This is a genomic window from Ilumatobacter fluminis (genome assembly GCF_004364865.1).
Taxonomy (GTDB): Bacteria; Actinomycetota; Acidimicrobiia; order Acidimicrobiales; family Ilumatobacteraceae; genus Ilumatobacter; species Ilumatobacter fluminis.
In genome coordinates this window covers 4,320,222-4,550,907 of sequence record NZ_SOAU01000001.1, presented here as the reverse complement: position 1 = coordinate 4,550,907, position 230,686 = coordinate 4,320,222, and the positions used below count along the sequence as shown (strand labels likewise).

The 230,686-nt window shown below is 68.1% G+C and carries 191 protein-coding genes and 2 tRNA genes (2 of these 193 only partly in view); 110 read left to right on the top strand and 83 right to left on the bottom strand.

The genetic code is table 11. The features are described 5' to 3' along the window. The 3 genes in view from BDK89_RS20470 to BDK89_RS20460 are tightly spaced (at most 6 nt apart) and all read right to left on the bottom strand, a layout consistent with a single transcriptional unit that may run on beyond the window. Positions 1-11, bottom strand: partial view of a DUF742 domain-containing protein gene (locus BDK89_RS20470; RefSeq protein ID WP_133870729.1) — the start only. Its footprint begins 382 nt before the window's first position; 11 of the gene's 393 nt are visible here — the first part of the coding sequence; the start codon lies at positions 9-11; the stop codon falls past the left edge of the window. A gap of 6 nt (positions 12-17) precedes the next feature. Beyond that, the gene (locus tag BDK89_RS20465; protein ID WP_133870728.1) at positions 18-434 is read right to left on the bottom strand and encodes a roadblock/LC7 domain-containing protein; all 417 of its coding nucleotides are present in this window, start codon (positions 432-434) and stop codon (positions 18-20) included. After that, positions 434-3,376, bottom strand: coding sequence for a HAMP domain-containing protein (locus BDK89_RS20460; RefSeq protein ID WP_166657739.1), 2,943 nt, complete (start codon positions 3,374-3,376; stop codon positions 434-436). Before BDK89_RS20460 ends, BDK89_RS20465 begins: the two co-directional genes overlap by 1 nt. Before the next feature lie 400 nt (positions 3,377-3,776). On the opposite strand from BDK89_RS20460, the gene BDK89_RS20455 reads away from it, so the two are divergent. Genes BDK89_RS20455 through BDK89_RS20445 form a run of 3 tightly spaced genes read left to right on the top strand, consistent with a single transcriptional unit; the run spans position 3,777 to position 8,098 of the window. Continuing rightward, the gene (locus BDK89_RS20455; protein ID WP_133870726.1) at positions 3,777-5,048 is read left to right on the top strand and encodes a hypothetical protein; all 1,272 of its coding nucleotides are present in this window, start codon (positions 3,777-3,779) and stop codon (positions 5,046-5,048) included. Further along, entirely contained in the window at positions 5,048-6,832 is a 1,785-nt protein-coding gene (locus tag BDK89_RS20450) for a GspE/PulE family protein (protein WP_133870725.1), read from the top strand. Before BDK89_RS20455 ends, BDK89_RS20450 begins: the two co-directional genes overlap by 1 nt. A gap of 27 nt (positions 6,833-6,859) precedes the next feature. Beyond that, the gene (locus BDK89_RS20445) at positions 6,860-8,098 is read left to right on the top strand and encodes a type II secretion system F family protein (protein WP_133870724.1); all 1,239 of its coding nucleotides are present in this window, start codon (positions 6,860-6,862) and stop codon (positions 8,096-8,098) included. A 101-nt stretch (positions 8,099-8,199) separates the two neighbouring features. Here BDK89_RS20445 and BDK89_RS20440 read toward each other — a convergent pair whose 3' ends face one another. After that, positions 8,200-8,976, bottom strand: a complete 777-nt coding sequence (locus BDK89_RS20440; protein ID WP_133870723.1) for a prepilin peptidase — start codon at positions 8,974-8,976, stop codon at positions 8,200-8,202. A 47-nt stretch (positions 8,977-9,023) separates the two neighbouring features. On the opposite strand from BDK89_RS20440, the gene BDK89_RS20435 reads away from it, so the two are divergent. Then, on the top strand, positions 9,024-10,223 hold the full coding sequence (locus tag BDK89_RS20435) for a type IV pilus twitching motility protein PilT (RefSeq protein WP_133870722.1): 1,200 nt from the start codon (positions 9,024-9,026) through the stop codon (positions 10,221-10,223). Positions 10,224-10,360: 137 nt separating this feature from the next. Then, complete coding sequence (locus BDK89_RS20430; RefSeq protein WP_133870721.1) at positions 10,361-11,083, top strand: DUF429 domain-containing protein; 723 nt, start codon at positions 10,361-10,363, stop codon at positions 11,081-11,083. A 183-nt stretch (positions 11,084-11,266) separates the two neighbouring features. Here the strand turns inward: BDK89_RS20430 and BDK89_RS20425 are convergent, their stop codons facing one another. After that, entirely contained in the window at positions 11,267-11,755 is a 489-nt protein-coding gene (locus BDK89_RS20425; protein WP_133870720.1) for a hypothetical protein, read from the bottom strand. A gap of 243 nt (positions 11,756-11,998) precedes the next feature. Between BDK89_RS20425 and BDK89_RS20420 the strand changes: the two genes are divergently transcribed. Together BDK89_RS20420 and BDK89_RS20415 are read left to right on the top strand one after the other, a co-directional pair. Beyond that, on the top strand, positions 11,999-12,301 hold the full coding sequence (locus BDK89_RS20420) for a type II secretion system protein (RefSeq protein WP_133870719.1): 303 nt from the start codon (positions 11,999-12,001) through the stop codon (positions 12,299-12,301). A gap of 17 nt (positions 12,302-12,318) precedes the next feature. After that, positions 12,319-14,079: an O-antigen ligase family protein gene (locus BDK89_RS20415; protein ID WP_133870718.1), complete on the top strand. Its 1,761-nt coding sequence runs from the start codon at positions 12,319-12,321 to the stop codon at positions 14,077-14,079. Positions 14,080-14,209: 130 nt separating this feature from the next. On the opposite strand, the gene BDK89_RS20410 is transcribed toward BDK89_RS20415, so the two are convergent. After that, complete coding sequence (locus BDK89_RS20410; RefSeq protein WP_133870717.1) at positions 14,210-15,841, bottom strand: hypothetical protein; 1,632 nt, start codon at positions 15,839-15,841, stop codon at positions 14,210-14,212. A gap of 263 nt (positions 15,842-16,104) precedes the next feature. Between BDK89_RS20410 and BDK89_RS20405 the strand changes: the two genes are divergently transcribed. The 9 genes from BDK89_RS20405 to BDK89_RS20370 all read left to right on the top strand — a co-directional run bounded on the left by BDK89_RS20405 (position 16,105) and on the right by BDK89_RS20370 (position 24,970). Next, entirely contained in the window at positions 16,105-16,431 is a 327-nt protein-coding gene (locus BDK89_RS20405) for a type II secretion system protein (protein ID WP_133871183.1), read from the top strand. Between the two features lie 326 nt (positions 16,432-16,757). Continuing rightward, positions 16,758-17,507: a sugar transferase gene (locus BDK89_RS20400; protein ID WP_166657738.1), complete on the top strand. Its 750-nt coding sequence runs from the start codon at positions 16,758-16,760 to the stop codon at positions 17,505-17,507. A 57-nt stretch (positions 17,508-17,564) separates the two neighbouring features. Further along, positions 17,565-18,542 carry a GDP-L-fucose synthase family protein gene (locus BDK89_RS20395; RefSeq protein ID WP_133870715.1) on the top strand — a complete coding sequence of 326 codons (978 nt, stop codon included), beginning with the start codon at positions 17,565-17,567 and terminating at the stop codon, positions 18,540-18,542. Beyond that, complete coding sequence (gene gmd, locus BDK89_RS20390; RefSeq protein ID WP_133870714.1) at positions 18,542-19,501, top strand: GDP-mannose 4,6-dehydratase; 960 nt, start codon at positions 18,542-18,544, stop codon at positions 19,499-19,501. Before BDK89_RS20395 ends, gmd begins: the two co-directional genes overlap by 1 nt. Next, on the top strand, positions 19,498-20,322 hold the full coding sequence (locus BDK89_RS22745; RefSeq protein WP_133870713.1) for a WecB/TagA/CpsF family glycosyltransferase: 825 nt from the start codon (positions 19,498-19,500) through the stop codon (positions 20,320-20,322). Before gmd ends, BDK89_RS22745 begins: the two co-directional genes overlap by 4 nt. A gap of 182 nt (positions 20,323-20,504) precedes the next feature. After that, complete coding sequence (locus tag BDK89_RS20380; protein WP_133870712.1) at positions 20,505-21,662, top strand: glycosyltransferase family 4 protein; 1,158 nt, start codon at positions 20,505-20,507, stop codon at positions 21,660-21,662. Further along, positions 21,659-22,981: a hypothetical protein gene (locus tag BDK89_RS21950; protein ID WP_166657736.1), complete on the top strand. Its 1,323-nt coding sequence runs from the start codon at positions 21,659-21,661 to the stop codon at positions 22,979-22,981. The genes BDK89_RS20380 and BDK89_RS21950 overlap by 4 nt, the downstream gene beginning before the upstream one ends. Then, complete coding sequence (locus tag BDK89_RS22740; RefSeq protein WP_133870711.1) at positions 22,927-23,898, top strand: glycosyltransferase family 2 protein; 972 nt, start codon at positions 22,927-22,929, stop codon at positions 23,896-23,898. The genes BDK89_RS21950 and BDK89_RS22740 overlap by 55 nt, the downstream gene beginning before the upstream one ends. Continuing rightward, entirely contained in the window at positions 23,891-24,970 is a 1,080-nt protein-coding gene (locus BDK89_RS20370) for a glycosyltransferase (RefSeq protein WP_166657734.1), read from the top strand. Before BDK89_RS22740 ends, BDK89_RS20370 begins: the two co-directional genes overlap by 8 nt. A gap of 25 nt (positions 24,971-24,995) precedes the next feature. Here the strand turns inward: BDK89_RS20370 and BDK89_RS22735 are convergent, their stop codons facing one another. After that, positions 24,996-25,688 carry a polysaccharide pyruvyl transferase family protein gene (locus BDK89_RS22735; protein ID WP_208294146.1) on the bottom strand — a complete coding sequence of 231 codons (693 nt, stop codon included), beginning with the start codon at positions 25,686-25,688 and terminating at the stop codon, positions 24,996-24,998. Here BDK89_RS22735 and BDK89_RS22260 point away from each other — a divergent pair. After that, positions 25,635-25,805, top strand: a complete 171-nt coding sequence (locus BDK89_RS22260) for a hypothetical protein (protein ID WP_208294203.1) — start codon at positions 25,635-25,637, stop codon at positions 25,803-25,805. The two genes, BDK89_RS22735 and BDK89_RS22260, sit on opposite strands and share 54 nt — an antisense overlap. Here BDK89_RS22260 and BDK89_RS20360 read toward each other — a convergent pair. The 3 genes from BDK89_RS20360 to BDK89_RS20350 are packed head-to-tail and all read right to left on the bottom strand — an operon-like array spanning position 25,802 to position 29,425. Next, entirely contained in the window at positions 25,802-26,674 is an 873-nt protein-coding gene (locus BDK89_RS20360; RefSeq protein WP_133870708.1) for a glycosyltransferase family A protein, read from the bottom strand. The genes BDK89_RS22260 and BDK89_RS20360 overlap by 4 nt on opposite strands. Positions 26,675-26,676: 2 nt before the next feature. After that, positions 26,677-27,687, bottom strand: a complete 1,011-nt coding sequence (locus tag BDK89_RS20355) for a polysaccharide pyruvyl transferase family protein (protein ID WP_166657733.1) — start codon at positions 27,685-27,687, stop codon at positions 26,677-26,679. Between the two features lie 58 nt (positions 27,688-27,745). Then, complete coding sequence (locus BDK89_RS20350; protein WP_166657732.1) at positions 27,746-29,425, bottom strand: ABC transporter ATP-binding protein; 1,680 nt, start codon at positions 29,423-29,425, stop codon at positions 27,746-27,748. A gap of 312 nt (positions 29,426-29,737) precedes the next feature. On the opposite strand from BDK89_RS20350, the gene BDK89_RS20345 reads away from it, so the two are divergent. Beyond that, on the top strand, positions 29,738-31,330 hold the full coding sequence (locus tag BDK89_RS20345; protein ID WP_133870705.1) for a tyrosine-protein kinase domain-containing protein: 1,593 nt from the start codon (positions 29,738-29,740) through the stop codon (positions 31,328-31,330). A 21-nt stretch (positions 31,331-31,351) separates the two neighbouring features. Here the strand turns inward: BDK89_RS20345 and BDK89_RS20340 are convergent, their stop codons facing one another. Then, positions 31,352-33,580 (bottom strand): DUF4012 domain-containing protein, encoded by a 2,229-nt coding sequence (locus tag BDK89_RS20340; RefSeq protein ID WP_133870704.1) that lies wholly within the window; start codon positions 33,578-33,580, stop codon positions 31,352-31,354. A gap of 189 nt (positions 33,581-33,769) precedes the next feature. Here BDK89_RS20340 and BDK89_RS20335 point away from each other — a divergent pair, with 189 nt between their 5' ends. The 18 genes from BDK89_RS20335 (at position 33,770) to BDK89_RS20245 (ending at position 68,460) form a co-directional block, all read left to right on the top strand. Next, complete coding sequence (locus tag BDK89_RS20335) at positions 33,770-34,513, top strand: hypothetical protein (RefSeq protein WP_133870703.1); 744 nt, start codon at positions 33,770-33,772, stop codon at positions 34,511-34,513. Positions 34,514-34,607: 94 nt separating this feature from the next. Then, on the top strand, positions 34,608-35,264 hold the full coding sequence (locus BDK89_RS20330; protein WP_133870702.1) for a LytR C-terminal domain-containing protein: 657 nt from the start codon (positions 34,608-34,610) through the stop codon (positions 35,262-35,264). Next, a complete protein-coding gene (locus BDK89_RS20325) occupies positions 35,261-35,809 on the top strand; it encodes an arsenate reductase/protein-tyrosine-phosphatase family protein (RefSeq protein ID WP_166657731.1) in 549 nt (182 codons plus the stop codon). Before BDK89_RS20330 ends, BDK89_RS20325 begins: the two co-directional genes overlap by 4 nt. Positions 35,810-35,943: 134 nt before the next feature. Continuing rightward, complete coding sequence (locus BDK89_RS20320; protein WP_133870700.1) at positions 35,944-36,291, top strand: hypothetical protein; 348 nt, start codon at positions 35,944-35,946, stop codon at positions 36,289-36,291. Positions 36,292-36,506: 215 nt separating this feature from the next. Beyond that, a complete protein-coding gene (locus tag BDK89_RS20315) occupies positions 36,507-43,025 on the top strand; it encodes a carboxypeptidase regulatory-like domain-containing protein (RefSeq protein ID WP_166657730.1) in 6,519 nt (2,172 codons plus the stop codon). A gap of 604 nt (positions 43,026-43,629) precedes the next feature. After that, positions 43,630-55,173 carry a fibronectin type III domain-containing protein gene (locus BDK89_RS20310; protein ID WP_133870698.1) on the top strand — a complete coding sequence of 3,848 codons (11,544 nt, stop codon included), beginning with the start codon at positions 43,630-43,632 and terminating at the stop codon, positions 55,171-55,173. A gap of 30 nt (positions 55,174-55,203) precedes the next feature. Continuing rightward, entirely contained in the window at positions 55,204-56,346 is a 1,143-nt protein-coding gene (locus BDK89_RS20305) for a glycosyltransferase family 4 protein (protein WP_133870697.1), read from the top strand. Further along, positions 56,343-57,206 carry a sulfotransferase family protein gene (locus BDK89_RS20300; RefSeq protein WP_133870696.1) on the top strand — a complete coding sequence of 288 codons (864 nt, stop codon included), beginning with the start codon at positions 56,343-56,345 and terminating at the stop codon, positions 57,204-57,206. Before BDK89_RS20305 ends, BDK89_RS20300 begins: the two co-directional genes overlap by 4 nt. Continuing rightward, positions 57,206-58,156 carry a sulfotransferase gene (locus BDK89_RS20295; protein ID WP_166657729.1) on the top strand — a complete coding sequence of 317 codons (951 nt, stop codon included), beginning with the start codon at positions 57,206-57,208 and terminating at the stop codon, positions 58,154-58,156. Before BDK89_RS20300 ends, BDK89_RS20295 begins: the two co-directional genes overlap by 1 nt. Next, positions 58,156-59,268, top strand: a complete 1,113-nt coding sequence (locus tag BDK89_RS20290) for a glycosyltransferase (protein ID WP_166657728.1) — start codon at positions 58,156-58,158, stop codon at positions 59,266-59,268. Before BDK89_RS20295 ends, BDK89_RS20290 begins: the two co-directional genes overlap by 1 nt. A gap of 2 nt (positions 59,269-59,270) precedes the next feature. Further along, a complete protein-coding gene (locus BDK89_RS20285; RefSeq protein WP_133870694.1) occupies positions 59,271-60,644 on the top strand; it encodes a hypothetical protein in 1,374 nt (457 codons plus the stop codon). Between the two features lie 67 nt (positions 60,645-60,711). Beyond that, positions 60,712-62,226: a tyrosine-protein kinase domain-containing protein gene (locus BDK89_RS20280; RefSeq protein WP_133870693.1), complete on the top strand. Its 1,515-nt coding sequence runs from the start codon at positions 60,712-60,714 to the stop codon at positions 62,224-62,226. A 138-nt stretch (positions 62,227-62,364) separates the two neighbouring features. Next, a complete protein-coding gene (locus BDK89_RS20270) occupies positions 62,365-64,350 on the top strand; it encodes a YecA family protein (RefSeq protein ID WP_166657727.1) in 1,986 nt (661 codons plus the stop codon). A 49-nt stretch (positions 64,351-64,399) separates the two neighbouring features. Continuing rightward, positions 64,400-64,801: an ankyrin repeat domain-containing protein gene (locus BDK89_RS20265; protein ID WP_133870690.1), complete on the top strand. Its 402-nt coding sequence runs from the start codon at positions 64,400-64,402 to the stop codon at positions 64,799-64,801. A gap of 189 nt (positions 64,802-64,990) precedes the next feature. Beyond that, positions 64,991-66,175: a hypothetical protein gene (locus tag BDK89_RS20260; protein ID WP_133870689.1), complete on the top strand. Its 1,185-nt coding sequence runs from the start codon at positions 64,991-64,993 to the stop codon at positions 66,173-66,175. A 138-nt stretch (positions 66,176-66,313) separates the two neighbouring features. Then, positions 66,314-67,720 (top strand): hypothetical protein, encoded by a 1,407-nt coding sequence (locus BDK89_RS20255; protein WP_133870688.1) that lies wholly within the window; start codon positions 66,314-66,316, stop codon positions 67,718-67,720. A 114-nt stretch (positions 67,721-67,834) separates the two neighbouring features. After that, positions 67,835-68,068: a FitA-like ribbon-helix-helix domain-containing protein gene (locus BDK89_RS20250; protein ID WP_133870687.1), complete on the top strand. Its 234-nt coding sequence runs from the start codon at positions 67,835-67,837 to the stop codon at positions 68,066-68,068. Further along, complete coding sequence (locus BDK89_RS20245) at positions 68,065-68,460, top strand: type II toxin-antitoxin system VapC family toxin (RefSeq protein ID WP_133870686.1); 396 nt, start codon at positions 68,065-68,067, stop codon at positions 68,458-68,460. Before BDK89_RS20250 ends, BDK89_RS20245 begins: the two co-directional genes overlap by 4 nt. A 112-nt stretch (positions 68,461-68,572) precedes the next feature. Here BDK89_RS20245 and BDK89_RS20240 read toward each other — a convergent pair whose 3' ends face one another. Beyond that, positions 68,573-69,436 carry a LysR substrate-binding domain-containing protein gene (locus tag BDK89_RS20240; protein ID WP_133870685.1) on the bottom strand — a complete coding sequence of 288 codons (864 nt, stop codon included), beginning with the start codon at positions 69,434-69,436 and terminating at the stop codon, positions 68,573-68,575. Positions 69,437-69,507: 71 nt separating this feature from the next. On the opposite strand from BDK89_RS20240, the gene BDK89_RS20235 reads away from it, so the two are divergent. The 3 genes from BDK89_RS20235 (at position 69,508) to BDK89_RS21945 (ending at position 71,862) form a co-directional block, all read left to right on the top strand. Beyond that, positions 69,508-70,854: a serine hydroxymethyltransferase gene (locus BDK89_RS20235; RefSeq protein ID WP_133870684.1), complete on the top strand. Its 1,347-nt coding sequence runs from the start codon at positions 69,508-69,510 to the stop codon at positions 70,852-70,854. Next, positions 70,851-71,609, top strand: coding sequence for a phytanoyl-CoA dioxygenase family protein (locus tag BDK89_RS20230; RefSeq protein ID WP_133870683.1), 759 nt, complete (start codon positions 70,851-70,853; stop codon positions 71,607-71,609). Before BDK89_RS20235 ends, BDK89_RS20230 begins: the two co-directional genes overlap by 4 nt. A gap of 88 nt (positions 71,610-71,697) precedes the next feature. Continuing rightward, positions 71,698-71,862: a hypothetical protein gene (locus tag BDK89_RS21945; RefSeq protein ID WP_166657726.1), complete on the top strand. Its 165-nt coding sequence runs from the start codon at positions 71,698-71,700 to the stop codon at positions 71,860-71,862. Between the two features lie 117 nt (positions 71,863-71,979). Here the strand turns inward: BDK89_RS21945 and BDK89_RS20225 are convergent, their stop codons facing one another. Then, positions 71,980-72,210, bottom strand: a complete 231-nt coding sequence (locus BDK89_RS20225) for a TlpA family protein disulfide reductase (RefSeq protein ID WP_133870682.1) — start codon at positions 72,208-72,210, stop codon at positions 71,980-71,982. A gap of 66 nt (positions 72,211-72,276) precedes the next feature. Beyond that, a complete protein-coding gene (locus tag BDK89_RS20220; protein WP_133870681.1) occupies positions 72,277-72,546 on the bottom strand; it encodes a hypothetical protein in 270 nt (89 codons plus the stop codon). 172 nt (positions 72,547-72,718) lie between these two features. Here BDK89_RS20220 and BDK89_RS20215 point away from each other — a divergent pair, with 172 nt between their 5' ends. The 3 genes from BDK89_RS20215 (at position 72,719) to BDK89_RS20205 (ending at position 75,538) form a co-directional block, all read left to right on the top strand. After that, positions 72,719-74,479: a potassium channel family protein gene (locus BDK89_RS20215; protein ID WP_133870680.1), complete on the top strand. Its 1,761-nt coding sequence runs from the start codon at positions 72,719-72,721 to the stop codon at positions 74,477-74,479. A gap of 424 nt (positions 74,480-74,903) precedes the next feature. Beyond that, positions 74,904-75,296, top strand: a complete 393-nt coding sequence (locus tag BDK89_RS20210; protein ID WP_133870679.1) for a competence type IV pilus major pilin ComGC — start codon at positions 74,904-74,906, stop codon at positions 75,294-75,296. Further along, on the top strand, positions 75,290-75,538 hold the full coding sequence (locus tag BDK89_RS20205; protein ID WP_133870678.1) for a hypothetical protein: 249 nt from the start codon (positions 75,290-75,292) through the stop codon (positions 75,536-75,538). The genes BDK89_RS20210 and BDK89_RS20205 overlap by 7 nt, the downstream gene beginning before the upstream one ends. A 96-nt stretch (positions 75,539-75,634) precedes the next feature. On the opposite strand, the gene BDK89_RS20200 is transcribed toward BDK89_RS20205, so the two are convergent. Next, positions 75,635-77,992, bottom strand: coding sequence for a beta-propeller domain-containing protein (locus BDK89_RS20200; protein ID WP_133870677.1), 2,358 nt, complete (start codon positions 77,990-77,992; stop codon positions 75,635-75,637). 131 nt (positions 77,993-78,123) lie between these two features. Here BDK89_RS20200 and BDK89_RS20195 point away from each other — a divergent pair, with 131 nt between their 5' ends. Next, the gene (locus tag BDK89_RS20195; protein ID WP_133870676.1) at positions 78,124-79,494 is read left to right on the top strand and encodes an LPXTG cell wall anchor domain-containing protein; all 1,371 of its coding nucleotides are present in this window, start codon (positions 78,124-78,126) and stop codon (positions 79,492-79,494) included. A 157-nt stretch (positions 79,495-79,651) separates the two neighbouring features. On the opposite strand, the gene BDK89_RS20190 is transcribed toward BDK89_RS20195, so the two are convergent. The 4 genes from BDK89_RS20190 to BDK89_RS20180 form a co-directional block, all read right to left on the bottom strand. Continuing rightward, positions 79,652-82,168: a reprolysin-like metallopeptidase gene (locus BDK89_RS20190; RefSeq protein ID WP_133870675.1), complete on the bottom strand. Its 2,517-nt coding sequence runs from the start codon at positions 82,166-82,168 to the stop codon at positions 79,652-79,654. Between the two features lie 115 nt (positions 82,169-82,283). Beyond that, positions 82,284-84,236 (bottom strand): HAD-IA family hydrolase, encoded by a 1,953-nt coding sequence (locus tag BDK89_RS20185; RefSeq protein ID WP_133870674.1) that lies wholly within the window; start codon positions 84,234-84,236, stop codon positions 82,284-82,286. Next, positions 84,233-84,391 carry a hypothetical protein gene (locus BDK89_RS21940; RefSeq protein WP_166657725.1) on the bottom strand — a complete coding sequence of 53 codons (159 nt, stop codon included), beginning with the start codon at positions 84,389-84,391 and terminating at the stop codon, positions 84,233-84,235. Before BDK89_RS21940 ends, BDK89_RS20185 begins: the two co-directional genes overlap by 4 nt. Before the next feature lie 68 nt (positions 84,392-84,459). Then, positions 84,460-84,972 (bottom strand): pyridoxamine 5'-phosphate oxidase family protein, encoded by a 513-nt coding sequence (locus BDK89_RS20180; RefSeq protein ID WP_133870673.1) that lies wholly within the window; start codon positions 84,970-84,972, stop codon positions 84,460-84,462. A 55-nt stretch (positions 84,973-85,027) separates the two neighbouring features. Here BDK89_RS20180 and BDK89_RS20175 point away from each other — a divergent pair, with 55 nt between their 5' ends. The 5 genes from BDK89_RS20175 to BDK89_RS20160 all read left to right on the top strand — a co-directional run bounded on the left by BDK89_RS20175 (position 85,028) and on the right by BDK89_RS20160 (position 91,249). Next, complete coding sequence (locus BDK89_RS20175; RefSeq protein ID WP_133870672.1) at positions 85,028-85,579, top strand: TetR/AcrR family transcriptional regulator; 552 nt, start codon at positions 85,028-85,030, stop codon at positions 85,577-85,579. A gap of 401 nt (positions 85,580-85,980) precedes the next feature. Then, positions 85,981-86,133: a hypothetical protein gene (locus tag BDK89_RS21935; RefSeq protein ID WP_166657724.1), complete on the top strand. Its 153-nt coding sequence runs from the start codon at positions 85,981-85,983 to the stop codon at positions 86,131-86,133. A 73-nt stretch (positions 86,134-86,206) separates the two neighbouring features. Continuing rightward, on the top strand, positions 86,207-87,412 hold the full coding sequence (locus BDK89_RS20170) for a BaiN/RdsA family NAD(P)/FAD-dependent oxidoreductase (RefSeq protein ID WP_133870671.1): 1,206 nt from the start codon (positions 86,207-86,209) through the stop codon (positions 87,410-87,412). Between the two features lie 50 nt (positions 87,413-87,462). Continuing rightward, positions 87,463-87,535 (top strand) — tRNA-Ala (locus BDK89_RS20165). A gap of 360 nt (positions 87,536-87,895) precedes the next feature. Further along, positions 87,896-91,249 (top strand): AfsR/SARP family transcriptional regulator, encoded by a 3,354-nt coding sequence (locus tag BDK89_RS20160; protein WP_133870670.1) that lies wholly within the window; start codon positions 87,896-87,898, stop codon positions 91,247-91,249. Here the strand turns inward: BDK89_RS20160 and BDK89_RS21930 are convergent. Continuing rightward, a complete protein-coding gene (locus BDK89_RS21930) occupies positions 91,208-91,381 on the bottom strand; it encodes a hypothetical protein (RefSeq protein WP_166657723.1) in 174 nt (57 codons plus the stop codon). The two genes, BDK89_RS20160 and BDK89_RS21930, sit on opposite strands and share 42 nt — an antisense overlap. Before the next feature lie 210 nt (positions 91,382-91,591). Here BDK89_RS21930 and BDK89_RS20155 point away from each other — a divergent pair, with 210 nt between their 5' ends. Continuing rightward, positions 91,592-103,339, top strand: coding sequence for an Ig-like domain-containing protein (locus BDK89_RS20155; RefSeq protein ID WP_133870669.1), 11,748 nt, complete (start codon positions 91,592-91,594; stop codon positions 103,337-103,339). Between the two features lie 130 nt (positions 103,340-103,469). On the opposite strand, the gene BDK89_RS20150 is transcribed toward BDK89_RS20155, so the two are convergent. Next, positions 103,470-103,931, bottom strand: a complete 462-nt coding sequence (locus tag BDK89_RS20150; protein WP_133870668.1) for a VOC family protein — start codon at positions 103,929-103,931, stop codon at positions 103,470-103,472. A gap of 78 nt (positions 103,932-104,009) precedes the next feature. Then, entirely contained in the window at positions 104,010-104,306 is a 297-nt protein-coding gene (locus BDK89_RS20145; protein WP_133870667.1) for a hypothetical protein, read from the bottom strand. A gap of 339 nt (positions 104,307-104,645) precedes the next feature. Here BDK89_RS20145 and BDK89_RS21925 point away from each other — a divergent pair, with 339 nt between their 5' ends. The 5 genes from BDK89_RS21925 (at position 104,646) to BDK89_RS20125 (ending at position 110,314) form a co-directional block, all read left to right on the top strand. Then, positions 104,646-104,813, top strand: a complete 168-nt coding sequence (locus BDK89_RS21925) for a hypothetical protein (RefSeq protein WP_166657722.1) — start codon at positions 104,646-104,648, stop codon at positions 104,811-104,813. Next, positions 104,810-105,091, top strand: coding sequence for a hypothetical protein (locus BDK89_RS20140; protein WP_133870666.1), 282 nt, complete (start codon positions 104,810-104,812; stop codon positions 105,089-105,091). Before BDK89_RS21925 ends, BDK89_RS20140 begins: the two co-directional genes overlap by 4 nt. A 71-nt stretch (positions 105,092-105,162) precedes the next feature. Beyond that, complete coding sequence (locus BDK89_RS20135) at positions 105,163-106,185, top strand: NAD(P)-dependent alcohol dehydrogenase (protein WP_208294145.1); 1,023 nt, start codon at positions 105,163-105,165, stop codon at positions 106,183-106,185. A 182-nt stretch (positions 106,186-106,367) separates the two neighbouring features. Next, on the top strand, positions 106,368-109,370 hold the full coding sequence (locus BDK89_RS20130) for a hypothetical protein (RefSeq protein ID WP_133870665.1): 3,003 nt from the start codon (positions 106,368-106,370) through the stop codon (positions 109,368-109,370). Positions 109,371-109,648: 278 nt separating this feature from the next. Further along, positions 109,649-110,314 carry a GAP family protein gene (locus tag BDK89_RS20125; RefSeq protein ID WP_133870664.1) on the top strand — a complete coding sequence of 222 codons (666 nt, stop codon included), beginning with the start codon at positions 109,649-109,651 and terminating at the stop codon, positions 110,312-110,314. Positions 110,315-110,339: 25 nt separating this feature from the next. Here the strand turns inward: BDK89_RS20125 and BDK89_RS20120 are convergent, their stop codons facing one another. After that, entirely contained in the window at positions 110,340-110,783 is a 444-nt protein-coding gene (locus BDK89_RS20120) for a DoxX family protein (RefSeq protein ID WP_133870663.1), read from the bottom strand. Next, on the bottom strand, positions 110,780-111,235 hold the full coding sequence (locus BDK89_RS20115) for a MarR family winged helix-turn-helix transcriptional regulator (RefSeq protein ID WP_133870662.1): 456 nt from the start codon (positions 111,233-111,235) through the stop codon (positions 110,780-110,782). The genes BDK89_RS20120 and BDK89_RS20115 overlap by 4 nt, the downstream gene beginning before the upstream one ends. A gap of 62 nt (positions 111,236-111,297) precedes the next feature. Here BDK89_RS20115 and BDK89_RS20110 point away from each other — a divergent pair, with 62 nt between their 5' ends. The 5 genes from BDK89_RS20110 (at position 111,298) to BDK89_RS20095 (ending at position 115,582) form a co-directional block, all read left to right on the top strand. Next, on the top strand, positions 111,298-111,714 hold the full coding sequence (locus BDK89_RS20110; protein ID WP_133870661.1) for an organic hydroperoxide resistance protein: 417 nt from the start codon (positions 111,298-111,300) through the stop codon (positions 111,712-111,714). A 197-nt stretch (positions 111,715-111,911) separates the two neighbouring features. Continuing rightward, positions 111,912-113,219 carry an NHL repeat-containing protein gene (locus tag BDK89_RS21920; protein WP_166657721.1) on the top strand — a complete coding sequence of 436 codons (1,308 nt, stop codon included), beginning with the start codon at positions 111,912-111,914 and terminating at the stop codon, positions 113,217-113,219. Next, entirely contained in the window at positions 113,153-113,977 is an 825-nt protein-coding gene (locus tag BDK89_RS20105) for an NHL repeat-containing protein (RefSeq protein WP_166657720.1), read from the top strand. Before BDK89_RS21920 ends, BDK89_RS20105 begins: the two co-directional genes overlap by 67 nt. Before the next feature lie 115 nt (positions 113,978-114,092). After that, complete coding sequence (locus BDK89_RS20100) at positions 114,093-115,118, top strand: TIGR03617 family F420-dependent LLM class oxidoreductase (RefSeq protein WP_133870659.1); 1,026 nt, start codon at positions 114,093-114,095, stop codon at positions 115,116-115,118. A gap of 131 nt (positions 115,119-115,249) precedes the next feature. Further along, entirely contained in the window at positions 115,250-115,582 is a 333-nt protein-coding gene (locus BDK89_RS20095) for a lipopolysaccharide assembly protein LapA domain-containing protein (protein WP_133870658.1), read from the top strand. On the opposite strand, the gene BDK89_RS20090 is transcribed toward BDK89_RS20095, so the two are convergent. The 12 genes from BDK89_RS20090 to BDK89_RS20035 form a co-directional block, all read right to left on the bottom strand. Continuing rightward, positions 115,583-118,381 (bottom strand): cation-translocating P-type ATPase, encoded by a 2,799-nt coding sequence (locus BDK89_RS20090; RefSeq protein ID WP_133870657.1) that lies wholly within the window; start codon positions 118,379-118,381, stop codon positions 115,583-115,585. It abuts the gene before it with no gap. 189 nt (positions 118,382-118,570) lie between these two features. Next, positions 118,571-119,173 (bottom strand): hypothetical protein, encoded by a 603-nt coding sequence (locus BDK89_RS20085; protein WP_133870656.1) that lies wholly within the window; start codon positions 119,171-119,173, stop codon positions 118,571-118,573. A gap of 10 nt (positions 119,174-119,183) precedes the next feature. After that, positions 119,184-120,035 carry a polyphosphate kinase 2 gene (gene ppk2, locus BDK89_RS20080; RefSeq protein ID WP_133870655.1) on the bottom strand — a complete coding sequence of 284 codons (852 nt, stop codon included), beginning with the start codon at positions 120,033-120,035 and terminating at the stop codon, positions 119,184-119,186. Beyond that, positions 120,032-121,441 carry an ABC transporter substrate-binding protein gene (locus BDK89_RS20075; protein ID WP_133870654.1) on the bottom strand — a complete coding sequence of 470 codons (1,410 nt, stop codon included), beginning with the start codon at positions 121,439-121,441 and terminating at the stop codon, positions 120,032-120,034. The genes ppk2 and BDK89_RS20075 overlap by 4 nt, the downstream gene beginning before the upstream one ends. Then, positions 121,438-122,523: a DUF389 domain-containing protein gene (locus BDK89_RS20070; RefSeq protein WP_133870653.1), complete on the bottom strand. Its 1,086-nt coding sequence runs from the start codon at positions 122,521-122,523 to the stop codon at positions 121,438-121,440. Before BDK89_RS20070 ends, BDK89_RS20075 begins: the two co-directional genes overlap by 4 nt. Positions 122,524-122,572: 49 nt before the next feature. Then, positions 122,573-125,092 carry an ABC transporter permease gene (locus BDK89_RS20065; protein ID WP_133870652.1) on the bottom strand — a complete coding sequence of 840 codons (2,520 nt, stop codon included), beginning with the start codon at positions 125,090-125,092 and terminating at the stop codon, positions 122,573-122,575. Between the two features lies 1 nt (position 125,093). After that, the gene (locus BDK89_RS20060; protein ID WP_133870651.1) at positions 125,094-125,840 is read right to left on the bottom strand and encodes an ABC transporter ATP-binding protein; all 747 of its coding nucleotides are present in this window, start codon (positions 125,838-125,840) and stop codon (positions 125,094-125,096) included. A gap of 121 nt (positions 125,841-125,961) precedes the next feature. Beyond that, positions 125,962-126,717, bottom strand: coding sequence for a potassium channel family protein (locus BDK89_RS20055; RefSeq protein WP_133870650.1), 756 nt, complete (start codon positions 126,715-126,717; stop codon positions 125,962-125,964). A 49-nt stretch (positions 126,718-126,766) separates the two neighbouring features. After that, the gene (locus BDK89_RS20050) at positions 126,767-127,777 is read right to left on the bottom strand and encodes a sodium:calcium antiporter (protein ID WP_133870649.1); all 1,011 of its coding nucleotides are present in this window, start codon (positions 127,775-127,777) and stop codon (positions 126,767-126,769) included. Positions 127,778-127,913: 136 nt separating this feature from the next. Then, positions 127,914-128,606: an anti-sigma factor gene (locus BDK89_RS20045; RefSeq protein WP_133870648.1), complete on the bottom strand. Its 693-nt coding sequence runs from the start codon at positions 128,604-128,606 to the stop codon at positions 127,914-127,916. Continuing rightward, positions 128,603-129,211: an ECF RNA polymerase sigma factor SigK gene (gene sigK, locus BDK89_RS20040; RefSeq protein WP_133870647.1), complete on the bottom strand. Its 609-nt coding sequence runs from the start codon at positions 129,209-129,211 to the stop codon at positions 128,603-128,605. The genes BDK89_RS20045 and sigK overlap by 4 nt, the downstream gene beginning before the upstream one ends. Before the next feature lie 191 nt (positions 129,212-129,402). Next, the gene (locus BDK89_RS20035; protein WP_133870646.1) at positions 129,403-130,449 is read right to left on the bottom strand and encodes a 1-aminocyclopropane-1-carboxylate deaminase; all 1,047 of its coding nucleotides are present in this window, start codon (positions 130,447-130,449) and stop codon (positions 129,403-129,405) included. Positions 130,450-130,507: 58 nt separating this feature from the next. Here BDK89_RS20035 and BDK89_RS20030 point away from each other — a divergent pair, with 58 nt between their 5' ends. The 3 genes from BDK89_RS20030 to BDK89_RS20020 all read left to right on the top strand — a co-directional run bounded on the left by BDK89_RS20030 (position 130,508) and on the right by BDK89_RS20020 (position 134,892). Then, positions 130,508-131,116 carry a GntR family transcriptional regulator gene (locus BDK89_RS20030; RefSeq protein WP_166657719.1) on the top strand — a complete coding sequence of 203 codons (609 nt, stop codon included), beginning with the start codon at positions 130,508-130,510 and terminating at the stop codon, positions 131,114-131,116. Between the two features lie 115 nt (positions 131,117-131,231). Beyond that, positions 131,232-133,562, top strand: a complete 2,331-nt coding sequence (locus tag BDK89_RS20025) for a transketolase-like TK C-terminal-containing protein (protein ID WP_133870644.1) — start codon at positions 131,232-131,234, stop codon at positions 133,560-133,562. Between the two features lie 217 nt (positions 133,563-133,779). Then, on the top strand, positions 133,780-134,892 hold the full coding sequence (locus tag BDK89_RS20020) for a hypothetical protein (RefSeq protein ID WP_133870643.1): 1,113 nt from the start codon (positions 133,780-133,782) through the stop codon (positions 134,890-134,892). 6 nt (positions 134,893-134,898) lie between these two features. On the opposite strand, the gene BDK89_RS20015 is transcribed toward BDK89_RS20020, so the two are convergent. From BDK89_RS20015 to BDK89_RS20005, 3 genes are all read right to left on the bottom strand, one after another. Then, entirely contained in the window at positions 134,899-135,138 is a 240-nt protein-coding gene (locus BDK89_RS20015) for a hypothetical protein (RefSeq protein WP_133870642.1), read from the bottom strand. A gap of 174 nt (positions 135,139-135,312) precedes the next feature. Beyond that, positions 135,313-137,541, bottom strand: a complete 2,229-nt coding sequence (locus BDK89_RS20010) for an MMPL family transporter (protein WP_133870641.1) — start codon at positions 137,539-137,541, stop codon at positions 135,313-135,315. A gap of 142 nt (positions 137,542-137,683) precedes the next feature. Continuing rightward, positions 137,684-138,850, bottom strand: coding sequence for a CapA family protein (locus tag BDK89_RS20005; RefSeq protein WP_133870640.1), 1,167 nt, complete (start codon positions 138,848-138,850; stop codon positions 137,684-137,686). An 81-nt stretch (positions 138,851-138,931) separates the two neighbouring features. Between BDK89_RS20005 and BDK89_RS20000 the strand changes: the two genes are divergently transcribed. Continuing rightward, the gene (locus tag BDK89_RS20000) at positions 138,932-139,636 is read left to right on the top strand and encodes a response regulator transcription factor (RefSeq protein ID WP_133870639.1); all 705 of its coding nucleotides are present in this window, start codon (positions 138,932-138,934) and stop codon (positions 139,634-139,636) included. Next, positions 139,633-141,018 (top strand): sensor histidine kinase, encoded by a 1,386-nt coding sequence (locus BDK89_RS19995; RefSeq protein WP_133870638.1) that lies wholly within the window; start codon positions 139,633-139,635, stop codon positions 141,016-141,018. Before BDK89_RS20000 ends, BDK89_RS19995 begins: the two co-directional genes overlap by 4 nt. A 5-nt stretch (positions 141,019-141,023) precedes the next feature. On the opposite strand, the gene BDK89_RS19990 is transcribed toward BDK89_RS19995, so the two are convergent. After that, positions 141,024-141,488, bottom strand: coding sequence for an Lrp/AsnC family transcriptional regulator (locus tag BDK89_RS19990; RefSeq protein ID WP_133870637.1), 465 nt, complete (start codon positions 141,486-141,488; stop codon positions 141,024-141,026). A gap of 60 nt (positions 141,489-141,548) precedes the next feature. Here BDK89_RS19990 and BDK89_RS19985 point away from each other — a divergent pair, with 60 nt between their 5' ends. Continuing rightward, complete coding sequence (locus BDK89_RS19985; protein WP_133870636.1) at positions 141,549-142,028, top strand: hypothetical protein; 480 nt, start codon at positions 141,549-141,551, stop codon at positions 142,026-142,028. A gap of 161 nt (positions 142,029-142,189) precedes the next feature. On the opposite strand, the gene BDK89_RS19980 is transcribed toward BDK89_RS19985, so the two are convergent. The 5 genes from BDK89_RS19980 to BDK89_RS19960 all read right to left on the bottom strand — a co-directional run bounded on the left by BDK89_RS19980 (position 142,190) and on the right by BDK89_RS19960 (position 146,470). Further along, positions 142,190-143,254 (bottom strand): lysylphosphatidylglycerol synthase transmembrane domain-containing protein, encoded by a 1,065-nt coding sequence (locus tag BDK89_RS19980; RefSeq protein WP_133870635.1) that lies wholly within the window; start codon positions 143,252-143,254, stop codon positions 142,190-142,192. Further along, the gene (locus BDK89_RS19975) at positions 143,251-143,691 is read right to left on the bottom strand and encodes a hypothetical protein (RefSeq protein ID WP_133870634.1); all 441 of its coding nucleotides are present in this window, start codon (positions 143,689-143,691) and stop codon (positions 143,251-143,253) included. Before BDK89_RS19975 ends, BDK89_RS19980 begins: the two co-directional genes overlap by 4 nt. 121 nt (positions 143,692-143,812) lie before the next feature. Further along, positions 143,813-144,181, bottom strand: a complete 369-nt coding sequence (locus BDK89_RS19970) for a hypothetical protein (RefSeq protein WP_133870633.1) — start codon at positions 144,179-144,181, stop codon at positions 143,813-143,815. 287 nt (positions 144,182-144,468) lie between these two features. Further along, a complete protein-coding gene (locus BDK89_RS19965; protein ID WP_243839229.1) occupies positions 144,469-145,875 on the bottom strand; it encodes a sulfatase family protein in 1,407 nt (468 codons plus the stop codon). A gap of 118 nt (positions 145,876-145,993) precedes the next feature. Beyond that, complete coding sequence (locus tag BDK89_RS19960; RefSeq protein WP_133870631.1) at positions 145,994-146,470, bottom strand: Lrp/AsnC family transcriptional regulator; 477 nt, start codon at positions 146,468-146,470, stop codon at positions 145,994-145,996. 123 nt (positions 146,471-146,593) lie between these two features. Between BDK89_RS19960 and hppD the strand changes: the two genes are divergently transcribed. The 8 genes from hppD (at position 146,594) to BDK89_RS19920 (ending at position 155,880) form a co-directional block, all read left to right on the top strand. Next, a complete protein-coding gene (hppD, locus tag BDK89_RS19955; RefSeq protein ID WP_133870630.1) occupies positions 146,594-147,712 on the top strand; it encodes a 4-hydroxyphenylpyruvate dioxygenase in 1,119 nt (372 codons plus the stop codon). Then, entirely contained in the window at positions 147,712-148,977 is a 1,266-nt protein-coding gene (fahA, locus tag BDK89_RS19950) for a fumarylacetoacetase (RefSeq protein ID WP_133870629.1), read from the top strand. The genes hppD and fahA overlap by 1 nt, the downstream gene beginning before the upstream one ends. A 2-nt stretch (positions 148,978-148,979) precedes the next feature. Next, the gene (locus BDK89_RS19945; protein ID WP_133870628.1) at positions 148,980-150,161 is read left to right on the top strand and encodes a homogentisate 1,2-dioxygenase; all 1,182 of its coding nucleotides are present in this window, start codon (positions 148,980-148,982) and stop codon (positions 150,159-150,161) included. A gap of 108 nt (positions 150,162-150,269) precedes the next feature. Next, positions 150,270-151,409, top strand: a complete 1,140-nt coding sequence (locus BDK89_RS19940) for a PP2C family protein-serine/threonine phosphatase (RefSeq protein WP_133870627.1) — start codon at positions 150,270-150,272, stop codon at positions 151,407-151,409. A 55-nt stretch (positions 151,410-151,464) separates the two neighbouring features. Then, a complete protein-coding gene (locus BDK89_RS19935) occupies positions 151,465-152,331 on the top strand; it encodes an SDR family oxidoreductase (protein ID WP_133870626.1) in 867 nt (288 codons plus the stop codon). A gap of 98 nt (positions 152,332-152,429) precedes the next feature. After that, positions 152,430-153,356: a dioxygenase family protein gene (locus tag BDK89_RS19930; protein WP_133870625.1), complete on the top strand. Its 927-nt coding sequence runs from the start codon at positions 152,430-152,432 to the stop codon at positions 153,354-153,356. A 138-nt stretch (positions 153,357-153,494) separates the two neighbouring features. Then, entirely contained in the window at positions 153,495-155,216 is a 1,722-nt protein-coding gene (locus BDK89_RS19925) for an alkaline phosphatase D family protein (RefSeq protein ID WP_133870624.1), read from the top strand. A 97-nt stretch (positions 155,217-155,313) separates the two neighbouring features. Further along, positions 155,314-155,880 carry a CAP domain-containing protein gene (locus BDK89_RS19920; protein WP_133870623.1) on the top strand — a complete coding sequence of 189 codons (567 nt, stop codon included), beginning with the start codon at positions 155,314-155,316 and terminating at the stop codon, positions 155,878-155,880. 6 nt (positions 155,881-155,886) lie between these two features. On the opposite strand, the gene BDK89_RS19915 is transcribed toward BDK89_RS19920, so the two are convergent. From BDK89_RS19915 to BDK89_RS19890, 6 genes are all read right to left on the bottom strand, one after another. After that, entirely contained in the window at positions 155,887-156,720 is an 834-nt protein-coding gene (locus BDK89_RS19915; protein WP_133870622.1) for a MarR family winged helix-turn-helix transcriptional regulator, read from the bottom strand. 167 nt (positions 156,721-156,887) lie between these two features. Then, on the bottom strand, positions 156,888-157,673 hold the full coding sequence (yaaA, locus tag BDK89_RS19910; protein WP_133870621.1) for a peroxide stress protein YaaA: 786 nt from the start codon (positions 157,671-157,673) through the stop codon (positions 156,888-156,890). Positions 157,674-158,007: 334 nt separating this feature from the next. Continuing rightward, entirely contained in the window at positions 158,008-159,279 is a 1,272-nt protein-coding gene (locus BDK89_RS19905; RefSeq protein WP_208294141.1) for an aspartate aminotransferase family protein, read from the bottom strand. A gap of 224 nt (positions 159,280-159,503) precedes the next feature. Continuing rightward, positions 159,504-161,093, bottom strand: coding sequence for a PhnE/PtxC family ABC transporter permease (locus BDK89_RS19900; protein WP_133870619.1), 1,590 nt, complete (start codon positions 161,091-161,093; stop codon positions 159,504-159,506). Then, a complete protein-coding gene (locus BDK89_RS19895; RefSeq protein ID WP_133870618.1) occupies positions 161,090-161,848 on the bottom strand; it encodes a phosphonate ABC transporter ATP-binding protein in 759 nt (252 codons plus the stop codon). Before BDK89_RS19895 ends, BDK89_RS19900 begins: the two co-directional genes overlap by 4 nt. Positions 161,849-161,850: 2 nt before the next feature. After that, positions 161,851-162,930, bottom strand: coding sequence for a putative selenate ABC transporter substrate-binding protein (locus BDK89_RS19890; RefSeq protein ID WP_133870617.1), 1,080 nt, complete (start codon positions 162,928-162,930; stop codon positions 161,851-161,853). 185 nt (positions 162,931-163,115) lie between these two features. On the opposite strand from BDK89_RS19890, the gene BDK89_RS19885 reads away from it, so the two are divergent. The 3 genes from BDK89_RS19885 to hydA all read left to right on the top strand — a co-directional run bounded on the left by BDK89_RS19885 (position 163,116) and on the right by hydA (position 166,403). Next, positions 163,116-163,997 (top strand): Dyp-type peroxidase, encoded by an 882-nt coding sequence (locus BDK89_RS19885; protein ID WP_166657718.1) that lies wholly within the window; start codon positions 163,116-163,118, stop codon positions 163,995-163,997. 118 nt (positions 163,998-164,115) lie between these two features. Further along, on the top strand, positions 164,116-164,958 hold the full coding sequence (locus BDK89_RS19880; protein WP_133870615.1) for a nitrilase-related carbon-nitrogen hydrolase: 843 nt from the start codon (positions 164,116-164,118) through the stop codon (positions 164,956-164,958). Between the two features lie 29 nt (positions 164,959-164,987). Then, the gene (hydA, locus tag BDK89_RS19875) at positions 164,988-166,403 is read left to right on the top strand and encodes a dihydropyrimidinase (protein WP_133870614.1); all 1,416 of its coding nucleotides are present in this window, start codon (positions 164,988-164,990) and stop codon (positions 166,401-166,403) included. A 97-nt stretch (positions 166,404-166,500) separates the two neighbouring features. On the opposite strand, the gene BDK89_RS19870 is transcribed toward hydA, so the two are convergent. Continuing rightward, a complete protein-coding gene (locus BDK89_RS19870) occupies positions 166,501-167,472 on the bottom strand; it encodes a DNA glycosylase AlkZ-like family protein (RefSeq protein ID WP_166657717.1) in 972 nt (323 codons plus the stop codon). Positions 167,473-167,564: 92 nt separating this feature from the next. On the opposite strand from BDK89_RS19870, the gene BDK89_RS19865 reads away from it, so the two are divergent. Next, the gene (locus BDK89_RS19865) at positions 167,565-169,049 is read left to right on the top strand and encodes a CoA-acylating methylmalonate-semialdehyde dehydrogenase (RefSeq protein ID WP_133870612.1); all 1,485 of its coding nucleotides are present in this window, start codon (positions 167,565-167,567) and stop codon (positions 169,047-169,049) included. A gap of 95 nt (positions 169,050-169,144) precedes the next feature. Here BDK89_RS19865 and BDK89_RS19860 read toward each other — a convergent pair whose 3' ends face one another. From BDK89_RS19860 to BDK89_RS19825, 8 genes are all read right to left on the bottom strand, one after another. After that, positions 169,145-170,440: a Zn-dependent hydrolase gene (locus BDK89_RS19860; RefSeq protein WP_133870611.1), complete on the bottom strand. Its 1,296-nt coding sequence runs from the start codon at positions 170,438-170,440 to the stop codon at positions 169,145-169,147. Positions 170,441-170,502: 62 nt separating this feature from the next. Continuing rightward, positions 170,503-171,327 carry a carbohydrate ABC transporter permease gene (locus BDK89_RS19855; RefSeq protein ID WP_133870610.1) on the bottom strand — a complete coding sequence of 275 codons (825 nt, stop codon included), beginning with the start codon at positions 171,325-171,327 and terminating at the stop codon, positions 170,503-170,505. Then, positions 171,324-172,229 carry a carbohydrate ABC transporter permease gene (locus tag BDK89_RS19850; protein ID WP_133870609.1) on the bottom strand — a complete coding sequence of 302 codons (906 nt, stop codon included), beginning with the start codon at positions 172,227-172,229 and terminating at the stop codon, positions 171,324-171,326. The genes BDK89_RS19855 and BDK89_RS19850 overlap by 4 nt, the downstream gene beginning before the upstream one ends. Before the next feature lie 4 nt (positions 172,230-172,233). Beyond that, on the bottom strand, positions 172,234-173,520 hold the full coding sequence (locus BDK89_RS19845; protein WP_133870608.1) for an ABC transporter substrate-binding protein: 1,287 nt from the start codon (positions 173,518-173,520) through the stop codon (positions 172,234-172,236). Positions 173,521-173,540: 20 nt separating this feature from the next. After that, complete coding sequence (locus BDK89_RS19840) at positions 173,541-175,139, bottom strand: protein O-GlcNAcase (RefSeq protein WP_133870607.1); 1,599 nt, start codon at positions 175,137-175,139, stop codon at positions 173,541-173,543. Further along, a complete protein-coding gene (locus BDK89_RS19835) occupies positions 175,136-175,879 on the bottom strand; it encodes a sugar isomerase domain-containing protein (RefSeq protein ID WP_133870606.1) in 744 nt (247 codons plus the stop codon). Before BDK89_RS19835 ends, BDK89_RS19840 begins: the two co-directional genes overlap by 4 nt. Next, positions 175,876-176,820 carry an N-acetylglucosamine kinase gene (locus BDK89_RS19830; protein ID WP_166657716.1) on the bottom strand — a complete coding sequence of 315 codons (945 nt, stop codon included), beginning with the start codon at positions 176,818-176,820 and terminating at the stop codon, positions 175,876-175,878. Before BDK89_RS19830 ends, BDK89_RS19835 begins: the two co-directional genes overlap by 4 nt. Next, the gene (locus BDK89_RS19825) at positions 176,817-177,557 is read right to left on the bottom strand and encodes a GntR family transcriptional regulator (protein ID WP_166657715.1); all 741 of its coding nucleotides are present in this window, start codon (positions 177,555-177,557) and stop codon (positions 176,817-176,819) included. Before BDK89_RS19825 ends, BDK89_RS19830 begins: the two co-directional genes overlap by 4 nt. A gap of 112 nt (positions 177,558-177,669) precedes the next feature. On the opposite strand from BDK89_RS19825, the gene BDK89_RS19820 reads away from it, so the two are divergent. From BDK89_RS19820 to BDK89_RS19790, 7 genes are all read left to right on the top strand, one after another. Beyond that, on the top strand, positions 177,670-178,287 hold the full coding sequence (locus tag BDK89_RS19820) for a GNAT family N-acetyltransferase (RefSeq protein WP_133870603.1): 618 nt from the start codon (positions 177,670-177,672) through the stop codon (positions 178,285-178,287). A 161-nt stretch (positions 178,288-178,448) separates the two neighbouring features. Next, positions 178,449-179,468, top strand: a complete 1,020-nt coding sequence (locus BDK89_RS19815; protein WP_133870602.1) for a TIGR03842 family LLM class F420-dependent oxidoreductase — start codon at positions 178,449-178,451, stop codon at positions 179,466-179,468. A gap of 34 nt (positions 179,469-179,502) precedes the next feature. After that, positions 179,503-180,378, top strand: a complete 876-nt coding sequence (locus tag BDK89_RS19810; protein WP_208294140.1) for an ABC transporter permease — start codon at positions 179,503-179,505, stop codon at positions 180,376-180,378. Continuing rightward, positions 180,375-181,178 (top strand): ABC transporter ATP-binding protein, encoded by an 804-nt coding sequence (locus BDK89_RS19805; RefSeq protein WP_133870601.1) that lies wholly within the window; start codon positions 180,375-180,377, stop codon positions 181,176-181,178. The genes BDK89_RS19810 and BDK89_RS19805 overlap by 4 nt, the downstream gene beginning before the upstream one ends. Continuing rightward, the gene (locus BDK89_RS19800; RefSeq protein WP_133870600.1) at positions 181,175-181,957 is read left to right on the top strand and encodes an ABC transporter permease; all 783 of its coding nucleotides are present in this window, start codon (positions 181,175-181,177) and stop codon (positions 181,955-181,957) included. The genes BDK89_RS19805 and BDK89_RS19800 overlap by 4 nt, the downstream gene beginning before the upstream one ends. 1 nt (position 181,958) lies before the next feature. Beyond that, positions 181,959-183,278: an ABC transporter substrate-binding protein gene (locus BDK89_RS19795; RefSeq protein ID WP_133870599.1), complete on the top strand. Its 1,320-nt coding sequence runs from the start codon at positions 181,959-181,961 to the stop codon at positions 183,276-183,278. A gap of 110 nt (positions 183,279-183,388) precedes the next feature. Continuing rightward, entirely contained in the window at positions 183,389-183,856 is a 468-nt protein-coding gene (locus tag BDK89_RS19790) for a hypothetical protein (RefSeq protein ID WP_133870598.1), read from the top strand. 54 nt (positions 183,857-183,910) lie between these two features. Here BDK89_RS19790 and BDK89_RS21915 read toward each other — a convergent pair whose 3' ends face one another. Continuing rightward, positions 183,911-184,378 carry an Lrp/AsnC family transcriptional regulator gene (locus tag BDK89_RS21915; RefSeq protein WP_166657714.1) on the bottom strand — a complete coding sequence of 156 codons (468 nt, stop codon included), beginning with the start codon at positions 184,376-184,378 and terminating at the stop codon, positions 183,911-183,913. A 130-nt stretch (positions 184,379-184,508) separates the two neighbouring features. On the opposite strand from BDK89_RS21915, the gene BDK89_RS21910 reads away from it, so the two are divergent. The 3 genes from BDK89_RS21910 to BDK89_RS19775 all read left to right on the top strand — a co-directional run bounded on the left by BDK89_RS21910 (position 184,509) and on the right by BDK89_RS19775 (position 187,214). Beyond that, the gene (locus tag BDK89_RS21910; protein WP_166657713.1) at positions 184,509-184,664 is read left to right on the top strand and encodes a hypothetical protein; all 156 of its coding nucleotides are present in this window, start codon (positions 184,509-184,511) and stop codon (positions 184,662-184,664) included. A gap of 174 nt (positions 184,665-184,838) precedes the next feature. Further along, entirely contained in the window at positions 184,839-186,008 is a 1,170-nt protein-coding gene (locus tag BDK89_RS19780) for an acyl-CoA dehydrogenase family protein (RefSeq protein ID WP_133871179.1), read from the top strand. Between the two features lie 93 nt (positions 186,009-186,101). Next, positions 186,102-187,214 (top strand): CaiB/BaiF CoA transferase family protein, encoded by a 1,113-nt coding sequence (locus BDK89_RS19775; RefSeq protein WP_133870596.1) that lies wholly within the window; start codon positions 186,102-186,104, stop codon positions 187,212-187,214. A 48-nt stretch (positions 187,215-187,262) separates the two neighbouring features. On the opposite strand, the gene BDK89_RS19770 is transcribed toward BDK89_RS19775, so the two are convergent. From BDK89_RS19770 to BDK89_RS19730, 9 genes are all read right to left on the bottom strand, one after another. Beyond that, positions 187,263-188,000, bottom strand: a complete 738-nt coding sequence (locus BDK89_RS19770; RefSeq protein ID WP_133870595.1) for a DUF6226 family protein — start codon at positions 187,998-188,000, stop codon at positions 187,263-187,265. A gap of 46 nt (positions 188,001-188,046) precedes the next feature. Continuing rightward, positions 188,047-188,337: a type II toxin-antitoxin system PemK/MazF family toxin gene (locus BDK89_RS19765; protein ID WP_133870594.1), complete on the bottom strand. Its 291-nt coding sequence runs from the start codon at positions 188,335-188,337 to the stop codon at positions 188,047-188,049. Beyond that, positions 188,337-188,567 carry a hypothetical protein gene (locus BDK89_RS19760; RefSeq protein ID WP_133870593.1) on the bottom strand — a complete coding sequence of 77 codons (231 nt, stop codon included), beginning with the start codon at positions 188,565-188,567 and terminating at the stop codon, positions 188,337-188,339. The genes BDK89_RS19765 and BDK89_RS19760 overlap by 1 nt, the downstream gene beginning before the upstream one ends. Before the next feature lie 44 nt (positions 188,568-188,611). Continuing rightward, positions 188,612-189,418 (bottom strand): hypothetical protein, encoded by an 807-nt coding sequence (locus tag BDK89_RS19755; protein ID WP_133870592.1) that lies wholly within the window; start codon positions 189,416-189,418, stop codon positions 188,612-188,614. Then, on the bottom strand, positions 189,415-191,004 hold the full coding sequence (locus BDK89_RS19750; RefSeq protein ID WP_133870591.1) for an MFS transporter: 1,590 nt from the start codon (positions 191,002-191,004) through the stop codon (positions 189,415-189,417). The genes BDK89_RS19755 and BDK89_RS19750 overlap by 4 nt, the downstream gene beginning before the upstream one ends. Continuing rightward, the gene (locus BDK89_RS19745; protein WP_166657712.1) at positions 191,001-191,837 is read right to left on the bottom strand and encodes an LppX_LprAFG lipoprotein; all 837 of its coding nucleotides are present in this window, start codon (positions 191,835-191,837) and stop codon (positions 191,001-191,003) included. Before BDK89_RS19745 ends, BDK89_RS19750 begins: the two co-directional genes overlap by 4 nt. A 194-nt stretch (positions 191,838-192,031) precedes the next feature. Further along, complete coding sequence (locus BDK89_RS19740; protein WP_133870589.1) at positions 192,032-192,601, bottom strand: peroxidase-related enzyme; 570 nt, start codon at positions 192,599-192,601, stop codon at positions 192,032-192,034. A gap of 19 nt (positions 192,602-192,620) precedes the next feature. Next, positions 192,621-193,271: a class I SAM-dependent methyltransferase gene (locus BDK89_RS19735; RefSeq protein WP_133870588.1), complete on the bottom strand. Its 651-nt coding sequence runs from the start codon at positions 193,269-193,271 to the stop codon at positions 192,621-192,623. Between the two features lie 42 nt (positions 193,272-193,313). Next, on the bottom strand, positions 193,314-194,111 hold the full coding sequence (locus BDK89_RS19730; RefSeq protein WP_133870587.1) for a TrmH family RNA methyltransferase: 798 nt from the start codon (positions 194,109-194,111) through the stop codon (positions 193,314-193,316). Positions 194,112-194,170: 59 nt separating this feature from the next. Between BDK89_RS19730 and BDK89_RS19725 the strand changes: the two genes are divergently transcribed. After that, positions 194,171-194,776: an alpha-ketoglutarate-dependent dioxygenase AlkB family protein gene (locus BDK89_RS19725; RefSeq protein ID WP_208294138.1), complete on the top strand. Its 606-nt coding sequence runs from the start codon at positions 194,171-194,173 to the stop codon at positions 194,774-194,776. Between the two features lie 685 nt (positions 194,777-195,461). Here the strand turns inward: BDK89_RS19725 and BDK89_RS19720 are convergent. From BDK89_RS19720 to BDK89_RS19710, 3 genes are all read right to left on the bottom strand, one after another. Next, positions 195,462-196,475 (bottom strand): ROK family protein, encoded by a 1,014-nt coding sequence (locus BDK89_RS19720; RefSeq protein ID WP_133870585.1) that lies wholly within the window; start codon positions 196,473-196,475, stop codon positions 195,462-195,464. A 97-nt stretch (positions 196,476-196,572) separates the two neighbouring features. Then, on the bottom strand, positions 196,573-196,992 hold the full coding sequence (locus BDK89_RS19715; RefSeq protein ID WP_133870584.1) for a VOC family protein: 420 nt from the start codon (positions 196,990-196,992) through the stop codon (positions 196,573-196,575). A 24-nt stretch (positions 196,993-197,016) separates the two neighbouring features. After that, entirely contained in the window at positions 197,017-197,436 is a 420-nt protein-coding gene (locus BDK89_RS19710; protein WP_243839228.1) for a PaaI family thioesterase, read from the bottom strand. 154 nt (positions 197,437-197,590) lie between these two features. Here BDK89_RS19710 and BDK89_RS19705 point away from each other — a divergent pair, with 154 nt between their 5' ends. From BDK89_RS19705 to BDK89_RS19695, 3 genes are read left to right on the top strand one after another with little or no spacing between them, the layout of a single operon-like run. Beyond that, positions 197,591-198,796: an NAD(P)/FAD-dependent oxidoreductase gene (locus tag BDK89_RS19705; RefSeq protein WP_133870583.1), complete on the top strand. Its 1,206-nt coding sequence runs from the start codon at positions 197,591-197,593 to the stop codon at positions 198,794-198,796. 58 nt (positions 198,797-198,854) lie between these two features. After that, positions 198,855-200,084, top strand: a complete 1,230-nt coding sequence (locus tag BDK89_RS19700) for an aspartate aminotransferase family protein (protein ID WP_133870582.1) — start codon at positions 198,855-198,857, stop codon at positions 200,082-200,084. A 7-nt stretch (positions 200,085-200,091) separates the two neighbouring features. Then, positions 200,092-200,547 (top strand): MarR family winged helix-turn-helix transcriptional regulator, encoded by a 456-nt coding sequence (locus BDK89_RS19695; protein ID WP_133870581.1) that lies wholly within the window; start codon positions 200,092-200,094, stop codon positions 200,545-200,547. Positions 200,548-200,553: 6 nt separating this feature from the next. Here the strand turns inward: BDK89_RS19695 and BDK89_RS19690 are convergent, their stop codons facing one another. Continuing rightward, positions 200,554-202,812 (bottom strand): MMPL family transporter, encoded by a 2,259-nt coding sequence (locus tag BDK89_RS19690; protein ID WP_166657711.1) that lies wholly within the window; start codon positions 202,810-202,812, stop codon positions 200,554-200,556. A gap of 237 nt (positions 202,813-203,049) precedes the next feature. On the opposite strand from BDK89_RS19690, the gene BDK89_RS19685 reads away from it, so the two are divergent. Next, entirely contained in the window at positions 203,050-203,628 is a 579-nt protein-coding gene (locus tag BDK89_RS19685; protein WP_166657710.1) for a TetR/AcrR family transcriptional regulator, read from the top strand. 24 nt (positions 203,629-203,652) lie between these two features. On the opposite strand, the gene BDK89_RS19680 is transcribed toward BDK89_RS19685, so the two are convergent. Beyond that, positions 203,653-205,464, bottom strand: a complete 1,812-nt coding sequence (locus BDK89_RS19680) for an AMP-dependent synthetase/ligase (RefSeq protein ID WP_133870578.1) — start codon at positions 205,462-205,464, stop codon at positions 203,653-203,655. A 116-nt stretch (positions 205,465-205,580) separates the two neighbouring features. Between BDK89_RS19680 and BDK89_RS19675 the strand changes: the two genes are divergently transcribed. After that, the gene (locus BDK89_RS19675) at positions 205,581-206,753 is read left to right on the top strand and encodes a thiolase family protein (protein WP_133870577.1); all 1,173 of its coding nucleotides are present in this window, start codon (positions 205,581-205,583) and stop codon (positions 206,751-206,753) included. A gap of 137 nt (positions 206,754-206,890) precedes the next feature. Beyond that, positions 206,891-207,166 carry a hypothetical protein gene (locus BDK89_RS19670; protein ID WP_133870576.1) on the top strand — a complete coding sequence of 92 codons (276 nt, stop codon included), beginning with the start codon at positions 206,891-206,893 and terminating at the stop codon, positions 207,164-207,166. A gap of 159 nt (positions 207,167-207,325) precedes the next feature. On the opposite strand, the gene BDK89_RS19665 is transcribed toward BDK89_RS19670, so the two are convergent. Next, positions 207,326-207,640: a cell division protein CrgA gene (locus BDK89_RS19665; protein ID WP_133870575.1), complete on the bottom strand. Its 315-nt coding sequence runs from the start codon at positions 207,638-207,640 to the stop codon at positions 207,326-207,328. A gap of 616 nt (positions 207,641-208,256) precedes the next feature. Here BDK89_RS19665 and BDK89_RS19660 point away from each other — a divergent pair. Next, positions 208,257-208,835: an anthranilate synthase component II gene (locus tag BDK89_RS19660; RefSeq protein ID WP_243839227.1), complete on the top strand. Its 579-nt coding sequence runs from the start codon at positions 208,257-208,259 to the stop codon at positions 208,833-208,835. A gap of 760 nt (positions 208,836-209,595) precedes the next feature. Here the strand turns inward: BDK89_RS19660 and BDK89_RS19655 are convergent. The 7 genes from BDK89_RS19655 to BDK89_RS22500 all read right to left on the bottom strand — a co-directional run bounded on the left by BDK89_RS19655 (position 209,596) and on the right by BDK89_RS22500 (position 218,215). Continuing rightward, positions 209,596-209,991: a TIGR03792 family protein gene (locus BDK89_RS19655; protein WP_133870573.1), complete on the bottom strand. Its 396-nt coding sequence runs from the start codon at positions 209,989-209,991 to the stop codon at positions 209,596-209,598. Beyond that, on the bottom strand, positions 209,991-212,159 hold the full coding sequence (gene pknB, locus BDK89_RS19650) for a Stk1 family PASTA domain-containing Ser/Thr kinase (protein ID WP_133870572.1): 2,169 nt from the start codon (positions 212,157-212,159) through the stop codon (positions 209,991-209,993). Before pknB ends, BDK89_RS19655 begins: the two co-directional genes overlap by 1 nt. 157 nt (positions 212,160-212,316) lie before the next feature. After that, positions 212,317-213,843 (bottom strand): peptidoglycan D,D-transpeptidase FtsI family protein, encoded by a 1,527-nt coding sequence (locus tag BDK89_RS19645; protein WP_133870571.1) that lies wholly within the window; start codon positions 213,841-213,843, stop codon positions 212,317-212,319. A gap of 274 nt (positions 213,844-214,117) precedes the next feature. Beyond that, complete coding sequence (locus BDK89_RS19640; RefSeq protein ID WP_133870570.1) at positions 214,118-215,488, bottom strand: FtsW/RodA/SpoVE family cell cycle protein; 1,371 nt, start codon at positions 215,486-215,488, stop codon at positions 214,118-214,120. A gap of 9 nt (positions 215,489-215,497) precedes the next feature. Further along, entirely contained in the window at positions 215,498-216,994 is a 1,497-nt protein-coding gene (locus BDK89_RS19635) for a Stp1/IreP family PP2C-type Ser/Thr phosphatase (RefSeq protein ID WP_133870569.1), read from the bottom strand. After that, positions 216,994-217,539 carry an FHA domain-containing protein gene (locus BDK89_RS19630; protein ID WP_133870568.1) on the bottom strand — a complete coding sequence of 182 codons (546 nt, stop codon included), beginning with the start codon at positions 217,537-217,539 and terminating at the stop codon, positions 216,994-216,996. The genes BDK89_RS19635 and BDK89_RS19630 overlap by 1 nt, the downstream gene beginning before the upstream one ends. Before the next feature lie 22 nt (positions 217,540-217,561). After that, positions 217,562-218,215, bottom strand: a complete 654-nt coding sequence (locus BDK89_RS22500) for an FhaA domain-containing protein (RefSeq protein WP_279586820.1) — start codon at positions 218,213-218,215, stop codon at positions 217,562-217,564. A gap of 599 nt (positions 218,216-218,814) precedes the next feature. Here BDK89_RS22500 and BDK89_RS22250 point away from each other — a divergent pair. The 15 genes from BDK89_RS22250 to BDK89_RS19550 all read left to right on the top strand — a co-directional run. Beyond that, the gene (locus BDK89_RS22250) at positions 218,815-219,588 is read left to right on the top strand and encodes a hypothetical protein (protein WP_208294137.1); all 774 of its coding nucleotides are present in this window, start codon (positions 218,815-218,817) and stop codon (positions 219,586-219,588) included. Positions 219,589-219,599: 11 nt separating this feature from the next. After that, positions 219,600-220,424, top strand: a complete 825-nt coding sequence (locus BDK89_RS21905) for a hypothetical protein (protein ID WP_166657708.1) — start codon at positions 219,600-219,602, stop codon at positions 220,422-220,424. Positions 220,425-220,657: 233 nt separating this feature from the next. Continuing rightward, positions 220,658-220,744: transfer RNA gene (locus tag BDK89_RS19610), tRNA-Leu, on the top strand. Positions 220,745-221,053: 309 nt separating this feature from the next. After that, a complete protein-coding gene (locus BDK89_RS19605) occupies positions 221,054-221,638 on the top strand; it encodes a hypothetical protein (protein ID WP_133870565.1) in 585 nt (194 codons plus the stop codon). A 78-nt stretch (positions 221,639-221,716) separates the two neighbouring features. Next, on the top strand, positions 221,717-222,181 hold the full coding sequence (locus tag BDK89_RS19600) for a hypothetical protein (protein ID WP_133870564.1): 465 nt from the start codon (positions 221,717-221,719) through the stop codon (positions 222,179-222,181). 4 nt (positions 222,182-222,185) lie between these two features. Beyond that, positions 222,186-222,389, top strand: a complete 204-nt coding sequence (locus BDK89_RS19595; RefSeq protein ID WP_133870563.1) for a hypothetical protein — start codon at positions 222,186-222,188, stop codon at positions 222,387-222,389. Positions 222,390-222,437: 48 nt separating this feature from the next. Next, positions 222,438-222,899, top strand: coding sequence for a hypothetical protein (locus BDK89_RS19590; RefSeq protein ID WP_133870562.1), 462 nt, complete (start codon positions 222,438-222,440; stop codon positions 222,897-222,899). 190 nt (positions 222,900-223,089) lie between these two features. Further along, on the top strand, positions 223,090-224,145 hold the full coding sequence (locus BDK89_RS19585; protein WP_166657707.1) for a class I SAM-dependent methyltransferase: 1,056 nt from the start codon (positions 223,090-223,092) through the stop codon (positions 224,143-224,145). Further along, positions 224,142-224,405 carry a hypothetical protein gene (locus tag BDK89_RS19580; protein ID WP_133870560.1) on the top strand — a complete coding sequence of 88 codons (264 nt, stop codon included), beginning with the start codon at positions 224,142-224,144 and terminating at the stop codon, positions 224,403-224,405. Before BDK89_RS19585 ends, BDK89_RS19580 begins: the two co-directional genes overlap by 4 nt. A 26-nt stretch (positions 224,406-224,431) precedes the next feature. Then, positions 224,432-225,202 (top strand): aspartate racemase/maleate isomerase family protein, encoded by a 771-nt coding sequence (locus BDK89_RS19575; RefSeq protein WP_133870559.1) that lies wholly within the window; start codon positions 224,432-224,434, stop codon positions 225,200-225,202. Then, positions 225,199-226,452 (top strand): FAD-dependent oxidoreductase, encoded by a 1,254-nt coding sequence (locus BDK89_RS19570; protein WP_133870558.1) that lies wholly within the window; start codon positions 225,199-225,201, stop codon positions 226,450-226,452. The genes BDK89_RS19575 and BDK89_RS19570 overlap by 4 nt, the downstream gene beginning before the upstream one ends. Beyond that, positions 226,449-227,870: an aldehyde dehydrogenase family protein gene (locus tag BDK89_RS19565; RefSeq protein ID WP_133870557.1), complete on the top strand. Its 1,422-nt coding sequence runs from the start codon at positions 226,449-226,451 to the stop codon at positions 227,868-227,870. Before BDK89_RS19570 ends, BDK89_RS19565 begins: the two co-directional genes overlap by 4 nt. Further along, positions 227,867-229,378, top strand: a complete 1,512-nt coding sequence (locus tag BDK89_RS19560; RefSeq protein ID WP_208294136.1) for an aldehyde dehydrogenase family protein — start codon at positions 227,867-227,869, stop codon at positions 229,376-229,378. The genes BDK89_RS19565 and BDK89_RS19560 overlap by 4 nt, the downstream gene beginning before the upstream one ends. A 6-nt stretch (positions 229,379-229,384) precedes the next feature. After that, positions 229,385-230,188: an IclR family transcriptional regulator gene (locus BDK89_RS19555; RefSeq protein ID WP_133870556.1), complete on the top strand. Its 804-nt coding sequence runs from the start codon at positions 229,385-229,387 to the stop codon at positions 230,186-230,188. A 58-nt stretch (positions 230,189-230,246) separates the two neighbouring features. After that, on the top strand, positions 230,247-230,686 hold the 5' portion of the coding sequence (locus BDK89_RS19550) for a VOC family protein (protein ID WP_133870555.1). It continues 376 nt past the right edge of the window; only the first 440 of its 816 coding nucleotides appear in the window; the start codon lies at positions 230,247-230,249; its stop codon lies off the right edge, out of view.

The following is a 230,686-nucleotide window of genomic DNA, read 5'->3' as shown; positions in this document are numbered from 1 at the left end:
TCGTTCGTCATGGTCGGTCACCCCCGAGAGAGCATGAGGCACTTCAGTTCTTCACGGACCTCGGGCGTGAGCACTTCACCGGCGCGCTCGGCGAAGACGGCCATCTCGTAGCCGATCGTGCCGATGTCGGCGTGCTTCGTGGTGACGACGCACATGAGTGAGCCGTCACGGATGCCCGTCACGAACATCCAACCGTTCTCCATCTCGATGATGACGTTCTGGACGGCGCCGGCGCCGAAGCGTCCGGCCGACCCGTATGCCAGACCGATCATCCCGGAGGCGACGGCGGACAGTCGTTCGCTGGCTTCTCGATCCACGCCGTCGGACACCGCCAGCGGGAGCCCGTCGGACGACACCACGACCGCCTGTCGGACGGCGGCGACTTGCTGGACGAAGCGTCCGACGAGCCAGTTGAGGTTGTCTGCAGCATTCATCAGCGATCCCCTCCGAGATCAGGATGGTCGTGACCAGCGGGCTGGTCGTCGGTGATGGAGTCGGTGCCGAGTGCCGAGCGGAATTCGGTCTGGAAGGCACGGAGCCGGTCGCGGAGTGCGTCCGGGTTGCCGCCGGCGGCCGTGGCGAGGGGTTCCTCGACCGGGGCGACGGGGTCACCGACCCGGGTGCGGGTCGGCAGGGCGCCGTTCGACGAGGCGGACGGCTGGTTGTTCGCCGCAGCGTCGAGGCTGGCGGAGAGACGGTCGGGGCCACCGTCGGGGCCTTGACCCGGGGTCCGGGTCGGGAGGCTCGGCGCGAGGTCGCGGGGAGCCGGTTCGGGAGCCCCATGGGCGGTGGTCGGGGCGACCGGCCGCTGCGACGGGCTCATTGCGGTGTTGGGCGGGGCTGGTGGGACATCGAATTCTCCGGTCGGTGCCGCCGTCGGGGGCGGCAGGGTCGGCGCATCGAACGTGAGGCCACCGAGCTGGGGTGCCGGTGCCTCGGTCGACTCGTCGGCTCCCACCTGTGCCGCGAGGTCGGCGATGTCGAGGCCGCCGAGCATCGGCGCGGGCGCCTGCTCGTCGGTCTCGGTTTCCCGGGTCGGGAGATCGTCGGAAACGTCGACTCCGTTGTCGGTTCCTTCGACACCCGACCCGGTTCCCGCCGGGGTCGAGGGGGGCTCCGCCACGACGGCGTCGTCGGCGACGTGGTCGGAGTCTCCCGCGATTTCGTCCGTGTTCTGCTGCTCGTCGCCGTTGTTGGAGCCGGCGGCCATGCCGCTCTGGAAGGCGGCGAGGTTGAGCGACATCGCACGCCAGTCGGCGGCGGCCACGGGGCGCTCGTCGTCGGGGTCGTAGATGTCGGATGGCGTCTCGTTGATCGGTTCGGCGACCGGGGCCTCGTCGTGGGTGACGGGCTCGAGCGGCTCGGCCGGTTCGAACGACTCGTCGACGGGGGCGCCGGTGGTGTCGTCCCAGGCGACCATCCGCTCGATCTCGGCGGCGTCGGGGGTCGGCACGGCAGCGGCGTCGAGCGTCGGGGCGACACCGTTCAGCGTCGGCACGTCACCAGCAGCGGTCGCAGCGGCGGGCATCGGCTGGTCGGCGTCGATCGGGCCGAACAGGGCCGGCGGGATGAGCACGTCGACGATCAGGCCCGGGTTGCCCGGGGCGAGGGTGACGCCGATGTTGTGCTTGTTCGCCAGCAGCGACACGACCGACATGCCGAGCGTCGACTCGACCGACAGACCGACGATCGGCGGGTCACGCAGCAGTTCGTTGAGCTGCTTGAGGCGGTCGGAGCCGATGCCGACGCCGCCGTCGAGGATGCGGATCATGTAGCCGTTCTCGGTGAGGCGGCCGCCGACTCGCACGTAGCTGTCGGGCGGGCTGAACGAGGTGGCGTTGTCGAGCAGCTCGGCGAGGAGGTGTGAGATGTCGGCGACGACGTTGCCGCGCACCTGGAGCGACTCGAGGGCTTCGATCTCGATGCGGCGGTAGTCCTCGACCTCGCCGATCGCGGCACGCACGACGTCGTCGACCTCGGTCGCCTTGACCCGGCGACGCTTCGGTTCGGCGTTGGCCAGAACGAGCAGCGACTCCGAGTTGCGGCGCATGCGGGTCGCCATGTGGTCGAGCTGGTAGTAGTTCGCCAGCACTTCGGGGTCGTCGACCTCGGCTTCGAACTCGTCGAGCATGGCCAGCTGGCGGTCGATCAGCGACCGGTTGCGGCGGGCCATGGTGACGAAGATGTCGGACACGCCACGGCGGAGCACTTCCATCTGCTCCTGGGCGACGTCGACGAGGGTGTCCTGCAGCGAGTTGAACGACTCGGCGAGCTCGTTGAGTTCGTCGTTGCCCTTGACGGGGATCGGGTCGATCTCGGGCAGCTTGCCCTTGCCCTTCGGGTCGTTGATGGCGGTGACGAGTGCGGGCAGCTGCTCGGTGGTCACCTGGTTGGCGCCCTTGGCGACGGCCTTGATCCGCTTCGTGATCGAGCGGGCGATCAGCCAGGCGAGGAACACGGCGACGGCGCCGACGGCGATGACGATGCCGGTGCGGCGGAGGGTGTCGGAGCGGGTGGCGGCGGCTTCGGCGTCGGCACGTTCGACGATCGAGTCGGCGACCTGCACCTGGTAGGCGACGCCACCTTCGACGAGCTGTGCGAACTCGGTCGGGTTGTAGTCGGGGTTCTCGCCGGCCTGGGCCGAGCGGATCACCGAGTCGAGATTGGAGCGTTCACGGGCGATGGCCGGCGTGAAGCCCGACTCACGGAACGTGGCCTGCCAGTCTTCGGGGGCGATCGCCTCGAACTCGCCGAGCACGGCTTCGAGTTCGGCGAACTGGTTGCGGGCGCTGGAGAGCGGGGTGAGGTCGCTCGGGTCGGCCTGCCAGGTGGCGACGTCGTGGAGGATGATGTCGGCAGCCAGCTTGGCCTCGGCGAGCTTCACGACGGCGAGCAGCTCACGGCCGAGCTGCGGGTCGCCGGCTTCGGAGGGGAGCAGCTGGCCGACCGAGACGAGCTCACGGCTCGCCTGGGCGTAGGCGTCGAGCGGGTCGATCTCCACCTGGAGGTCGGGGGCGATCGTCACCATGTCGAGGTTGCGCCGGGCGGCCGACAGGGCGGAGCGACTGGCGGTGATGTGGTCACCGGCTGCTTCGGCGGCGCCGAGCTGGGCCGCTTCGTCACGCAGCTCGTTGATGGCGGCGTCGGTCGCACGACGGGCGGCGGTGTCGCTCGCCATCGTCGGGTCGGCTTCGTTCTCGATCGCGGTGAGCGCTGCGGTGAGTGGCTGCCAGATGGCGCCGAGGTCGGCGCCGTTCTCGGCACTGTTGATGTCGTCGAGGTCGCTTCGGACCGTCAGCGCCAGCAGGGCGGCAACGGCGATGACCAACGGCAGTGCCGCGACGAGCATCTTCTGAGAAAGCTTGAGGCGTCGCATGGTGTCGGGGTGTCCTCCGTGGCTAGGTCGTCCGACGGCGTGACCGGGCGGTGACGCTCGGTGTTCGTATGTTGCCGTCGCACTCCTATCGGGGGGTCGGTCGACTATCTTGAGAAAATGCGAACACTCACCCCACAAGAGTGCGAGCATGGGGAAACGTCACTGACCGGCGGAAACTGCAGTGGCCCGGCGATCTCCCGCTTCGAGATCAACGGAACGTCTGCGGTTTCTCAAGCTTCCCGAAGCTGCGGCCGATAACAGACGTGAACCTCGAACGGGTTCGCCGGGAGGCGTGCCCCGACACCGAAGCAATCGATCCGGCGCGAGCGCAGCTCCCACCTGATCGATGGGGTTCGCCGCCACGATCCCCGTGGCGGTCCAGCGGGAGGATCGTGAGTACATGACATCGGAGATCGACGAGTTTCGAACGAGTCTCGTGGCTGCTGTGCAGGCCGAGCTCGAACGTCACGCGTCCGCTGTCGTGGCCGAGGTCGATCGCCTGCGCGATGAGAGCCGCCGCGAACGCGAGGAGCTCCGTGCCGAGTTCACCGGGCAGATCGCCGAGTTGGCCCAGGCCATCGAGCAGTCGCAGGCGAGGGCCGAGCAGCGCGTCGAGACGGCCAAGACCCAGTTCGAGTCGCGTCTCACCGACGCCGATCAGCGCCAGACCCGCCGCCTCGACGAGGTGACGGCCGGCCTGCAGGGCATGGTCGCCGCGGAGGCGCGGCCGATCCTGTCCGATCTGCGTGAGGAGAACGAGGAGATCTCCCGCCGTATCGAGGGGCTCGACACGAACCTGCGCAAGTTCGACGAGCAGGCGGCCCGCATGGTCACCTACTTCAATGACGCCACTTCCCAGATGGAGGCTCGTCAGGACGAGTTGGCCGAGAAGATCGAGCTCGACATGAGCACCAAGGTCGACGACCTGACCCGCCTCGTCGAAGAGAACGACTCGGCGGTGCGCAAATTCCAGAACGAGGTCGGCCAGTCGGTCACCCAGCGCCTGAACGACGCCGAGGACCGTTTCAACAACCGGCTCCTCGCGGCCCAGAGCCGCATCCAGGAGGAGTCGGGCCAGAAGATCGCCGAGATCGACCTGCACGTGAGCCGCGTGAGTTCGAATCTCGACGAGTCGTTGGCCGTCATGAACGACCGCATCGCCGCGGTCGACGATCGCTTCGTCGAGTACGAGCGCCAGATCAAGCACATCGAGGAACAGGTCGAGGGCATCGACCAGGACGCGCTCGATGAGTTGAAGGAGAAGATGTCGACCGCTGCCGGTGAGGCGATGCTGGTCCGCATCGAGATGGAGCGGCTCGAGAAGGGCGTCAACGAGCGCACCGACTCGCTCGCCGTTCGCATGACCGAGGTCGAGACGAGCCTGCAAGACCAGGTGATGGACGTGTCGACCGCCGTGCAGCTCGACCGGTTGGAGGAGATCGAGCGGGCCCTGGCCGAGATCGATCCGACCCAGTTCCTGCGGGCCGACGGGCCCGATCCGACGGTCACCAAGCCCGGTTCGTTCGACGACGACGACCCATCCGCGTCGGGTGGGGGATACGAATCGGTTGAGAACGGCACCGGAGGTGCCGATAGCTCGTACGAGCCCGACCTCTCGGCGATCGTCGCGAGCGACGACCGCACCACTGATCACAGCAACGAGGACTCCTGATGGCGCTGCGCAGCAAGTCGAAAGAAGACAAGAAGGCACCCGAGGCCGCTGCCGACGCGCCCGCCTCGGGTGGCGCCGGCGAGGTCCCGCAGGGGCCGTCGGTCGAGGAGTGCGCGGCGGTCGGCCAAGCCCTGGTGCAGGGCGGCAACCTGGCCGGCGAACGCCTGGCCGAGGCGCTGGTCGACGGTGAGGGCGACCTCTGGAAGTTCGGCAACATCATCCTCTCCAAGTACGGCGTCGGCCGTGCCGAGTACTCGCAGGCCCTCGGCGCCGCGTGCGGCGTGCCCGTCGCCGACGCCCGGCTCGACCCCGACAAGGAGTTGGCCGAGAAGATCGACGAGAAGGTCGCCCGCAAGTTCTTCTTCGTGCCCTTCTCCGAGGAGGGCGGCAAGCTCACCGTCTGGAGCGCCGACCCGGCACCGAAGCGTCGTGCCGACGCCGAAGCCGCGGCCGGGCAGAAGTTCGAGTGGTTCGCCACCGACCCGAAGGCGATCACGTCGCACATGGAGCAGATGTGGCGCTCCGATGCCGACATCGGCCGCCTCGTCGCCAGCTTCCAAGACGCCGACGCCGCCAGCCAGGCCGCCGACGACGCCGTCAACGAGATCAGCCTCGACGACCAGGCGCCAGTGGTGCAGCTCGTCTCGCGCATCGTCGGCCAGGCCCTGCGCGACCGTGCCTCCGACATCCACATCGAACCGCTCGACAAAGACGTGCGCGTCCGGTACCGCATCGACGGTCAGCTGGTCGAGGCCGTGCGCCTGCCGCACTCGGCCCACAACCCGCTGGTGTCGCGCCTGAAGATCATGTCGACGATGAACATCGTCGAGAAGCGCGCCCCGCAGGACGGCCAGTTCTCGACCACGGTCGACGGTCGCCCGCTCGACGTGCGTGTCTCGACCGTCGCCACCGTGTTCGGTGAGAAGGTCGTCATGCGTCTGCTCGACAAGAGCAAGTCGATGGTGGGCCTCAACGAGCTCGGCATGCCGCGCGAGACCTACAACGCGTTCTCCAAGATCGTGCACCAGCCGTACGGCATGGTGATCTGTGCGGGCCCCACCGGCGCCGGCAAGACGACCACGCTGTACGCGACCCTGCTCGAGATCAACTCGGGCGGCAAGAACGTGACCACGATCGAAGACCCGGTCGAGTACGTGTTCCCCGGCATCAACCAGGTGGGCACCAACGAACGAGCCGGTCTCACCTTCGCCACCGGCCTCAAGGCCCTCCTCCGACAGGACCCCGACGTCATCCTCGTCGGTGAGGTCCGCGACGCCGACACCGCCCGCATCGCCGTGCAGTCGGCGCTCACGGGCCACTTCGTGCTCTCCTCACTGCACGGCAACGACTCGGTCGCCGCCGTGCACCGACTGCTCGACATGGGCATCGAGGCGTTCCTCGTGGCGTCGGCCGTCGTGGCCGTCGTCGCCCAGCGTCTCGTGCGTCGCATCTGCGACAACTGCAAGGAAGAGTACGAGCCGACCGCCGACGAGATCGCCGTGTTCCGGCAGCACTCGGGCGGTTCCGACAAGGTCCACTTCTTCCGCGGCGCCGGCTGCTCGTACTGCTCGGGCACCGGCTACCACGGCCGCATCGGCGTGTACGAACTCCTGAAGGTCACGCCCGAGCTCCGCCGCCTCATCGTCGGTTGGGCCACCACCGAAGAACTCCGTCGTCTGGCCGTCGCACAGGGAATGCGAACGATGCTGCGTGAAGCCATGCAGCTGGTCGAAGACGACGTCACCACCATCCCCGAAGTCGTCAAGACGCTGTTCGCCTCGTAGCACCCGGGCGGAAGGAAACACCACAACATGCCGAAGTTCGCCTATTCAGCGATCGACGCCACCGGCGCCGAGATCGAGGGTGCCACGAAGGCCGACACGATCGGCACCGCGCGCCAGCTCCTGGTGGAGCAGAACCTCTACCCGATCCGCATCGAAGAGTCGCGCGGCATGCTCGACTTCGAGCTGACGAAGGAAAAGGTCAAGAAGAAGAACCTGATGAACTTCACCCGCCAGCTGGCGGTGTTCATCAAGGCCGGCATCCCCATCACCGAGGCGCTCACGACCATCGGCGACGAGACGACCGACACGGCATTGCGTCGTGCCATCACCGAGATGGTCGACGACCTCCGCAACGGCGGCTTGTTCTCGTCGGCGGCGGCACAGCACCCGACGGTGTTCCCGGCCTACTACATCGGCATCCTGCAGGCCGCCGAACTGACCGGCCGCCTCGACGAGTCGCTCGACTCGTTGGCGAGCTACATCAATCGTGAGATGGAAACCCGCTCCAAGGTCGTCTCAGCGCTCGCCTACCCGATGGTCGTCATGGTGATGGCCCTGTTCACCGTCATGGTGCTCGCCGGCTACGTGCTGCCGCAGTTCAAGCCGCTGTTCGAAGAGCTCGACGCCGAGCTGCCACTCCCGACGCGGATCATGTTGTTCTTCGCCCGCTTCTTCGGCGACCTCTGGTACATCACGCTCATCGGCTTCCTGCTCTTCGTCGGACTGATCGTGTTCCTGACGTCGCACCCGACCGGCAAGGAACTCTGGCAACGCTTCTCGCTGAAGATCCCGATCATCGGTGGCATCATCGAGTACTCGATCCTCGAACGCTTCTGTTCGGTGCTCGCCACCATGTTGCAGGCCGGCGTCGCCGTGCCCGCCGCCATGGAGACCACGACCGAGGCCGTTTCGAACGTGGTGTACCGCGAACAGCTCGAGATCGCCCGGCAGCAGATGCTGGAGGGTTCGGGTTTCAGCCAGCCCTTGATCGAGACCGAGTTGTTCCCCGGTGCCGCCCGCCAGATGTTCAAGGTCGGCGAGGAGACCGGTACGTTGGATGACCAGCTCGAGGTGGCCGCCGAGTACTTCAACCGTGAGCTCGAGTACCGCATCAAGGTGTTCACCACGATGTTCGAGCCCATCATGATCATCTTCGTCGGCGCCGTCGTCGGCTTCGTCGCCATCGCCCTCGTCAGCGCCATGTACGGCGTCCTCAACGGAGTCCAAGAAGACGCCGTCAGCACCGTGGTTCGCAAGGTTGCGTAATGCCAACCAGCATCGGGTCAGGTGTCAAAGGTGACGACTCGCCCCCTGGGCGAGGCGTTACCGGCGATCACCTGACCCGGGATCCGCAAGCAACCAAGCCGCTAGGCCTGCCAGATCAGATCCACGATCTCCGGCCCGATGAAGATCGCGACCACCGTCCCCAACGCCAGGAACGGCCCGAACGGCAGCGCGGTCTTGCGGCCGGCCGAACCGACCGCCATCGCCACGACCCCCACCACGGCCCCGATCAAGAACCCCAGGAACAGCCCGATCGGCACGGTCCCCAGGTTCAGGTACCCGAGGTACAAGCCCAGCAGCGGCGCCAGGCGAACGTCACCGTCGCCCATCTGCCCACGGCTCCCCAGGTAGATCAGCCCCATGATCGCCAGCGCGATCCCGGCACCGACCAACGACTTCCAGATCCGCTCCGGCTCGTCGTTCACCAGCGCAGCGACAGTCAGCGCAATGAACCCCAGCACGAACGCCGTGTACGTGATCTCCCGCGGCAGCCGGAACTCGCGCAGGTCGATCCACACCAGCGCCACCAGCGCGGCACCCAAGATCCAGAACGCGGGCAGCACTGCGTCGGCGCCGAACTCCAGCCCGAAGAGGGTGAAGATCGTGGCCGTCGCCACCTCGATGATGATCGGCTCCCAGCCGATCGGGTGCCCGCAGTGCCGGCACTTGCCACGCAAGACCACCCACGAGACGATCGGCACCAGGTCGGGTGCCGTGAGTCGGTGACCACACGCGCCGCACGCGCTCGGCGGTGCCACCACCGAACCGCCGCGCGGGACGCGATCGACCACCACCGTCAAGAACGAGCCGACCAACAACCCCATCACGATGCAGGCGAGTATCACCAGTGTCGTGTCCATGTCATCAGCACGCTAGGCCCCGAGGGCCGCCGCGGAAGGGAACACTGATGTTCGATCCAGATCCGACACTCGTCACGTTGCTCCAGGCAACGGTCAACTCGGGTTCGTCCGACCTCCACATCACGGTCGGGCGCGCCCCCACGGCACGTCGTGACGGCACCCTCGTCTCGTTCGAAAACGTGAAGGTGCTCGAGCCCGACGACACCGAGCGGATGGTCATGTCGCTCCTGAACGACGAGCAGGTCAAGGAGCTCGAGGAGAACTACCAGGTCGACTTCTCGTTCGGTATCCCGGGCCTCGGCCGTTTCCGTGCCAACGCCTACAACCAGCGAAACACGCTGGCGCTCGCACTGCGCGTCATCCCGTTCCGCGTCCGTTCCCTCGAAGAGCTCGGCGCTCCGCGAGCGGTCACCACCCTCCTCAACAAGCCGTACGGCATCGTGCTGTCGGTGGGCCCCACCGGTTCCGGCAAGTCGACCACGCTGGCGGCGATGGTCGACCGGATCAACGAGACGAAGCCGGTCCACATCCTCACGATCGAAGACCCGATCGAGTACCTCCACAACCACAAGACCGCAATGGTGAACCAGCGCGAGGTCGGCACCGACGCCCGCTCGTTCGAGCAGGGTCTGCGTTCTGCCCTTCGTGAAGACCCCGACGTCATTCTCCTGGGCGAAATGCGCGACCTCGAGTCGATCCAGATTGCGCTCTCCCTTGCCGAGACCGGCCACCTCGTGTTCGCCACCTTGCACACGAACGACGCCAGCCAGGCCCTCGACCGCATGGTCGACGTGTTCCCGGCCGAGAAGCGCGACCAGATCCAGACCATGCTGGCCGGCGCCCTCCAGGGCGTCGTCTCCCAGCGTCTGCTCCCCGCCGTCAGCGGTGGTCGTGTCGCAGCGTTCGAGGTGCTGATGGGCAACGAGGCCGTCAAGAACCTGATCCGTGAGGGCAAGTCGCGCCAGCTCCGCAACGTGGTCGCCACCGGCGGCCCCGACGGCATGCAGACGATCGAGATGGACCTCGCCCGCCTCGTGACCTCCGGCCTGGTGACCATGGAAACAGCGCAGAGCATCTCTGCCTACCCCAGCGAGATCCAAGCCCAGGTCTCCACCCTCCGCAGCCAAGCCCAAGCCGCCGCAACAGCCGCCAGCGGCCAGGTCGCCACCAGCGGCAGCGGCCAAAACATGGGCGCCCAAGAAGAAGAGTCGACCGAAGAGCCGACCGAAGAACCAACCCCGGCGTAACGGGACCACCGGGGGTCAGGTGTCAAAGGTGACGCAAGCAAGGGGTCAGGTGTCAGAGGTGACGACTCGCCCCCAGGGCGAGGCGTTACCGTCGATCACCTGACCCCGGATACGCAAGCAACAAGAAAACGACGACCATGGCAGGCCCCCGCGACAACCCCTTCAAGAACATCGCCGGCGTCACCCCCTGCCCGGGCGGCTGGCTGGTCCTCCCCGGCCGCATCGCCGGTGTCACCGTCGTCGCGGAAGAAGCCTTCGTCCTGAAGACCCTCGCCGAGGTCCTCGACTACCGCCCCAAGTTCGACTTCGCCGCGGTCAACGTCCCGTTCGGTTACCCCGAGTACCCGAACATCCAGTACCGCCGGTGCGACAAGGAGGCCCGCGGCATGCTCGGCTGGCCGAGCCGTGTCCGTGTCCACCCGGTCCCGAGCCGCGCCGCCCTGTTCGCGAAGTCGCGCAAAGAAGCCCAGACGATCGAGCCCTGGCTGACCAAGAACGACTTCCGTCACTTCAAGTGGATGAAGGAAGCAGCGACCGAGGTCCAGCCGTTCCATTCCCGTAGCTTCTACAGCGCCCACCCCGAACTCAGCTTCGCCCACATGAACGGCGACAAGCCCTTGACGTCGAGCCCGTACCACGACGAAGGCTTGGCCCACCGCCTCGACTTGATCCGTTCGAAGCTCCCCGGCATCGACGAAGTCGTCAGCCGTGTCCCGCCCCAAGGCGCCGGCATCCAACACATGTACGAAGCCGCCGCCATGATCTGGACCGCAAGAAGGGCCAGCGGCAGGGCAATCAGCCGCCTCCCCATGGACCCCGAATGGGACGAAGCCGGCATCCGAGTAGAACTCGTCCGATAGGACGTCCGGTGTCGTAGAAAACGGCGACGGAGGCGCAATCGGGTCGGGTGTCGCAGGGAACGGCGACGGCGTAAACCGGGTCGGGTGTCGTAGGGAACGGCGACGGCGTAAACCGGGTCGGGTGTCGTAGGGAACGGCGACGGAGTCGACGTTTCCGTAGATCACCCGACTCCGGTTTCGAACTCAGCCCAGCGACAACCCCGCGACAGGCTCCCCCCGGGTCTCCGCCAACATCGTGTCGATGAACGCCGCCATCGTGTCGCCCATCCGCATCTGACGCGAAGCCAGCTCCTCCACCGACCCCTGCAGCGAAGCAACGGCAGCCTCCACCCCAGCAGCCCGCTCGTGCGCGGAGGCAGCAGAAGCCCCCGGCACGGCCCCAGCAACGTGCAGCCCGGCCGCCTCCGAACGCACCGTTTCGATCAGTCCGATCAGCATCTCCCGGGTTCGCTCCATGTCCGCCCGAGCCTCCTCCCGAACGACGGAAATCTGCTCTCGGGCGATCTCGGCGTGCGCCGCGATCGATGTGAACTGAGCGTTAACCCGTTCCGACAGTGCCCCGAACGAATTCCTGAGTTCGTCAAGCTCGGCTCGCATCGCAGCGGCCTCCTCGTCGCCGAAGATGCGGTGTTCTCCCAGGTCAGCGGGCACTTTATGGCGGCGGAGTGCCATGTTCGTCACCTCACGCAGTGCGGTAGATCGGCCGCGTGTCGCGGCATTCGTGGGTGTATCGGCCTAAACCCGACTTTTCTTGAACCTTACTTTCCTCGCAAAATTTTCGTGTTTCCCCTAAAGTGATCTCGTCGCACTACCGATGAGCTACACAGCGTTACCGGGAGCCTGTCTCACGGTGCGGCAACCAAAACCACAAGTGAGATAGAAGCCCACCATTCCGGGCGGAAGGAAAATCACATCATGAAGAAGCAAGACGAGGGCTTCACCCTCATCGAACTCCTGATCGTCATCGTCATCCTCGGCATCCTGGCCACCGTCGTGGTGTTCTCGGTCCGTGGCATCACCGACGACGGCCAGGAGAACGCCTGCGAGACCGACTACCGAACCCTGGAAGTCGCCATCGAGGCCTACTACGCCAAGTACGGCAGCGACAACGCCGGCTCGTTGGACATGACGGCGCTGGAGCAGGCCGGCCTTATTCGCGAAGGTTCGGCCGAGAACTACGACGTCTCGGCGGGCGCCATCACCGGCACCTGCCCGTGATCGACTAGACATTTTGCATGGAAGAGGGTTCTGCGACGGCAACGTCGCAGGACCCTCTTTCGCGTCTCTCTGCCAGCGGCCCGGGAGACCTCGATGGGCCGGCAACCGAGTCGCTGCGGGTGTCACCGCTAGCGCTACTGATCGGTTTGACTGGGGGCTGGCTGGCCATTGCCATCGGGCCTTGGTTCTTCGAGCCGTCGTGGACTCCGCGGACCCTCGCTCTGCTCGTCACGCTGCCGTTCGGCTGGGTGTCTTTGGCCGCCGCTGCGCGACGAAGGCACTGGGCGTCGATTCTGGCGAGCGCGGCTGTGATGTGGTCGCTGGTTTCGGTACTTCTCGCCCCTGGCTCGATGATCGGAGTCTTCTCGACGTCGAGAGAAATGACCGTCGTCGTCCTAGCTGCATCGATCGGGCTCTGGTCTCTGGCGGCGAGAGTGCCGGTCGCCGACCGCTCGGTCTGCGAAGACCTGATTGTTGGAGCGCTCGGTCTGAGCGCTGCCATCGGGCTCGTGCAGGTGATGGCGCAGCCGACGAGCGGTTGGATCGCTACCTACTATGGGCGGGCCACCGGGCTGACTCCGCACCCTGTCTACTTCGGTGCGCTCATGGCGGCCGGGGCAGTGCTCGTGGCCTCCCGACTTGTCGTGGGTCGGTGGTGGTGGGGGGCGTTGCTGGCGCTCTTCGCGGCGGCAATCAGCGCGTCTGGCACCCGCGTCGCGTTCGGCGCCTCGCTCGTGGGGCTCGCGCTGGTCGTTCGATCCAGTCCGGGGCGTCGGCTCGTTCTGTGTGGGCCGCCGTTCGCCGTCGGTATCTGCATCGGCATGCTGTCGACGCGACCCGCAAGCAACTCATCGACGACCGCCGTTTCGGCAGTTGGCCGCCTCAGTGATTCGGGTGGTGCCTTGTCCGAGCGGATCGACGTCTGGGGTTTCGGTCTCGAAGCCTTCCTCGAGAAGCCGGTCTTCGGCTGGGGGCTCGGAAACTTCCGTTCCGCAACTCAGGGCCACTATTCACTCGAGTTCGCTCGATCGGTGAGCGACCGTTCGCCATGGTTCGACGCCCACAACCTCATTGTTGAGCTGCTGGTCGCCGTCGGCCCGGTTGGGCTCGGATTGTTTGCCGCCTTCGGCGTCCTGGCCGGCTATCGATCGCGCGGTCCTTCCGCAATCGCTTCGATGACGATTGCTCTCACGTGGCTTCTGGAGCCCGTGTCGTTGTCGACACTTCCGCTTGCGTTGATCTTGCTCGGTCTGTCGTCGACACCGGCAGCGTCAATTTCGTGGCCGTTCGTGAGTAGTCGTCTCGCCGCTGGGGCGCTCGCTGTGGGTTCGGCGGCGGCACTGTTTGTGGGTGCGCGAGACGTTGCGTTCAAAGAGGCGCTGAGAACAGACGACGCCGCAAAGGTCGAGTCGGTGGCCTCTTGGTTCTGGAGAGATCCAATCGTTGCCGATGCAGTTGCCCAGTCCTGGCAGATCGACTACATCTACGCTCCGTCCCAGCATGCCGAAGAGAGGGCGATCACCTGGTCGCAGCGAGTCACCGACTACGAACCGCTCAGGCCCACCTGGTGGGATCGTCTTGGGACACGCCTGTACTTCCATGGGAAGGACGAAGCGGCACGAGCGTCATTTGAACAGGCGGTCAGTCTGCAGCCGCTTCGCGCCTCAACGTGGTCGTATCTGCTCGACATCGCTGACGAAGAAGGTGATGTCAATCTCGAGCAGAGAGCAGTCCTCACTCTGTGTTTGCTCGATTCGGACAGGTGTCGCCTCCCCTGAGTCAATAGGCGGTCTGAGTCAGTCAGCGACACTCCGGAGGTACCGGTTGACCCAGCGGAGATCGAGCGCGCTCGACAAAGGTGGATAGCACGAGCGAACTCCGTCGACGATCGTCGTGTCTCAGGTCGGCTCACCCATCGAGCACCGCCAGTTTGACGGGTAGACCCGGATCTTCCCAGACGGTCTCGAATTGGCGATCAGCGAAGCCCACGTCTGCCGGGATCAGCACGAGTCCACTCACCGTGGAGTCGGCTTCGTAGAACGATCGGTCAGCCAACGCCCACTGGTAGTAGTAGGCGATCGCGAGCTGCTGAGCGGGAGGAACGGAGCTGAGAGCGGGGTTGTCGATGAACAGAACACCGATTGGTTGGTGCGTCGGCGCGGCTGCCTCGATGCGGTCGGCGTTCGCGACGATGTCTTGGCCAGTGTTGAGTCCGTCCCCGAGGGCGACCAAGGTGCGCAGGCCGGCGAACCCAACGATGCACAGGCCCGCCACTGTGAGGATCCTGGCCTGCCCAAAGAGAAGGCACAAGCCGAGAACCGACGAGAGCAGCAGGCAAAGCAGCGACGCCTGGAGCACGTCGACGCCGCCGCTGGGGCTCAGCGGAAGCACCCCGGCCACCATCGCCCTGAGCCCCCACCCGCTTGACAGTGCATCGCCATGCCAGTACGCCGATGCGATGCTGACGATGCCGAACAGCGCGACGACCACCCCGGTTCGAACCGCTTTCGCACGAGCCGGTAGCGCCGAACTGGTGACGAGCCACCCGATACCGACGACCAACACCGGCCAGACCACTGCATCGTTGTATCGCCCGTAGATGAGTTGATCCGGACGTGCGCGATCAGACACGAACACGAACGAGAGGGCCATGAGGGGGACGGTGAGACTGAGTACGACGCGGCTGTCCCTCTTGCTCGCTCCTCCACCGGGTTGTGCCGCACGAGATAGCAGCTCGAGGAGACCGAAACCGAACAACAGCGCCGTGCTGGCGAAGAGGTACCAGGTCTGACCAGCGATCGCCCGCATGACGGCGGCAGGGTCGGCAAGGCGGCGAACTACCTCACCGACCGAGTTCGTGTCGCTGCTCGTTACCCACAGGTGACTCGAGACCCACTGCGTATAGAGCTCCGAGAGAAGTGTGAGCGTTGCGCTGATACCAACGAGCGAGAGTGCCGGCCGGATGCCGCTGGCGCGGTAGACGCCCCAGATCGTGATAGCCCCCGTCACGACGATCAGCGGGAGCAAGCGTCCGTGGACCGTCGAGCCGAGCACTGCGAAGCCGATGCACGCCGTGCCGAGCCACGGGCTCGGCCGGTCGCTGAAGCGGAGCGTCAGGTGCATTGTCACTAAGAAGCAGAGGGTGACGAGTGGTTCTGACCAGAGATGGGCAGAGGCCGTCAGCGCGGGAGGAAGGAGCGAGACGGCCCCGGCTGCAGCAAGACAGGCAGCCGCGGACAGATCGGTCAGTCGCCGAGCAAGTAGTGCCAGCACCACGGCGGCGGTTCCGCCGAGCGCAGCGTTGATGACCAAGACGGACCGAATGACTGCTTGCGAATCGTCGGTGAACCAGAACACCGGAGCGATCAACGTCGGGAAACCCGGTCGCCACTCGCTGGTTCCGAGCATGTCCCACGAACCTGTGCCTGAGAGCCAACGTGCCATCCCGAGCATCGCCGGTCCATCGGGACTGATGTTGAAGAACGTTCGATTGACAGCAAACAGGCACCTCAAGGTTGAAACGAGGCCGCCGAGCAGCACGAGGTGGCGTGTCAAGATGTCGGGCTTTTGGCGCCCTCCGTCCAACGCACCTCTTGGATCCGAACGGCCTGCTTCGAGGGAGTCTGATGACACACTTCACGATCGCACACCGAGGCTTGGAAGGAAGGGAATCCGATCGAGGCTTGCCGGCCGCCTTATTGAGACTCGGTCGAGCCCTGAGCCGACAACATGTGCTCACGTGCGTTGACACGCGAATTCGTCTAACGTACTTTGCGTAGACTTGACGAACCACGGTGGCGGAGATGCGAAACTTTGAACAGAAGTCGGACGGATTCTCGTTGATCGAGCTCTTGATTGTCATCGTGATCCTCGGGATCCTGGCGGCGGTCGTCGTATTCTCGGTCCGAGGGATCACGGATAACGGCCAGGATTCGGCATGTCAAGCCGACGAGCGGACACTCGCCACAGCAACCGAGGCGTACTTCGCGGAGTATGCCGCCAGCACGATCGAACCGACGGATGGGAGCGTCGAACAGACGCTCATCGCGGCTGAACTGCTACGCGAGGAGTCGCAGTACTGGGATCTTGCTAGCGATGGCACGGTGACTCCCGTAACTCCGTGTCCCTAGTCGGCGATGATCCTGTGCCCCGGAGCGCTTCTCTCAAGCGTGGCCGTGTCGGCGCCGATACTCGAAGTATGTCGTCGGACTGCTGTGGCGCTGCAACAGATCGGGGGGCACGCAACGTACCTGAGTACATGTCTAGGCAGAATCGATGGGTCCTCACTGGCCCGCCTAGTCTCGGGAGCGCGGCCGAAGGGTTCAGCAACCACCAGGCAGGAAGGAAACGAGTTGCTGCGGGAACAGCACGTGCGGATATCAAGCGCCACCAAGACGGGAACGGCGAGGAGATGGAGCGCGGTGAAGCGTCGTCGCACGATAGGAGAGGCGTCGTCGTGACCGCGGCCACGATCGCAGGTGCGGCTCCGCAACAGCGGGCTGCAATGAGTCCGTCAAAGCGAGCGTTCGACGTCGTCGTCGGGGCGGTGCTTTGCGTAATCACCTTGCCGCTCTTGTTGGCGCTGGCAACCTGGTCCGGCGTGCGTCTTCGCGCTTGGCCATTCTTCGTTCAGGAACGTGTTGGACTCGGCCAACAGCCGATTCGCATCGTCAAAATCCGAACTCTTAGCCCGCAGACCCCCGCCTACCTCGACAAATCCGAACTCCTCGAGCACGGGGGTGAACAGCGTTGGGCTGCGGCACTCCGCAAGAGCCACCTCGACGAGCTGCCTCAGTTCTGGCAGGTCGTCGCCGGCACACTGAGTCTTGTTGGACCTCGTCCGATGATCGCGTCGATCGTCGAGCGGATGCCGGCCGAATCCGCTTGCTTGCGACACAGTATTCGCCCCGGCGTTACTGGCCCTTGGCAGATCTCCGTAGATGGGGGTTCGCTGCTGGACGACGCCTGCGACTACGACCTCGCCTACGTTCGTCGTGCCTCGGCCCGGGTCGACCTGAGCATCATCGCGTGGACGACGGCCCAGGCGGTTGGAGCGTCCGAAAGGTCGAAAGCGTGGGTGTTTAATCTAATGCGCGTCGACATCGAACTGCCGGATGGCCGCTGTTCAGACTTGGTCGGCGTTGGCAACGAGTCGGACGCTGGCGCCGACGAGACGACGCATCCAGCGTCACTGCATGCCTCGTAGACTGCCGATCTCGTTCAACAAGCGTCCCCGACGTTCGTGTATAGCCCAGGAGAAGTCATGATCCCGCGTGATTCCCGAGTCTTCGTGGCCGGTCATCGGGGTTTGGTGGGGTCGGCGTTGGTGCGGAAGTTGGAGGGTGAGGGTTTTTCGAATGTGTTGACGGCGACTCGTGATGAGTTGGATTTGCGGGATCAGTCGGAGGTGTCGCATTGGTTCAAGGCGAATCGTCCGGAGTATGTGTTTCTGGTGGCGGGGACGGTTGGTGGGATCATGGCGAACTCAACGCGTCCGGCGGAGTTCATCTACGACAACATGATGATTCACGGGACGGTGGTGCATGCGGCGCATGAGTACGACACGTCGAAGCTGTTGTATTTGGGGTCGTCGTGTATTTATCCGCGGGCGGCGGAGCAGCCGATCAGTGAGGACGAGTTGTTGACGGGTCCGTTGGAGCCGACGAATGAGTGGTATGCGGTGGCGAAGATCGCGGGGATCAAGTTGTGTCAGGCGTATCGGCGTCAGTACGGGCGGGATTTCATTTCGGCGATGCCGACGAATTTGTACGGGCCGGGTGACAATTTCGATTTGGTGTCGTCGCATGTGTTGCCGGCGTTGATGCGCAAGTTCCATGATTCGATCGGTGAGCCGGATCCGGAGGTCGTGGTGTGGGGGACGGGGTCGCCGATGCGCGAGTTCCTCCACGTCGACGACCTCGCCAGCGCTTGCCTCTATCTGATGGAGCACTACTCCGATGATTCCCACATCAACGTGGGCACCGGGGTCGACCTCTCCATCAAGGAACTGGCCGAGAAGGTTCGCGACGTCGTCAACCCGCAGGCCCGGCTCACCTTCGACGCGTCGAAGGCCGACGGCACCCCGCGCAAGGTGTTGGACGTGTCGAAGTTGAATGATCTGGGTTGGTCGCCGAGCTACGACCTCGACACCGGCATTCGTAGCACCTACGAGTGGTTCCTCGCCGAGCAGGAGTCGCAGCACGCACTTCGCGGCATGAGTGACACGGTTGGCGCAGCCTGATGCCTGTTGCGTTGATCACGGGTGTGTCGGGTCAGGATGGTTCGTATCTGGCCGAGTTGCTGTTGGACAAGGGGTATGAGGTGCACGGTGTGGTGCGCCGCTCCAGTTCGGTGACGCGTTCGCGTTTGGATCATTTGCAGTCGGAGAATTTGGAGGATCTGCATCTGCATTACGGGGATCTGGGGGATCCGTTGGGGTTGGTGCGGATCATCGATCGGTACGGGCCTGATGAGGTGTACAACTTGGCGGCGCAGTCGCATGTGGCGATCTCGTTCCAGCAGCCGGAGTACACCGGTGATGTGACCGGTGTGGGTGCGATGCGGTTGTTGGAGGCGATGCGGGTCGCCGGCAGTGAGGCGAGGTTTTATCAGGCGTCGTCGTCGGAGTTGTATGGGTCGACGCCGCCGCCGCAGAGCGAGGTGACGCCGTTTCATCCGCGCAGCCCGTATGCGGTGGCGAAGTTGTATGCGTTCTGGGCGACGGTGAACTATCGGGAGTCGTATGGGATGCATGCGTCGAACGGGATCTTGTTCAATCATGAGAGTCCGCGGCGTGGTGAGAACTTCGTGACCCGCAAGATCACGCGTGGTGTGGCCGACATCGTGCATGGCAAGGCGACCGAGTTGCGGTTGGGGAACCTGGACGCGAAGCGTGACTGGGGTTTTGCGGGTGACTATGTGGAGGGGATGTGGTTGATGCTGCAACAGGACACCCCGGACGATTATGTGTTGGCGACCGGTGAGGCGCATTCGGTGCGTGAGTTCTGTGAGATCGCGTTCGGCCACGCGGGGTTGGACTGGGAGCGGTACGTGGTGGTCGACCCCGAGTTCTTCCGCCCGGCCGAGGTCGACTATCTGCTGGGTGATCCGACCAAGGCCCGCACCGAGTTGTCGTGGAAACCCACCACCAGCTTCGAGCAGCTCGTCACGATGATGGTCGACGCCGACCTCGCCGCATGAACGCGCTGCCCACTCGTGAGAGTTCTGCCAGGCGAGCCGATGGACCGATCTGGCATGGAATAGTTCTGCAACCCCGTGACCTCAATTCCTCGCTGGAACTCGTGTCAGCAGCAGTTGCCGCCCGGCATAGCTCACACGTCCACCTTTGTAACGCCTGGACGATGGTCCTGGCATGCTCGGTCAAGGATTCGCAGTTGAAGCGAGTCCTCCAATGCCCGAGTGCCATCAACCTCGTCGATGGAGTGCCGCTGGCCCGGTCTCTCGCCTGGTCAAACCGCGTGGACGCGGCCGTGACTCGGGGACCGGACCTGTTCGACCGGTCGGTTCCGATCCTGGCCCGGCAGGGGGCGCGCCAGATGCTGTTCGGCGGTACGCCCGAGACGCTTCAACGTCTGCGACTTCACTTTGCTCAGCGCGGTGTGTCGGGACAATCGTTAGCAGGGTATGCCCCGCCGTTTCGCGAGCTGGACGCAACGACGATCGACGAGTACGTCGAACGGATGTTGGCAGCTGGGGTAGACGTAGTCTGGGTTGGCTTGGGGACCCCCAAACAGGATGTACTTGCACGCCGTGCGGCGGAGGCTGGCATTCCGTGTGTCTGTGTCGGCGCGGCCTTTGACTTCGCAGCGGGTGTCGTCTCGCAGGCACCTCGTTGCCTCAGGGAATCCGGATTTGAGTGGTTGTATCGTATGGCAATGGAACCCCGGCGCTTAGCAGGGCGCTACGTAGTTGGGAACGTTCGATTTGTAGATCTTGCGCTGAGACACCACCGTGCGCTTCGAGCTCGTTCAGCGTCGACAGGGGCTGGGTTGCGCCGATGATGGGAGAATTGGTGCACCCGGAGTGCGAACTTGGAACCAACGCTCGTCCTGCGCACTGCACCTACCGTCGGCTCTACGGATGTCGTTTCGATTGGTATATCAGCTCGCTGAGATCGGGCTTGGACGAACGTGAGCGTGGCAAGAGCTGCGGCGTTCGAATGTGAATTGCGTGAGTAACTTCGATGAAGGTACTGATGATTCACAACGACTATCTGGAACTGGGTGGTGAGTACTTCTCGGTTCGTTCCGAAGCCGAGGGTTTAAGGGCAGCGGGCGTTGATGTGGAGCTGCTGCTTGCCAGCAACTCTCAGATTGCCGAATCAAATCTGTGGCAAAAAGTGACAGCCTTGACCCTGCAACGTGATGCGTATGGGCTCGTTTCCGATGCCATTGACCGGTACAAGCCGGACCTAGTCCATGCTCAGAACCTGTTTCCGGCCCTCGGAGCCGGTGCTATACGTGCACTTGCTGATGCGGGAATTCCGTGGGTGCGCACCTTGCGCAACTATAGGTTGGCGTGCATCGGCGGAGACTTCCGTCTTGACGGCGATGATTGTTACCTCTGTGAATCGTCTGCTCGTGCCCACGCAGGCGTTCGTCGTCGCTGCTACAGAGACAGCCGTACCCAGTCGATAGGCGCGGTCGCCTACGCCCGTGCAGAGAGGCGCGCTTCGGCCAGCCACCAGCCGTCGGCGTACCTGGTGCTCAGTCGCTGGATGGTCTCGGCTCTCCAACCGGTGCTCGACGGCGTCACCGTTCACGTCCATCCGAACATCGTGCCCACGGCGTCGGTCGCCCCGGCGCCCAAGAGTGAAAGGCGATTTGCTGCCGCTTTTGTCGGTCGACTCGCCTCGAACAAAGGCCCCGACTTCGTGATCGAAGTGGCTGCACTACGCCCCGATCTTCAGTTTGCGATCGCAGGTAGCGGGCCTCTCGCGAAGCAGTTAGAAACCGCTCGACCGAACGTCAAACTGTTGGGTGAAATCTCGCATCCAGAAGCGTTGAAACTGATGGCCAACTCAGTCGCAACCTTGGTCCCTTCGCGGTGGGACGAACCGTTCGGAAGGGTTGCCGCAGAGGCGCTCTCGGTGGGTACATGCCCGATCGTTCTCGCACGCGGAGGGTTACCCGACATCGTTGACGGGCTTGATGACTCGCTCGTTCAGGCCTCACTGGATCCACGACAGTGGGCCGAATCTCTAGGAACGTTGTGCAGTCTCACCGACGCTCGATACTCCAGGCTCACAGAGGCTTGCATTCGAGTGGCGTCGGAGCGCTACTCGGCTTCGGCGCTCACAGCATCTCTCATTCGTATCTACGAGACGGTGTTGCCTCGATGATTCTGGAGCCGACAGTCTCGGGGAACTGGCATTCCAAGTTGGCGTTGCTCGGCTTGCTAGTGCCCGTAGCCGGAGGAAGGTGGGGTAGCCATCTTGGGATAGGAGGCCTCTTCCTAAGCGATGCCCTTGTGGCGACTGGTCTTCTCTTCTACGGGTCTGAGACCCTGAGAGGCAAGTCGAGCCCGTCTAAGGTGGCGATCGAGCCTGGAGCGTGGCGGAACTTGCGCTTCGCCTCGGCGTTAGTCGGTGTGGCCGCGCTGATCGGTGGACTGCGGGTGGGCGCGCTAGATCGCGACTCTGTTCGTGATGTGGCCCCGTTCGTCTACCTAGCGCTCACTCCCGTGTTCTGCCGGTGCATTTCCAACGCTGGCTTGGCCCGTGCAACTGGCTGGATTGGCTATGCTTCGATGGTTCACCTCGCCTGGTATCTGCCAACGCGCGTTGGGGTCTTGAACGAGGTCGCCATACCCGCAATTAGTGATGTGCCGATCTTCTCGATCCGCAACGACTTTGACGCCGTGGTCACCGCCTTCGCTGGTGTGTGGATTCTGATGTGGAGTCGCGTCGGGCTTGTAGGCCGCACGCTGGTCGCCGCCGTCTGTGCTGCCCTCGTGGTCTCAGGCCCGAGTAGAGCGGGTTTGGTGGGTGGCGCGGTACTCCTTGTCGGCACGTGTGTTCTGAAGCGACCCTTGCGTCATCGGATGCATGGACACTTGGTGGCCACCGCGGCCTTTTGCGCCGGAGCGGTAACCGCTACCTACCTGGCGTTACGTGGCTCGCTGCCGGGCTGGGCCGTGTCGGCTGGTCGCCTTGCAGGCACGGGGAACGACCTGTCAGCGAGTAGCACGACGTCGGCGCGGGTTGAGGCTTGGAGGCAGATATGGATCTATACAAATGAGCGGGACCTTCGGATAGCGCTTGGCGATGGCTTCGGTTCTGACGTTGTTCGCGATAGCGGAGCCCAGGCACTTCTCTCTGGGAGCGAGACCGTGCGCCAAGCACATAATGTACTCTTCACTTGGCTTGGCCTTGTCGGGCTTATTGGAGTCTCACTGGTAGCAGTCGGGGTCGCTATTATGTGCCTGGTCTCTTTCCGTGGTGGAAGAGGCTCAAGCCGGCAGGCGGTCACAGCTGCACTGCCGGTAAGCCTGCTCGCGACGTCGCTGATAGGGGTGGTTCTCGAGTCGCCGTTCGGGTATCAGGTGTTCGTGCTGTCGGTTGTGCTCTCTTGCTGCGATGAGGCTTGGCCTCCGCTGCGGTCTCGATGGGCGCCGGCCGAGTTTGGGCTCGCCACGGCCGATCGCGGTGGTCAAGGGTGACTGCCATCCGTGCAGTCTGCGTCGCAGTCGCGACCTACCGCCGGCCCGATGGTCTCGATGCCCTCTTAAGCTCTATTGAGCAAGCAACTGCAGGAGTGCCCGTCCGCGTGGTGGTTGTGGACAACGACCCCGTGGGATCCGCGAAGTTCGTCGCCGACCGACACGCGATTGTCGCCCGATACGAGATTGAGGCCACTCCCGGGATCGCAGCTGCACGAAATCGTTGTCTTGAGCTTGTGGAGGTTCATGAGGACGCAATCGTGTTCGTAGACGACGACGAACGCGTATCGACGGAGTGGCTCGCTGCCCTTCTCCAGGCTGCAAGAGATTATGGGGCCGACATCGTAGGCGGACCGGTTGTGTCCGAACTTCCTGACGGTGTCGGGCCTTGGGCCCGCCTCCACCAGCGACGGATTGAACCCGACGGATCTCGATCCGGTTTGCCCGCCACGAACAACGCACTCGTCCGTACCAGTCTCCTGCGGAAGGCCGGAGCCCCAAAGTTCGACCCGAGCTTCTCGGTGAGCGGCGGGAGCGACACAGACTTTTTCTGGCGGTTGAAAGAAGACCATGGTGCTCACATCGTTTGGTCCGATACAGCCCTTGTTTACGAGGATGTGCCCCCTGAACGAACCACGCTGCGATGGCTTTGTCGCCGTAGCTACAGGAACGGCGCCATTATCGCACGCGTCGAGCTGAGACGCCGGGGACGGGTCTTGGTTCTAGCGAGAGGAGTGGCGCGCTGTCTGCGAGCAATTCTTCGGGTACTCGGGAGCCTCATCCGAATGCAGGATCCTTGGCGGCCACTGGCCGTCGACCTACCTCGAGGTCTCGGAGTGTGCGGCGCCTGCTTCGGCGTCGCTGTCGTAGCCTACACAAGGCAATCTGGGACCAATGAAGCGACGAGCGATGACTGATCGAAGCGCAACGTCGCGCAGGAAGGATTGCGGCGCACCGCTAGTAGTCGAGTTGATCTCCCCATACTGGGACAACCCGTATGTTCTTGACCTAGAGACGGCCTTGGGGGATCTTCCCGGAGTCATGGTCGTGGCCAACACCGGTTGCCTCCCTGTTCGGTCGGCGCAGATCGTCCACATCCAGTGGCCCGACGGCTTGCTCCGAGGAGCGAAGCGTTCGGTGCTCCGCCGATGCGTCAGGCTAGCGGGGCTCGCGCTCCAGCTGCGTAGCAAGTCTGGACCGAAGCTCGTCGTAACGGTTCATAACATCGAACCTCATGAGCGCTCGGCCGCTGCGACGGTTATTCAGCGCTGGGTCCTAAGGAATGCCGATGATCTAGTGGTTCTAACCAGCTCCGGCGCAGACAGACTGCGGAAGGCTTTCCCGGTACTGGATAGGCAACGTCTTAAAGTGATACCCCATATGGGATGGGCGGAACGCTACGCCTTTGATGGAGTCTCGCCGTTGTGTGAGACGGGTATGCCAATCGTCGGGTGGTTTGGGAGGATGCGGGCCTACAAGGGCATTGAGGCGATAGCCGACCTTGTCCGGTCGTCGCCCGACATACCACTCCGGTTCGTTCTCATGGGTTCGCGAGGAGACCGCTCATCGGAGATCGAGGAAGCTTTGTCGCTCCTGCGGAGGGACCGTCGAGTTTGCGTCGCCGAGCGACGCGTGACGGATCAAGAGATCTGGTCTCTTTGTCAGGGGGCCAGCGTCATCTGGCTTCCTTATAGAGCGGTCGAGAATTCAGGAGCTGTCTTCGCGGCATTAGCGGCTGGGTGCAGAGTTCTGGTCCCGAACATGGGATCCATGCAGGAGATCGCTGAAGAGTACGGCGAGGACCGAGTGCTCTTATACGAAGGCGAGATGACCGGGCCACGGTTGTACGCGGTCGCTACGAACCCCTTAGTCCATCCGCCCGCCGGCCCGCCAGCACGGCGGAGTGCATCCGCTGTCGCCAAGGAGCATGAGAAGCTGTACTACGAGTCGGTTCAAGTCTCAGTCGCAGGGAAGGGCCTTCGCGCCTGACAGCATCGGTCCAGTGGAGTGTCGCCTAGGGCAACCTGGGGTCAGTCGAACAACTCCATAGGTCGCGTGGAAACGATTCTCTTAGTTCGAGAAATGAGAAGCTGGGTGCATCAACTCCACCGAGTTCAACAGCTTGGTCGACTGAAGCAGCAAGAACTGGGAGCGCGCGCCCGGTACCCAGGTAGTAGTCCTCGTACTTGAAGCGGGGTTCTGATCGTGAAATCATCGGACGAGCAGGGATTCCGAATGACTCGGCGACAATGATTCCGTGAAGCGATGATCCGACGACAAGGCTACTGTTAGCGATCCTGGCGAGCACCCGATGAACCGGCCAGCGGGGATTCACGGCTCTCGGATCACCACTGAAGTGCCGCCAATCGTGAAGATTCGGCACGATAGCAGTTCTTGAACGGTTTATATTCGGCCGTAGGTACGCTGAACGGGGAAAGTACTTGCCAATCAGGAGCGCTGGATCGCCAAATACCTCGGGCACGTCTTGACCGAGGCAAACAAGAGCATCCCGAGTCAGAGGACCTCGAACTGCCCGTACGTCTAGGCGTGGAACGGCAGGAATTTCGCGATACTTGCCGTTGATCCCGGAGCCCCAGACCGTGTCACCTCCCTGGGCAAAATGCAGGATAGACCCAATGGTGAGCAAGCGCCGATGGCCGACAGGCTCGGCCAGCCGCTCCTCGATCAAGATTCGTTCGACAAGCATCGGACCCAGCAAATCGCCGAAGTTGTTGACATATCGCCGGATCGGGGCGAGGAGGCCAAGGCGACCGTCTACCAGGCGCCGCTTAGGGTTCCAGTGCACTACCTCGACGGGCACTAGCGCCTACGATCGCGTCCGCGCTTTGCAAGCCTGACGGCTTTGTCCGACGTCATTTCAAGCGTTTCGAGGATGGGCGTAGGACCCGCGGCACTCAAGCAGCGTTTGGCGAAGCCGCTATCGAGTGGAATCCCAAAGCGGGCAGAGAGTGCTCTCGAAAGAGGTGGAGCTACTCCCGTCAGCTGTTTGCCCGAATGGTTCTCGCCGGTGTCCACATGATAGACGGCACCCCGAAACGGTAGGGGGTCGAGCACAACCCCACGATGCTCAAACCACGCTGCGGTATCTCGATGCGCACCGAGAGCATTATCTAGAAAGGGCCCAAAGGAGTTCGCGATGTCCGACTGGCTGGCGCCAGTGGTCAGCTTCGTACGAGGGTATGCGGCCGCCGAGATAATATGGCAGGTTCCGCAAGTTCGGTTGAACGCGTCCTGTTTACGAAGAGCGTTCCTGCTCATGGAGTACATGTAGCCGCGATCGATGACCCATCCACTCCGACCGGGTCTGCTGTTCGCGTACTCGGCCAATCGTCGGTCGACGAAGTCGTCGGCATCGAAGATCATGACGTATTCCGGGTCAACTTCACGGGCAGCAACTATTCCGGCGCCGATCTTTGTGCCCTTGTCCCAGACAAAGTCATCGCGTCTTGCATGGAAGCCGTCGGCCGACGCAGGAGGCGGGAAGTCGACCTTCAAGAAGGTCACACTGGGGGGGAGTGGGAAACCCGGAGTATCATTTCCTACGACAAAGACCACGAAGTCATTAGAGGTTTGCTGGCAGATAGACGCAAGTGTTCGTTGCAGCAAGAGTTCCACTCTCCCGTAGTCGCCTGAGTTGGCGGGATGGCGAATGGAAGTGATGAATGCGATCATCCTCAGTCCTTGCGTGCCTGCGCGAAGAGCCTAATCGCCATGGCTTTCGCTTCGTCTAGATTCTCAGCTCGGTACGCGGTAGAGAAGCGACCTGTAGTAGCTTTGTATACGGCGCTAACCTTCCTGGAATCGTTGTCAAGTGTGATATGCGGTATGCCGAGTAGCGCGCTCATAACATGCGCATGCAGACGATCGGTAACAATGACGGGATACTTCTCGAGTAGCTCAACCCCGCGATCGACGTTCAGGCGGTTGCGACTGGAAAGCGCCAATTGGTGGGCGGACATCAGCGTGGCTGAGACTGGTTGCGTGCCAAGCTTGCGACGGAGCTTCGCGCCGAGGTGGCCGGGCTTCGTAGCGAGCCGCGCGGCGGTGCCGGCCAATCCTGTGACTCGGGGCGTCGTCCAGTCCTCCCGTTCGAGTCGAATCTCTGGAACCCAGTCGACAGGTATGTGGCCGAGGCCTGAGGCTGCCTCACGATCTTGTCGGGCCAGCACGAGCAGGACGTTGAGCGGTATTGACGGTACGGATCTGTTGATCGCTGCTCCAAGCGCCATGTCGTGGCAGAACAAGGTGTCGACGTCGGGCAGCAAGTCTGTCGCTCTCCGCATAGATTCGTCATCTCGGAGGAGAGCGGTGAGGGAGCCGTGCTGGGCCAGTCGGTCGTTGGCCAACGCTGCCCGTTCGCGCGATCTGAAATGAACTGATTGGGGAAGTTGAACGATCGGGTAGTCGACCAAGTCACCGACTAGTCGTTCTCGGTGGTCCTGATGCCCAAGCCAGACATCGCCGAGGTTGCCCCCACCGTGGATCAGCACGACGCCTGAGGGCATAGCGGCCCGCAGCGCTGACGGGTCGTAAGTCGTGATGTCAGCGACGTACGCGATCTTTGCCTGGAGGGCCCTGAGATATTCCAACTCCCCGAGCCAGATCAGAGAGTCACCGATGTTGCGCTGGTTTGGGACGTCAAGCAGTGCCACATCGGTCCCCGAACGGATGAACTTGCGGAGCACCCGCAACGTCTCTGATCGAAGAATGCCGAGGTGTTGCGCATCATCCTTGGTCAGGCGACTAGACATGCGGCCCTTCTTGAACGCGACGAAAGAACCTCGGCTGCCGCAGCAGGTCAGACGGCGATCCCACGCTTGTAACCTCCCCGGACTCTAAAACGATAAGCCGATCGCACGCCTCGACCGTAGACAACCGATGAGCGACGATGATTAGGGTAGTTCTGCCTCGCAATTCGTTCAGAGTGCTTTGGAGCAGCTCTTCCGACTGAGCATCAAGTGCACTTGAGGGCTCGTCCAGGATGAGAAGAGCCGGCTCGCCAGCCAGGGCACGCGCGATCGCAACGCGCTGCTTTTGGCCGCCGGATAGCCCAGTTCCTCGAGGGCCAAGCATCGTGTCGAAGCCTTTCGGCAGTCTTTCGATCTCGTCGAGGATGTTCGCATTCCGCGCCGCCTCTCGAACCCTACTTCGAGGAATGTCGCGCCAAAAGGCGATGTTTTCCGCAACGGTCGCCTCAACCAGACCCGGCTCCTGCGGAACGAAGGAGACGAGCGCGGACCAGTCCTGCGCGTCGAAGTCGAGGTAATCTTGACCGTTAACCAGGATTGATCCCTCCGACGGCGGCCTCAGCCGGAGGAGGAGCTGGACGAAGGTTGACTTCCCGCCTCCCGATGGGCCGACGACTCCGATTGCCTCCCCAGAACCAATCTCGATAGACACATCGCGTATAGCTGGGAAACTCGGGTTGTACGAGTAGCTGACGCTCTTGAACGCTATCGAGTCGAGCCGCGAGAGCTCGGCTCGGCCGGTCGTGATTCGGCCGCTGTTGAGTTGCTCCAGGCGGTCCGTCAGTGCGTCCAGAGCTGGCACGCTCTCGACAGCCGCATGGTGTGCAGTGTTCGCACCTTGAGCCGCCGCCAGCGATCGAACCACCAATGCCGCTGCAGCGGCGAGGCCACCAACGTTCTCTTGGCCGGCCCAGATCAGGCCGCCGATCCCCAGAACCAACAGAAGCATTGTTAGGTCCCGGAGAAGCTTGCTGCTGGCTTCCACAGCGAAGCGCGAGTTTCGCTGTCGAAGGCGGGCCTCTCGGTTCAACGCCTCCACGGCATCTCGGGCTGCTACTTGCACACCGAAGACGCGTACTTCCATTGCCATCGAAGACAATCCAGAAACCTCTTCGGCGAACCTGGCGTTACTCGCTACGAACAGGCGGGAGAGGTTGAGGTTGCGATTCGTAAGCGGCCGCAGCGCTGCCACGAGCAGTGCGCCAGCGATCAATATCACAGACGTAGTGGCGGGGTCGACGGCAAAAGCCGCAGCGAGTAGCATCGCCAGAGAGACCAGCTGAGCTATCCATTTCGCAATTGAGTTGGCAAGAGTTGAAGTGCGCGCACTCAGAGTGGTCACGGTCTCCTGGAGCGAGCCCTCTCTCTGTACCGCCTGAGTCGGCCAGCCCGCTTCCGTAAAGCGGGCAACAACGTTCGACCTTGAGTTCGCCAGGACGGTGGAGCCAATATCTGCGGTCAGCCATGCGACGCCGAGGTGCGAGAATAGTCCGCAGAGGGCCGCAACGCCCGCAACGATGATGCAGACTGAGGGTGAGAGCGCGATTTCCACGAGCGGAAGCTCGATTGGGGAGGCGGGGCCGGCGGCGAGTGCCAGCGTCAACTGGACGACGAGAAGGAGAGCGAGGGCTTCAGCTAGCCCTCCAGCCGCCGCAGTAACGGCGAGCAGAGCCATCCGATTCCTGATGTCGCCTGCGAAGGGAGCAAGCCTTGTCCACACAGATCGATTCATTGTGCCGACCGCTAGAGGTGGCGGGAGCAAACGCCGACTGCACCAACGCAAGCGTTGTCGACGCTTGGGGATGATGCCAAGGGTTGTCGAACTGTTGTGCAGCCAGCTAGTGGGCAACCTTGGCTCGACACGCTTTCGACGAGTTCCGCCAATGACATAGCTAGAACCTACCCTCCGGCAGCGTCAGAGGCGGCCACATGTGTACCGGAGGGCACCGAAGGCACCTACCGAAGCTCAAGGTACAGTCACACTCCGATGTCGCCAACCGCAGATCACATGACGTTGCACGACTACCTCGCGATAGTCCGTCGGCGTAGCTGGGTCGTTCTGCTCTCGGTCGCAATCGCCTCTGGCATGGCGTCAGTTCTATCGATTGCCCAAACGCCGGTGTATGAGGCGGAAGCCCAGCTTCTGGTCCAGACTCGTTCAAGCGATTCGCTCTTCGGCAGTGGGCTCGATCTTCGGAGCGGCGATGCGGGCCGGGCGGTGCAAACCGAGATCCAGGTGTTGGAGGGCGAGCGTGTGCAAGCGCGCTTGATGTCAACGCTTGACCTCGTCGAGCGGCCTCCCAGCGTCAGCGCGACCGTTGTGGGATCAACCGACGTGATCTCCGCCAAGGTCCGTGGCGCGACCCCCGATGTCGCGGCAAGCCTCGCCAATCAGTACGTGCAAGCGTACATCGATGAGCGTCGTGAGCAGTCGGTGGAGGATCTTCTCGCCGGTACCGCCCAGGTCCAGTTCAAGATCTCCGAGTTGCAGACTCAGATCGACGCTCTCGCCGATGACGACCCCCAGCGTACGACGTTATTGGCGCAACAGGCGACTTTCGGTCAGACGCTCAACCAGCTGCAGGTCGACGCGGCACTAAAAACGGGCGGAGCCTCCGTGGTCAAGTCGGCGACTGTTCCCCGTGACCCAGTCGTGCCGACGCCGCTGCGGACAGCTGTGGTGGCGGGAATCGTCGGGTTGCTGCTCGGTCTGGCGGCTGCGTTCGCTATCGATTACTTCGACGACTCGGTACGAACGGAGGAGGACCTTGAGTCTGTCGCCGGTCGTCCCGTACTCGCCGTGGTGCCCATTGATCCGCCTATTGACCACCGACCGGTTTCACTCAGCGCACCTAGTGATTTCGCAGTTGAGATCTACCGCGGGTTGCGTACCAACATCCAGTTCCTGGGCCTCGATCGTCCGACAAGAGTTATCCAAGTCACCAGTTCGCTGCCGGGCGAGGGCAAGACAACGACAGCGACGAACTTGGCTGTCGTGCTCGCTCAGACGGGGCGCACGGTCCTGATCGTTGATGCGGACCTGCGGCGACCGCGCGTGCACGAGGTCTTCTCCGTGCCGCAGTCACCCGGGGTGATTGACCTGCTTGTCGGCGAACCGGTCGACTTGGTTGCAGCGGGTCTAGATCTCGAGGACGGAGTTGAACTCTCGGTAGCGGCGTCTGGCACGGTGCCGGGCAACCCAGGGGAGCTTCTATCAAGCGGACGGACCCGCGACCTCCTAAGGGAACTTGCCGATCGCTACGACTACGTCATCGTTGACTCGGCGCCGGTCTTGCCGGTCGCCGACTCACTTGCGTTAGCGGGCAGCGTCGATGCCGTCCTCTTCGTCACCCAGGCCAAACGAGCGACGAAGCGGAGTGTTGCTGAAGCGCTTGAACGGCTTGATCGCGTCCAAGCTCCGATCGTCGGAATGGTCCTGAACCAGGCCACCGCTGCGGATCGGGTCGGAACATACGGCTACGGTTATGGGTACGGAGACGGCGAGTCCGGACCACGCAAGGCTAGAGCTGCGGCCTCATCCGAACCGGCCCCTGCGGCCGACAATCGGCCTCCGAGCTGACACCGTCGAGTCGGCTTGGGCTCAGCGATCGAGCACGGAGCGACTTTCTAGTGTCCGAGGCGCGTCACCGAAATAGGCCCAGCGTTCCGGCTGCACGAGTGGTTGTGGTGACACGATCAGCTTGGTCTGGTCGAACGATGTGTTCGGACCGAAGCGGACTCGGAACGTAGCGCTGCCGTCCGGCGGGAGCACGAGCTTGATGCTTGCGGTCTGCAGTCCGGCTTCCTGGCCGGTGTTGACACCAATCGGCTGATCGTCCAGCCAGGCCTCGGTGACCGGTCGGGTCGAGTAGACGGTGACGAGCCAGCGCCCGTCGCCTCGTCCGAGGTCGCTCGACACGGCGGTCACGTAATCGGGGAGTGACTCGACCGGTGCCGTGTGTTTGATGGTGATCGAGAGTTCATCGCCGTCGGGGGTCTCCTCGTACACCATCCTGCGTTCGAGGTAGGAGTCCATCTTGCCGGTGCCGTCGTTGTTGATGGCCACGTGCACGCCGTCGCGGTCGCCTCGGCCGCCGAGCACGGCGCCGTCCATCGAGACGAGTTCGAGCAGGGCTTGCTCGCTCGGGTCCTCCATCCAGGCCATCAGGCGGCGCTCGCGAACCATCGGCGCCATCGCCCGACCGAGATCGATCGGCTCGGGTGCGTTGCCGCCGAGGAGCCGGTCGGTGACCGCTCGGGCGATCACCTCGAGTTGGTCGATGCGTTCGGCGTTGTCGTCGGTCTCGTACTGCTCGATGAGGAGGTACTCGGCGGTGTTCGTGCCGTTCAGCGGTGCGTCTCGCCCGTCGACCTCGACGTCGCCGACCAGGCCGACGAGCTGTTCGAGCGCATAGACATCGAGATTGAAAACGCCGTCGAGGTCCTGCCCGCCGCTCTGCGGATAGAGGATGTCGGCGACCCGAGCCGTGTGGGGGAAGTGCGGCGAGATGGTGTAGATCGACCACACGTCGGTGGCGACGGGTCGGCCCGGCCCGCGTGCGAAGCCCTCGCCGCCGTACTGGGCGAGCCAGTCCGCTGGTGCCTCGGACAGATCGAACGGTTCCGTGGCTGCCCGGTTGAGGTCGGAGTGGCGTCCGAAGTCGGTGAGTTCGATCTCGCCCTCGTCGATGGTGATCTCGGCGTAGTTGCCCATGAAGCCGCCCTGGCCGCGTGCCTCGGCCGGCGTGGTGAACATGACGAAGTAGACGCGCTCGCCGTCGGCGCCGAGCATCGCCGGCGCCCGGTCGAGCGCAATGACCGCTTTGTCGCCGAGATCGCGCTGTTCGGCGATGTCGACGCGGAGGTCGGCGAGGCGATCGGCGAGAGGCTCGACCAGCCACGGGTCTTGTGCCGACACGACCGCCGCGTCCAAGGAGGCGAGCGACTCCTGCAGCTCCGCCATCGGCTGCTGCAGGCCTTCGACAGCTTCGATGTCGATCCGACCGTCGACGATCCGGAGGGCGTCGAAGTCGATCTCTCCGAGCTGTGTGGCGACCGTGGACGACGCTGCAGCGGCTTCGGACGCCAGCTGGTCGACGGCGCGGTGGTGCTGGCTCACGACCGGCACCAACCGGGCCGGTGCGGTCCAGACGGCGCCGACGTCGTCGGCGGCTCTGCCGAACGAGGTGGCGGCACGTTCGAACGAGGACTGGGCCTGCTCGAAGTCGGCTGCCTTCAACTCGCGCAGCCCCTGTCGGGCGGCCTGCTCACCGGTCGTGAGGTCGGGGCGGGCCGATGTGCCCGACAAGACGAGTGCGAGCGTTCCGATCACCAACACGCCGGCTGCAGCGCCTGCGGCGATGTACCCGACGCGGCGAACACGGCGAGAGCGTCGACTCAGGCCGAAGGCGGCGAGGGTGATGGCGACGAGGACGCCGACCGCTGTGCTCACACCGAAAGCTCCGAGATCGCGAGCGGTCGACAACACGAGCAGGATCGCGCCGACCACGATCGCCCGCTCGACCGGTTGACTGCGACGGGCGGTGCCCACGGCGAGGGCCAGACCGAGCACGCCGACACCGACGAGCAGTGGCAGCCACGGTTCGGCGATGGCAGCGGCGATTCCGGCGGCGGCCGCCAGCGCCCACCAGGGTGCGGTGGCGCCCGACCACACGACGAAGACCGCCGACGCGATCAGCAGCAGCCAATCGATCACGGTCGAGCCCGTCGGACTCAGCCCTTGGAGGCCGAGGCCGATACCGGTGACCACGCCGACACCGAGGACGAGTTGCTCGTTGCGCCCGTCGACGTGCAGTTTCCGAGCGGACATGGGCGGCGAGACTACCGGCCGATCGCCCACCGTGTTGGGAGCGACCTGGCCAGGCTCTGCCCACGTCGTGCGGTCGGTCGACTACCCGGCGGAGTGCATGTCCTTCGGTGCACCGCTGGGCCATCGCCCCTGGACAACGACCCTGGGCTTGCTAGGGTCGCGATTTAGTCAAGTGGAGAGGACTATCCCATGAAGCGACTGATGGCGGGCATCGCCATCGCTACGGCGGCCACGATGGCCGGCGGCGCGGTGCAGGCCCAGGACAACGGGTACAACGTCAACGATCCGACCGTCGCGGTCGCACCGCCGTCGACCACGCCCGGCGGCACGTTCAACGTGAACGTCGACGACTGCATCGTCGGCGAAACCGCCACCTACACCTTCCAGGGCCAGAACAAGACCGCCACGTGCGTCGGCGCCAGCGCCGATTCGCTCACGGAGGCCATCGTCGCCGGTGGCACCGCCACCGCGAGCTTCACCGCCCCCACCTCGGCTGGCACGTACAACGGCACGGTCGCACTCGATCAGAGCGCCGTCTCGCTGCCGTTCCAGATCCAGGTCCAGGCCGCCACCGTCACCGTGAGCAACGGATCGCCGGCCCCCGGCAGCACCTTCACGGCGTCGATCCCCTGTAACGAGGACTCGGCAACGGTGAGCTTCAACGGTCAGTCGCAGACGGTCTCCCCGAGCGACGGCACGGCAACCGCCACCCTGACCGCGCCGACGGCCGCCGGTACGGCCACCGGCACCTTCACGTGTGGCGACACGGTCGCTTCGTTCAGCGTGACCGTGCAGGAAACCGACCCGATCATTCCGCCGACGGGCAACTCCGGCATGAGCGGCACGATGGGAATCGCCGCGGTCCTGCTCGTCGCAGGTGCCGGCATGTTCGGCGTCTCCCAGTTCCGTCGTCGCCAGACGACCGCCAGCTGACCCAACCTTCTCCACTTGATCTCGGGCGTCGCCTTCGGGCGGCGCCCGAGTCGCGTCCCGGCTCCCACACTCTCCCTCGGTAACCTCCATGCACGTGAAGCCCACCGTCGTCGTGACCGTGATCACGTTCATCCTCGCCGCCGCGGCCGGTGTCGCGATTGCCGGCCTGCCCTCGGAAGCGCCTGGTGCCGACATCAGGATCACCGAGATCCAGACGGTCACGCCCACTACGACGCTCGTGCTGGCACCGCTCGAGGTGTCGCCGCTCGTCGACGACGAGGCGACGGCCACGACCGAGCCGGCTCCGGAGACCAGCACGACGACGTCGACGACCTCGACCACGACGACGCTCGGACCGCCGACGACGTCGGCGTTTCTCGACTCCGAGACGACGACCACGACGACTTCGACCGTCGTCGAGGACGACGACGAGATCGCCACCGGCGACGTACTGCGCGAACGTGAGGCGCTGGTCGTCGCGACGGCGAACGCGACCGACGTCGGTGGCGTCGCCGGTGCTCACGCCGAGGAACTGCAGGGCTACGGCTACGTCAATGTTGCGCCCGTCGACACGACGCCGTCGGCCGAGAGCGCCGTGTACTACCAGCCGGGCTTCGACCTCGAGGCCGCCCGGATGGCCGAGGAACTCGGCTGGGGACTGCTGGCGATCGCCCCGTACGCCGAGCTGTCGGCGCTGCAGACCGACGCCACGTTCGAGCTCGTCGCGCTCGTCGGACTCGATCAGGTGTGACGCTGCGCATCCTCACCGTCTGCACGGCGAACGTCTGCCGCTCGCCGGTGGCGGAGCGACTGTTGGCGCAGCACCTGGCTGCGGCGGGGGTCGATGCCGAGGTGCGGTCGGTCGGGACACATGGCGGGCGGCTCCGGATGCACCGAGACACGTTGGCTGCCGCAGCCGCGATCGGGGTCGATGCGTCGGATCATGTGTCTCGTCCGCTGACCGCCGGAGCGGTTCGTGACGAAGGCGCCGATCTGGTGATCGGGATGACTCGTGAGCACTTGCGGGAGATCGTGGCGATGGAACCGGCGGCGTGGCCGCGGACGTTCACGCTGAAGGAGCTCGGGCGGGCTGCGCTGCGGGTCGGGCCGGCCGGTGGGGACGTGGCGGGTTGGGTGGCGCGAGCGTCGGAGGGGCGCAAGGCTGCCGACCTGATGGTGCCGTCGCCGGATGACGATCTGAGCGACCCGTACGGGCGGGACCGTCGGTACCACGACGAGATGGTGCGCGAGGTCGACGAGCTGACTCGGGCGATCGCTCGGGCGCTGGCTGCCTGAGCCGAGACCCGGGTCGGGTGACCTACGGAAACGCCGACTCCGTCATCGTTCCCTACGGCACCCGACCCGAGGACGTCGAAAGGAATCTCGAGAAAGTGCTCAAGGTCCGGCTTGGGGGTGCCGATACTGGGGCCATGGGGAAGCGTGCTGCTGCACCGCAGCCGACTCGGACGAACTCGCCGTCGGTGATCGGGTTGGAGCACGGGCGTGCCCTCGCTGCCAAGCAGGCCAAGCGCAAGAGTCGGTCCAACACGATCAAGACCGGCGTGCTCGTTGTCATGGCGTTCGCCGCGGTCGGGACCGCCGCGTGGGCCGGCTACGACTACTGGGAATCCGAGCAACAGCGCGAAGCGGACGAACGCAACCCGGGCCAGTACGACATGGACCCGCGTGAGGCGATCGACATCCTCGAAGACCAGCCCGCCTGGAACGGCGCGGGCAACGCCACGTTCGGCGTCGGCGACGGCGACGAGCAGCCGTAGACGCTCCTGTTCGCGCACCGTTCCCGGGTCATGTGACCGCCGGTAACTGCTCGTACCTCGCCGTCACCTTTGGCACCCGACCCGGAAGGAACCGGTTGTTGCGGCGGTGGTCGTGTCCTCGGGTACACCCGATCGGGTGACAACCGTGCAGTACCTTGACGGTTCGCCAGGGGAGTGTTGCGGACCACAGGGGAGACAATCGAATGGGTGGACTCATGCGTCTGATCGCACGGGTGACGGCGGTCGCCGTCGTCGCATCGACCGGAGCGGTGATCACGCACCAGTCGGTCAGTGCGGCCGATCCGACCATCGTGCAGGGTGTCGTCACCGACATGACGGTCGCCGACGGTGCCGAAGGCGTCGCCGTGCAGGTGATGACCGGCGCCGGGGTCGAGCAGAAACCCACCACCGTTGCCGAGGTGCTCAGCGACGAGTTCGGCTTCTATTCGATCGACGTGACCGCGTGGGACGACGAGCCACTCCACCTCAACGTCGTCGACCCCACCCGCCGCCTCGGTGCGGAGTTCTTCGTCCCCGTCGCTCTCACGCCCGAGACGACGAACACCGTCAACCACGACCTCGACCTCGGCGGAGTCATCAACGGCAGCGTGCGCACGCAGGACTGGTGGTTCATCGAAGACGCGTGCGCCACGATCACCAACCTGTCCGGCGACGTCGTCGTCCCCTACGAGTGGATCGGCACGTGCAGCGGTGAGTGGGGATGGTTCCAGCTGCCCGCGCTCCCGCCCGGCGAATACCTGCTCGACTTCGGTACGCCATCGCCCGGCGAGGCCTACCCAGTGTTCGACTTCGCGGTTACCGCCGTTGCCGGCGAGCAGTACTGGTACGACGTCATCATGCCGCTCCCGCCGAACACGACGATCTCGGCGGCGGTCACCGACGGCACCGACCCCGTCGACGACATGCGAATCGTGGCCCACACCACCGACCGCAACGGCGAGTTCCGAGCCCGCGACATGGAACCGACCGGCGAACCCGGCGAGTACTCCGTGTACCTCGGTGGGATCGGCTTCGGCAGCGAGCCGTTCACCGTCGACGCCCTGAGCACCTCACCGTCACTCGCATCCGACGTCGGCGCCACCATCGCACTCCAGCCCGGCTACGACGAAGCGATCGGATTCACGCTGCAGCCAGGCAGCTACCTCGAAGGCGAGATCACCGGCCCCGACAACGAACCCGTCTCCGGCGCGTGCGTGGTGCTCGAAGACCTGACGGGTGAGCCCGTTCTCCGACCCGACCACGCTCCCTGCACCGACGAGACCGGCACGTTCGCCACCTACAGCGTCCCTGCCGGGACGTATCAGGCGCGCATCGTCGCGCCGGACGGTCTCGACTCACGGGTGATCGGTCCCTTCACGATCACACCCGGCAGCCCCGCCTTCGAGACGATCCAACTCGACGAGTTCCCGCCCACGCTGATCGCCGGCCTGGTTCGCGACGAGGTGACCGAGCAGCCGCTGCCCGACGTGCGCGTCAAGGTGCGAGGCACCGACGCGTACGGTCAGCTGTTCGGCCAGGAGGTCGTCACCGGAGCGGACGGCCTGTACGAGCTCGACCTGACCATGTTCGAGCTGACCGGTGACGCGCTCATCGTCGACGCGATCGACGAGACCGGCACCCACGCCGCCTCACTCATGAACGAGGTGTACCTGCAACACGGCTACACCGAGCTGATCGGATTCGACCTGGATGCGGGCGGCCGCTTCGTCGGCGACGTCACCGACGTGTCGACCGGGTTCGCGCTCGAGGGAGCGTGCGTGCGGGTGTACGACGCGACCGGCACGACGCTCGCCGTTCCGTCCGACTACTCGCCGTGCACCGGCACCGACGGCCGATTCGAAACGGTCGGCCTCGCGCCCGGCGACTACGTGCTCGAGTTTGTGGCGCCCTTCAACTACGAGACGCTGACCACGACGGCCGTGACGATCGTCGCCGGTTCCGACACCGAGGTCGACGGCGAGCTCGCGCCCGTCGTCACCGGCATCGAAGGCCTCGTCGTCGAACAGGGCACGACCACACCGATCGAAGGCGTCACGGTCGCGGCGCGCGTCGAGACCGCTGATGGCGAGCAGTGGCTCACCACCTCGACCGACATCGACGGCGAGTTCGCGATCGACCTCAGCGACGACCTGCCCCTCTCCACCGTGCTGCTCGACGCCGTCGACCCCGACGGCGACTACGCCTCGGTGTTCGAAGTGCCGCTCGACGTGCAGCAGGGCTACGTCGAGCTGATCGAGATCGGCATGGAACCCGGCGGCACGATCGAAGGAACGATCACCACGCCCGCACCCGACCTCCTCCCGATCGAAGGAGCCTGTGTCACGGTGCGCAACGACGTCGGCGACGACGTGTTCCCCGCCCACGCACCGATCTGCTCCGACGAGAACGGTGACTACGCCACCCGTGGGCTCCCCGCCGGCGACTACACCCTCGACGTGGTGCCGCCGAGCAACGTCTACCTCGGCACGACGGATCTGCCGGCGACGATCACCAGCGGTGTCACCACGCTCGACCTCGAACTCGAGGCACGTCCGCCGGCCACGATCAGCGGCTACGTGACGGACAACGCCGACGAGCCGGTGTTCAACGCGCGGGTGCGAGTGCGCACCGAAGCCGGTGCCGTGGTGGCCGAGACCTACAGCGACAACAGCGGCTTCTACATCGTGACCGTGGCCGAAGGCACCTACGAGCTGGTCGTCGGAGCCCCCAACGGCGACGGCGAGTTCGTCCCCGCCGAGTTCTACCCCTTCGGCGAAACGACCAAGAACATCCAGGTCGGCGCCTTCACCTACCCGGTGTCGGGTGAGTTGTTGTTGGAGGGTGTGCCGTCGCTGGGTTGGGTGTCGTGTGGTGGGGCGTTTGGTTCTGCGCGGGAGGAGTGGGTGTGGGATCCGGTGACCGAGACCGAGGATGTGGTGTATGTGCCGTACTCGTTCGAGGTGTTGCCGGGGTCGTATGAGTGTGGTGTCGGGTTCCAGGGTCGTGAGGGTGCGGCTGATTGGAACTTTGTGCTTCGTGACACGGTGCCGTTGGAGGTGTCGGGTCCGACGACGTATGACGCAGCGGTTGATGATGTTGTCGATGTGACGGTGTCGGTGGTTGATGGTGCGGGTGCGCCGGTGTCGAATGTGGGTGAGGTGTCGTTGTCGTGGAATGCGCCGTGGGTGTGGGATCCGGTGACGGAGACGGAGTCGTATGTGGGTGTGCCGGTTGCTGGGACGTCGTTGGAGGTGTGGCGTGCCGAGGGCATGGCGTGGGGTGAGTCGTCGCCGGTGTTCCGGGTGCCGGATGGGTTGACGGGTGTCGAGGTGCGGGTGAATCTCGAGAACGGGTTGGAGTTCAACGAGACCATCGACATCAACGGCGGTGGTGTTGCGTTCTTGGAGATCGAGGTTCCCGACTTCGAGACGGTGTCGGGTGAGTTGTTGTTGGAGGGTGTGCCGTCGCTGGGTTGGGTGTCGTGTGGTGGGGCGTTTGGTTCTGCGCGGGAGGAGTGGGTGTGGGATCCGGTGACCGAGACCGAGGATGTGGTGTATGTGCCGTACTCGTTCGAGGTGTTGCCGGGGTCGTATGAGTGTGGTGTCGGGTTCCAGGGTCGTGAGGGTGCGGCTGATTGGAACTTTGTGCTTCGTGACACGGTGCCGTTGGAGGTGTCGGGTCCGACGACGTATGACGCAGCGGTTGATGATGTTGTCGATGTGACGGTGTCGGTGGTTGATGGTGCGGGTGCGCCGGTGTCGAATGTGGGTGAGGTGTCGTTGTCGTGGAATGCGCCGTGGGTGTGGGATCCGGTGACGGAGACGGAGTCGTATGTGGGTGTGCCGGTTGCTGGGACGTCGTTGGAGGTGTGGCGTGCCGAGGGCATGGCGTGGGGTGAGTCGTCGCCGGTGTTCCGGGTGCCGGATGGGTTGACGGGTGTCGAGGTGCGGGTGAATCTCGAGAACGGGTTGGAGTTCAACGAGACCATCGACATCAACGGCGGTGGTGTTGCGTTCTTGGAGATCGAGGTTCCCGACTTCGAGACGGTGTCGGGTGAGTTGTTGTTGGAGGGTGTGCCGTCGCTGGGTTGGGTGTCGTGTGGTGGGGCGTTTGGTTCTGCGCGGGAGGAGTGGGTGTGGGATCCGGTGACCGAGACCGAGGATGTGGTGTATGTGCCGTACTCGTTCGAGGTGTTGCCGGGGTCGTATGAGTGTGGTGTCGGGTTCCAGGGTCGTGAGGGTGCGGCTGATTGGAACTTTGTGCTTCGTGACACGGTGCCGTTGGAGGTGTCGGGTCCGACGACGTATGACGCAGCGGTTGATGATGTTGTCGATGTGACGGTGTCGGTGGTTGATGGTGCGGGTGCGCCGGTGTCGAATGTGGGTGAGGTGTCGTTGTCGTGGAATGCGCCGTGGGTGTGGGATCCGGTGACGGAGACGGAGTCGTATGTGGGTGTGCCGGTTGCTGGGACGTCGTTGGAGGTGTGGCGTGCCGAGGGCATGGCGTGGGGTGAGTCGTCGCCGGTGTTCCGGGTGCCGGATGGGTTGACGGGTGTCGAGGTGCGGGTGAATCTCGAGAACGGGTTGGAGTTCAACGAGACCATCGACATCAACGGCGACACCGGGGCGATCCTCTACTTGATCGATCCGGGGATCTGGTTCGTCGGGTCGAGCGGCGACTCGTTCGACGACGACAACGTCGACGACATCACCGAAGCGCTCGCCCCCAACCAGGGAGACGGCAACAACGACGGCTTCCCCGACTACGACCAGAACAACGTGACGTCGTTGCCTTCCTACACCGGCAACTACGTGACGGTCGAGGTCGAGAACGGCAAGACCTTCACCAACGTGCGCGCCGTCGACCCGGTCGCCGACGTAACGGTGGAGACACCCGTCCCCTCGTCGTACACGCTGCCCGAGGGCCTCCTCGACTTCCGGATCGACGGACTCACCCCCGGCGAGACGGTCGACGTCATCATCTACACCGAGTCGGTCGAAGGCGTCACCGGCTACGCCAAGTACGACCGAGAGACCAAGGGCTGGTATCAGCTCCCGAGTGAGTTGGTCGACATCGTCGAGTTCGACCCGCTCCATCCGAACCGTGGGCCGCACGTCATCGTCTCGTTGACCGACGGCGGTGTCGGTGACGACGACGGCGCCGAGAACGGCACCATCATCGACCCGGGCGGTCTGCTCATCCAGTCATCCACCGAAGGCGACGACACGCCGCCGGTCGTGACGGGCACCATCAGCCCCGCACCGAACGTCGACGGCTGGAACAACACACCCGCGTCGGTGTCGTGGGTCGCCGTCGACGCGGTCAGCGGTGCGACGCAGCCTGCTCCGATCACCGTGAACGACACCGGTTTCACGACCGTCACATCCAACGACTCCTGCGACGAATCGGGCAACTGCGCCCCTGGCGTCGTCGTGGTCAAGATCGACACAGCGGCCCCGACGATCGAGGCCATCGTCACGCCGGCGCCGAACGATGCCGGTTGGAACAACGGCCCCGTCACCGTGTCGTACGACTGCGTCGACGACCTGTCCGGTGTCACCTTCTGCTCCGATGCCGACACCGTCGACGGGGAAGGATCCGATCAGCAGGTGATCGGCTTTGCCAACGACACCGCCGGCAACACCGTGAACGCAACGACCTCGGTCAACATCGACACGACACCGCCGGCTATCACCTGCGGCGCACCGATCACCGTCGGGCGCGGCTCGTCGTCGACCCTCGAGGCGAGCGTCGACGACGCGCTCAGCGGCGTGGCTTCGCCGACGGTGGACGTGCCGCTCGACACCTCGACCGTCGGCACGTTCTCCGCCACCGTGACGGCGACCGACCTTGCCGGGAACCCTGCGTCGACACAGTGCGAGTACTCCGTCGAGCTCGGTGACGACACCCCGCCGACGATCACGGCGACGTTCGATCCTGAGCCGAACGCTGCCGGCTGGCACACCGGCGACGTCGAGGTCTCGTTCGAGTGTGCTGACGACGAGTCGGGAGTCGCCACGTGCCCTGCGCCGATCACCTTCACGGACGAAGGTGCCGACCAGCAGCACACCGTCGGTGCGACGGACGAGGCCGGCAACGCTGCCTCGACGACGGTCGTCGTCAACATCGATCGGACCGAACCCGACGTGACGGTGCTCGGCGTCGGCGATGGGCCGTATGCGGTCTCGGCACCGCCGACGCCGACGTGCTCGACGACGGATGCCCTGTCGGGCGTGGCCACCGACGCCAGCCTCGTCGTGACGGGCGGCAACGAACACGGCGTCGGCACGTTCACCGCGTCGTGCGTCGGTGCGGTCGACACCGCCGGCAACGAGGGCGGCGCATCGGCGACATACGAGGTGCGTTACAACCGTGCCGACGGCGTGTTCACCGGGGGGCCGGTGGTCGCGTGGGATCCAGATGATCAAGTCACCAACTCCGGTCGCCGCGGCCGCACGTACCCGATGGAGTGGGAGCTGTACGGAGCCGATGGTGGACTCGTGGCCGATCTCGATGCCGTCGAGTCGGTGATCGCCTACCGTTCCGTCGACTGTGACTCGCCCGCGACGAACGATCTGGGCGGTGAATCGACGACGCTGACCCAGAGCCTCCGGCTCACCGACGACGGTGCCTTCCACCTCAACTGGAAGTCACCGAAGGAGACCGGTTGCTTCGTGCTGGTGATCTCGCTCGACGATGCTTCGATCATCGTTGCCCGGTTCCGCTTGCGGTAGGAATCGGGGCGCCGCGGTCGGGCACCCGGGACAACGCGTCGGCGCTCACCAGTCTCGGCGACAGCTGACGTGAGTGACCCGTTCGGTTGACTCGACCGATGGTCGAGGGTTGGCACGCGCAGGTGAACGAGACGTGAACGAACGGCGCGCCTGCGCGATAACGGGTGTGACATGTGCCGGGGTACATCCCCCTTCTGGCGACTGTGCAGGTTTTCTGGACTCGATCAACATCCGGTCGTGCCACTCGAGTGCGCGGCAGCATCGCTGAGCAGGGGCGATGCGTTGAAACGATCGAATCACGGCCTGGCCGGCGACGGATGTGCTCGAGTTGATTTTCGACACTGCACGGTCTCGCTACCACGCATAGTGGTCTCAACTGTGTGTTGAGGGTCAAATCGGCCACTTGCAGTGTGGATCACGTTGTGATTACCGTGACTTTCCAGTCGGGCGACCACCCTGCCCGGCGGAAGAAACACGGCGGGCCACCCCTCGATGCCGCCACACTCGAGGGTCCTGCCGTGGACGACGGGAAGGAACCGGCGGGAACATGGCGAGGAACTCTCGACCCCTCACAGGGGGGTCGTCCCCCCACACCACGCGACGCATGCGCAGCATCGTCGCTCACGTACTCACGGCCATGATGGTCGTCATGGCCGGCCTGGCGCTCACGCCGGCCGGCGCAGCTCAGGCGCAGGAAGCCACGGTGCCGTTCGAGGCGTACGTGAACTTCCACAACCAGACCTCGATCCCGAGCGGCTACCCGAGCCCGTTCCCCCCGTCGCCGTACGTCAGCGACGTCGGCGCACCGTACGCCGAGCAGGGCGACCTGACCTACGGCTGGGTCCTCGAGTCCGACGGCGTCACGCCGGTCGACATCCGGGGCATGGGACGCAACCGTAACCGTGACGCCTCCGACTGGAAGCGGGACTCGATCATCCACATGGGGTCCGGCGACGTGAGCAACGGTGTCACCTGCAGCGGCACTCCGGGCTGCTCGGGCAGCCTGTCGACGAATGCCACGTGGGAGATCGCCGTGCCCGACGGCAACTACGCCATCGAGGTGGCCGTTGGCGAGCCGAACCCGGGGAACGACCCCGAGACGCACACCCTCGACATCGAAGGTGTCCGCATCGTCGACGCTTACGTCCCGACCGGGGCGGCCTCGATCGAGCGCGTGCAGGTGTTCACCGGTGACGTCACCGTCACCGACGGCGAGCTCACCGTCAGCGCCGCCGCCGGCACCAACACCAAGATCGCCTACATCGACATCGTCCAGGCGCCCGGCCCCGTCGCCCCCGCCGACGTCACCGCCGTGCCCGGTGCCACCTTCGGCTCGATCGACGTCAGCTGGACCGCCTCGCCGACCGCCGACGACTACGAAGTCTTCCGCGACGGCGCCTCGGTCGGCGTGACCGCCGCGACCACGCTCAGCGACGCACCCGGCGTCGTCGGCTCGTACGACTACACCGTCGTGGCCCGCAACCTCGACGGCGTCTCGCCCGCCGCCGGCCCCGCCACCGCACTCATCACCAACGCCCAGTGCGGCGACATCTCGCTGCTCACCTGTGGCGAGATCCCCGTTGCGCTTCCGTTCTCGCTCGACTGGTCGTCGGATGAGGGCGCCCTCGTCGACAGCGTCGGCGTCGGCACCGGCTTCACGATGGCCGCCGCCCCCTCCGCTCGTCTCGCGAGCGACGGTGACCCGTTCGACCCGGGCGTGCCCGGCTACGAGCCCGGCCCGTCGCCCGCTCCCTCCGACCCGGCGCAGCTCGTCGTCGACACGACCGACGGCCAGCTCGAGATCACCTCGTCGAAGGGCATCAACTACTACCGACCCGAAGGCAGCAGCGACACCAACTCGCAGCTCAACATGCTCGGTGTCGGCGTCGACCCCGCCGGCGGCGCCGTGATCACCGCCACCATCGATCCGATCGACTTTGCAGCATCGGCCGGCAACAACAGCCAGCAGGGCGGCATCTGGTATGGCCTCGACGAGGACAACTTCGCCAAGCTGGTCGTCGCCAAGGTCGACGGCTCCAACGTCAAGGTGCAGCTCCAGGCCGAGGTCGCCGGAGGTTCGATCCTCGACGCGAACTCCGGCCCGCTCGAGATCAACTCGGCGAACTTCGCAGCCGGCTCCGAGGTGACCCTCGTCCTCACGGTCGACACCAATGAGGGCACGCCCGTCGTGACCGGCACCTACGCCGTCGACGGCGGCACCCCGGTCGCCGTCACGAACAGCACCGACTCGAGCCTCGCCATCCCGGCGAGCTTCGTCACCGCCGACGGCACCGCGCCCTACGCCGGCGTGTTCACGACCCAGCGCCGTGCCGTCCCCGACGCTCCCATCGTCGTTCCGTTCGACAGCTTCGGCGTCGAGGCGCTCTACGACGTCGTCGCTCCCGTCGCTCCCGCCAACGTGGCCGCCACGGGCGGCGACGCCCAGGTCGACCTGACGTGGGACGAGGTCGTCGACGGCGACCTCGCGGGCTACAACGTGTACCGCTCGGAGACGAGCCCGGTCGATCTCGGCGCAGCCCCGCTCGCGCAGGTCGTCGGTGCGGAGATCTATACCGACAACGCCGTCACGAACGGCACCACCTACCACTACGCCGTCACGGCGATCGACGGCACCGGCAACGAGTCGGGCATCAGCGCCGAAGCGAACGCCACGCCGGCCGAGCCGGCCGACACGACACCGCCGGCCGTGCCGGCCAATGTCACTGCGACCGTCGACGGTGACGACATCCTCGTCAGTTGGGAGGCCGTTGGCGACCTCGATCTCGAGGGCTACCGCGTGTACGTCCTCGGCGTCGAGCGCACGACGACCCCGATCACCGAGACGAGCCTGCTCGTCACCGGCCTGACGCCCGGCGTCGAGTACGGCTTCACCGTCGCCGCGGAAGACGCCTCCGGTAACCTGTCGGCCCAGTCGGCTTCCGCCGCAGCGACGATCCCCGGCGGCGAACCGCTCGCCTTCCCGACCTTCGACGCCGTGCCCGGAACCGAGCCCGGCACCGTCCTGACGTCGTGGACCATCCCGCCCGTGCTCAACGGCCCGCCCATCGTGCAGTACCGCATCCAGAAGTCGATCGACGGTGGTGCCAACTGGACCTGGGGTGCGACCGAACGAGACGGTGCCTCGGACGAGAAGCTCATCCTGAACCTCGAGCCGGGCGCCGAGTACACGTTCCGCATCCGTGCCTGGGACGGCGGTGAGTGGGGCCCCTACTCGGCCGAGGCCGTCGCCTCGGCCACCCCCACCCCGGGCGACCCGCTCGCGGTGAACGACGTCGACGCCGAGGCAGGCACGGTCGAGGGCATCGTGCTGGTGACCTGGACACTGCCGACCGGCCCGGTCGACGAGTACCGCATTCAGAAGTCGCTCGATGGCTCGAACTGGACCTGGGGAGCGACGGTTCGCGACGCCGGCGCCACCTCCAAGCTCGTCGAGAACCTCGTTCCCGGCACCGAGTACCAGTTCCGAGTGCGAGCACGTAGCGGCTCGACGTGGGGTCCCTACTCCGACGCCGCCACCGCGACGGCTCCCACCCCTGCCGATCTCGGCGTGCCGCTCGGGATCGCCGAGCCGACCGCAACGTCGGGCGCGCTGGTCGGCAGCATCCTGCTCACCTGGGAGGCCCCGACGACCCTCATCGGACCCGAGGTGCAGGAATACCGCATCCAGAAGAAGATCGAAGGAGGCCCGTGGCAGTGGGGAGCAACCGTTCGCGACGGTGACGCCACGTCGCAACTCGTGACCGACCTCAACCCCGGCTCGTCGTATCAGCTCCGCATCCGGGCCTGGGACGGCACCGACTGGGGTCCGTGGTCGCCCTCGGCGACCGCCGTCGCATCGAGCGAGCCACAGCCCGCGACGATGACGGCCGACCCGTCGACCGTCGAGTTCGTGCTCGACCAAGACGGCATCTCGATCACCGACGTGGCGATCACCGGCGACGAAGGACCCCTGACGCTCTCGGTCGTCGAGGACACCCCGTGGCTGAGCGTGCTCGTCGGAGGCGACGACGTCGCCGGTTTCGCGGTCAACGCCGTGGGACTCGCTCCCGGCACGTACAACGCCTCGGTGACGTTCTCGTCGCCTGGTTACGACGACCTCGTCGTGCCGGTGACGCTCACTATCCGGCCCGACCTCGGCATCATGACCGCCGACCCTGCGTCGCTGTCGTTCTCGTTCGATCCGGGTGACGACCCGGTGGGTGTGGCGAGCACCGTCATCACCGGCGACGGTGAGACGCCGTCGCTCACCATCGTCGATGACGCCGACTGGCTGTCGACGCTCGCCGGCGCAAACAATACGATCGCCGTTCTCGTCAACTCGGCCGGGCTCGCGCCCGGCACGTACACGGCGGAGATCACGTTCAGCGATCCGTCGTACGAAGACCTGATCGTCCCGGTCACCCTCACGGTGTCGGCGCCACTCGGCACTCTGACCGCTTCACCCGACCCGGTCGAGTTCAGCGTGGTCGAAGGTGAGACCGACTCGACGACCGTGACCGTCACCGGCGACGGTGCGGCCCCGACCCTGACGGCGACCGAGTCGCTGTCGTGGCTCACCGTCACCGAAGACACCCCCGGTTCGTTCACCTTCGACGTCGACACCATCGGTCTCGCCGTCGGCGAGGTGTCGGGCGACGTCGAGTTCACGGCACCCGACTACACCGACCTCACCGTCGGCGTGTCGCTCGACGTGACCGAGGCGCCGGCCGTGCCGTGCTCGCCGATTTCGACCCTCGACTGCTCCGACGTCGAAGTGGCGCTCCCGTTCACCCTCACGTTCGACGGCACCGAAGGCGGTCTCGTCGACGGTGACGACGAGTCGATCGGCTTCACGATGGTCGACGACCCGAGTGAGCCTCGCCTCACCGGTGACCCGGCCGTGTCGAACCCGAACGTGCCCGGCTACGAGCCCGGCCTGCTCGACCTCGACGCGACGGCGGGCAGCCTGACCATCGATGCGACCAAGGGCATCCAGTACCTCGACCCGCCGGCGAGCAGCAACAATAACACGCTGCTCAACGCGCTCGGTGTCGGCGTCGACGTCGGCGCCGCCGACGAGGTCGTCATCACCGCCACCATGGATCCCGCTGCCTGGCGCAACGAGGGCAACTCGGCCCAGGCCGGCATCTGGTTCGGTCTCGACGAGGACAACTACGTCAAGCTCGTCTTGGCCGAGGACACCGCCGCCGGCGTGAGCGACATCCAGCTCCTCCGTGAGATCGGTGGCGTCACGAACCCGGGCGACACCGCCGACGGTCTCGACGTGCTCAACGTCGCCGACACCGAGCCGGTGACGCTCCAGATGGTCATCGCCGGCGATCAGGTGAGCGCCAACTACGCACTCGGCTCCGGCGCACTGACGCCGGTGGTCGAGGCATCGATCGACCACCTCGACATCCCGGCGTCGTTCACCGACGGCGCCATCCTGCCCGACGGCGAGAGCGGCCCCGTGTCGTTCGCCGGCATCTTCGCCACCAACCGCAACGGCAGCAACACCCCGGGCATCGACCCCGAGTTCCTCGACTTCAGCGTCACCGCCGACTTCGGTGAGCCCGGCCTGCTGGCCGCCTCGCCCACCTCGGTGAGCCTGTCGGCCGAGGTCGACGAGGGCGACAGCGCCCTCATCGACGTGGTCGAGACCGGCGGCCTCGACGTGCCGCTCACCGTCACCACCGACGGCGCGGCCTGGCTGACCTTCAACGCCCCGAACCTGACGACGCCGAGCGAGATCCAGCTGCTCGGTAACGCCACCGGGCTGGCCGTCGGCCAGTACACGGCGACGGTCACGGTCGACGCCGACGGCTACGACCCGATCGAGATCCCCGTCACCTTCGACGTCGTCGAGGGCGCCCCGCCGTTCGAACTCGACGTCAACTTCCAGTCGGAGACGGCCCCTGTCCCGGCCGGCTACGTGCGTGACTTCGGACAGTCGTTCAATACCCGCACCCTGGCGAACCAGGGCGACGGCAGCCTCGAGTACGGCTGGCTCGCGCAGGGCGGCACCACGCCGCTCAACCTGTCGACCAACGGTCGCGACCGCGACCGCACGGGCATCGACCAGCTGCTCGACACGGTCATCCACATGCAGTACGGCGACGTCGACGGTGGCAACGGCACCAACGGCAACACCGCTCCCGGACGCTGGGAAGTCGCCGTGCCCAACGGCGTCTACGAGGTGACCGTGTCGGTCGGCGACCAGCAGGGCTCGACGGCGTACGACTCGCAGCACGCGGTCAACGTCGAGGGCATGGTCGCCATCGAGTCGTTCCAGGCCACGGCCTCCGACGAATACGAAGAGGTGACCGTCACGGTCGGCGTCCAGGACGGACGCCTGTCGATCGACGCGATCGGCGGCTTCAACACCAAGCTCAACTACGTCAACATCGTCGAGGTGGCGAACGCACCGTTCGTCACGGCGGTGCGCCCGCTCAACCGTTCGGCCGACGCCGACCCGACCGACGGCGTCGCTGCCGACATCAGCGTGCCCGGCGTCGGCGTGGGCGTCGACCCGACCACCCTGGCGGGCAACGTGCACCTGTACGACGTCGTCACCGGCACCGAGGTGCCGAGCACCGTCGGCTCGTCCGGCGGCAACGACGTCATCGCACTCGACCCCGACGACACCCTGCTGCCCGACCGGCAGTACCGCTTCGTCGTGACCTCCGACGTGCTGTCGATCACCGGCGACCCGTTCGTGCCGTTCACGAGTGTGTTCACCACCGGCGACGGCGTCGTCGTCCAGCCCGACGAGTTCGAGCCGATGACCGGCGTGTCGTTCCAGAAGGTCGAGCAGACTCTTGCGGCCGGCGACTACATCGCCTCGATGGTGTTCGGCCCGGACGGCAAGCTCTACACGACCACGATCGGCCAGGGCCTCTACCGCTACGACGTGGCGGCCGACGGCACCCTGTCGAACCGCACCGCGGTCGGCCCGACCCAGCTGCTGGGCCGTGCCGTCATCGGCATCGTCTTCGACGAGAGCGCCACGGCCGGCAACCTGTCGGCCTGGGTCACCCACGCCTCCGGCAACATCGGCGGCGAGACCGCCGAGTGGGGCAGCGCCGTGTCGTACATCTCCGGCCCGACCCTGTCGAACTACGAGGACGTGTTCACGAACCTGCCTCGTTCACGCACCGACCACCTGTCGAACTCGCTCGGGTATGGCCCCGACGGTGACCTGTACTTCCTGCAGGGCTCCAACCAGGCCGCCGGCGACACCGACAGCTCGTGGGGCGACCGCGGCGAGACGCTGCTCACCGCGGCCATGCTCCGCTTCGACCCCGACCATCCGGCCGTCCAGTCGGCGATCGGGAGCGGGCCGGCCGTCGACGTGCAGACCGCCGACGTCTCGAGCCCGTACGACCCGTACGCCGTGAATGCCCCGCTCACGATCTACGCGACCGGTATCCGCAACGCCTACGACTTCGTGTATCACTCGAACGGCCACATCTACGTGCCCACCAACGGCACCGCCGGTGGCGGCAACAGCCCCGGTGTGAACGTCACCCCCGACGTCGGTCAGGCGACCTCGTTCGCCCGCACCGGCCGGGTGCCCGGCGACTACACCGATGCGTGCCTCAACCACCGCATCGACGGTCAGCCGTACGCCGGTGGCGACGTGCCCGCCTACTCGAACCACGCCACGCAGGAAGATCACCTGTACGACGTGCAGGAAGGTAAGTACTACGGCCACCCCAATCCCGAGCGTTGTGAGTGGGTGCTCCACTCGGGCAACCCGACTTCCGGTCAGGACCCGAACGAGCGGACCGGTGGCTCCAACTATCCGGTCGGCGTGCAGCCCGATTCCAACTACGACGGCATTGCCTACAACTTCGGCTTCAACAAGTCGCCGAACGGTGTCATCGAGTACCAGAGCCGCACGTTCGGTGGCCAGCTCGAGGGCCGGATCCTGGTGATCCGCTTCTCGAACAACAACGACATCGTCTTCCTCCAGGCCGACTCCGAGACCGGTGAGATCCTCGGGGCGCAGACCCAGGAGGGCGTCACCGGGGTGGCGAACTCGACCATCGGTGGTGTCGGCAACTTCGCCGACCCGCTCGAGATCATCGAGGACCCGAACACCGGCAACCTCTACGTCAACCAGTACGACCGTGGCGGCAGCCAGCAGCGTCTCTACCTGCTGCGGGTGCCCGAAGGTCAGGAAGCGGCCGGCATCACCGCCGACGAGGACGAGCTCGTCTTCTCCGGTGCCCTGTCGTCGCCGTCGCAGTACCCGCAGTTCCTGACCGACACCCAGACGGTCGAGATCACCAACGTCGGCGACTCGTCGATCACCCTCGACGTGTCGATCAGCGGCGGCGCCGCTGTCGACTACGCCTCGACCGGTGACGGCCAGACGCTGGCCGGTGGAGCGAGCACGACCCTCACGGTCACGTTCGACCCGTCGGTCGTCGGCATCCGCAACGCGGTGCTCGAGGTGTCCGACGGTGAGACCACCACGGACATCCCGCTGTACGGCCTCGCGGCCCCGGCGCTCGAAGGTGGCAACGAACCGACCCTCACGAACGTGCTCGCCACGCTCGGCCACCCGGCGGACACCGGCTGGACCGGGCTTGCCGGCGGCATGCCGGGCACCGAGCGCGGCGACGAGACCTACGAGCCGCTGTTCGTGAAGGCCAACTCGGGTTCGGTCACGATGACCCCGGTGGCGATGTACGCCCCCAACGAGGCCATCCCGTACGGCTGGTACACCGGTGACGGCAGCGCGGCGAACCGCAACGTGGTCGGCGCCATCTCGGTCGGCCAGCACCAGACGCTGCTCCCGACCGTCGGCTCCGGCGGGGTCTCGTTCGACCCCGGCACCGCCGAGTTCGGCCTGTTCTACGACAGCGCCACGTTCAACCGCATCGGTTACACCGAGGACGAGTTGAACGACTCGGGCGGCATCCGCCGTGCCCGCATCTACCCGGCCACCACCCGGACGGGCAGCCGCATCAACGACGCCTTCATCGTCGCCTTCGAGGACGCCTCCAACGGCGACTACCAGGACTACGTCTTCCTGGTGCGCAACGTCGAACCGGCCAGCGGCCCGATCGACCCGCCGCCCCCCACGGGCGACACCATCCGGGTCAACTTCCAGAGCGAGACCGCCCCGGTGCCCGCCGGCTACGTCCGTGACTTCGGTCAGCCCTTCGGCGCCCGCACCGGCGCCGACCAGGGCACCGGCCTCACCTACGGCTGGCTCGACGAGGACGACGACACCCCGGTCGACATCACACCCAACGGGCGTGACCGCGGCCTGAACACCGATCAGCGTCTCGACACGCTGATGCACGTCCAGCCCGAAGACGTCAGCGGCACCTTCAACGGCAACGCGACGAACTCCTACTGGGAGATCGTCGTGGCGAACGGCACCTACTCGGTGACCGTCGCCGCCGGTGACGCCGCCGTGAACAACTACGACAACGACCCCGAGTTTCACTCGATCAATGTCGAGGGCGTCACTGCCATCGACCGGCACGAGCCGATCGGTGTCGACGGCGCCGCCGGCCAGCACGCCACGGCGACTGTCACGGTCACCGTGACCGACGGGCGACTCACCCTCGACGCCGACGGCGGCGAGAACTCGAAGTTCGACTACGTCGAGATCACCCCGGCCGTCGTCGACCCGCCGGAGGGCGGCGTGCAGGTGAACTTCACCTCCAACGCGGCGTCCACCCCGGCCGGTTGGGTGTCGGACACGGGCCTCGCCTACGACTCGGGTCGTGGCTACGGCTGGCTGGTCGGCTCCACGCCGACCGACCGGTCGAACGCCGCCCGCTACCGCACCGGCCCGGCCGGCCAGCCGGTCCTGCAGGGCTTCAACATCATCCAGAACGACGTCGTCGAGTCGCTCACCAACGGCACGTGGGAGTACGACGTGCCGAACGGTGAGTACTTCGTGCAGGTGTCGGTCGGCGACAACGACTACGCCGACTCCACCCACTCGATCGCCGTCGAAGGCGTCAACATCGTCGGCGAGTACGTGCCGAGCGGCCTCGGCGACTTCGAGACCTCCAGCGGCCTCGTCACCGTCTCCGACGGCAAGCTCACGATGACGTCGGGCTTCGGTGGATCGAACACCAAGGTGAACTCGATCTCGTTCGTCGCTGCCGGTGAGGACGAGACCCCGCCGACGATCGACGTCGCCCTCGACGGTGTGCCCGCCGGCACCGACACGTTCGCCGGCCCGGTCACCGTGACCATCACGGCGTCCGACTTCGGCTCGCAGGTCGAGTTCCTCAACTACGCCGTCGACGGCGGCACCGTGCAGGCCTACACGACCCCGTTCGAGGTCGACGGTCTCGGCAGCCACACCGTCGACATCACCGCCACCGACGCGGCCGGCAACGAGGCGACCGAGCAGATCACGTTCGACATCGTCCCGCCGAGCCTCGCTCGCATCGACGTCGTCAACGACCAGGTGTCGCGACTCAACGGTGAGCCCATCCCGGGCTTCTCGGACGAGATCGTCGTGATGCACCGCCTGAACAGCCTCGGTTCGAGCGCCTCGTGGGAGAACCTCGAGTTCAACGACACCGCCACCCTGACGGTGAGCAACACCGGCACCGAGGACCTGGTCATCTCCGACCTCGACATCACCGGTGGCCAGGCGGCCCAGTTCACGCTGGTGACCCCGCCGACGCTCCCGCTCACCATCACGCCCGGCAACGACACGACCCTCACGGTCCAGTTCGTCGCCAACTCGGGTAGCAAGGGTGTGCGCACTGCGAACCTCGAGATCGTCTCGAGCGACCCGACCAGCCCCACCACGGTGATCAACCTCCGCGGCGGCTACATGACGTCGCCCGAGGGCAACAACGAGCTCGCCCTCTACCAGATCATCGATCTGTTCGGCTGGACGACCTCGGTCGGTTCGAACAGTGGCATGTCGATCGGCAACGGCTCGGAGAACCCGGGCTCGCCGCTCAACGGCGACGAGGTTCGTTCGTACCAGTGGAAGCGGCTCGATCCGTCGAAGCCGGTGAACGCCCGCCAGATCGCGGCCTTCCACGGCTGCTGCGGTCAGACCGAGACGATCAACATCAACGGGGCGTCGCAGACCCACGCCGGCGCCTACGGGCAGGCGATCTACCCGATCAAGTCGAACGGCACGCCGGTGTTCATCAACACGAACCCGTCGGGCAACTTCGGCATCACCGTGTCGGGGCAGTCGACCACCCAGACCGCCTATATGGCCGTCAAGCTGTGGCCGGTCATCGACGGTGACGGACAGATCGTCCCCGGCTCGTGGATCGTCGGACACGACTACATCGGCTCGCCGAGCCAGTGCGGCACCGGCGCCACCAACTGCGACTTCCAGGACAACGTCTACCTCGTCACCAACATCGTCCCCGTCGACTCGAACGACGACACCGCCCCGGCGGCGCCGGCCAACCTCGTCGGCACCCTCGACGACCCGGCCGTCGACCTCGACTGGGACGACGGCGCGGCCGACGTGGCCGGCTACTACGTCGAGCGTGCCTCGACCACCGCCGGCCCCTGGACCCGCATCGTCGGTCAGCCGATCACGACGTCGGCCTACACCGACCCGGCCCCGCTCGGCGGCACGTCGGCCTACCGTGTGATCGCCGTCGACGCCTCGCTCAACGAGTCCGTTCCGAGCAACGCCGTCGAGGTCGACACGCCCGAACAGGCCCTGCCGACCATCCGCATCAACGCCGGTGGTCCGCAGGTGACGACCGGTGGGCTGGTGTGGGCAGCAGACACCAGCGGTGGACGTTCGTACTCGAACGCCGCGGTCACCCAGATCGCGAACACCACCGACGACGTCCTGTACTTCACGACCCGCAGCGACAACTCGTCGAACTTCGGCTACGACGTGGCGGTCCCGAACGGCACCTACACCGTTCGGCTCCACTTCGCCGAGGTCTACTTCGGGGCCACCGGAGGCGGCGCGGGCAGCGCCGGCGCACGCGTCTTCTCGATCAACCTCGAGGGCGGCGCCCCGGAGAAGGCGAACTACTCCATCTTCGGTGAGGTCGGCGCCATGGCCGCCGACATCGAGCAGTTCACCGTCACGGTCACCGACGGCAACCTCGACATCGACCTCAACGCCTCCGCCAACCAGCCCTCGATCAACGCCATCGAGATCATCCCGGCCTGACGGGTCGACCAGATCTACCGTGCACCGATCATGAGCCCTCCGAGATCTGGCGTCGGCACGACGCTCGTCGCCCCGAGCGTCGAGCCGGCCCCACCTCGGGCCGAGCCCGAGCCGCGACCGCTCCGGATTCTCCATGTGCTCGAACCCGGCATCGGCGGCGTCCCCGAATGGGTGCGCCTGGTCTCCGGTGCACAACGAGCGATGGGGCACGAGGTGCGCCAGTTCGGTGGTCCAGAGAGCCATGACCCCCGGTTCGCGACGAGTTGGCGGCGTCCCGACCGGTTTACGGCAGCACTGCGTGCCGTCCGCCGGACCGTCCAAGAGTTCCGACCCGACGTCGTCCACACCCACTCGTTTTTCGGGGGGCTGACACGTCGTCTCGATCTCGGCGACGCACTCGTCGCTCACCAGCCGCACTGCTGGGTCGGCAGTCGAGCCGGCGGACGCGGCGACCTCATCGGCATGGCGGCCGAGCGGTCGCTCGCCCGACGCACCGACATCGTGCTGTACGCCGACGAGAGCGAAGCCGACGTCGCCACCGAGCACTCGATCACCACACCGTCGACGACGGTCGGCGTCCCGTACGACGTCGCACGCTTCGTCCCGGTCACCGCCCCACGATCCCCGGACCGGCCGGTCGTCCTCTGTGTCGGACGTATCGCTCGGCAGAAGGGCCAGGATCTGATCGTGCCCCGATGGGAAGAGGCGATCGGGTCGGCCGCCACGCTCGTGCTGCTCGGCGGGGAGGCATCCGGACAACTGTCGCCGAACGTACGCGTCGAACCGATGCAGGACCCGAGGGCGTGGATCGCCCGGGCATCGCTCGCGGTGGCGCCTTCGCGCTGGGAAGGTCGATCCATCGCTGTGGTCGAACTGCTGGCATCCGGGATCCCGGTCGTCTCGTTCGACCTCCCGTCGATGCGACACCTTCTCACCGAGCGGGGCATGCCGCCCGCCGGCGCCGTCGTCGACCAGTTCGACGTCGACGCCCTACTCGGTGCAGTCGGCGAGCGGCTCGACCGTCCCGACCTGCTCACACGAGAGTCGGTCGCCGGACCTCGACGCGTCATTCATTGTCGTCCGGCCGTGGTCGCCGACGCCGTCGTCCGGGCGTACCGGACGGCACTCGAACCGAACCGTGTCGCGTCCGCGATGCGAGAACCGGTCGGATGACGCCGCAACGAATCGATGTGATGATCGCCGGCGCCCAGAAGGCCGGCACCACGATGTTGGCCCAGACACTCGGCCGCCATCCCTCGATCACGACTCACCCGCAACGCGAGTTCGCCTACTTCGTCGAGCCTGGCCGAGTCGACTTCGAGCGGGCCTACGACGATGCGTTCGGCACCGTTCCAGCAGGGACGACCGTGCTCGCGAAGAGCGTTGGTGTCATGTGGCTGCCCGACGCTGCCGAACGCCTCGTCACCGATCACCCGGAGGTCAGGCTGGTCGTCTCCTTGCGCGAGCCGTCAGCTCGCGCCTACTCGGCGTACCTGTTCCAGCAGTCCGTCGGACGAGAATCTCGCTCGCTTACGTTCGCCGATGCACTCGCCCTCGAACCAGAACGACTCGCCGACGACTTCAACCGATACCAACACAACGCCTACGTCGGACGCGGCCTGTATGCCGACCAGCTGACCCGACTCCACGATCTGGTCGGCGTCGACCGAGTCCACGTTGTCACGATGGACGACCTCCGTTCGGACCCCGACGCCACACTGAACGGTGTGATCACGTTCCTCGGGCTCGAACCGATGTCGGTCGCTGCAACTGCGGTCGTCAACGAAGCTGCCGTGAACCGTCTTCCTGCCCTCGAATCCGTCGGACGATCGCGGCCCGTCCGGGCCATCACACGCCGCCTGCCGAGCGGGGCCCGGGCGAGGGTGACGGCGACGGCGCGGAAGCTGAACCGCTCGTCGACCGCCGCACCGCCGCCCGACCCCGCCGTGATCGCCGACCTGCGCGCACGCTTCCGAGAACCGAACGACCGCTTGCGGCGCCTCACCGGCCTGGAGCTGGCAGGCTGGTCGTAGTGGCAGCCGGACCGAACCTCCTCGTGGCCGGCGTGGGCCGAGCCGGCACCAGTCTGCTCGCGCAGACCCTTGCGACCCATCCGCACGTCGCCGTGACCGAGCCGAAGGAAACCCACTATCTCGCGTTCCGAGGTCGAACGCTCGACTTCAGCGGGCCCGAAGATGACCGCCTCATCAACAGTCGTGCACTCACCACCGCCGACCGCTACGGCGAGTTGTTCGAGACCGAGGCCATGACGAGCGCTCGGGTGCGCATCGACGCGTCGATCTCGACGGCGTTCTATCCGGCCGAGGCGCTGGCGTCCATCGAGGCGACCTGCCCGGTTGCTCCAAAGGTGATCATCGTGCTCCGCGACCCGCTCCGACGTGCGCGATCAGCGCACCGCTACCAGCAGGGACGCGGCCTGGAGTCCGTCGACTTCTCGACGGCCATCGACGACGAACTCACCGGTCGCCGCAGCGGCTGGCATCACCTGTGGCAGTACGTCTCGATGAGCTGCTACGCCGGACAGGTCATGCCCTTCCTCGCCGCGGCGGGCGACACGATCGACGACGTCCTGATCATCGACTTCGACGAACTCACCGACCGGCGGACCGAGACCCTCGACACGATCGGCCGCTTCGTCGGCCTCGACCGTCACGACTGGCACGATGTCGGTGCGGTCAATCGTTCGGGCCGAGTCCGGTTCGGCGCCGTCGGCAAGGCAGCGCTTCGAGCGTCCCGTGCTCCCGTTGTCGCCTCGGCGATCGACCGGCTACCGACCACAGCGAAGCAGCGACTTCGCAACGCCGTCGTCGGTCGCCCCGCCGGCCCTCCGGCCGCCGACGCCGTTCCGGGCGAAGCCGTCGACCGATGGGTTCGCGACCTGGAGACCTTGGCAACGGTGTGGCCGATCCCGGCTTCGTGGCACGCTTCGCTCGAGGCCTGTCGCACCGAGGTGGTCGGCTGATGCGCGTTGCCCTGTTCGACGACCGACCCCACGGGATCTATGGGGCCAAACTGACGTCGTTGGCACTCCTCGACGGTCTCCGTGAGGCCGGGAACGACGCCGTGGTGATCAGCGTCGACGACGGGCCCTTCCTGCAGCGCGCCGAGGCGATCGGCTTCGAGACGTCGATCGTGAGGCAACCGCCGTCGCTGCGGCGCTACGACCGCACGATCCTGCACGACGGGGTCATCGGCAAGCTGCGCAGCGCGGCGGCTGCGCTGGCGACGAACTGGCGAGTCGCTCGACGATGCCGCGAGCTCGAGGTCGACGCCGTGCTCGCCAACTCGATCCGCTCCGTCCTGCTCCTCGGTGCGACGAACCGGATCGTCGCCCCGGTGATCTGGTACGTCCAGATCCAACAGGACTTCGGCCGCCTGTCGAGGCTCGCAGCGCGATGCGCGACCAGGCGGGTCGGCTTGTCGGAAGCCGTCGCCTCGACATCGGCCGGTCTCGACGACGTCGTCCCGATCGGGCTCGAGCTCGACCCGTTCACGACCCTCGACCGAGCCGGCGCTGAACCCGACCTGGTGCTGTCGGTCGGCGGCTTCTTCCCACGAAAGGGTCTGGTCGACAACGTGCACGCCGTCGCCGCGGCGCAGCGCATCCTCGAACGTCGACTTCGTCTGCGCATCGTGGGCGGAGTCAACACACCCGACGAGCGCGAGGAGCGCGAGCGGGTCGCGGCCGCCGCCGCTCTCGATGAGGTCGACGTCGAGTTCGCCGGCTGGACCGACGACGTCGCCGCCGAACTGGAGCGTGCGGCTGTCGTCGTCCACCTTGCCCATGCGGAGGGAACGCCCCGTGCCCTGATCGAGGGATCCGCTGCTGCGATTCCGATCATCGCATCCGACGTCGGAGCAACCGCCAGTGTCGTCACCGATGCGGTGACCGGATTCGTCGTCGAGCCGGGCGATCACGTCGCCGCCGGTGACCGCATCGCACGTCTGCTCGCCGACCCCGAGCTCGCAGCGAAGATGGGAGTGGAGGGGCGAACACACGTGGCCGAACACTTCGCCTCGGCGGCGATGATCGACGCATTCGTCGGGATCCTCGACACCGTCAGGCGGAACTGAGCGTGGCTGCGACCGCATCGCTCCTCGTGCTCTTCGGCGGTCTCGGGGCACTGTGGCGGCTCCGCACCTACTACCCGGTGGCGGCACTCGTTCTCCTCGGCTCCGCGATCCACTTCTATGCGTTCCGAGCCGTTCTGATCTACCTCGACCTCGTCCCACCGTTTCCGGCCCAGTACGCGCCGACGGCCGACGATGCGGCCTACGCAGCGGGCAACGTCGTGATCGGCGGCTTCTTCATCGTGCTCGCTGTCACCTCCGGCGCCCTCGCTCCAGGCTCCGCCACGACGGTGCCGAGCGCAGACGAATCACTCGCCGAACTCTCGGGTCTGCGCCAGGCGGCGTCGTGGGCGCTCGCCCTCGCAGCGGTCAGCGCCGCCTGGCTGCTCGTCCGTTACGGGGGAATCGGCGGCGCGATCGGAGCGGCGCGACGCGCGAGGACCATCGGCGTCGAGAACGCCCTTCGTCTGCCGGCGATCGTCGCAACCTCGCTCTACGCCTACCTGGCGTTGCTCGGTCGCCACTGGCCACTCCGACTCGCCCGGTACCTCGGGGCCGGAGCCCTCGCCAGCGTGTCGGTCTTCCTGTGGGGGACCCGGGGTGTGGTCGGCATGTTCGCTGTCCTGACGCTGAGCCTGTTCGTTGCGACCTGGTTCGGCGCAGGCCACAGGACGCGAGACACCGGGAAGCGAGCGCTGACGATCGCCGTCGCCGTGCTGCTACTCACCATGGGTCTCTACGGGCTCCGCCTCGCCCGCTATGCCGTGGTGGACGCGTCGGCGACCGACTCGATCTCGTCCGAGAACGTGGTGTCGAATCTGTCGTTGGCTGCCAACCAGCAGTGGTACGACGCGACGTTGCTGGCCGTCCGAGACAGCGGCGAGGTCTACCCGTCCGATGGGCTGGGATCGCTCGTCGACAAGTGGACCCAGTCGATCGCCGGGCCGCTGTCCGGCGATGACGCTGCCAACGTCAACCTCCGCTTCAAGCTCCAGTACGTCACCCGTGCCAGCAACGGCTGGCCACTCGGCGGACCGGGCGAATGGTTCCTCTATCTCGGGTGGTCGGGAGTCTTCGTCGGTGGGATGCTCTCCGGGGTAGCGCTGTTCCTGCTCGATCGGGCGAGCGCCTCGGCGATCGCCGGCCGGGGCCTGGCCGCCGGTGTCACCGGGGCGCTGGTCGTCATGGCGATGCGCACGGGGCTCGAGGAACAGTCGATCGCACGACTCATCCGTTGGGGCGTCCCACTGCTCGTCGTCGCTGGTGTGGCGAGTCGGCGCCGGTCGGCGGCGAGGTCGCAACCGACAGGCGCGCAGCAGCACGTGCCGGTGATCGCACCGGCTTCACGGAGTGGCGCACCGCTCGAAAGGACGAACTGACGTGTCGCGACGTACACCCGATCATCGGGCGGCGACCACGGCGAGCGAGTACCCTCGCTCCGACCCTATGGAGTTGCCGAACGACGAGATGACGGTGCGGGACTACGCCGGCGTGCTGCGTCGTCGCTGGTGGGTGATCGCCGCGTTCGTCGGCGTGGCCGTCGTGCTGTCGCTCGCGACCTCGCTCGCCCAAGACCAGGTGTACGAAGCCGAAGCGCGCCTCCTGGTCGAGACCGGTGGCGGCGACTCGCTGTTCGCCGATGACTCCGAACTCCGAGGCGCCGACGCGACCAGGGCAATCCAAACCGAGATCGAGGTGATCGAGGGTGAACGCGTCCGCACCCGCGTCGAGCGACGCCTCGAGATCGACGACCCAGCCGAAGCCGAGGCGCGAGCGGTCGGGGTCACCGACGTCATCGTCGTCACCGTTCGAAGCAACGACCCCGAGCAGGCACGCGATCTCGCGAACGCATACGTCGAGGAGTACATCGAGGAACGGCGCGACCAGGCCGTCGAAGAGCTCCTTGCGGCCGGCGAACAGATCCAAGAGAAGCTCGCCGAACTCCAGGTCAGCATCGACGAACTGGCGAGTGACGACCCGCTGCGCAGCTCGCTGCTCGCACAACAGGCGGCATTCCAGGAGACTCTCGGCCAGCTCCAGGTCGACGCCGGCCTGAAGACCGGTGGCGCTGCTGTCGTGCAGATCGCCGAGCTGCCCGTCGACCCCGTCGAACCGACGCCGCTGCGCTCGGCAGCGATCGCTGCGTTCATCGGCGCCGTGCTCGGCGTGATCGTGGTGCTACTGGCCGAACGACTCGACGACTCGGTCCGCACCGAGCAGGACGTTGCCAAGATCACCACCAGTCCGACGCTCGCCGTCGTGCCGATGGATCCGCCACCCGATCCGCGGCCGGTCTCGATCTCGTCGCCGAACGACGTCGCCGTCGAGATGTTCCGCGGCCTTCGCAACAACCTGATCTTCCTCGGGCTCGAACAGCACGTCGGGCTGATCCAGGTGACGAGCGCCGTAGCCGGAGAAGGAAAGACCACGACGGCTGCGAACCTCGCCTGCGTGTTCGCACAGGCTGGCCGATCGGTCGTGATCGTCGACTGCGACCTCCGCCGCCCACAGCTGCACAACACCTTCTCCGTGTCCAGGTCGCCAGGGTTCACCGATCAGATGATGGGGGCCGACGACGTCACACCCCACACGATCAGGGTCGGCGACGGAGCGACACTCGACGTGCTGCCGGCGGGTGCCGTCCTATCGAACCCCGGTGAGCTGTTCCTCCGCGACCGCTGCGCCGACGTGCTGCAAGCTCTCACCGCTCGATACGACTTCGTCATCGTCGACTCGCCGCCCGTCCTTCCCGTCGCCGACGCGGTGGCACTCTCACGACACGTCGATGCCGTGTTGTTCGTCATCGAAGCCCGCTCGACGTCGAGCGGCGACGCAGCCGAAGCGCTCGCACGGCTCGGGCAGGCAGGGGCGCCGACGGCCGGCGTGGTACTCAACCAAGCCGGTCGCCGCGGTGGCACGTACGCGTACCGTTCGGAAGCGATGGACTCCACGTCTGCCTGAGTACGAGGTGGGAGCCCGTGCGAGTCATCGACACGTGAGAGTCAACCGCTGAGCCAGGGTGAGTGATACCCCGAATCACCGATTGCGTCACCGCTCACCCCGACACCTGACCCGGGCACTTCCCGGCAGACTGGGGGTGTGAGTACCGAACTGGTGGAGCGTCTGGTCGAACTGATCGGGAACGGGGCGGTGCCGCTCGCCGAACTGGCCGAGCGGGCCGAGGTGTCGGAGATGGACATCCGGCGGGCCGTGCAGATGGACGGCCGCTTCGCCGTGATCGGCGAGTCGCTCGCCTATTCACCGGCGCTGCACGACGGGACGGTCTGGACCGTGCCGATCGACCCCGACGACGCCAGCGGTGAGAGCAGCGACGGCACCCGTTCCGACGGAACGCCGCACGAGATTCCCGGCGGCTTCGTGCGTGCCGAACCACACCTCATCACGCTGGCGTGGTGGCTGGTCACCAATCCGGTGCCGCGCCTCGACGCCGACGGCAACGAGATCGATCGGTTGCGCGACGTCGGCATCTGGGTCGACGACCACGACGCCGACGTCATCTACGGCAGCGCCGACTGGCTCGAGGGTGTCGGCCCGATCGCAGCGTTCCACGTCACCACCGACGGCATCCGGGTCGAACCGCTGGATCAGGCACCGGCACCCGACCCCGATCAGGTCGCCGCGGTGCGCGCCGCGTACGACGAGGTCGCGACCGAACACGACGCCAGCGGATTCGGCGACGTGTCACAGCGGCCACAGTTCACGGTCGTCGTCTCGGTGCTCCTCGAAGCGCTTGCACGCAACGGCGACGCGTTCCGGAAGGCACCGATCGCGCCGGTGCCGGAACTGCTCGCCGCAGCCGGACTCGAACTGAACGACGGCCTCGTCGCCGAGACCGGCTTCGACTGGGACGGGCTCGGTGCTTGGCAGAACCGCAACCGGCTCAGCGCCGCCTACGGCCTCTCCGACGATCAGCTCGACGGGCTCATGATGATGGTCGGCGCCTGCGAACTCGTGGCCGAGATCGGCGACGCGGCGTTCGGGGGTACCGACGACGAACGAGCCGGCGCCCGCATCCTGTTCGCCGGGCTGCTCGCCGACTCGAGCATCACCGGCGCCTTCCTCCAGGAGACTCAGGAGCGTGGGCTGAACTTCCACGCCATCCAGACCTTCACCGAGTCGATCCTCGCCGGGGTCGGCGGCACCGGTGTCGACGTGAGCGGCGTCGTGTGGCTCCGGTCGCTGTGCCACGCGATCGCCGGCGAATGGGACGACGCCATCCGCATCGTCGAGACGCACGTCGACGAATCGACGACGCACTCGCTGCTCCTCGTCGAAGCCGCGTTCAACGCCGCCGACCGCTCGGAGGCGGCCAAGGCCCAGCAGCTGCTCACCCGAGCCGGGGTGACGCGGGCCGACGACGAGTCGATGCTGCCCGAGGAAGCGTTGCGACTGCTCGATGAGATCCAGCCGTTCACCGGCCGCCGTGCCCGCACCGACGTGAAGCGCAACGACCCGTGCCCCTGCGGATCGGGTCGCAAGTACAAGCAGTGCCACCTCGGCAAGGAGGCGCTCGCCCTCGACGAACGGGCGCCGTGGCTCTACGAAAAGGCGTGCCGCTTCGTGCGTGGCGAAGCACCCGACATGCTCGAGTTCGTCGCCGCCGGACTGTCGGAGCACGCCGACGACCTCTACGAGAGCCTGATCGACCTGCCGTTCACGATGGATCTGGTGCTGGACGAGTACGAGGAGTGGAACCAGTTCCTCGAGCAGCGCGGGCAGCTGCTCCCCGACGACGAACGCGAGCTCGCCGCCGTGTGGCGAGACGTGCCGCGTGCCGTGTACGCCGTCGAATCGACACGGGGCTCACGGGTCGGCGGCGAGCTGCGGTTGCGGAACGTGGCGACCGACGAGATCGTCGTCGTCGCCGGTGTGCAACTCGACGAACGGATCGAACCCGACCAGTACTTCGTCGGACGACCCCTGCCGGTCGGTGACACGTACCGGTCGATGAGCGGATTCTTCCCGCTCGACGCCTCACGAGCCGACGAGGCGATGGCGGCCATCGCGGCCGGCGAGAACGAGGCCCTGCTCGGGGTGCTGGCAGCCGAACTGACCCTCGACTGAGCGGCCAGGTCGCTCACGGCCGCCTGCGGCGACCTGCGAGACTCCGACCATGGGCGACCTCGACCGCGCCGGCCGGAGCGATCTGCACTATGCAGCGCTCGAAGGGAGAGTGGCTGATGTGATGCGGTTGCTCGAGTCGGGCGCCGACCCGGCTCTGGCCGACCGGCAGGGCTGGACGCCGCTCCATTTCGCCGCGCAGTCACTTCACGCCGACATCGGTCGCGCGCTGATCGCCGCCGGTGCACCGGTCGACGCTGCCGATCGGACCGGGCGAACACCCCTCCTCGTCGCGATGTTCAATGTGCGTGACGGGGACGGATCGATCATCCGCATGCTCCTCGACGCCGGTGCCGACCCGCATCACCAGAACCGGGCCGGGATCAGTGCCTACGATCACGCAGACACCGTCGCCAACTACGACCTTCACCGACATCTGCCGCCACGCCGTTGAGTCGCCGACGAGCGCGACCGTGGCGAGTCGGAGCCTCGGGTCGACGCTCGCGGGCTGACCTGCTCTCCCGGCACGTGGTGCTGTGTGACTGCTGCTGGATATTGCTGGTTGGATAACTGCCGGTGGGCTTCGGGTACACGTCGCGGTGGGCACTATTCGGGGTGAGGGCGTTCGTGGATGATCCGGCGCATGAAGTCACGTTATGTGGCTGGGGCGGCACTGATCGTCACGGCGACTCTTCCTGTCATTTCCACTGCGTCGGTCTCGGCTGACGCCAAGATCGGTCCCGGGGAGCGTCGCTGCTTCGCCGTGGAGGGGGAACCCGGTGATGCGGCTGTGGTCAACTTGACGCCGGTGCAGGCCGAGGGTGCGGGGAACGGCAAGCTGATCTCGTCCGACGTGTCGAATCCGTCGGAGAGTTCGAACGTCAACTTCCAGCCCGGCACCGCGGACCCGAACGTGGCGATCGCTCCGATCGGTGCTGATGGCGAGGTCTGTTTCGTGAACTCGAACCACGCGAGCGTCCACCTCGTCGCCGACCACCTGGGCACCATCGCCGGCGACGTCTATGAGCCGGCATTGCCAACCGGCGAGCCCGAGCGGTGGTTCGACAGCCGCTTCCCAGGGGAGCCTCCGCTCTTCGAGCCTCGCGACGGAGGCTGCTTCCTGGACTCTCGCACGGAAGGTGCGGGCATCTTCAACATCACTCCGGTCAACGCCTCTGCGAACGGACACGCACTGCTCGCAAAGACGGAGATCGATGTGGAGCTGTTCGCCTCGAACGTGAACTTCGGACCGGGTTCCGTCGACCCGAACCTCGGCATCGTTCCGTTCGAGAAGATCGACTTCGGCCCCGACTTTCCGGGGGGAAGGTTCGGATCCTACGTATGCCTGCAGAACTCCGAGCACGCCCATGTCGACTTCGTGCTCGATCACCTCGGCACCGTCGACGAAGAGGTCTTCACTCTGGCGAATGAGTATGGGTATCCGGTGCGGCGCCTCGACACTCGATTCAGCCCGACTGGCAAGATCCAGCCGAACGCGGGGGCTTGCTTCGAGGTGGCCGGCGACCCGGGCGATGCTGCCATCGTGAACATCACGCCGATCCTCGCCGACGGTGAAGGCAACGGTCAGCTCGTGTCGTCCGACTTGAACGTCGCACCGCTCGCATCGAACGTCAACTACAACGTGGGGACCACCGACCCGAACGTGGCGATCGCACCCATCGGAGCCGACGGCCTCGTGTGCTACGTCAACTCTGAGCACACGACGGTGCATGTCGTCGCCGATCACCTCGGCACCATTGACGCGGAGGTGTTCACGTCGGCGAACGCTGACGGTTCGCCGGAGCGGGTCGTCGACACTCGCACCTGACCTGCTCTCCCGGGTCGGGTGATCTTCGGAAGCGTCGACTTCGTCGCCGTTCCCTGCGACACCCGACCCGGTGGGTTCGTCGGCGTTCTCTGCGGCACCTGAGCCGACGGGTGCTTGCTGTGGCAGCATGGGGGCGTCATGAGTGCCACTGGCGGCGACCTGGGCGGGGTCGGGCCCGACTCTCCTGACGCGCCCCGGCTGCCGGACGCTCCGAGACTTCCCGACCCGGCACCGGCACCCCCGACCACCCCCGACGGGGCGGCGGTGCCGTACCTGCCGGAGGCACCCAAACCCGTCGCCGAGCCGGCGCCCGAGCCCGAGTTCGACGCGCAGGCGATGGTCGAGTCGCAGAAGATCAAGGTCAACGCCAACCCCGCCTACGGCGACATGCCGACCGCCACCGCCGAGTCGAGAGAGGCCGTCGAACAGCTGCGGGCGCAGGCGAACAAGAAGCGTCGCCGCAACCGCAACGTCGCCCGCCTCACCCTCGTCGTCTTCTGCGGCATCGTGGTGGTCGCCGGCTACTTCGCATACCAGGCCTTCCAGGACGAACAAGACGCCCGCGACGCCGACGAACAGGTCGCCACCGACAGCGACGGGGGAGCGACCGGCGCACTCGACGAGCTGGCCGGTGACGATCCGGCGGCGCTCTCACCCGTCGGTGAACAGGCCGAGGTGATCGCCGGCATGGACATCCTGAACGACGTCGCCACCGGCTCGGCCGGCGGACTGCTCGGCGCCGTCGACGACGCACAAGCCGCCGTCGACGACCTGAACGGGGCCGAACCGGCCGCCGACGAACCCGCCTCCGTCGCGACAGCAGGGCTGCCGAACACGATCGAGGCGAGCGTGCTGCGCTACGACCTCGGGTCGGTGGCCGACCCGGTCGTCCACCACGTCGCCACCGACCTGTCGACCGACACGTACCTCATCGCCACCGTCTCGGGCGGCGATCTGCGCGACGCCGCCGAGTCGGGCACCACCGACGTCGCCCGCTACGACGTCGCCGCCGGCATCGCCACCCGCACCGGCCGCAGCGACGCCAGCCTCGCCGCCGGACCCGACGCCCTGTTCGTCTCGGCCGTGTCGCCGTCGGTGCTGCTGCCCGAGTCGGCCGCGCCCCACGCACGAACCACCTCGGTCGGCCTGACCGGCGCCGACGGCAGCCCGATCGCCGGCGAGGCGTACGTGGTCGACGTGGAGGCGTACCGGGCGGCCGATCCGGCCGCCGCCGAGGCCTGGTTGACCGTGCTCGGCCTCGCCGACCCGACCGCCACGCTCGGGGAGGGCATGCCCAACCTCGACACCGACCTGCTCGACGCGCGCACGACCATCGACGAACTGATCGCCCGCACGGACGGAGGGCCCGTCACCGGCAACCCGCCGGTCGCCATGGCCGGTCAGGTCGTCGTCGGTTGGACGGCGGTGGACGGGGAGCCGTACGTCCGGTCGGCCTATGCGGCCAGCGGCGACGGCTCCTCCCAATGGCTGTACCGCGTGTCGGCGGTCGACACTCCGGCGGTCTCCGTGTTCGGGGTCCGGTAGTTGCGCAGCCGTCCCGGGTCAGGTGACCGCCGGTAACGGCTCGTTCCTCGCCGTCACCTTTGGCACCTGACCCGCTGTGCAGCATTTTGCTGCTTGTCGCAGTACTCTGAAGGCATGCCTTCGGTCACGGTCCGCGATCTTCCGTCCGACGTGCGCGACGAGCTTGCTGCTCGTGCCGCGCGTGCCGGCAAGTCGTTGCAGGAGTATCTGTACGACGAACTCACGGCGCTCGCCGGCCGGCCGAGCGTGTCCGACCTGATGATCGACGTCGGGCGACGCAAACGGATCAACGGCCGTCACGTGGATCGGGACGCGATCCTCGACGCCCGAGACGCTGACCGCCGGTGATCCAGGTCGTCGACGCATCCGCCGTCGTCGCTGCTCTGGTCGACGACTCGCCGACCGGACGATGGTGCGAGCAGGCACTCCAGGCAGGCCCCCTCTACGCTCCGCACCTGATGCCGTTCGAGGTCGCGAACATCGTGCGGCGCCTCGTACTGCGCGGTGCGCTCGACGACACGGCCGGATCGCTCGCTATCGCCGACATCGGCCGGCTCGCCGTGGAACTGGCGCCGTACGAGTCGGTCGCCGCACGGGTGTGGGAGTTGCGCGACAACCTGACCGCGTGCGACGCCGCGTACGTCGCGACGGCCGAGTTGATCGGCGGTCGCCTGGTGACGCTCGACGAACGGCTTGCGCGTGCGCCCGGCATTGCGTGCGAGGTCGTGACGCCTGGCTGAGGCTCGGTGGGCTGCTTCGGCCGGCCGCGCCGCGCACCGATCCCGGGTCAGGTGACCGCCGGTGACGGCTCGTTCCTCGTCGTCACCTCTGGCACCTGACCCGGAAGTCGTCCTACGGCCGGAGGGTTTGTTCGAGGGTTTGGATGGCGGGGGTGGATGCGAGCCTCGGGCGGGTGACGAGTTCGATGCGGCGGTGGAGGTTCAAGTCGAGGGCGGTGACGGCGCGGATGCCGTCGGGCACATCGGTGAGGGCGAGTGCCGGGAGGACCGAGACGGCGTCGGCCGCCCGGATGAGGTCGAACGTGACGTGATGGTCCTCGGTCTCGGCGATCACATCGGGCTCGAAACCGGCGGCCTGGCACCGCTGGCGGGCGGCCTGACCGGTCCGGCTCGTCGCACCGCCGAGCACCCACCGGGCCTCGGCACAATCCTCCAGCCGCCGCACCCGACGCGACGACGACACGACCAGCTGGATCGGCTCGACCGCCAGCAGGGCTCGGTGGAGGCCGTGCTCGACGTCGATCAGGCCATCGGTGATCGCCGCGTCGACCTCACGGGCGACCAGCGCACGGAGCGCGTCGCCCGGCTCGGCGTGGACGATCGTCAAGCGCACCGTTGGCTCCAACCGCTCACGCGCCGGCAACAGCAGCGCGCTGATCGCCGTCGGGAACGCCGCGATCCGAAGCGCCGTGGTCGACGGCGCCTCTGCGACCTGGTCGAAGGCGGAGCGGACCTCGTCGAGCAGGTCGGTGCCGCTCGCTGCCAACCGACGTCCCGGCGCCGTCAACTCGACACCACGGTTCGACCGCTCCGCCAGGGCGGTGCCCGCCTCGCGCTCGAGCGCCGCCAGATGCTGCGACACCGCCGACGGCGTGTAGTCGAGCATTCGAGCCGCGCCCGCGATCGTGCCGGTCGCTGCGATCGCCGCCAGCACGCGCAGTCGTTCGAACGTGGTCGGCGCCGGTTCGAGTGCCATCAGTTGAACTTACTGCCAGCATCGCGGATCATCGCTGTTCACTGGCGGCCCGCGGTGCGACGATCACACCCATGTCCGTCACCACCAGCGCCGCCGCCAGCCCGACCGATACCTCACCCGGCGACCGGGGCTGGCTTAGCGCCCCGGCGGTCGCCCGGGAACGGGAGATCCTCGATCGGCTCGACCTGACCGACCGGGGTACCGTCGACCGCCGCATCCACGACCTCGTCGACCGCAACAGCGAGATCCACGACCGGGAGTGCATCAACCTGAACCCGGCATCGAACGTCATGAACCCACGGGCCGAAGCGTTGCTCGCCACCGGGCTCACCACCCGGGCGTCGCTCGGGCACCCGGGCGACAAGTACGAGACAGGGCTGGAGGCGATCGAGGAGATCGAGGTCGTCGCCGCCGCAGCGGCACGGGAGCTGTTCGGTGCCCGCCACGCCGAAGTGCGGGTCGGCTCGGGCGCGCTCGCCAACTTGTACGCGTTCATGGCGACGTGCGACCCGGGCGCGACGATCATCACTCCGCCGCCCAGCATCGGCGGGCACGTCACCCACCACACCGCCGGCGCCGCCGGCCTCTACGGGCTCGACACCCACCACTGCCCGGTCGACGCCGGCGCGTTCACACTCGACCTCGACGCGCTCGACGAGTTGGCGGGCAGCGTGAAGCCGGCCCTCATCACGATCGGCACGTCGCTCAACCTGTTGCCGCACCCCGTGCGCGAGATCCGCGAGATCGCCGACCGCCACGGCGCGCTCGTCCTGTTCGACGCCGCCCACGCCTGCGGCATGATCGCCGGCGGCGTGTGGCCGAACCCGCTCGACGAGGGCGCCCACCTCATGACGATGAGCACCTACAAGAGCCTCGGCGGCCCGGCCGGCGGTTTGGTGCTCACCAACGACGACGCACTCGCCGCACGGATCGACGCCATCGCCTACCCCGGCCTCACCGCCAACTTCGACGTCGCCAAGACCGCCGCCCTCGGCATCACCCTCCTCGACTGGCTCGAGTGCGGCAGCGACTACGCGACGACGATGCGCGACAACGCCGTCGCCCTCGCTGCCGAGCTCGCCGAACGCGGGCTGCCGGTGTGGACGACCGACGGCGGCCACACCCGCTCGCACCAACTCGCCGTCGACGCCACCAGCTGGGGAGGCGGCCACCCCGCCGCCCTCCGGCTGCGCGAGGGCAACCTGCTGGCGTGTGCGATCGGGCTGCCCGGGCTCGAACCCGGTGCCGGACTCCGGCTCGGCACACCCGAAGCGACCCGCATCGGCATGCGCCCCGACGACATGCCCGAACTCGCTGGCCTCATCACCGGCGCCCTCGCCGGCGACGACGTGTCGGGAGCCTCCAGCGCCATGCGCCGCCGCTTCCCCGACGTCCACTTCGTGCGAGGTGTCGCATGAGGACCCTCCTGTCGGCGGACGAGCTCGCGACGTTCGAGCGGGACGGCGTGGTCGTGCTGCCCGAGCGGTTCACGCAGGGTGAGGTCGACGAGATCAACGCAGCGCTCGACGAGCTGATGGACGAGGACGTGCCGGAGAACATCCGTGAGAAGTCGAGCGGTGTCGTGCGCACCGCCATGGGGCTGCACCGCCGCCACGAACGGTTCGCCCGGCTGGTCCGCGACCCGCGCCTGCTCGACCCGGCACTGCAGGTGCTCGGCGACGTCCCGGTGTACGCACAACAGGTCAAGGTCAACGCCAAAGCCGCCTTCACCGGCGAGCAGTGGCAGTGGCACTACGACTTCGCCACCCACCACCACGAAGACGGTGTGCCCGAACCGCTCGCCCTCAACGTGCACATCTTCCTCGACGATGTCACCGAGTTCAACGGGCCGCTCATGTTCGTCCGAGGCTCGCACCGCGACGGGCCCGCACCGACCAGCCTCGACACCGAGACGACCAGCTTCGACCTCTGGACCGTCGACGCCGACGTCGTCGGCCCACTCGCCGAACGCGGTGGACTCATCAGCCCGAAGGGGCCGGCCGGCACCGTGCTGCTGTTCGGCGACGCAGTCGTGCACGCGTCACCGCCGAACATGTCGCCGTGGCCACGCCGGATCTTCTCCCTGATCGTCAACCCGGTCTCGAACCGGCAGACGACCGAACGACGCGCCGACCACTTCCACCACCGCGACGCCACACCCCTGAACGGGTGATCGCGTCCCGCACGAATCGCGAGCATGGCCGAAACACAAGCGGGGTATGGTCGGGCACGTCACCATCCGCCTGCAAGGAGGCACCCCAATGAAGATGTTCGTGTTGTTCGTACTGCTCGCCGCCGCCGGAGCCACCGGCTACCTGCTCGGCACCGAGGCCGGCCGTCAGCAGAAGGAACTCATCCTCGTGAAGATGGGTCGCAAGGAAGGCGGCGAATCCGACGTCGTCGTCGAAGAAGCCGTCGTCAGCTGACGGACCCCACCCTGTCGGTCGATGTCAGACATCAACCGACATCGCACGTCACCACGATGACGCAGACTGGTCGGTTGATGTCTGACATCAACCGACCAGCGTCGTTTTCGGGCGTTGTCATCCGGTGCGGATGGCGTCGAGGATCTCGTCTTCGGGGAAGCCGCCGAGCCAGCCGGCGATCGGTTCGCCGTCCGGCGACAGCAGGGCCACCGCCGGCTGGGCGCTGATCCCGAACGCCGTCCAGGTCTGGAACGTCTCGTCCCAGTACATGGGGAACGAGGTGGTGCCCGTCATCTCGACGAACTCGACCGCCTCCTCGGCGCTGTCCTGGGTGCCGAGACCGACCACCCGAACTTCGTCTGCGTGTTCACGAGCAAACTGCTCGACCGCCGGGCCTTCCCGGCGACAGGCGGGTCAATGCGGTGCCCAGAACCAGACCAGGAGTGGCTGTTCGGACGGGATCTCGTTGCGGAACTGCACCCACCCGCCGTCACCGTTCACCTGACGAACGGCGACCTCGGGTAGGGGACCGGCTTGCGACGCCTCGGCCACCGGGAGGTCGGGCGGATCGCCCTCCGCCGGAGCGGGCAGGGTGACGCCGGGGTCGGCCGCTGAACCGCCCCCTCCGTCGTCGTCGGAACCGCATGCCGTGAGCAGCAGCGCGGCACCGAGTGCTGTGGCCATCCAGGTGCGTGGTCGCATGGCCGAGAGAAACACCCCTCGCTCTGTCCACTATTCCCGGTGATGGTCGGTTCATGTCAGACATCAACCGACCAGGTTTCGCACGTGTCCAGTTCGTGTTCGGTCGGTTGATGTCTGACATGAACCGACTGGGTTCCTGGCAACATGGGGGCGCATGTTGAAGTCGTTGGGGGTGACGATCGCTCAGGTCACCGATCGGTTGCGGAAGAACCCGGACGTGGCACGGGCGGGGCGCGACTACGAGTCACCCGAAGCCGCTGTGCAGGCGGCCGAACGCAAGCGACGGATGCGCACCGTGTTCTGGCTCGTCGCCACCTTCGTCGGGATGGTCGCCATCTTCTCGACGATGTTCCACGAGCTCATGGCCCGCGAAGGCCGCTCCTACTCGTGGCCGACCAGCGTCTACTGGACGCTCACCACGATGACCACACTCGGCTTCGGCGACATCACCTTCGAGTCCGACGCCGGCCGCATCTTCTCCGTCGTCGTGCTGCTCGCCGGCTCCACCTTCCTCCTGGTGATGCTGCCGTTCGTGTTCATCCAGTTCGTGTTCGTGCCATGGATGAACGAACGCGACCGTCGCCGTGCACCCACGACGGTGCCCGAACAGATCCGGCGGCACCTCATCCTCACCGAGCCCGGCCCCGTCGAACTGGCCCTCGCCGACCGCGCCGAACAGGCCGGTGTGCCGTACGTGATCCTCGTCGACGACCTCGACCTCGCCGGCAACATCCACGACGGCGGCAGACGCGTCATGGTCGGCGAACTCGACGACCCCGACACCTACCGCAAGGCCCGCATCGACGAAGCGGCCATGGTCGTCGCCACTCGCAACGACCCGACCAACACCAACATCGCCTTCACCGTCCGCGAGATCGCCCCCGATGTGCGCATCCTCGCGACCGCCAACGCACCCGAATCGGTCGACATCCTCGAGATCGCCGGTGCCGACCACGTCCTCCAACTCGGGGAGATCCTCGGCTCGGCCATGGCGGCGAGAGCGCTCGGGATCGGCGGCAAGAGCCACGTGATCGGCGATTTCGCCGGGCTCCGCATCGCCGAGGCGGGCGTCGTCGGCACCGCGATGGAAGGGCGCACGCTGAAGGAACTGGCGCTGCGATCACGGCTCGGTGTCGGGATCATCGGCGTGTGGGACCGCGGCGAGTTCTCGATCGCCGACCCCGACACCGAACTCGTCGAACCGATGATCCTGCTGCTCGCCGCCACCGACGACCAGCTCGCCACGTTCGACGACGAATACGCCGTGCCGACCGCCGACGAACAGCACGCCGTCATCATCGGCGGCGGACGCGTCGGCCGGGCGATCGGCGCCAACTTCGATGCGCAGGGCCACTCGTTCACCATCATCGAGAAGCTGGCCGACCGTGAACGGGCCGGGGTGCCGTACGTGGTCGGCGACGCCGCCGACCGGGCCGTGCTCGAACGGGCCGGTCTCGACCGGGCGACCGCGATTCTGATCACCACCCACGACGACGACGTCAACGTGTACCTCACCCGGTACTGCCGTGGGCTGCGACCGGACGTGCGGATCGTGTCGCGCTCCCGCCTCGACCGGAACGTGACCACCCTGTACCGGGCCGGTGCCGACGCCGTGCTGTCGTACGCCGGCACCGGATCGGCCGCGATCTGGAACCAGTTCCGCGGCGACGAGACCCTCCTCATCGCGCAAGGCCTGCACGTGTTCCGATCACCGATGCCCGACGCGCTGGCCGGACGCTCGCTCGCCGACGCCCACGTGTTCCGCACGACCGGTTGCAACGTCGTCGCCGTCGACCACGACGGTCGCATCGACGCCAACCCCGATGCCCGTGCGCCCCTCCCCGCCGGCGGAGAGCTCATCCTCGTCGGCACCGACGAAGCCGAATCCGACTTCGCCACCACCTACCGCCGCTGACCTCCCCGGGTCGGGTGTCGTACGGAACGACGAGGCGCAGCCCTGACCGGGTCGGGTGTCGTACGGAACGACGAGGCGCAGCCGAGGCGTTTCGGGAGATCACCCGACCCGGCGGTCACGCACACCCTCGTCACCGGAGTCGGGTGATCTCCGGAAACGTCGACTCCGTCGCCGTTCCCTCCGACACCCGACCCGATTGCTTCTCCGTCGCCGTCACCTTCGACACCTGACCCGATTGACCCGGCGAGCGCCGGTTTCTTCAACGTTTCTTCAAGGGGCCTCACGGCGCGTGGTGGGGGCTTGACGGGGGGTCGACGCATCGGTGCGACCTTCTGGACCTCTTGACCCACAAGTTCGTCTGGGTTGTGCAAAGTAGGAGTCAAGGAAACGGCGCTCCGGCGGAGCGCACCAGGGAAGGACCACCATGCCGACACGATCGAACGACCACACCGCGTGGCACGCCGACCGACTCGACACCAGCGATGCGGCCACCGACGGTGGCTACACGCTGATCGAGCTGCTCATGGTCGTCCTCATCCTCGGTGTGCTGCTCGGCGCCGCGATCCTCGCCGTCGGCGGTGTCACCACCGAAGCCGCCGACACCGGTTGCGACGCCGACCGTCGCCAACTCGACGTCGCCGTCGGTGCCTACGAGGCCCAGACCGGCAACGACACCATCGACCCCACGCCCGGCATCCACGAGGACGACCGCTACGAACAGACCCTCGTCGAGGGTGGCTTCCTGCGCTCGGTCAGCGAATACCACGTCGTCGACGCCGGCGGCACCGTCACCCCCCAGGAGGGATCGTCATGCTGAAGTTCCACTGGAACAGCACCGTCACCGACGAACCGGCCACGTCCACCAACCCCGTCACGACCACACGTGACGACCTGCGCATCCGCAACCTGCTCGACGATCCGCGACTCGCCGCAGCGATGACGCTCGATCTCGGGCCGGCCTTCGCGGCCGCAGCGCCAGTCACCGACCTTGCTCCGCGGCGCCATCGGCCGCAGCGGGTCTTCAACCGCCGCCGCCTGCTCGAGTCCGACGCCGCCTAGACGGGGGCGCGCCGACTCGGATGGTGCCACGCGGTCGAGCGGGGTCGGTCCACCCGACCCCGCTCGAAATGCGCACACCCCCAGCGTCGGTGGGTACTAGAGCGCCGTGGCGGCGAGCGGCGTCAGGGTGTCGAGGCTCGTGGCCTGGATCGTGCGACGGGAGACGGAGTAGATGACACCGTCGACGACGACGATGCGGACGATCTCCTCACCGTCGTCGTACCGCGGGTAGCACCAACTGATGATGTCCGACTCCGACGCGTCGATCCGATCGAGCGCCTCGCGCATCGCCGTCTCCTCACCCCAGAACACCATCTCCTCGGCCGGGTAGCGCTCGCAGTCGCCCGGCACGATCGCGTCGGACGAGCAGAGGTGCACCGGCATCTCCTGCGCGATCCAGAACGGCTCGGAATCCTCCGGCCAGACCGACGCCTCGATCGTGCGACACTCGGCCGGCATGGCCGAACCGACCTCGGCGTCGTGCTCGATCCAACCGATCTCGCGGACGCCGTCGGACACGTCGAGCGCCACCGCCCCGTATCGACCGAACTCACCGTCGTACACGGGCAGCAGCACCGTCGACCCGACGATCTGGAACGCATGATGGTCGTACTCGGCGGGCGACCACCCGTACGGCATCGTCCACTGCGCCGTCTCCAGCGGCCGGGCCGGGTCGCTCACGTCGAAGATCGACACCTTCAGCCCCGTCGTCTGCCCCTGATCGGTCGCCGACTGTCCGACACCGAGCACCCGGTTCTCGTCGAGCGGGTGCAGATAGGTCGAGAAGCCCGGGATCTTCAACTCGCCGGTCACCGCCGGCGCCGTCGGGTCGGACAGGTCGAGCACGTAGAACGGATCGACCTGACGGAACGTGACGGCGAACCCGACGTCGCCGAGCAGGCGGGCGCTGTACAACTGCTCGCCCCGACCGAGCCCGCCGACCTCGCCGACGGCGACGAGACGGTCGCCCTGCTCCTCGAGCACCGTCAGCACCGTCTCGCTCGGCTCGCCGGTGTCCCAGTTTTCCCCGTGCGTCGTCAACACCCGGAGGAAACCTCGGTGTTCGTCGAGGGAGAACTGGTTGAGCAGCTGACCCTGTACCGTGCCGCTCGCCAGGTAGCGGGCCGGCTCGTCGGCGACGAACTCGAACGCGTGGAGTGAGGTGAAGCTCTCGTCGAAACCCACCACGGCCATGTCGTCGGTGAACCGTTCGGGTGCCAGCCAGCGCGACGTCGCGACGTAGAAGCGGTCGAGTGACGAGTAGATCGAATCGCCCGACGCCAACACACCGACGGTGTCGTCGCTGACGAACGCAGCGAGTCCCTCGGCGAGGTCGACGTCGACGACCGAGACGACGTCGAACCCGGAGAAGTCGGCCGGATGGTTGATGCGGTCGCAGCGGATCAGATCGCCCGAGGTCGAACCGTCGTCGGTCGTTAGGCGGAAGCTCGGCGTCCAGTCGGCGTAGGTCGAGCGAGCGATCACCTCACGGTTCGTCTCGGTCGCCAGTTCCTCGCCCGCTCGCGACTGGGGAGCGACCCACGGCAGTTCCTGCGGGCTCGTCGACAGGGCGAGCCGCACCGTGTCGCCGACCTGGCGAGCGCTCAGGTACGACCCCTCGATCTGCAGGGTCGCTACGACGCGCAGATCGCTCGGATCGCTCAGGTCGATCTCGATCAGCTCGGCCGCCGGCAACCACTGGCTCCCGATCGGCATCGACGTGTCGCCGGCGAAGTCGGCCTCGGCGTCGAAGGTCTCGTCGACCGGCGTGTGTTCGAACGAGCCGCCGTTGCCGAGCACCAAGGCCCGACCGTCGTGGAGGAACAGCTCGTAGTCCCACCCCTCACCGAGCGACATCGCGTCGGTGACGATCGGATCGACGTCGGCGATGTCGACGTGTCGCAGCGTGTTGCCGTCGATCGCGATCAGCCGTTCGCCGTCGGTCTTCACGATGTCGGCCTCGTCGACGCCGAGCTCCTGCACGTTCGTCCCGGCGATCTCCCCGTCGCCGCCGCCTCCGTCTCCGGCCGCGTCGGTGGCCGGCGCCGACGCCGGCTCTTCGGCGGCGCTGTCGTCCATCGCGTCACCGTCGTCGCCCTCGTCGGCGGGCTCGTCGTATCCCCAGTACGCGCCGCCCGGATGCAGGCCGTACGGGCCGACCCGCTCCGCCGCCTCGGTCTTCACATGGTATAGGAACGCATCGCAGTCGCCGAACGGCGCCATCGCGCGCACCAACGTGCCGCTGCCGCCCCCGGCCTCGGTGCCGTCTGACGGGCTGGTGCCACGTCCGGTTGCGGTGCCCGTGCGGGTCGACTCGGCGGTGCGAGTCGTGCCGTCCGGGCCGCTCGCCGTCGGTGGTGCCGGACCGTCCGGTGCACACCCCGCGGTGGCAATTGCTGCTGCCGCCACCGCTACCGCGATCGACGACCCTCGATGTTCACGCACACTCCCCATGCATCTCTGACGGTCCCCACCCCGCCGACGGTTCCCGGCCAGCCAGAATCGGCGCTCGGCGATTTCGTCCGAGGGGCGTTCGCTTCTCGTCTACGGTGTTCGGCGGGGATACAGCGGAAAGGCGGCTGGACATGAAGCGAGTACTCACCATCGTCGGCGCGATTGCGGTCGCAGCGGGGTCGATCGGACTGTCGACGACGGCCGATGCCGGGATCGGTACACCGGTGGCACCCGTGCGGGTCATCGTGAACGCCGCGGGTTCGCAGGCGTCGAACGTCGCCGCATACCCGCCGTCGTTCATCGTCGACGGCGGCGTGACGATCACCCCGTCGTGCACACCCGACGGTCCCGTCGACAACGGGTTCAGCTCGTCGATCGAGTACACGTGCGCACTGGCGGCCGGGTCGAGCTACGAGCTCGTGCTCCCCGATCCGCCGACCCCGTTCGAGGTCGCCCGTCTCTGCCAGCCGTCGGGCGATGCCACGATCGACCTGACCGTCGACCCGACGACCACCATCGAAGGCGGCTACTTCTGCGTCGCCGCCGTGATCGCCCCGACGATCGTGCTCGACAAGATCCTTCCCGGCTCTGAGACCGGTCCGCTCGCCGAGACCGACTTCACCCTCGAAGTGTTCCCGAGCGCCGGCGGTGAAGCCGTCGGTTCCGACACCGACCCGTCGCCCGACGTGTGCGAAGAGGTGGCCGACATCGACACCCTGTGCGGCTACGTCGAGGTCGACCCGGGCACATACGTGGTCGGCGAGGAAGCCGAGTACGGCTACTTCCCGCTGCTGGTCGACTGCGCGTCCGACTACTTCGGGTCGGACGACGGCGGCCCGATCATCATCGATCCTCCTCCCGAACGCATCGACAGCACCGACGCCGAGGTCACGGTCACCCCGGTCACCGACGACGTGTTCAGCTACTTCGCCGGGTGCTCGATCGGCAACATCTACGTCGAGTCGCAGCTCGACGTGTTCAAGACCGTCACCAACGACGACGGCGGCACCGCGACGCCCGACGACTGGACGGTGGAGCTGTTCGACGACGAGGGGGCCATGGTCACCTCGGTCGCCTGCGCCGCCGACGGCACGTGCCTGTCGGACACGTTCCCGATCGGTCAGTACACCGTCGGCGAGGTCGGGCCCGACGGCTACGACAGCACCGTTTCGCGCACCGTGACGACCGAGACGTTCCCCGTCGAGGCGTTGCCGGACGAAGACGCCACGTTCGATCTCGACATCCTCACCCAGGTCGACATCACGATTGCCAGCGACGATCAGCCGACGACGACAACGACCACGACGACGATCGCCGACTCGACGACGACGGTCGGGCCGACGACCACGGCGGGATTGCAGACCACGACGACGGCGTTCGATGCCGGGGCCGGCACCCTGCCCGCCACGGGTTCGAGTCAACGCAACGCCAGCATGGCGCTGCTCGCGTTCGGCTTCGTCCTGTTCGGCGCCGCCGCCATCCTCGCCACCCGCCGCCGCTGACCGGTCGACCGCGCACCCAACCCGGGTCAGGTGACCGCCGGTAACGGCTCGTTCCTCGCCGTCACCTTTGGCACCTGACCCGACGAAGCCCGGCCTGCTCGTGAGCGTGCCCCGGTCGGCTGGCCTCCGGCACTCGACCCGACCAATGCTCGGTGGGTCAGAGCCAGGCGACGACGTCGACGAGGAGGTGGGTTCGGCCGCGGCTGGCGATACAGAAGCCCTCGTCGACCTCGATGTCGTCGTAGCTCAGCGTCACGATCGCCATGTTCGCCACGACCTGACCCGGCGCGTAGTTGAGGTTCGACGCGTTCGGGATCTCGAAGGCGCAGTCGTAGGCCGTGATGTGGCCGGCGCTCTCCGGGTTGACCGCCGTGATGTTGACGATCGCCGACCGGGCACCCGTGTCGACCCCGCCACGCCCGACGTACTGATCGCCGACCTCGTGGATGAGGGCGAGGCGCGCCCACTGGTAGGGCCCGATCGGGCCGGTGTTGCGGTAGTACCCGTCGACCGTCGTGTTGCCGGCGCCCGAACGCGTCTCGAGGACGCGGGCCGGCTGGATCGACACGAGCGGCGAACCGTTCGTGACCGCACCGGCGACGTCGAGCAGCAGGTGCATGCTCGCGTGGGTGTAGATGCAGATGTTGCCCTGCGGGTCGAGTTTGGCGAGTACCGCGTTCGGCACGACCTGACCCGGTCCGGCGTTGAGGCTCGACGCCGTCGGCTGACTCTGATCGCACGGCCAGACCGTGATGTGGCCGGCCGCCGACGGGTTCACCGCCGTTACGTTGAGCATCGCCGCCGTGGCCGTCGGCGGAACCCCGCCACGACCGGCGACCTCGATCTTGGTGACGCTCCCGGCTGATCGCACGCCGCCGCCCTGGTTCTGTCCGTCGCTGGTGCGGAACGCCGGACCCGACCGGGTCTCGAGCAGCCGGGCCGGCACCACCGGGCGCAGGCTCGAATCGTTCGGCACGGCGGCACTCACGTCGACGACGAGGTGGACCTGGGCGTGGGTGTAGATGCACACTCGGCCCCGATTGTCGAGCTTCGCCAGCACCGTGTTGGCGACCACGCCGCCGGGTGTGTAGTTCAGGTTCGAAGCGGTCGGTTGCTGCTCGTTGCACGGCCACACCGTGATGTGGCCGGCCGCCGACGGGTTGATCGCCGTCACGTTCAACAACACCGCTTCGTCGCTGTCGATGACGAGGCTGCGCCCCGACACCTGAAGCTGCAGGGTCGAGCCGGCGGCGCGAACGCCCTGACCTTGGAACTCGCCGTCGGCGGTCAGGTTGTCGGGGCCCGACCGTGTCTCGAGCAGACGATCCGGACCGAACGTCAGGTACGGCAACGGTCGGTAGGCGGCCACGCGGGCGGCCGTGTTGTTCATCGTCCGGGTGTTGTCCTGCGATGCCGAACCGATCGAGCCGATCCCGTCGATCGAGCGCGGCGAGGAGAAGTACGGGATGACCGGGCACTCGCAATCGGGCCCGTCCTCGTACGCCATCACCGTGCGGTAGCGACCGCCGGGGTTGCCGACCGGGGCGCGGTAGCCGGTGCTGTACGAGAAGACTCCGACGCCGTCGCCGTACCCGTGATCGGCACCGAACAGGTGCCCGAACTCGTGGGCGTAGCCGTACTCGGGTGCCGGCGCGCACACGGAGTCGATCACGCCGAACGCGTAGTCGTCGTCCCAGCCGCTCTGGGCCAGTTGGAGGGCCCAGGCCGAACCACAGACGAACCCGGCCGGGCTGCGCACCATCATCACGACGTCGGCGTCGGTGATGAACCGCTCGAAGTGGACGTCGTCGAGTGCTTCGGTGTCGGCGAAGGTGAGGGCCTGGAGGTCGGCGGACGTCGTCGCCAGATCGTTGTGGGCGACGTGCTGGATGCCGGCCGACTCGACCTGCACGTCGACGCCGGAGTTCGACAGGATCGTGTTGGTGTCGTTCACCATCGCGGCGATCGCCGCCTCGGCGTTTGCTGCGCCGCCGTACCAGGTGCGGGCCGAGGTCGTGTACACCGTGAGCACGCGGACGACCGCAGAGCCGTCGGCCTGTGCCGACCGCGGCGACTGCTCGCCGCTCGGACGCTGCGCCAGTGCTTCGGCGATCCGCTCGTCGCTCAGGGCAACGGGACGGTCGTCGGGATCGGGCTCTTGGTGCTCGACCCGGCCGGCGCTCTCGTTCGAGTGCTCGGCGACGAGGTGCGCCCCGTCACCGGCGGGTCGGACCGAATAGACGGTGGCGCCCGACATCCACGTGCCGCGCACGCCGTCGTCGATCGTGAGCGAGAACGTGGACGACTCGCCGGTCGCCGACCACGTCGAACCGCCGTCGACGCCCGCGCCACGCCCGACACCGGTGAACGAGACGCTCGTGTCGTCGAACAGGTCGAACGTGACCGACCCGGTCGCCAGGTCGGCGAGGAGTCCGTCGACGTCGATGTGCACCGTCCGGCTACGGACCGCATTCGTCGTGATCGACTCGACCTCGCCCGACGGGTCGGCGACCGCCGGCGCATCGGTGAAGTGGTTCGACTCGCCGGTCGCCGACGCTCCCGCGGCCGGCACGATCGATCCGACGACGAGTGCCGCGGCAGCTCCGAGCAGCGCACACACGCGCCGTGATGACTTGTTCAAGAAGGCCTCCCGCCAGCTCGCGAAGTGCTGCACCGTACAGCGATGAACCCATCCTGGCGGTGTACCCCCGTGCACCGCGAATCCCCTGCATACGCACCATTTCCGCAGCACACCTGTTATCCCAGGCGAGCAATGAGGTCGGTTCGGGCTACTCCGTCGTGGTGGTCGTCGAGAGGTCTCGGCGGGCGGCGTCGGTGAAGGCTGCCCAGACCTCGGGGTCGTCGTAGCCCAACGCCCAGAGGGCGGCGCCGCCCCAGCCGGCTTCGCGGGCGATCAGCACACGGGCGTCGACGCCTTCGCTGTCGACCCAGCGCACCTGGCGGTTCTGGACGCAGGCCGTGTCGCCTTCACCGACGTTCAACGCGTACGTGAAGCGCCACTCGCCGTCGACGTCGTTGTACTCCGGTACACCGCCGCGCCGATCGGCCAGGTCGAGCGCACCGCGAGCGGTCACGCCCGTGCGGCCGGTCGCGTCATCGGGGCATTCGCCGACCTCGCTCGTCACCCAGTTCACGCCGTAGCTCGGCACCCCGAGCACCAGCTTCGAGTGGTACTCCTCGGGCACCTCCTCCGACAGCGACGCCACCACGTCCTCCACCCACCACAGCGGAGCGATCGGACCCGGCTCGGCCACCGAGTAGTCGTACGCCATGATCCGGATCGCGTCGACGAACGGGGCGATCGCTGCGTGGTCGTACACCCAGTAGCCCTCGACGCTCGTCTCCGTCCGCGCCCAGATGCCGGGGATGCTGACGGTGAGGGTGCGGTCGGTGTCGTGCAGCGCGTCGGCGAGTTCCTCGACGAAGGCGACCCAGTTCGGCCGGGTCGTCTCCCACGTGTCGGAACCGTCGGCGAACGCGAACTGCTCGTAGTCGATGTCGATCCCGACCGCCTCGTGCTCGTCGGCGAAGGCGAGGATCGTCTCGACGTGCTCGGTGCGGGTGGCCGGATCGGCGATGATCGCCGCCATCCCACCGGCCGGCATGTGATCGCGGATCGACGGGACGATGTACGCACCGTCGACGGCCTCGAGGAACACGCCGATCTCGTCCTCCTGGGCCTGCTCGTCGACCCGGATGTCGTCGACGCCGACCGTCTCGTACCAGAACGGTGAGAGCTCCCGGACGACCTGCAGCCGGTCGATCCCGTCGGTGGTGACGTCGTCGAGCGTCCAGTACGGCACCCACACGTCGGTTGCGATCGCTCCCGGCGGCGGCTCGGGCCGTTCGGGCGGGTTGTCGGAGACCCACCAGGCGCCGGCAACGACCGCTGCGGTGATCACGCCGAGCACGATCAGCAGCAGCGACCGATTGATCTCGAACCCGCCGCTGCGCTCGCCGCCGGCCGTCGCCCGGGCGCGGCCGGCCCCACGGCGACTCGGCTTCGGCTGTTCCAGCGGTGCGTCGAGCAGGGCGCCGAGGTCGTCGATGCGGATCGGCTCGAGCGAGTCGACGTGGGTGAGACCGGGCGCCGGCTCGGGCGACTTCACGTTCGGCACCGCCAGCACACGGCAGCCCGCGGCCAGGGCGGAACGGGCGCCGGTCGGTGAGTCCTCGATCGCGACACAGTCACGGGGGTCGGCACCGCACGCCTCGGCACCCAACAGGTACGGCGTCGGATGCGGCTTGCCCTCGCCCTCGGGCACCTCGTCGCCGGTGATCGTGGCGACGAACGAACCCGGCGGCAGTGCCGCCATGACCGGGTCGACGAACCGCCGCCACGACATCGTGACGAGCGCACACGGCACCCCGGCCTCGTTCAGATCGGCCAGCAGTTCGCGGGCACCGGGACGCCAGGGGATCTCACGGTGGAGGCGAGCGATGACGCCGTCGAGGAGGCGTTCGACGATCTCGTCCTTGGGGAGGTCGACGCCGCCGTTGGCCTGCAGGAACCCGGCGGCGTCACGCAGATCGAACCCGACCATCTTCTCGGCCATCTCGTCGGGCCAGTCGCCACGACCGAACTCGTCGACGAGGTCACGTTCCGACGAGAACCAGTACGGCTCGGTGTCGACCAAGGTGCCGTCCATGTCCCACAGCACCGCTGCGGGTGGACGGGGGCGAGCGTCGACGGCTCGCCCCTCGGGATCGTTGGTGGTCACTCCCGGACGAGTTCGATCCGGTCGCCGGAGCGCAGCTCCGGGTGCTCGCACGTATTGATCCGGGGGAAGACCATGCCCCCATTCTGCCCGCCGACCGCCCCGAACCCTGACCGCCCCAGCACGAACGGGGTCGGATACGTTTCGTCGGCGACCATCCCTCGACCGACCGTCCGAGCGACGAAACGTATCCGACCCCATTCGGGAGCGGACCCGCCGGGTGGGGTCAGTGGGTTGCGTCGTCGAAGTGGAAGGCGAAGAGGCGGTGGGCGTCGATGCGGGCGAAGGCGGCACCGTCCATCACCTCGAGCCAGGCGTCGCCGTAGCGGGGGAGGTAAATGTCGAGCAGCGTCTGACGGAACTGGGCGTGCTCGGCGGCCTCGACGTCGATTCGCTGTGCGGTCCCGTGCACTGACACCGCGAAGTGCTCACCTGGCAGATGGGTCGCACTCACCGCCGACCGCTCACCGATGTGGCGGAACCGGAGCGACGTGGGCGACGAGCCGAAGTGGAACGAACCACGGAAGAAGATCCCGTCGACCGGTCCGGTGATCGGCCGGCCGTCGCGCGTCGTGGTGGCCAACGTGAGGAGGCACATCCCGTCGAGCCGGGTCGCGAGCGCAGCGGCGTCGAGCCGCCGTTCGGGGGCGTGAATCTCCCGCAGGTGCGGTCCGGCACCTGCGTAGCTCGCGTCGATCAGCCGTTGCAGTGCCGTGAGGTCGTCGGGACGTTCGTGCATGTCGATTCCTGTCGTTTCTACGCTGTAGAGGAGATCGGAACTCTACACTGTAGAAATGGCGACACCACGCGGAACGCTGTCCAGCGACCAGATCGTCGACGCGGCGTCCGACCTGATCGCCGAGGAGGGTCTGTCGAAGCTGTCGATGCGTCGGCTCGGCGCCCGCCTCGGCGTCGACCCGATGGCCCTCTACCACCACGTCGGCAACAAGCAACAGCTGCTCGCCCGGGTGCTCCAGCAAACGACCGTCGATCTCCCCGACACCGACCCCGACGTGCCGTGGGCCGACGAGGTGCGGCGGTGGGCGATCGCCTGGTGGCAGATCGTCGTCCGCAATCGCGAACTCGTCGCAGCGTCGCTCGTCGATCCGGCGATCGCCTCCGGCGGCATCCCGGCCGCCGAACCGCTCACCCACGCCGTGCGCCGCAGCGGCCTCGACCCCGAGACGGCCACGGCGGCGGTCTATCTCGTCGTCGACTTCGTCCACGGTTCGGCCCTCAGCGGCGGACTCGACCGCGCCGACGAACGGGCGAACGAACTCCGGGCCCACTTCGAGCGAGGACTCGACATCGTCATCGCCGGCATCGCCGCCGAAGAACAGACCTGACCCCAGGGGGCGTGAACGACACCTCCCGGGCCGCTCGGTCGATCAGCGGATCCCGAGCCGATTCAACTCGGGCACCTGACCGCCGGGACTTCGATTGGTGGGTGGTGCCGGTGTTCGCGCTGGAAGGGGAGGGCGGCGGCTTGGTTTCTCGGTGGCCGTGTTGCGGGATTCCGGACGTGAGCCGCCGAGAACTTGGGGTGCCCGGCGTTGCGTGGGTTCTCGGTGGTTGTGGTGCGGGTTTCGGGACGTGAGCCGCCGAGAACTTGGGGTGCCCGGCGTTGCGTGGGTTCTCGGTGGTTGTGGTGCGGGTTTCCGGACGTGAGCCGCCGAGATCGTTGGGGGCTTCGGTTGGTGCACTGGAGCGACGGGTTGGGAGGGAACGCCGACGGGTATCCATCGGCATGACGAGCGACACCAACGACGACACGCCGAACTTGCCGTCGGCGCGTGACCTCGACTCGGACGTGCAGAGCACGCCGGCGGGCACCACCGACGAACTCGAGGACGAGATCGACGACACCGGGGCCGAGGTCGCCCCCGACACCGACGACTGACATCCGGCGCCCGCCATCCGACAACTGACATCCGACCCTCTCGGTTTCGCGCACGGGCTGGCATGCTCGGTGCATGGCAGCGACGGCGGCAGTGATCGGCGGGGGACCGGCCGGTCTGATCGCGGCAGAACGCCTCGCGGCCTCCGGCGCCGAGGTGACCGTGTATGACCATGCCCCGTCGGTCGGCCGCAAATTTCTCCTCGCCGGACGTGGCGGGCTCAACATCACCCACGCCGAACCGTTCGAACAGTTCGTCACGCGGTACGGCGACGCCGCCGACCACCTCCGACCGTCGCTCGAGGCGTTCCCGCCAGCCTCGCTCCGCGAGTGGTGTGACGACCTGGGCCAGCCCACCTTCGCCGGCAGCAGCGGCCGCGTGTTCCCCGAGGCGTTCCGGGCGACGCCGCTCCTGCGAGCCTGGCTCGCCCGCCTCACCGACGCAGGCGTCCGGCTCAACCCGCGCACCCGCTGGCTGGGCTGGACCGACGACGGCGGCGTGCGGCTCGGCACGGCCGACGGTGACCGAACTGAACATCCCGGAGCGACCGTGCTCGCGCTCGGCGGCGCGAGTTGGCCGCGGGTCGGCTCCGACGGCGGCTGGGTCGACACCTTCCTCCGAGCCGGCATCGACGTCGCCCCACTGCGCGCTGCCAACGTGCGCGTGCTCGTCGGGTGGACCAGCTGGTTCGTGCGCCAGTTCGCCGGCGAGCCGCTCAAGAACGTCGCTCTCACCGTGGGCGAGCGGACGGTTCGGGGCGAACCCGTGGTGACCGAACACGGGCTGGAAGGCGGCCCGGTGTACGCCCTCGGCGACCTGATCCGCGACGAGCTCGACGAACACGGCACCGCCACGCTCACGATCGACCTGGCGCCCGACCTCACCGCCGCCCAACTCGACGAGCGTCTCGGCCGACGCGAACGCGACTCCACCTCCACCCGCCTGAAGCGGGCCGGCCTCCACGCCGTCGCCGTCAACGTGCTGCGTGAAGCGACCAGCAACGAGCTGCCGACCGACCACGAGCAACTGGCCGCCCTCATCAAAGCGGTGCCGCTGCGCGTGAGCGGCACGGCGTCGATCGACCGGGCGATCTCGTCGGCCGGCGGGGTGCGCTGGAGCGAACTCGACGAGCACCTCATGCTGCGGCGCCGACCCGGCACGTTCGTCAGCGGCGAGATGATCGACTGGGAAGCCCCGACCGGCGGCTACCTCCTCCAAGCCTGCTTCAGCACCGGCCGCACCGCCGGCGACGGCGCCGCCGCCTGGTTGAACGCTCGGTAACGCAGGCAACGGGTCGGGCCGAGCGCCGCTATCCTGAGCCGCCCCAACTCGGGGACGTAGCTCAGTTGGCAGAGCACCTGCTTTGCAAGCAGGGGGTCGTGGGTTCGATTCCCATCGTCTCCACCCGAACAGCCCCGCCCGCTCACCCCGGCCGGGGCTGTCGCCATTTTCCGACCCGGTCCCGCCCCCGCCCGCCCGCCCTGCGGACTCCTGGGCGATTGAATCGACTTGGCGTCCACCGGTGGACTCCTGGTGGATTTAATCGACTGTGCGTCCGGGGTGGTGGGGCTCCGGGGCGTCCGGGCCGGCGGTTCGGGTGGCTGCGGACTCCTGGTGGATTTAATCGACTTGGCGTCCACCGGTGGACACGTGGTGGATTTAATCGACTGGGCGTCCGGGGTGGCGGGGCTCGGGGCGACGGCTCGGGCGACATCGTCACCTCTGGGCGGCCTAAGCTGCCCGGCCGCAGGGGTGACATGGCGGATGTCGAGCGAACAGGGATCGAGGAACAGCGACGTCGGCTCGCCCCGCGCGCCGGTCGCCGCCCCGCTCGTCCGGATCCCTCGTCCACGACTCACCGAACGCGTCGGCCGCGCCATGTCCGGCCAAGCGATCGTCATCGTCGCCCCGGCCGGGTACGGCAAGACGACACTCGTCGAAGAGGCGCTGGCGACGACGCACCGTCGAGCGGCCTGGGTTCGCTGCACACCGGCCGACCGGCACGCCGACCGACTCCTGAGCTCGATCGTCCGTGCGGTCGACGACGCGGTTCCCGGCTCGTCGGAGGTGATCGCAGACGCCCGTGACGGCGGGCAGCCGGCGCCGGATCCGGGCGACGGCGTGCGGGCGCTCTTGGCCGAGTGCGACCGCTTGCTCGTCGACCCGATCGTCATCGTGATCGACGACGCGGAGAACCTGACCGAGTCGGAGGGAGCGTGTGCCATCGTCGACGAACTGGTCCGCGACACCGGATCGATGGTGGGCGTCGCCCTCTTGTCGCGGCGGGCGCTCCCGCTCCGTCTGGCCAAGCCGAGGCACTCCGGGCGTCTCGTCGAGCTCGGCATCGGCGACCTGGCGTTCGATGCATCGGAGTGCAGCGATCTCGTCGCCCGCGCCGCCGGGCGAAACGTGTCGACCGACGAGGTCGACGGGCTGTTGACGGCGACCGAGGGCTGGCCGATGGGGATCGCCACCCTGGTGAGCGGCGGAGACCCCGGCGACGGCACCGTAGGAATCGAGCGGCCGTTCCGCTCGCCGAACGCGCTTCGGGAGTATCTCCGGGAGGAGGTGCTCGCACCGCTCGCAGAACCGTTGCGAACGACGCTGCTCTGCTCGGCCGTCCCGCGCCGCCTGACGCCGGCGGTCGCTGTTGCGCTCGACCTCCCCGACGACCATCTCGCCGGAGCCGGCACCCGCGGGCTGTTCCTCCAACGTCTCGCCGGCGGATCGAACGCGGACGGATGGTCCTACGCCTATCACCCGCTGTTCCGCGAAGCGCTGCTCGACCAGCTGAGCGCCGACCTCACCGACGCCGAGATCCGTGACGTCCACCGGCGCGTCGCTCCCGCCGTCGCAGCGCACGACCCCGTCGAAGCGATCGAGCACCGGCTCGCCGCACAGGAGTGGTCGAGCGCCATCGACGCGATCGTCGCCGAGACGGGTGCGTCGGCCTCGATGTCGACGGCGCTCGTGCGCGGATGGCTCGACCAGCTCCCCGACAGTCACCGTGCCGACGCCCGAGTCGATCTGATGCTGGGCCACCTCGCCTGGGCCGACGGCCGCTTCGACGTCGCCATCGAGCACCTCCGAGCAGGCCTCGCCGCCGGTCCCGCAGCCGACGTCGACCGTCAGATCGAATGGTGGGCTCGCTTCCGACTCGTCGACTGTCTCGGCATGATCGGCCGGCCCGACGACGGGGTGCCCGTCGTCGACGGCTTCGACCGACCCGACGTCCGAGCGGCCGGCCCGATCGCCGCGGCGGCAGCGTTGTACGCCGCACACGGCATCGCATCGGCCGGTCGGCCGGCCGACGCACTCGATCTGGCCGCGCGGGTGAACGACCTGCCCGAGGCGGACAGGGTCGCACCGATCGATGCGCTGCTTCGCGCGTACATCGACGTCCCGGCCGGGAGGCTCGCCGAGGCCGCGGACCGAACGCTCGCCGCCTACCGCCAGGTGGAACACGACGACCCCCTGAGCATGCGGCTCAATTTGATGGCAGCACACGCCACGGTGCTCGGTGAGCAGGGTCACCGAGATCAGGCGTTCGAGTGGTGGGAGCGTCAACGGGTGCAGGCCGAGCGGGCGCTGCTGGTCGCTCGGGTCGACACGATCCGGGGGTTGCAGGCGATGTTGCTCGCGCAGTCGGGGCGCTCGTCCGACGCCGAGAACCTCCTGGCCCTCCGCGACCCCACCGGGACGTGGGCCGATCAGTCGGCGTACGTCGCTCGGGCACTCCTCGCAGCCGCCGACGGCGACCGAGCCTCGACGATCGCTGCGGCACAGCACGCCATCGCCGCCGCGTCGGTCGGCCCACCGCTCTACCGATGGTCGACGCTGATCGAGGTCGTGCCGGCGCTCGTCACCGTCGGTGCCCACGAGCGGGCAGCAACGGTGCTCGACGCCGCCGCTGCGCTCGTCGACGACTGCTACCCCGGTGCGACGGGTCGCCACCTCGTGGCCCGGACCACGATCCGCCGGGCGGCGCTGGCCATCGCCGGCGGCGACATCGATCAGGCGTCCGAGCTCGTCGCCGACGGCCTGCGCAACGCAGGAGAGACGGCCCCCGACATCGTCCGGTTGGAATGGGGCGAGATCGGACCGGCGGTCTCCACCGCGCTCGAGAACGGCACGCTGTCGCCCGCTGCCACGATCGAGTGCCTCTGGACCGCCTTCCCCGACGGCGCCGCGCTCGTCGAGCTGGCCTCACACCCCGTCGCCGCCGTCCGTCGCTCGGCGTTCCGTCCCGCCCTCGCGTCGGGCAACCCCACCGCTCGTGCGGTCGTCACGCACGCCGTCGACGACGCCGACCCGACGGTGGCCCGTTCGGCCGCCGACGCCGTCGCACTCGTCGCGATGTCGCCGCCTCCGCGCCGGTTCGAATCGCTCGGCGGGTTCCGGATCCGGCGTGGCGGTTGGAGCACCGACGACGGATCGTGGACTCGGCCCGCCGATGCCCGGCTGGTTCGCTTCCTGCTCGTTCACGGCGAGACACCGGTGCCCACCGATCTGCTCTTCGACGCTCTGTGGCCCGACCTCGACAGCCAAGGGGCCCGACGCAGCCTGCAGGTGTCGGCGTCGCGGGTCCGCAAGCTGCTCGACGACCCGGGCCCGTCGCCGAGCATCATCGACGCCGGCCCCGACACGTACCGGCTGCGACTCAGCGAGGGCGACGTCCTCGACTGGCAACAGTTCGAGCGAGCGGCCGCCGCCGCGCTCGACGCCACGACACCGTCGCTGCGCCTGCTCGAGCATGCCCACTCGCTCTGGGGAGGCGAGCCGTTGCCCGAGGAGCGCTACTCGGATTGGGCGGCCAGTTGGCGGGCGCGTCTCGTCGACCGATGCGTCGACGTCCTCGTCGCACTCGTCGGTGTGCACAGCGATCGCGACGACCACGCAGCCGCGATCCGCATCGCGCGCGAGCTCGTCGACATCGATCCGTACGACGAACGCTCCCACCGGCTCCTCATGGCGGCACTGGCCCGGAGCGGTCGGCGCGGACAGGCCTTGCGCCAGTTCCTCGTGTGCCGACGGATGCTGCTGGAAGACCTCGGCGTCGAGCCCAGCGCCGCCACCTCAGCGCTTCGCGGGAAAATCCTCGACGGCGGCCCCCTCTGATCGACAGCGCTCGATCGTCGCACCCACCAGGTCGAGATCGGCGACGCTGATGACCTCACCGGTCGCCACCACCTCGACCCACACGGTCTCGTCGGACGTGAGATGGACGATGAACGTCGACCGATCTGCCATTGCCGACTCCTACCGGAGGTCGCTCATCAACGACTGATCGCCGGGTCCGCGTGCATCACTCCGTTCGGCGATAACGCGCCGATGAGCCACGATTCGTACCGTCGAGCGCCTATGTCGAGGAATGGGTGGGCGCGACGTCGGGCGGACGCGACGAACAGGTCGACGACCCGCAGCCGGTCGCGGCGAGTGGGCCGATGGGGTGTCACGGCCATGGTGGCCGTGTCGGGCGTCCTGCTCCTCACCCCGGCCCTGCGCGCCGATTCGCAGTCGCCGCCCGACGGCGTCGCCGCTGCTTTCGAACGAGCCCGCGATTCGGGCTCCTATGCGTTCACCAGCGATGTCGAGGCCGTCACGGCGCCGGTGCCCTCGGCCCTGACGGCGGGTACGTCGAGTCACACCGACTATCTCCACCTCGAGGGGACGACCGATCTCGATCGTTCCGAGTCGGAGTTCGCGTTGTGGGCGAACTCGTCGGGCGCGTACCCCGACGACGCTTCGGTCGGGTTCCGTCTGACGGACGGCGCGACGTACCAGCGGACCGGTACCGGATCGTGGGAGAAGTCGTCGACGGCGGCACCCGGTTTCGCACCAGAGGGCGACCAGCTCGGCTTCCTGCACGGTGCGACGAACGTCGTCGATCTCGGACTCGCACCCGGTGTCGACGCACGCCGCTACGCCTTCGATCTCGACGGCGCGGCCTTCGCCGCCTCCATGGCCCACGAGCTCTCGTCGTCGTTGCAGGACCACGGTGGCGCGTCGGCAGGCATGGCAGTGGCGATCCCGGCGCACTACCGAGACATGACCGGCTCGGGGGAGCTGTTGGTCGACAACTCGACCGGTCTGCCCATCCGCACCGAGCTGTCGGTTCGGTTCCCGCCGGTGGACGACTCGGTCGTGACCGCCGTCCTCCGCACCGACTTCTCGCGGTTCGGGTACGCCGAGTCGACGCCGCCGGCGATCGCCGATCGACTCGTGGTGCAGCCGCTGACGACCGGAGCGTCTCTCGTCCCCGTCGTGCTGCTCGCCGCCGGGATGCTCGTGTTCTGCCGACGCCATCCCGACCGGACGCGATCGGCGGTGGCCGTCGCGGTGGTCGTCGGTCTGTTGCTCACCGATCCGCTCGCGCCCACGTCGACGGCCGCCGGCGACACCCCTGCGAGCGGCGGTGCCGACGATTCGACGCCGACTACCGACGACGCCGGGATCGCCGAACTCGCCCGCCAGGTCCAACTCGACGGCGTCCTCGCCGTCGACCCACACCTCGACCGGATGGCGGGCGTCGATCGGCCGTCGCAAGCCGGCGGGGTCGACTCCGACGGAGACGGGGTACCCGACGACGAGGAGCAGGAACTCGGGACCGATCCGCTGGAGCAGGACACCGACGGTGACGGCCTCGACGACGACGAGGAGATCCAGATCGGCACCGATCCGCTCCGCGACGACACCGACGGCGACGGTCACCTCGATCTGGCCGAGGTCGAGGGGTTCGCGCTGCCGGGAGGAGCCACGGTCTGGTACCCGGATCCCAACAAGGCCGACAGCAACGACGACGGGATCCCCGACTCGATCGAGTGGGACGTCACCGAGAGCGGCTCACCGGCCGACACCGACGGTGACGGCGTCCCCGACCTGTTCGACACCGACAACGACGGCGACGGTGTCCCGGACCACCGCGACCTGTCGCCGTTCACGGCGGCGACTCCCACGTTCGACGACGAGCATCCACTGGCACTCACGCTCGACGGCCTGACCCCCGGTGGTCTGACGATGTTCGTCGAGTTCCAGCTCCGCCCGGCGAACCCCGACCACCTCCGCGCCGCGCTCCGGCCGCTCGACTGGCCGAACGACGCGCTGGGACAGATCCGCGACGTCAACCACGGCCGTGACGACCTCAGCTTGGTGCCGATGCTCGAGATCGGCTTCCCCACCGGTGCCTCCGTCGTACCCGACGAGGATGCACTCAGGCCCTATTCGGTGCGGCTCGACGACCCGGACGACCCCGAGCGTGCCTACGTGCCTCTGAGCTTGATCACCGACGAGCGAACGGGTGAGCGGGTCGCGTTCGGCGGCCGCATGCCGTATCGGACGCCCGAGGCCGGCTGGCCCTGGGGTGATGCCCATGACGTCCGCCTCGTGTGGACCGTGCGCGTCGACAACGACATCACCTGCACGCCGGAGGATCCCGACCCGCTCCCGGCCGACCCCGACGTGCCGACCGACTCGGTGTGCGGTGCCGACGGCTACCGCTACGACCAGCCCCAGGTGGTGCACACCTACGCCGGCGATTGGAACCTCACCGGGCTCCAGGTCAGCGAGGAACACGGCGCACAGACCGCGCTGATCCACGAGGACCCCGCGGTCGACGACGACGTCTACGAGAACGGACCGACCTGGGCGCTGGCCGACGTGCTCAGCGAGCGCCTGCTCACCGCCGTGCCCGACTCCGGCGGCGAGGACGTCTACGTGTTGGAGGTCGACGGGCTGGCGACCCGATTCGACCACGCGTCGGCGACGACGCTCGACGGTCGCTACGGACTGCCCGATGTGTTCTCGGTCGAGGAGCGAACCCACGCGACGTTCGACGAGGCCATGCGTGCCGTCACCGAGGACATCTACGACCGGGTGCTGCCGCGCTACGGCTCCCCCGACGCGTGGAACCCCACCACCTCACCGATGCCGTTGGTGATGACGGCGTACACCTCGGACACGCGGACGGTCAGCATCGACGAGGTGAGCGTCGGGGACGGTCGGGTCGGATGGTCCGGACACGACCTGCGCGTCGATCTGGTCCCAGGGGTCGAGCGCGCCCGAATCGGAGGAATCACCTGGAGCTCGTACTGCGGTGGCAGCGCGGCCTCTCCGGTCTGGTCACGCTGTTCGATCGAGCAGGTCGGCGACCGGCTCCAAACGCAGTACGCCGACATCAACGTCGACCCGGACGACCCGACGCAGCTCCACGACCCTTCGGTCGACGGTCCGCTCGATCCCGACATCGCGCTGGGGCAGGACGTCGTGATGATGGGCTACTACCTCGGGGTCGCCAACGGCATCAGCACGGTCCTGTCCCTGACCGACGCGGGCGGAACCACGACCAACATCGCCCCCTACGAGCCCGAGAGCGACGAAGACCTTCGGGCTCGCGTGAACGGGGGTGTCCGCGCAGCCAAGACCGCCGCACAGATGGTGCACTTCAAGTACCTCGAGAACACACTCCCGTACCTGAAGCGGTCGCTGTCGACCAAGGCGCATGCCGCCGCCAAGGTCTACCGACTGATGGGTGACCGGGGGACCCTCTCGACGCTGCGGCGCGCCGTTCGGAACGACCTCCTCGCCGGTGCGGTGGTGGCCGGCGCCGTCGCCGTCGGTGTCGCCGTCGCCTTCGCGCTCGACGGCGACCCCGACGCGCAGATCGCGCTCGGTGTGGCGGCGTCGGTCGCCGGCACGGTCGCCTCGCTCACCGTCTTCGTCCCGTTCGCCAACGTGGCACGGGCCGCGCTCCCGCTCGGACAGACCATGGTGGGGCTGGCGACGTCCAGCTCGAAGGTGCTGGGGATCACCACCGCGGCGACCGCCATCGGCACGGTGCTCGTGCTGGGTGTCACCTGGGGGTTCTTCATCGCCGAGATGGTCGGCAACGGGATCGTGGCCGGAACCCCGGCGTTCAACGCTGCGCTCAGCACCGTGTTGGCGACGTCGATCTTCATCGTGCTGCTCGCCGTCCTCACCGTGACCGTCGCCGGCGCCTTGCTCGTGGCGGTCGTCTCGGCGATCGACGGCATCCTCAGCCTGATCTGCGAGGTCGGCTCGGACGACGATCGTGACCGGTTGACCGTCGACGACCAGTGCTTCACCATCGGCGGCAGCATCATCGGGGTCGTCGCCGACTTCCTGTACACCTACCGGCCGCTGGTCGACCTCGACCGAGACGACCTCGTCTCGGTCACGGTGCCCGACGACGAGCCGCTGTTCCGCCTCAGTGACCCCAGTCGGGGCTACGTCGTCGGCAACCGGTTGGACGTCGCGCTCGACGTGACGTCCAACATCCGACACGTCCGACCGGACAACGTCTTCGCCGTGAAGCCGCGCTACCTCTCCGCCCACAATCTCACGTCGGCGTCGTTCGAGTACTCGGTGACGTCGCCGGACCCGGACACCGACACGCTGTCCGCGAGCCTCGGCGACATGCGGGCCGAGTGGGAAACGCCGTCCTCGTTCGACGACGGGTACTTCTGGGCGACCCTCCAGAAGACGTCGGCGACCCGACGCGTCCGGGCACCCGGCGCGATCACCTTCGCCGACGCCGGCGTCGGCCGACCGTTCCAGTACCACCTGAACATGGCCTACGCCGTTCCGACGCTCGAGTGCTGGATCCCGTACATCTCGATCGAGAACTGCGACATCGAGCCCTTCACCGGTTCGAACGTCAGCTCGTTCGACCCCGTCCACTTCGACGTCTTCCCGGCGACGATCGACGAGTTCCTCGCCACCACCGCGACCGACAGCGGACATCGCTTCGCATGGGACCCGGCGTTCGCGACGATGACCGACTTCGACGGTGACGGCCTGCGCTCCGCCGCCAGTGGCGGACTCGACCCCGACGACACCGCCTGGGACACCGACGGGGACGGACTGAGCGACGACTACGAGCTCGCGCAGCGCGAGCGCGGCGTGGCCATCTCACCGACGAGTGGCGACACCGACGGTGACGGGCTGTCCGACGCCGACGAACTCCGGTACGGGACCGACCCTGCCGTCGTCGACTCCGACCGTGACGGGCTGTCCGACGCCGAGGAGATCGAGGGGTGGGAGATCACCCTCGACCGGACCGGACGAACGGTGCCGGTGACGTCCGACCCGCTGGCCCCCGACACCGACCTCGACGGCATCGACGACGAAGCCGAACGGTTCCTCGCCGACGACGGACAGCTCGACGAGAACGACCGGGCCTTCCATCCCCGATCCTCGAACGTGCCACCCATGTCCGTGTCGATCACCTCGGACGCTCCCGGCGGCTTCGTCCGTCCCGGAACATCCGTCGAGTTCGAGACCGCCGTCGAAGCCGGCGTGCCGCTCGGCCCGAGCGTGCTCGACATCGACACGCCCGTCGACGATCCGCTGCCCGTCCTCGTCGATTTCGACCCCGACACCTTCGATACCAGCCAGACCGTCGTCCGGACCGACCAACTCGATGTGTGGCCCGATGCCGTCGGCACCATCGAGATCGGAGCCGTCGCGAGCGGCCGTCTCATCCAGGACCCGCTCCCGCCCGACCTCGATCTCACCAGCCGCACGGCCATGGAGTCATCGCACCCGTATGCCTCGGTGGCGGTCACCCCGATGCGCGCCGACACCCAGAACAGCTTCGCCATGGTCGACGAATCCCACGACGGGCAACGATTCGGGTCGGTGTGGCCCCGCGTGCCGGGCACGGGCTTCGACCCGACCCTCGAACTCGACCGCGACACGGACACGACGGTGGACCCTCCGCGCGACGACTGGGCCCAGCGCAAGAACGGCGGCGTCACCACCGCGTGCACCGACGACGCCGACTGCATGACGGTGTGGCCGATGGCCCAGAACTGTATGGCGTTCACCGTGAACTCGATCACCGTGAACGACGCGAGCGACCAGAACGGCGACCTCGAGATCGGCGTCTACCTCAACCGAACCTCCGCCGGGTTCCACCTCTCCGAGTTCGAACAGCTCTGGCACTCGGTGGCCGACGGTCCAGGGTCGCTGAACGACGGGTCAACCACAACGATCAACCGTCAGACCGATCTGTGCGGCTTCGGGTATGTGGGTTTGGTGGAGACCGACGGTGAGGATCGAGCCGACCTCGTCGACTGCGACAGCAACCCGCCCGAGTCGACCAACTGCAAGCCGCTCCTGCACCGGCATCCCTCCGGCCAGCTCGGTCTGCTGGAACTCGCGTTCGGGTCGGTCGACGGCCCCGGTACCTACGACGCGACGTTCGAGTTCCCGGGGTGCCCCAACAACTGCGACGAAGTGGTCGTCAACTACACACTGAAGGCCGGCGTCGCCGCCGTGAACGGTCAGGAGGATCGACTCGCGGCGGCCATCACCGACGGGGTGACGAGCATCTCGCGGTCGCAGTTCGGCATCCGCGGCGTCGGCCCGACGGTGCACGATCTCGCCCCGGCGATCGCCAGTGACGGCGACCGATTCTTCGTCGTGTGGACCAGCACCACCGATCGCGCCGACGGTCGGGTCGACGTCCACCTCCTCGGCCAACGCTATGACCGCACCGGCACACCGGACGGCGGCGTGCAAACACTCGAAGCGCCGTTCGTCCAGGACCGGTCCGACCCAATCCCGATCCTCGACGTCGCCTGGGCCCGCGGGCGCCGACCCGTGATCGTCACCGCCGGCAGTGTGCCGTCGGGAGCGAACTGGACCACCGTCAAGTCGTTGTCGTGGAGCTCGAGCGCGACCGCCGAGGTCGATGTCGCCATCGATACGCAGACAGGAGTGGCGACCGCCGTCCATCACGACTTCGACGGTGTGTGGGCCACCTGGTTCCAGGCCGACGCCGACCAGGTCTCGGCAGCGCTCGGCACCCGACGGGTGATCATGCTCGGCGCCGGCAACGCGAACGAGCTCGCGACTCCGGTGGTCGCACGGATCCCCGGGTCCGGTGGCTGGCTGATCGGCACTCGGTACGTCGGTCCCGACAACGCCGACCTGCTCGTCGGGCGTTTCTCCGACGCCTACTTCCTCACGACGCAGTCGCCGCGGGGGAATCCGACCGGCCCTGCGACGCCCGGGGAACTCGTCAGGCTCGACGCCGACTTCGCGGTCGGCCACTCGCTCGCCTGTGCGTCGGGCGACTCGACGCCGGTCGTCGATCTGCGCTTCGACGATCTGCCCGGCGCGACCGAGTTCGTCGACTCCTCGCGTCTCGGGAACCATGCGATGAACTCATCGGGTTCGCTCCCGGCGGCCGGGCTCGCCCCGTCCCCTGCGACGAACTCCGACTTCGCGGCACTCCTCCATACACCGGATCGTCTCGAACTGCCGAACCCGGCCGGAGAAGCCGTGACCCTGTCGATCTGGTTCCGGAGCGACCCCGATTCGAACCCGATCGTCCGCACGCTGACGATCCGTGACTCGCAGGCGAGTCAGTTCTTCGACATCAGCGGCGACCGTGTGACCTGGCAGGCGGGCGGAATCGGCCGGAGCGAGTTCGGCAACAGCATCGACCGCATCCGACCGTGGGACGGCGAGTGGCACCACATCGTCGTCACGCGGACGGAGGCCGGCACCGGGTCGATCACCGTCGACGGGCAGCCCTGGGTCGACGGATTCGCGATGGGGACACCCGACCCGGCCGCTCTCGGGATCAGTGGCGACGGCGTCCTGATCGACGACTTCACCATGTTCGATCGGGCGCTCGCGCCCGGCGAGATCGCGGCACTCACGAACCGCACGCCGCTCGACCGCTGCATCCTCGTCGGCGTCGAGGGAGTCGACACCGGCGACGCCGACCGGTTCCCATGGGCCGAACTCACGCTCACGCCGCACGACCCGGTCGCCCTGCTGCGAGCGTCGGCACAGCTCGAACTCCGAGTCGACGGCGCCCTGCCCGACGTGTCGGTTGCACCGCTGCCCGACACCGTGCCCGGTGGCTCCGAGAGCCTTCCCGGCACCTTCATCCTGAGTGGCGGCGTGACCGATATCGGTGCCGGCGTCGTCAGCGTCGAGGTCAGCGTGGACGACGGACCGTTCCACGCCGCCGAGGGACTCGACACCTGGTCGTACGCGCTGCCCGTGGACGACGGACCGTCTGTCGTCCGCGTGCGGGCCACCGACGCCGTCGGCAACGTGGGCACCGTCCGACGGACCGTCGTCGCCGACGGCGTCGCGCCCGAGGTCGCCCTCGACGCCGTGCCGGCCACGCCGATCGCGCCCGACACCGACCCGTCGACTGGAGCACCGGTCGTCTCGCTGACCGGCTCAGCGGAGGACGCAGCATCCGGCATCGCCGACGACGGCGTCGAGGTCCAACTCGTGCCCGCACCCTCGACCGACACCGCGACCGAGCACGACTGGCAGCCGGCGACATTCGACGGCGAGCGGTGGCAGATCGACTACCGCTTCTCCGCCACGGCGATCGACGTGTCCGGCCCGTGGGACGTGCGGGTGCGCGCCACCGACGCCGTCGGGAACGTCTCCCTCCACGACCAACCCGCTGCCGTCGTCCACCTCGACGCCAACGCACCCGAGGCGGCCGTTGGCGAGCGGGACGCGGCCCGGCGGGTGATCGCCGGCGGCGACGTGCTCCAGCTCGCCGGTGAGGTGACCGATGCCGACGGCGCCGGTGTCACGACGGTCGAGATCTCGTTCACCCCGCTGGACACCCTGCTCGCCCTGCCCGACGGCGCCACCGTCGACGACCTCCCCGAACCGCCGACCTGGACCCCGGTCGACCTGGCTGAGTCGGGTCCGGGCGTCACCGAGACGACGTGGACCTTCGACATCGGCGACGACCTGGAGGACTCGTACCAGATCGACGTGCGCGCCACGGACGCACTCGGCAACCGAGCCGTACGCCCGAATGTCTGGAGGGGAGTCATCGACACCACGGCTCCCCGCCTGGTGTCCAGCGCGACACCCACCGGGTCGACGCACACAGGCGGTACCCGGTTCGAGGTCCGCTTCGACTGCGAGGCGACCGACCTGTTCCTCGACCCCGACTCGTTCGACTGCGACGGCGGCTCGACCGCACCACCGATTCGGGTCCATCGCACCGACGCAGCGGTCCAAGCCGAGTTCCCCGACCTTCCTCTGCTCGAGCAGATGACGACCACCTTCACCCGATGGGAGCGCGGCCCGCAGACCGACGTCCACGTGGCGGCGTGCGACGTGTTCGGCAACTGCACCACCATCGACGACGTCGTCGACGGCGGCAGCGTGGCCGCAGACCTGAACGCAGCGATCGCATCCCCGACCGAGGGTCGCCACGTCGCCACCGACGGCCCGATCGACGTGGCCGTCGTCGCCGACGCCGCCGCTTCGATCCGGTCGTTGGTCGTGACCGTCGACGGCATCGAGGTCGAACGCCGCGACTTCGCCGATGGGGAGATCACCAGCTTCGCCGACCTGATTCCGGTCGACGTCGCCGGAGGGCATCACACCCTCGAACTCACGGTCGAGGACTGGGTCGGCGCCACGGCGACGGCGACGCCGGTGTCCTTCTTCGCCGACACCCAGGTGCCGGACGTCTCGTTCGACTCGTCCCCGATCACGACGGACGACACCTGGGGCCTCGGCAGCGACGTCATCAGGTTCGACGGCGACGTCTCCGACGACGGGACCATCGCCTCGGTCGAGATCAAGGTCGACGACGGTGACTGGACCGACGTGATCGTCGATGCAAGCGGCTGGCGCGGCGCACTGGCCGTACCCGACGCCGATGGGTCGGCGCTCCGGGTACAGGTTCGGGCCAGCGACCTCGCCGGCCGGTCGATGACGGTTTCGGAGTCGGCGACCGTCGATCTCGATCCGGACGACCCGAACTTCGAACGCCCCGACACGACGATCGTCAGCGGTCCGCCCGGAACGACGAACTCGACCGACGCGACGTTCGAGTTGGACAAACTCGCAGGCAGCAACGAGGTCGTCGCGGCGACGTGCAGTCTGGACGGCAGCGACCCGGAGCCGTGCCCGGACCACTGGACGGTCCACGGACTCAGCAGCGGCGACCATCGCGTCGAGGTGGCAGCGGTGGACTCCTCGGGGTACGCGGACCTCACTCCCGCCAGCTGGGAGTGGACGGTGACGCCGTCGGGTCCGCAGGTCGAGTTCGGTACCCCGCCGGAGGACCCGACGACCGAACGGACGGCGACGTTCTCGTTCTCGTCCGAGCCCGGATCAACATTCGAGTGCCGTCTCGACGGTGCCGACTTCGAGCCGTGTTCGTCGCCGACCAGCGTCGACGAGCTCGCCGACGGCCCGCACCGCTTCGAGGTCCGCTCGACTGTGGCGGGCACCACCGGCACCGCGACACCACACGTGTGGACGGTCATCGACGCATCCCCCGTCGCCGACGACCAGCATGTGGTCTACGGCAACGCTCCCACCGGAACCCCGATCGCCCTGTCGGCCACCGATACCGACCCCGTCACCTATCGGATCGTCGACGGGCCGAAGCACGGGATCCTCGAAGGTGCCGGACCGGATCGCACCTACCGGCCGGTCACCGACTTCGACGGGACCGACGAGTTCACCTTCCAGGCGTTCGACGGCGACCAGTGGTCGAACATCGCAACGGTGACCCTCGAGTCGGGTTCGACGCTGACGTGGCCCGAACCCGCCGCCATCGTCTACGGCACGCCGCTGTCCGATGACCAGCTCGCTGCCGGTGCACCCGTTGCCGGCACCGTCACCTACGTGCCCGACGCGGGCACGACCCTGCCTGCCGGCACGCACACCCTGACGGCCACCTTCGTGCCCGACGACGACGCCTATGCGCCGGCCACGGCCAGCGTCACCATCGACGTCACGCCACGTCCACTGCAGATCACGGCATCGTCGGTGTCGCACTCAGCCGGCACCGCACCACCCGCCGTCAGCCCGATCTTCGGGGAGTTCGCCCCCGGCGACGCCGCAGCCGACCTCGACCTCGCCCCGACCTGCTCGTCGACGAGCTCCGACACCAGCCCGGTCGGTTCCTACGTGTCGCGCTGCACGGGTGCGAGCGACCCCGACTACGCCATCGTCTACGTCGACGGGGTGGTGACGGTGACGTCGCCGGAGTCCGAACTCGACGCCGCTGCCCGCTACGTCCCGCTCGACCCGGCCCGCCTCTTCGACACCCGCCCCGGCGAGACCGCAGCCGGACCGAAGGGGGCCGTCGGACCCGACGCCTCGATCGACGTCCAAGTGACCGGATCGGTCGGGGTCCCCGACGATGCGGTCGCGGTCGTCATGAACGTCACGGCCACCAACGCAGCCGGCCCCGGCTACGTCACCGTCTACCCCGGTGGCGAGGAGCGACCGATGGCTTCATCGATCAACATCGTCGCCGCCGGTCAGACACGCCCGAATCTCGTGACGGTGCCGGTCGGCGCCGACGGCACGGTCAGCCTCTACTCGCTCGATGCCGTCGACCTCCTGGCCGACGTCGTCGGCTACTACGTCGACGCCGACGCTCCGGTCGCCGCCGGCCGATTCGTCCCACTCACCCCCGAGCGGTTCTTCGACACCCGACCCGGCACCGACGCACCGGGCCCGAAGGGCAAGATCGCACCCGGCGGGTCGATCGACGTTCCCGTGCTCGGCGTGGGATCGGTGCCCGACACTGGTGTGGCGGCGGTCGTGATCAACGTGACGGGAACGCTGTCGGACGCGCCGGGCCACCTCACCGCCTATCCGACCGGGATCGATCTGCCCGGCACCTCGACCGTGAACTTCGACGCGGCGGGAACGACCGCACCGAACCTCGCCATCGTGCCGATCGGAGACGACGGCGCGATCACGATCTACTCGTCCCACGGTGCACACGCACTCGGCGACGTCACGGGCTACATCACCGGGCCTGAAGCGGAGCCCTCGGTGGCCGGCCTCTTCGTGCCGATCGTGGCCGAGCGCACCTTCGACACGCGAGCGTCCGAACCGGTGCCCGGACCGAAGGGCCAGGTCGCCGGTGGCGACTCGATCGACGTGCAGTTCGCCGGCGTCGGGACCATTCCGACCGACGCCGCGTCGGTCGTGCTGAACGTCGCCGGCATCGGGAGCCGGCCCGGCCACTTGACGGCGTGGGAACGCGGTCCGGCCCAGCCGACCGCCTCGACCCTCAACTTCGTCGAGGTACCGGTGGACGTCCGGGCCAACGCCGCGATGCTGCAGCTCGGCGTCGGCGGTCAGATCAGCTTCTTCACCCTCGAGGAGTCACACATCCTCGGCGACACCGTCGGCTACCACCTCGGCCCCCGCTGACCAGCGGAATGCGGACTCCTGGTGGACTACATCGCCTGTGCGTCCACCGGTGGACCCGAAGGCGATTACATCGACTGGGCGTCCGGGCCGGCGTCGGGGGCGGGCGTGCCGGCGAACCGGTGGCCGGCGGTCAGGTGAGTTCGGCGACGACCTCGGGCGGGGCCTGGACGAGCTCGATCAGCACGCCCTCTCCGCTGCGGGGTGTCTCGTCGTTGCCCTTCGGGTGGAGGAAGCACACGTCGTAGCCCGACGCACCCTTGCGGATGCCGCCCGGCGTGAACCGCATGCCCTGCTCGGTCAGCCACTCGACGGCGGCGGGCAGATCGTCGATCCACAATCCGACGTGGTTGAGTGTCGGCACGTGGACCTTCGGCGAGCGCTCCGGATCGAGCGGCTGCATCAGGTCGATCTCGACCGCGTGCGGGCCCGAGCCGAGCCGCAGGATGTCCTCGTCGACGTTCTCCGACTCGCTCACGTAGTCGCCGACCTTCTCGATGCCGAACAACCCCGACCACAGGCCGGTCAGCGCTCCTTTGTCGAGCCCACCGATGGCGATCTGCTGGATCCCGAGCACCTTGAACGGTCGTGTCATGACCCCGATGTTGCCACCCGTCGGCGTCGACGTGCCATTCGCCCAACCGATCACCCGCCGCTGCGGTGCGGAGAGCGGTCAGCTCCCTGCCGGCGCCACCGACACGGCGGTTGGCGACACGTTGGTTGCCGACGCCGAGCACCGCCAGCAGTCCGGATCGCCCTCCAGGGGAACGAGGTGGACGGCGTGCCGCCACGGTCGTGTCATGACGGACGGTCGGTCGTCGCACCGAACGCCGATCTCGCTGGCACCGGGGAACCGTGTCCGGACCATCGAGACGGTCGCGTCGTGGAGGCCGAACCTCGGATCGGCATCGTCGTGGACGACCACCCGGTCACCGGTGCGGAGTGCGTTCCACTGGAACTCGAGCATCACGACACCTCGCTTTCGGCTCGCTCGATGGCGCTCGCACGGACGGCCGGGTCGATCCGGTCGGTCGGGACGACGACGTCACGGTGGACGGTCTCTGGCATGGCACGCTCCTCGCATCTCGTCGTCGAGTCGGTGCGTCGGGCGTAGGTCGAACGACCGTCCAGCTCACGAACACGGCGCCTGACATCAACCTACACCCTTCGACGAACCGGCGTCGTCGAAAGGGGCTACAGTGCTGCTTCTCGGGATGAGTCGCCTCGTCTGGGCAGGACGGCCAGCAGTGCCAGTCGCTCGGTGCAGGCCCGACGCCTCGGCCGAGCCGTCAAGGTTCGAGGAGTCACCATGTCCATCCTTCCGTCCACCGACCCGGTCGCTGCCGGGCGTCCCGACATCGGCCCCGACGAGGTCGGGGCCGCGGCCGCGGCCCCGACTCCTGCCGCTCCCATCACACTCATCGGCTACCCGTGGGTGATGGTCCGGCGAGCGGCGACCGATCGGATCGCCGCATGAACCGGCTCGACTGGAACGCCCTGCAGGTCGGCGATCGCGTCCTCGTCCACGACGAGACCGACGCCCGTGCGCCGCTGCTCCCCGGACGCGTCACGCGGGTCGAGAGGGCGTCGGGTTCGAACGACGTCGCGATTCGAGTGCCGGTCAAGGGCGGCAAGTCCGAGATCGTGCTCCCGCCGAGATTGTCCGTCCACCTCGACGACCTCGACCCGATCGCTCGCTGTTGGCGGTGCGAGGCACGCGTCGACGGCTTCGTTCGTCCGATGACGACGAAGTAGCCCGAGGAGCGAGCCGACCGACAGCGTGATCTCACGCGAACCCGCCAGGTGGGCGCCCGTACGATGATTCGATGAGCGACACCTCCATGACGGCGATCACCTACGACTCGTACGGCGGGCCGGAGGTCTTGTCGATCAGCGAGGTGGAACGGCCACAGCCGGCTGACGACCAGGTGTCGATCCGGGTGCAGGCGGCGGAAGCGTGCAAGTCGGACACCGAGATGCGCAGCTGCTCGTTCAGTGCGTCATGGTTGTCGGTGCCGATGCGGCTGGTGCTCGGCGTTCGCCGGCCACGACGGCCCGTACTCGGTCTCTACTTCGCCGGGGTGATCGAGGCCGTCGGCGCCGACGTCACGGACTTCGAGGTCGGCGACGAGGTCTACGGAACCACCGGCCTCCGACTCGGCTCGTACGGCGAACACCTCGTTCTTCCCGCCAAGGCGACCATCGCGCCGAAGCCGGCAACGATGACGTTCGCCGAAGCGGCAGCCCTTCCGCTGGGGGCGTGCAACGCACTCAACGGGCTCCGCCGGGCACAGGTCGGCGCCGGCGACACGGTGTTGGTCAACGGTGCCGGCGGCGTCATCGGCGCGTACGGCGTGCAGATCGCACGGATGTTGGGCGCTGAGGTCACCGGTGTCGACGCCGCCCACAAGGAGTCGTTCGTGCGCTCGATGGGCGCCACCACCTTCGTCGACTACCAGGCCACCGATCTGGCCACGCTCGACGACCGCTACGACGTGATCTTCGACATGGTGCCGTCCACGCCGATCCGGCGCATGCTCGCCCTACTCGGGCCCGACGGTCGCTACGTGAGCGGCAACCCGCGGTTCACGACGATGCTCCGAGCGTCGAGGCTGCCGCTCACCGACGACCGGATCCAGACCGCGACTGACGGGGAGAGTCGGGCAGCGTTCACCGAACTGGCTGCCATGGTCGACGAGGGTCATCTGGTCGGCATCGTCGATCGGGTCCTGCCGATGGAGCAGGTCGCCGAAGCTCACCGGCTCGTCGACACCGAACAGCGCCTCGGTGCCATCGTCCTGGCCATCGGCCCCGACGCCGAACAGCGCCGAGCCTCGACCACGACCTAGCTCCGCCGGGGCCGATCACAGCACCAATCGTGCCCGGCGGCCGTCGTCGCAGACGCCGTGTCGACGCGCGTCCGGATCATCGTCACCGCTGAGATGTCGAGCTCGCTTCTGCGGTGGCGTGGCTCCGAACCTGTCGTGGGATTCGTGATCCAGAATCGGGGCTCGATCCGTAGTGGTCGAACATGTCGGCTCTTCGTCGCGCCCGGACACGGCGCATCTCGCTCGCGCTCGCCCTCGCCGTCGTGGTCGCCTCCGCCTGCTCCGGTGACTCGGATGACGCCGCTGATGCTGGGCCCGACGCCACGTCGACGGACGTCGACGCCACACCCGACGCCACCTCACCCGAGACCACGACGCCGAACACGGCTGCTGCGTCGACGCTGCCGATTACGACCGAGGCGGACGCGAGCGATCCGGCGGACGACGGCCCGGTCGAGCTCGTCACCCTCCTTCCGGCAGACACGCGCAGCGTGGCAGTCGTCGCCGATCCATCCGCCTTCGACGGCGCCACCGACCCCGCCTTCGACGATCTGACCGGCGACCTCGAGTGGATTGTCGAACTGGTCGACGCATCGGTGGTCGACGGGCCCTGGTGGATCGGGCGGACCACCGACCCGATAGTCGGGACCTTCGCGCTCGCGTCGCTGTCCGACAGCGCCGACGCATCGACGATCGACGAGGCGAGCGATCAGGTGACGGTGCTCCCCGGAGGCGTGCTCGTCGTCGGCAGCACGGCTGCGGCCGTCGACGCCGTCGCCGCCGCCGACCGGACCAGCGGTGAACTGACGCCGTACCTCGCCGCGCTCGACCCCGATGCCGACCTGTCGTTCGTCGTCGGCCTGCCTGCCCTGTACGACGACGTCGAGGCCGACCGGTCGCTGCGCGGCGCAGCGGCGATGAGCGGTGCGCTCGACATCGACGACGGTGCGATCAGCGGCGAGGTGGTGTTCCACACATCGAACGCCGCCGAGTTCGTCGAGGCCTACAACGCACTCGACCGGAACGCCCAGCAGGCCGATCCTCCCACCGCGACGCCGCTCTCGCTCGCGTCGCCCGCGGCGGGTGACCTCGAGCAGGTCGTCGTCACCATCCCGCCGACACCGCTTGCCCCGACCCCCGACCAGCTCGCCGAGTTGCGCAACCTCTGGAAGAAGCTGTTCGTCGGGATGGAGGCGCACGACTACGCCGAGGACGTGTTCGACCCGGGCAACGCGGCGTGGTTCAACTTCCTCGTCAAGAGCGAACTCGACGATGAACCGCCGTCACCCGGCTCCGTGTACATCCGCTGGGAGTTCGTCGACGACGCCGCCCGCGAGGCGTTCGAACAGAACGAACTACCCGACGGCTTCCGCCTCGCCCCGACCCGCTTCCTCGAGAGCGACGACCCCGACGGCGAGTACTTCCTCGCCCTCAACCTCTACAACGGAGGCGGCGGCATGATCGTCGGTGGCGCACGAGCCGAGTGGGACGTGTTCGTCCACGGGCCCGACGGCGCCGACCCGAACGCCGGTGAGCGGCCCCGCTTCTTCGTCGTCGAGGCGCTGGCCGAAGAGGTGTCGGCCGACGCGGGCAACCTGCTCACGCCCGCCGAACCGCTGTCGCACCAGCTGATCGACGGTGTGGTCGTGAGCAGTGTCGAACGGTTCGACGACGACGGCACGGCTGTCGCGGTCTTCGAGTCGACGTTCCCGGTGCCCGACCCCGACGTGAACGAGGTCGCCCGCTTCACCCGTGAGATGGCGATCGGCAACGACTACATCTACTGGGCGCACGGCGTGTCCGACCGCGTGCTCTACAACGCCACCACCTTCAACCACGACGCCTACTTCGTCGACGTCGACCAGCTCGAGTACACCGACGTGTCGCGATGGTCGCAGTACCTGAAGCCCGAGGCGAAGGACGCCGTCTACTACGTCAACACTCTCGAGTACGTCGCCTCCCCGATGGCGAACCTCGACTCCGACCATCTCGACATCACACCGGAGTGGCTCGACGAGCTGTACGCGTTCAAGAACAACGGCCACCAGGTCGGCCTGATGCGCAAGGCCGTCGAGCAACTGTTCCGCGGCGAGGCCGACGCGTTGGTGCCGTACGTGGTGGAGAACACCGACGTGCCGTCGACCTACTACCACGTCGAGATCACCGACCCCGACGGCTTCGCCGAGGCCATCGACCTGCCACTCGGACACGAGCTGATCCCGATCCGGGTCGTGGAGGACGGCGACGAGGCCCACTACCTCACCCTCGCCGTCACCGAGATCGCCCACTCGCCCGAGGGTGTCCGGGCCGAGTGGATCGTCCACACCGACGACGGCAGCGGCCGACCGTCGATGGTCGTGATCGAGCGGTCGACCGAGGACGTGGCGTTCGACTCGGCGAGCGTGATCGAACTGCCGAGCGTGGTCGAACACGGCGTCGACGGCGACACGATCACCACGACCGTCGGCGACCGCGAGATCGAGTTCGTCGCCGTGCTCGACACGTCGACCACGACCGACGCCGAACTCACCCTCGACTGGATCGAGGCCGGCGACGTCGTCTGCTCGACGTTCGGCGTGTGCGACAAGGTGTACTACGACGCCGAGACACTCGATGTGCCGGTGCGGGTCGTGAACGACGTGACCGTCGAGGCGTTCGCGACGCCGTGGGACGAGTTCCTCGCGGACGAGCCCGCGCTCGTCGCCTTCCGCGACAATGCACAGCTGTACGTCGCCAAGCGCTGGCACGACCTGCGGGTGCCGGTCGCACCGCTGCCGTTCACCGGGCTCGACGACGCGACCCACACGATCAGCGGCACCGGGTCGCTCGTCGGGCGTGACTCCGACGTCGCCGACTCGGTCTACGAGTACTCGGGCGACGTGGTGGTCGAGGGCGATCAGCTCACGTTCGCCATCGACCAGCGGGTCGACAACGCGCTCGGCGTCGGCAACATCTACACGACCGGCAACGTCGACCTGACGACCGGCACCGGGAGCCAGACCGTCGTCGACTGCCAGGGACCGGCCCTGCTGTGCAGCGACATCACCCTCGGCTCGACCGACTTCTACGAAGCCCAGAACCTCGACACGAGTGATCCGGCCGCCATCACCTGGAACGTCGACGTGGTCGTCGACCTCGGCCCCTTCGGCACCGCCGACAGCGCGTCCGCACTCACCGCCACCGCCGTTGGTTCAGCCGCCGGCTGACGCCCGCCCGTCCCAGCCCCGCCGGACGCCTGGTGGATTAAATCGCCTTGGGAACCACCGGTGGACGCCAGGTCGATTGAATCGCCTTCGGGTCCGGGCGGCGTCGGGGTGTCGGACGTGTGGTGGATTTAATCGCTTTCGGAACCACCGGTGGACGCCGGGGCGACTTAATCGCCTTTGGGTCCGGGGCGTCGTCGGTCGGGCGGGGTCGAGCGCCGGGCGGGCGTGACGGGCCTGCCGGATCGCCCGATCTACACTCGCCGCGGAAAGGTGGGCTCGTGGGCGCAGCGATTGGTCAGATACTCGGATTTGCGGTGGGGGTGGCGATCAGCCCGGTGCCGATCATCGCCCTCATCCTGATGCTGTTCTCGAAGCGGGCGGCGTCGAACAGCTTGGCGTTCCTCGGTGGATGGATCGCCGGCCTCGCCATCGTGACGATCGTCGTGTTGGCGCTCGGCCTCGAAGGGTCCGGCGGCGACAGCGACAGCGGCGGCTGGATCAAGGTGTTGATCGGCCTGGTGTTCCTCGCCCTCGCCGTGAAGCAGTGGCGCAGCCGCCCCGCCGACGGTGAGGAGCCGGAGATGCCGGCGTGGATGACCTCGATCGACGAGTTCACCGCCGTCAAGGCGGTCGGCATGGGTGTGCTGCTGTCGGGCGTCAACCCGAAGAACCTCGGCCTCACCCTCGCCGCCGCCGTGTCGATCGGTGGTGCCGGGCTCGACACCGGCGAAGAAGCCGCCGTCGCCGCTGTCTACGTGGTGCTCGCCTCCATCACCCTGATCGTGCCGGTCGTCGGTTACCTCGCCGCCAAGGAGAAGATGACCCCGGTCCTCGACTCGATGAAGGCGTGGCTGACCCACAACAACGCCACCGTCATGTCGGTCCTCTTCGTCATCCTCGGCGCCAAGGTCCTCGGCGACGGCATCACCCTCGTCGCCGCGTAGACAACTCGGGTGGGGCACGACCTCATCACTCGGCGGTGAGGACCGCCGATGTGCCGCCTCGGCGCCAGGCCCGCCACGCGCCGGTCGAGAAGAGGGCCCAGGCGACGAGCACGGGTTGGAAGAACAGGCGCACGAACCGCTTGGTGTCGGTGTCGAGCCCGAACGCGTCGGTGCCCTCGATCCACTGGGCGATGTTGCCGGGGAAGATGACGACGAAGAAGGCGGCGGCGATCCAGCCGACGAGTGCCCGGTATCGGCTGACGAAGACCAGTGCCAGGCCGAGCGTGATCTCGACGACACCGGACAGCAGCACCACCAGGTCGGCGTCGACCGGGAACCAGTCGGGTACCTGGGCCTGGAACTCCTCGCGCTGATGGGTGAGGTGGCCGATGCCGGCGAAGACGAGAGCGCCGCCGAGGAGCCACCTGGTGACCGATCGCGTCGTCTCCCTGGTGAGCAGCTTCGTCATGCGGGGGTCTCCTCGTGTCGGTCGAGTGATGTGAGCAGTGCGTCGAGCAGGCGACGGAACTCGATGCCGTCCTCCAGCGTGAGGCCGGTGCGCACCGCCAGCGAGAGCGGTACGTCGGCGAGTTCGTCCTGCAGGGACGTGCCCTCGGCGGTGGCCGACACGAGCACACGCCGTTCGTCGTCCGGGTCGCGGTGGCGTTCGACCAACCCGCGGGCCTCGAGGCGCTTGAGGAGTGGGGTCAGCGTGCCGGAATCGAGTCGGAGCCGAGCGCCGAGCTCACCGACCGTCTGGGCCTCGGGGCCCGACCACACCGCCAGCATGGTGAGGTACTGCGGGTAGGTGAGGTCGAACGGTTCGAGCAGCGGCAGATAGGCACGCGTCATCGCTCGCGACGCGGCGTAGAGCGGGAAGCACAACTGGTTGTCGAGTTCGAGTTGGGCGTGTTTCGCCATGCCTCCACGTTACCCCGAGAACGGTGTTGGACAATTCAATCGTGCACAATATGATTGTGGACATGAAGAAGTTGTACTCCACCACCGCTCACGCCACCGGCGACGGCCGCAACGGCCACGTCAGCTCCGACGACGGCGTCATCGACCTCGATGTCCGCATGCCCAAGGAGCTCGGCGGCACCGGCGACGCCACCAACCCCGAGCAGCTCTTCGCTGCCGGCTACTCGGCGTGCTTCCACTCCGCCCTCCGCCTCGTCGCCAAGGAGGCCGGCGTCGACGTAACCGACTCGGCCGTCTCGGCCACCGTCCACCTCGGTGCCACCGAGGAAGGCGGCTTCGGCATCGGCGTCGAACTCGACGTCAGCCTCCCCAACGCCACCGCCGAGCAGGCCCAGCAGGTCGTCGAGCAAGCCCACCAGGTGTGCCCCTACTCGAACGCCACCCGCAACAACATCGACGTCAACCTCTCCGTCGTCTGACGCTCCGGCAATCACCGAGTCGGATGAGGTCAGACCCCATCCGACAGGGCGTGCGGTGATCAGCCAGCGGTTTCCGGTCGGATGGGGTCTGACCTCATCCGACCGTCCGCCGTCGATCGCGGGGCGTGAGTGGAGTCCGGTTCGGTGGGCGTGATCGGAACCGTTATGGTCAGGGCACTCAACCACCCGGAGTAGTCATGACACCACGTAAAGCACGCAAACGCGTCATTCCGATCGTCGTCGCCCTCAGCCTCGCTGCGGCGGCGTGCTCGGGCGAGGACGCCGATGAATCGGGCACGACCACGCCCGACACTGCGCCAGATACCGCCCCCGACACCACGCCCGACACCACCGAACCCAGCGACGAGTCCGAGGACTCGGACGAGAACGACGCATCGGGGGAGGCCGACGACGCTGACACTGACACCGACGGTTCCGACGATGCGGAGCCGGAAGACGCCGACGAAGGCCTGAGCGGCAGGGTCGCTCCGATCGCCGACGTCGGCGACGTCGAGTGGGCCGTGACCGCCTGGTCGGTCGGCGAGGGCGACCCGGTCGAGCTGGCGAGCGGCGAGACCGACGGCGGCGCCTTCGCGCTGGGCGAGGTCGACCTCCCCGATGACCGCGTCCTGCTGGTCGAAGCAGCGTCCCCCGACTCGGAGGGCGCTGACCTCGCCGTCGTCACGACCGATGTCGGCGCCGAGCTCACCGTGAACGAACGCACCACCGTCGCCGCCGGCTACGGCCTGGCCCAGTTCTTCGGTGACGATCTGCCGTCCGGCCCCAACCCCGGGTTCGTCAACGCGGTCTCGATGGCGGCGAATCTCGCCGATCCGGTCACCGGCGACTACGCCGACGTGCTGACCACCGCGCCCAACGGCTACGCGACCCAAACCCTTCCTGCGTTCACCTCGCTGACGAACGCGGTCGGTGCCTGCCTGGCCGATCGGAGCCTGTGCGTCGAGCTCGACGATGCGGCCGGTGTCGACGCCGCTGCCTCGATGGCCGCGACCGTCGCGTCGATCGCGCGTGACCCCTCGGCTGCGGTCGAGCCGGTGTTCGCGCTCTCGCAGCTCCAGGCGGGTGACCGGCCCGGTCTGGAAGTCGCACCGGCGGCATGGACGCTCGCACTGCGCTTCGACGGCGACGGCACCGACCTCGCCGGACCCGGCGCGTTCGCCATCGATCCGGACGGCAATGTCTGGGTGAACAACAACTACGACTACGACCCCAACCCGGAGAACCCGGTCTGCGGCAGCGACGAGATGTTCAAGTTCGGCCCGGACGGAGCACTGCTGGCGACCTACGAAGGCGGCGGCCTGTCGGGCTCGGGCTTCGGCATCGAGTTCACCAGCGACGGCCGGTTGTGGTTCAGCAACTTCGGCTTCGCCGCTGCGGCGCCCGGGTGCCCCGAGACCAGCAGCCGCCCCACAACAGCATGTCGCTGTTCACCTACGACGGTGAGGCGCTCTCGCCGGAGGAAGGTTTCACCCGCGGCGACCTGAGCTGGCCGCAGGGCATCGTCGTGTCCGACAACGACGACGTGTGGATCGCCAACTGTGGCAACAACACGGTGTCGTTGTATCCCGGTGGCGACCCGGCCGCGGCCGTCAATCTCGGCAGTCTCGGCCTCGAGCAGCCCTTCGACGTGGTCGACAACGGCGAGCACATCTTCGTCAGCGGTATCCAGAACAACACCGTCGCCGTGTTGAACCGTGACGGCAGCCCGATCGACGGTTCGCCGTTGACCGACCCGGGCTTCCAGAACCCGATGGGTCTGGCGACCGCTCCCGACGGCAGCGTGTGGGTGGCCAACTCGGGCACGACGACCCTGCCGTGTCCGGAGCGTCCCGCCGACGCCGAGGGCGCACCGTCGGTGTCGCTCATCAGCGCCGACGGCACGACCGTGGCCGGGCCCTTCACCGGTGGTGGCGTGACCCGCCCGTGGGGCATCGCCACCGACGGCGCCGGCAACGTCTGGGCCGCCAACTTCGCCGACAAGCGACTGTCGGCGTTCTGCGGCACCGATCCGTCGACCTGCCCGCGCGGCCTCAGCACGGGCGACGGCATCTCGCCCGACGACACCGGCTACGCCTTCGACGGGCTGACGCGCAACACCGGCGTCGCGATCGACCCGTCCGGCAACGTCTGGGTCGCGAACAACTGGGAGACCATCCCGGTCCAGACGAACCCCGGCGCCCACCAGATCGTCGCCTTCGTCGGGGCTGCGACCCCGCTCCCGGTGGCGCCGTTCAGCGGCTGACAGGTCGAGGACGCCCACAACGTGCACCGGCTGACCGTTCCTCGGAGCGGTCAGCCGGTTCGCGTCCGGCGGGTCCGGCTCTGGCGAGATCCCGGCCGCTCTCTACTGTCGGGCCATGGAACTCGACTTGATGACCGGAGTGGCGTCGTGGTCCGACACCGCCGATCTGGCGCGGCGGCTCGAGGCGGCCGGCTTCTCCGGGATGCTCTTCACGGAGTCGTCCCAGACGCCGTGGATCTCGATCGCGATGGCCGCCGAGGCGGCACCGACCCTCTCGTTCTCGACCGGCATCGCCGTCGCGTTCCCGCGTAGCCCGATGATCGCCGCCCAGTACGCGTGGGAGATCGCCGGCAACACCCAGGGCCGGTTCCGGCTCGGACTCGGCAGCCAGGTCAAAGCCCACGTCGAACGCCGCTACGCCGGCGAGTTCGACCGCCCCGCCGCCCGCATGCGCGACTACGTGCTGGCCGTCAAGGCTTCGCTGCGGGCGTTCCGACGCGAGGAACGCCTCTCGCACGACGGCGAGTTCTACCCGCTCAGCCTGCTCCCCACCGCGTGGTCGCCGCCCACCCACGAGTACGGCGACGTCCCGGTCGACATCTCCGCCGTCGGACCCGTGATGTGCCGAGTGGCCGGTGAGGTCGCCGACGGCATCCACGTCCATCCGCTCCACTCCGCGCACTACTTGCAGGAGCGGTTGCTGCCCGCCGTCACCGCCGGCGCCGAGGCGGCCGGCCGCACCCTCGCCGACCTCGACCTGATCGTGCCGGTGTTCGCCGTTCCCGGCGACACGCCCGAGGAGCGCGCACCGTTGTGGGAGCGGGCCCGCACCCAGATCGCGTTCTACGGGTCGACCCCGAACTACGCCTACCAGTTCGACGACCTCGGCTTCACCGACCTCACGCCCCGCCTCACCGAGGCGATGCGGGCCGGTGACATGGATGCCCTGTCGGCACTCGTCACCGACGAGGTGCTCGACCACTTCGCGATCCCCGCTCCGTGGGACGAACTCGCCGACCGGTTGCGCGAACGGTACGACGGCATCGCCGCTCGCATCGTCCCGTACCTCGCCGCCGAGTCGATCGCCCGCGACCCCGCCGCCGTCAACCGCTGGGGAGCCATCGCCCGCGCCCTCCGCTGAACAGAAGGGGTCAGGCACCTTCCGTTCCCGCAAGCCAGCTCAGATCCGAGCTTGCTGAACGGAAGGTGCCTGACCCCTTCTGTTCGAGGCAGCAGGTGTGTCTTGTCGCGAGGAAGTGGGTATGCCTGGACATGCGAGCGCCTGACGACATGCCGACCGACACGACGCCGACCGACCGCACCGAGGCCGAACCGGTGCGGGACTATCGCGGCACCGGGGTGATGTGGGCGGGCGGCGCTGTCGTCGTCATCGTCGCCCTGGCCGTGATCGCCGCCGCGCAGAACACCCAGGACGTCGAGATCAACTTCTTGTGGATGGACGGCACGCTGCCGCTCGTCCTCCTGCTCCTCATCGCGATCGGTGCGACCGTCGTCGTCACCGAGTCGATCGGTTGGGCGTGGCGTCACCGTCGCCGCAAGCGCCTCCGCGAGAAGGACGAACTGAAGCGCCTCCGCAAGGCCTGATCAGCCCGGAGCCTGGCCACGGCGGGCGAACCGCTTCGTCGTCTCGATGACGACCAGCAGCGCAGCGCCCAGGGAGACCGGCACCGCGAGGTCGAACGTCGAGAGCGGCTCGAGATCGAGGAAGGTGCGGAGCGGGGTGTAGATCGCAGCGAGCTGCAGGGCGGCGACCGCCCCGACGACGCCGACCATGACCCGGTTCGAGGTCAGGCCGATCGCCCGCAACGACTCGCGCTCCGACCGGGCACCGATCGCCTGGAAGATCTGCATGAACGCCAGGGTCGTGAACACCATCGTCTGCCACTCGACCCGGTCGGCGGCGTGGTACGCGAAGCCGACGCCGAGCGAGACGACACCGATCACCGAACCGATCCATGCCGTACGCCAGCCCGCACCGCCCGACCACAGGCCCGCCCCCGGACGATGCGGCGGCCGTTGCATGACGCCCGGTGCCGCCGGCTCGACCCCCATCGCGAAGCCGAGCAGACCGTCGGTCATCAGGTTCAGCCACAACAGCTGCAGCGGCAGCAAGGCGATCGCCGTTTCGAACTCGCCGCCGGCAAGCAGGAACGGCACCGGCCAGCCGAGCATCACGATGATCTTGCCGAGGTTGCCGGCGACCGCGAACGCGACGAAACGTCGCAGGTTGTCGTAGATCACCCGTCCTTCCTCGACGGCGGCGACGATCGTCGCGAAGTTGTCGTCGCGCAGCACCATCTCGGCCGCCTCTTTCGAGACGTCGGTGCCCGTGATCCCCATCGCCACGCCGATGTCGGCCCGCTTCAGCGCCGGAGCATCGTTCACGCCATCGCCGGTCATCGCGACGACCTGGCCCTGCGACTGCAACTGCTCGACGATCCGCAGCTTGTGCTCGGGCGACACCCGGGCGAACACCGGAACGACGCCGACGGCGGCGGCGAACTGGTCGGCGGTCAGCCGGTCGAGTTCGGGCCCGGTCAACGCCCGCTCTCCGTCACTGATCCCGAGGTCGCGGGCGATCGCCCGCGCCGTCAGTGGATGGTCACCGGTGATCATCACCGGTCGGATCCCGGCCGCACGACACGTTGCAACCGCGTCGCGGACCTCGTCGCGCGGCGGGTCGATCATCCCGACCAGACCGACGAACACGAGGTCGCCCTCGACGGCCTCGACATCGGCGAGGTCGACTTCCTCGGGCAAGCGGCGATAGGCGACCCCGAGCACGCGCATGCCGTCGCTCGCGAGTCGGTCGTCGGCCGTGGTGATGCGAGTCCGCACCGCCTCGTCGAGATCGACCAGCCGTCCGCCGTCGAACGCGCCGGTCGAGCGTTCCAGCAGCCCGTCGACCGACCCCTTCGCGAACACGAGCGGGGCATCCTGCGGCAAACCGGTCAGTTCGAGCACCGTGCTGAGCAGCGGATCGTGCACGGTGCTCATCCGCTTCCGCTCCGAGTCGAACGGGAACTCGGCGACCCGCGGCACTCGCCGGCGGATCTCCTCCACGTCGACACCGAGCGCGAGCGCCGCGGCGACGAAGGCCGTCTCCGTCGGGTCACCGAGCAGGACCGGGTTGCCGAACGCATCCCGATCGATCGACGTGTCGTTGCACAGCGATCCCGCGAGCAAGGTGAGCAGCAATGCCGAGTCGGCGCCCTGCGGCAGCGTCGAGCGGTCGGGACCGCCCTCGCCCATCGCCACCCGTTGACCGCCGACATCGACCACCGTCACCGTCATCACGTTCTGCGTCAGCGTGCCGGTCTTGTCGGTACAGATCACGGTCACCGAACCGAGCGTCTCGACCGCCGGCAGCTTCCGGATGAGCGCCTCGCGCCGCAGCATCCGCTGAGCGCCCACCGCCAGCGTGAACGTGACGACGGCCGGCAGACCCTCGGGGATCACCGCCACCGCCACGCTGATCGCCGTCAGCACGAGGTTCGTGACCGACTCGCCCGCCGCCGCGCCCATCGCCACCACCAGCGCAGCGACGATCAAGCCGGCCAGCGCCAGCTGCTTTCCGATCCGGTCGAGCCGGTCCTGCAATGGGGTGCGCTCGGGAGCGACCTCCTGCAGCAGCGACGCGATCGTGCCGAGTTCGGTCGCCATCCCCGTTGCGACGACCACGCCGACGCCACGCCCGTACGTGACCTGGGTACCCGAGTAGGCCATCGACCGACGATCGCCGAGCGGCACGTCGTCGCGGTCGCCCGGATCGGTCCGCTTGTCGACGGGGTCCGACTCGCCCGTCAACGCCGCCTCCTGCACACGCAGGTTCGCGAACTCGATCAGCCGGAGGTCGGCCGGGACGACGCTGCCCGCTTCGAGCACCACCACGTCGCCGGGGACGAGGTCGACCGACGCAAGGTCGCGCGGCGAGCCGCCTCGAACCACCCGCACGACCGGCACGGTCATCCGGCGCAATGCGGCGATCGCCTGCTCGGCGCGGTACTCCTGGACGAAGCCGAGCACCGCGAACAGGATCACGATCGCGCCGATCGCCCCGGCCTCCAGGTACTTGCCGAGCACCAACGACAACAGAGCGGCGCCGATCAGGATCAGCACCATCACGGCCGAGAGCTGTTCCCACACGAGGCGCCACGGCGACGTGCCGCCTCGCTCCTCCAGTTGGTTCGGGCCGTGCTCGGCACGGCGACGCTCGGCTTCGTCCGGGTCGAGCCCGTCGGTCGAGGAACCGAGGGCCGTGAGTGTCTCCACCGCGGTGAGGCGGTGCCACGGCGCCGACGCGTCGGCGGGTCGTGGCGGGTCGGCCGGGGCTGCGAGCGAGGTGCTCGACGGTGAGGCCGACCGGGGAGGTCGTGGTGACATCGTGGGTTCCTTTCAGCGAACGGTGTGTCGTTGCGCTGAAGGTCTCTCCGCCCTGGCTGGGCTGGCCCGACCGGCTCCGTGCGGAGCGTCCTGACGATCGGCCTCGAGGGATACTCCCCTTCAGTTGCGCGGCAATCTACGGCACGCCGAACCCGGAAGCAACACGCACCGGGCGGCCGTTCGACGCCGTCAGGTGCTCACGCGGGAGACGGCGTAGAACAAGGCCACGAACGCCAGGACGCCGGTCGCGATGTTGACGACGTCGAAGATCGGATCGAGCTTGCCGAGTTGCCGACCGCGTCGTCCGAGGCGGCGTTGGGCGACCTGACGGACGTGGTGCGTCCAGCGCAGCGATCGAAACGCGCGAGCGATGTGGAGCCGGTCGAAGAACTTGCCGATACCGCTACCGACGTTGGTCCGCGGTGACAGGTTCGGCTCGTGCGCGAGGGCGAGTGGGAAGGCGAGGCCGAGTGCGATCCAGTTGGCGACGAAGCGAAGCGCCAGTGCGAGGAACACCAGGAACCAGGCCGCCGTGAGACTGTTCTGGACATCGAACTCGGGCTGCTCGTGTCGACTTGCCGCGACCAGTGAGCCCACGGTCCAACCCGAGAAGAAGATCCAATAGAACGATTTCCGGACGAACCACAGCCGGAGCAGCCGCCGGGCGTCGGCCTCGCCCGGCATGATCGCCGCCGCCGGTTGGATCCGCAACGGATACCGACCCGGTCCGACGAGCTCGGTCTCGTCGGGACCCGGCACCGACGCCCCGCCGTCGCTCTCGTCGTCGGTCATCGCATCGGGTTCAGTAGCGCTGCGGAACGAAGGTCTGTTCGCCCATCGGCGGACGGATGTACGGCGGGTTCAGCCGCTCGGGGATCTCGACCGGGTCGGGAACGATGTCGTCGTACGGGATCGAATCCAAGATGTGGCTGATGCAGTTGAGCCGGGCTCGCCGCTTGTCGTCGGACGGCACGACGAACCAGGGCGCCTGCTTGATGTCGGTGTGTTGGAAGGTGGTGTCCTTCGCCATCGAGTAGCGCACGTAGTGGCGGTGCTCCTCGAGGTCCATGTCGGACAGCTTCCAGCGCTTGATCGGCTCTTCGTTGCGGGCGTTGAAACGGCGCTCCTGTTCGCCGTAGCTGATCGAGAACCAGTACTTCAGCAGGACGATCCCCGACCGCACGAGCATCCGTTCGAACGACGGACACGTGCGCAAGAACTCCTGGTGTTGCTCCTCGGTGCAGAACCCCATCACCCACTCGACGTTCGAGCGGTTGTACCAGCTCCGATCGAACAGGACGATCTCGCCGCCCGACGGCAGGTGCGGCACGTATCGCTGGAAGTACCACTGCGTCTGTTCCCGTTCGGTCGGCTTGGGGAGTGCCACCGTGCGGACGATGCGCGGGCTCGTGCGTTCGTTGATCCGTTTGATCACACCGCCCTTGCCGGCCGAGCCGCGCCCTTCGAAGATGATGAGCACACGGAGGCCGGCGTGTTGCACCCAGTACTGCAGCTTCACGAGCTCGGTCTGGAGACGCCGCAGCTCCTTCTCGTAGTAGTGGCGCTTCAGATGACCGTCGGCGTCGTAGTGCTTCGCCCCCGCCGGTGTGCCGAGGTCGCCGATGGTGTGCCCGTCGTCGAATTCGTGACTCATGGTGCTTCCTCCTCCGTGTTGTCCGTGGTGTCCGTGTTCGTGGTAGCCGTGTCGGTACCCGAACCCGTTTCGAGCTCGTCGGCCCGTGCAGCGGCTGCGATCGCCACCTGATCGACGACCTCCCGGCGCACCTCGTCGACCTCGACCAGCAGGTCGTCCAACCCGGCGATGCCGTCGAGGCGGCCCGTTTCGGTGATCAGCGCCGTGAGCGACGAGAGCCAGGTGTCGCGCAGCTCCGACTGAAAGGTGTCGGACGCGTCGAAGCGTTGCACCTCTGCGTCGAGCAGGAGCTGTGCGAACGGACGGTCTTCTTCGGCATGGTCGTCGACCGTGAGCGTGTCGCGTCCGCTCAGGTAGCCGCCTCGTTCGAGCCACGCCCGGGCTCCGTCGACGCTGGCCAGGAAGGTCATCAGGTCGTTCACCTCGGCACGGTCGCTGAACTGGATGAGGCCGCCGCCACCACGCAGCAGCGGAGGATCCCCCTCGACGCCGGGCAACACGAAGAAGTCGACCTGGTCACCGGCGACGACGTCGTCGGGGAACCAGGCGGTCGCGAAGTTGGCCTGCCGGTACAGGGCACACCCCGGTTCGGTGTCGAACATGGGTCCGGACGCGTCCTCGACCGATTCGCCCAACACCCGCTGGGCGCCTCCGACGGTTCGTCCGGGAGCGAGCACGAGGTCGTCGAACTCGTCGACGGCGGCGGCGACGGCGTCGTCGGTGAAGGGCAGCTGCGACAGCATCCACTGCTCGTACACGTCGGGGCCCGCACGACGCAGCAGCAGATCCTCGATCCAGTCGGACACGGCCCAGCCCGTGCTCGCGCCCGACTCGATCGAGAAGCACCACGGTGCGATGTCGGTCGTCTGGATCTCGTCGACCAGCTCGTGGAGCCCGTCGAGCGTGTCGGGGACCGTCCAGCCGTTGTCCGCGAACACGTCGGGCCGATACCACACCAGCGACTTCACGTTCGTCCGGTAGGGGGCCAGGAACGCTGTGCCGTCGACGGAGATCTCCTCCGTCGAGAACGGGTAGTTCTCGACGATCTCGACGATCGTCGGTTCGGACAGCGGCACGATCTGGCCGCGAACGAACAGCTCGGCGATCAGACCGGGCTGGGGGATCACCGCCACGTCCGGCATGTCGAGGCCGCGAGTCACCCGTTGCCGCAGGTCGCTGTCGAAATCGCTGCTGCCGGTGTAGTTCACGTCGATCCCGGTGCGTTCGGTGAAGTCGGTGAGCACCGCCGCGAACGCGTCGGCGTCCTCGTTCAGCCACGGACCGAACACGCCGATGGCCTCCGTGTCCGGTTCGGCATCGAACGCCGACGTGCACTGCCACAGCAGGAGCGTCGAGGCCGTCAGCGCAACGACGAGCAGGGTCCAGCGTCGTCCGCGTCGCGTCATCGAGCGTTCACCACGAAGTGTTCGTCGCCTTGGTACAGCACCGACAACGCGACCGGTCCATCGAAGCGGTCTCGGATCAGCTCGGCGAGCGCCCAGGCCGGTTCGGCTTCGCCCTGACTCACGATCACCAACTCGATGTCCGCCTCGTCACCGGCGATGTCGGCGCGGATCTCGACGATGCGGGCGTCGGGATCCCACACCTCGACCGATTGGACGACGGCGCTCTCGAGACGCAGGTCGCGGATGACCGACCGCGTGTGGCGGAACAGCGGGATGGCGACCACGAGCACGGCCAGCGTCGTCACGAACAGCCGCTTGCGGAGGGCGCCGCGGCCGTGACGCTGATGTGGCCGGAACCCGCTGAGCAGCAGCACGAGCCCGGCCGCGAAGATGATCGCCGCCAGGTTCGTGAGATACAGCAGGAACGCGTTGCGCGATTCCTCGCCGAGCCCGAGCTCGGCCGTGATCCCGACCGTCGCCAGCGGCGGCACCAACGCCACGGCGATGCCGACGCCCGGCAGCGCAGCGATCGCCGAACGTCTGGGCTGGATGTACCCCGCTGCGGCGCCGGCCGAGATCGCCACGCCGAGGTCGAGCAGGCCCGGGAACGTTCGGCCCCGGATCTCGCCGGGCAGCGCCCGAACGTCGATCACGCTGCCGCCGGCGATCAGGCTCGTCGCCCATCCGACGGCGATCGCGAGCGTGGTGCCGAGGGCGATGATGATCATCGCCCGGAGCAGACGACGGTTGTCGGCGGTGACGACCGCTGCGGCGGCGCCCATGATCGGCGTCATGAGCGGCGCGACGAGCATTGCGCCGATCACCACCGCTCCTGAGTCGGCGAGCAGCCCGAACGAGGCGATCCACGCGCTCAAGCAGATCAGTGCGCTGAAGCGGAACACGTACTCGCGCTGTCCGTCGCCTGTCGGGATCAACTCGTCGATCGCGTCGCGAGCGTCGGCGGTCGGTTCGGCCGGCAGCACCGAGTCGACCCACTGGGCGATCGTGCCGAGCGCGGTCATCGACCCCGTCGCGGCAGCCGGCCCGTCGGCGGGCTGATCGGTCGTCGGTTCCGTGGCCATCCCCTGGGCTCAACGTAGTCGGCGCCCGGACCCCGTCCGAGCCTGCCCGTCAGGTGACCTGGATCGCATCGAGTACCTCGGGCTTGGTCGACCGTGACGCCGGGATCAGCGCCGCCAAGTACCCGAGGATCACGCCGGCGACGAGCACGATCACCAGCTGCAGCGGAGCGAAGTCGACCCCGATGTCGGCCGACGAGAAGCGGTTGATGGCGAACACGAGCGAGAAGCCCATGAAGGCCCCCATGACCACGCCACTCACCGTGCCGACCGATGCGATCAGCACCGACTCGATGCGGACCATTCGCCGCACACGCCGATCGACCATGCCGACGATCCGCAGCAGCCCGAGTTCGCGGCGCCGCTCGATGATCGACAGCGACATCGTGTTGACGATGCCGATCAGTGCGACCACCACGCTCATCAGCAGCAGTCCGTTGACGGCGTTGATCATGAAGTCGAAGATCTGTCCGACGAGCTGGCTGAGCAGGTTGCCGGCCGACAGCGTGATGTCGGGTCGGAGGTCGGTGATCGCCTCGATCTCCTCTTTGACGTCGGACTGCGTGGAGTCGGCCGCATCGATGAAGGCGGCCGTCGGAGCGGTGTCGCCGACGAAGGCATCGAACGACTCCTGCGTCGTCAGATTGCCGAGCGTCAACGAGTCGATGCTGCCGGCGATCATCCCGGCGACCGTGAAGTCGGCCGAATCGCCGGCGCTGTCGACGTAGGTGACCGTGCTGCCGATCGCCGGGGTGTCCTCCCCGATGTCGACCACCAACACCTCACCAGTGCCGAGGTCGGCGATCTCGGTGCCCTCCTCCACCTCGACGTTCGCCACCTCCGAGAGCGCGACCAGATCACCCGTCGACAACGACAGCGGTACGCCGCTGTCGTCGTTCGCCTGTCCGACCGTCTCGGTCCGGAACGGCACCACTTGCTCGACGTCGTCGATCGCCTCGAGGTCGGCCACCAGTTGATCGTCGACCGTGCCCCCGGCGCTACTCATCGTGAAGTCGGCCGACGCGAGCTGATCGATCTGGTCGACCGCGAAGTCTTTGAGGCTGGTACCCGAGACCGTCACGAGCGTCACGAGAAAGACACCGATCAACAAGGCGTTCGCCGTGGTGGCAGTGCGCTGCGGGTTGCGTCCGATGTTGTCGGCGGCGAGCCGTCCCTCCAGACCCAGGCGCCCCATCAGCGGCCGGAACAACCGACTGGCACCGAGCGCAATCACCGGCCCGGCGAGGATCACGCCGACGAAGAACGCGATCGCGCCGAGCCCGAGCAGCGCTGCCGAGGGTGCCGCCACGAGCGCGGCGGCACCACCGCCGACGAGGACGGCCACCAGGACGATGCGGTTGCGAGTGAGCGTGTTCGACTCCACCGCCGACTCGCGCAACGCCTCGATCGGTTCGACGGCAGCGGCCTTGCGCGCCGGGCGCATCACCGACAGGAACGTGATCAGGGTGCCGAGCACGATGCCCTGGCTCACGACCGACGGCGTCACCCGGAGCCCGCTGCCGGGCAGGTCGATCCCGAGCTGCGAGATCACGAACACGAGGAGGAACGTCAGCCCGAAGCCGACGGCGACGCCCAGGATCGAGCCGATCAGTCCGATCAAGATGCCTTCCCACCGAAGCGATCGCTTGAGCTGCTTCGGCGTGGCACCGATCGCCGAGAGGACGGCGAGCTCGCGCATCCGTTGGGCGACGATCACGGTGAAGGTGTTGACGATGACGAACCCGCCGACGAACAGTGCGATCAGTGAGAACACCTGCAGTGCCTGCTTGAGGATGCGCCCGATCGAACCAGCGGCACTCACTTGGTCGTCGACGAAATCGTCGCCGTTCTGCACGACCATGCCGGGCGGCACGAGCGGCTCGATCGCAGCGACCAGCTCGTCTTGGCTGCCGTCGCCGCGCACGAAGATGTCGTCGAACTCTTCTTGGCCCGAGTTGAGCCAGACGAAGGCGTCGTCGTCGGTCATCGAGACGGTGCCGCCGCCGTCTTGTGCATCGTTGTCCCCGAACTTCGTGATGCCGACGATCGTCACGTCCTCGGGGCCGGCCAGGGTCAGCAGGGTCGCGCTGTCGCCGACACCCAGGTTCTCGTCGTCGGCGAGGCCCTGGTCGACGACGACCTCGCCGGCTGCCGTCGGTGCGGCTCCCTCGACGATGTCAGTGGGGTTCAGTTCGTCGTCCGCGACCCACGTCCGGCCGGTCGCGCCGTCCGCGAACGTGGTGCCGTCGTCCGCGAGGAACGCGACGGCTCCGGTCAGGTGCCCGGCCACGGCGGTGACCTCGGGCAGGGCCCCGATCTCGTCGGCGACATCGGCCGACACGCGGAACTTGGCAGCGAACTCGGAACCGGACGAGGCAGCGTCCTCGTCGGCGATGACCGCGGCGTCGACGCCGGCGTACTGATCTCGAGCGTTGCCCTCGAGCGCGTCGATCACCCGGTCGGCGAGGAAGCCGGAGGCGGCGAAGAACGCGACACCGGTCATGATCGCCACCAGGGTGGCGATGTACCGGCCGACGTTCATCTGAACGCCGCGGATCGCGAGCTTGAACACGTCAGGCCTCGAACCGCTTCATTCGGTCGAGCACCCGATCGGTCGTGGGGTCGGCCATCGAGTCGATGATCTGTCCGTCGGCCAGGAACAACACGTTGTTCGAGTACGACGCAGCGTGTGGATCGTGGGTGACCATCACGATCGTCTGCCCGGTCTCGTCGACCGCCCGTCTCATGAACGACAGGATCTCGATGCCGGTGCGGGAGTCGAGGGCTCCGGTCGGCTCGTCGGCGAACACGATGTCGGGCCTCGGCACGAGTGCACGGGCCACCGCGACCCGTTGCTGCTGGCCGCCCGACAGCTGGCTCGGCAGGTTGCCGAGTCGGTCGGTCAGGTTCACCGTGCGGACGATCTGGTCGAACCACTCACGGTCGGGATCCTCGCCGGCGAGGGTGAGCGGCAAGAGGATGTTCTCCTCGGCCGTCAACGTCGGGATGAGGTTGTACTGCTGGAAGATGAAACCCAATCGGTCGCGGCGCAGCAGCGTGAGGTCGGTCTTCGAGAGTGTCGACAGCTCGGTGTCGCCGATGAACGCCTGGCCGGACGTGAGCCGGTCGAGGCCGGCCACGCACTGCATGAGTGTGCTCTTCCCCGAACCCGACGGGCCCATGATCGCCGTGAACTCCTGTGCAGGGAAATCGACCGTGACCCCGGCGAGTGCGTGGACCGCCGCGTCACCTTCCCCGTACGTCTTGCGAGCGTCGACGGCTCTCGCCGCGACACTCGATGCCACTGCGGTCTCGGTCATGACGACCTCCCCTGTACCTGCGGCCGAAACCGCTCCCCGCCCAGCAACCTAGTGCAGTTCGGGACGGCGCCGAGACAGTCGGTGCTCGCCCGAACACCGACGGCGTTTCGTTCCGGGAGGTTCAGTCGTCGCGTTGCTGGATCAGGAGGCCGACGACCATGGCGACGAACGTGACGAGGTACACCTGGCCGAGCACCGCCTCCGATGTCGCGAGCAGGCCCCCGACCGGGTTGTCGGGCGACAGGTCGCCGTAGCCGAGCGTGGTGATCGTCACCAGGCTGAAGTACATGAACTCCCACGATGCGATCGTCCGCTCTTGGGCGAAGAAGCTGTCGTCGGTCAACGCGTCGACGTACAGGTAGAGGTAGCAGAAGGCGATCGCGATCAGGAGGTAGGCGGCGATCGCTCCGGCGAGGGTCCGCACCGTCACGGTCCGGTGTGCGATCAGCCGGTGGATGACCGCGAACGGGGTGATCACCGCGATCAGCACCCACAACGGCGACGGCCGGTCGGGTTGCCAGGCCGAGGCCTCGAGCTTGCCGGCCTGTTCGAGCGCGAGGCTGATCACGCTCGTGACGAAGGCGAGCACGACCATCGCCTCGGCGATCCGGCGGCCCCGGCGCGCAACGCCGGCGGAACGGAACCCGAGCACGAGGGTGATCCCCGTCACGGTCGACAAGATGATCGAGAAGATGCCGCGGGCGAGGGTGTTCTCGATCGCGTGGACGTCGATGAGCGAGAGCGCCACGACCGAGGCGACCGTGAGGGCGAGCAGCGACCCGAATCGATCGAGGCTTGGCGACGTCTCGTCGAAGAACCGGCTCTCGATCCGCCGCGACACCCGCTCGGTGCGCCCCGGCCCTGCTTCGTCCACCATCGCCAGGCGAACGTACCAGTTGCCACCATCCGTGGTCGGCCGAGCGTCGTCACATGGTGACGAGGGCGGCGACGCCGATGCCGTAGGTGCCGAGGATGGCGACGCCTTCGAAGCCGATCCCGCGTCGTTCGCGGGTGAGGAGACCGGCGATCAGCATGGCGGTCAGCACCACGGTGAGGGCCATCACGAACAACGCCTGCTGATCGGCAGCCCGGTACACCGAGCCGCCGCGGAACGCGATGTCGGCCGCGGCGACGAACAACACGTCGAAGGTGTTGCCGCCCACGATGTTCGACACGCCGAGTGTCAGTGCGCCGATCCGCACAGCGGTCAACACGGTGACCAGCTCGGGCAGGCTCGTCACCACGCTCGTGAACAAGGCGCCGACGACCGAGCCCGACAGTCCCGACTCGCGGGCGATCGTCAGGCCGCTCTGACCGATCGCGTATCCCACGACCGCGACGACGGCCGCCAAGCCGGCGAACCAGGTCCACAGGCTCGACAGCGACGCGCCGCCGTCGTCGAGTTCGGGCTCGTCCTCGACCGTCTCGTCGGTCGGGTGCGGGTTCCACATGGGCGACTCGCGCGCCCGGCGAACCAGCCCGAGGCCGTAGACGTACACCAACACGAGCGCCGGTGTGGCGGGGCTGATGCCGAACCATTCGACATCGGGCCCGACGGTCGCCAGCAGCACCACGCCCACCAGCGCGATCAGGATCGCAGCCTGCAAGATGTTGGGGAGCGAGGCCGCGGCGTGCTCGAGGTTGGTGCGTCGGTAGATGAGGTCGGCGAGTACGAGGAACGTCGTCTGCGCAGCGATCCCACCCAGCGCATTGCTCAGGGCGAACCCGGCGTCACCCTCGGCAGCGCCGGTGATGGTGGTGATGAGGCCGGGCATCGACGTCGCAGCTCCGAGCAGGACGGCGCCGGCGAGCGCCTCACCGAGGTGCGTCCGGTCGGCCAGTTCGTCGACCACCTTGGTGAACTTCACCCCGGCCGTGAGCAGGACGACGCCACCGACGACGAGCACGAGGACAGCAACCGGCAACGAGTCGAACACTCGTCGACCGTTCCCACTGGTGGCGAGCCTCAACCCACCGATCGTTTCGAACCAGAAGGGGTCAGGCACCTTCTGGCAGGCGACCTGGCGTCGGCTCGACCTGGTTGGCCAGAAGGTGCCTGACCCCTTCTGAGCCTCAGACTTCGGCGAAGTACAAGATGTCGCCGGTGGGGGCGGGGGATCCGCCCTCGGGCTCGTTCGTGATGCCCCACGCGGCGGGCGAGGTGGCGTCCGGATCGAGATCGAACACCGACTCGACACTGCCGTCGTCGGGAGTGAACAACCCGGCCGGGAGCGGACCGTCCTCGACGATCGCCCACAACTCGTACTCCCGACCGTCGCCCGGGTCGGCCAGCCCGTCGCCGAGCAGGACCGCCTGGCCGAGCTCGGTCGACCAGACGACACGCACCGAACCGTCGGTGCCCTCGAGCGGGGTCGTGATCGCGTCGGGTGCGCTGAGCACGACGTCGGCGTCGGAACTGCGGTCGATCACCGACAGCACGATCGCCGCGCCGGCGATCAGCCCGATGACCGCCGCAGCGACAGCCAGCAGGACGCCGGATCGTTGGCGCCGCGCCTGGTCGAGTTGGCGAACCGCCGGTCGCTCCTGGCGGGTCTGGGCGATGTCGGACAGGACGGCATCACGGAGGCCCGATGGCGGGGTCGCAGCGGTCGCCGTGGCGAGCTCGCCGGCGACACCGGCGAAGTCGGCGACGTCGGCCCGGCAGGCCTCGCAGCCCTCGAGGTGCGTCTCGAACATGGCGCGCTCGTCGGCATCGAGGGCGTCGAGCGCGTAGGCGGCGGCGAGATGATGAACGTCGTTCGTCATGCCGTCACCTCCAGGTAGTCGCGGAGCTTGATGAGTCCGTCACGTATTCGCGTCTTGACCGTGCCCTCGGGCGTGTCGAGCAGGGTCGCGACTTCACGATACGTGTGCCCGCCGTAGTACGCGAGCGTCACGGCCTCTCGCTGCACCTCGGTCAGCTGGCCGAGCGCTCTCGTCACACGATCGCGGTCGTACTCGGCGGCTGCCTCGTCGGTCACGGTGTCGGCGACGACGTCGCGGTCGGCCGGCGTGTCGCGGGCGTGGCGGTCGTCGCGGGCGCGCGACGACTCTTCCGAGCGCACTCGGTCGACCGCCCGTCGATGGGCGATCGTCGCCGCCCAGGTGGTGGGCGAGCCCCGGTCGGGGTCGTAGCGGGGGGCCTGACGCCACAGTTCGACGAACACTTCCTGGGTGATCTCCTCGGCGAAGGAGCGATTGCGCACGACCCGCAACACGGTGCCGAACACCGTCGGCGAGACGAGATCGTAGAAGCGGGCGAAGGCCTGCTCGTCGCCGCGGCCGGCGCCGCGGAGCGCCTCGACGGCCGCAGTTTTCGGGTCGTCCGGTTCGGATGACCGGAGCAGGCGGAGACGTGGCACGTCTCCCATCGTCGCACGTCCGTCATCTGCCACGGCATATCCCCAATTCGGGTGACGCAGGACCTGAGCGTTCATCGGCCCGCTCCGGAGGCCACCCGCGCGCCGCCGAGGCCGCGTGGGCGGGTGCGCCTCACGGGGTCGACGGCGGCACGACGGGTGGTCATGCCAGGGATTCGGAGCCGTCCGGAGGACGGATGGGGTCAGTGCGAGAGTTCGCGTTCGGGGGCACCGAGACCGGGGAATCCGGCGTAGGCGGGGAGTGCGGGCTGGCCGCCGAGGTGGGCGTACAGCACCCGTGATCCCGGTTCGATCTCTCCGGATCGGATCATCCCGATGAGGCCCGCCATCGACTTGCCCTCGTACACGGGGTCGGTCAGCACGCCCTCGGTGCGGGCGACCAGCTGGATCGCCTCCACGGTGCCTCGGTCGGGCACGCCGTAGGCCGGACCCTCGTAGCCGGGCACGACGGTGATCTCGTCGTCGCGCAGTGAACGGCCGACGCCGATCCGGTCGGCGGTCTGCGTGGCGATGCGGGTCACCTGGTCGATGGTTTGTTCGAGTGTTCCCGATGCGTCGATGCCGATCACGCGCCGATCGTCACGGTCTTCGAGCGCGAAGCCGGCGATCATGCCGGCGTGCGTCGAGCCCGTCACGGTGCAGACGACGACGGTGTCGAAGAACGTGTCGTGCTCGACTTCTTGGGCGGCGACCTCGCGCGCCCAGTTCGCGAAGCCGAGCCCGCCGAGCGGATGGTCGGAGGCACCGGCCGGGATCGCGTAGGGCGTGCCGCCCGACTCGCGAACCGAGTCGAGTGCCCGGGTCCACGAATCGCGGTAGCCGATGTCGAAGCCGGCAGGGTCGATGCGCGGGTCGCCACCCATGATGCGAGTGAGCTGGATGTTGCCGACCCGGTCGTAACACATGTCGTTGTAGTCGACCCACCCCTCCTGCACCGTCACGGCCTTCAGGCCGAGCTTGCAGGCCACACCGGTGACCTGGCGGGTGTGGTTCGACTGGATACCACCGATCGACACGAGGGTGTCGCAGCCCGTGTCGATCGCGTCGGCAACGAGGTACTCGAGTTTGCGGACCTTGTTGCCCCCGAACGCGATGCCCGAGTTGCAGTCCTCGCGCTTGGCCCAGATCTCGACCTGGCCGCCGAGTGCCTCCGACAGGCGCGGCAGGGGGTGGACGGGGGAGGGGCCGAACAGCAGCGGTTCGCGGCGGAAGTCGTCGAGGCTCGTCATGGTGGGTTCTCCGATTCGAAGTGGCGGGGGATCCCATAATCGTATACGATCACACTCGATGTCAACCGTCGACCGCGTGCAACACGAACTCATGGGCGAACTCCTGCGCGGCGAACTCGCGCCCGGTCTCCGCCTCGGACAAGACGAGGTCGCCGACCGCCTCGGCGTCAGCAAGATCCCCGTCCGCGAGGCCCTCCAACGGCTCGCCGCACTGGGCCTCTTGCGGTTCGAGACCAACCGGGGCGCGTTCGTCCCCCGGCTCACCGTCGCCGACGCCGTCGAGAACTACGCGCTCCGTCGGGCACTCGAACCGCAGCTCCTCGAACGTGCCGTCGACCGGCTGTCACTGGTCGACCTCGCCGAAGCCGAGCAGGCGCTGGTCGACGACGCCGGCACCGCCGACACCAACTGGCGGTTCCACCGCGCGCTGTACCGGGCCGCCGACTGGCGGCGAGGCCTGGCCATGGTCGAGATCCTCCACGCCGCGGTCGCCCCGTACGTCGTGCTCTACACCGACGCGCTCGGCGGCGCCGACGACTCCGACGACGAACACACTCGCCTGCTCGACGCATGCCGACGGCGGGATGCGCCTGCGGCGCTCGGCCTCCTGCACATCCATCTCGAGCGAGCGGAACGTACCCTGGTCGCGTCCCTGGAGGTCGGCTGATGTCGCACCAGTCGGTTGGGGTCAGACCCCAACCGACCTGGGGCAGGTTCGTGTCGAGCAAGACCAGTCGGTTGGGGTCTGACCCCAACCGACGGAGCGTGAGCAGGAGGGGAACGTGAACGACATCGAGACGTTGCAGGAGGTCGAGCGGCGGGTGCTGTGGCTCGCGACCCGGATCGTCGACGCCGCCAATCGGCGGGGTGAGAGCGACATCAAGGTCGGCGGCCACCAGGCGTCGTGCGCCTCGATGGTGTCGATCATGACCGCGCTCTGGTTCGGGCACATCGGCGGCGCCGACAAGGTCGCCGTCAAGCCGCACGCCTCGCCCGTCTACCACGCGATCAAGTACCTGACCGGCGAACTCGACCGCTCGTACCTCACCACCCTCCGCCAGCGCGGTGGGCTGCAGGCCTACCCGTCCCGCACGAAAGACCCCGACGTCTCCGACTTCTCGACCGGCTCCGTCGGACTCGGCGCCGTCGCCCCGCTGTTCTCCGCCCTCACCCGCCGCTACGTCGACGACCACTTCGGTGAACGCCCCGACGCCCGCTTCATCGCGCTCGTCGGCGACGCCGAACTCGACGAGGGGAACGTCTGGGAAGCCATCGCCGATCCGGCCACCCAAGGACTCGGCAACTTCACGATGGTGGTCGACCTCAACCGCCAGAGTCTCGACCGCGTCATCCCCGACATCGCCGCCACGCGCCTCAAGCACTTCTTCGCCGATGCCGGTTGGCACGTCGCCGAGGCCAAGTACGGCAAACGGCTCCAGGACGCGTTCGCCGGACCCGACGGCGAAGCGCTGCGCGACCACATCGACGCGATGTCGAACGAGGCATACCAGTCGCTGTTCGCGCTCGACGGCGACGCCCTGCGCACGAAGTTCCTGGCGAACGCCGATGGTGCCGTGCAACGCCTCGCCGAACGCCACGACGACGCTGCACTCAAGACACTCGTCACCGATCTCGGCGGCCACGACCTCTCCCTCCTGCTCGACACGTTCGCCGAGTGCGACCGTCACCCGAACCAGCCGTCGGTCGTGTTCGCCTACACGATCAAGGGGTACGGCCTGCCGATCGCCGGCGACCCGCTCAACCACGCTGCGCTGCTGTCGTCCGACCAGATCGACGCCGTGCGCTCCGACATGGGGCTCGACGAGTCGAACGAGTGGGATCGGTTCGCGCCCGACTCCGCCCCCGGCAGGCTCTGCGCCTCGGTCGGCAGCGACATCAACAACCCGGCACCCGTGCCGCGCGCCCGGCCCGCCGTGCCGGAGTCGGCGCGGCCGGCCGTGACGAACGGAACGGTCTCGACACAGGAGGCGTTCGGGCGCGTGCTCGCCTCGCTCGCCGACGTCGGGGGTCTCGGTGAACGCATCGTCACCACCGCACCCGACGTCTCGATCTCGACGAACCTCGGTGGCTGGATCAACAAGACCGGCGTGTACTCCCACGTCGAACGCGACGATCACGGCGGCGCCGACCGACTCCTCAAGTGGGCACCGGCACCCACCGGTCGCCACATCGAACTCGGCATCAGCGAGATGAACCTGTTCATGCTGCTCGGCCAGCTCGGGCTGAGCCACGACCACCACGACGAGCAGCTCTTCCCGATCGGCACCGTCTACGACCCGTTCGTGCTGCGCGGCCTCGATGCCTTCGTCTACGGCCTCTACAACGCGTCTCGCTTCATCGTGACCGGCACACCGTCCGGCGTGACGCTCGCACCGGAAGGTGGCGCACACCAGTCGACGATCACGGCGTCGGTGGGCGCCGAACTGCCCGGCCTGCACTACGCGGAGCCCGCCTACGCGACCGAGGTCGATTGGCTGCTGTGCGACGCGATCGACGCACTCGCCCGACCCGACGGCGAGAGTACCTATCTCCGGCTCTCGACCCGTCCGCTCGACCAGGCACCGTTCGCCGAAGCGCTCGAGCGCTACGGCGACGAGGTGCTGCGCAAGCTCGTCATCGCCGGCGGGTACCGGTTGCGCGACGTGGCCGCCGACGATCGTCCCGGCGTCACCATCGTGACCACCGGAGCGATGGCACCCGAGGCACTGGCCGCTGCCGACGAACTCGACTCGGAGGGGGTGGCCGCCACCGTCGTGCACCTGACGAGCCCCGACCGCGTCTACCGCAGCTGGCGCGCCGCCTACGCCGAGACCGTTCGATCGGCGCGGGTGGTGCGCGTACCGAGCCAGCTGCACCGACTGGTGCCGCCGGCCGAGCGGCGCCGACCCATCGTCAGCGTGCACGACGCGGCAAGTCACAGCCTGGCGTGGATCGGGTCGGCGCTCGGCGTGCCGCAGTACGCCTTGGGCGTCGACCGGTTCGGCGAGTCGGGCACCATCGCCGACCTCCACGACGCCACCGGCATCTCCGCCGGCAGCATCGTCAACGCCGCCCTCATCGCCATCGGCGACCACGACCTCGCCGAATGGTGACCGCGCCATCGGGTCAGGTGTCGGAGGTGACGGCGAGGAACGAGCCGTTACCGTCGATCACCTGACCCGGGGTGGGTGCGCGAATCCGAGCGCTCGAGCTGCTCGGTCAACCCGAGGACCCCGGAGTCAGGTGACCGCCGGTGACGCCTGACCCGCGTTGCCGCGTCGGGCGAATCCGGCGCGTCGGTCCGGGCCGGGCGTCTACGGTGGCGTGGCCATGGGGTTCGTAGGGCAACCGATCGTCGGTCGTGACCGGCCGTTCGAGGTCGATCCGGCGCGGTTCGACCACTTCCAGCTCGGGGAGGGGAAACCGGTCGCCGCCGACGAACTCGTGCGCGACCCGGCGTGGACGCTGTACACGATCGACCCCGATCACGACCGGGCGATGCTCGTCCGGCTCCCCGACGGACTCGACCTCACCGCCCAACCGTTCGCATTCGTCGCCCAATTCGACCACGCGACCGACGCCGTCGTCCTCCCCCTCGACGATCTCGCGCGCCTCGCCGACGACCTCCCGCGGCCCGCGACACTCGTTCACCTCTTCAGCACCGGGCGGTGCGGCTCCACGCTTGCGAGCCGGATCTTCGCCGAACTGGACGGGGTGTGGTCACTGTCCGAACCCGACGCGATCGCGCAGCTCGTCGTCCGGCGCGACGAGTACGGCACCCGACGGATGCAGGAGATGCTGCGCGTCGCCACCAGGTGGTCGTTCCGACCGGTCGACCCCCGTCCCGACACGACGTGTGTCCTCAAGTACCGGAGTGAAGCGCTGTTCGACGCGGCCGACTTCGTCACCGCAACGCCCGACAGCACGTCGCTCTTCCTCTACCGCGACGTCGAGGGTTGGGTCGACTCCGGCTACCGCTTCGGACAGAAGCAAGGTGCCGACGTCGGCGAGGGGTCGACGGCGATGCGTGACTTCCTCTGGCACATCCTGTCGGCCGGCGCGCCGCCCGGCGTCGTCGCCGACATCTGCGACCCCGTCGATCCGGCGACGCCGATGGAAACCGCACTCGCAGCATTGTGGGCGATGCGGATCGAGGCGTACCAGGCGGCCGCAGCGACCGGTGTCCCGTTCCATCCGTTCAGCTATCGCGACATCAACCACGATCGGGAAGCGACCGTCGCCCGCTTGCTGCAGGTGCTCGGACACGACAGCCCGAGCAATCGCGAGCGGGCACTGCGCGCCTACGACGTCGACAGCCAGCAGGGGACCGACGGCAACCGCGACGCAGCCGCCGAGCCACTCCCGGCCGACCGGCGACAGCGGGTGCACTCCCTCGTCGCCGACAACGCCCGGATGCGGGCGGCCGTCGACGCGATGCGGTGAGCCGACTCAGGGGCCGGGGCGGAGGGTGCCTCGGCCGTCGGGCCGCTGCGACTCGGCGCCCGGGCCGGCGGGTCGCTCCCGCACCTCGCCGGGCTGCTCGCCACGTCCGGACTCGTCCTCGAACGGACGGTCGGTGCCGTGAGAAGCGGCCTGCTCCGGGAACTTGCGGGCCGTCACGAACCACACGACGAACCCGACGACCGCCAGCACGGCGGCAACGACGACGATCCAGGCGATGACACTCATGAACGGTCAGTACCCGCCGCACCCGTCCTCGAACCGGACCGTGCGTGAACCGGCGGAACGAGGTGGCGGCACGCCGCCCAGTGCCCCGGGTCAGGTGACCGTCGGTAACGCCTCGCCCTGGGGGCGAGTCGTCACCTGTGGCACCTGACCCGGGGTGGTTGCGGTTGCTTCGACTCAGACGAGGGCGGGTTCGCGGTCCTCGGTGGGTTCGTCGTCGTCGCCGGTCTGGTCGGCAGCGGCGTCGGCCTCGAGCTGATGCATCAGGCGTTCGCCTTCGATGTCGACGTTCGGCACGATCCGGTCGAGCCAACCCGGCAGCCACCAGGCCGCCTTGTCGAGCAGGGTCATCGCCGCCGGGACGATGATCATGCGGACGATCGTGGCGTCGAGGAACACGGCGACCGCGAGGCCGACACCGAACATCTTGATGATCGGATCGTCGCCGAGCACGAACGCCCCGAAGACCGAGATCATGATGAGGGCGGCAGCCGTGATCACCCGGGCCGACGACGTCAGACCGGCGATCACGCTCTCCTTCGGGTCACCCGTCTTGCTGTACTCCTCACGGATGCGACTCATGATGAACACCTCGTAGTCCATCGACAGGCCGAAGAGGATGGCGAACAGCATGATCGGCATGAAGCTGATGATCGGCACCGTCGTGTCGAGCCCGATCAGCTCCTGCATCCAACCCCACTGGAACACCGCCACGACCACGCCGAAGCTCGACACGATCGACAGCAGGATCGCCAGCGACGCCTTGAGCGGCACGAGCAGCGAACGGAACGCCACGAGCAGCAACAGGAACGTCAGGCCGAGCACGACGAGCATGAACGTCGGCAGGGCGTCGCTCATCTTCTGCGACACGTCGATCATCGCGGCGGTCGACCCGGTCAGGGCGATCGACGTGTCGGTCGACTCGGCGATCTCCGGAAACACGTCCGAACGGAGACTGTCCACGAGGTCTTCGGTCGCGGCGTCGGCCGGGCCGGTGCTCGGGATCGCCGACAGCACGGCGGTGTCGCCGGCCTCGTTGAACGACGGCGGCGTCACGGCCACGACACCATCGGTCGCTGCGATCGCGTCCGAGTAGGTGGCCACGACGGCTTGCGGGTCGTCCGACCTGGCGGCGTCCACGACCACGGTGAGCGGGCCGTTGAAACCGGGGCCGAAGCCCTCGGCGAGCAGGTCGTACGCCTGATGCTCGGTCGTGTCCTCCGGTCGGGTGCCGGCGTCGGGCATACCGAGTCGCATGTCGAGCATCGGTGCGGCGAGCAACAGCATGAACGCCAGCGCACCGGTCAACCACAGGCCCGGCCGGGCCGTCACCTTGCGGGCCCAACGGGCGCCGAACGTGGCGTGATCGACCTCGCTGGTGCGGGTCTTGGTGAACGGCGCCTTCCAGCGGTCGATCTTCGTGCCGCAGAAGCCGAGCAGGGCGGGCAGTAGGGAGACCGCGACGAGCACGGCGATCATGACGACGGCGGCGGTGGCGAAGCCCATGACCGTCAGGAACGGGATGCCGACGACGGCGAGGCCCGAGATGGCGATGACGACGGTGCCGCCGGCGAACACGACGGCCGAACCGGCGGTCGCGTTGGCGCGAGCGGCAGCTTCCTCGACCGACAGGCCCTCGGTCAGGCCCTGGCGATGCCGCGTGACGATGAACAACGCGTAGTCGATGCCCACGGCGAGGCCGATCATCGTGGCGAGCGTCGGAGCGGTCGACGACAGATCCATGAACGCCGACATCAAGGTGATGCCGGTCAGGCCGATGCCGAGGCCGAGCAGTGCCGTGACGAGCGGCAAGCCCATGGCGAGCACCGAACCGAACGCGAACAACAGGACGACCACGGCCACGCCGAGACCGATGATCTCCGACGTGGGTGGGTGCTGCTCGGGGTTCCCCGACACGACCTCGCCGCCGAACTCCACCTGGAGCCCCTGCGACTCACCGATCGCGCCGGTCTCGATCAGATGCTCGACCCCTTCGATGCCCACCTCGGGTGTCTCGAGGTCGTAGCGCACGGTGGCGTAACCGATCGTGCCGTCCTGCGACACGGCGCCCGACGTGAACGGATCGCTGACGAAGATGACCCCGTCGAGCTCCGCCGCCTCGGCGAGGGTGTCGGCGACGGCGTCCTGCGAGTCGATCAGCTGCGAACCGTCTTCCGTGGCGAACACGATCTGGCCCGACGTGCCCGACTGTGAGGGGAAGCGCTCGTCGAGCAGGTCGAACGCCTGCTGCGACTCGGTGCCCGGAATCGTGAACTCGTCGGACGTCTCGCCGCCCGCGGCGACCGAGCCGACGGCGATCGCCACGAAGGCGAGCAGCCAGCCGATCAGCACGAGGCGTCGATTCCGGACCGAGAACTTCCCGAGCCGGTAGAGGAAGGTGGACATGCGCAACTCCAGTTCGCGTTGGGGGGTTTGGGTGGCGTCGGCCATCTGAATCCCCGAACCTTGGAAAACCCTGAGAGAACCCATGAACGGTTCTGGAAATCGCCGTGGGCTCGCCGGAGTGCGACGCCGAGGTCAGACGACGTCAGCCGACGTCGGGGACGACCACGCGCGTGCGCGCAAGGCAGGCCTGCATCTCCGCCCGCAACCCCGCCGGGAGATCGGGCCGGGCGAGTTCGACCGTCGCCGCTCGAACGGTCCGTGCCGCGTACTCGTTGCAGATCGCGATCGAACGTGCGTCGACGTAGAAGTCGCCGCCGCCCATGTCGACGAACTCGACGACGGCGAGGAGACCGTCACCGGTCCGTGGATCGACGTACCGACCAGCGGCCGTCGGACCGCCCATCTCCGACACGAAGTTGCCGAGACTCCACCACACCGGCGTCCGGCCGACGAACCCGAACGGCTGCACGACATGCGGACCGTGCACGAACACTGCGTCGACCTCGACGGCCTGCACGACTGTCGCTACCAGGGAATGGTCGGCGGCGATCGGTGCGGGCAGCATCTCGTGCGTCACGTGCAGGCTGAGCAGGACGATCTCGGCGCCGTCGGCCCGAGCCCGTGCCACCTGCCCGGCGATCACCGACGGATCGCGTGACAGGTTCAGCCGCCACCGCTCCGCAGGCGACACCGTGTTCGACCCGGTCGTGAACGAGACGTGGGCCATGCGGATGCCGTCGACCGTGAAGTGGACCGGCCCGGCCTCGGCGACCGATCGGGCCGTGCCCGCGCTGCCGACCCCGCTGGCAGCGAGCGCCTCGAACGTCGACGCGACGCCACCGGCTCCGACGTCGTACGCGTGGTTCGACGCCGTCGAGCACCGGTCGAACCCGACCGACCGCGCCGCGGCGGCGATCTCGTAGGGAGCGACGAGCAGGTTGCCGCCGTACGGAGACCGCCCGTGGTTGCCGTAGCTGCCGCCGGCGGCTCCGATCGGCAGTTCCATGTGGCAGATCGCGACGTCGGCCGACTCGATCAGTGGGCGGACCGGCGCGAACAGCGGGTCGAAATCGAACCGAGCGCCGGTCGCTGCGCCGTGGGCGGCAGCCACGGTTCGGACTCGCGACTCGGTGAGGATGTCGCCGCCGGCGATCACCGACACCCGGCGTGCCGGACCCGCGGCCCGTTCGGCGACCCGGGAGCCCGAGGCGACCGGACCGGGCCCCGTCGTTGCCGACGCGACGGCAGACGCGATCGCCCCGACCGTCAACGCACACGCGACGGCCGCGCCCGCGCCCCGCTTCCCCATGACGCCACGGTAGTGCCGGCCGCGAACGCCGTCGTGACCGCCGCACCTGTCACGACGGGGTCGGCGTGGTTGGATGTTCGGGTGCCCGAGGAGCCGACGACCACCAGCACCCGCATCCTCGTCGTCGACGACGAGGAGTACATCCGCGATTTGCTCGCGACCTCGCTGCGGTTCCAGCAGTTCGAGGTCGCCACGGCCGCTTCGGGCTTCGAGGCGTTGCGCTCTGTCGGCGATTTCGGCCCGGCCCTGATCCTGCTCGACGTCACGATGCCCGACCTCGACGGCTTCGAGGTCTGCCGCCGGCTCCGAGCCGACCACGACGAAACGCCCGTGATCTTCCTCACTGCCCGCGACGGCAAGGACGACCTCCTCAGCGGGTTCACGACCGGCGCCGACGACTACATCACCAAGCCGTTCGGGTTGGAGGAGGTCGTCGCCCGCATCCGCGCCGTGCTCAAGCGCACGTCCGCCGGCGGCGCGACGACGACACAGCACCGGTACGCCGACCTCGTCATGGACGACGACCGCCATCAGGTCAGCCGCCACGGTGAGCCGCTCGACTTGTCGCCGACCGAGTTCAAGCTGCTCCGCTACCTGCTGCTGAACGCCGATCGCGTCGTGTCGAAACAGCAGATCCTCGAACACGTCTGGCAGTACGACTTCGGTGGCGACGCGAGCTCGGTCGAGACGTACATCTCCTACCTCCGCAAGAAGGTCGACGCCGTCGAACCGAAGCTCATCCAGACCGTGCGGGGTGTCGGCTACACGCTACGAGACGAGTCGTGACCCGACGTCGCGCCATCGCGCTCATCTTCGGGGTCCTGTTCGTCGTGTTCGTGATTGCCGCCGCAGCGACCCTGTTCGTCGTGCGCGATCGCCTCATCGCCGCCGTCGACGACGACCTGAAGAACTCCGTCGAGACCACGGCGACGTTCCTCGAGACCACCGGCATCACGCCCGAGGAGGCAGCCGACCTCGACATCGAGTTCAGCGAACGGGCGATCGTGGTCCTCGACGGTCGAACCCCGACGTTCGTGGTGACCGCAGGCACCTCGACCGACCCGCTGCCACTGCCCGACGTGTCGGCCAGCGCGATCGTCGCCCGAGTCGGCGAGCCGTTCCACGCCGACGCGGTGGAGGGCGACCTCCAATACCGGGTGATCTCGACCGAGCTGCCCGACGGCTCGTACCTGGCCGTTGCACAACCGCTCGACGCGATGCAGTCCGCACTGCGCGCACTGGCACAGGCCCTGTTCTTCGCGCTGCTGCTGGTGTTCGCGACGCTCGGCGTCATCTTCTGGTTGCTGCTGCGGGCCAGCATGCGGCCGTACAACGCAATGGTCGAGACGGCCGGTGCGATCGCCGACGGCCATCTCGAGCGACGGGTCCCCACCGAGGTCGGCGACCCGCTCCTCGACGAGCTCGCCGAATCGCTGAACTCGATGCTCGACCGGATCGAGACGTCGTTCGAGGAGAAGGAGTTGGCCGAAGAGCGGCTGCGCCAGTTCGTCGCCGACGCCTCGCACGAGCTGCGCACCCCGCTCACCTCGATCAGCGGCTACTCCGAGCTGTACCTCAGCGGCGCCGCCACCGAAGCCGACGAGGTGCAGACCCAGATGACCCGCATCAACGGGGAGGCGGCGCGGCTCGGCCGCATGGTCGACGACCTGCTGGCGCTCGCCCGGCTCGACGAGCGACGCACGGCGTCGCGTGGCCCGGTCGACCTCGCCGTCATCGTCGCCGAGGCTGCTGCCGACCACCGGGCCGCTCACCCCGACGCCGCACTCGTCGACCGGGTCGGCGACACCGGTGTCGCGGTGGTCGACGGTGACCGTGACGCGCTGCGCCAGATCGTCATCAACGTGCTCGCCAACACGGTGCACCACACACCCGCCGGGACACCGGTCGAGGTGAGCGTGGGTGCCGACGACGGGTCGGCGTGGGTGCGGGTGAGCGACGAGGGCCCCGGCATGGACGCCGAGACGGCGGCCCACGTGTTCGACCGCTTCTACCGCGCCGACAAGGGCCGCGCTCGAGCCCGCGGCAACAGCGGCCTCGGCCTGTCGATCGTGTCGGCGATCGTCGCCGACCACGGAGGCACCATCGACGTCGAGTCCGCGCCCGGCCAAGGCACCACCTTCACCATCCGCTTCACCCGCCTGCGCTAGATCCGTCAGACGGTGGCGGGGCGGACGGGGAGCGAGCGAAGGACGACGCGGGTCTCGGTGTCGGCGATGCCGCCGACTCGTTTCATCGACATCAGGAGTGCGTCGAGTTCGGCGGTCGACCGGCAGCGGAGGCGGAGCAGGTAGTCGTGCGGGCCGGTGAGGTGCACGGCCTCGACGACCGCCGGCTGATCACAGATCCACGCCTCCAGGTCGTCGCGGTCGGTGCCCGACGCCGCACGCACGCCCACTACGGCGTCGATCGGTCGGGCGAGCACGCTCGGCGCGAGCACGGCGCGGTAGCCCTCGATCGCCCCCGACGCCTCCAAGCGCCGCAGGCGGTCCGACGTCGCGCTCGACGACAAAGCGACGTCGGCGGCGAGCCGAGTCACCGAAATCCGACCGTCGTCGGCGAGCGTCCTGAGGATCTGCCGGTCGATCGCATCGAGCGCTGGGATTTCTTCGGTCGACATACGTGAGATGGTGTCAGAACCGGATCCCGGCCGTCCATCCTCCTGTCAGGATGGTCGCTCATGAGCATCACCCCCGACGCCCGCCGGTTGCACGAGCGCCTGCTCGACCGCACCCTCCCGAAGCCGGAATGGACCCACGAGGCCCACCTGATTGCGTGCTGGGTCGACCTCGACGAGCACGACGGCGACGTCGACTCCACGGTCGATTCGTTGCGCGACGCGATCCGGTCGTACAACGAGGTGACGGGCGTCGCGAACACGCCGACGTCGGGGTACCACGAGACCCTGACCCGCTACTACGTCGAAGCGGTCGCCGCCGTCGGTGCGACGTCGGTGGAAGAGTTGCTCGCCGACCAGCGCTGTAGCCGGGGCGCCCCACTCCGGCTGTGGTCGAAGGAGCGCCTGTTCTCCCCCGAAGCCCGAGCCACCGCCGTCCCACCCGACCACCACGACGACCCGGGTCAGGTGTCGGACGCGGGTCGGGTGTCGGAGGGAACGGCGACGGAGTCGACGTTTCCGGAGATCACCCGACTCCGGTGACGTGGGTGCGATCGGGTCGGGTGATCTCCCGAAACGCCTCGGCTGCGCCTCGGTGTTCCGTACGACACCCGACCCGGTTGGTGTGCGCCTCGGTGTTCCGTACGACACCCGACCCGGTTGGTGTGGGCCTCGGTGTTCCGTACGACACCCGACCTGGTGGGTCAGGGGTCGAGGCGCCAGGGGCCGACCTTGAGGGTGGCGTAGCTGAGGGCGCCGGCCCCGATGGGGAAGACGTACTGGGCGAAGCGATACGCCGCGATCCCGAACGTCGCCGCTTCGAGCGTGAACCCGAGCTGCACGAGCGACGCGATGTACACGCCCTCGACCACCCCGATGCCGCCGGGCGTGATCGGTACCGCCGCGGCGATGTTGGCAGCGCCGAACAACAGGATCAGCACCAGCGGGTGCAGCGAGATGTCGAACGCGCTGAGGAACACCCAGAGCGCCGCCATGTCGAACGTCCACTGTCCGATCGACCAGCCGCCGATCCGAGCCAGCCGACGACGATCGGCGATCAGGTCGCCGATCCGGCCACGTGCGTTGTCGACGACCCGCATCGGCGCCGTCAGGTCGAGCCCGACCTTCGCCGCCAGACGACGGATCGGTCCGGCCACGCGCTCGCCGCCCAGGCCGACGACCGCGATCGCGAGCAACAGCAGTGCGAGCACGATGCCGCCGAGCGCGGCGATCGTGATGAGGTGGCGGTCGGCGCCTCGGGTCGGGATGACGATGATCAGCGCCGCCCAGAACACGACGTTCAGCACGATCGCCGAACCGATCCCGGCGGTGGCGAGCGCCACGCCGGCGCCGGTGTTCGAGGCACCGGCCCGCGTGAGCAACCGGAACCCGAGCGCCGACGCGGTCGCATTCCCGCCCGGCACCACGTTCGCCAACGCCCGGGTGCTCAGCTGGATCCGGAACACGGTGCCGTGCCGGACGTCGTCGCCGGCGCCCAGCCCGGTCCTCGTCAGACCCGAGTAGCAGGCGATCGAGGCGAGCACGAGCACGAACCCGAACACCAGCCGCTCCCAGCTGATCGACTGCAGCTCGACCGACGCTTCGCGGAAACGGGGCAGCTGCGGCACGACGATCGCGGCGATCACCGCCGGCCACACCACGACCCGCAGCGCCAGCCGCAGCCAGCGCCGCCGCCCCGACGCCGGTTCGGCCGGCTCGTCGAGCGCGGCCACCTCCCGGTCGTCGGTCGTGGTGTCGAGGGTGGTCATGGGCTTGCGAGTATCGGTGCGGCGGCGATCGGTTTCACACCCGCTGCCCGCAGGTCATCGGTCACCGAGTCGGGGATGCGGACGGTCCCACTGGTCAACTCGGATCGCGTCACGGCTATTTCCCCGGCCGGTGAGCCGAGGGTGCGGAGGTGGAGGATCCAGTCGCCGCCGCGGTCGATCACCCCGGATTCGAGTGTGCCGTCGGGGCCGACCACGCCGACGAAGCTGAGGGTGTCGTCGGTCGGTGTCGACGCCTTGACGTAGAGGCGGTAGTCGGTCGGGTTGTGCACCGTCACGGTGACGGTGGGCGGCCCGGTGGGCAGGGCGACCCCGAACCCGATCGCGATGCAGACCGCGATCACGAGGGCACCCCACCGTTCGTAGAAGTCGGATGGTTCGGCGCGTCGTTCGACGCGCTCGGAGATGGAGGATGTCACCGGTGGACCTCCCGTGGTTCCGGTGTTCCGGCACGGAGCCGGGCGCGTGCGGCATCGCACGCACGGGATGAGACGTCGACCGCTCGGGCGCGGCCGGAGGCGGCGTCAGGGCGCCGGGGAGTCAGCCGTCTCGGGCGGGAGGGCCGCGGGCGTCGGCGGCTCGGTCGACGCCGTGTCGTGCCGGTGTGACGGTGCGATCGACGATCCGGGTCCACCACGAGGCGGTGGCGGCGACGCCGGCCGTCTCGGGCGTGACGAACGCCGTCATGCGGGTCCGGACGTCGTGGCGGTTGCCCGAGTCGGAACCGGATCGGAGCACCGCCGGGTCGACGGTCGACTCGAGCTGTGAGTTGCCGACGACGGTGCCGTCGTGGGCGGTCAGTGCCGCATCGGGCGAGCGCGGTCCGGTGTGGGCGGAGGCATCGGAGGCAGGCAGTGCCATCAACGCCACGGCCACGACGGCCAACAGAGCCCGAAGCGCTCGTCCCACCACACCCCACCCTAACGGCCGACGACGAACCGGGTCAGGTGCCGGAAACGATGACGGAGACGAACCGGGTCCGATGTCGGAGGGAACGGCGACGGAGACGAACCGGGTCCGATGTCGGAGGGAACGGCGACGAAGAGGAATCGGGTCGGGTGTCGGAGGGAACGGCGACGGAGTCGACGTTTCCGGAGATCACCCGACTCCGGTGACCAGGGTGCGCGTCCGGGTCGGGTGATCTCCCGAAACGCCTCGGCTGCGCCTCGGCGTTCCGTACGACACCCGACCCGGGGTCAGCCTCGGTCGCTGAGGTCGTACTCGTTGGCGAAGTAGGGGTGGCCGGGGTCGTAGGTGGTGAGCGGTGAGGGGGCGTCGACCACGCCCGCCGATCGACGGCCCGGACCGTCGACGCCCAACCGGTCGTCGCCGAGGTCGGCCCGGATCGACTCGGCGATCGCCGACAACGCCGCGACCACATCGGGTTGCTCGCCGGAGACATCGTTCGTCTCACCGACGTCGTCGACCAGGTCGTACAGCTCCTCCACCGACTCGTCGCCCCGAGCCACGTGCAGCTTCCATCGGCCCTGCCGCACGGCCGCCAGTGCGTTCCCGCGGTAGTACGCGAACACCCGATCGGAGTCGCCGTCGGCGCCGTCGAGCAGCGGGGTGATGTCGTGCCCGTCGATCGGGCGGTCGGGCAACGCGCCGCCAGCCAGCGAGGCGAACGTCGGCAGCAGGTCGATCGCCGACGTCACGGCCGAGCACACGCTGCCCGCCGGCACGCGCCCCGGCCACCGGACGATGAACGGCACCCGCAACCCACCGTCCCACGTCTCGCCCTTCACGCCGCGCAGCGGTTCGTTGCTCCCGCCCTCGTCGCGAGCGCGCGACCCGTTGTCGCTCGTGAAGATCACGATCGTGTCCTCGTCGAGACCCAACCGGCGGAGCTCGGTCAGGATCACGTCGGTCGTCCAATCGATGCTCGCCACCGCAGCGCCGTACGCGCCGTTGTGCGACGCATCGGCGAACCGCTGCTGCACGTAGATCGGCAGGTGCACGTAGATGTGCGCCAGGTACAGGAAGAAGGGCCGGTCCTGGTTCGCCCGGATGAACCGCACCGACTCGGCGGCGAAGCGGGCGGTGAGCGACGCCTGATCGGGCTGCTGCTCGAACACCTCGTCGTCGAGCAGGAGCGGCAGCGGCGGATACTCGTCGGCGATGGCGATCCCCATCTCGGCGAGCTTGGCCGGCCAGTTCGGCATGCCGTCGGGCATGTGCTGGCGGCCCATGTCGTTCGAGTACGGGATGCCGAAGGAGTGGTCGAAGCCGTGCCGCGTCGGCAGGAACTCGGGCTGATCGCCGCAGTGCCACTTGCCGACGTGCTGCGTCGCGTACCCGGCGTCGCGCAGCATCGACGCCAACGTCGTCTCACCGGTGTCGAGCCCGAGCCGCTGGCCGGGGAACAGCACCGGCAGCCCGTCGAACGAGCCGAACCCGATGCGCGGTGGGTAGCAGCCGGTGAGCATCGCTCCTCGTGACGGCGAGCAGACCGGCGACGCCATGTAGAAGTCGGTGAACCGCATCCCCTCGGCGGCGAGCCGGTCGAGCGTCGGGGTGTCGTTGCGCTGCGAGCCGTAGCACCCGAGGTCGCCGTACCCCAGGTCGTCGCAGTTGATCAGCACGATGTTCGGTTGCCGCACCCGAGCGATCATCCCACGAACCCCGCCACCGACCGCCTACCGGATGTTGATGTCGGTCTGAGGTACCGGTGACGGAACTGAGCGCGACATGAACGGGGGTCTGGGGAGGGCAGGGGCGTCAGCGGATGGCGAGGTCGGCAGCGGTGCGGTGGAAACGGGTGCCGAGGGCGAGGTGGGTCTCCGAGCGGCGGGCGCCCGGGAGCGAGAGCACGTCCTGCAGCACCTCGTCGAGATGTTCGTTCGACCGGGCGACGATCCGGCACAGCAGATCACCCGGTCCCGTCACCGCGTGCACCTCGAGCACCTCGGAGATCGCGGCGAGATGGTCGACCACCGACGGGCCGTGGCCCTGGGCGATCTCGAGCGTGACGAAGGCGAGCACGCCGAAGCCGATCGCTCGCGCGTCGACGTCGGGTCCGTAGCCGGTGATCACGCCGGCCTCTTCCATGCGCGCCAGGCGGGCGGTCGCCGTACCGCGGGCGACCGACGCCAGTCTCGCCACCTCGGCGATCGGCGTGCGCGGCTGCTCGCGCAGGATGCGGAGCAGCGCTCGGTCGATGTCGTCGAGTTCGATCATTCTGTCCACTCCGTCCATGTCGACTCGCTGTCGACTGTACGACCTGCACAGAGATTCGTCGAACTATTGCGCCGATCAATCGCCCGATCCGAGACTGGGAGTTCGAACCGATCACCGAACCGATCCACCCAGGGGGACATCGTGACCGACACCGCACCTGCAGCCACCACACCCGCCGCACGCCTGACCGGCTGGGACTCGATCGAGTTCTGGGTCGGCAACGCCCGGGCCATGGCGGGTTTCCTGTCGGGCTCGTTCGGCTTCACCGTCACCGCGTACGCCGGACCGGAGACGGGCGTCGCCGACCGTGCGTCGTACCTGCTCGAGCAGGGCAACATCCGCCTCGTCGTCACGTCGGGCCTCACCCCCGAGTCACCGATCTGGAACCACGTCCGCCAGCACGGCGACGGCGCCCACGATCTCGCCTTCGTCGTCGACGACGCCACCGCCACCTACGAAGCGGCGATCGCCCGTGGCGCCCGCCCCGTCGACGAGCCGTATGAACTGCGCGACGACTTCGGCGTGCTGCGCCTGTCGTCGGTCGCCACCTACGGCGAGACGAAGCACACCTTCGTCGACCGCCGCGACTACGCCGGCTACTACTGCCCCGGGTTCGAACGCGACGGCGTGCCGCCGATGCCCGCCGGTCCCGAGGTCGGCCTCGTCGACATCGACCACGTCGTCGGCAACGTCGAAGAACACCACCTCGACGAGTGGGTGTCGTTCTACGAAGAGGTCATGGGCTTCACCCAGCTCCGCCACTTCGACGAGTCGCAGATCGCCACCGAGTTCTCGGCGCTCCGCTCGACCGTCGTGTGGAACGGGAACAACATCGTGATGCCCCTCAACGAACCGGCCGAGGGGCGCCGCAAGAGCCAGATCCAGGAGTACATCGACACGTACCGCGGCCCGGGCGTGCAGCACCTCGCCTTCCGCACCGGCGACATCGTCCAGTCGATCGGATCGCTGCGAGCACGAGGGGTGCGCTTCCTCGAAGCCAACGACGCCTACTACGACGACGTCACGGAACGGCTCGGCTTCCTCGATCTGCCGTGGGACGAGATCCGCCGGCTCGGCATCCTCGTCGATCACGAACCCGACGGCCATCTGCTCCAGCTCTTCTCCGAGCCGGTGAGCGACCGACCGACGGTCTTCGTCGAGATCATCCAGCGCGGCGGAGCTCGCGGCTTCGGCGAAGGCAACTTCAAAGCGCTCTTCGAATCGATCGAGCGCGAGCAGGAGCGGCGCGGCAACCTCTGATGGAGGCGGTCCCCGTTCCCGACGGTTCGCCGTTCCCCGTCACCAACCTGCCGTTCGGTGTCGGGCACCCTGGCGACAACCGTCGGCGCGCCTGGGTGGCGATCGGCGATCATGCGATCGACCTCGACGGGATGCACCACGCCGGTGTCTTCGACGGACTCGACCTCGAACCGGGTGTGTTCGCCGACCCGAACCTGAACCGGTACCTCGCCGCAGGCCCCGACACGTGGCGAGCGGTACGCGCCCGAGTGCGCGAGGCGATCGACGGCCGGCTCCCCACCGACCGCGAGCACGTGGTGGCCCGATCCGAGCTGACGATGGGCGTCCCGGTCGCGCCGACCGACTACGTCGACTTCTACTCGTCGATCCATCACGCCACGAACCTCGGCCGCATGTTCCGACCCGACGGCGACGCGCTCATGCCCCACTGGCGGCGCGTCCCGATCGGCTACCACGGCCGCACCGGAACGCTCGTCGCCGACGGCACCCCGATCCGGCGACCGGTCGGCTATCGGCTGATCGACGGCGAACCCGTGGTGGGGCCGAGCACACGACTCGACATCGAACTCGAGGTCGGCACCGTCGTCGGCGTCGGCAACGAGATCGGCGCGCCGATCCCCATCGGCGCTGCCGCCGACCACCTGTACGGCATCTGCCTCGTCAACGACTGGTCGGCGCGCGACATCCAGGCGTACGAGTACCAACCGCTCGGACCGTTCCTCGGAAAGAGCTTCGCGACCTCGGTGTCTCCCTGGCTCGTCTCGTTCGAAGCGCTCGAACCGTTCCGGGTCGTGCCGCCCGAGCAGGAGCCGCCGCCCGCCGAGTATCTCTCGACCGACGCGCCGTGGGGCCTCGATCTGCACCTCGAGGTGTGGCTCGACTCGGCCGCGATGCGCGCTGCCGGCCAATCGCCGGTCCGTTTCAGCTCGACCGGCTTCGCCGACATGTACTGGACGCCGGCGCAGCAGCTCGCCCATCTGACGGTGAACGGCGCGTCGACCGAGCCGGGCGACCTGTTCGCGTCGGGAACCGTGTCGGGCCCGACCCCCGGCACCGAAGGCAGCTTCATCGAACTGTCCGCCAACGGTGACCGGCCGATCGCCCTCCCCGACGGCACCGAGCGCACCTTCCTGCTCGACGGGGATCGGGTCGAACTGCGTGGCTGGGCCGGCGCCGACCCGGCCACACGCATCGGGCTCGGCACCGTCGCCGGCACCATCATCGAACCCCACCCCGCACCCCACCAACCCCACGGAGGCCAGTGACCATGCCGTACTACCACCGCGTCGGTGACGTTCCCCGTAAGCGGCACACGGTGTTCCGCGACGGTGACGGGCATCGCTTCCACGAGGAGCTGATGGGGCAGGAGGGCTTCTCGTCACGCTCGTCGCTGCTGTACCACCGGCACTCGCCCTCGGCACTGTCGGCGATCGAGGCGGTCGAGTCGGTCGACGCGGCCGATGGGTCCGGCGGCTCGGCCGCCGTGGCGACGCCCGACCACCCGTTGACGCCGCGCCATCTGCGGACCGGCGAACTGGCTGCGGGTGCCGATCCGGTACTCGATCGTCACCTGCTGCTCGCGAACGACGACGTCCGGCTGTCGTGGTCGTCGACGTCCGGCGGGACGAGCACGCTGTACCGCAACGCGACGGGCGACGAACTCGTCTACGTCCAACAGGGCGACGCAGTGCTCGAGTCGGTGTTCGGCCGGCTCGAGGTCGCCGCGGGCGACTACGTGGTCGTCCCGGCATCGACCACCCATCGCTGGACGAGCGGCGAGCGGCTCGAGTTGCTCGTCATCGAGAGCAGCGGCCACGTCGCCCCACCGCACAAGTACCTGTCGTCGGCCGGACAGTTCCTCGAACACGCGCCCTTCTGCGAGCGCGACCTGCGGGCACCCGATGCACCGCTGCTCGAAGACGGCGACGACGTGCCCGTCGTCGTGCGCACTCGCTCGGGCCTCAGCCGGCACGTCCACCGCCAACATCCCTTCGACGTCGTCGGGTGGGACGGCCAGCTCTTCCCGTGGGCGCTCGCCATCTCCGACTTCGAACCGATCGTGGGCAGCCTGCACCAGCCACCGCCGGTCCACCAGACGTTCGAGGGGCCCGGGTTCGTGGTGTGTTCGTTCGTGCCACGCCTCTACGACTTCCACCCCGATGCTGTGAAGGTGCCGTACCACCACGCCAACACCGACTCCGACGAGGTGCTGTTCTACAGCGACGGCAACTTCATGAGCCGGGCCGGATCGGGCATCGGTATCGGGTCGATCTCGTACCACCCGGCCGGTTTCGTGCACGGCCCGCAACCCGGCAGCTTCGAGGCGAGCGTCGACCAGGACCGCACGGGCGAGACCGCCGTCATGCTCGACACCTTCCGCCCCCTCCGCCTCACCGACGCCGCCCGCCACGTCGCCGACGAGACCTACTGGACCTCCTGGAACCGCTGACCCTCACGTCCCAGAACCCACCAAGGCGTGAACAACTTGCGCACCAGGTGCGCAAATTGTTCACGCAGTCGCCCGGATGGGTTGGGTCGACCTAGGTTGTGCGTCACCGTGACCACCGACCGCCCGCTCGAGAGGCTCGCGCTGCCCCTCGTCGAACGCCAACGTGAAGGCGTCGTCGTCCAAGCCGCCGACGGATCGATCATCGACTTCAACGCGTCCGCGCTCCGACGACTGAAGATGACCGCCGACGAACTCACCGGCGTGACGTCGCTCGATCCGAGGTGGGAGGCCGTCGACGCTCGACGTCGTCCCCTCGCCGGCGAGGACCATCCCGCCATGCGAGCGCTGGCGTCGGGACGCGACGTGGTCGGCGCGACGATGGGTGTTCGAGTCGACGACGGCTCGTACACGTGGCTGTCGATCGACAGCCGCCTCTTCGCCGACGGTGACGACACCGTCGTCGTGACCCAGTTCCTCGACGTGACGACGGAGTTCGAACAACGCGAACGCATGACCGCGGCACTCGACCGGCTTCAACACCACGCTCTGCCGACGACGGCGCTGCATGTCGACTGGGTCGATGCCGCCACCCGCTACGCGTCCGTGACCCCGCCGCTCGACATCGGCGGTGACTTCGTCGACGTCTTCGCAGTGTCCGACGATCGTTGCGGCTTCTTCATCGGCGACGTCTGCGGCCACGACCTCGACGCCGTGGCGACGATGGTCATCGCCCGGCACACGCTGCGAGTCGCCGGCTTGCACCTCCAACGACCGGCACGCGTGCTGGCCTGGTTGCACGACGCCCTCACGACCACGCCGGGAACGGCGTACTGCTCGGCGGTGTTCGGCCACGTCTCACGACGGGAGGCCGCTGACGGGCTCGACGTGCAGTTCGTCAACGCCGGCCACCCGGCACCGGTCGTGGTGCGCGCCGACGGATCCGTCGACCGACCCGTCGGTCACGGTCGCCTGCTCGGCATGATCCCCGAGTTCGTGACGCCGCCGATCGTCGAGGTGCCGCTCTCACCCGGCGACCACCTGGTGTTGTTCACCGACGGACTCATCGAGTCGCGCCGACCGCGTATGTCCGACGACGACTTGGTCGAACGACTCGTCGGGTCGACGTCGCTCGACCGCACCATGGGCGCCATCGACGAACTCATGCATGAAGCTGCCGCCCAGAGCCTGTCGGCCCAGGACGACATCGCCGTCCTGGCGGTCGGCGCGCCTCGTCACCCGCCAGTGTGAACACCCGGCTCCGGTGATTACCGCTCCGGCGAGCGGGTACGTGAACGACATGACGATGACGGACCCACGAGACGGCGCTGTGCCCGACGCCCAGCAGATCGAACATCCGGGATCGACGACCGAACTCGATCCCACTCCCGACCACGGCGAGGAGATCTACCGAGGGAGCGATCGGCTGAACGGCCGCCGCGCGCTCGTCACCGGCGGTGACTCCGGGATCGGTCGGGCCGTCGCATTGGCGTTCGCTCGTGAGGGTGCCGACGTCGCGTTCACGTACCTGCCCGAGGAGCGCGCCGACGCCGATGCGACCTCCGGTCTGGTCCGGGACGCCGGCCGTTCCGCAGTCGCGATCGAGGCCGATCTGCGCTCTCGCGACGCCTGTCACGCTGCGGTCGAGCGCACGGTCGCCGAGTTGGGCGGCGTCGACATCGTCGTCTGCAACGCCGCGTACCAGATGGCGCTGGAGTCGATCGTCGACCTCACCGAGGAGCAGCTCCGGCGCACCTTCGAGACCAACGTGTTCCACACGGTCTGGACGATGCAGGCAGCCCTCGACCATCTGCAGCCGGGCGCGTCGATCATCGTGACCAGCTCGATCCAGGCGACGTCGCCCAGCCCCGAGCTGCTCGACTATGCGGCGACGAAGGGGGCGCTCACCAACATCGTGAAGTCGGCGTCGACCGAACTCGCCGAACGAGGCATCCGCGTGAACGCCGTGGCTCCGGGACCGGTGTGGACGCCGCTGATCCCGGCGACCATGCCGTCGGCGAAGGTGGACGGGTTCGGCGAGGACACGCCGCTCGGCCGTCCTGCGCAGCCGGCCGAACTGGCGCCCGCCTACGTCTTCCTCGACTCCGACGAGTCCACCTACATCACCGGTGAGTCGATCGCCGTCACCGGCGGACGGATCACGCCGGGCTGATTCGTCGGCGGGCCCATCGTGGCCCGTGCGAGAACTCACGGCGAGCTCTGAGGTTCGTCACGGTCCGTTCGGAGAAGGCGTCCGTAGCATCGGCGTCCATGACACCTCGGACCCTCTCCCGACGCAGCGTCGTGACCGGCCTGCTGGCCGCTCCTGCGGTTGCCTTCCTCGCCTCGTGCGGTGGCGACGGGGCCGCCTCGTCCACCGGCACGAACACCGTCGGCGGTACCAGCGGCACCGCTGCCCCCTCGTCGACCAGCGTCACGACGGACGCCGACGCCGACAGCGCGACCGGCACGACGGCCGGCGTCGACGGGACGACATCGACGGCAACCGCCGGGGCGTGGGCGTCGGGTGGGACCGACTTGATCACCGTCGACTACCCGGACGACTCGATCTTCGCCACCGCCGCCACGTGCGCCGTCGCACTCACGGCGGCCACGACGGAAGGGCCCTGCTACTTCCAGTCCGACACGGGTGAGGACATCTCGCTCGGCAAGACCGGACTCCCGATGCAGCTGTGCGCCCGACTCGTCGACGAGCAGTGCAACCCGCTCGAGGGCTACACGATCGAGGCGTGGCACTGCGACGTCCGAGGGATCTACTCGGGTGACACCAGCAGCAGCGACGATGCCGACCGTTTCGCCGGCGACTTCTGCACCGCGGGCGACGCCGAAGCCGAACAGAGCACCTACTTCCGCGGACAACTCACCACCGATGCCAGCGGTCGCGTCAACTTCGCCACCGTGTTCCCCGGCTGGTACTCCGGCCGGACGATCCACATCCACTTCGCAGTGACCGATCCCGACGGCACGTCCCGCGTCATCTCGCAGTGGGGCTTCCCGGAGGCGTTCACCACCGAGATCTGCACGACCCACGAGCAGTACGCCGACCGCGGCGTGCAGGACACGCCGATCGCGAACGACAACGTCTTCCCGTCGGAGGGTTATGAGGACTACCTGCTGACCCTCGAGCAGAACAGCGACGGCACACTCCTCGGCTACGGCGTGATCCAGATCGCCTGACCTCGAACCCGCTGCCGGTCGCCGTGCCGTTTGGGCCGACGCGTCCGGTGGCACCATGAGGTCATCGACACCGATACCGAGCAACCACGCGCGCCGTCGCGCCTGCGGCGCTGGCTGCTGATCGGCACGGTCGCGTACGTGGCTGCGCTGTCGATCGTCGGGCTGGTCGGACGAGGTCGGACCTTCGTCGAGGTGCAGCCGGGCGGTGCCCTGTTCGACGACCGGGTGCTCCCGGTCTTCTTCATCGCCTTCCTGATCAGTGCTGCAGTGAGCTGGCGCTGGCCGCTGACCGGCGGCGTCGTCGGGCTGTTCGCCGTCGCCACCTTCGTGCCGTTCGCCCAGCAGCAACTCGTTCCCTGGTCGGCTGTCTTCCTGATCGGCACGATCTCAGTCGCCGTGCTCGCATGGCTGTCGATCGGCCTGACGGAACGCGGCCGAGAAGTGGCAGACGACGACCATGGGGACGTCGACACCGACGACATTGCGCCGATGAAAGCGATGACGCTCGACCGCCGGCGGTTCCTGTTCACGGTCGCCGGTGGTGCCGCCGCCGTGGTCGCCGGCACCGCACTGGGGCGATACGTCTACGACCTGATCTGGGGGCCGACCCATCCCGAGAGCGACCTCGCCGAACTCCCCGACTCTCCACTCGACTGGGCGTGGTGCGGTGCCATGACGACGACCAGTTGCACCGTTCGCGCCCGGCCGACCCAACCGTTCACCAACGCCGAGCTGGTCGTCGCCCGCAACGCCGACCTCACCGACGTGGTCGGCACCTTCGAGTACGCCGACGTCTACGACCGCGTCGCCGAGTTCCGAGTCGACGGTCTCGAACCGGCGACGCCGTACTTCTACGCCGTCGCCGTCGACGGTGAACTCGACCTCGTCCGTGCGGGTTCGTTCCGGACGTTCCCCGACGACGACCAGCCGTTGCGCCTCGTCTTCACCTCGTGCGCCCGCACCGGCTCGAACGGACAGGTCTTCGACGCGATCCGAGAACTCGACCCCGATGTGTACGTCTGCCTCGGCGACTTCCACTACGGCGACGTGTTCGTCGACGACGTCGACGACTACCGCCAGGTGTTCGACGTCCAGCTGACCCGACCGGCCCAAGCGGCGCTGTACCGATCGACCCCCATCGGCTACGTCTGGGACGACCACGACTACGGCCCCAACGACTCGAACCGCGACGCGCCCGGCCGGGCGTCGGCCATGGTCGCGTACCGCGAGTACGTGCCGCACTACGACCTCGCCGGGCCCGACTCGGCGATCTTCCAGGCGTTCACGATCGGCACCACCCGCGTCGTCCTGACCGACGCCCGTTCGGCCCGCGACCCGCAGAGCGACCCCGACACGCCGACCAAGTCGATGCTCGGCGACGAACAACGGCGCTGGCTTCTCGCCGAGCTCGAGCGCAGCGCCCGAGATCACGATCTCGTCGTCTGGGCGAACCCCGTTCCGTGGGTCGATCCGGCCGAACCCGGTGCCGACTCCTGGGCCGGCTACGACGCCGAACGTCGGATGATCGCCGACCACATCGCGTCGCTCGGCATCGACAACCTCGTGATGGTGTCCGGCGACGCCCACATGGTGGCGATCGACGACGGCACCCACACGAACTACTCGACCGCCGACGGAGCGGGCTTCCCGCTGCTCCACGTCGCCGCACTCGACCGACCGGGGAGCACGAAGGGCGGCCCGTACACCCTCGGCCCGATCACCGGCGGTGGCCACTTCGGCATGGTCGAGATCGAGCCGGCCGTCGACGGTGTCGCGGTCGCCCTCGTCGCCATGGACTGGCGGGGCGACGAACTCCTCCGACACGACGTCGTCATCCGGACGGGTGAACCGCGACCCTGATACGCAGGACCGACGCGACGGTGCCGTGTCGGGCGGCGAGACCGGCGCTAGAACTGGGTGGAGCGGGCCGATCTGCTAGCGGGCAGAAAGGCACACAGTGCGAACCCTCCGAGTCATCCCGGTCGTCATCGGCGCGGCCGCCGCAACCCTGATCGGCACCACGTCCGTCGTGGGCGGTGCCAGCCCTCCCGAACTCGTCGCTCGCGCGCGCACCGATGCCGAGCGGGGCGGCTCGGTCCAGGTGTCGGCGACGCCGCCCCCGCCCTCACAACCCGCCGCGGACCCCGCCACGGTCGTGGTCGAGCGCACCAACGCCGTGCGCGCGCAGTACGGGCTCGCGCCGCTCACCGTGCATCCACGACTGGTTCAAGCGGCGCAGGCGCACTCGAACGACCAGGCGGCGCACCAGCGGATGTCGCACACCGGCTCGAACGGCTCGACGATGGCCAATCGCGTCGACGCGTCCGGCTACTCGTGGAGCGCGATCGCCGAGAACGTCGCCGCCGGGCAGCGCACCGCCTCGAGCGTGACCGACGCCTGGCTCGGTTCGCCCGGCCACCGCGCCAACATGCTCAACGGTTCGCTCGTCCACATCGGCGTCGCCGTCGCCTACTCGTCGACCGGGACGCCCTACTGGACGATGGTGCTCGGCGCACCCCGCTGACGCCGGTCAGACGCGAGCGCTGAGCGCAGCGAAGACGGGAGCAACCGCCGGTGCCGACTCCAGAACCGCAGTGCACGACGCCGCGACCCACCGGCTCCCCTCGTCGGTGAGCGAGACGATCGAGGCACGCCGGTCGTCGGGGAGTGTGCCGTACCGTCGCTCGATCCAACCGCTGCGCTCGAGCTCGTCGAGCACGTGCGCCATGCCGCCGCTCGTGTAGCCGAGCCGTTCGGCGAGTTCGGACGGCCGTTGTACCTCGCCCGTCCCGATCAGGATCAACGCCATGGCCGAACGGCGCCGAGGCGAGCTTTCACCGTCGTCGAGCGCGTCCGAGATCGCGACGCCGGCGCCGGCGACGGCCGCAGCTGCCGAGAGCGCGTCGGTCAAGTCCCCGACCGGCCGAAGCTCGGGCTCGTCGTCGAGGCCGAAGGCGTCGACGATCGTGGTGGCCAGCTCAGCCGTGCGGTCGAAGAACGTCGTCAGCGAACGCACGAACTTGGTGCGCTGGCGGCGACCCGCCGGCGTCAGCCCGACGAGCAAGACACGCCGATCCGATTCGGACGGCACCCGCTCGATCAGGCCGTGCGTGTCGAGGGTCTTCACCAACCGGTTGGTGTCACGTCGCGACAGCCCCGACCGCTCGGCGAGGTCGTTCGAACTGATCGGCCCGCTGCGGAACAGCTCGACCAACGCCAAGGTTTCGCCGTTCCCGGGCTCGTCCACACCCGGCACCGTGCCGACCGCGTCGGTCAGTTCGATCGAGTAGCGGTTGAGCAGCGACAGGAGGCGGGTCGCCTCGACGACCGCAGTCGTCGGTGGGTAGCTCTGGGCGGAAGGCATCGAGAACGTGAGTATTGCGGGTGATCGTCGAACCAGGCAATCGGACGGCGGCGAGCGCCGGTCGGTCAGGAAGTGCTGGCGTCGTCGCAGATACTCGGTGCTCACTACCGTACTGCCAGCGGCCACACGGGAACCGGGACGGGCAGCCGTCGCCCGACGCCGAGCGATCAGGCGTCGGTGCGGCGGCGGAACACCGGTTCGTCCGGCGTCGAGAGATCGGCTGCGTAGTGGTAACCGAGCTCGTCGAACTCGGCGAGAGCTTTCGCGCTCTTGATCCGTTCGCGCACGATCCAACCCGCCATGGCGCCACGAGCGCGCTTCGCGAAGAAGCTCACCACCTTGTGTTCACCGTCGCCCTTGGCGTCCTCGAACCGCGGCGTGACGACCTTGCCGTCGACCCGGTCGGGCTGCACCACCGAGAAGTACTCGTTCGACGCCAGGTTCACCAGGACGTTCGATCCGGGTGACGCGGCGAGGTCGGCGTTGAGGCGGTCGGTGACGTCGCCGCCCCAGAAGTCGTAGAGGGTGCGGCCACGATCGGTGTCGACCTTCGACCCCATCTCGAGCCGGTATGGCTGGATCAGGTCGAGCGGGCGCAGCACGCCGTGCAAGCCGGACAGGATGCGGAGCACCTTCTGGGCGTGGGTGTAGTCGCGCTCGGAGAAGGTGCTGCGGGCGTCGAGTCCGATGTAGGTGTCGCCGTTGAAGGCGAGCACCGCCGGCCGGGCGTTGTCGGGCGTGAACGGTGGTGACCAATCCTGGAACCGTTCGAAGTTCAACTCGCCGAGCTGGGCCGAGATGCCCATCATCGACGACAGGTCGTCGGGCGTCTTGTCGCGCATCACCGAGACCAACTCCCGGGTCCGGTCGAGCTGCTCCGGCTCGGAGAACTTGCGGGTCGGGAGCGGCGACTCGAAATCGAGTGCCTTCGCGGGCGAAACGACGATCAGCACCCTTCCTTTCTACCGCCACCCGAACCGAGGCAGGGACCTCAGCGGGTCGGGTGTCGGAGGGAACCGGGTCGGGTGTCGGAGGGAACGGCGACGGAGTCGACGTTTCCGGAGATCACCCGACTCCGGTGAACGCGGTGCGCAACCGGGTCGGGTGATCTCCCGAAACGCCTCGGCTGCGCCTCGCCGTTCCGTCCGACACCCGACCCGGCTGGGGCTGCGCCTCGCCGTTCCGTCCGACACCCGACCCGGCTGGGGCTGCGCCTCGCCGTTCCGTCCGACACCCGACCCGGCTGGGGCTGCGCCTCGGTGTTCCGTCCGACACCCGGCCCGGGGGTCAGGAAGCGATGGCGTCGATGGAGGCGGAGAGGGCCGCGACGAACGCGGTGCAGTCGTCGTCGGTGATGGCGGCCGAGAGGGCCATGTAGCCGCGCGGCGCCAGGTAGAAGCCCCGGTCGATCAGTCCGTGGACGACCAACTCCTTGAGTGCTGCGTCGCCCCCGTCGAGATCGTCCGGCGACGTCACCGGTCCGGGCACGGTGTGGATCGTCAGGAGCGAGCCGTACCCCGACACGCACATCGGCAGGGGAGCGGCGTCGAGCACGTCGGCGATAGCGGCGCGGAAGCGCTCACCGCGCTCGAACAGCGACTCGAGTGTCGCCTCGTCGAGCAGCTCGCGCATCGCCGCCGCGCCAGCCGCCATCGTCACGACGTTGTTGTTGAACGTGCCGCCGTGGGTCATCGACCCACCTCGTTCCGGATCGAACGCTGCCATCACGTCGGCGCGGCCGCCGAACGCACCGAACGTCATCCCGCCGGCCAGGTACTTGCCGAGTGTCGTGAGGTCGGGCGTGATGCCGAGCCGCTGTTGCGCACCGCCGGTGCTCATGCGCGACGTCATCACCTCGTCGAACACGAGCAGCGCCCCGACCTCGTCGCACCGGTCGCGGAGCGCACGCAGGAAGACGGGATCGGCGGCGATGCACCCGGCGGCACCCATCATCGGCTCGACGAGCACGGCAGCGACACCGTCGTCGATCGCCGACACACCGCCGACGTCGTTGTAGCGAAGCCGGTCGAACTCGAACGGCGCCAGCAGTGCTTCGCCGCCGTGACCGAAGTACAGCAGGCCACCGTGGTAGGCGCGGTCCATCACGACGACCCGGTCGCGCCCGGTGTGGTGGCGGGCGAGTTGGATCGCCATCAGGTTCGCCTCGGTACCGGAGTTGGTGAACCGGACCTGTTCGATCGACGGGAAGCGCTCGACGACCGCCTCGGCGAAGCGGACCTCGTCGGTGTGGACGCCGCCGTAGCTCCATCCGTGTCGCAGCGCGTCGGTGACGGCCGCCTCGACCGGGCCGGGGTCGTGGCCGAGGAGCCCGGCGGAGTAGTCGCCGAGGAAGTCGACGTACTCGTGTCCGTCGACGTCGGTGAGGCGCGCGCCGTGTGCCGACGCGACCCGGAACGGGAACGGCTGCATGTCGAGCACCGACCGGGTCGACCCGCCCGGCATCACCGTCCGCGCCCGCTCGTGCAGTTCGGCCGACCGCGGCCGCTTCGACGCGTACCGCCCGTGTGCCGCCACCAACTGCTCCGCGAATCCCGCCATGCACAGCATCCTCCCACGAGGAACCGGGTCGGGTGTCGGAGGGAACGGCGACGGAGTCGACGTTTTCGGAGATCACCCGACTCCGGTGATGACGTGCGCGCCGGGTCGGGTGATCTCCCGAAACGCCTCGGCTGCGCCTCGCCGTTCCGTACGACACCCGACCCGGTGGTGGTGCGCCTCGGTGTGCGCCTCGGTGTTCCGTGCGACACCCGACCCGGGGCTTGTTAGGGGCGGAGGCGGCGGCCGATGGCGTCGATGGCGACGGCGAGCACGATCAGGGCGCCGATCGTGCCGGTCACGGCGGCGAAGTCGCGCGCCACCAGGTGCTCCTGCATCAGCCGACCCAGTCCCGCGGCTCCGACGACGCCGACCACCACGGTCTCGCGGGTGATGACCTCCCACCGGTACACCGCCAACGACACGAGCCGTGGTGCGCACACCGGCAGCACCCCGTACGTGAACTGCTCCACCGGGCCGGCGCCGGCGGTGTCGAGCTGGCGGCGTGCCCGGTCGTCGTGGTCGTCGAACACCTCGGCGAACAGGCGACCCAACACGCCGGTGTTGTAGACGCCGAGCGCGACGGCACCGGGCCAGATGCCGGGGAACATCACGAGCACCACCAGGAACGCCCACACCGGCGCCGGCACGGCGCGGAACAGCAACAGCACCAGTCGGGCCACCCAGCCGGCACTGCGTCGCACCACGCCGTCGTCGGGACGGTGCGGACGTGCAGCGACCGTCGCCACCAGCAACCCACCCGTCACGGCGATCACCGTCGCCAGGACCGACATGGCGAGTGTGTCGACCGTCGCCTCGATCAGCTCCGACCATCCGCCCGGACCGAGCCGTGGCGGGAGCATGTCGTCGACGAGGTCGCCGAACAGGCGTCGGGTCCGTTCCGACCACAGCGCCGACACGTCGATCCCGACGTACCACCACGACACGGGAACGAGGACGAGCAGCGCGATCCACGACGACCGCACCGCCACGTCGGATCCGCTGTGGCGCACCGCCGTCGACCATCGATCGGCCAGGCCCGAGAGGATCATCAGCGCAGCGATCAACGTCCAGATCTCGTCGTACCGCAACGACTCGAAGCTCAGGTCGAGCTGATTCCCGAGCCCGCCGAGCCCCACGATGCCGAGCACGGCGGCCGACCGGACCGCGCACTCGAGGCGGTAGAAGCCGTACCCGATCAGATCCCGTCGCACGATCGGCACCAAGCCGTAGACCATCGCGGTGAACCATCCGGCGCCGCCCGCCCGGAGCGAGCGGAACGCGGCGGGGTCGGCGTCGTCGAGAAGATCGGCATACACCTTCGCGGTGATCGCCCCGAACTGGAAGGCGATCGCGAGCACCGCGACGAGCGGGTCGAAACCGAGCACCTGCACGAGCAGGAGTGCCCAGATGATCTCGTGGATGGCGCGCGGCACGACGAAGAGTGCCCGAACCACCCATCGGGCCGCGGTTCGGCAGGCCGACAGTGCCCTCGATCCGGTCGCCGACTCCCACGGGCGGTCCGCCAGCAGCGGCGCCCCGACCAGGCCGACCGCCACGCTCGCGACGGCGCCGAGCACGGCGTACGAGGCGGTCGTCAGCATCGCCTCGCCCGTGAGCCGGAGGAAGTCGGCGTTCAGGTCGGGGTCGAGCACCGCCGTCCAGAACTCGGCGAACGACGACCAGCCGCGTGTGTTGAGCACGTCGCGACTCGTCGTGGCCCGCCACGCCGCCCAGGCGACGAGCACCCCGAGCCCGATCAGCGTCGGGGAACCTCGACGACGCACGACCGGTCGAGCGACGGCGGGTGCCCTCATCGTTCGTAGACGGTGGCGAGGTGTCGCTCGGTCAACTGTTCGACCGGCACGTCGAACGCGACCCTGCCGTCGCGCACGCCGACGACGCGGGTGGCGAACCGCCGAGCGAAGTCGGGCTGGTGCAGGCTCACGATCGACGTCGACCACGGTGCCGTCGGGTCGACGACCATCTCCAGGACGAGCTCGCTCAGGCCCGGATCGAGACTGGCGATCGGCTCGTCGGCGAGGAGCAGCTCAGGCGCCTGCCGGAACACGCGGGCGACCGCGACACGCTGTCGTTGACCGCCCGACAGTTCGTCGACCGTCACGTCGAGGAGCGCCGGGTCGAGCCCGAACCGCTCGACTGCGCTCGCTGCCTCGGCACGTTCGGCCGGTCGCGCGAGCGACACCAACGAGCGCACCGCCGACCACGTGCCGAGCCGACCCGCGTTCACGTTGTGCACGACGCGCAGTGGACCGACCAGGTCGAGACCCTGCCGGACGGTCCCGACCCGCACCGCCTGACGCCGCCGCTTTCGTCCGCGCAGCGCACCGGGGTCGGCGCCGAGCACGCCGACCTCGCCCGCCACGTCGGCGCCGTCGAGCAGCAGTCGCCCGCTCAACAGGTTGAGCAGTGTCGACTTGCCGCCGCCCGACGGCCCGACGAGCGCGACCCGTTCACCGACATCGATCGTGAGGTCGACCCCGACCAGCGCGTGCGTGCCGTTCGGATAGGTGACGTCGACCCCCGACAGCCGAACGGCCGGGGTGGACACGATCAGCGGATGGCGCCGATGTCGCGTGCGACCGCTTCGATCGCCGCGTAGTTCTCGTCGGTCGTCTCGATGAACGCACCGGCGCCGAACAGTTCGAGGATCTCGGCGTCGGCCGGGTCGTCGATCGACAGCGCGAGGAACGCCGCGGTGATGTCGTCGGTGGCGCCGTCACCGAATCGCTCGTCGATGGAGGGGTGGGCGACCCAGTGGTAGTCGTAGTACGTCGGCGTGCGGAAGATCTCGACGACGGCGTCGGTGTCGACCTCGCCGGCTTCGACGCGGGCGTCCCACACCTGCGAGTTGAGGGCACCGACCTCGTACGAGCCGGCTTCGACGACCTCGATCGTGGCGTCGTGCGACCCGGAGAAGCCGACTTCGCCCGTGATGTCGGACTCGACGTCGACACCGGCCTCCGCCAGGAAGTGCTGCGGCATCAGGCGGCCGCTGGTCGACGACTCGGAACCGAAGGTGAGTGAGTGGTCGGCGACCGCCGAGAGTCCGGCGACGTCGTCGAAGGGTTCGATGCCGACGTCGGCGCCGGCGATGAACACGGAGGTGAACTCGGCGTCGATGTCGCGCTGCACGGTGGCGTGTGCGCCGTCGACTTCGAGGCGGGCCTGCACGCCGGTGAGGCCGCCGAACCAGACGAGGTCGAGGTCGCCGACGGCGAAGCCGCTGACGGCGCCCTGGTAGTCGGTGACGGGGACGTACTCGACGTCGAAGCCGGTTTCGGCCTCGAGATGGTCGGTCACGAGACCGAACTGGCGTTGCAGGACGTCGGGGTCCTGGTCGGGGATGGCGCCGATGCGCAGGGTGCCGCCCTCGGCCGGTTCGTCGGTGGTGGGAAGGGTGGGCTCGGTGCCCGTCGACGAGGTGTCTGGGGTGTCGGACGTCGTGTCATCGGACGGTTCGTCGGAGGCGTCGTCGTCGCTGCCGCAGGCTGCGAGCCCGAGGGCGAGCACGGCGAGTGCGGCGACGGAGCGCCGGGTGCGGCGCCGAGATGACGTCGCAGCGGAGGGGTTGGTCTCGTTGATGGACGGTTCGTCTGCTCGCCAACTGGCGTGCGTCGTGCGGGCGTTCATGCCCGGCCTCCGTGGAACGACATGGTGTCTCCTGTCGGGTCGGTTGAATGGGGGAACACCGCTGCTGGGCGCGGCGTTCCGGCGACCGTACACCGGGGCGCCCACACCGGTTCAGGCGACGGCGGCACGTTTCTCGAACGTTCGCGGTTCAGGGGTCGGGCGCGGTTCGGCTACATCTATTCGGTATGGCGATCCCCCAACCCGGCATCTTCGCGATCGGCACGAAAGCGCATCACCACCTCCAGTTCGACCTCACCGGTGAGCCGTCCGAGCTCCTGGCTTGCATCGGAGCGATCCGAGACGGCAACGGCACCGTCGCCGGCGCCAACATCGTGGTCGGTTTCGCGCCCTCGCTCACCGAGCGGCTCTGGCCCGGCCAGGTGCCGACCGGTCTGGCCGACTTCGAACCGATCGTCGGCGACGGTGGCTACACGATGCCGGCCGACCAGCACGACCTGTGGATCTGGCTGCACGGCGCGTCGGAGGATGCGATGCTCGTCGTCGCACGACAGGCCGTCGAGGCGTTGGCGGGGGTCGCCGAGCTGGCGGCCGAGGAGCAGCCGTTCGTCTACCGGACGAGCCTCGACCTGACCGGTTTCGAGGACGGCACCGAGAACCCGCCGATCGACGAGGCGATCAGCGCCGCTGTCGTTCCCGACGGCGAACCGGGTGCGTACGGCAGCGTCGCCCTGCTGCAGCGCTGGGAGCACGACCTGAGCGGGTTCGAGCAGCTGTCGCCCCACGATCAGGAGCTCGTCTTCGGCCGGACGCTCGTCGACAACGAGGAGCTGCCCGATCTCGACGACCATCCGAGCGCCCACATCGCACGCGTCGTGATCGAGGACGACGACGGTGACGAACTCGAGGTGTTCCGTCGCTCTGCCCCGTTCGGCGGTGTTCGGGTGAACGGATTGATGTTCCTCGCCTTCAGTTCCGACCGGGCACGGGTCCAGACGATGCTCGAACGGATGGCCGGCGTCGACGGCATCCGTGACCGCATCACCGAGTACTCGACCCCCACCGCCGGCGCCTGGTACTACACCCCACCCATCGACCTCCTGCACTGACGAATCGGGTCGACGAGATGGTGCCCGAACCCGTCCGGCTGTGAACGGGGTGTGAAACGAGGGCGCCGCGGCGACCCAACCCTTTACGAGTTGTCAACCGCCTCACTACTGTCGGCCCATGGCGAACATCGTGAAGGCAGCCCTGCTGCAGACCGACTGGACCGGCGACAAGGAGTCGATGATCGACAAGCACGAGGAGGCCGCTCGTGAAGCCGCCGCCCAGGGTGCTCAGATCATCTGCTTCCAGGAGCTCTTCTACGGGCCCTACTTCTGCCAGGTGCAGGACGCCGAGTACTACAGCTACACCGAGTACATCCCCGACGGACCCACGACGCAGCGCTTCATGAGCGTCGCCAAAGAGCTCGGCATGGTGATGGTGCTGCCGATGTACGAAGCCGTCAACACCGGCCACTACTACAACACCGCTGCGGTCATCGACGCCGACGGCACGTACCTCGGCAAGTACCGCAAGCAGCACATTCCGCAGGTGAAGGGCTTCTGGGAGAAGTTCTACTTCACGCCCGGCACCGAGGGGTATCCGATCTTCGACACCGCCGTCGGCAAGGTCGGCGTGTACATCTGCTACGACCGCCACTTCCCCGAAGGCTGGCGCATCCTCGGTCTCAACGGCGCCGAGATCGTCTTCAACCCGTCGGCGACGCACCGCGGCCTCAGCGAGTACCTGTGGCGGCTCGAGCAGCCCGCCGCCGCCGTCGCGAACATGTACTACGTCGGCGCGATCAACCGGGTCGGCATCGAACCGCTCGGCGAGAACGACTTCTACGGCCAGAGCTACTTCGTCGATCCGCGTGGCCAGTTCGTCGGCGAGCCCGGCGATGCGTACAAGCCCGAGCTGATCGTGCGCGACCTCGACCTCGACCTCATCCGTGAGGTCCGCCACGGCTGGCAGTTCTACCGCGACCGCCGTCCCGAGGCCTACGACGAGATCACGGCCCACTGATCGCAGCGACCGAGACAAGGAGACACCACATGTCCACCACACTGTTCGCCAACGGCACGATCGTGTCGGCCACCGGCCGCCAAGCCGGCGACGTCCTCGTCGACGGTGAGCGAATCGTCGCCATCCTCGCCCCCGGCCAGGCCGAGTCGATGGGCGTCGTCGCCGACCGCACCGTCGACGCCACCGGCAAGTACGTCATCCCGGGTGGCATCGACGCCCACACCCACATGGAGCTGCCCTTCGGCGGCACCTTCGCCAGCGACACGTTCGAGACCGGCACCATCGCCGCGGCGTGGGGCGGCATCACCACGATCGTCGACTTCGCCGTCCAGAAGACCGGCGAGCTCGTCCAGGACGGCCTCGCCGCTTGGCACGAGAAGGCCGCCGGCAACTGTGCGATCGACTACGCCTTCCACCAGATCATCGGCGGCGTCGACGACGACTCGCTGAAGGCGATGGACTACCTCGTCGACAACGAAGGCATCACCAGCTTCAAGCTGTTCATGGCGTACCCCGGCGTCTTCTACTCCGACGACGGCCAGATCCTGCGGGCCATGCAGAAGGCCGGCGAGAACGGCGCCATGATCATGATGCACGCCGAGAACGGCATCGCGATCGACGTGCTCGTCGCCCAGGCGCTCGCCCGCGGTGAGACCGATCCGATGTACCACTCGCTCACCCGGCCGGCCGAGCTCGAGGGCGAGGCGACGCACCGGGCGATCGAACTCTCGAAGGTCGCCGGCAACGTGCCGCTCTACATCGTGCACATGTCGGCGTCGGAAGCGCTCGAAGAGGTCGCCGCCGCACAGCACGCCGGACTGAACGTATTCGCCGAGACGTGCCCGCAGTACCTGTACCTCTCGCTCGAGGACCACCTCATGCAGCCGGGCTTCGAAGGCGCCAAGTGGGTGTGTTCCACCCCGCTGCGCACCAAGCACGAGCACCACCAGAAAGATCTCTGGAAGGGCCTGCGCATGAACGAGCTGGCGATCGTCTCGACCGACCACTGCCCGTTCTGCATGAAGGATCAGAAGGAACTCGGTCTCGGCAACTTCTCGGCCATCCCGAACGGGATCGGCTCCGTCGAGCACCGGATGGAGCTGCTCTACCAGGGTGTCGTCACCGGCGAACTCACCCTCGAGCGCTGGGTCGAGACGTGCTGCACCACCCCGGCGCGCATGTTCGGCCTCGACAAGAAGGGCGCGATCGCCCCGGGCATGGACGCCGACATCGTCGTGTGGGATCCGAACACGAAGACCAAGCTCGGTATCAACGACAAGCACCACATGAACATGGACCACTCCGCGTGGGAGGGCTTCGAGATCGACGGCAAGGTCGACACCGTCATGGCCCGCGGCATGGTCGTCATGGAGAACGACACCTTCACCGGCAAGGTCGGCCACGGCCAATACGTCAAGCGAGGACTCAGCCAGTACCTCCACTGACAGATGGGGTCACGCCAGATGGGGTCAGGCACCTTCTGGCCAGCCAGGTCGGGGTCATCACGAGGTCGAACGCCGGAAGGTGCCTGACCCCATCTGGCTAGGGCAGCGGGAGGTTGGCGACCTCGTCGTCGATTGCCGTCTGTTCGTCGCTGGTCAGGGTGCGCCAGGGATCGACCGCCACCTTCGTACCACGGCGGCTCCAGGTGCCGGCGATCTCACCGTCGACAAGGAGCGCGCCCGGCCAGACCCGCGGTGTCCAGAGTTCGGGCCGGCGCGTCTCGTCCGCGACGAACAACTCCCGCTGCGAACCCCAGAGCAGGTACAGCGCATCGCCGCTCGGCAGCAGCCGCACGCCCTCGGGCCGGCCGGTCGAGTGCGCCAGCGTCGTCTCATCGCGTGCGAGCACCACGGCGTCGCCGAGCGGGGTCTCGACCGGCACCACCTCCGATGCGAGTTCGTCGAACGTCGTTCGTGCCTCGGTCGCGTTCACGCCGGCCCACTGCCCGAAGTCGTCCACCTTCGCGGGCCCGAACACGTGGAGGAACCGTCGTGCGAGCTCGTGCCGAGCATCTTCCTCGTCGACGTCGGGTGCCTCGACGCTCGTCACCGTCGGGCGCCCCGACCCCTCCCATCGGATGACGATGGTGCCGGTCAAGGTGCCGTAGCGGAGCGCATTCGGATCGACGCCCATCGCCCGACCGGCCTCGGCGTACGTCATCGTCCGCCCGTCGAGGAACTGCCGGAGGTCGTCGGCCATCCGAAGCGCCCGCTCGCGCCGAGCACCGCGACGCGGCAGCCGGCCGAGTGTGAACGGCGCCCGATCGCCCGATGCCACCACGTAGGCGCTGAACTTCGGACCCCACACCTGCTCGAGCCGTGGGTCGTCGAGCACGTCGGGCCGAACTCCCTCGAGCCGTGCGTGCAGCGACAACACAGCGGCTCGCGGCATCGAGTCCTGCACCCCGGCGTGCGACGCCGCCCGCAGGCCGGCATCGTCGAACGCCGTGCGTCGTCCGAGCCGGTTCACCTGCAAGCGGTACGAGACGATCTGCTCCCGGCTCACCCGCATCGCGCCCATGCTGCCAGACGGGGTCGGGGTCGTTTCGGGTGGGACCGACGAAACGTATCCGACCCCTCGCGAACCGGTTGTAGCGTTGCTGCATGAACGACATTCAGCACTGGATCGACGGCAAGGTGGTGGCGTCCACGTCGGGACGCACCGCGCCGGTGTTCAACCCGGCCAAGGGTGAGCAGTCGGGCACGGTGGCGCTGGCGTCGGTCGACGAGGTCGACGCCGCAGTCGCCTCGGCCAAAGCCGCTGCGCCGATGTGGCGTGCGACGAGTCTGTCGAAGCGGGCCGAGGTCATGTTCCGGATGCGGGAACTGGTCGACGCGAACCGCAAGGAGATCGCGACGCTGCTCACCGCGGAGCACGGCAAGGTGTTGTCGGATGCGATGGGTGAGGTCGCTCGTGGTCTGGAGAACATCGAGTTCGCATGTGGTGTGCCGCACCTGTTGAAGGGCGGCTACAGCGAGCAGGCGTCGTCGGGTGTCGACGTGTACTCGATCCGCCAGCCGCTCGGTGTGGTGGCCGGTATCACCCCGTTCAACTTCCCGGCGATGGTCCCGATGTGGATGTTCGCCAACGCGCTCGCGTGCGGCAACACGTTCGTGCTGAAGCCGTCGGAGAAGGATCCATCGGTGTCGCTGTTCCTCGCCGAGCTGCTCGCCCAGGCGGGTCTGCCGTCGGGCTGTTTCAACGTGGTGCAGGGCGACAAGGTCGCCGTCGACCGACTGCTCGAGCACGACGACGTCGCGGCCGTGAGCTTCGTCGGGTCGACCCCGATCGCCAAGTACATCTACGAGACCGGCACGGCGAACGGCAAGCGGGTGCAGGCGCTCGGTGGCGCGAAGAACCACATGCTGGTCCTCGCGGATGCCGACTTGGACATGGCCGCCGACGCTGCGATCGGCGCTGCGTACGGCTCGGCCGGTGAGCGCTGCATGGCGATCTCGGTCGTGCTCGCCGCCGACTCGATCGCCGACGATCTGGTCGCCAAGATCCAGGAGCGCATCCCGAGCGTGAAGGTCGGTGCTGGCAACGAGCCCGATTCGGAGATGGGTCCGCTCATCACCGCCGAGCACCGCGACAAGGTCGCCGGCTACATCGCCGGCGCGGCCGAGGGTGGTGCAACCGTGGTCGTCGACGGCCGACGTCCCGAGGGCGATCCGGGCTTCTTCGTCGACCCGTCGTTGATCGACAACGTGCAGCCCGGGATGGCCTGCTACGACGACGAGATCTTCGGGCCGGTGCTGTCGGTCGTGCGCGTGCACGGCTACGAGGACGGCGTCGAGATGATCAACGCCAACCCGTGGGCGAACGGCACGGCGATCTTCACCCGCGACGGCGGCGCCGCCCGCGAGTTCCAGTTCGACATCGAGGTCGGCATGGTCGGCATCAACGTGCCCATCCCCGTCCCGGTCAGCTACTACAGCTTCGGCGGGTGGAAGGCCAGCCTGTTCGGCGACACCCACATGTACGGCCCCGAAGGCATCAACTTCTACACCCGTGGAAAGGTCGTCACGAGCCGCTGGCCCGACCCCGCCCACAGCACCGTTGACCTGGGTTTCCCCGAAACCCGCTGACAGTCGGTGGAACCAGAAGGGGTCAGGCACCTTCTGGCGGACCAGGCCGAGGTGATCAGAACGTCGATTGCCAGAAGGTGCCTGACCCCTTCTGGTCAGGTGGCGCGACCGGCGCTCCAGGGGATCATCTTGCGGACGAGGTCGTCGAAGGCGGCGACGGCTTGTTCGAGGTGGTCCTCGCGGGTGTCCTCGATGTGGGTGTGCGACAGCCCGTTCAGCGACTGGACGAACATCATCACGGTCGGGATGCCGGCCAGCGCCATCTCGGCCGAGTCGTGCATCGGACCCGACGGCATGATCTGACGCGTGCCGCTGCGCGTCTCGACGGCGTCGGCGGCGAACTCGATCAGGTCGGGTTCGAAGGCGATCGGGTCGATCGACCACAACACGTCGATCTCGGCCTCCACGTTCTCCTCGCCGGCGATCCGGCCGACCAACTCCTCGAGCCCGGTGACCAACGCGTCGAGGGTGTCGCGCGACAGGTGACGCATGTCGACCGAGAACTCGGTTCGCGAGTTCACCGCCGTCGGCACGCTCGGATGCACCCGCCACACACCGACCGTCGTGAACGCGTCGTGCTGCAGGCCGAGCTCACGGATCTCGATCGCCATCCTCGACGCGGCAACCGTCGGGTCGCGGCGCATCGGGATCGGTGTGGCTCCGGCATGGCACGCCTGACCTTTCAACCGGATCAGTCGGCGCTCGACACCGAGGATGCCGTGCAGCGCGGCGATCGCCAGGTCGGCCGCTTCGAGCAGCGGTCCCTGCTCGATGTGCAACTCGGCTGACGACACGATCGACGACACGGCGTCGCCGGCGGTGAGTGCGGTCTCCAACTCGACGCCGTGCTCGGCGACGACCTCGCCGAGATGTCGGCCGCCGTTGTCGACCAGGTTGCGGACCGCCTCGACGTCGAGGGTGCCCGACACGGCGCCCGAACCGAAGAGCGAACGACCGAAGCGGGCGCCTTCTTCGTCGGCCCAGTCGACCACGCTGAACGAGACGGGCAGTTCCACACCGTCGCGGTGCAGGCCGCGCAGGATCTCGGCGCCGGCCAACACGCCCAACGCACCGTCGAGCCAGCCGCCGTTCGGCACCGAGTCGAGATGGCTGCCCACCACGACGCGATCGGGCCGGGCGCCGGGGAGGGTGACCCAGAGGTTGCCGGCCGGGTCGGTGTTGATCTCGACCGGGATCCCGTCGAACGTCGACACGAACCACTCACGGGCGCGCATCCACGGCTCGGTCCACGCCAATCGTGCGCTGCCGAGCGGCGGTTCGTCGGACGGCCGACCGCACACGGTCTGGGGTGCACCACCCTCGACCGGCTCGGATGTCAGCGCTCGCAGTTCGAGCAGATCGGCCACCACACGCTTCGGATCAGCAGGCATCGCCACACCGTACGCGCTCTCGGACCACACATCCGTCGGATGAGGTCCGTCATCCGACCGGGTTACTTGAGGGAGCCGTCGGTGAGGCCGGCGGTGATCTGGCGGTGGAAGGCGACGTAGACGGCGAGCATCGGCAAGGTGACGATCGTGAGGGCGGCGAACAGCAGCTGATAGTCGGTCACGTAGCGGCTCGAGAACGCGAGTAGGCCGGTCGGGATCGTCTTCAGATCGTCGTCGCTGACGTAGAGCAACGCCAGGAGGAACTCGTTCCAGGCGTTCAATGCGGAGAAGATCGCCACGGTCGCGAGCCCGGGCTTCAGGAGCGGCACGACGATGAGCCAGAAGATGCGCGTGTCGCTCGCTCCGTCGATGCGGGCCGCCTCGAACAGCTCCGCCGGGATGCTCATCAAGTACACCCGGAGGAGGTACACGGCGAGCGGCAGACCCATCGCCGCATACGGGATCATGAGCGACAGTCGGCCACCCTTCAGGCCGACCTCCTCGAACAAGTAGTTCTGTGCGATGAAGTAGCTGTGGAGTGGGAGCAGGAGCCCGGCGGCGAACAGGCCGAGCAGGAGCTTCGACGCGTTGAAGTCGAAGTAGGTGAGCGCGAACGCCGCCATCGACGCGCAGACGAGGATCGCGAGCACCGACACGGTCGTGACGATCACCGAGTTGAGGGCGTACTTGCCCAGACCGCCGGTGTTCCAGGCCTCGGCCCAGACGCCCCAGTCGATCGACGACGGCAGCGCCAGCGGCGAGTCGAAGATCTGTTGGTTGGTCTTCATGCTCGACATAACCATCCACGCGAACGGCAGCGCGTACACGACGCCGAGGGCGAGCAGGATCGTGCGGTAGAGCCAGCGGCTGGCGATGGCGGTGTTCATGCGAGCGCCTCCTTGCGGGTCGCCCGCTTGCGCCACGTGGTGAGCGCACCGATCAACACCAGAACGGTGCCGGTGATCAGCACGGCCTGAGCGGCGCCGTAGCCGACGTCCTGGTTCCGGAACACGACCCGGACCAGGTACGTCGTGGGGATCTCGGTCGCGTTGTAAGGGCCACCGTTCGTCATCACGTAGAAGAGGTCGAACCCCTGGAACCCGCCCGTGATCGCGAGCAGCACGGCGATGCGGGTCACGTGGCGGATGTTCGGCACCTTGATCCGCCAGAAGATCTGCCACTCGTTGGCGCCGTCGAGGCGCGCGGCCTCGATCATCTCCCCGGAGAGTTGTTGGAACGCGGCATAGAAGATCGCCATGTAGAACCCGGAGAAGACCCAGCCCGACACCACGGTGATCGCGAGCAGAGCGAACCGTGTGTCGCCGAGCCAGACCTGCTGTGCCGAGTCGAGCCCGACGAACCCGAGCGCGGCGTTCAGCAACCCGAAGTCGGGGTTGTAGATGAACTTCCAGACGACCGCCACGACGACCAGCGGCAGCATGACGGGTGCGAAGAAGGCGATTCGATAGATGCCGGGTGCCCCTCGCCGGGCGGTCACCAGCCCGGCGAGGAGCAACCCGACACCGACCTCGACGACGATCGTCAGTCCGATGTAGATCGCGATGTGGACGAACGACGATCGGAAGATGTCGTCATCGAGGGCCCGCCGATAGTTGTCGAGCCCGACGGGGACGATGTCGCCGAAGCCGTCCCATTCGAAGAAGCTCAACACGAACGTCGCGATGATGGGGATCAGCACCGCGAACGTGTAGACGATGAGCGCCGGCAGCAAGAACAGCCACGGTGTGGCCCGGCGCGACGGCCGAATCGAGCGGAAGCCGGCGCTCATCGGGTCAGCCGCCCATCTTGTCGGCTGCGGTGGCCGCGGCGTCGGCGGGCGAGCTCACGCCGCCGAGCACCTCGGCCTGCGCCGAGTACAGAGCGTCGGCGAGCTCGAGGTCGTAACCGACGTCGGGAGGCAGCACGACGGCGGACGCCGACTGCATCATCTCCATCAGGGCGAGCGACCGCGGGTCGATGTCGTCACGGTCGAGCGCACCGGTGGCGAGCGGGGTGCCGCCGGCGTCGACCATCATCGAGGTGTACTCGGGCGACGAGAACAGAGCGAGGAAGTCGATCGCCGTCTCCTTGACCTCCGACTTCTCGTTGACCACGTAGCCGGTGCTCACGGCGATCACCGAGTCCTGCGAGCCGGCTCCGTCGAGCGCCGGGAGGTTGAAGAAGTCGAAGTTCAGGTCGGGTGCTTCCTCGATGGCCCACGACACGAGCCAGCTCCCGATCGGGTGCATGGCGGCGTCGCCACGGAAGAAGAGTTGGGCGCCCTCGTTGTCGTCGATCGCGTTGGCGCTCTCGTTTACGACGCCGGCGTCGGCGAGCTCTCGAACGGCTTCGAGCGATGCCACCACCTCGGGTGAGTCGAGCGGCATCTCACCGCTGAGCACCTGGTCGTACACGTCGGGTCCGGCGACCCGCTCGAACATGTGCGACGTCCAGTTGCCGCCGGGCCACAGATCCTTGTTGCCGAGCGCGATCGGCGTGTAGCCGGCGTCGGCGATCTGGGTGCTGACGTCGATGAACTCGTCCCACGTGGTCGGCACGGACACGCCGACCTCGTCGAAGATGTCGACGTTGTACCACATGACCGTCGTGACGTCGGCGTTGCCGGGAACCATCACCGTCTCACCGTCGATCACCATGCCGTTGAACGCACCTTCCTCGAAGTGCGAGCCGAGCTCGCCGTCGAGCGCTTCGGTGAGGTCGGCGGCGTAGCCCTCCTCGTGGCGCTGGACGAGTCGTGCGCCCGCCCACTCGAAGTAGATGTCGGGAGCGTCGTCGCCGGACAGGAGGTTCGGGAGGCCGATCGTCTGGTACAGATCGTCGTCCTGGAAGTTGAACTCGACGGTGACGTGATCGTTCGCTTCCTCGAAGGCGGCGCCCGCAGCCTCCCAGACCTCGATCTGGGCTTCGCCGGGCGAGCCCATGGCGACGCGGAGGGTGACGTCATCGTCCCCTCCGCCGCAGGCGCTGAGCGCCAGCAGCGACGCGAGCGCCACGCCGCCCGCTGCGAGGCGCCGTGTGGAGGTTCTGGTCGTGCGACCGGGTGCAGGGATGGCAGTCATTCGGTCTTCCTTTCTGGTTCTCATGGGTGAGAGCGGTGGAGTAGGTCGGTGGCGGTCATCGGGACGACGTCGCCGAGGACGCGGTGCCGGTCGTCGACGAACCGGGCGAGCAGCCCGGCGAGCGCCGAGGGGTCGGTCGGTGCGACGAGCTCGGTCGCGATGGCGTCGACGACGTCGGCGCCGAGCGCGTACTTGTCGACCCACGGGCAGATCTGTTCGCGGAGCCGGGTGTTGCCGAAGTCGTCGGAGCGGAGGCGCTCGGCGGCCCGGCGGATGTCGGCTGCGGCAGATCGAACCGACGCGACCGCCCGGTCGGCGTCGCCGTACTCGACGTCGAAGAGCGCGTGCGAGAGCACCTCGCCGAGCTCGACCGGGTCGGGGTCGGACAGGCAACTGGCGCGAACCGCGTCGCAGAATCTGGCCAGTGCCGTGGTGTCCCGTCGATCCCCGCCCGCGACCAGCTCGATCGCCCGCTGCCAGCTGGCCGCGCTGTCGTATCCGTGCGGGTCCCAGAGGTAGTCGGCGATGGTGGCGATCGAGATCTTCGACGCCTCGGCGGCTTCCATCGCGTTGGCGAGCAGTCCGTTGCAGTGGTCACCGAGCGAGGCGTCTCGCCGGTCGAACGCGGCCAGATGGATCTCGTCGGTCATCGCGACGTCGTTGACCGGGTAGTTGTCCCAATACAGCGGCGGTCGGTGGGCGTAGTGGGCGAACGTGACGGCTTCCGCCGTCGTGATCTCCGGCGAACAGATGGCACGCCCCGTCCAGAACACCTCGATCGTCGGATCGAGGCCCCGCCAGAGGTCGGTGGCGTACGGCTCGTCGCCGCGACCGTGGTACTCGGTCGGGCAGATGAGGGTCGTGCCGGCACGCGCTCGCACGTGTCGAGCGACGGCATTGGCGACGGTGCGATGCGCCTCGGCCAGCGATGTGAACCGGTCGACGTCGACCGGGTGCTGCAGCCGCGGCGGGATGTCGTCGAAGAGGACGGCGATCGTCGTGGCGCCGGCGTCGAGCAGACGCTCGATCTTGTCGACGAGGTAGGCGAGGTCGGCGGTCGAGCTGTAGCGCATCGACAATCCGGGGGAGACGCCGACGATCATGTCGACGCCGTGCTCGGCTGCGCAGGCCATGGCGGCCGCCAGCCGCTCGGCCGCTTCACCCTCGTGCGGCTCGCGCCAGCGGGCGCGGAGGAACGGATCGTCCTTCGGCGCGTACATGAACGTGTTCATCCGGCGGCTTGCGACGAACCGGATCATGTCGAGACGCTCTTCGTGGGTCCACGGCGTGCCGTAGAACCCTTCGATCACCCCCCGACGGTTGAAGCCCGGCGTCACGACGCCGTCGGGGCACCGCCGGTCGGCGATGTCGTGAGCGGCCCATCGCACCCCGCGGAGCGTGACGGCGTCGATCGTCCACCGGTCGTCGTCTCGGACGACTCGGTACGACTCCTCGGTCGGGAGCCGATCGGTCAGCAACTCGGCGGCGCCGACCCGGCGAACGGTGACGATCTCGTCGTGTGGCACGCCGATCAGGTCGAACACCCCGGCGACGGCGTCGTGCGACATCGACTCGTCGGCGTGTTCGACCGTGAGCCCGGACCGGCGGGGTGCGTTCACAGTGCCTTCACCCGCCCCCGAAAACGTTCGATGAGCCGCGCGTTGACCTCGTCGCCGCCGGCCACGTTGCTGCTCGTGAACACATCGGGCGGTGCGCCGGCGCCTGCACCGCACTCGGCGGCGGCGATCGCGATCGCATGGACGATCGCGGCGCCGGTGATCGTCGACAGCGGACCCATCCGGATGTCGTCGCCGATCGTCACGGCGGCGTCGCCGACGGGGACGTGGTTGTCGATCACGACGTCGGCGTACGTCGTCAACTGCTCGGTCGCTCGGGTGGCGCCCTCGGCGGCGGTGTGTTTGCGGGACACGATGGCGACGACCGACACACCGGCCGACGCAGCTCGCCGGGCGACGTCGACGACGACGGCATTGCCGCCCGAGTTCGATGCCACGACGAGGACGTCGCCGGAACACATGCCGCTCGCCTCGAACACGTGGGCGCCGCGATCGGGATCACGTTCGGCGTCGGTGCTCTTGCTGGCCGATCGGTGCAGCATCAGGTCGTCGTGGAAGATCGGGTTGACGGCGGCGAGCCCACCGGCCCGGTAGAACATCTCGGCGGCGAGCAGACCCGAGTGGCCGGTTCCGAACGCGTGGACGAGGTGACCATCGGCGATCGCGGTCGCGATCAAGGCGCCGGCGCGCGCGATGGCGTCACCCTCCGAGGCCGCGAGGTCGGCGAGCGTCGTCTCGGCTCGGTCGAGGTAGGAGGCCCAGGCCGGGCCGTCGTCGTTCATGGGTCGATCCGTTCGATGAGGGGTGCGTAGGGGCCCGCACGCCCGGCGATGGCGAGCGCTCCGGTGAGTGACGCGTCGGCGGCGGCGACGTCGAGACGCAGGCCGGGCCGTTCTCGCTCGATGGTCTGGCGCACGACGGCGAGGTAGTCGTCGCGCCCGGTCATCAACCGACCGGTCACCGCGACCTCGTCGGTACCGCTGATGCGCGTCGCCGCCGTGATCGTGATGCCGAGTCGTCGTGCTGCGTCGTCGGCGATGGCGAGCGCCACGGCGTCACCGTCGGCAGCATGATCGAGGACGACGGTCGCGAAGTCGGCGAGGGTGGCGACCGGGCGCTCGTGCTGATGGATCCGGTCGGCCAGGTCGTCGATGCCAGCCCAGCGGGCGGCAGCGGCGTCGAGGAGTGTCGTGGTCGGCCCACGCCCGTCGTTCGCCGCCAATGCGGCTCGGACGCCCCGACTCCCGATCCAGAACGCCCCACCTTCGTCGCCGATGAGGAAGCCGGCGCCGTCGAGGCGGTGCGCCTGCCCGTGCTCGTCGAGCGCCAGACATGCCACGCCGGTTCCGACCGCGAGCGCCACGCCGGCGCGTCCCGTCAACGCACCGGCGTGGGTCGTGACGGCATCGCTCGTGATGCACAGCGACTCGACGTCGCGAGCAGAGCGGAGCGGCGCCGCGAGTCGTGCTCGATCGTCCTGCGTCGTCGGCAGCATCGTGAGCCCGGCCACGACCCCGACAGCTGCGTCCGGCGGAACCGTCGCGTCGACGAGGTCTCGGATGGCCACACCGAGTGCGGCGACCGGGTCGTCGGCGTCGTGGCCGACCCCGTCGACCTCGCCCGAGCGGCACTCGCCGTCGACCGTCGCCCGGGCGCGCACCGTCGACTGGCCGCCGTCGATGCCGACCGCGATCGCGTCGGTCGTCGTCGCTGCGCGGGTCAACGGGACGTCCCGTCGTCGATCGCACCCGCGGTCAGTGTGACGTCGAGGTGGTACCGATCGCCGCTGTAGAGGCACTCGGCCGTCATGAGCGGTCGCCTCCCCGCGTCCAGGTACCGCATGTCGACGAGGAGACACGGGTGCCCTTCGTCGACATCGAGATGGTCGGCGATGTCGGCGGGCGCCCCGACGGCATGGATCGTGCTGGTCGCCTGACCGGGCCGCCGACCGAACCGCTCGACGAGGAGATCGATCAGGGACCCGTCCAGATCGTCGGGACCGAGCGACGGCGCTGACGACCGTGCGATGCACGTCGTCTCGACGGCCATCGGGACGTCGTCGGCGAGGCGCAGTCGTCGGAAGCGGACGACCGATTCTCCCTCGGCGATGCCGAGCGACGCGGCGAGTGTGGCGTCGGCAGGGACCTCTTCGAACGACAACGTCTCCGCCCGGGCGGTGCGCCCGGCGCGCTGCATGTCGGCCGTGAATCCGGAGAGGCCGACCATGCGTGCCTGGGGGCGGGGTGCCACGAAGGTGCCCGATCCGCGTCGACGCTCGAGCAGCCCTTCGTGGGCGAGTGCCTCGATCGCCTTGCGGGCGGTCATCCGGGCGACGCCCCACTCCTCGGCGAGATCGCGCTCGCTCGGAATGCGCGCGCCGACCGCCATGCGCGAGATCAGCTCTCGCAGTTGGAGGACCGCTCGTGCGGCCTTGCCGTCGGTCGACGGTGCCTTCGTCATGGCATTACTGTGTACCACATTGGTCAAGCGCGTCATGCAAAATGGAGCACGTTAGACCTGGTCACAGCATTCTGATCGTTTCAAATTGGTCTATGAACAGTAGGTTTCTGAGATGTTCGAACTGATGGCGGCAGCATCGTCCGATCTGCCGGCGCTCTACCGGGTGGCGCTCGTCACCGGCGACGGTGGCGACGACGCGACCGCTCAGCACGGCGACCCGGATCTGATCGGTCACGTGTTCGTCGGGCCGTACGTCGAGTTGGCGTCGGGCAGGTCGTTCGCCGTCGTCGACGAGCGCGGCATCGCCGGCTACGTCCTCGGTACGCCATCGACGCCGACGTTCCTCGCCGAACGCGAACTCGACTGGTTCGCGCCGCTACGACGGAGGTACGACGTCGTCGACACCGCGTTGCTCACTCCGGCCGACCGCGAGATCCTGGAACTGTTCGATGCGCCGTACCCCGTCGCCGACGAACTGGTCGAGCGGTTCCCGGCTCACCTCCACATCGACCTCCTCGAACGTTGCCGTGGCCGCGGCGTGGGGCGTGCCGCCATGACGCAGATGATGCAGGCGCTCGCCGACGCAGGCGCGCACGGGGTGCACCTCGAAGTCGACCAGCGCAACGAGCGAGCGATCGGTTTCTACCGCTCCCTCGGGTTCGACATCGTCGACACGCTCGACGATTCCCACGTCATGGCACGCACCCTCGAACCCGCAGCCGTCGGATGATGTCAGTCGGATGGGGTCAGACCCCAACCGACGAGCAGCGCATTGGCCACAGCGTCCGTTGGTCGGTTGGGGTCTGACCCCATCCGACCGGGTTTGTGAACGCTGCGTGACAGGGCACCGTCTCCTTTACGGCCTGTCAAGACGATCGCTAGTGTCGCTCCATGGACATCGGGATCGTCCTCCAAACCACACCGCCTGCGAGGCGGGTGATCGACCTGGCCAAGCGTGCCGAAGCCCTCGGCTTCTCACACGTGTGGACGTTCGATTCGCACATCTTGTGGGAGGAGCCGTACGTCATCCACTCCCAGATCCTCGCCGAGACGCGCAACGTGATCGTCGGGCCGATGGTCACCAACCCGGCCACCCGAGACTGGACCGTCACCGCGTCCACGTACGCCACGCTCAACGAGATGTACGGCAACCGAACCGTCTGCGGCATCGGTCGCGGCGACTCGGCGGTGCGTGTCACCAACGGCAAGCCGACCACGCTCGCCACGATGACCGACGCCGTCAACGTGATCCGCGAACTCGCCAACGGCCGCAGCGTCGACTACAAGGGTTCCACCATCACGTTGCCGTGGGCGGAGAAATCGGAGCTCGAGGTCTGGGGCGCCGGCTACGGCCCCAAGGCGCTCAAGATGATCGGTGAGACGTGCGACGGGTTCATCCTCCAGCTCGCCGACACCCAGATCGCCGAGTGGACGATCTCGGCAGTCCGTACCGCAGCGGCTGACGCCGGTCGCGACCCCGACGACATCACGATCTGTGTGGCGGCGCCCGCCTACGTGGGCGACGACATCGAATACATGCGCGACCAGGTGCGCTGGTTCGGTGGCATGGTCGGCAACCACGTCGCTGACATCGTCACGCGCTACGGCGACGAGACCGACGCCGTGCCGCAGGCGCTCACCGACTACATCAAGGGCCGCCAGGGCTACGACTACAACCAGCACGGCCAGGCCGGCAACACCCACGCCGACTTCGTGCCCGACGAGATCGTCGACCGGTTCTGCATCCTCGGGCCGCCGTCGGCGCAGCTCGAGCGCCTCGCCGAACTGCGCGAGCTCGGTGTCGACCAGTTCTCGATCTACCTCCAGCACGACGGCAAGGACCACACCCTCACCGAGTACGGCGAGCGCGTCATCCCGTTCGTCAACGAGACCAAGCTCGCCAAGACGTGACCCGATCTGCGCTCGCCCGAGCGGGAGGCCGGCGGTGATCGCCCGCGGTGCCCGGCGCGCAGCGATGTTCGTGCTCGCGCTGGTGCTCGTCGCGGCGTGGTGGGAGTTCTACAAGTGGATCGGCCCCGAGGACGGCGGCTCGGTCCTCGGCATGAACATCCTCCCCAAGACGTCCGATCGTGCGATGCCGCACACCTGGGACATGGTGTCGAGGCTGTTCGAGAACGAGAGCACCGCCGCCGACTCGCGTCCGCTCTGGGTCGCCGTCGTCGGGTACGCCTGGTACACGTTCCGGCTCGCCCTCGGCGGGCTCATCCTCGGCTCGATCATCGGTGTCGGCCTCGCGATCGTCATGGCCCGGTTCCGGCTCGTCGAGCGGGGTCTGCTGCCGTGGATCATCATGTCGCAGACCGTGCCGCTGATCGCCTTGGCGCCGCAGGTCGTGTCGTGGTCGGGCCGATTCGACCTGTTCGGTTGGGAGTGGCCGCGTTGGGCGTCGGTGTGCGTACTCGCCGCCTTCCTGTCGTTCTTCCCGATCGCCGTCGGCACACTGCGCGGACTCAACTCGCCGCCTGCCGCCGCGCTCGAACTGATGGACAGCTACGCCGCCTCGTGGTGGCAGACGCTCTGGCGGTTGCGGCTGCCGGCCTCGGTGTCGTACCTCATCCCGGCGCTCAAGCTGGGGGCCACGGCGTCGGTGATCGGCGTGATCGTGTCCGAGATCTCGACCGGCATCCCCGGCGGGATCGGGCGAGCGGTCATCTCGTACGGCCAGGCGGCCACGAGTGACCCGGAGAAGTTGTACGGCGCCATCTTCGGCGCCGCCGCGCTCGGGCTGGTGCTCTACGGCCTGGTCGTGTTGATGGAAGTGGTGGTCATGCGAGATCGCCCGCAGGAGGAACTCACGTGACCACATCCGCCGTCGCGGTCAGCAAGGTGTCGAAGGTGTTCAACCCCGGCACGCCCGGGCAGGTCGACGCCCTCGTCGACGTCGATCTCACGATCGCCCCCGGCGAGTTCGTGTCGTTGATCGGCCCGTCGGGTTGCGGCAAGTCGACCCTGCTCCGACTGATCGCCGACCTGCTCGAGCCGAGCGAGGGCGCGATCACGATCAACGGCAAGAACGCCCGCCAGGCCCGACTCGACCAGGACTACGGGATGGCGTTCCAGCAGGCCGGCCTGTTCGAGTGGCGATCGGTCGAGAAGAACATCGAGTTGCCGCTCGAGCTGAAGGGCTGGGACAAGAACCAGCGCCGCGAACGCGCGCACGAGATGCTCGAACTCGTCAAACTCCCGGAATTCGCCCGACACATGCCGTGGCAATTGTCGGGTGGCATGCAGCAACGCATCGCGATCGCTCGAGCACTCGCAGCGTCGCCGTCGCTGCTGCTGATGGACGAACCGTTCGGCGCGCTCGACGAGATGACCCGCGAACACATGCAGGCCGAACTCCTCCGCATCTGCGCCGAGACCCAGACCACCGTCGTGTTCGTGACGCACTCGATCCCCGAAGCCGTGTTCCTGTCCGATCGCGTCGTCGTCATGTCGCCGCGCCCCGGCCGGATCACGCAGACGATCGACGTCGCGCTCGGCGACGACCGCGACGAGGACACGCGCGAAGCAAGTGGCTTCTACGACAAGATCACCGAGGTCCGCGAAGCCCTGCGCGGCATCGAGCAACCGGTGATGGGCGGGGTCGACGACCGATGAACGGCCGTCACGCCGTCGCCACGGTCGCCTGGCCGTTGCTGTTCGGTGCGATCTTCCTCGCGCTCTGGGAGGCCGTCGTCCAGATCTTCGACCTGAAGCCGTACTTCCTGCCGTCGCCGTCGGCGATCTTCGAAGCGTTCGTCGACAACATCGGCGTCATCTGGGACGCCACCGTGTACTCCGGCACCAACGCACTGATCGGGCTCGTCGCCGGCACCCTGCTCGGCGTGGCCGTCGCCTTCCTGCTCGTGCGGTTCCAGTTCATGACCGAGCTGGTGACGCCGATGGCCGTCGCGCTCAACGCGATCCCGATCGTCGTGCTCGTCACCGTCTTCCTCAACATGTACGGCGCCACGAGCGACATCCCGCGTCGGCTGATGGTGACCTTGATCGTGTTCTTCATCGTGCTCGTCAACGTGGCGAAGGGACTGCGGCAGGTGCAGCCCACCCATCTCGAGCTGATGCGTTCGTACGCGGCGTCGCCCTCGGCGGTCCTGATGAAGGCCCGCATCCCGAACGCCGTGCCGTATCTGTTCACGGCGCTCAAGATCGCGGCACCGGCGTCGGTCATCACGGCGTTCGTCGCCGAGTACTTCGGCGGACGAGACATCGGGCTCGGCCGTCGGATCCCATCCAACTTCGCGAACTCCAGGAACGCAGTCGCGTGGGCCTATGTGCTCGGCGCCTGCCTGTTGGGCCTGCTGTTCTACCTGATCTCCATGGCGATGGAGTCAACAACCAGACACCGACGGGGCGAAGCCCCTGGGGGAGGAGCATGACATGAGAACACGGAACCGATCAGTACGGACGGCGCTCGCCGGCGTCGTCGCACTGTCGCTGGTCGCCGCTGCGTGCGGTGACGACGACGACACGGCCGACGACATCGAGGACGCCGTCGACGACGCGGTCGACGAGGCCGAGGACGCCGCCGACGATGCGGTGGACGAAGCCGAAGACGCCGTCGACGAGGCCGAGGACGCCGCCGAGGACGCGGTGGACGAGGCCGAGGACGCGATGGACGACGCCGACGACGACATGGCCGACGGCATCGAGTGCGAGACGCCCGACGAGGTCAGCCTGCAGCTGCAGTGGTTCGTCCAGGCACAGTTCGCCGGCTACTACGCAGCGATCGACCAGGGCTACTACGACGCGGCGTGTCTCGACGTGACCATCGTCGAAGGTGGCGTCGACATCGTCCCGCAGACCCAGCTCGCCAACGGCGACGTCGACTTCGCCCTCGCGTGGGTGCCCAAGGCCCTCGCCAGCCGTGAAGCCGGAGCGAACATCGTGAACGTCGCTCAGATCTACCAGCGCTCCGGCACCCTGCAGGTGTCGTTCGCCGACTCGGGCATCGAGTCGCCGGCCGACTTCGCCGGCAAGAAGATCGGCAACTGGGGCTTCGGCAACGAGTACGAGGTGTTCGCAGCGCTCGGCCAGGAGGGGCTCGACCCCGCCTCCGACGTCGAACTCGTCGGGCAGAACTTCGACATGGTCGCCCTCCTCGACGGGGAGATCGACGCTGCCGAGGCAATGACCTACAACGAGTACGCACAGGTGCTGGAGGCCGTGAACCCCGACACCGGTGAGCTGTACCAGCCGGAGGACTTCAACGTCATCTCGTACGAAGAGGTCGGCGTCGGGATGTTGCAGGACGCGATCTGGGCCAGCGGCGACCGTCTCGCCGACGACCCCGAGTACGTCGACATCACCACCCGATTCGTCGCCGCCTCGATCGGCGGTTGGCTGTACTGCCGCGACAACGTGCAGGAATGCGCCGACATCGTGCTGGCCGCCGGCCCCACCCTGGGTGCCAGCCACCAGCTCTGGCAGATGAACGAGGTCAACAAGCTCATCTGGCCGTCCGACAACGGTCCCGGCATCGTCGATCCGGCGGCGTGGGATCGCACCGTCGAGATCGCGCTGAACACGCCGAACCTCGAAGGAGCGACGGTGCTCACCGAGGAGCCGTCGGACGACGCGTACCGCACCGACATCGCGACCGAGGCGCTCGAACTCCTCGCCGAGCTGGGCATCCCGGTCGCCGTGACCGGTGAGGTGTACCAGCCGATCGAGGTCACCCTGAACGAGGGCGGCGCCTGACGAGACCGGCACCTCGTCACCATCCCGCGGTGACGTGAACGGAAGACAGCGGCAGGGTCGGGGACTTCCGGCCCTGCCGCTGTCCCGCCCGGGCACCGTAGGTTGGCCGGATGCGCCGCAGCACGATCGTCGTTCCCTCGTTCGTCGCCCTCTCCGTGGGAGTGATGGGAATGACGGCCTGCGGCGGCAGCGACGACGAGACCGTGTCGTCGACCGTGACGCCGGTGATCGCGACGCTGCCGACCGTGCAGCTCCCCGAGTCGTTCCCCGACGACGTGCCGATGCCGGCGGGTATCGAGCTCGACGAGGCGAACGAGCTGACCGGCGGGCAGGCGACGATCTTCGACATCACCGGGTGGAACGCCGGTGACCCGGTTCCGCTCGGCGAGGCGTATCTCGCCGAGCTGCGCGACCTCGGCTACGAGATCACCAGCCGCGCCGACTCGACCGAGAACATCCTGTTCACCGTCGAAGGCCCGGAGTGGTTCGTCAGCGCCGGCTTCTACCCCGACGCCATGCGCGAACGCGGCACCGCCATCGGCCTCACCGTCGGCCCCGTCGACTCCGCCAATGCGTGAACAAGCACCCAAGGCGTTCACGCCTTCGGCGATCAGTCGTCGATCAGTCGTCGATCAGTCGTCGACGTAGGCGAGGGCCGAGCGCAGGTTCATGGGGCGGCGCGGCACGGGCGAGCTGGTGACGATGTTCGTGACCGTGGCGCCATGGCCGGTCACGAGTTCGAGCAACTCCTCCAGATGGGCGGTCGAGCGGACCCGTGCCCGGATCACGTGCGACTCCGACCCGGTCACCCGGTTCGCCTCGATGATCTCGGGGATCGCCGTCATGACGTCGTCGATCGTCGCACGGTCGAGGTTCGTCGCGTTCAGGCGGATGATGCACAGGATCGGGAACCCGATCGCCTCGTAGTCGACCATCGCCCGGTAGCCGGTGATCACACCCGACTCCTCCAGCTTGCGGATGCGTTCGGCGACCGCCGGTGGCGACAGGCCGATCCGTTCACCCAGTTCTCGATACGACAACCGCCCGTCGTGCTGCAGCAGGTCGAGCAGGTCGCGGTTGATCTCGTCGAGGTGGATCACACCCGTACTGTACTTTCCAAAGCAAATGCTCGGAATGACTTTGGAAACCATGGGCACATCGCCCGAAACGGCCGAAGTTCCGAACGTTGACGGATTGTACATTCGGGCCGATTTCCCTAGCGTTGAACACGTGAACGCACAGCAGACCCTCGCATTCCGGGAGCTCCTGGCGGCGTGGAATCGCCGTGAGGATGCTCGCAGCCAGAGCAACTTCCGCGCCCTCGCATCGGCCCGCGCCGACCTCGAGGACGCACGGACCAAGCTCCACCTCACCCTCGATCGCTGACCACAGCGATTCAACGCTCGGCCACCGTCGCCGAGCGTGCAGACGACCACACGGGCCGGGTTTCCGACGGACCGCTCTCCGCAGCGCTCCCGAGGATCGCCCGGCCCGGTCCAATTCCCGCCGCAGCATCTCCGGCTTTGCCGTGACGAGCTCGGCGTGGTCGACTGGTCGGCGATGGACTTCGAGCAACCCGACGACTTCGCCGTCATCCGCACCGAGGTGCGGCGGCTGTGCGACAAGTACGGCAACGAGTACTGGCGCGGGCTCGAACCCGACCGCTACCCGGAGGAGTTCGTCGCCGATCTGACCCGCCACGGCTGGCTCGCCGCGCTCATCCCCGAGCAATACGGCGGTGGTGGGCTCAGCCTCGCCGGCGCCTCGGTCATCCTCGAAGAGATCGCCGCCAGCGGTGGCAACCCCTCGGCCTGCCACGCGCAGATGTACGTGATGGGCACCCTGCTCCGCCACGGCTCCGACGAGCAGAAAGAGCACTACCTCCCGCAGGTCGCCGACGGCCGCAAACGACTCCAGGCGTTCGGCGTCACCGAGCCGGCCGCCGGTTCGGAGACGACGCGCATCACCACCCGTGCCGAACGCGACGGCGACGTGTACCGCATCAACGGGCAGAAGATCTGGACGTCGCGAGCGCTCTACTCCGACCTGATGATCCTGCTGGCGCGCACGACGCCGATCGACGAGGTCGAGCACCGCCTCGACGGGCTGTCGGTCTTCATCGTCGAGATGCGCGATGACTCGGGCGAACTGATCCCCGGGCTTCGCATCGATCCGATCGACACGTGGATGAACCACAACACGACCCAGGTGTTCTTCGACGACGTCGAGATCCCGGCGTCGTCGCTGATCGGTGTCGAGGGGAACGGGTTCCGCCAGATCCTCGATGGCATGAACGCCGAACGGATCCTGATCGCCGCCGAGTGCATCGGCGACGGCACCTTCTTCCTCGAGCGTGCGTCGCAGTACGCGAACGAACGGGAGGTGTTCGGGCGACCGATCGGCCAGAACCAGGGCGTGGCGTTCCCCCTCGCCAAGGCGTACGCCCAGTTGCAGGCCGCCGACCTGATGCGATGGAAGGCGGCGTCACTGTTCGACGCCGGCAAGAGCTGCGGCGCCGAGGCGAACATGTCGAAGCTGCTCGCGAGCGAGGCATCGTGGGCGGCGGGGAACGCTGCGCTCGACGCCCATGGTGGGTACGGGTTCGCCGCCGAGTACGACATCGAACGCAAGCTGCGTGAGACCCGGCTCTACCAAGTCGCCCCGATCAACAACAATCTCGTCCTCGCCTTCGTCGCCGAAAAGTGTCTCGGCCTCCCGAAGAGCTACTAGTCGGTTGAGGTCAGACCCCAACCGACGAGCCCGTCGAGGGTGCGAGGCGACTGGCGGTCGGTTGGGGTCTGACCTCAACCGACGGTGGCAGCAATGACGGCGCCGTTGGCGGGGGTGGTGATCGTTGCGGTGGAGCAGGCGATCGCTGCGCCGTTGGCGACGCGGCACCTGGCCGACCTCGGAGCGACCGTGATCAAGGTCGAACACCCCGACGGCGGCGACTTCGCCCGCCACTACGACGACAACACCGCCGGCCAGTCGACCTACTTCGTCTGGGCGAACCGCGGCAAGCAGAGCGTCGTCGTCGACCTGAAGACCGACGCCGGCCGTGACCGCCTCGACGCCCTCATCGCCGGCGCCGACGTGTTCGTCCAGAACCTCTCCGCCGGTGCCGCCGAACGAGCAGGCCTGCTCGCCCACCAACTCCTCGACCGGCACCCGACGATCGTCGCCTGCGACATCTCCGGCTACGGGCTCGACGGGCCACGGGCCGACGACAAGGCCTACGACCTCGCGATCCAGTCCGAAGCCGGCGCGGTGATGCTCACCGGCTCGCCCGACGAGCCGTCCAAGGTCGGCATCTCGATCGCCGACATCTCCGCCGCCATGTACGCCCTCAGCTCGATCCTCGCTGCGCTGTACCGGCGCGACCGCACCGGCGAGGGCGCGGCGATCTCGCTGTCGATGCTCGAGTGCCTCACCGAGTGGACGTCGCCGCAGGTCCTGACCGCCGCGGCGACCGGTGAGGCTCCGGCCCGCTCGCCGCGACGGCACCCGATGATCGCTCCCTACGGCATGTTCGAACTCGCCGACGGCGCGACGGTGCTGATCGCCGTGCAGTCCGACCGGGAGTGGCGGGCGATGGCCGAGGGCGTCCTCGCCCGGCCCGAACTCGGCAACGACCCGCGCTTCGCGGGCAACCGTGACCGAATCGCCAACGTCGACGAACTCGAGTCGATCATCAGCGGAGCGCTGGCAGCGATCGGCGCCGACGAGGCGAGGGACCGTCTGCGAGCGTCGCGCATCACCGTCGCCGACGTCCGCGACCCGCTCGACGTCTGGCACCACGTACAACACGCGGCGCGGCAGCGCAAGGTCGACGTCACCACCGAGACCGGTACCGCTCAGGTGTTCAGAGCCCCGTTCAACATCAGCGGCCACACCGACGAAGGCGGCCACGTCCCCGCCCTCGACGAACACGCCTGATCAACCTCGCGATGCACCCCGATCGTCGGTCGGCGTCGGATCGGATGGCTACGACTCGTCGAACCAGGGCTCGCCCGTCGTCTCGGTCCAACCGACGGGGTCGGCGAGGATGGCGTCGATGCCCCGCTCGTCGGTCAGGTTGTGAGCTCCCCGTCCGCCTCCGCGGACCGTGATCGTCTCCAGCTCCGGCAGTGCCCAGGTCTCGGCGAACGGTGCGTCGTCGATCGGGGTCCCGGGCGCAGGAAGGTAGCGGAACCAGCCCGGTTGCCTCGGACGCTTCACCCGCCGCCAGAGGTGCCGGAAGTCGCCCCGGACGACGCCTCCGACGCTGCGGTCGATCTGCTCGAGCACGTCATCGGATCCGCTGTCGCATGCGTCGCAACCACAGTCGGGAATCATCTCGACCGTGGCCGCCGGGTCGCCGGCTCCGATCGTCACCCCGGTGTCGAGGAGCCCTTCGATTCGGCTGCGGGCGAACACGATGGGCAGGGCACCGGAGCGCGTCGGCACCAGGCGGTCGGTTCGCTGCAGATCGGTGCCTGGCGGATCGATCCAGTCGGTGGTGACGTCGCGCTCCATGGTGGCGAGACCGGCCGCCACGAGAGCGTCGGCCCACGCGTCGACGCGTGCCCCGATGATCCGCCACTTCGCCGGATCGAGCACCCGCGAGTACTCCTCGTCCAACGGCATCCGGTCGGGGTGCGGATCGTCCCACTGCCGCAGCCCGCGCGCGGTCACGGCGAACGCCGCGTCGACCTCGACGAGCAGCTCAGCGAACCGATCCATGCGATCAGCTTGCTCCTTCGCCCGAGGGCGCGCGCTGCCGGTTTCGTCAGGTGATGGCGCGCATGGCGCGGCGGATGGTGTTGACTGCGGCGGCCGGGGCGCGATCGATCAGCTTCAGGAGCCGCTCGGCTGGGACGGAGCGGACATGGTCGACGGCGTAGACCGTGTCGTCGACCACGACCCGCCAGGGATCGAGGACGTCGTCGGGCGAACCGTGCTGCTCGGGTATGACGACGGCGCGACCGGCGAGTCGGTTGAAGCGGGCCGGGGAGATCACCAGGACCCGACGTCGCCGGTCCTCGTTCAGGTCTGCGTCGTAGACGTCACCGACGTCCATCACTCGATGCTGTCGAACGCTGCGTCGATCTCGGCTTCGCGTGCGCGTCGCTGTGCCTGCTCGTCGTCGGACAACGTCGCTCTCCACGCTGCCGCACGTTCGGCCTGAGCCCAGAACTCGCGTTCCTCGAGGGCGTCCAACGCCTCAATGATGGTGTCCTCGAGCGTCGCCCGGCCGAACGCCTTGATGCGATCGCGGGTCTCCGTGCTGACCTTGACCGTGGTCGCCATACCCGGAGTATACCGGAGGGCGCGGAGCCGGTGAGGCGTGGCGGTCAGCCGGCGAGGCCGGTGAGGACACCTTCGAGGCTCTCGAGGCCGGCGGCCAGGGAGTCGGTGAGGTTCTTCAGTTCGGTTTCGCCGACGTCGATGGCGATCGGCACGTCGAGCTGGACGGGGAACTCGTCCTGGATCGGCACCGTCTCGTCGATCGGGATGTCGACGACGAGATCGATCGGTACGACCACGTCGACCGGCACGTTGACGTCGACGGGGATCCCGCCGAGCGGCGTGTCGATGGTGATGGTGGTGTCGATCTCCTCGTTGATCGGGATCTCGGTCACGATCGGCACCTCGACGGTGCGGCTGATGACGACCTCGGTGTCGATCGGGATGACCTCGTCGATGTTGACGTCGAACGAGATGGTCGACTCGCCGAAGTCACGCAGGCCGGTGATCGCCTCGGCGACGCCCGCCTCGATCTCGGGTGAGAGCTCGGCCAGCTGATCGACGAACCCCTCGACCTGCGACGCGTACAGCGCGGCGCCGGCTTCGACCCGGTCGAGATCGGCACGCAGCTCCTCGACCTCGGCCGACGACGCACCACCGTTCGCCATCACGGTCGCCAGCTCCGTGCGGGCGGCTTCGGCGTCGCTCTCGGCCGACGCCACGCGGCCGAACAGCAGCCCGATCACGACGAACGCACCGACGAGCAGCGCGGCGAGGATGCCGATCATCAGGTTGGTGCGCCGCGTCAGTTCGGCGATCGCCGCGGTGTTGGCCTCGCTGGCGGCGGGCACCGGTTCGGGCAGCGCGGCCGGACCGATGTCGGTCATGGGCGTGGTGTCGTGATGGTCGGTCACGGCGTGGCTCCTTCGCTCGAGTGATGGTGAGAAGAATGGTCGTCAGGATGCGTGGCGGCACGGTTGCGCCGCATGAAGAAGGTGGCGAGAAGGCCGGCGCCGAGCACGACGGCGGCCGCAGTGAACGTCTCGGCGATCGCCTGGGCGGTGAGGGTCTCCTGAGCGGCGACGACGGCGTCCTCGAATCCGGGATCGGTGATCGGCGGCAGCTCGATCGTCGAGCGCAGGCTCTCGAAACGGGAGAGGCCCCACGCGGTCAGCGCCGACAGGCCGACGCTCAAGCCGAGCAGGCGCACGACCATCACCACCGACGCGGCGGCGCCGCGCTGGTCGGGTGGTGCGGCGTCGACGACGGCGCTCGTCGTGGGTGCGACGGTGAGGCCGAATCCACCGCCGAGGAGGGCGAGTTGCACGGCGAAGATCGGGTAGCTGGTGTCGGCGGTCCACGTGGCACCCATCCACGCATACGCCGCCGTCGACATCGCGACGCCGAGCAGTACCGGCGGCTGATACCACCACCGCTCGGTGATGCGTCCGCCGACGTAGGAGGTGATCGCCATGGCGGCGGTGAGCGCCGAGAGGATCCACCCCGAGTAGACGGCGGCCCGCTCGAGATCGAGTTCGACCGAGTTGATGAACAGCGGCACGTCGACCATCGCGATGACGAGGCCGGCGCCGACGACGAAGTTGACGCCGAGCGCGATCAGCAGGTTGCGACCCTGGAAGATGCGAGGGTCGAACAGCGGGTGCTTCGAGTACGACTGCTGGACGATGAACAAGCCGGTCGCGAGCGTGGCGACGGGGTAGAGCCACCACAGGTCGGGGCCGCTGCCACCGGTGAGTTCGTCGAGTCCGTTGACGCTCTGGATCTCGGCACCGCCGAGCAGCGCGAGGTTGAGGCTGACGAGCGCGATCGTGAGCAGGGTGGCGCCGACCCAGTCGATGCGGGCTCCGTGCTCGGGCTTGTCCTGTCCGGCGAGGGCCCACCACGACACGGCCAGGCCGCCGATCGCCATCGGGATGTTGAGCCAGAACTGCCACTCCCACGACAGGAACCGCACGAGCATGGCGCCGTACAACGGACCCCACACCCAACCGAGCGTCTCGATCGCGCCGAGTGTGCCGAGCGCTCGGGCTCGCTTGCCCTCCTCGTAGACGTCGCCGACGACGGCCAACGCGACCGGCACCATGGCGCCACCGCCGATCGCGGTGAGGATGCGACCGAGCAGGAACCAGCGGAACGGTTCATCGAACTGGATCGACAACGGGATCAGGATCGTGCCGACGAGGAACAGCAAGTAGGCACCGACGAAGGTGCGCCGACGACCGAGCACGTCGCTGACGCGTCCGGCGATCGGCATCACGGCGACGAAGGCGATCAGGTAGGCGTTCACGATCCAGGCGGCGTCGTCGAGGCCGTCGGGCAGGACGAGGCCGAGGTCGCCGATGATCGGGCGCAGCATCGTCGAGACGACGGTGAGGTCGTCGGCCGCGACGAAGACGCTGAAGCCGACGACGGCCAGGATCGCGCCCGGCGACGGTCGGCGCCCGGTGCCGGTGTCGGGGCGTTCGTCGACGGCGGTCATGCTCCGGCCTCCGTGCGCACGTTGGCGGGTGGGCGGATCGTGAACGACTCGCCGTAGCGATCGAGTTCGAGTTCCCACTGCGACTTGGCACCGTCGATCGTGGTCTCGAACTCGAGGCGGGTCACCAGGAACGTGCCCGGATGGATCCAGAGATCGACGGGCACGTCCTGCCCGTCGACGAGGCCGACCGTGATGTTCTCGACCTCACTCGCCGGGGCGACACCGCGCACGTGGTAGCGCTCGCCGCCTCGGTCGTCGATGCCGACGAGCTCGACGTCGCGAAGGTTGGCGAGCAGCGGCTGCCAACCGTCCTCGGGATCGAAGAAGCGGGACGGGTCGATGTCGAAGCCGGGAGGGAGCGTCTCGAAGTCGCCGGTGACCGGGTTCGAGATCCACACCTCGTCGTCGATCGCGACGGCGCCGATCTCGGTCGTCAGGTTGCCGTCGACGGTGACCGTGAGCTGGGCTCGGGCCCGCGTCGGCACGGTGAACTGCCCGATCAGCGAGTCGAGGGCGAGTGACTCGAACTCGTCGATGTAGATCGGGGCTCCGTCGCGATCGAGTCGGAACTCGACGCTGGTGACGGCACCCATCGCCTCGGCCGATGCTGCGACCACCTCGGTCACGTCGGCATCGCGGTCGGCGACCGCACCGTCGTCGAGATCGACGACCTCGGCGGTTTCGTCGGCGGTGTCGATCTCGGCGTCGGCGAACACGGCCGGTTCCGACGACTTGAACGCGAACGCGATCACGCCGACGAGCGCGGTCGCTGCAGCGACGAGCATCAGCTCGGCGAACAGCACCGGGCCGTCCGGCCGTCGTCGGGTGGTCATGCGATGGTCCTCCTGCACTGCACCCGCCCTCGGAGCACAGAACATGGGTACAACCGGGTGCCCCCGTCACCTATTCCGATCCGCCGTTTCACCTCCGGAGCATGCCCGCTCGACGCCGTTCGGACACCTGGTCGGGGCCGGCGAGCCTCAGAGCGGGTTCAGCGACATGAGCGACATGGGGTCCTATCCGGCCCCTAGCGGGCCATGGCGTAGAACTCGTCGTTGGGGCGGATGCCGGCGAAGTTGGCGTAGCGGTTGGAGAGCGCGAACAGGGACGTGATGGCACCGATGTCCCAGATCTCGTCGTCGGTGAAGCCCTTGTCGCGCATGTCGGCGAGGTCGTCGTCGGTGATGTCGGCGGAGTCGTTCGCCACCATCAGAGCGAAGTCGACGATGTGGCGCTCACGGTCGGTCAGGTCGGCCTTCACCGGGTTGGTCGCGACCTGGTCGGCGATCAACGGGTTCTTCGCCCGGATCCGCAGGATCGCGCCGTGCGACACGACGCAGTAGAGGCACTGGTTCTCCGCCGAGGTGGCGACGACGATCATCTCCCGTTCGGCCTTGGAGAGCCCCTCGTCGCTCTCCATCAGGGCGTCGTGGAAGGCGAAGAAGGCTCGGAACTCGGCCGGGCGACGCGCGAACGCGAGGAAGACGTTGGGCACGAAACCGGCCTTCATCTGCACGCCGAGGATCGTGTCGCGGATGTCGTCGGGGAGATCGTCGAGGTCGGGAACGTCGAAGCGGGAGATCGGGTGCTCGCTCATGCCACGAGCTTCGCGCCGATCAGTCGGCGGCGAAGCGTCGGAGCACCACCCAGAAGCCGGTGCCGGCGTGGGCGCTGCACCCCGCCCAGTCGCCCGGCAGCGCCTCGGCGACGTCGCCGGGCGGCAGGTGGATCGGCGTCTGGTCGCCGAGAGTGTTGATCCACACGACGGCACCGTCGGGCCGGAGGATCCGGTCGACCTCGCCGGGGAACAGCAGCATGTTGATCATGAGCACCACGTCGGCGGTGTCGTCGGCGAGAGGCAGCTGGGAGGAGTCTGCTTGCACCCGGGGCACCCGGTCGGGGGCGTGGGCGAGCATCTGGAACGAGAGGTCGAACGAGATGTGCTCGTCGACTCGACCGTCGAGCGCCCGACAACCGGCCCCGGTGCCCGATCCGAGTTCGATCCACCGGCCCGACGTCGGCACACCACCCCGATCGATCGCATCGAGGAGCGGCGCGGCCTTCAGGGGGTCGACGTGATCGGTGCTCCACGACGGGGCGAGGTCGTCGAACACCTGGGCGACCCGGGCCGCGTCCTGGTCGGTCCACGGATCGCCGAACGCCGTCGCTCGGGTGAGGAGGCGCATCGGGTGGTCGGGGCCGGCGAACGGCTGGGGACGTGTGTAATCCGCGTGGCGGCCGAGTTCGACGATCCCCGCGTTCGTCATGGCCCGGAGTCTTGCACGGAAACGTGCGCTCACAACGAACCGTCAGGGGCGGTTCGTGATCGCGAACGAGACGGCGGCGGCGTTGCCGACGTTCAGCGAGTCGACGTCGGAGCGGATCGGCAGGCGCACCCGACGCGTCGTCGAGGCCATGGTCCGTCGTTCGAGCCCGGGACCTTCGGCGCCGAGCACGATGGCGAGGCGATCGGGGACGTCGAGGCTCCAGATGTCGACGGCGTCGTCGGCCGGTGTCATCGCCCACGTCTCGAAGCCGGCGTCGTGCATCGCGTCGAGCGCCGCACCCGGCCACATCGCCGCGTCGACCCGACACGACGGCAGGAACAGGATCTCGCCCATGCTGACTCGCACGGTGCGGCGGGTGTACGGGTCGATGCAGGTGGGGTCGAGCACGAACGCGTCGACGCCGAGGGCGCGTGCGCTGCGGGCGATCGCCCCGAGGTTCTCGGGGTCGTTGAGCCCCTCGAGGACGGCGACCCGTCGCGAGGTGGCGAGCACGTGGGCGAGGTCGGGGAGCGGCCGGCGGTCGGCGGCGGCGATGGCGCCGCGGTGGAGGTCGAAACCGACGATGTGGCGCAGCAGTGCCTTGTCGACGACGTATGTCGGGGCGTCGAGCGGATCGAGGAGATCGGCCAGACGCTCGTACTTCTGTTCCGAGACCAGCACGCTGCGCACCCGGTGGTCGGACGCCAGCAGTCGCTCGATCGACGTCGGGCCCTCGGCGATGAAGAACTCGTCGCCCTCGATGCGGCGTCGCGCTGCGGCGTCGCGCAGCTCGCGGTAGTCGGCGAGTCGCGGATCGGCGGCGTCGGCGATGCGTTCCATCGGGCCGTAGTCTGGCGGGTGGGTGGACGAACTGGTGTTCGTTCTGTACGATCGAACACGTGTTCTATCAAGGGTCGCTGTTCGGGACGTTGGCGCCCGAGGTCGACGCCTCGTTCGCCGAGGCGCAGCGGCTGGCGCTCGACCACACCACCTGGGTCGAGCTGGTCCCGGGCTGGCTGCGCGGCGCCGACGACGTGTTCGACGAACTCACCACCACCCTCCCGTTCCGACAGCGCACGGGCGTGCGGATGTACGACTCGATCGTCGCCGAACCGCGCCTCACCGCCTGGTGGCGGGTCGAACACGGCACGCCCGAGCCACTCCCACTGCTCCACGACATCCGGCTCATGCTCGCCGAGCGCTACGCCGAACCGTTCGACTCGATCGGGTTCAACCTCTACCGCGACGGCAACGACTCCGTCGCCTGGCACGGCGACCGCCACCGCCACGTGGTGAACAACCCCGTCATCGCGATCCTGAGCGTCGGCGCACCGCGCCCGTTGCGGCTCCGCCCCCGAGGCGGCGGTCAGTCGCTCAGCTGGAGCCTCGGCAACGGCGACCTGTTCGTGATGGGCGGCGCCTGCCAGCACACCTGGGAGCACACCGTCCCCAAGGTCCGCCTCACCACCGGCCCCCGACTCAGCATCACCTTCCGCTCCGCCTGACCGACGGTCGACCACAAGGGGTCAGGCACCTTCTGGTCTCACACGGTCCGGCGAGCGTCGAGCATGCCGCCCACAAGGGGTCAGGCACCTTCTGGTCTCACACGGTTTGGCGAGCGTCGAGCATGCCGCCCACAAGGGGTCAGGCACCTTCTGGTCTCACACGGTTTGGCGAGCGTCGAGCATGCCGCCCACAAGGGGTCAGGCACCTTCTGGTCTCGCACGGTTTGGCGAGCGTCGAGCATGCCGCCCGCAAGGGGTCAGGCATCTTCTGGTCTCGCACGGTTTGGTGAGCGTCGAGCATGCCGCCCGCAAGGGGTCAGGCATCTTCTGGTCTCGCACGGTTTGGTGAGCGTCGAGCATGCCGCCCGCAAGGGGTCAGGCATCTTCTGGTCTCGCACGGTTTGGTGAGCGTCGAGCATGCCGCCCGCAAGGGGTCAGGCATCTTCTGGTCTCGCACGGTTTGGTGAGCGTCGAGCATGCCGCCCGCAAGGGGTCAGGCATCTTCTGGTCTCGCACGGTTTGGTGAGCGTCGAGCATGCCGCCCGCAAGGGGTCAGGCATCTTCTGGTCTCGCACGGTTTGGCGAGCGTCGAGCATGCCGCCCGCAAGGGGTCAGGCATCTTCTGGTCTCGCACGGTTTGGCGAGCGTCGAGCATGCCGCCCAGAAGGTGCCTGACCCCTTGTGGTCAGTGGCCGAGGGTGCTGAGGGCGGCGACGGCGGCGCCTCGGCAGCCGGCCATGTCGAGGTCGGTCACCTCGAGCACCTCGGCGACGTCGCGCTGCTCGGCCCGCAGGTTGGTGTGCCGGCGCACCTGGTCGAGGAACCAGTCCCGGAAGTGCGGTTCGGCCTCGAGCACGCCACCGCCGATGAAGTACACGTCGGGGTCGAACACGTTCGCGACGATGGTGAACAACCGCCCGATCGCCATCGCCTGCTGCTCGAAGATCGTCAGCGCCATCTCGTCGCCGCGCTCGCCGAACCCGCGCACGGCCTTGGCGGCGTCGGCGATGTCGAGCTGGTTCAGTTCGTGATCGGGATACTGGGTCAGCCAGTAGGGCAGCAGGTTGTTCCGGATGCCGGTGAGTGACGCAAAGCTCTCGGCGTCGCCGACGAAGCCGCAGTTGCAGACCGGCACCGGCTGCCCCTCGCGCAGGATCCCGTCGGTCGGGATGTGGACGTGTCCGAGCTCGCCCGCCATGCCGGCGGCGCCCTTGATCATGTGGCCCTCGTGGATCAGGCCGCCGCCGAGGCCGGTGCCGACGATCGCAGCAGCCGACGACCGGTCGGCGGCGACCGCACCGAAGTGGCGGTGGTGCGCGTACAGCGCCGCCGCGTTGGTGTCGTTCGAGTAGACGACCGGCAGTTCGAGGATCTTCTCGAGCGCGCTCCGGAAGTCGAATCCCCACCACTCGCGATGTGCGAAGTTCGTGGCGCCCCGCGACGACAGCACGCCGTCGGCCGACGCCGGACCGGGGCTGTCGAAACCGACGCCGAGCACCTGGTCACGAGAGATGCCGGCGGTCGTGAGCGCCGCCTCGAACGCATCCTTCAGCGCGCCGAGTGCCGCGCCCGGACCCTCGGTGACTCGACTCGGGAGCTCGATGAGCTCGTCGACCAGATAGTTGCCCGAGCGATCCATGACGGTGAACTTGTTCGCCGTGCCGCCGTTGTCGAGCCCGACGATGTAGTCGAGGGTCATCGTTCGGTCGCCGGGGGAGTGGGGGTTCGGTTCGGCATCGGTCGGATGATACGGCACGCGCCACCAACGGCCCGCCGAGCGGTGTCGATCGGGTCGGTCAGCGGGCGAACACCATCGAGTCGTCCGCGAACGCCTTGAACTCGAGCGCGTTGCCCGACGGGTCGAGCACGAACATCGTCGACTGCTCGCCCGGCTCGCCGGCGAAGCGGGTGTGCGGCTCGATCACGAAGTCGACGGCGGCGGCCTCGAGGCGGTCGGCGAGCGTGCGCCAGTCGTCGGGCGTGAGCAGGAGGCCGAAGTGGGGAACGGGTACGTCGTCGCCGTCGACCGGATTCGTCACACGATCGCCGGCCTGCGCGGTGAGATGGGCGACGATCTGGTGGCCGTACAGATCGAAGTCGACCCAGTGATCGGCGCTGCGACCTTCGGGGCATCCGAGCACCTCGCCGTAGAAGCGTCGTGCCGCGGCGAGGTCGTGGACCGGGAAGGCGAGGTGGAAGCGAGGACGATCGGACATCGCCGTCAGCGTACGACCGTCTCGTCAGCGAGGCATCGGGATCGCGTACGTGCCCTGCGCCGTCGAGGTGATGCGATCGGGAGCGCCGTCGACCCAGATGTGGCACGTACCGACGACGCTGCGCCGGTTCGCCGCCTCGAGCGTCGCTCGGCAGATCATGCGGGTGCCGATCGCCGGACGCAGGAAGCGCATCGACAGCTCCGACGTCAACGCCATCGGCTCGATCCGGCCGAGCGCGGCGAACGTGAGGTACCAGAGCGCGCCGTCGGCGATCTTGAACTGCGTCGGTCCGGACACGTAGCCGCCGGGCCGAATGTCTGTGGCCTCGTCGACCTCCCACGAGGTCATCACGTACCCGTCACCGATCTCGGTGCACAGGTTCCGCATTTCCTCGTACTCGGCGAGGATGGTCTCGTTGATCAACTCCGGCGTCAGCTCGCTCACCGCCAGCACGCTACGAGACAGCCACCCGGACGAGCGGGGTCGGACCATGGGGTCGGATACGTTTCGTCGGCCAGCCGGTCCGTGCCTCGGGTCGCTTCGACGAAACGTATCCGACCCCATTCGTCGCGGCCGTCCGTCGTGGTAGGACATGAGCATGGAGCATGTGGTGATCGTGGGGGCGTCGTTGGCGGGGCTGCGGGCGGCGGAGACGCTGCGGGGCGCCGACTTCGACGGGCGGATCACGATGATCGGCGGCGAGACCCACCACCCCTACGACCGGCCGCCCCTGTCGAAGCGGTTGCTGAGCGGGGAGTGGGAACCCGATCGCATCGCACTCCGCAAACCCGATCAGATGGACGGCCTCGACCTCACGTGGCGCACCGGCGCCCGAGCGGTCGGGCTCGACGTCGAGTCGCGCACCGTCCTCGTCGGCGACGGGACCCACGTCGAGTTCGACGGCCTCGTGATCGCCACGGGCGCCGACCCTCGCACCCTGCCCGGCCAACACGCCCACGATTCGGCGCACGTGTTGCGCACCCTCGACGACTCGCTCGCACTGCGCGCCGAGATCGCCGACGGTGGCAAGCGGGTCGTCGTCATCGGCGCCGGCTTCATCGGGCTCGAGGTCGCCGCGACCGCCCGCGGACTCGGCAACGAGGTCACCGTCCTCGAAGGCGCCCCGGCGCCGCTCATGCGAGGGCTCGGTGCCGAGATGGGCGCAGCCGTCGCCGCGATGCACGACGATCACGGCGTCGACGTCCGGTGCGGTGTGTCGGTCGCCGCCATCGCAGGCCGTCACGTCGAGTTGGCCGACGGCACGACGGTCGACGCCGACGTGCTCGTCGTCGGGATCGGTGTCAGCCCGGCGGTCGACTGGCTCGACGGATCGGGCCTCACCATCCACGACGGTGTCGTGTGCGGCCCCGACCTCGGCGTCGGCCACGACGGCATCTTCGCCGCTGGCGACGTCGCCCGCTGGCACAACCCCCTGTTCGACGAGGCGATGCGCGTGGAGCACTGGACCAACGCCGCCGAGCAGGGCGCCATCGTCGGTTCGAATCTGATCGCCTGGCGGGACGGCGAACCGACCCGCGCCTACGAACCCGTCCCGTTCTTCTGGAGCGAGCAGTATCACCACCGCATCCAGTTCCTCGGACGTCCGGCCGGAGACGACGAGGTGTGCGCGGTCGCGGGTTCGGTCGACGACCGCAAGTTCGCTGCCCTCTACGGCAGTGGCGGACGGCTACGGGGCGTGCTCGGGCTCGACATGCCCCGTCTCGTCATGCCGTTCCGGAAGCACCTCGAGCAGCGCATCTCGTTCGACGACGCCGTCGACGTCGCCGCCGAACTGACGTCCTGACAACCGGCCTCATCGTCGGGGGTATCGGAGGAGGTCTCCGCGTGCATAGGCTCGCGACATGTCGAATCTCTCGAAGGTTTGGTTCAAGGTCACCGACCTCCACGTCGCCAGCGGACGCGGGTGCCGCGTCACCACCGTCGACGGTCACGAGTACCTCGACTTCGCCGCCGGCATCGCCGTCAACTCCACGGGCCACTGCCACCCGAAGGTGACCGAGGCGATCGCCGCGCAGGCGGAGAAGTTCATCCACGCGCAGGCCAACGTGTACACCCACGACCTGCTCGAGACGCTGGCCGGCAAGCTCGACGCGATCACGCCCGAGTCGATCGACACGTTCTTCTTCGCGAACTCGGGCGCCGAGATCACCGAGGCCGCGGTCAAGCTGGCCAAGCAGGCGACGAAGCGACCCAACACGATCGTGTTCCAGGGGTCGTTCCACGGCCGCACCCACCTCGCGATGTCGATGACCACGTCGAAGACGGTGTACCGAGCGGGTCACGCCCCGCTGCCGAGTGGCGTCTACGTCTCACCGTTCCCCGACCCGTTGGCATCCGATCAGGAAGCCACGGTCAGCGCATCGCTCCGTGCGTTCGACCGCCTGCTCGCCACCCAGACCGCACCGTCGGAGACCGCGTGCGTGATCCTCGAGCCGGTGCTCGGCGAGGGCGGCTACATCCCGGCGCCGCAGGCGTTCGTCGAAGGCATCATCGAACGGTGCCGCGAGCACGGCATCTTGTTCATCGCCGACGAGGTCCAGTCGGGCTTCGGTCGCACCGGCGAGTGGTTCGCCGTCGACCGGCTCGGTGTCGAACCCGACATCATCTGCATGGCGAAGGGCATCGCGTCGGGCTTCCCGCTGAGCGCTCTCGGCACCCGACGCGAACTCGACGACCTGTGGCCCACCGGCAGCCACGGTGGCACGTACGGCGGCAACCCGATCGGGTGCGCCGCGGCGATCGCCACCATCGACGTGATGAGCGAGCCGGGCTTCATGGACAACGTGCGGGCGCGCGGCACCCAGCTGCGCGACGGACTGAGCGAGTTGAAGGAGCTGCATCCCGAGCTGCGCCAGGTGCGCGGCCCGGGTCTGATGGTCGCCGCCAGCTTCGAGGACTCGAGCCGGGTCGGCCCGGTGCTCGAGCACTGTCTGCGTGAGGGCCGCCTGATCCTGATGAACGCCGGGACCGCCGGCAACATCGTCCGGTGGATGCCGCCGCTGATCGTCACGTCCGGCGAGATCGACGAGGCCGTCGGCGCCTTCGCCGCGGCGCTGAAGGCGACCGCCTGACCCGACCGTGCCCCGTCTCGACGCCGCCCGACTGCTCGCCTGGCGCGAACTCCAGTCGGTCGTCGCTGCCATCCACCGCGACATCGACGACGACCTGCGTCGCGAATGGGCGGTGCCGCTCGTCTCGTTCGAGGTTCTCAACGCACTGCGCGACCTCGGCGGGCGAGCCAGGCCGCAAGACGTCGCGGCGTGGATGCGGATCCCACCCTCGAGCCTCAGCCGTCGACTCGACCGGCTCGAGGAAGAGGGCTGGATCGCGCGCCATCGAGACGTCGATCCGCTCGACCACCGCGCCGTCGACGTCGAGCTGACGCCGCGTGGTCGCACGCTGTGGCGGGAGATGAACCTGTCGTTCCGCCGGTCGGTGCAGGCCCGGTTCGCCAGCCGGCTCACCGACGACGAGATCGCCCTCGTCGACGAGATCACCCGGCGGGTCGACCATCACGATCGACCCGCCGACTGACGCGCTCTATCGGACCGGTTCGACCAGGTCTTCGGGAGTGTCGGGCACCTCGACGTCGACACCGCTCTCGGCGAGCAGCTCCTCGAGGTGAGCGCCCTCCACGTTGAGTCGCGGCAGGATCTTGTCGATCCAGCGCGGGAGCCACCAGTTGCGGTTGCCGAGCAGCTCCATCGTGGCAGGCACGAGCAGCATGCGGACGAGGGTGGCGTCGAGGAGCACCGCCAAGGCGAGACCGGTACCGAACAGGCGGATGATGCGGTCGTCCTCGAGCAGGAAGGCGCCGAACACCACGACCATGATCGCCGCCGCAGCGGTGATGACTCGTGCCGTCGCGGCGAGGCCGTCGGCGACGGAGTTGCGCGGGTCGCCCGTGCGGTCGTACTCCTCCTTGACGCGTGACAGGAGGAACACCTCGTAGTCCATCGACAGACCGAAGACGATCGCGAACATCATCATCGGGATGAAGGGCTCGATCGGGCCGCCCTCGATACCGAGCCAGCCCTGCTGGAAGATCGCCACGACGACGCCGAAGGCGGCGGTGATCGACAACACGTTCATGATCACGGCCTTGATCGGCACCAGGATCGAACGGAACACCATCATCAGGAGGAAGAACGACACGATCAGCACCGCACCGAAGAAGATGATGTTGCGACCGCTGAGGTAGTCGGAGAAGTCGATCGACGCCGGCACGGCACCCGTCAGGTTGGCCTCGACGCCGGTGCCCTCGACGATCGGCTCGAAGGCCTCGCGCAGGGCGAGCACGGTGTCCTCGGTGTCGGCGTCCTGCGGCGCGCCCTCCGGGATGATCTGGATGATGAACGCCTCGGAGGCGGCCGGGTCCTGGAAGTTGTTCGGGAACGGCTGGCCGACGGCGGCGACGCCCTCGGTCGCCTCTGCGGCGGCTGCCAGTTCTTGCACGACGGCGACGTCGTCGGGGCTGTCGGTCTCGATCGCGAGGACGAACGGTCCGTTGTAGCCGTCGCCGAAGCCTTCGGCGACGAGGTCGTACGCCTGACGGGTCGTGGTGTCCTCGGCGAAGTTGCCTTCGTCGGAGAACCCGAGCCGCATCCCGAACACGGGGAGGGTGAGCAGGACGAGGATGGCCGTGCCGCCGATGAGGGCGATCCACGGACGGTGCTGGATGCCGCGACTCCACTTGTAGGCGAGGGTGTCACGCAGCGGCTTGCGCTTGCGCTCGGGCACCATCTTCTTGAGCGCCGGCACGAACGAGCCGGCGATCAGGGTGACGATCGCCAGGCCGGCGCCGAACAGGAACAGGGTCGGGTTGCCGAGGCCGGCGCCGAGCAGGCCGAGCGCCACGAAACCGGCGGCGATCAGGCCGCGCCAGCGGGTGACCTCGATGCGGCTGTGCGTGAGCGACAGCAGCGCCGGGAGGAGCGTGACCGACGAGATGAGGGTCACGAACACGGTGGCGGCCGCCGACATGCCCATGCCGGCCACGAACGGCAGACCGATGAGGAGCATGCCGAGCAGCGACACGACGACGGTGATGCCGGCGAACACGACGGCGCGGCCGGCGGTGTCCATCGCCGCCTCGATCGCCGTCTTCGGCTCGACGCCGGCGTGGGTCAGCTCGCGGTAGCGGGTGACGATGAAGAGGGCATAGTCGATGCCTGCGCCGAGGCCGATCATGATGCCGATCAGCGGGGCGAAGTCGGGGATGGTGAACGCCTTGGTCAGCAGGGTGACGAGGCCGGCGCTGCCGACGATCACACCCGACAGGGCGACGCCGATCGGCAGACCCATCGCCAGCACCGAACCGAACGACACGATCAGGACGATGATCGCGAACGCCAGACCGATCAGCTCGGTCTCGGGCGGCTCGAACTCGGCGAACATGGCGCCGCCGATCTCGACTCGCAGGTCGCCGGTGTCGGCGACGATCTCGTTCAACTCCTCGCCGATCTCTCCCGACTCCGTCTGGTCGACGTCGTCGGAGAGGTTCAGCTGGGCGTAGGCGATCGTCCCGTCGGGGGCGATCTGGGCGGCACCCTGCTCGCTGAACGGGCTGATGACGGTGACGCCGTCGATCTCCGCGACCTCGACGAGGATCTCCTCGATCTCGGAACGCACCGCCGGGTCGGCGATGCCCTGCTCGGCCTGGAAGACGAGCTGGCCGCCGAACTGGCTGGTGGCACCGGGGAAGTACTCGCTGATGGTCTCGAACCCGTCGGAACTCTCCGACTCGGGTGACGAGAAGCTGCTGTCGTAGGAGGGGCCGACGACGCCGGCCAGGGTCATGGCAGCGACGATGGCCGCGAGCCATGCGCCGATGACGGTCCAGGGATGTTGATGGCACCAACGTGCGAACGAACGAAACATGTGGGGGTGGCTCCTGGGGTCGGCGAACTCGGGCGAGCGGTTCGGTTCTACCGAATGCTCACACGTTCCGCAACGGTTCCGTAGCGCAATATGCCAGACGTCACACCGCACGCCTCGTTGTCGAATCGGGTCATACCGCTACCGTCGAGTAGCACCATGCCCCGTCCGCTCAGCGCCGCAGCCCGCACGAAGATGCTCGACGCCGCCCAGGCGATCATCATCGCCGACGGCATCGACGCCTGCACGGTCGACGAGGTCGCACGCCGCTCCGGCGTCGCCAAGACGACGATCTACCGGCACTTCGCCAACGGTGACGAGGTGGTGATCGCGGCGGTCGAATGCATCAAGACCGACGTCGAGGCACCCGACACCGGTTCGCTGGCCGGCGACCTGCGAGCGATGGTCGAACGCTTCGTCGACGGGGTCGAACCCACCGTCTCCCGGCGGCTGTTCGTGTCGATGCTGCACCGAGCGATCGACCACCCCCAGTTCGAGCAGGCGTTCCGTCGCACCCGCGAAGCCGAGTACGGCCCGCTGCGGATCGTGCTCCAACGGGCGATCGCACGCGGTGAGGTCGATCCCGAGATCGACGTGACGCTCGCGATGCAGTTCCTCCAGGGGCCGTTCCTCGTGCAGCACCTGCTCCGGCCCGACGCGATCGCGCTCGACGAACGACTCGATCAGATGATCGAGCTCTCCTGCCGAGCACTCGCGCCGCAGCCGGTCACGGCCTGACGTCGGGGCAGGCCCCGACGTTCGTCAGGCGTAGAGCGCCTCGATCTGCTCCGCGTAGCGGGCGTGGATGCCACGCCGCTTGAGCTTCGAGGTCGGGGTGAGCACGTCGGAGTCGGGCATCCACTCCTCGCCGATCAAGACGAACTTCTTGATCTGCTCGACCTGGGCGAACTGCTCGTTGATCTCGGTGACGCCTTCCTGCACGAGGGCGATCACGTCGGGGTCGGTCGCCAGTTCGGTGAGCGACATGCCGGCCTTGCCGTTGTCGGCTGCCCAGACCGGGGCGACCTCCGGGTCGAGCACGAGCAGCGCCGAGATGAACTTGCGCTGATCGCCGATCGCGCACGCCTGGCCGACCAACGGGATCAGCTTGAGCGCCGCTTCGAGGTTGGCCGGGCTGATGTTCTTGCCGCCCGACGTGATGATCAGTTCCTTCTTGCGATCGACGATGCGCACGTATCCCTCGTCGTCCATCTCGCCGATGTCGCCCGAGTGGAACCAGCCGTCGACGAGCACCTCGGCGGTCTTCTCCGGCTGGTTCAGGTAGCCCTGGAACACGTTGCCGCCGCGGCAGATGACCTCGCCGTCGTCGGCGATCGCGACCTCGCAACCGGGAATGGCCTGGCCGACCCATCCCGGCTTGTTGCGAGCCGGTGTGAACGTCATCGGGCCGCTGGTCTCCGACAAGCCGTACACCTCGGCGAGGTTGACCCCGATTGCGTTGAACCATTCGAGCACCTGGGCCGGCAGCGGCGCCGCACCGGTGATCGCCAGTTCGAGCTCGTCGAGACCGACCAGGCCGCGGACCGTCGAGAAGGCGATCGCGTCGAGGAACTCGAGGGTGCCGATCTGCTCCTCGGTCGCCGTGCCCTCGCGCTGCGCACGCTTGATCTCGATCGCAGCGGCGACGCCGTCGTCGAACTGCTGCTTCTTCTCGGGGTCGGCCGACAGGGCAGCGATCACGCCCGCGTAGATCTTCTCGAACACCCGCGGCACGCCGAACAGCATCTGCGGGTGGACCTCGCGCAGGTACGAGGTGAGTTCGCTCGGGTCGGGGCAGCAGTAGACCTCGAGCCCGTCGATGAGGGAGCGGTAGTGGCTCGTCATGCGCTCGGCGATGTGCGCCATCGGCAGGTACGAGATGACGCGCCAACCCTTCGCGTCGGGACGCTCGATCGACTCCCACAGCGACTCGGCGGTGTAGACCACGTTGTACTGGCTGATCATCACGCCCTTCGGCGGGCCGGTCGTGCCGGAGGTGTAGATCAGGGTGGCGAGGTCGTCGGGCTGGGTCGCCTCGGCGAGCGCATCGAGATCGGCTTCGCCGTGCGCCATCAGGTCGGCGACCGGGAAGACGCCCTCGGGCAGGTCGCCCTCGGGCGGATGGATGACGTAGATCTTCTCGAGCAGCGGCAGGGCGCCTCGCACCTTCAACATGCGCTGCAGGAATCCATCGTCTTCGAGGATGGCGATGCGGGCACCGGCGTCGCCGGCGAGGAACTCGATCTCCTCGGGCGACGACGAGTTGTAGATCGACACCGGCGTCGCCCGGACGAACTGTGCACCCAGGTCGTGCCAGTGGAAGTCGGGACAGTTGCGCATCATCAGCAGAACTCGCTCGCCGGGCGTGACACCGTCGGCGAGGAGGCCGGCCGCGGTCCGGGCAGCGAGCTCGCGAACCTGGGCGACGGTCCAGCGGTTCCAGCCGCCGCTGTCGTCCATCGAGTTGAGCAACGGGAAGTCGGGCTGCTCGGCCGCCTGTTGCAGGAAGCAGCGGGGGGCCGTCTGTCCGGCGACCTTGGCGTCGAGCTCGGCGATCGTGGAGCGCTGTGTCATGCGGCACAGTCTCGCGTGACCTCGGGCACAGCGCCAAGAGGCGTTGTTCCCGGCTTCGGACGATTCGTTCCGGGCTGGGTTCGGCGCGGGAACGTGTCGTCGGTCACACTGTGGCGATGTCCACCGCCGTGATCGTCGATGCGGTCCGCACCCCACTCGGCAAGCGCAACGGCCGCCTGCGCGAGTGGCATCCGGTCGACCTCGCATCGGTCGTACTCGAGGCGCTCCGCGAGCGGGCCGACCTCGACCCGGCCGTCGTCGACGACGTGATCATGGGCTGCGTGATGCAGGTCGGCGAACAGGCCATCAACGTCGCCCGCAACGCAGTGCTCGCCGCCGGCTGGCCCGACACCGTGCCCGGCACCACCGTCGACCGTCAGTGCGGATCGAGCCAGCAGGCGGCGCACTTCGCCGCCCAGGGCGTGATGGCCGGTTCGTACGACGTGGTCGTCGCCGGGGGCGTGGAGGTGATGACCAGGGTGCCGATGGGCTCGTCGATGGCCGACGGCCGGTACGGCTACCCGTTCGGCCCGAAGCTCGGCGCCCGCTACGCACCCGCCGGCGGGCTGGTGCCTCAGGGCGTGTCGGCCGAGTTGGTCGCCGACGAGTGGGACGTCAGCCGCGACGAGATGGACCGGATCGGTTTCGAGTCGCAGCGCCGGGCGGCGCGAGCGGTGTCGGAGGGCCGGTTCGAGCGTGAGATCGTGCCGCTCGTCGACGCTGCCGGATCGACGATGACCGACGACGAGGGCATCCGTCCGACCGACCTCGAGACGCTCTCCCGGCTGAAGCCGGTGTTCGTCCCGGCCGAGTCGGGCGGGCGCGTGACCGCCGGCAACTCCAGCCAGATCACCGACGGCGCCGCCGCCGTGTTGATCACGAGCGAGGAAGCCGCGCACCGGTTGGGGCTCCGACCGCGAGCCCGATTCGTCGAGTTCGCCGTCGCCGGCGCCGACCCGCGGCTGATGCTCACCGCCCCCATCCCGGCGACGCGCAAGGTGCTCGAACGGGCCGGCCTGACCCTCGACGACATCGACCTGATCGAGATCAACGAGGCGTTCGCGGCCGTCGTCGCGGCGTGGCAGCGCGAGACGGGGGCCGATCTCGACAAGGTCAACGTCAACGGTGGCGCCATCGCACTCGGGCATCCGCTCGGGTGCTCCGGTGCCCGCCTGCTCACCACGCTCCTGCACGAGCTCGAGCGGACCGGCGGGCGATACGGCCTCCAGGTCATGTGCGAGGGCGGCGGCATGGCCAACGCCACCATCATCGAGCGTCTCGACGCCTGACCGAGGCGGCGTTCCGAATGGCCTGTGGGCCGCGTTCGAGGGGTGTGATGCCTGTGCAAAGCGGGTCTCAAACGGGTGCTCGTCGGCCGATTTCCCGCTGTGCACAGGGGCTGGGGATAAACCGATAGCGTGACCGCATGATCGTGGCGTCGGCTGTGGGCACCGTGGTGTGGGTCGCCCTGGGCCTACTCCTGATGGTCGGCATCTGGCGAATGGGGTGGGCGATGCTGCAAGCGCTTTCGGCGCCGCCGATCGAGCCGCCCGAGCCCGGAGAACTCCGCAAGGTGAACGTCAGGTATCGCTGTGATGTCTGCGGTGTGGAGCTGAAGTTGACCGTGGCCCCCGATGACGATCCGCCCCCGCCGAGGCACTGTCTCGAGGACATGGTGATCGTTCCGCCCCTGTACGACTGACTCGTCCACACACCTGTGGATAAGTCTGGGGGAAATGACACTGGTGTGATTCTCCGAATGTGGACAACCTGTCCGTGTCGGATGTCACCGTGCGCGCGCAACTGTTGACGCGGGTGAGGGTATGTCGTTGCCCGGAGACGGGCCGTCAGCGGCGGACGACTAGCGCCACTTGGTGGCGGTGTAGAGACCGCCGAGGAAGCAACCGAGGCCGATGAAGAGCGGCCAGTTGCCGTCGACCAAGCCGAGGTTGCGCACGATGATGATCACCATGCCGAGCCCGAGCAGGACGAGCATCAGCACCGGGATCCACGGCTTCGGCTCGCGCATCTCCGACGTCACCGGTGGGGTGTAGCGAGACGACGTGTGTACGCCGCGCTCGTTCTCTTCGGGGTTGGCGATCCGCTGGCCCTCGCCGGGACGGGTTCCCTTCGGGGTCACACGGCCGCCGCCGGTCTTGCGCTTCGGAGGTGCCACGATCGACGAGTCTACGGGGAAGTGCCGCCCGACACAGGCGACCGCCTGGAAACCGGGTTCAGTCGGTTCTCGGCGATCTGGGTTCCGGTGGGGGACCAGGCACGCCGGACAGTGGGGTGGCGCGGGTGTCGGGTTGGTTCTCGGTGGTTGTGGTGCGGAATGTCGGACGTGTGCCGCCGAGATCGCGGGTGGTGTGGGTGTCGGGTTGGTGCTCGGTGGTTGTGGTGCGGAATGTCGGACGTGTGCCGCCGGGATTGCGGGCGGTGTGGGTGCCGGGTTGGTGCTCGGTGGTTGTGGTGCGGAATGTCGGACGTGTGCCGCCGAGATTGCGGGTGGTCGGGTCCCCCGGTGCCCTTGTCGCAGCGTCGGGTGCGGTGTTCGCGCCTGAAGGCGGTGGTGTTCGGCGTGGTCGGGTTCTCGGTGATCTGAGTTCCGGATGCTGGACTGTTGTCATCGAGGTCTGGGTGGCAGCGGCGTCCAGTGGCTTCTCGGTGGCTGTGGTGCGGTTTCTCGGACGTGCGCCGCCGAGATGTGGATGGCGTCCGGGTTCGGGTCGCAGTCGGGCGCCGTGGAACCGTTGGGGGAGGGGGTGGGGCTCGCGGGTAGCGTCGCCGTCGTGACCCGGGTGCTCGTCATCGACTCGTACGACTCGTTCGTCTACAACCTCGTCCAGTACCTGGGTGAGCTCGGGGCCGACCCGATCGTGCATCGCAACGATCAGATCACGGTCGACGAAGCACTGGCCATCGAACCCGACGCCGTCTTGATCTCACCCGGGCCGGGTCGGCCCGAGACGTCCGGCATCATCTGCGACGCGATCGGAGCCTTCGCCGACGCCGGCACGCCGGTGCTCGGGGTGTGCCTCGGCCATCAGGCGATCGGCCACGTCTACGGCGCCGACGTCGTGCGAGCGCCCGAGCTGATGCACGGCAAGACGTCGCCGATCGAGCACGAGGGGGCCGGGGTGTTCGCCGGTCTGCCGACGCCGCTCACCGCGACGCGGTACCACTCCCTCGTGCTCGACCCCGACACCGTGCCCGACGAGCTCGAGGTGACCGCCCGCTCGGTCGACGGGATCGTGATGGGTGTCCGCCACCGTGAGCACGACGTCGAGGGTGTGCAGTTCCACCCCGAGAGCATCCTCACCGGCTGCGGCCACGACCTCCTCCGTACCTTCCTCGCCCGCGCCAACTGACCTCGCCAGGCCCCGCTTTCGGCGGCGTTGGTTCACCGGGCCGCACCTGAGGTCACCGAGATCGTGGTGGCCTGGGTGTCGCCGGTTCTCGGCGGCTGTGGTGCGGAATGTCGGACCGGGTCCGCCGAGATCGCGCTGGGGAGGGTTGTGGGATCTCGGCGGCGTGTGTTGCGCGGGTCGCACCTGGGTTCACCGAGATCGATGGGGGCCGGGTGCGGTTGGGTTCTCGGTGGCTGTGGTGCGGGTTGTCGGACTGGGGCCGCCGAGATCGATGGGGGCCGGGTGCGGTTGGGTTCTCGGTGGCTGTGGTGCGGGTTGTCGGACTGGGGCCGCCGAGATCGATGGGGGCCGGGTGCGGTTGGGTTCTCGGTGGCTGTGGTGCGGGTTGTCGGACTGGGGCCGCCGAGATCGATGGGGGCCGGGTGCGGTTGGGTTCTCGGTGGCTGTGGTGCGGGTTGTCGGACTGGGGCCGCCGAGATGGTGGAGGGTAGGTGTTGCCGGTTCTCGGCGGCGTGTGTTGCGCGGGTCGCACCTGAGATCACCGAGATCGATGAGGCCTGGGTGCCGCTGGGTCCTCGGTGGCTGTGGTGCGGGATGTCGGACTGAGGTCACCGAGATCGATGGGGACCGGGTGCGGTTGGGTTCTCGGTGGCGTTGGTTGCGGCGAACGCAACTGGGGGCGCCGAGATCGCCGGAGGCCTGGGTTGGCCGGCTGCTCGGGGGCAGCGCAGCGGGCACCACCGAGACCGCCCCGGGGCGGTCAGGGCTGGTCGGGGCGTTCGAATCGGCTGACTCGGTGGATGCCGAAGTTCGAGTCCTCGTGGAGTGCGGCGACCAGCGTGACCGGGTGGGTGAAGCGCTCGTCGAACTCGGCTTGCAGACGGCGCTGGATCTCGGTGTCGCCGACACGCTCCCACGCCGCCATCGACTCCCACACGAACACCAGGTGCACCCGCCCGGGGTGGGCGTCGTCGACCCACACTTCCTTCGACAGGAAGGGGATTCGCTCGAATCCCGGCAGCAACGCCTCGCCGAGCGTCCAGACCTCGTGGTCGACGCGGAGGAACTCGTCGAGATGCGCCGGGTCGACGTCGAAGACGAGGACCTCGACCGGCAGCCGCTCGCCCGACGTGAATCGGTACAGCGCGTCGGGCATCAGGGCGCGGCGGTCGACGACGTGGTGGTGGCGGGCGCCGTCGTGGTGGTCGTCGGGGGGACCGTGGTGGTCGTCGTCGTGGTGGTCGTGGTGGAGGTCGTGGTCGTCGTCTCGGCGACGCGTGCCTGACCGATCACGACACCGACGACGGTGCCCTTGTCGACTTCCTGGTTCGGCGGGATGCTCTGCTCGAGCACCGTGCCGTCGTTCGGATCGCCCGGTTCGAGCTCGCGGTACTGCGGTTCGATGCCGAGACCCTCGTCGGCGAGCAGGTTGCGTGCCTGACCTTCCGACAAGCCGACCAGCGGCGGCACCCGCACCTGACCTGGGCCCGAACTGACGATCAGTTCGACCGTCGAACCGCGGTCGACCAAGGTGTTCGGTGGCGGGTTCGTGCTGATCACGGTGCCGGCCGGGATGACCTCGTCGACCTGCGTGGTGACGGTGACGAGCAGTCCGTACTGGTCGGATTCGAGCAGGGCGCGGGCCTCGGCCTCGGGGTCGCCGATGATGATCGGCGGGATCGCCACCTGGTCGGGGCCACCCGACACGACGACGGTGATGACGGTGTCCTGCGGGACGCGGCTGTCGGCGGGCGGCTCGGTGCGGATGACGAGCCCTTCGGCGACGTCGCTCAACTCGGATGTCTCCGCGATCTCGAATCCCTCGTTGCCGAGGAGCGCGGCTGCCTCCTCGAGCGTTCGCCCGGCGACGTTCGGCACGGTGACGAGGGCCGCCGTCGGGTTGTAGTACACCTCGACGACCTGACCTTCGGTCACGATCGTGCCGGGACCGGGCACCGTCCGGTGCACGAACTCCTCCGGCACGGTCGGGTTCTCCTCGGCGAACACGCGGTACTCGAGCCCGAGCGAGGTGAGTGCCTGGGTGACGCTGTCGAGCGGCTGACCCGTGTAGTCGTCGAGGGTGCGGGCGGCGGAGACGTCGTCGCTCTCCTGCGTGAGCCCCTGGTACAGGAGCACGCCACCGGCGACGAGGGCCACTAGCGCGATGAACGCAGCGAGGGCGTACCAGCCGGTGCGGCTGTTGGAGTCCTGGTAGTAGCGGGCCTCGGGCGACGCGCCGGGCGGCAAGGTGGTGATGTCGGCGTTCGGCTGCGCCGGCAGGGCGTTGGTCGGGGCGCCGGCGATCTGGGGATGGGCGTGGGCCGTGCGGGTGGCCGGGTCGACTCCCGGCGGCGTCGTCCCGACCGTGGTGGCAGCCGCAGCAGCTGCAGCGGCAGCCCCGGCGGCGGCAGCGGTGCCGGGACGAGCCATGCCCGCAGCCGGCGTGCCCGGTCGGGCGGCGGCGGCGACGAGTGCCTGCACCTGCTCGCCGTTGCGGAACCGGCGCAGGTCGTCGCGCAGCGCGTGTGCGCTCGGGTAGCGCAGCTTGGGATCCTTCGCGAGCAGCTTGGCGACGATCGCCTCGAACGGGCGCGGCATGCCCTCGACCAGCTGGTTGAGCGGCGTCGGCTTGTCGTGCACCTGCTTGTAGGCGATCGCGACCGGGTTCTCGCCGGTGAACGGCGGCCGACCGGCCACCATCTCGTACATCACGATGCCGAGCGAGTACAGGTCGCTGCGCGGGTCGGGCTGGGCGCCCTGGGCCTGTTCGGGGCTGAAGTAGCTGGCCGTACCCATGACCGACCCGGCCTGGGTCAGGTTCGATTCGGTGCCGGCGTTCATGGCGCGGGCGATACCGAAGTCGGCGACCTTCACCTGGCCGTTGGCGCCGACCATGATGTTGGCCGGCTTGATGTCGCGGTGGGCGAGCCCGGCCTCGTGGGCGAACCCGAGGGCGGCGGCGACCTCGCTGGCGATCTCGGCCGCCTGCTTCGGCGTCAGCTGCTGATTCGTCTTGAGGATCTCGGCGAGGCTGCGGCCCTGCACGTACTCCATCGCGATGAAGTAGGTGCCCTCGTACTTGCCCCAGTCGTACACGTTGACGATGTTGGGGTGGCTGAGGTTGGCGGCGGCCTGCGCCTCGCGACGGAACCGTTCCACGAAGTTCGGGTCGACCGCGAACTCGGGGAACAGGATCTTGATGGCGACCTGGCGGTCGAGCAGGAGGTCCTTGGCGAGGAACACGTCGGCCATGCCGCCGCGCCCGACCCGCTTGTGGATCTCGTATCGGTCGCTGATGACCGTCGCTTTGCCGCTCTCACTCATCTGATTGCCTCATGCCCGCGGCGCCACAGGGGCGGAACGGGCCGATCCACGAGGATACCGACGGGTTTCGCCGACTCACCGTCATGGGGGTGCCGCGGACCGTACCCGACGGACCGCTTCTCAGCTGGTTCATCGGCGCCGATCGGCCGGTCCATGATCACGGTTGTGGCTCCGTCGCAGGTGCCCCGGCCGGGGTCGGCGGGTCGATGCGGAACATCTCGTCGAGCATCGCCTTGGCGACGGGCCCGGCGAGGCGGCCGCCGGTGCTGGCCGAGATCTCGGCGTTCGTGCCCTGGATGATGACGGCGACCACGTACTTGGGATCGTCGGCCGGCGCATAGGCGGTGATCCAGGCGTGCGACCGTTCGGGCTCGCCCGGGCCGTTGAGCTGGGCCGTGCCGGTCTTGGCGGCGACCGGGATCCCGCCCTCGAGGGCGATGCAGCAGCTGGCCGTGCCCGACTCGGCGACCTGCACCATCAGGTCCTGGATGATCTCGGCCGACTGGCGGCTGATCGGCCGCTTCCACACGTCGGGCTGGGTGCGGCTGATCACCCGGCCGTCGTGATCGAGTTCGGCGTCGACGACGAACGGGCTCATCATCTCGCCGTCGTTCGCCACGGCGCCGGCCGCCATCGCCATGTGCAACGGCACCATCTGCACCTCGGCCTGACCGAACCCGCTGATGGCGAGGATCGGCAGCCGCTCGTCGAGGTCGTCGGTGTTGCCGAGGGTGCTGGCCGCCGGGCGGGGCAGGTCGATCGGTACGTCCTCTTCGACACCCCACCGGTCGATGTACTCGGGGTACTGGTCGGGGCCCATGTCGACCGCGATCTTGGCGAACGGGATGTTGCACGACCGACGGAAGACTTCGGCCAGGTCGCCGCCGCAGCTCGTGCCGCCGTAGTTCATGATCGGGTCGTCCGTCTGGGGCGGTACCCACTCGGTCTCGTACGGCCACGTCGTCTCGGGCGTGATCGTGCCCGAGTCGAGGCCGGCGCCGGTGGTGAGGATCTTGAACGTCGAGCCCGGCATGTACCGCTGCATGTAGGCGTTCGCCAGGAGCGGGTCGCGTTCGTCCTCCTGCAGCTCGGTGACGTACTCGAACGCCGCGTCGTAGTCGGGGTCGGCCACCCGGTTCGGGTCGAAGCTCGGCCACGACCACATCGAGATCAGTGCGCCGGTCTCGACGTCCATCAACACGATCGACCCCTGCCGCTGACCGAGCAGGAATTTGGCGACCTGCTGCATGTCTTCGCGGAGCGTGAGGCGGATCTCGCCGGACTGGTCGTTCTCGGTCGACAGGAGGTCGCCGAGAGCGCGCACCTGCTGGGTGAACGTGTCGCCGGTGAGCACGTCGGACTTCGAACGTTCGAGTTGGGTCGAGCCGAGACCGAACGTGTAGTAGCCGACGATCTGGGCGAACAGATCGCCGGTCGGGTATTCGCGCTGGTAGGCGACGTCGCTCTCGGGGTCGTCGATCGGCGTGGAGCGGGCCACGACCACGCCGTCGGCGGTGACGATCTGCCCGCGTGGCGTGTCGAACTCCTTGATGACGGCGCGGGTGTTGCCCGGCTCGGACGCCAGTTCGTCGGTGCGGTCGACGGCCCAGTAGTTGAGCGCGGCGAACAACGCCACGTACAACCCCATCAAGACGACGGCCAGCTGTCGGATCTTCCGGTTCATCGCCCCACCACCCCCGGACGCGTGGTGGCGTTCGGCTGCGACTCCGCCGGACTCCTGGTGGATTTAATCGCCTTGGGGTCCACCGGTGGACTCGAGGTGGATTTAATCGCCTTGGCGTCCGCCGGGTGGGGACAGGGCCTTGCCGGACTCCTGGTGGATTTAATCGCCTTGGGGTCCACCGGTGGACTCGTGGTGGATTTAATCGCCTTGGCGTCCGCCGGGTGGGGACGGGGCCGGCGCACGGGGGTGCCGGGCGGCGGGAGGAGGGCCGCGGTCATGACGCCAGTTTCCGCTCTGCTCGGCGCAGTTTCCACGCGGCCCACCGTTCGCGGGGCGTCGGGTCGTCGGTGCGTTCGCCGCGGCGGATCGCTCCGGCGTCGGACAACCGGATCAGCAGCGCCAGCAGGATGTAGTTGGCGAGCAACGACGAACCGCCGTACGACACGAACGGCAGGGTGATGCCGGTGAGCGGCACCAGCTTGATGACGCCACCGATGATGATGAACGCCTGGATGCCGACGATCGTGGTGAGGCCGGTCGCCAGCAGCTTCTCGAACGTGCGGTCGGTGCGGATCGCGATCCGAAACCCCGCACCGATCAAGAGCAGGTACGCCATCAGGATCGAGGTGGCACCGATGAGCCCCATCTCCTCGGTGATCGCCGCGAAGATGAAGTCGTTCTGGGCGAGCGGCACCTTGTCGGGTGAGCCGCGGCCGAGGCCGGTGCCGGTGATGCCGCCGTCGCCGATGCCGTAGAGGGCCTGCACGATCTGGAAGCCGCTGCCGTACTCGTCCTCCCACGGGTCGAGCCAGATCGAGACACGGGTCTGCACATGGTCGAACAGCCGCCACGCCACGTACGCAGCACCGCTGAACAGCACGATGCCGAGGATCAGGTAGATGTTGCGTTCGGTCGCGACCCACAGCATCACCACGAACAGGGTGAAGAACAGCAGTGACGAGCCAAGATCGCGCTGGCCGACCATCACCAGCACGGCGAAGCCCCACGCCACGACGAGCGGCAGGATGTGCTGCGGTTCGGGGAGCCGGAGTGGGCCGACCTTCCACGTGGAGGCGGCGATCAGCTCCCGCCGGTCGGCGAGGTAGGCGGCGAAGAAGATCGCCAACGCGAGCTTGGCGAACTCGCCCGGCTGGAAGTTGATCGGCCCGACGCTGACCCAGATGCGGGCGCCGCCCGCCGCGTATCCCAGCCCGGGCAGCATCGGGAGCAGCAACATGCCGGCGCCGATGAAGAACAGGGTCCACTTGTAGCGGGCGAGGTCGATCGCCCGCTGGACGAACAGGAGGGTGGCGCAGAACGCGCCGACGGCGATGAGCGACCACAACGCCTGGAAGCCGGCCAGGTCTTCGTCGAGTCGGGTGATCATGACGAACCCGAGACCGTGGAGGAGGAACGCGAGCGGCAGCAGGGTGCCGTCGGCGCCACGGGCCAGCTTGCGGACGGCGATGTGGGCGACGGCGATGAGGATCAGGACGAGCCCGAGGAAGGGCCCCATCCGGGCCGGGATCACCGAGTTCGCGCCGAGCGACGCCAGGGTGTAGGCGACGCCGACGATGGCCGCAGCCATCACGATCAGGGTGAGCTCGGTCTGCCGGCGGTACTGGACGACCGTGCGAACGCTCATGTCGCCTCGCTAGCCGTCGCCCGGACTCGACGTGGCGGACGAAGTGCCGGAGCTGTCGGCCGATGACGTGGCCGGTTCGCCCCCTTCGCTCGAGTCGTCGAGTTCGGAGCGGGGGCTGAGACGCTGGGCCACGAACGCCTTCGCGTTGTCGCGAGATTCGAAGTGGACGTTGTCCTCGACGAGTGCGATCGACTCGTCGTCGAGTTCGTCGCGGGTGTACTGCCCGTACGCCTCGGGGGTCGGCTCGAACCAGAGGAAGCCGTCTTCGCGACCCTGGTAGACGACGACTCGGTCCTGCTCGTCGAACGCCACGAAGTACCCGCTGCGCGCCCAGGCCGCCATGATCACGAAGCCGAGCACGAGCACGGCGGCGACGCCGAGGATCAGCAGGAATCGGAAGAAGCCCTGGGTGCGGCTGCGCTTGCGTTTCGGGGTGGCGACCGGTGGCGGGGTCGGCACGACGGCCGGTGCGCCGTCGTCGGCGGGCGGGAGCTGCGGCTCGTCGACCTCGACGGTGTCGCCGGCAGCATCGACGTCGGTGCCGGTCGCAGCATCGGTCGACTCGTCGGCGGTGACGGCTGCGACGGCGGCCGTGGCGGCGATCACCCCGGTCGTGTCGTCGTGCTCGTCGCCATCACCGTCGTCGTCGTTCGCGTCGTCGTGCTCGTCGTCGGGGAGCGGGTCGGCGACGATCTGGACCTCGCCGGTGTCGTCGCCGTCGTCGTCGGCCCACAGCGGGACGACGTCGAACTCCTCGGTCGGGTCGGGCGGGTCGTCACCTTCGACGACATCGATGATGACGACGGTGATGTTGTCGCGTCCGCCAGCCTCGTTGGCGGCATCGACCAGCGCCTGCGCGGCCTCGTTCGGATCGGGATGCTCGAGCAGGACCTCGGTGATGTGATCGTCGGTGATCTCGTCGACGAGCCCGTCGGAGCACAACAGGATTCGGTCGCCCTGGAAGATCGGCATCGTCCACGAGTCGACGCGCACGCCCGGCTCGATGCCGAGCGCCCGGGTGACGATGTTGCGGCGCGGGTGGTAGCGGGCCTCCTCGCGCGAGATCGCGCCCTCGGCGACGAGTTCCTGCACGAAGCTGTGGTCGATCGTCAGCTGGCGCAGGCGGGCGTGTCGCATGACGTAGCCGCGCGAGTCGCCGACGTTCGCGATGCCGAACGCCTCCCCGTCGTGCGGATCGGCGACGACCGCCACGGCCGTGACGGTCGTGCCCATGCCCGCCTGATCGGGGTTGTGCATCGACCCGTCGTAGATCTCGTCGTTCGCCTCGTCGATCGCGGCGACCAACTGATCGAGCGTGTTGTCGGCGTCGCCGGGCAGGTTGTCACGGAGGCGGTCGACCGCCATCTCGCTGGCGACCTCGCCCGCCAGATGGCCGCCCATGCCGTCGGCGACGACGAACAGGTTCTCACCGACGTAGTGGTGATCTTCGTTCTGGGAGCGCAGCTGTCCCTCGTGGGTGGCGGCTCCCCAGCGCAGCTCGGCCATCACTGCGCCTCCAGGATCGTGGCGCCGATCTGGACGCGGTCGCCCACGTGGAGCGCACGCTGTTGGCTGACCCGGGTGCCGTTGACGTAGGTGCCGTTCTTGCTGACGATGTCGTCGACGACCACGTTGCCGCCGATCAGCGCGATCGTCGCGTGGTGTCCTGAGACGTACGCGTCGTCGGCGATGACGATCGTGTTCGTCGTCTCACGGCCGATCTTGATCGACGACTCGCCGATCGCGTACGTGGTGCCGCGGCGTTCCTTTGGTTCGAGCACGACCAGTCGTGCGGGTCGGCCTCCCTGGCCACGGGCCGGACGGACCGGCTTCTGGTTCGAACGCCAGTTGATGCCGCCGGTCGGGGTGCCATCGAGTGGGGCTGCAGCCGGTTGGGGCGCGGCCTGTGGCTGCGCTGCGGGCTGCGGGTCGATGCTGCGGGCGTCGGGCTGTCGCACCTCGCTCCACACCGCCCAGAGCACACGCGCGAAGAACAGGTACAGCAGTGCCAGCAGCACCAGCTTGAGGATGTCGAGTACCTGGTCGGTCATGCGTGGGTGGGTGTGGTGCCGTTCAGGACGCTTCGAAACGAAGGTTGACGGAGCCGATGGTGATGATGTCGCCCTCGGTCAGACGGTGGTCGGCGAGGAGACGCTCGCCGTTCACGAACGTGCCGTTCGTCGAGTTGAGGTCGGCGATCACGAAGCCGCTGCCCGACCGGGTGATGCGGCTGTGGTGGCGGCTGACGTTGCTGTCGGACACGACGACGGTGCAGTCGGGGAGGCGGCCGATCGTGTGGGTGTCGTCGACGAGGCTGATGCGGTCGCCCGACGGCATGACGATCGATCCGGGCCGATGACCGGGATCGGACTGCTTGAGCTGCGAGGCGATGCCGAACCGGCCGGGCTTCAACGAGTTGTCGATCCGGAGGTCGACGCTGACCGGGCCCATGAAGTGGTAGCCCTCCTCGCGGGCGTACTCACGGCAGGCCTCGACCAGTTCGGTCCGCAGCGCATCCTCGATGTCGGCGAAGCCGTTGTGGTCGTCGGCGGAGAGCAGCACGACGAAATCGTTGGGGACGATTCGCTGACCCTTGACGTCGACCGAACGGTGGTCGTCCATCTCCCGGATCAGGCGTCGGCCGAGCTCGATCGGCCGGATGGAGTTGCGCGAACGACGGAACACACCATCCACCATACGTTCGAGGCGGTGCTCCAGTCCTTGCATGCCCATAGGAATGCGCCAGCGTACTGGCCTCATTCGGCCGATGGGTCGAGTTCCGCCGGTGGCCGCTGAGGGCGTTCCTCAGCCCGAGTCGCGGTGCATTCGGGACCGCTCACGGCTTCTCGGTGGCTGTGGTCCGGGATCTCGGACCGGAGCCGCCGAGAACCGGGGTGATGGGTGGTGGTGGGGATCTTCGCCACGTTCTCGGCGGCTGTGGTGCGGTTTCCCGGACGAGAGCCGCCGAGAACGGGGACTGGTCCGGCGCCTGGGGTTCTCGGTGACTGTGGTGCGAGTTTCCGGACGTGTGCCGCCGAGAACGGGGACTGGCCCGGCGCCTGGGGATCTCGGTGGCTGTGGTGCGGGTTTTCGGACGTGTGCCGCCGAGAACGGGGACTGGTCCGGCGCCTGGGGTTCTCGGTGACTGTGGTGCGAGTTTCCGGACGTGTGCCGCCGAGAACCGGGCTCGGGGTCTGGCGCCTGGGGTTCTCGGTGAGCTGAGTCCGGGATCGTGGACCGGAGCCGCCGAGATCGGTGGGGTCGGGCTCACTGGCGGGGAGTTGTCCCCATCCCCGCGGGTCCGTGGGGCGGGGTAGTTTGCTCGCATGGTGAGCCACCGACCACGGCTCGCGGCGGGAACCCTCGTCGCCGCGTCACTCCTGATCGCCGCCGCCTGCTCCGGCGACGACGACGCCGCCTCGACCACGACCGTGCAGGCCACCACGACGGCCGCACCCACGACGGCCGCACCCACGACGAGCGCTCCGCCGACGACCGCGCCCGAGACCACGAGCGCCCCCACGACGGTCGCTGCCCCGACCACGGCGGAGCCCACGACGGTCCCGTCCACCGCCCCGCCCGAGACGACGAGCCCCGAACCCACGACGACCACCCTCCCCGAGGGCGTCCCACCCCGAGTCACCTTCCCCGACGACGAAGACAAGCAGGCGGTCGTCGACGCGTTCTACGCGTACTCCGACGCGATGCGAGCGGCATCCGCCGATCCGTCGGACACGGCGTTGCGAGAGGGCGTGCGTGCGACGGTCGGAAACCCCTTCGCAGAACGGGTCGAGACGTTCCTCGACGAACTGATCGCGAACGGTGAGGCGATTGTTTCGGTCCCGATCACTCACACCGACATCTACCCGCCGTCGCTGATCGTTGTCGACGACATCGCTGCCTTCGACGCCTGCGCGATCGACGGTGACATCCGCGTCGAGGTCGATGCCGGGGACGATGGCGAGGATCTTGTCGTCGACGATTCCGTGAATGCCGCCGACTTGTCGTACAGCCTGGCTCTTGTCGACGGCGCGTGGGTCGTCAACGGTCTCCAGCGATTCGGGTTCTGGGAGGGCCAGGAGCAGTGCGGCGACCTGTAGCTGCAGTCGGGTTGGTTCTGCTGTTCTTGTTCGGAACCTCGTCGCCCGCCGAGGCCGGGGGCAGCGCTGGTGGTGGCGGTGGCCTCGCCGTCACCGACGAGGCGACGGCCGAGGGCTCGGAGCCGTCGGACTCCGACGATCCGCCGGAGGTGCCGGTGGTGTGTACGACAACGGAGCTGACGGTGCCGCAGCGGGGGCGGTACGAGTCCGGTGGCTACACATATGTCTTCGTCGACGCTCGGCAGTTCCGATTCGATTCCGAGACCGGCGCCAGCTGGGTCCGCGCCCAGAAGACCTGTCGCCGAGGCGACGAGGTGGTGAGCGGCGACACGATCTGGCTGCTGATCACCGATCCGGACCCGGCACTGGTCGCGTCGATCCTGCGCGACCGAGCAGCGCGAGAGATCGATCCGCCGGCACCGGCGTTGAGCCCGACCGACCAGGGCGTCGTGCAGCTCGGCATGTGGCTCGCGGTCGACGACCCCGGCCCCTATGAGGTGACGGCCAGCGCGGCGCCGGGCTCGTGGGTGACGGCTCGTGCCGAGCTCAGCCAGACCGTGTTCGACATGGGCAACGGCGACGTCGTCGAGTGCACCGGTGCGGGCGACCCGATCCCCGACAGCGCTCTCGACTCGGCCGACCCGAGCCCGGTCTGCGGCTACACGTATCGCGATCTCAATGACGGCAGGCCGTACCCGGTCACCATCACCTCGACCTGGACGGTGACGTGGACGAGTTCCCGCGGCGTCAGCGGTGTCCAGCCACCGATCGTGCTGACGTCGACGCTCGACTACCCCGTCGTCGAGATCCAGACCGTCGGCGGCCCCGCCGACTGACGGCCACCGTTCTCGGTGGACCGAGTTCACCATGATGAACCGAGTCCGCCGAGATCCCGGCACCGGCCCTCCCGAGCGAGTTCTCGGTGAACCTGGTCCAACATCGTGGACTGACTCCGCCGAGAACCCGGCGTCCGCTTCTCGGTTGCTCCTGTGGCACATTCCGCAACGGGAGCCGCCGAGAACGGGTGGTGGCGATTTCTCGCGCGCCCGCTAGCGTTCAGGCGTCACTCGGGCGAGTGGCGGAATTGGCAGACGCGCTGGCTTCAGGTGCCAGTGATCGCAAGATCGTGGGGGTTCAAGTCCCCCCTCGCCCACCAGATGGCCCCGCTCCGGCGGGGCCGTTTCGCGTCTGGCGAGCGGTCCTGCGGCACTGGCGGGCCGTGGCGCTCGACTGTGCCAGCAGTCGCCGCGTCGCTCCGTACGACATCGCCACGCACGGCGCGCGCTGTGCGCTGCTGTGTGGTAGGAGAACAGGTGGGAACCGGCAGCGACGTTCACGCTGCTCGACGACACGGGGGCAAAGTCATGGTGGGATCGGAGAACGGCGTGCGCGATCGGGGCGACGAATCCGATGTCGCGTCGGGCGGTGTCGCGCGGCCACGATGGACACCCGACAGGAGCGCGCCTTGACGAACAGCACGGTCTCACTCGGGCCGTATCCCGCCATGGACCCCAAAGGTCGTCCGGTCGAGCTGACGATCAACCCCGGTCACGGACATCTCGTTCCGAGGCGCACGACCGGGGTGTCGCTCGGTCTCGAGCCAGTGCCGCTGGGCCTCGTTCGTGTCTCTGGACAGAACGTGACGATGAAGTCGACGACGTACACCCTCGACGACCCGGCAGACGCCGACCGACTCACAGCGGCGATCGAGGCGCTCGCGGGCGCAACCACGTCGGGAACCGCTGGCCAGTACGGGCCGACCGGCCCGTCCACTCGGGCGCCTACTCGTCCTGCGGCGGAACGCCTCGCCGGTCTCGGCAAGCTCGTCCAGATCATCGCGTTCGCATTCGCTGCCTTCGGGCTGATCGTGGGCGCGACGATCGTGCTGGCGACCAAGGAAGCAGTCGGCCCGTTCGGCGAGGAGTTCCGGTACCCCTACCTCGCCCACGGCATCGGCGTCGCAATCGGCACCGCGATGATCGCCGTCGTCATCTACGCCATCGGAGCGCTGTGCATCTTCAACGCCACCGCCGGCAAACGCATCAGCTAGCCAGCCGAGGCAGTTGTCGAACTCACGTCGGCCGTCCGGCAGCGCGTCTGTCGGCCGTTGCGTAGTGTCTGGCTCAGGGTGGGACAGGACGTCACGATTCTGGTGTCGGCGAGGGCGCTGGGGCTCGGCGCCGGCGGGGTGCTCTTCTTCACCTTGTGCGCCGTCGGCGCTGCGATCGGCGTGTTCGTGCCGATCGGAGAGCCGAACGGGCTCCGTCTCGGTACGGCCGGCTTCGTGGTCGGCGGTGTCCTTGCGATGTGCACCGTGCTGTGGCTGGGCCGGATCGTCCTCACGGCACTGATTCGACGGCGCGACGGCCTCGTGCGGGTCACACACGACGCGGTCGAGGTCTTGACACCGCGGGGACGGCAGGTCGTGCCGATCGGTTCGGTCACTGCGATCGGGCTCACCGGGAAGCATCGGGCCTTGACGATCGAACTGCGCGACGGCCGACGCATCCAACCGGTGCTTCGACCGGAAGGCGGCGAGTGGGAGCAGTATGTGCCCGCCCTTGCGAAGCGAATCGGCGTGAGCGAGCGATAGCGCTATGGGGCCGATCGTTCGACCGGCGGTCGTGCTGCTCCTCGTATTCATCGGGGCAGCATTGATCTGGTCCTCGCTGCGTTGGCGAGCTCGTCGAAGAGCGGCAGCGCTGTGGACCTACATGGACCGCAGCGCGTTCATGAGCATGTTCGGCGTCGGCGTCATCGCGCTCGTCGCAGCGATCCGGATCGCAGCGACAGGATGGTGATCGAATGCCAGCCGACCGTCGAATGATGCGCTGCGCCGGAAGGACGCCGTGACCGTGCTCCTCGTCGGGATGGTGCTGGTCGGCGTGCTGCTGATCATTGCCGAACTCCGTTCGCTTCGACGACAACCGGCGACGGAAACGAACACCGGTCGGACGACTCGCGGCCGATTCGCGCTGATCGGCGGTGCGTTCGTTCTGGCCGGCGTCGGCGGCCTGTTCGCCGCTCGCAACGAGCCGACCGAAGCGCAGGCCGACGTGCTCTGGCCGATTATCAACAAGTGCGACGACGACCTCGCCGTGGAGGTCGTCAGCTCGTCCGGCGCTCGCTCGAAGTTCGTCGTTCCGTCCGGTGGTCTCGGATTCGTGCCGCTCGGCAACGGAGACCACGTCGTGGTGCAGAGCCAGGTCGATCGGATCGCTGTCACCGTTCCCGATTCGACCGACAGCGCTCTCCTCGAATGGACGGTGAGCGGGCTCGGGTGCGCGAATCTCGAACCGCCGTTCGGCTGACGGCATCGATGTGCCGAGCAACCGTCGCTGCCGGACCGGTGAACCGGCGCCGGAGCACTGCGGCGGCGGACGCAGCTCTGTTGCGCAGCGCTCGGACGTGGGAGGATCGGCTTGCCCACCTCGCAACCAGCGACTAGCGTTGCGCATGAAGGAACAACGGTTCCGCATAGCGGAACGAGGGAGGTGCCACATGAGTGGCGGAAGTCAACGCGGTCGGCTCGGCACGATGACGGCCATGCCGTCCCTCGACGACGAGAGCTACCTCGATTTCGTCGAGGGCCTGCGTAAGTTCACCCTGCGCCAGCTCAACCCTCGCGCCGCGACCGCCCTGCGCGCCGCCGTCGGCGACCGTCCGATCGCCACCGATCGCCAGTCGCGGGCACAGCTCGCCGACCTGGCCGAACGCATCCCCGTCGTCGCTGCTCGCGACTCCCTGCTCCGGACCACTCAGGGCATGAACTGGCGCCGCGTCACGGAGGCCTACGAGCCGTACCGCGACGAACTCATCGCCGACATCGACGGACCCGACGACGGTCGACTGATCCTCGACCCCGACTTCGTCACGCCCGACTACTACGACGAGGTCGAGTTCCATCGTCAGCCCGGCAGCTACCACGGCGACGAGCTCGGCGGTCACGTGTACCACTACGGCACCAAGGTGTTCCACCTCGGCGCGAACGACCTCGACGAGGCCAAGATCGCCCGTGCCGACGAGGTGCCCGAGCCCGAAGACGGCCACGTCGCTCGGGTGCTCGACATCGGCTGCTCGATCGGACAGGTCACCTGCGGCTTCGCCGACCGGTGGCCCGACGCCGAGGTGTGGGGCGTCGACCTCGCGGCACCACTGCTGCGCTACGGCCACGCCCGAGCCCGGCGACTCGGCGCCGACGTCACGTTCGCTCAGGTCGACGCCCGCACACTCGACCGCTTCGAGGACGAATCGTTCGACGTGGTCTACATGGGCACCCTCCTCCACGAGATGCCGCTCGACGACGGTCGTCGCGCGCTCGCCGCCGCACGTCGCGTCCTGCGTCCCGGCGGGGTCTTCGTCCTCCACGACATGCTGCAGCCGAGCGACCCGCCCGACGCGTGGGCGGTGTACGACCGTGGCTTCGACACCGATCACAACCGAGAGCCGTACGCGTTCGACTTCGTCTACTCGAACGTCGACGCCGACGTGCGGGAGCTCTACCCGTCGGTCGAGTCGGCCTCGACCCGGACGACGACCTGGATCTGCCGCGCATGAGCGCATCGTCACATCCCGCAGACGAGCGCACTCCCGACGACGCCATGATCGGCGTGATCGCCGAACTCGCGGCCGAGCTGTGGGTCGTCAAACGACGGCTCGGGAAGCTCGAAACGGAGTTGGCCGAGCGCGGCCTGTCGCTCGACCTCGACGGTGAAGCTGCGCCGTCGACCCCCGACGAGGTGGCGGCCCGCGACGAGTTCGTCGCACGCATCTTCGGCCCGCTCCTGGCGACTTCGACGACCCCGGACGACCGTTGACCGACCGACCGACGCGATGGGGCGTCGTGGTACCGCCCGCCAACCCCACCGCCGAACACGAAGTCGCTTCGTACCTGGCCGACGTCGGTGCGGTGTACGTGGCGCGATTCGATCACCAGCCGGGCGATCTCGCCGACCGCCTCGTCGCGTACCGAACCACGTCGTACGCAGCCGTCGGTCGACTGAGCGGCCTCGGGCTCGACGCGATCGGCATCGCCTGCACGGGGGCGTCCTATCCGCTCGGTCGCGACGGCGACGCTCGCTGGGCCGCCGACCTGAGCGACGTGACCAACACACGCGTCGTCACAGCAGCCGGTGCGCTGCTGTCCGTCGCCGACGAGACGCGGTCGCGACGCGTCACCCTGGTGTCGCCGTACCCGAACTGGTTGACCGAGTCGGCGCGCTCGTTCTGGGAGGGCTGCGGCTACACAGTGCCGACGACGGTGCCGGTCGAGAACGACTCGATCTACACGACGACCGCCGACGCGTCACGAGCGGCGATCGAGCGCGCGCTCGCCGAGATCGCCGACCATGACCACGGCGACGACATCGTGGTCGTGGCCGGTACCGGCGCGGCGACGGCCGACGCGATCGACGGGCTCGCACCCGGATCGCCGTGCCCGATCGTGTCGTCGAACCTGGCATTGGCACGAGCACTGGCCGGCACAGTCGGCAGCGACCGCAGCACCTCGACGGCCATGGCCGAACTCGACCGGTGGGTCGACCGCCGCGCGATGTCACCGGCGCACAGCGACCGGCCGGCTGCCGAACGATCGATCGAAGGACCCACCAGATGAACGACATCACCGCAGCCACCCCCGATCACCCGGTCGTCGTCGCCGGTGCAGGACCCGTCGGCCTGACGACGGCCCTCCTGCTCGCGTCGCGCCGCGTACCGGTTCGCGTCGCCGAACGAGCCCGTCCCGAGGTCGCCCGCGAGTGGCGCGGTTCGACGCTGCACCCACCGACCCTCGAGATCCTCGACCGCATCGGACTCACCGATCGGGCGATCGCCCGAGGTGTTCGAGTCGACCGGCTCGCGTACGGCGATCTCGACTCCGACGACGCCGCGGTGTTCGACTACGACGTCCTCGACGGGCTCACCCGATACCCGTTCCGCCTGCAGTACGAGCAGTACAAACTCCTCGATGATCTCCGGGCCGCTGCGGCGGACTCCGACGCGATCGAGATGTGCTGGGAACACGAGATCGTCGCCGTCTCGACGTCGGCGACGCAGGCGGACGTCACGATCGACACCCCGACCGGAACGGTGCGATGGGAGACCCCGCTCCTGGTCGCAGCGGACGGCAGCCACAGCGCCGTCCGCTCGGCGCTCGACATCGGCATGGACGGCTCGACCTATCCGACGCTGAGCCTCGTCGTCGCGTCCGAGTTCGACTTCGGTGCCGTCGCCGGTCGACCGTCGACGCCCGTGGCGTACTACACGGGCGGGGCGGGTCGACTCTCCCTGATCCGCACCCCCGACATCTGGCGTGTCGCGGTGTCGACCGACGAACCGGTCGACACCGACCTGAGCAACGTCGCACCCGTCGACGACGCACGAGACGCCCACCCGGCCCTCGTGGCCGCACTCGACGCCTACGTCGGAGACCACTCGTGGGCCGCGGCGCCGCTGCGGCAGCACCAGATGTATCGGAGCCACCAGCGCGTCGCCGACCGGATGGTCGACGGACGGGTCGCGCTGATCGGTGATGCCGCCCACCTGACCAGCACCACCGGCGGGATGGGTCTGAACTCGGGGGTGCACGACGCCGCCCATCTCGTCGACGCCCTCGACGCGTTCGGTATCGACGAGGCGCTCGCCGACTACGCAACCGTGCGCCGCGCCGTTGCGATGGAGGTCGTGCAACGGGCGACGTCACGCACCCGCGCGGAGATGGACGCTCGCTCACCCGACGCACGAGCGGCCCGGCTCGCCGACCTGCAGGCAGCCGCCGCCGACCCGCAGCGGTGCGGCGACCATCTGCGCGCCGCGGCGATGTTCGACGCCGTGCCCGGACCACGCACCAGCACGGAGGCATCATGACGACCGGACACGAGGTCACCTCACCGATCGACGGGAGCACGATCGCCACGATCGAACTCCACGACGAGTCGTCACTCGACGCGGTCGTCGCCCGCGCCGTCGCCGCTGCGGACCGTTGGCGGCGCACGCCGCCTCGTGAGCGGGCGGCGCTGTTGTTCGCCGTCGCACGTAGGATCCGCGAGGAACTCGACGACATCGCCGTACTCGAGACGCGCAACTGCGGCAAGCTGCTCGCCGACACCCGACGTGAGGTCGAACGTGCGGCGCGCTGCTTCGAGTACTACGGCGGGTACGCCGACAAGGTCACCGGGACGGTCGTGCCGGTCGGCGACGGCTTCCACACGTACACCACGCGCGAGCCCTACGGCGTCGTGGCCGGCATCGTGCCCTGGAACGCTCCGTTCGTGTTCGCCGCGAAGAAGATCGCCCCGGCGCTCGCGTTCGGGAACGTATCGATCCTGAAACCGGCACTCGAGACCCCGTTGACCGCGATGCGCCTCGGTGAGCTCCTCGACGACTGTGGCGCGCCGCCCGGCGTCGCCCAGGTCGTATGTGGCGGCCCCGATGTCGGCCGTGGGTTGGTCGCCGACCCGCGAGTCGATCTCGTCGTGTTCACCGGGTCGGACGGTGCCGGGCGCCACGTCGGCGCGACGGCAGCCGAACGCCTCGTCCCGTCGGCGTTGGAGCTGGGTGGCAAGTCGCCTCAGTTGGTCTTCGCGGACGCCGACCTCGACGCCGCCGCGGCGGGCGTCGTCGAAGGATTCGCCGGCTCGTGCGGCCAGATGTGCATCGCCGGTTCACGACTCTTCGTCGAACGCAGCGTCCACGACGAGTTCGTCGACCGGCTCGTCGCGCGGGTTGCGGCGCTGCGTGTCGGCGACCCGCGCCTGGCGTCGAGCCAGGTCGGTCCGCAGGCCACGGCTGCGCAAGCCGCCAAGACCCGCGAGTACGTCGCCGACGCCAAGCGCAGCGGCCGGGTGCTCGCCGAGACGCCGCTCGAGGTTCCCGACGACCTCACCGCGGGCAACTGGGTGGCGCCCGTCGCATTCGCCGATCTGCCCCTCGATCACCGAGCCGTTCGGGACGAGATCTTCGGTCCGGTCCTGTCCGTCGCGGCCTTCGACGACGCCGACGAGGCGTTGGCGCTCGCGCACGACACCGAGTTCGGTCTGGCGGCCGGGCTGTGGACGGGCGACATCGGGCGCGCTCACCGACTCGCCTCCGATCTGCGCGTCGGCACCGTGTGGGTGAACACGTACCGGATCCTCGACGACATGGTGCCCTTCGGCGGCGTCGGACAATCGGGGTACGGACGCGAGAACGGGACGGAAGCACCTGCGTTGTACACGTGGGCGAAGTCGGTCTGGGTGTCGGTGGAACCAGGCGTCCCCCAGCCGTACCGAAAGGACCCGTCGTGACCGCATCCGATGGTCGCTCCGTCGCCCTCGAATCGATCGACGACGACTGGCTGTCGAGGGACGGTCTCTGGATCGACGGCACCTGGGAGCTCCCCTCGGGCGGGGCGCGGCTCGACGTCGTCTCGCCGAGCACCGAGCAGTCGATCGGTTCGGTGCCGGACGCCGACGCCGCCGACGTCGACCGTGCCGTTCGCTCGGCCCGGGCGGCGATCGAGCCCGGCGCGCCGTGGGCATCGATGAGCCCGGGCGAGCGCGCCGACGTCCTCGAGCGAATGGCGGACTCGATCGAGGCGCTCGATCGTGATCTCGACGTCTTACTCGCCCACGAGGTCGGCCGTCCGATCGGCGGTTCGGGCAAGCGACCGAGTCGACCCGCCGAACTGTTGCGGCACGCCGCGGCGTCGGCACGGTCCGACCTCGTCGACGAGGTCCGACCCGTTCCGGAGAAGCGGCCGCGGTATGCCGTCCAGCGCAGCCTCGTGCGTCGCCGATCGCACGGCGTGACGGCGGCCATCTCGCCCTACAACGGCACGCTCCCGCTCGGCCTCTACAAGATCGGTCCGACCCTCGCCGCCGGCGGGTCCGTCGTGTTCAAACCGCCGCCGCAGGCTCCCCTCGAGGCGTTCGTGCTCGCCGAGATCGCCGCCGACGCCGGACTCCCACCGGGCGTGCTCAACGTCGTGTCGGGTGGCGCGGAGACCGGGCGCGCGCTCGTCGAACACGATGGTGTCGACATGGTCGGTTTCACCGGCTCGACCGCTGCGGGCCGACAGGTCGCCGTGGCGTGCGCGGAACGACTCCGGCCCGTCGTGCTCGAACTCGGCGGGAAGTCGGCGGCGATCGTGCTCGACGATGTCGACGTCGACCGGCTCGCTGCAGCGATCCCGTTCCTCGCCTACACCTTCAGTGGTCAGAACTGCTTCATCCACAGTCGTTTCGTCGTCGATCGCCGCCGCGTCGACGAGGTCGTCGACGCCCTCGTGGTTGCGAGCGAGCGCCTGACCGTCGGCGACCCGCTCGATCCGACGACCGACCTCGGACCCGTCATCTCGGCCGAGCACCGAGACCGCGTCGAGCGCTATGTCGACATCGGACGGAGCGAAGGCGCACGCGTCGTCACCGGTGGAGATCGACCTCGGATCGACCAGGGCTGGTACGTCCGGCCGACGGTGTTCGCCGACGCCACGAACGCGATGCGGATCTGTCGTGAGGAGATCTTCGGACCGGTGATCTCGGTGATCGCCGTGGACGGTGACGACGAGGCCGTCGCCGTCGCCAACGACTCCGACTTCGGTTTGGCGGGCTCCGTGTGGAGCAGCGATGATGGCCGAGCGGAAGCGGTGGCACAGCGCGTCGACTCGGGAACCGTCGGGGTGAACGGCTACGGCTTCAACACGGCGGCGCCACTCGCTGGTTGGAAGTCGAGTGGAATCGGTGTCGAACTCGGACGGGAAGGGTTTGCGAGCTATGTGCGCTATCAGTCGATCCATCGCACCGGGATTCGGTGACCTCCGATGAGCAGTGACCCACCAGCCGCCACCGTCGGATCGATCGAGCGGGCCTTCGAAGTACTGACGCTGTTCGCCGAGTCGGAGAGTCCGACGCTCGGTGTCACCGAGATCGCCGACCGATTGGGCTACTCGAAGGCGGTCGTGCACCGGATCCTCGCGACCTGTCGCAAGAACAACTTCGTCGAGTTCGATCCGAACACGCGCCGCTACGCGTTGGGACCGCGCTTCGTCGAGTTGGGCATGGCCTACCTCGACCGGATCGACGTCCGTTCACGCGCCCGTCCGGTGATGACCCGTCTGTCCGAGGCGACGGCGGAGACCGTGACCCTCTCGATCCGCTCGAGCTGGGAACGTGTCTACGTCGACCAGGTCACCCCGGAACGCGACGTCAAGATGGTCGTGCAGCTCGGACGGTCGTTCCCGCTCCACGCTGGTGCATCCTCGAAGGCGCTGCTCGCGTTCCTCCCGGCGTCGCAGCAGGACGAATACCTCGAGCGGAGCGACCTCGGCAGCCTCACCGGTCAGACGATCACCGATCGCGACGAACTGGTCGACGAACTCGAACGCATCCGCGAGTGCGGGTACGCCGTCTCACTCGGTGAGCGCGACGCGACCGCCGGCTCCGCCGCCGCGCCGGTGTTCGGCCCCGATGGTCGAGTGCTGGCGGTGCTGTCGGTTGCCGGGCCCGTCGATCGATTCAGCTCCGAGGTCGACCGCCTGATCGGTCTGCTGCTCGAGGCGTCGGCCAACCTGACGACGGCGATGGGCGGCGTTCGTCCACCGCAGTCTGGCGTGGCGGGTGGCTGAGCCCGTCGAACGACGCGTCGCGACACACGGGCCCGACACACTGGACGAGGCCTCGTCGGTGGGCCCGATCGCAGAGGCGGTCGTGGTCGTCGCCGACATCGCTCGGGCGACGACCATGTACGAGTCGGCGCTCGGCGCAGTTGCCGACGAGCACGGCGCACTCGACCCGGAACGAGCCGCCTCGTGGCGGCAGCCGTCGCTCGGTGGTGCGCCGTCGGTCGTGCTCCGGGCGCCCGAGGACGACCGCCCCGGTCGAATCCGGCTGGTCGAGTCGCCGGAGGCGGCGCCCTCGCCGCCGCTCGCACGGCCCGGCTGGTCCGCCATCGAACTCCTGGTCGCGGACGCCGATCGAGCGATGGAGCGAGCGCAGCGGGCCGGTGCTCGTGTCGTGGTGGCCCCCCGCACCGTCGGCAGCGGAGGCTCACTGCGGGCTGCGCAGGTCGAAGGCCCCGCCGGCGAGCTGTGGTACCTGACCGAGGTGCGCGGTGCGCCCCCGGG

What these genes read in the sequence shown, in the direction of transcription:
- BDK89_RS20465 (WP_133870728.1), bottom strand. Translation starts at nt 434, where the DNA reads ATGAATGCTGCAGACAACCTCAACTGGCTCGTCGGACGCTTCGTCCAG.
- BDK89_RS20460 (WP_166657739.1), bottom strand. Translation starts at nt 3,376, where the DNA reads ATGCGACGCCTCAAGCTTTCTCAGAAGATGCTCGTCGCGGCACTGCCG.
- BDK89_RS20455 (WP_133870726.1), top strand. Translation starts at nt 3,777, where the DNA reads ATGACATCGGAGATCGACGAGTTTCGAACGAGTCTCGTGGCTGCTGTG.
- BDK89_RS20450 (WP_133870725.1), top strand. Translation starts at nt 5,048, where the DNA reads ATGGCGCTGCGCAGCAAGTCGAAAGAAGACAAGAAGGCACCCGAGGCC.
- BDK89_RS20445 (WP_133870724.1), top strand. Translation starts at nt 6,860, where the DNA reads ATGCCGAAGTTCGCCTATTCAGCGATCGACGCCACCGGCGCCGAGATC.
- BDK89_RS20440 (WP_133870723.1), bottom strand. Translation starts at nt 8,976, where the DNA reads ATGGACACGACACTGGTGATACTCGCCTGCATCGTGATGGGGTTGTTG.
- BDK89_RS20435 (WP_133870722.1), top strand. Translation starts at nt 9,024, where the DNA reads ATGTTCGATCCAGATCCGACACTCGTCACGTTGCTCCAGGCAACGGTC.
- BDK89_RS20430 (WP_133870721.1), top strand. Translation starts at nt 10,361, where the DNA reads ATGGCAGGCCCCCGCGACAACCCCTTCAAGAACATCGCCGGCGTCACC.
- BDK89_RS20425 (WP_133870720.1), bottom strand. Translation starts at nt 11,755, where the DNA reads ATGGCACTCCGCCGCCATAAAGTGCCCGCTGACCTGGGAGAACACCGC.
- BDK89_RS20420 (WP_133870719.1), top strand. Translation starts at nt 11,999, where the DNA reads ATGAAGAAGCAAGACGAGGGCTTCACCCTCATCGAACTCCTGATCGTC.
- BDK89_RS20415 (WP_133870718.1), top strand. Translation starts at nt 12,319, where the DNA reads ATGGAAGAGGGTTCTGCGACGGCAACGTCGCAGGACCCTCTTTCGCGT.
- BDK89_RS20405 (WP_133871183.1), top strand. Translation starts at nt 16,105, where the DNA reads ATGCGAAACTTTGAACAGAAGTCGGACGGATTCTCGTTGATCGAGCTC.
- BDK89_RS20395 (WP_133870715.1), top strand. Translation starts at nt 17,565, where the DNA reads ATGATCCCGCGTGATTCCCGAGTCTTCGTGGCCGGTCATCGGGGTTTG.
- gmd (WP_133870714.1), top strand. Translation starts at nt 18,542, where the DNA reads ATGCCTGTTGCGTTGATCACGGGTGTGTCGGGTCAGGATGGTTCGTAT.
- BDK89_RS22745 (WP_133870713.1), top strand. Translation starts at nt 19,498, where the DNA reads ATGAACGCGCTGCCCACTCGTGAGAGTTCTGCCAGGCGAGCCGATGGA.
- BDK89_RS20380 (WP_133870712.1), top strand. Translation starts at nt 20,505, where the DNA reads ATGAAGGTACTGATGATTCACAACGACTATCTGGAACTGGGTGGTGAG.
- BDK89_RS21950 (WP_166657736.1), top strand. Translation starts at nt 21,659, where the DNA reads ATGATTCTGGAGCCGACAGTCTCGGGGAACTGGCATTCCAAGTTGGCG.
- BDK89_RS22740 (WP_133870711.1), top strand. Translation starts at nt 22,927, where the DNA reads ATGGGCGCCGGCCGAGTTTGGGCTCGCCACGGCCGATCGCGGTGGTCA.
- BDK89_RS20370 (WP_166657734.1), top strand. Translation starts at nt 23,891, where the DNA reads ATGACTGATCGAAGCGCAACGTCGCGCAGGAAGGATTGCGGCGCACCG.
- BDK89_RS22260 (WP_208294203.1), top strand. Translation starts at nt 25,635, where the DNA reads ATGGCCGACAGGCTCGGCCAGCCGCTCCTCGATCAAGATTCGTTCGAC.
- BDK89_RS22735 (WP_208294146.1), bottom strand. Translation starts at nt 25,688, where the DNA reads ATGCTTGTCGAACGAATCTTGATCGAGGAGCGGCTGGCCGAGCCTGTC.
- BDK89_RS20360 (WP_133870708.1), bottom strand. Translation starts at nt 26,674, where the DNA reads ATGATCGCATTCATCACTTCCATTCGCCATCCCGCCAACTCAGGCGAC.
- BDK89_RS20350 (WP_166657732.1), bottom strand. Translation starts at nt 29,425, where the DNA reads ATGGCTCTGCTCGCCGTTACTGCGGCGGCTGGAGGGCTAGCTGAAGCC.
- BDK89_RS20345 (WP_133870705.1), top strand. Translation starts at nt 29,738, where the DNA reads ATGTCGCCAACCGCAGATCACATGACGTTGCACGACTACCTCGCGATA.
- BDK89_RS20340 (WP_133870704.1), bottom strand. Translation starts at nt 33,580, where the DNA reads ATGTCCGCTCGGAAACTGCACGTCGACGGGCGCAACGAGCAACTCGTC.
- BDK89_RS20335 (WP_133870703.1), top strand. Translation starts at nt 33,770, where the DNA reads ATGAAGCGACTGATGGCGGGCATCGCCATCGCTACGGCGGCCACGATG.
- BDK89_RS20320 (WP_133870700.1), top strand. Translation starts at nt 35,944, where the DNA reads ATGGGGAAGCGTGCTGCTGCACCGCAGCCGACTCGGACGAACTCGCCG.
- BDK89_RS20315 (WP_166657730.1), top strand. Translation starts at nt 36,507, where the DNA reads ATGCGTCTGATCGCACGGGTGACGGCGGTCGCCGTCGTCGCATCGACC.
- BDK89_RS20310 (WP_133870698.1), top strand. Translation starts at nt 43,630, where the DNA reads ATGCGCAGCATCGTCGCTCACGTACTCACGGCCATGATGGTCGTCATG.
- BDK89_RS20305 (WP_133870697.1), top strand. Translation starts at nt 55,204, where the DNA reads ATGAGCCCTCCGAGATCTGGCGTCGGCACGACGCTCGTCGCCCCGAGC.
- BDK89_RS20300 (WP_133870696.1), top strand. Translation starts at nt 56,343, where the DNA reads ATGACGCCGCAACGAATCGATGTGATGATCGCCGGCGCCCAGAAGGCC.
- BDK89_RS20290 (WP_166657728.1), top strand. Translation starts at nt 58,156, where the DNA reads ATGCGCGTTGCCCTGTTCGACGACCGACCCCACGGGATCTATGGGGCC.
- BDK89_RS20280 (WP_133870693.1), top strand. Translation starts at nt 60,712, where the DNA reads ATGGAGTTGCCGAACGACGAGATGACGGTGCGGGACTACGCCGGCGTG.
- BDK89_RS20265 (WP_133870690.1), top strand. Translation starts at nt 64,400, where the DNA reads ATGGGCGACCTCGACCGCGCCGGCCGGAGCGATCTGCACTATGCAGCG.
- BDK89_RS20260 (WP_133870689.1), top strand. Translation starts at nt 64,991, where the DNA reads ATGAAGTCACGTTATGTGGCTGGGGCGGCACTGATCGTCACGGCGACT.
- BDK89_RS20255 (WP_133870688.1), top strand. Translation starts at nt 66,314, where the DNA reads ATGAGTGCCACTGGCGGCGACCTGGGCGGGGTCGGGCCCGACTCTCCT.
- BDK89_RS20250 (WP_133870687.1), top strand. Translation starts at nt 67,835, where the DNA reads ATGCCTTCGGTCACGGTCCGCGATCTTCCGTCCGACGTGCGCGACGAG.
- BDK89_RS20240 (WP_133870685.1), bottom strand. Translation starts at nt 69,436, where the DNA reads ATGGCACTCGAACCGGCGCCGACCACGTTCGAACGACTGCGCGTGCTG.
- BDK89_RS20235 (WP_133870684.1), top strand. Translation starts at nt 69,508, where the DNA reads ATGTCCGTCACCACCAGCGCCGCCGCCAGCCCGACCGATACCTCACCC.
- BDK89_RS20230 (WP_133870683.1), top strand. Translation starts at nt 70,851, where the DNA reads ATGAGGACCCTCCTGTCGGCGGACGAGCTCGCGACGTTCGAGCGGGAC.
- BDK89_RS21945 (WP_166657726.1), top strand. Translation starts at nt 71,698, where the DNA reads ATGAAGATGTTCGTGTTGTTCGTACTGCTCGCCGCCGCCGGAGCCACC.
- BDK89_RS20220 (WP_133870681.1), bottom strand. Translation starts at nt 72,546, where the DNA reads ATGGCCACAGCACTCGGTGCCGCGCTGCTGCTCACGGCATGCGGTTCC.
- BDK89_RS20215 (WP_133870680.1), top strand. Translation starts at nt 72,719, where the DNA reads ATGTTGAAGTCGTTGGGGGTGACGATCGCTCAGGTCACCGATCGGTTG.
- BDK89_RS20210 (WP_133870679.1), top strand. Translation starts at nt 74,904, where the DNA reads ATGCCGACACGATCGAACGACCACACCGCGTGGCACGCCGACCGACTC.
- BDK89_RS20205 (WP_133870678.1), top strand. Translation starts at nt 75,290, where the DNA reads ATGCTGAAGTTCCACTGGAACAGCACCGTCACCGACGAACCGGCCACG.
- BDK89_RS20200 (WP_133870677.1), bottom strand. Translation starts at nt 77,992, where the DNA reads ATGGGGAGTGTGCGTGAACATCGAGGGTCGTCGATCGCGGTAGCGGTG.
- BDK89_RS20195 (WP_133870676.1), top strand. Translation starts at nt 78,124, where the DNA reads ATGAAGCGAGTACTCACCATCGTCGGCGCGATTGCGGTCGCAGCGGGG.
- BDK89_RS21940 (WP_166657725.1), bottom strand. Translation starts at nt 84,391, where the DNA reads ATGGTCGCCGACGAAACGTATCCGACCCCGTTCGTGCTGGGGCGGTCA.
- BDK89_RS20180 (WP_133870673.1), bottom strand. Translation starts at nt 84,972, where the DNA reads ATGCACGAACGTCCCGACGACCTCACGGCACTGCAACGGCTGATCGAC.
- BDK89_RS20175 (WP_133870672.1), top strand. Translation starts at nt 85,028, where the DNA reads ATGGCGACACCACGCGGAACGCTGTCCAGCGACCAGATCGTCGACGCG.
- BDK89_RS21935 (WP_166657724.1), top strand. Translation starts at nt 85,981, where the DNA reads ATGACGAGCGACACCAACGACGACACGCCGAACTTGCCGTCGGCGCGT.
- BDK89_RS20170 (WP_133870671.1), top strand. Translation starts at nt 86,207, where the DNA reads ATGGCAGCGACGGCGGCAGTGATCGGCGGGGGACCGGCCGGTCTGATC.
- BDK89_RS20160 (WP_133870670.1), top strand. Translation starts at nt 87,896, where the DNA reads ATGTCGAGCGAACAGGGATCGAGGAACAGCGACGTCGGCTCGCCCCGC.
- BDK89_RS21930 (WP_166657723.1), bottom strand. Translation starts at nt 91,381, where the DNA reads ATGGCAGATCGGTCGACGTTCATCGTCCATCTCACGTCCGACGAGACC.
- BDK89_RS20155 (WP_133870669.1), top strand. Translation starts at nt 91,592, where the DNA reads ATGGTGGCCGTGTCGGGCGTCCTGCTCCTCACCCCGGCCCTGCGCGCC.
- BDK89_RS20150 (WP_133870668.1), bottom strand. Translation starts at nt 103,931, where the DNA reads ATGACACGACCGTTCAAGGTGCTCGGGATCCAGCAGATCGCCATCGGT.
- BDK89_RS21925 (WP_166657722.1), top strand. Translation starts at nt 104,646, where the DNA reads ATGTCCATCCTTCCGTCCACCGACCCGGTCGCTGCCGGGCGTCCCGAC.
- BDK89_RS20140 (WP_133870666.1), top strand. Translation starts at nt 104,810, where the DNA reads ATGAACCGGCTCGACTGGAACGCCCTGCAGGTCGGCGATCGCGTCCTC.
- BDK89_RS20135 (WP_208294145.1), top strand. Translation starts at nt 105,163, where the DNA reads ATGAGCGACACCTCCATGACGGCGATCACCTACGACTCGTACGGCGGG.
- BDK89_RS20130 (WP_133870665.1), top strand. Translation starts at nt 106,368, where the DNA reads ATGTCGGCTCTTCGTCGCGCCCGGACACGGCGCATCTCGCTCGCGCTC.
- BDK89_RS20120 (WP_133870663.1), bottom strand. Translation starts at nt 110,783, where the DNA reads ATGACGAAGCTGCTCACCAGGGAGACGACGCGATCGGTCACCAGGTGG.
- BDK89_RS20115 (WP_133870662.1), bottom strand. Translation starts at nt 111,235, where the DNA reads ATGGCGAAACACGCCCAACTCGAACTCGACAACCAGTTGTGCTTCCCG.
- BDK89_RS20110 (WP_133870661.1), top strand. Translation starts at nt 111,298, where the DNA reads ATGAAGAAGTTGTACTCCACCACCGCTCACGCCACCGGCGACGGCCGC.
- BDK89_RS21920 (WP_166657721.1), top strand. Translation starts at nt 111,912, where the DNA reads ATGACACCACGTAAAGCACGCAAACGCGTCATTCCGATCGTCGTCGCC.
- BDK89_RS20105 (WP_166657720.1), top strand. Translation starts at nt 113,153, where the DNA reads ATGTCGCTGTTCACCTACGACGGTGAGGCGCTCTCGCCGGAGGAAGGT.
- BDK89_RS20100 (WP_133870659.1), top strand. Translation starts at nt 114,093, where the DNA reads ATGGAACTCGACTTGATGACCGGAGTGGCGTCGTGGTCCGACACCGCC.
- BDK89_RS20095 (WP_133870658.1), top strand. Translation starts at nt 115,250, where the DNA reads ATGCGAGCGCCTGACGACATGCCGACCGACACGACGCCGACCGACCGC.
- BDK89_RS20090 (WP_133870657.1), bottom strand. Translation starts at nt 118,381, where the DNA reads ATGTCACCACGACCTCCCCGGTCGGCCTCACCGTCGAGCACCTCGCTC.
- BDK89_RS20085 (WP_133870656.1), bottom strand. Translation starts at nt 119,173, where the DNA reads ATGACCGACGACGAGAGCGACGGCGGGGCGTCGGTGCCGGGTCCCGAC.
- ppk2 (WP_133870655.1), bottom strand. Translation starts at nt 120,035, where the DNA reads ATGAGTCACGAATTCGACGACGGGCACACCATCGGCGACCTCGGCACA.
- BDK89_RS20075 (WP_133870654.1), bottom strand. Translation starts at nt 121,441, where the DNA reads ATGACGCGACGCGGACGACGCTGGACCCTGCTCGTCGTTGCGCTGACG.
- BDK89_RS20070 (WP_133870653.1), bottom strand. Translation starts at nt 122,523, where the DNA reads ATGGCCACGGAACCGACGACCGATCAGCCCGCCGACGGGCCGGCTGCC.
- BDK89_RS20060 (WP_133870651.1), bottom strand. Translation starts at nt 125,840, where the DNA reads ATGACCGAGACCGCAGTGGCATCGAGTGTCGCGGCGAGAGCCGTCGAC.
- BDK89_RS20055 (WP_133870650.1), bottom strand. Translation starts at nt 126,717, where the DNA reads ATGGTGGACGAAGCAGGGCCGGGGCGCACCGAGCGGGTGTCGCGGCGG.
- BDK89_RS20045 (WP_133870648.1), bottom strand. Translation starts at nt 128,606, where the DNA reads ATGACGAACGACGTTCATCATCTCGCCGCCGCCTACGCGCTCGACGCC.
- sigK (WP_133870647.1), bottom strand. Translation starts at nt 129,211, where the DNA reads ATGGGAGACGTGCCACGTCTCCGCCTGCTCCGGTCATCCGAACCGGAC.
- BDK89_RS20035 (WP_133870646.1), bottom strand. Translation starts at nt 130,449, where the DNA reads ATGACGAGCCTCGACGACTTCCGCCGCGAACCGCTGCTGTTCGGCCCC.
- BDK89_RS20030 (WP_166657719.1), top strand. Translation starts at nt 130,508, where the DNA reads ATGTCAACCGTCGACCGCGTGCAACACGAACTCATGGGCGAACTCCTG.
- BDK89_RS20020 (WP_133870643.1), top strand. Translation starts at nt 133,780, where the DNA reads ATGGGGTTCGTAGGGCAACCGATCGTCGGTCGTGACCGGCCGTTCGAG.
- BDK89_RS20015 (WP_133870642.1), bottom strand. Translation starts at nt 135,138, where the DNA reads ATGAGTGTCATCGCCTGGATCGTCGTCGTTGCCGCCGTGCTGGCGGTC.
- BDK89_RS20010 (WP_133870641.1), bottom strand. Translation starts at nt 137,541, where the DNA reads ATGTCCACCTTCCTCTACCGGCTCGGGAAGTTCTCGGTCCGGAATCGA.
- BDK89_RS20005 (WP_133870640.1), bottom strand. Translation starts at nt 138,850, where the DNA reads ATGGGGAAGCGGGGCGCGGGCGCGGCCGTCGCGTGTGCGTTGACGGTC.
- BDK89_RS19990 (WP_133870637.1), bottom strand. Translation starts at nt 141,488, where the DNA reads ATGTCGACCGAAGAAATCCCAGCGCTCGATGCGATCGACCGGCAGATC.
- BDK89_RS19985 (WP_133870636.1), top strand. Translation starts at nt 141,549, where the DNA reads ATGAGCATCACCCCCGACGCCCGCCGGTTGCACGAGCGCCTGCTCGAC.
- BDK89_RS19980 (WP_133870635.1), bottom strand. Translation starts at nt 143,254, where the DNA reads ATGACCACCCTCGACACCACGACCGACGACCGGGAGGTGGCCGCGCTC.
- BDK89_RS19960 (WP_133870631.1), bottom strand. Translation starts at nt 146,470, where the DNA reads ATGGACGGAGTGGACAGAATGATCGAACTCGACGACATCGACCGAGCG.
- fahA (WP_133870629.1), top strand. Translation starts at nt 147,712, where the DNA reads ATGGAGGCGGTCCCCGTTCCCGACGGTTCGCCGTTCCCCGTCACCAAC.
- BDK89_RS19945 (WP_133870628.1), top strand. Translation starts at nt 148,980, where the DNA reads ATGCCGTACTACCACCGCGTCGGTGACGTTCCCCGTAAGCGGCACACG.
- BDK89_RS19935 (WP_133870626.1), top strand. Translation starts at nt 151,465, where the DNA reads ATGACGGACCCACGAGACGGCGCTGTGCCCGACGCCCAGCAGATCGAA.
- BDK89_RS19930 (WP_133870625.1), top strand. Translation starts at nt 152,430, where the DNA reads ATGACACCTCGGACCCTCTCCCGACGCAGCGTCGTGACCGGCCTGCTG.
- BDK89_RS19915 (WP_133870622.1), bottom strand. Translation starts at nt 156,720, where the DNA reads ATGCCTTCCGCCCAGAGCTACCCACCGACGACTGCGGTCGTCGAGGCG.
- BDK89_RS19905 (WP_208294141.1), bottom strand. Translation starts at nt 159,279, where the DNA reads ATGGCGGGATTCGCGGAGCAGTTGGTGGCGGCACACGGGCGGTACGCG.
- BDK89_RS19900 (WP_133870619.1), bottom strand. Translation starts at nt 161,093, where the DNA reads ATGAGGGCACCCGCCGTCGCTCGACCGGTCGTGCGTCGTCGAGGTTCC.
- BDK89_RS19890 (WP_133870617.1), bottom strand. Translation starts at nt 162,930, where the DNA reads ATGAACGCCCGCACGACGCACGCCAGTTGGCGAGCAGACGAACCGTCC.
- BDK89_RS19885 (WP_166657718.1), top strand. Translation starts at nt 163,116, where the DNA reads ATGGCGATCCCCCAACCCGGCATCTTCGCGATCGGCACGAAAGCGCAT.
- BDK89_RS19880 (WP_133870615.1), top strand. Translation starts at nt 164,116, where the DNA reads ATGGCGAACATCGTGAAGGCAGCCCTGCTGCAGACCGACTGGACCGGC.
- hydA (WP_133870614.1), top strand. Translation starts at nt 164,988, where the DNA reads ATGTCCACCACACTGTTCGCCAACGGCACGATCGTGTCGGCCACCGGC.
- BDK89_RS19870 (WP_166657717.1), bottom strand. Translation starts at nt 167,472, where the DNA reads ATGCGGGTGAGCCGGGAGCAGATCGTCTCGTACCGCTTGCAGGTGAAC.
- BDK89_RS19865 (WP_133870612.1), top strand. Translation starts at nt 167,565, where the DNA reads ATGAACGACATTCAGCACTGGATCGACGGCAAGGTGGTGGCGTCCACG.
- BDK89_RS19860 (WP_133870611.1), bottom strand. Translation starts at nt 170,440, where the DNA reads ATGCCTGCTGATCCGAAGCGTGTGGTGGCCGATCTGCTCGAACTGCGA.
- BDK89_RS19855 (WP_133870610.1), bottom strand. Translation starts at nt 171,327, where the DNA reads ATGAACACCGCCATCGCCAGCCGCTGGCTCTACCGCACGATCCTGCTC.
- BDK89_RS19850 (WP_133870609.1), bottom strand. Translation starts at nt 172,229, where the DNA reads ATGAGCGCCGGCTTCCGCTCGATTCGGCCGTCGCGCCGGGCCACACCG.
- BDK89_RS19845 (WP_133870608.1), bottom strand. Translation starts at nt 173,520, where the DNA reads ATGACTGCCATCCCTGCACCCGGTCGCACGACCAGAACCTCCACACGG.
- BDK89_RS19835 (WP_133870606.1), bottom strand. Translation starts at nt 175,879, where the DNA reads ATGAACGACGACGGCCCGGCCTGGGCCTCCTACCTCGACCGAGCCGAG.
- BDK89_RS19825 (WP_166657715.1), bottom strand. Translation starts at nt 177,557, where the DNA reads ATGACGAAGGCACCGTCGACCGACGGCAAGGCCGCACGAGCGGTCCTC.
- BDK89_RS19820 (WP_133870603.1), top strand. Translation starts at nt 177,670, where the DNA reads ATGTTCGAACTGATGGCGGCAGCATCGTCCGATCTGCCGGCGCTCTAC.
- BDK89_RS19815 (WP_133870602.1), top strand. Translation starts at nt 178,449, where the DNA reads ATGGACATCGGGATCGTCCTCCAAACCACACCGCCTGCGAGGCGGGTG.
- BDK89_RS19800 (WP_133870600.1), top strand. Translation starts at nt 181,175, where the DNA reads ATGAACGGCCGTCACGCCGTCGCCACGGTCGCCTGGCCGTTGCTGTTC.
- BDK89_RS19795 (WP_133870599.1), top strand. Translation starts at nt 181,959, where the DNA reads ATGAGAACACGGAACCGATCAGTACGGACGGCGCTCGCCGGCGTCGTC.
- BDK89_RS19790 (WP_133870598.1), top strand. Translation starts at nt 183,389, where the DNA reads ATGCGCCGCAGCACGATCGTCGTTCCCTCGTTCGTCGCCCTCTCCGTG.
- BDK89_RS19780 (WP_133871179.1), top strand. Translation starts at nt 184,839, where the DNA reads ATGGACTTCGAGCAACCCGACGACTTCGCCGTCATCCGCACCGAGGTG.
- BDK89_RS19775 (WP_133870596.1), top strand. Translation starts at nt 186,102, where the DNA reads ATGACGGCGCCGTTGGCGGGGGTGGTGATCGTTGCGGTGGAGCAGGCG.
- BDK89_RS19770 (WP_133870595.1), bottom strand. Translation starts at nt 188,000, where the DNA reads ATGGATCGGTTCGCTGAGCTGCTCGTCGAGGTCGACGCGGCGTTCGCC.
- BDK89_RS19765 (WP_133870594.1), bottom strand. Translation starts at nt 188,337, where the DNA reads ATGGACGTCGGTGACGTCTACGACGCAGACCTGAACGAGGACCGGCGA.
- BDK89_RS19760 (WP_133870593.1), bottom strand. Translation starts at nt 188,567, where the DNA reads ATGGCGACCACGGTCAAGGTCAGCACGGAGACCCGCGATCGCATCAAG.
- BDK89_RS19750 (WP_133870591.1), bottom strand. Translation starts at nt 191,004, where the DNA reads ATGACCGCCGTCGACGAACGCCCCGACACCGGCACCGGGCGCCGACCG.
- BDK89_RS19745 (WP_166657712.1), bottom strand. Translation starts at nt 191,837, where the DNA reads ATGACCACCCGACGACGGCCGGACGGCCCGGTGCTGTTCGCCGAGCTG.
- BDK89_RS19740 (WP_133870589.1), bottom strand. Translation starts at nt 192,601, where the DNA reads ATGAGCGAGCACCCGATCTCCCGCTTCGACGTTCCCGACCTCGACGAT.
- BDK89_RS19735 (WP_133870588.1), bottom strand. Translation starts at nt 193,271, where the DNA reads ATGACGAACGCGGGGATCGTCGAACTCGGCCGCCACGCGGATTACACA.
- BDK89_RS19730 (WP_133870587.1), bottom strand. Translation starts at nt 194,111, where the DNA reads ATGGAACGCATCGCCGACGCCGCCGATCCGCGACTCGCCGACTACCGC.
- BDK89_RS19720 (WP_133870585.1), bottom strand. Translation starts at nt 196,475, where the DNA reads ATGACCCTCGACTACATCGTCGGGCTCGACAACGGCGGCACGGCGAAC.
- BDK89_RS19715 (WP_133870584.1), bottom strand. Translation starts at nt 196,992, where the DNA reads ATGTCCGATCGTCCTCGCTTCCACCTCGCCTTCCCGGTCCACGACCTC.
- BDK89_RS19705 (WP_133870583.1), top strand. Translation starts at nt 197,591, where the DNA reads ATGGAGCATGTGGTGATCGTGGGGGCGTCGTTGGCGGGGCTGCGGGCG.
- BDK89_RS19700 (WP_133870582.1), top strand. Translation starts at nt 198,855, where the DNA reads ATGTCGAATCTCTCGAAGGTTTGGTTCAAGGTCACCGACCTCCACGTC.
- BDK89_RS19690 (WP_166657711.1), bottom strand. Translation starts at nt 202,812, where the DNA reads ATGACCCTGGCCGGCGTCGTCGGCCCCTCCTACGACAGCAGCTTCTCG.
- BDK89_RS19685 (WP_166657710.1), top strand. Translation starts at nt 203,050, where the DNA reads ATGCCCCGTCCGCTCAGCGCCGCAGCCCGCACGAAGATGCTCGACGCC.
- BDK89_RS19680 (WP_133870578.1), bottom strand. Translation starts at nt 205,464, where the DNA reads ATGACACAGCGCTCCACGATCGCCGAGCTCGACGCCAAGGTCGCCGGA.
- BDK89_RS19675 (WP_133870577.1), top strand. Translation starts at nt 205,581, where the DNA reads ATGTCCACCGCCGTGATCGTCGATGCGGTCCGCACCCCACTCGGCAAG.
- BDK89_RS19670 (WP_133870576.1), top strand. Translation starts at nt 206,891, where the DNA reads ATGATCGTGGCGTCGGCTGTGGGCACCGTGGTGTGGGTCGCCCTGGGC.
- BDK89_RS19655 (WP_133870573.1), bottom strand. Translation starts at nt 209,991, where the DNA reads ATGCCCGACGCGCTGTACCGATTCACGTCGGGCGAGCGGCTGCCGGTC.
- pknB (WP_133870572.1), bottom strand. Translation starts at nt 212,159, where the DNA reads ATGAGTGAGAGCGGCAAAGCGACGGTCATCAGCGACCGATACGAGATC.
- BDK89_RS19645 (WP_133870571.1), bottom strand. Translation starts at nt 213,843, where the DNA reads ATGAACCGGAAGATCCGACAGCTGGCCGTCGTCTTGATGGGGTTGTAC.
- BDK89_RS19640 (WP_133870570.1), bottom strand. Translation starts at nt 215,488, where the DNA reads ATGAGCGTTCGCACGGTCGTCCAGTACCGCCGGCAGACCGAGCTCACC.
- BDK89_RS19635 (WP_133870569.1), bottom strand. Translation starts at nt 216,994, where the DNA reads ATGGCCGAGCTGCGCTGGGGAGCCGCCACCCACGAGGGACAGCTGCGC.
- BDK89_RS19630 (WP_133870568.1), bottom strand. Translation starts at nt 217,539, where the DNA reads ATGACCGACCAGGTACTCGACATCCTCAAGCTGGTGCTGCTGGCACTG.
- BDK89_RS22500 (WP_279586820.1), bottom strand. Translation starts at nt 218,215, where the DNA reads ATGCAAGGACTGGAGCACCGCCTCGAACGTATGGTGGATGGTGTGTTC.
- BDK89_RS22250 (WP_208294137.1), top strand. Translation starts at nt 218,815, where the DNA reads ATGGTGAGCCACCGACCACGGCTCGCGGCGGGAACCCTCGTCGCCGCG.
- BDK89_RS19595 (WP_133870563.1), top strand. Translation starts at nt 222,186, where the DNA reads ATGGGGCCGATCGTTCGACCGGCGGTCGTGCTGCTCCTCGTATTCATC.
- BDK89_RS19585 (WP_166657707.1), top strand. Translation starts at nt 223,090, where the DNA reads ATGAGTGGCGGAAGTCAACGCGGTCGGCTCGGCACGATGACGGCCATG.
- BDK89_RS19580 (WP_133870560.1), top strand. Translation starts at nt 224,142, where the DNA reads ATGAGCGCATCGTCACATCCCGCAGACGAGCGCACTCCCGACGACGCC.
- BDK89_RS19570 (WP_133870558.1), top strand. Translation starts at nt 225,199, where the DNA reads ATGAACGACATCACCGCAGCCACCCCCGATCACCCGGTCGTCGTCGCC.
- BDK89_RS19565 (WP_133870557.1), top strand. Translation starts at nt 226,449, where the DNA reads ATGACGACCGGACACGAGGTCACCTCACCGATCGACGGGAGCACGATC.
- BDK89_RS19555 (WP_133870556.1), top strand. Translation starts at nt 229,385, where the DNA reads ATGAGCAGTGACCCACCAGCCGCCACCGTCGGATCGATCGAGCGGGCC.